At 65.1% G+C, this 230,686-nt stretch carries 192 protein-coding genes, 1 tRNA gene and 3 rRNA genes (2 of these 196 cut by a window edge); 93 read left to right on the top strand and 103 right to left on the bottom strand.

The window, feature by feature from the left end; all coding sequences use genetic code 11:
• A protein-coding gene (locus tag ACSQ12_RS06255; RefSeq protein WP_209746540.1) for an RDD family protein crosses the window boundary here: on the top strand, positions 1–791 show its 3' portion. Its footprint begins 19 nt before the window's first position; 791 of the gene's 810 nt are visible here — the last part of the coding sequence; the start codon falls outside the window, past its left edge; the stop codon is at positions 789–791.
• A 10-nt stretch (positions 792–801) separates the two neighbouring features.
• Here the strand turns inward: ACSQ12_RS06255 and ACSQ12_RS06250 are convergent, their stop codons facing one another.
• From ACSQ12_RS06250 to ACSQ12_RS06230, 5 genes are all read right to left on the bottom strand, one after another.
• Entirely contained in the window at positions 802–2,034 is a 1,233-nt protein-coding gene (locus ACSQ12_RS06250; protein WP_436064745.1) for an Ig-like domain-containing protein, read from the bottom strand.
• Positions 2,035–2,154: 120 nt separating this feature from the next.
• A complete protein-coding gene (locus tag ACSQ12_RS06245; protein ID WP_436064744.1) occupies positions 2,155–3,384 on the bottom strand; it encodes an Ig-like domain-containing protein in 1,230 nt (409 codons plus the stop codon).
• 156 nt (positions 3,385–3,540) lie between these two features.
• Entirely contained in the window at positions 3,541–5,019 is a 1,479-nt protein-coding gene (ahcY, locus tag ACSQ12_RS06240; protein WP_209746544.1) for an adenosylhomocysteinase, read from the bottom strand.
• 112 nt (positions 5,020–5,131) lie between these two features.
• Positions 5,132–5,395 (bottom strand): Trm112 family protein, encoded by a 264-nt coding sequence (locus ACSQ12_RS06235; RefSeq protein WP_436064743.1) that lies wholly within the window; start codon positions 5,393–5,395, stop codon positions 5,132–5,134.
• Positions 5,396–5,486: 91 nt separating this feature from the next.
• Positions 5,487–5,876, bottom strand: coding sequence for a DUF3499 domain-containing protein (locus tag ACSQ12_RS06230; protein WP_436064742.1), 390 nt, complete (start codon positions 5,874–5,876; stop codon positions 5,487–5,489).
• A 142-nt stretch (positions 5,877–6,018) separates the two neighbouring features.
• Here ACSQ12_RS06230 and ACSQ12_RS06225 point away from each other — a divergent pair, with 142 nt between their 5' ends.
• Positions 6,019–6,546 carry a metallopeptidase family protein gene (locus ACSQ12_RS06225; RefSeq protein ID WP_209746550.1) on the top strand — a complete coding sequence of 176 codons (528 nt, stop codon included), beginning with the start codon at positions 6,019–6,021 and terminating at the stop codon, positions 6,544–6,546.
• 6 nt (positions 6,547–6,552) lie between these two features.
• Here ACSQ12_RS06225 and ACSQ12_RS06220 read toward each other — a convergent pair whose 3' ends face one another.
• The 3 genes from ACSQ12_RS06220 to ACSQ12_RS06210 are packed head-to-tail and all read right to left on the bottom strand — an operon-like array spanning position 6,553 to position 12,201.
• Complete coding sequence (locus ACSQ12_RS06220; protein ID WP_436064741.1) at positions 6,553–8,295, bottom strand: DUF5719 family protein; 1,743 nt, start codon at positions 8,293–8,295, stop codon at positions 6,553–6,555.
• On the bottom strand, positions 8,288–11,626 hold the full coding sequence (locus ACSQ12_RS06215) for a glycosyltransferase (protein ID WP_436064740.1): 3,339 nt from the start codon (positions 11,624–11,626) through the stop codon (positions 8,288–8,290). The genes ACSQ12_RS06220 and ACSQ12_RS06215 overlap by 8 nt, the downstream gene beginning before the upstream one ends.
• A gap of 29 nt (positions 11,627–11,655) precedes the next feature.
• Positions 11,656–12,201, bottom strand: coding sequence for a WhiB family transcriptional regulator (locus tag ACSQ12_RS06210; protein WP_436064739.1), 546 nt, complete (start codon positions 12,199–12,201; stop codon positions 11,656–11,658).
• 405 nt (positions 12,202–12,606) lie between these two features.
• Between ACSQ12_RS06210 and ACSQ12_RS06205 the strand changes: the two genes are divergently transcribed.
• Positions 12,607–13,311, top strand: coding sequence for a TIGR03089 family protein (locus ACSQ12_RS06205; RefSeq protein WP_436064738.1), 705 nt, complete (start codon positions 12,607–12,609; stop codon positions 13,309–13,311).
• 12 nt (positions 13,312–13,323) lie between these two features.
• Here ACSQ12_RS06205 and ACSQ12_RS06200 read toward each other — a convergent pair whose 3' ends face one another.
• A complete protein-coding gene (locus ACSQ12_RS06200; RefSeq protein WP_209746560.1) occupies positions 13,324–13,911 on the bottom strand; it encodes a GtrA family protein in 588 nt (195 codons plus the stop codon).
• 231 nt (positions 13,912–14,142) lie between these two features.
• Here ACSQ12_RS06200 and ACSQ12_RS06195 point away from each other — a divergent pair, with 231 nt between their 5' ends.
• The 5 genes from ACSQ12_RS06195 (at position 14,143) to ACSQ12_RS06175 (ending at position 19,793) form a co-directional block, all read left to right on the top strand.
• Entirely contained in the window at positions 14,143–15,291 is a 1,149-nt protein-coding gene (locus ACSQ12_RS06195) for a 5-(carboxyamino)imidazole ribonucleotide synthase (protein WP_436066947.1), read from the top strand.
• On the top strand, positions 15,288–15,878 hold the full coding sequence (gene purE, locus ACSQ12_RS06190) for a 5-(carboxyamino)imidazole ribonucleotide mutase (RefSeq protein ID WP_209746564.1): 591 nt from the start codon (positions 15,288–15,290) through the stop codon (positions 15,876–15,878). The genes ACSQ12_RS06195 and purE overlap by 4 nt, the downstream gene beginning before the upstream one ends.
• 10 nt (positions 15,879–15,888) lie before the next feature.
• Entirely contained in the window at positions 15,889–17,529 is a 1,641-nt protein-coding gene (locus ACSQ12_RS06185; RefSeq protein WP_436064737.1) for an LCP family protein, read from the top strand.
• Between the two features lie 61 nt (positions 17,530–17,590).
• Positions 17,591–18,841: a mannose-6-phosphate isomerase, class I gene (gene manA, locus ACSQ12_RS06180; RefSeq protein WP_436064736.1), complete on the top strand. Its 1,251-nt coding sequence runs from the start codon at positions 17,591–17,593 to the stop codon at positions 18,839–18,841.
• 4 nt (positions 18,842–18,845) lie between these two features.
• The gene (locus ACSQ12_RS06175; protein WP_209746570.1) at positions 18,846–19,793 is read left to right on the top strand and encodes a lipid II:glycine glycyltransferase FemX; all 948 of its coding nucleotides are present in this window, start codon (positions 18,846–18,848) and stop codon (positions 19,791–19,793) included.
• Positions 19,794–19,930: 137 nt separating this feature from the next.
• Here ACSQ12_RS06175 and glpX read toward each other — a convergent pair whose 3' ends face one another.
• Entirely contained in the window at positions 19,931–20,953 is a 1,023-nt protein-coding gene (gene glpX, locus ACSQ12_RS06170) for a class II fructose-bisphosphatase (RefSeq protein ID WP_175417425.1), read from the bottom strand.
• A gap of 194 nt (positions 20,954–21,147) precedes the next feature.
• On the opposite strand from glpX, the gene ACSQ12_RS06165 reads away from it, so the two are divergent.
• The 5 genes from ACSQ12_RS06165 (at position 21,148) to ACSQ12_RS06145 (ending at position 26,379) form a co-directional block, all read left to right on the top strand.
• Positions 21,148–21,855 (top strand): DUF4245 domain-containing protein, encoded by a 708-nt coding sequence (locus ACSQ12_RS06165; RefSeq protein WP_436064735.1) that lies wholly within the window; start codon positions 21,148–21,150, stop codon positions 21,853–21,855.
• Positions 21,856–21,864: 9 nt separating this feature from the next.
• On the top strand, positions 21,865–22,479 hold the full coding sequence (locus tag ACSQ12_RS06160; RefSeq protein WP_209746574.1) for a carbonic anhydrase: 615 nt from the start codon (positions 21,865–21,867) through the stop codon (positions 22,477–22,479).
• An 85-nt stretch (positions 22,480–22,564) separates the two neighbouring features.
• Positions 22,565–23,986 carry a class II fumarate hydratase gene (locus ACSQ12_RS06155; protein WP_436064734.1) on the top strand — a complete coding sequence of 474 codons (1,422 nt, stop codon included), beginning with the start codon at positions 22,565–22,567 and terminating at the stop codon, positions 23,984–23,986.
• 114 nt (positions 23,987–24,100) lie between these two features.
• Positions 24,101–24,766 carry a TetR family transcriptional regulator gene (locus ACSQ12_RS06150; RefSeq protein ID WP_436064733.1) on the top strand — a complete coding sequence of 222 codons (666 nt, stop codon included), beginning with the start codon at positions 24,101–24,103 and terminating at the stop codon, positions 24,764–24,766.
• Positions 24,763–26,379, top strand: a complete 1,617-nt coding sequence (locus ACSQ12_RS06145) for an MDR family MFS transporter (RefSeq protein WP_436064732.1) — start codon at positions 24,763–24,765, stop codon at positions 26,377–26,379. The genes ACSQ12_RS06150 and ACSQ12_RS06145 overlap by 4 nt, the downstream gene beginning before the upstream one ends.
• A 7-nt stretch (positions 26,380–26,386) precedes the next feature.
• On the opposite strand, the gene ACSQ12_RS06140 is transcribed toward ACSQ12_RS06145, so the two are convergent.
• Both ACSQ12_RS06140 and ACSQ12_RS06135 read right to left on the bottom strand, forming a co-directional pair.
• Positions 26,387–26,857, bottom strand: coding sequence for an NUDIX hydrolase (locus ACSQ12_RS06140; RefSeq protein ID WP_209746582.1), 471 nt, complete (start codon positions 26,855–26,857; stop codon positions 26,387–26,389).
• Between the two features lie 63 nt (positions 26,858–26,920).
• Entirely contained in the window at positions 26,921–27,481 is a 561-nt protein-coding gene (locus ACSQ12_RS06135; protein ID WP_209746584.1) for a prepilin peptidase, read from the bottom strand.
• A gap of 58 nt (positions 27,482–27,539) precedes the next feature.
• Here ACSQ12_RS06135 and ACSQ12_RS06130 point away from each other — a divergent pair, with 58 nt between their 5' ends.
• The 5 genes from ACSQ12_RS06130 to lepB all read left to right on the top strand — a co-directional run bounded on the left by ACSQ12_RS06130 (position 27,540) and on the right by lepB (position 31,837).
• A complete protein-coding gene (locus ACSQ12_RS06130; RefSeq protein ID WP_436064731.1) occupies positions 27,540–28,370 on the top strand; it encodes a hypothetical protein in 831 nt (276 codons plus the stop codon).
• A 36-nt stretch (positions 28,371–28,406) separates the two neighbouring features.
• Positions 28,407–29,051 carry a GNAT family N-acetyltransferase gene (locus ACSQ12_RS06125; protein WP_436064730.1) on the top strand — a complete coding sequence of 215 codons (645 nt, stop codon included), beginning with the start codon at positions 28,407–28,409 and terminating at the stop codon, positions 29,049–29,051.
• Between the two features lie 76 nt (positions 29,052–29,127).
• Positions 29,128–29,658 (top strand): hypothetical protein, encoded by a 531-nt coding sequence (locus ACSQ12_RS06120; RefSeq protein ID WP_436064729.1) that lies wholly within the window; start codon positions 29,128–29,130, stop codon positions 29,656–29,658.
• A 77-nt stretch (positions 29,659–29,735) separates the two neighbouring features.
• Positions 29,736–31,340, top strand: a complete 1,605-nt coding sequence (locus tag ACSQ12_RS06115) for a multicopper oxidase family protein (RefSeq protein ID WP_436064728.1) — start codon at positions 29,736–29,738, stop codon at positions 31,338–31,340.
• An 11-nt stretch (positions 31,341–31,351) separates the two neighbouring features.
• Positions 31,352–31,837, top strand: coding sequence for a signal peptidase I (gene lepB, locus ACSQ12_RS06110; RefSeq protein ID WP_436064727.1), 486 nt, complete (start codon positions 31,352–31,354; stop codon positions 31,835–31,837).
• Between the two features lie 66 nt (positions 31,838–31,903).
• On the opposite strand, the gene ACSQ12_RS06105 is transcribed toward lepB, so the two are convergent.
• Complete coding sequence (locus ACSQ12_RS06105; RefSeq protein ID WP_436064726.1) at positions 31,904–33,346, bottom strand: PhoH family protein; 1,443 nt, start codon at positions 33,344–33,346, stop codon at positions 31,904–31,906.
• Between the two features lie 301 nt (positions 33,347–33,647).
• Positions 33,648–34,409: an isoprenyl transferase gene (locus ACSQ12_RS06100; protein ID WP_436066946.1), complete on the bottom strand. Its 762-nt coding sequence runs from the start codon at positions 34,407–34,409 to the stop codon at positions 33,648–33,650.
• 212 nt (positions 34,410–34,621) lie between these two features.
• On the opposite strand from ACSQ12_RS06100, the gene trhA reads away from it, so the two are divergent.
• Positions 34,622–35,293 (top strand): PAQR family membrane homeostasis protein TrhA, encoded by a 672-nt coding sequence (trhA, locus tag ACSQ12_RS06095; RefSeq protein ID WP_436064725.1) that lies wholly within the window; start codon positions 34,622–34,624, stop codon positions 35,291–35,293.
• Positions 35,294–35,478: 185 nt separating this feature from the next.
• Here trhA and ACSQ12_RS06090 read toward each other — a convergent pair whose 3' ends face one another.
• The 3 genes from ACSQ12_RS06090 to mca all read right to left on the bottom strand — a co-directional run bounded on the left by ACSQ12_RS06090 (position 35,479) and on the right by mca (position 39,077).
• Positions 35,479–37,743, bottom strand: coding sequence for a thioredoxin domain-containing protein (locus ACSQ12_RS06090; protein ID WP_436066945.1), 2,265 nt, complete (start codon positions 37,741–37,743; stop codon positions 35,479–35,481).
• A complete protein-coding gene (locus ACSQ12_RS06085; RefSeq protein ID WP_209746595.1) occupies positions 37,721–38,104 on the bottom strand; it encodes a hypothetical protein in 384 nt (127 codons plus the stop codon). Before ACSQ12_RS06085 ends, ACSQ12_RS06090 begins: the two co-directional genes overlap by 23 nt.
• A gap of 67 nt (positions 38,105–38,171) precedes the next feature.
• A complete protein-coding gene (gene mca / locus ACSQ12_RS06080; protein ID WP_436064724.1) occupies positions 38,172–39,077 on the bottom strand; it encodes a mycothiol conjugate amidase Mca in 906 nt (301 codons plus the stop codon).
• A 95-nt stretch (positions 39,078–39,172) separates the two neighbouring features.
• On the opposite strand from mca, the gene ACSQ12_RS06075 reads away from it, so the two are divergent.
• Together ACSQ12_RS06075 and greA are read left to right on the top strand one after the other, a co-directional pair.
• Positions 39,173–39,631, top strand: coding sequence for a DUF4307 domain-containing protein (locus ACSQ12_RS06075; protein WP_436064723.1), 459 nt, complete (start codon positions 39,173–39,175; stop codon positions 39,629–39,631).
• 202 nt (positions 39,632–39,833) lie between these two features.
• A complete protein-coding gene (gene greA, locus ACSQ12_RS06070) occupies positions 39,834–40,328 on the top strand; it encodes a transcription elongation factor GreA (protein WP_011691028.1) in 495 nt (164 codons plus the stop codon).
• Between the two features lie 88 nt (positions 40,329–40,416).
• Here the strand turns inward: greA and ACSQ12_RS06065 are convergent, their stop codons facing one another.
• From ACSQ12_RS06065 to ACSQ12_RS06050, 4 genes are all read right to left on the bottom strand, one after another.
• Entirely contained in the window at positions 40,417–41,061 is a 645-nt protein-coding gene (locus ACSQ12_RS06065; RefSeq protein WP_209746601.1) for a rhomboid family intramembrane serine protease, read from the bottom strand.
• A 6-nt stretch (positions 41,062–41,067) separates the two neighbouring features.
• Entirely contained in the window at positions 41,068–42,306 is a 1,239-nt protein-coding gene (ilvA, locus tag ACSQ12_RS06060) for a threonine ammonia-lyase (RefSeq protein ID WP_209746603.1), read from the bottom strand.
• Between the two features lie 3 nt (positions 42,307–42,309).
• Entirely contained in the window at positions 42,310–43,710 is a 1,401-nt protein-coding gene (locus tag ACSQ12_RS06055) for an AI-2E family transporter (RefSeq protein WP_436064722.1), read from the bottom strand.
• A 119-nt stretch (positions 43,711–43,829) separates the two neighbouring features.
• Complete coding sequence (locus ACSQ12_RS06050) at positions 43,830–44,801, bottom strand: aldose 1-epimerase family protein (protein WP_436066944.1); 972 nt, start codon at positions 44,799–44,801, stop codon at positions 43,830–43,832.
• 181 nt (positions 44,802–44,982) lie between these two features.
• Here ACSQ12_RS06050 and galT point away from each other — a divergent pair, with 181 nt between their 5' ends.
• The 3 genes from galT to ACSQ12_RS06035 are packed head-to-tail and all read left to right on the top strand — an operon-like array spanning position 44,983 to position 48,601.
• Positions 44,983–46,140, top strand: coding sequence for a galactose-1-phosphate uridylyltransferase (galT, locus tag ACSQ12_RS06045; RefSeq protein WP_436064721.1), 1,158 nt, complete (start codon positions 44,983–44,985; stop codon positions 46,138–46,140).
• The gene (gene galK, locus ACSQ12_RS06040; RefSeq protein ID WP_436064720.1) at positions 46,137–47,342 is read left to right on the top strand and encodes a galactokinase; all 1,206 of its coding nucleotides are present in this window, start codon (positions 46,137–46,139) and stop codon (positions 47,340–47,342) included. The genes galT and galK overlap by 4 nt, the downstream gene beginning before the upstream one ends.
• A gap of 20 nt (positions 47,343–47,362) precedes the next feature.
• Positions 47,363–48,601, top strand: a complete 1,239-nt coding sequence (locus ACSQ12_RS06035) for an acetyl-CoA C-acetyltransferase (protein ID WP_436064719.1) — start codon at positions 47,363–47,365, stop codon at positions 48,599–48,601.
• A 98-nt stretch (positions 48,602–48,699) separates the two neighbouring features.
• Here the strand turns inward: ACSQ12_RS06035 and ACSQ12_RS06030 are convergent, their stop codons facing one another.
• On the bottom strand, positions 48,700–49,626 hold the full coding sequence (locus ACSQ12_RS06030; RefSeq protein WP_436064718.1) for a Bax inhibitor-1/YccA family membrane protein: 927 nt from the start codon (positions 49,624–49,626) through the stop codon (positions 48,700–48,702).
• 506 nt (positions 49,627–50,132) lie between these two features.
• On the opposite strand from ACSQ12_RS06030, the gene ACSQ12_RS06025 reads away from it, so the two are divergent.
• From ACSQ12_RS06025 to ACSQ12_RS06010, 4 genes are read left to right on the top strand one after another with little or no spacing between them, the layout of a single operon-like run.
• Positions 50,133–51,416, top strand: a complete 1,284-nt coding sequence (locus ACSQ12_RS06025; RefSeq protein ID WP_436064717.1) for a branched-chain amino acid ABC transporter permease — start codon at positions 50,133–50,135, stop codon at positions 51,414–51,416.
• Positions 51,417–51,427: 11 nt separating this feature from the next.
• A complete protein-coding gene (locus tag ACSQ12_RS06020; protein WP_209746614.1) occupies positions 51,428–52,396 on the top strand; it encodes a branched-chain amino acid ABC transporter permease in 969 nt (322 codons plus the stop codon).
• Positions 52,393–53,442: an ABC transporter ATP-binding protein gene (locus tag ACSQ12_RS06015; protein ID WP_374100858.1), complete on the top strand. Its 1,050-nt coding sequence runs from the start codon at positions 52,393–52,395 to the stop codon at positions 53,440–53,442. The genes ACSQ12_RS06020 and ACSQ12_RS06015 overlap by 4 nt, the downstream gene beginning before the upstream one ends.
• Positions 53,439–54,209, top strand: coding sequence for an ABC transporter ATP-binding protein (locus tag ACSQ12_RS06010; RefSeq protein WP_436064716.1), 771 nt, complete (start codon positions 53,439–53,441; stop codon positions 54,207–54,209). Before ACSQ12_RS06015 ends, ACSQ12_RS06010 begins: the two co-directional genes overlap by 4 nt.
• Before the next feature lie 175 nt (positions 54,210–54,384).
• On the opposite strand, the gene ACSQ12_RS06005 is transcribed toward ACSQ12_RS06010, so the two are convergent.
• From ACSQ12_RS06005 to ACSQ12_RS05890, 24 genes are all read right to left on the bottom strand, one after another.
• Positions 54,385–55,734: an ABC transporter substrate-binding protein gene (locus ACSQ12_RS06005; RefSeq protein ID WP_436064715.1), complete on the bottom strand. Its 1,350-nt coding sequence runs from the start codon at positions 55,732–55,734 to the stop codon at positions 54,385–54,387.
• Between the two features lie 226 nt (positions 55,735–55,960).
• Positions 55,961–56,034 (bottom strand) — tRNA-Leu (locus ACSQ12_RS06000).
• Between the two features lie 20 nt (positions 56,035–56,054).
• Positions 56,055–56,999, bottom strand: a complete 945-nt coding sequence (locus ACSQ12_RS05995) for an N-acetyltransferase (RefSeq protein ID WP_436064714.1) — start codon at positions 56,997–56,999, stop codon at positions 56,055–56,057.
• A 64-nt stretch (positions 57,000–57,063) separates the two neighbouring features.
• Complete coding sequence (locus tag ACSQ12_RS05990; protein WP_209746621.1) at positions 57,064–58,533, bottom strand: NAD(P)/FAD-dependent oxidoreductase; 1,470 nt, start codon at positions 58,531–58,533, stop codon at positions 57,064–57,066.
• Positions 58,534–58,585: 52 nt separating this feature from the next.
• Positions 58,586–59,965: a S8 family serine peptidase gene (locus ACSQ12_RS05985; protein ID WP_436064713.1), complete on the bottom strand. Its 1,380-nt coding sequence runs from the start codon at positions 59,963–59,965 to the stop codon at positions 58,586–58,588.
• Between the two features lie 130 nt (positions 59,966–60,095).
• Positions 60,096–61,043, bottom strand: a complete 948-nt coding sequence (locus ACSQ12_RS05980) for a Ppx/GppA phosphatase family protein (RefSeq protein ID WP_436064712.1) — start codon at positions 61,041–61,043, stop codon at positions 60,096–60,098.
• On the bottom strand, positions 61,040–61,747 hold the full coding sequence (locus tag ACSQ12_RS05975; protein ID WP_436066943.1) for a DUF501 domain-containing protein: 708 nt from the start codon (positions 61,745–61,747) through the stop codon (positions 61,040–61,042). Before ACSQ12_RS05975 ends, ACSQ12_RS05980 begins: the two co-directional genes overlap by 4 nt.
• Before the next feature lie 109 nt (positions 61,748–61,856).
• Complete coding sequence (locus tag ACSQ12_RS05970; protein ID WP_436064711.1) at positions 61,857–62,546, bottom strand: FtsB family cell division protein; 690 nt, start codon at positions 62,544–62,546, stop codon at positions 61,857–61,859.
• An 85-nt stretch (positions 62,547–62,631) separates the two neighbouring features.
• Positions 62,632–63,912 carry a phosphopyruvate hydratase gene (gene eno, locus ACSQ12_RS05965; protein WP_436064710.1) on the bottom strand — a complete coding sequence of 427 codons (1,281 nt, stop codon included), beginning with the start codon at positions 63,910–63,912 and terminating at the stop codon, positions 62,632–62,634.
• A gap of 122 nt (positions 63,913–64,034) precedes the next feature.
• On the bottom strand, positions 64,035–64,700 hold the full coding sequence (locus ACSQ12_RS05960; protein WP_436066942.1) for a MazG nucleotide pyrophosphohydrolase domain-containing protein: 666 nt from the start codon (positions 64,698–64,700) through the stop codon (positions 64,035–64,037).
• Positions 64,701–64,767: 67 nt separating this feature from the next.
• Positions 64,768–65,913: an adenosine deaminase gene (locus ACSQ12_RS05955; protein WP_011691006.1), complete on the bottom strand. Its 1,146-nt coding sequence runs from the start codon at positions 65,911–65,913 to the stop codon at positions 64,768–64,770.
• A gap of 68 nt (positions 65,914–65,981) precedes the next feature.
• Positions 65,982–66,737: a DedA family protein gene (locus tag ACSQ12_RS05950; RefSeq protein ID WP_436064709.1), complete on the bottom strand. Its 756-nt coding sequence runs from the start codon at positions 66,735–66,737 to the stop codon at positions 65,982–65,984.
• Between the two features lie 142 nt (positions 66,738–66,879).
• Complete coding sequence (locus ACSQ12_RS05945; RefSeq protein ID WP_436064708.1) at positions 66,880–67,512, bottom strand: DedA family protein; 633 nt, start codon at positions 67,510–67,512, stop codon at positions 66,880–66,882.
• A gap of 100 nt (positions 67,513–67,612) precedes the next feature.
• A complete protein-coding gene (locus tag ACSQ12_RS05940) occupies positions 67,613–68,935 on the bottom strand; it encodes a thymidine phosphorylase (RefSeq protein WP_436064707.1) in 1,323 nt (440 codons plus the stop codon).
• Positions 68,932–69,378: a cytidine deaminase gene (locus tag ACSQ12_RS05935; RefSeq protein ID WP_209746637.1), complete on the bottom strand. Its 447-nt coding sequence runs from the start codon at positions 69,376–69,378 to the stop codon at positions 68,932–68,934. Before ACSQ12_RS05935 ends, ACSQ12_RS05940 begins: the two co-directional genes overlap by 4 nt.
• The gene (locus ACSQ12_RS05930) at positions 69,375–70,718 is read right to left on the bottom strand and encodes an ABC transporter permease (RefSeq protein ID WP_209746639.1); all 1,344 of its coding nucleotides are present in this window, start codon (positions 70,716–70,718) and stop codon (positions 69,375–69,377) included. The genes ACSQ12_RS05935 and ACSQ12_RS05930 overlap by 4 nt, the downstream gene beginning before the upstream one ends.
• Positions 70,715–72,118, bottom strand: coding sequence for an ABC transporter permease (locus ACSQ12_RS05925; protein WP_436064706.1), 1,404 nt, complete (start codon positions 72,116–72,118; stop codon positions 70,715–70,717). Before ACSQ12_RS05925 ends, ACSQ12_RS05930 begins: the two co-directional genes overlap by 4 nt.
• Complete coding sequence (locus ACSQ12_RS05920; RefSeq protein ID WP_436064705.1) at positions 72,115–73,713, bottom strand: ABC transporter ATP-binding protein; 1,599 nt, start codon at positions 73,711–73,713, stop codon at positions 72,115–72,117. Before ACSQ12_RS05920 ends, ACSQ12_RS05925 begins: the two co-directional genes overlap by 4 nt.
• A gap of 185 nt (positions 73,714–73,898) precedes the next feature.
• Complete coding sequence (locus ACSQ12_RS05915) at positions 73,899–75,008, bottom strand: BMP family lipoprotein (RefSeq protein ID WP_436064704.1); 1,110 nt, start codon at positions 75,006–75,008, stop codon at positions 73,899–73,901.
• Positions 75,009–75,249: 241 nt separating this feature from the next.
• The gene (locus tag ACSQ12_RS05910; RefSeq protein ID WP_436064703.1) at positions 75,250–76,275 is read right to left on the bottom strand and encodes an NADP-dependent oxidoreductase; all 1,026 of its coding nucleotides are present in this window, start codon (positions 76,273–76,275) and stop codon (positions 75,250–75,252) included.
• Positions 76,272–76,703 (bottom strand): organic hydroperoxide resistance protein, encoded by a 432-nt coding sequence (locus ACSQ12_RS05905; RefSeq protein ID WP_436064702.1) that lies wholly within the window; start codon positions 76,701–76,703, stop codon positions 76,272–76,274. The genes ACSQ12_RS05910 and ACSQ12_RS05905 overlap by 4 nt, the downstream gene beginning before the upstream one ends.
• A gap of 46 nt (positions 76,704–76,749) precedes the next feature.
• Positions 76,750–77,184 (bottom strand): MarR family winged helix-turn-helix transcriptional regulator, encoded by a 435-nt coding sequence (locus ACSQ12_RS05900; protein WP_011690995.1) that lies wholly within the window; start codon positions 77,182–77,184, stop codon positions 76,750–76,752.
• A 119-nt stretch (positions 77,185–77,303) separates the two neighbouring features.
• A complete protein-coding gene (locus tag ACSQ12_RS05895) occupies positions 77,304–78,503 on the bottom strand; it encodes an amidohydrolase (RefSeq protein ID WP_436064701.1) in 1,200 nt (399 codons plus the stop codon).
• 151 nt (positions 78,504–78,654) lie between these two features.
• The gene (locus tag ACSQ12_RS05890; protein WP_209746650.1) at positions 78,655–79,788 is read right to left on the bottom strand and encodes a mannose-1-phosphate guanylyltransferase; all 1,134 of its coding nucleotides are present in this window, start codon (positions 79,786–79,788) and stop codon (positions 78,655–78,657) included.
• A 258-nt stretch (positions 79,789–80,046) separates the two neighbouring features.
• On the opposite strand from ACSQ12_RS05890, the gene sdhC reads away from it, so the two are divergent.
• The 5 genes from sdhC (at position 80,047) to ACSQ12_RS05865 (ending at position 84,502) form a co-directional block, all read left to right on the top strand.
• Positions 80,047–80,427 (top strand): succinate dehydrogenase, cytochrome b556 subunit, encoded by a 381-nt coding sequence (gene sdhC / locus ACSQ12_RS05885; protein WP_081818859.1) that lies wholly within the window; start codon positions 80,047–80,049, stop codon positions 80,425–80,427.
• A 3-nt stretch (positions 80,428–80,430) separates the two neighbouring features.
• Positions 80,431–80,925: a succinate dehydrogenase hydrophobic membrane anchor subunit gene (locus ACSQ12_RS05880; protein WP_209746651.1), complete on the top strand. Its 495-nt coding sequence runs from the start codon at positions 80,431–80,433 to the stop codon at positions 80,923–80,925.
• 118 nt (positions 80,926–81,043) lie between these two features.
• On the top strand, positions 81,044–82,843 hold the full coding sequence (gene sdhA, locus ACSQ12_RS05875; RefSeq protein ID WP_436064700.1) for a succinate dehydrogenase flavoprotein subunit: 1,800 nt from the start codon (positions 81,044–81,046) through the stop codon (positions 82,841–82,843).
• 1 nt (position 82,844) lies between these two features.
• Positions 82,845–83,627, top strand: coding sequence for a succinate dehydrogenase iron-sulfur subunit (locus ACSQ12_RS05870; RefSeq protein WP_011690989.1), 783 nt, complete (start codon positions 82,845–82,847; stop codon positions 83,625–83,627).
• Between the two features lie 104 nt (positions 83,628–83,731).
• Positions 83,732–84,502, top strand: coding sequence for an alpha/beta hydrolase family protein (locus tag ACSQ12_RS05865; protein WP_209746653.1), 771 nt, complete (start codon positions 83,732–83,734; stop codon positions 84,500–84,502).
• Positions 84,503–84,509: 7 nt separating this feature from the next.
• On the opposite strand, the gene ACSQ12_RS05860 is transcribed toward ACSQ12_RS05865, so the two are convergent.
• Positions 84,510–85,808 (bottom strand): ABC transporter substrate-binding protein, encoded by a 1,299-nt coding sequence (locus tag ACSQ12_RS05860; protein ID WP_436064699.1) that lies wholly within the window; start codon positions 85,806–85,808, stop codon positions 84,510–84,512.
• Between the two features lie 294 nt (positions 85,809–86,102).
• On the opposite strand from ACSQ12_RS05860, the gene ACSQ12_RS05855 reads away from it, so the two are divergent.
• The gene (locus tag ACSQ12_RS05855; RefSeq protein ID WP_436064698.1) at positions 86,103–88,355 is read left to right on the top strand and encodes a hypothetical protein; all 2,253 of its coding nucleotides are present in this window, start codon (positions 86,103–86,105) and stop codon (positions 88,353–88,355) included.
• A 13-nt stretch (positions 88,356–88,368) separates the two neighbouring features.
• Here ACSQ12_RS05855 and ACSQ12_RS05850 read toward each other — a convergent pair whose 3' ends face one another.
• The 10 genes from ACSQ12_RS05850 to glyA all read right to left on the bottom strand — a co-directional run bounded on the left by ACSQ12_RS05850 (position 88,369) and on the right by glyA (position 97,752).
• Positions 88,369–89,469 carry a YihY/virulence factor BrkB family protein gene (locus ACSQ12_RS05850; protein ID WP_436064697.1) on the bottom strand — a complete coding sequence of 367 codons (1,101 nt, stop codon included), beginning with the start codon at positions 89,467–89,469 and terminating at the stop codon, positions 88,369–88,371.
• Positions 89,399–90,010, bottom strand: coding sequence for a 2'-5' RNA ligase family protein (locus ACSQ12_RS05845; RefSeq protein ID WP_436066941.1), 612 nt, complete (start codon positions 90,008–90,010; stop codon positions 89,399–89,401). Before ACSQ12_RS05845 ends, ACSQ12_RS05850 begins: the two co-directional genes overlap by 71 nt.
• A 94-nt stretch (positions 90,011–90,104) precedes the next feature.
• The gene (gene trpS, locus ACSQ12_RS05840; RefSeq protein ID WP_011690983.1) at positions 90,105–91,148 is read right to left on the bottom strand and encodes a tryptophan--tRNA ligase; all 1,044 of its coding nucleotides are present in this window, start codon (positions 91,146–91,148) and stop codon (positions 90,105–90,107) included.
• Between the two features lie 20 nt (positions 91,149–91,168).
• Positions 91,169–92,002: an exodeoxyribonuclease III gene (locus ACSQ12_RS05835; protein ID WP_436064696.1), complete on the bottom strand. Its 834-nt coding sequence runs from the start codon at positions 92,000–92,002 to the stop codon at positions 91,169–91,171.
• 10 nt (positions 92,003–92,012) lie between these two features.
• Positions 92,013–92,576 carry a hypothetical protein gene (locus ACSQ12_RS05830; protein ID WP_209746664.1) on the bottom strand — a complete coding sequence of 188 codons (564 nt, stop codon included), beginning with the start codon at positions 92,574–92,576 and terminating at the stop codon, positions 92,013–92,015.
• Between the two features lie 58 nt (positions 92,577–92,634).
• The gene (locus ACSQ12_RS05825; RefSeq protein ID WP_436064695.1) at positions 92,635–93,483 is read right to left on the bottom strand and encodes an ABC transporter permease; all 849 of its coding nucleotides are present in this window, start codon (positions 93,481–93,483) and stop codon (positions 92,635–92,637) included.
• Entirely contained in the window at positions 93,480–94,364 is an 885-nt protein-coding gene (locus ACSQ12_RS05820) for an ABC transporter permease (protein ID WP_436064694.1), read from the bottom strand. The genes ACSQ12_RS05825 and ACSQ12_RS05820 overlap by 4 nt, the downstream gene beginning before the upstream one ends.
• Entirely contained in the window at positions 94,357–95,280 is a 924-nt protein-coding gene (locus tag ACSQ12_RS05815; RefSeq protein WP_209748558.1) for an ABC transporter ATP-binding protein, read from the bottom strand. The genes ACSQ12_RS05820 and ACSQ12_RS05815 overlap by 8 nt, the downstream gene beginning before the upstream one ends.
• 247 nt (positions 95,281–95,527) lie before the next feature.
• Positions 95,528–96,436, bottom strand: a complete 909-nt coding sequence (locus tag ACSQ12_RS05810) for a bifunctional methylenetetrahydrofolate dehydrogenase/methenyltetrahydrofolate cyclohydrolase (RefSeq protein WP_436064693.1) — start codon at positions 96,434–96,436, stop codon at positions 95,528–95,530.
• A gap of 8 nt (positions 96,437–96,444) precedes the next feature.
• A complete protein-coding gene (glyA, locus tag ACSQ12_RS05805) occupies positions 96,445–97,752 on the bottom strand; it encodes a serine hydroxymethyltransferase (RefSeq protein WP_307800715.1) in 1,308 nt (435 codons plus the stop codon).
• Positions 97,753–98,043: 291 nt separating this feature from the next.
• On the opposite strand from glyA, the gene purU reads away from it, so the two are divergent.
• Both purU and ACSQ12_RS05795 read left to right on the top strand, forming a co-directional pair.
• Positions 98,044–98,904 carry a formyltetrahydrofolate deformylase gene (gene purU / locus ACSQ12_RS05800; protein ID WP_436064692.1) on the top strand — a complete coding sequence of 287 codons (861 nt, stop codon included), beginning with the start codon at positions 98,044–98,046 and terminating at the stop codon, positions 98,902–98,904.
• A 12-nt stretch (positions 98,905–98,916) separates the two neighbouring features.
• On the top strand, positions 98,917–99,606 hold the full coding sequence (locus ACSQ12_RS05795) for a class I SAM-dependent methyltransferase (RefSeq protein ID WP_436064691.1): 690 nt from the start codon (positions 98,917–98,919) through the stop codon (positions 99,604–99,606).
• Positions 99,607–99,676: 70 nt separating this feature from the next.
• On the opposite strand, the gene ACSQ12_RS05790 is transcribed toward ACSQ12_RS05795, so the two are convergent.
• Positions 99,677–100,228 carry a DUF2231 domain-containing protein gene (locus ACSQ12_RS05790; protein ID WP_436064690.1) on the bottom strand — a complete coding sequence of 184 codons (552 nt, stop codon included), beginning with the start codon at positions 100,226–100,228 and terminating at the stop codon, positions 99,677–99,679.
• Positions 100,229–100,423: 195 nt separating this feature from the next.
• On the opposite strand from ACSQ12_RS05790, the gene ACSQ12_RS05785 reads away from it, so the two are divergent.
• The gene (locus tag ACSQ12_RS05785; RefSeq protein WP_436064689.1) at positions 100,424–100,945 is read left to right on the top strand and encodes a gamma carbonic anhydrase family protein; all 522 of its coding nucleotides are present in this window, start codon (positions 100,424–100,426) and stop codon (positions 100,943–100,945) included.
• Here ACSQ12_RS05785 and ACSQ12_RS05780 read toward each other — a convergent pair.
• Positions 100,942–102,672, bottom strand: coding sequence for a flavin monoamine oxidase family protein (locus ACSQ12_RS05780; RefSeq protein ID WP_436064688.1), 1,731 nt, complete (start codon positions 102,670–102,672; stop codon positions 100,942–100,944). The genes ACSQ12_RS05785 and ACSQ12_RS05780 overlap by 4 nt on opposite strands.
• Entirely contained in the window at positions 102,669–104,204 is a 1,536-nt protein-coding gene (locus ACSQ12_RS05775) for an amino acid permease (RefSeq protein ID WP_436064687.1), read from the bottom strand. The genes ACSQ12_RS05780 and ACSQ12_RS05775 overlap by 4 nt, the downstream gene beginning before the upstream one ends.
• A 102-nt stretch (positions 104,205–104,306) precedes the next feature.
• Between ACSQ12_RS05775 and alr the strand changes: the two genes are divergently transcribed.
• Both alr and ACSQ12_RS05765 read left to right on the top strand, forming a co-directional pair.
• A complete protein-coding gene (alr, locus tag ACSQ12_RS05770; protein WP_436064686.1) occupies positions 104,307–105,515 on the top strand; it encodes an alanine racemase in 1,209 nt (402 codons plus the stop codon).
• Positions 105,496–107,178: a PucR family transcriptional regulator gene (locus tag ACSQ12_RS05765; RefSeq protein WP_436064685.1), complete on the top strand. Its 1,683-nt coding sequence runs from the start codon at positions 105,496–105,498 to the stop codon at positions 107,176–107,178. The genes alr and ACSQ12_RS05765 overlap by 20 nt, the downstream gene beginning before the upstream one ends.
• Here ACSQ12_RS05765 and ACSQ12_RS05760 read toward each other — a convergent pair.
• Entirely contained in the window at positions 107,076–107,954 is an 879-nt protein-coding gene (locus ACSQ12_RS05760; RefSeq protein WP_436064684.1) for a carbon-nitrogen hydrolase family protein, read from the bottom strand. The two genes, ACSQ12_RS05765 and ACSQ12_RS05760, sit on opposite strands and share 103 nt — an antisense overlap.
• Positions 107,955–108,179: 225 nt before the next feature.
• Between ACSQ12_RS05760 and ACSQ12_RS05755 the strand changes: the two genes are divergently transcribed.
• The 11 genes from ACSQ12_RS05755 (at position 108,180) to ACSQ12_RS05705 (ending at position 121,522) form a co-directional block, all read left to right on the top strand.
• A complete protein-coding gene (locus ACSQ12_RS05755; protein WP_209746686.1) occupies positions 108,180–109,370 on the top strand; it encodes an ROK family transcriptional regulator in 1,191 nt (396 codons plus the stop codon).
• Positions 109,371–109,501: 131 nt separating this feature from the next.
• The gene (gene mmsA / locus ACSQ12_RS05750) at positions 109,502–111,061 is read left to right on the top strand and encodes a multiple monosaccharide ABC transporter ATP-binding protein (RefSeq protein ID WP_436064683.1); all 1,560 of its coding nucleotides are present in this window, start codon (positions 109,502–109,504) and stop codon (positions 111,059–111,061) included.
• A 45-nt stretch (positions 111,062–111,106) separates the two neighbouring features.
• Entirely contained in the window at positions 111,107–112,378 is a 1,272-nt protein-coding gene (gene mmsB, locus ACSQ12_RS05745; RefSeq protein ID WP_436064682.1) for a multiple monosaccharide ABC transporter permease, read from the top strand.
• Between the two features lie 50 nt (positions 112,379–112,428).
• Positions 112,429–113,526, top strand: a complete 1,098-nt coding sequence (locus ACSQ12_RS05740; RefSeq protein ID WP_043479298.1) for a substrate-binding domain-containing protein — start codon at positions 112,429–112,431, stop codon at positions 113,524–113,526.
• Positions 113,527–113,750: 224 nt separating this feature from the next.
• Positions 113,751–115,202, top strand: a complete 1,452-nt coding sequence (locus tag ACSQ12_RS05735) for an ABC transporter permease (protein WP_436064681.1) — start codon at positions 113,751–113,753, stop codon at positions 115,200–115,202.
• Between the two features lie 2 nt (positions 115,203–115,204).
• The gene (locus ACSQ12_RS05730) at positions 115,205–115,912 is read left to right on the top strand and encodes an ABC transporter ATP-binding protein (protein WP_436064680.1); all 708 of its coding nucleotides are present in this window, start codon (positions 115,205–115,207) and stop codon (positions 115,910–115,912) included.
• Between the two features lie 167 nt (positions 115,913–116,079).
• Entirely contained in the window at positions 116,080–117,150 is a 1,071-nt protein-coding gene (locus tag ACSQ12_RS05725; RefSeq protein ID WP_436064679.1) for a Gfo/Idh/MocA family protein, read from the top strand.
• 134 nt (positions 117,151–117,284) lie between these two features.
• Complete coding sequence (locus ACSQ12_RS05720; protein WP_436064678.1) at positions 117,285–118,280, top strand: hypothetical protein; 996 nt, start codon at positions 117,285–117,287, stop codon at positions 118,278–118,280.
• Between the two features lie 83 nt (positions 118,281–118,363).
• The gene (locus ACSQ12_RS05715) at positions 118,364–119,563 is read left to right on the top strand and encodes a DUF320 domain-containing protein (protein ID WP_436064677.1); all 1,200 of its coding nucleotides are present in this window, start codon (positions 118,364–118,366) and stop codon (positions 119,561–119,563) included.
• A gap of 232 nt (positions 119,564–119,795) precedes the next feature.
• Positions 119,796–121,001 (top strand): protein kinase domain-containing protein, encoded by a 1,206-nt coding sequence (locus ACSQ12_RS05710; RefSeq protein ID WP_436064676.1) that lies wholly within the window; start codon positions 119,796–119,798, stop codon positions 120,999–121,001.
• Complete coding sequence (locus ACSQ12_RS05705) at positions 120,998–121,522, top strand: mucin-associated surface protein (protein WP_436064675.1); 525 nt, start codon at positions 120,998–121,000, stop codon at positions 121,520–121,522. Before ACSQ12_RS05710 ends, ACSQ12_RS05705 begins: the two co-directional genes overlap by 4 nt.
• A 78-nt stretch (positions 121,523–121,600) precedes the next feature.
• Here the strand turns inward: ACSQ12_RS05705 and ACSQ12_RS05700 are convergent, their stop codons facing one another.
• Positions 121,601–123,823, bottom strand: a complete 2,223-nt coding sequence (locus ACSQ12_RS05700; RefSeq protein WP_436064674.1) for a catalase — start codon at positions 123,821–123,823, stop codon at positions 121,601–121,603.
• 234 nt (positions 123,824–124,057) lie between these two features.
• Here ACSQ12_RS05700 and ACSQ12_RS05695 point away from each other — a divergent pair, with 234 nt between their 5' ends.
• On the top strand, positions 124,058–124,699 hold the full coding sequence (locus ACSQ12_RS05695) for an SRPBCC family protein (protein WP_436064673.1): 642 nt from the start codon (positions 124,058–124,060) through the stop codon (positions 124,697–124,699).
• Positions 124,700–124,834: 135 nt separating this feature from the next.
• Here ACSQ12_RS05695 and ACSQ12_RS05690 read toward each other — a convergent pair whose 3' ends face one another.
• The gene (locus tag ACSQ12_RS05690) at positions 124,835–127,057 is read right to left on the bottom strand and encodes an NADP-dependent isocitrate dehydrogenase (RefSeq protein WP_436064672.1); all 2,223 of its coding nucleotides are present in this window, start codon (positions 127,055–127,057) and stop codon (positions 124,835–124,837) included.
• Between the two features lie 289 nt (positions 127,058–127,346).
• On the opposite strand from ACSQ12_RS05690, the gene ACSQ12_RS05685 reads away from it, so the two are divergent.
• On the top strand, positions 127,347–128,336 hold the full coding sequence (locus ACSQ12_RS05685; protein ID WP_436064671.1) for a trypsin-like serine peptidase: 990 nt from the start codon (positions 127,347–127,349) through the stop codon (positions 128,334–128,336).
• A gap of 28 nt (positions 128,337–128,364) precedes the next feature.
• Complete coding sequence (locus tag ACSQ12_RS05680; protein ID WP_245199238.1) at positions 128,365–128,505, top strand: hypothetical protein; 141 nt, start codon at positions 128,365–128,367, stop codon at positions 128,503–128,505.
• 67 nt (positions 128,506–128,572) lie between these two features.
• On the opposite strand, the gene purH is transcribed toward ACSQ12_RS05680, so the two are convergent.
• Positions 128,573–130,252 carry a bifunctional phosphoribosylaminoimidazolecarboxamide formyltransferase/IMP cyclohydrolase gene (gene purH / locus ACSQ12_RS05675; RefSeq protein ID WP_436064670.1) on the bottom strand — a complete coding sequence of 560 codons (1,680 nt, stop codon included), beginning with the start codon at positions 130,250–130,252 and terminating at the stop codon, positions 128,573–128,575.
• A gap of 152 nt (positions 130,253–130,404) precedes the next feature.
• On the opposite strand from purH, the gene ACSQ12_RS05670 reads away from it, so the two are divergent.
• The gene (locus tag ACSQ12_RS05670) at positions 130,405–131,757 is read left to right on the top strand and encodes an MFS transporter (RefSeq protein ID WP_209746717.1); all 1,353 of its coding nucleotides are present in this window, start codon (positions 130,405–130,407) and stop codon (positions 131,755–131,757) included.
• Between the two features lie 397 nt (positions 131,758–132,154).
• Positions 132,155–133,369: an exodeoxyribonuclease VII large subunit gene (locus ACSQ12_RS05665; RefSeq protein WP_436064669.1), complete on the top strand. Its 1,215-nt coding sequence runs from the start codon at positions 132,155–132,157 to the stop codon at positions 133,367–133,369.
• Positions 133,370–133,431: 62 nt separating this feature from the next.
• Here ACSQ12_RS05665 and purN read toward each other — a convergent pair whose 3' ends face one another.
• Positions 133,432–133,995: a phosphoribosylglycinamide formyltransferase gene (gene purN / locus ACSQ12_RS05660; protein ID WP_436064668.1), complete on the bottom strand. Its 564-nt coding sequence runs from the start codon at positions 133,993–133,995 to the stop codon at positions 133,432–133,434.
• 39 nt (positions 133,996–134,034) lie between these two features.
• Between purN and ACSQ12_RS05655 the strand changes: the two genes are divergently transcribed.
• Positions 134,035–134,466: a hypothetical protein gene (locus ACSQ12_RS05655; RefSeq protein WP_436064667.1), complete on the top strand. Its 432-nt coding sequence runs from the start codon at positions 134,035–134,037 to the stop codon at positions 134,464–134,466.
• Positions 134,467–134,516: 50 nt separating this feature from the next.
• Here ACSQ12_RS05655 and ACSQ12_RS05650 read toward each other — a convergent pair whose 3' ends face one another.
• Positions 134,517–135,833, bottom strand: a complete 1,317-nt coding sequence (locus ACSQ12_RS05650) for a cell division protein PerM (protein ID WP_436064666.1) — start codon at positions 135,831–135,833, stop codon at positions 134,517–134,519.
• A gap of 62 nt (positions 135,834–135,895) precedes the next feature.
• Entirely contained in the window at positions 135,896–136,513 is a 618-nt protein-coding gene (locus tag ACSQ12_RS05645; RefSeq protein ID WP_436064665.1) for a hypothetical protein, read from the bottom strand.
• A gap of 140 nt (positions 136,514–136,653) precedes the next feature.
• Here ACSQ12_RS05645 and ACSQ12_RS05640 point away from each other — a divergent pair, with 140 nt between their 5' ends.
• The 10 genes from ACSQ12_RS05640 (at position 136,654) to fdxA (ending at position 146,690) form a co-directional block, all read left to right on the top strand.
• Positions 136,654–137,115 (top strand): DUF4383 domain-containing protein, encoded by a 462-nt coding sequence (locus ACSQ12_RS05640; protein WP_209746729.1) that lies wholly within the window; start codon positions 136,654–136,656, stop codon positions 137,113–137,115.
• A gap of 303 nt (positions 137,116–137,418) precedes the next feature.
• Positions 137,419–138,018, top strand: a complete 600-nt coding sequence (locus ACSQ12_RS05635) for a helix-turn-helix domain-containing protein (RefSeq protein WP_011690944.1) — start codon at positions 137,419–137,421, stop codon at positions 138,016–138,018.
• A gap of 163 nt (positions 138,019–138,181) precedes the next feature.
• Positions 138,182–139,531 (top strand): MFS transporter, encoded by a 1,350-nt coding sequence (locus ACSQ12_RS05630; protein WP_209746731.1) that lies wholly within the window; start codon positions 138,182–138,184, stop codon positions 139,529–139,531.
• Between the two features lie 9 nt (positions 139,532–139,540).
• Entirely contained in the window at positions 139,541–140,923 is a 1,383-nt protein-coding gene (locus tag ACSQ12_RS05625; protein ID WP_436064664.1) for an FAD-dependent oxidoreductase, read from the top strand.
• Positions 140,920–142,194, top strand: a complete 1,275-nt coding sequence (locus ACSQ12_RS05620; RefSeq protein ID WP_436064663.1) for a CaiB/BaiF CoA transferase family protein — start codon at positions 140,920–140,922, stop codon at positions 142,192–142,194. Before ACSQ12_RS05625 ends, ACSQ12_RS05620 begins: the two co-directional genes overlap by 4 nt.
• The gene (locus ACSQ12_RS05615) at positions 142,191–143,012 is read left to right on the top strand and encodes an enoyl-CoA hydratase-related protein (protein ID WP_307864441.1); all 822 of its coding nucleotides are present in this window, start codon (positions 142,191–142,193) and stop codon (positions 143,010–143,012) included. The genes ACSQ12_RS05620 and ACSQ12_RS05615 overlap by 4 nt, the downstream gene beginning before the upstream one ends.
• A 56-nt stretch (positions 143,013–143,068) precedes the next feature.
• A complete protein-coding gene (locus ACSQ12_RS05610; protein WP_436066940.1) occupies positions 143,069–144,043 on the top strand; it encodes a dihydrodipicolinate synthase family protein in 975 nt (324 codons plus the stop codon).
• Positions 144,043–144,831, top strand: coding sequence for an SDR family oxidoreductase (locus tag ACSQ12_RS05605; RefSeq protein WP_209746737.1), 789 nt, complete (start codon positions 144,043–144,045; stop codon positions 144,829–144,831). Before ACSQ12_RS05610 ends, ACSQ12_RS05605 begins: the two co-directional genes overlap by 1 nt.
• 35 nt (positions 144,832–144,866) lie before the next feature.
• Positions 144,867–146,357 (top strand): aldehyde dehydrogenase family protein, encoded by a 1,491-nt coding sequence (locus ACSQ12_RS05600; protein ID WP_436064662.1) that lies wholly within the window; start codon positions 144,867–144,869, stop codon positions 146,355–146,357.
• A gap of 6 nt (positions 146,358–146,363) precedes the next feature.
• Entirely contained in the window at positions 146,364–146,690 is a 327-nt protein-coding gene (gene fdxA / locus ACSQ12_RS05595; protein WP_209746741.1) for a ferredoxin, read from the top strand.
• A gap of 13 nt (positions 146,691–146,703) precedes the next feature.
• Here the strand turns inward: fdxA and ACSQ12_RS05590 are convergent, their stop codons facing one another.
• Positions 146,704–148,089 carry a phenylacetate--CoA ligase family protein gene (locus ACSQ12_RS05590; RefSeq protein ID WP_436064661.1) on the bottom strand — a complete coding sequence of 462 codons (1,386 nt, stop codon included), beginning with the start codon at positions 148,087–148,089 and terminating at the stop codon, positions 146,704–146,706.
• A gap of 251 nt (positions 148,090–148,340) precedes the next feature.
• On the opposite strand from ACSQ12_RS05590, the gene ACSQ12_RS05585 reads away from it, so the two are divergent.
• The 7 genes from ACSQ12_RS05585 (at position 148,341) to ACSQ12_RS05555 (ending at position 156,409) form a co-directional block, all read left to right on the top strand.
• On the top strand, positions 148,341–149,774 hold the full coding sequence (locus ACSQ12_RS05585; RefSeq protein WP_043479258.1) for a flotillin family protein: 1,434 nt from the start codon (positions 148,341–148,343) through the stop codon (positions 149,772–149,774).
• On the top strand, positions 149,767–150,015 hold the full coding sequence (locus ACSQ12_RS05580; RefSeq protein WP_209746747.1) for a hypothetical protein: 249 nt from the start codon (positions 149,767–149,769) through the stop codon (positions 150,013–150,015). The genes ACSQ12_RS05585 and ACSQ12_RS05580 overlap by 8 nt, the downstream gene beginning before the upstream one ends.
• Positions 150,016–150,202: 187 nt before the next feature.
• On the top strand, positions 150,203–151,135 hold the full coding sequence (locus ACSQ12_RS05575; RefSeq protein WP_436064660.1) for a hypothetical protein: 933 nt from the start codon (positions 150,203–150,205) through the stop codon (positions 151,133–151,135).
• 85 nt (positions 151,136–151,220) lie between these two features.
• Positions 151,221–151,406, top strand: coding sequence for a hypothetical protein (locus tag ACSQ12_RS05570; protein ID WP_436064659.1), 186 nt, complete (start codon positions 151,221–151,223; stop codon positions 151,404–151,406).
• 223 nt (positions 151,407–151,629) lie between these two features.
• Positions 151,630–152,814 (top strand): glycosyltransferase family 4 protein, encoded by a 1,185-nt coding sequence (locus ACSQ12_RS05565; protein WP_436064658.1) that lies wholly within the window; start codon positions 151,630–151,632, stop codon positions 152,812–152,814.
• Complete coding sequence (locus tag ACSQ12_RS05560; RefSeq protein ID WP_436064657.1) at positions 152,811–154,175, top strand: UDP-glucose dehydrogenase family protein; 1,365 nt, start codon at positions 152,811–152,813, stop codon at positions 154,173–154,175. The genes ACSQ12_RS05565 and ACSQ12_RS05560 overlap by 4 nt, the downstream gene beginning before the upstream one ends.
• Before the next feature lie 92 nt (positions 154,176–154,267).
• Positions 154,268–156,409 (top strand): putative bifunctional diguanylate cyclase/phosphodiesterase, encoded by a 2,142-nt coding sequence (locus ACSQ12_RS05555; protein WP_436064656.1) that lies wholly within the window; start codon positions 154,268–154,270, stop codon positions 156,407–156,409.
• A gap of 116 nt (positions 156,410–156,525) precedes the next feature.
• Here the strand turns inward: ACSQ12_RS05555 and ACSQ12_RS05550 are convergent, their stop codons facing one another.
• The 4 genes from ACSQ12_RS05550 to ACSQ12_RS05535 form a co-directional block, all read right to left on the bottom strand.
• Positions 156,526–157,365, bottom strand: a complete 840-nt coding sequence (locus ACSQ12_RS05550) for an SDR family NAD(P)-dependent oxidoreductase (RefSeq protein ID WP_436064655.1) — start codon at positions 157,363–157,365, stop codon at positions 156,526–156,528.
• 519 nt (positions 157,366–157,884) lie between these two features.
• Positions 157,885–158,001, bottom strand: a 5S ribosomal RNA gene (rrf, locus tag ACSQ12_RS05545).
• Positions 158,002–158,232: 231 nt separating this feature from the next.
• Positions 158,233–161,370, bottom strand: a 23S ribosomal RNA gene (locus tag ACSQ12_RS05540).
• A 480-nt stretch (positions 161,371–161,850) separates the two neighbouring features.
• Positions 161,851–163,374: ribosomal RNA gene (locus ACSQ12_RS05535) — 16S ribosomal RNA — on the bottom strand.
• Together the 16S, 23S and 5S rRNA genes form the textbook arrangement of a ribosomal RNA operon.
• A 757-nt stretch (positions 163,375–164,131) precedes the next feature.
• Between ACSQ12_RS05535 and ACSQ12_RS05530 the strand changes: the two genes are divergently transcribed.
• Positions 164,132–165,025: an SDR family oxidoreductase gene (locus tag ACSQ12_RS05530; RefSeq protein WP_436064654.1), complete on the top strand. Its 894-nt coding sequence runs from the start codon at positions 164,132–164,134 to the stop codon at positions 165,023–165,025.
• Between the two features lie 144 nt (positions 165,026–165,169).
• On the opposite strand, the gene ACSQ12_RS05525 is transcribed toward ACSQ12_RS05530, so the two are convergent.
• Positions 165,170–165,925: a ZIP family metal transporter gene (locus tag ACSQ12_RS05525; RefSeq protein ID WP_209746761.1), complete on the bottom strand. Its 756-nt coding sequence runs from the start codon at positions 165,923–165,925 to the stop codon at positions 165,170–165,172.
• Between the two features lie 238 nt (positions 165,926–166,163).
• Between ACSQ12_RS05525 and ACSQ12_RS05520 the strand changes: the two genes are divergently transcribed.
• Entirely contained in the window at positions 166,164–167,408 is a 1,245-nt protein-coding gene (locus ACSQ12_RS05520; protein WP_436064653.1) for a flavin-containing monooxygenase, read from the top strand.
• A gap of 90 nt (positions 167,409–167,498) precedes the next feature.
• On the opposite strand, the gene ACSQ12_RS05515 is transcribed toward ACSQ12_RS05520, so the two are convergent.
• The 4 genes from ACSQ12_RS05515 to ACSQ12_RS05500 form a co-directional block, all read right to left on the bottom strand.
• Positions 167,499–167,765, bottom strand: a complete 267-nt coding sequence (locus tag ACSQ12_RS05515; RefSeq protein ID WP_436064652.1) for a hypothetical protein — start codon at positions 167,763–167,765, stop codon at positions 167,499–167,501.
• Between the two features lie 137 nt (positions 167,766–167,902).
• On the bottom strand, positions 167,903–168,901 hold the full coding sequence (locus tag ACSQ12_RS05510) for an aldo/keto reductase family protein (protein ID WP_436064651.1): 999 nt from the start codon (positions 168,899–168,901) through the stop codon (positions 167,903–167,905).
• A gap of 11 nt (positions 168,902–168,912) precedes the next feature.
• The gene (locus tag ACSQ12_RS05505; RefSeq protein ID WP_436064650.1) at positions 168,913–169,989 is read right to left on the bottom strand and encodes a LacI family DNA-binding transcriptional regulator; all 1,077 of its coding nucleotides are present in this window, start codon (positions 169,987–169,989) and stop codon (positions 168,913–168,915) included.
• Between the two features lie 219 nt (positions 169,990–170,208).
• Complete coding sequence (locus ACSQ12_RS05500; RefSeq protein WP_436064649.1) at positions 170,209–170,703, bottom strand: hypothetical protein; 495 nt, start codon at positions 170,701–170,703, stop codon at positions 170,209–170,211.
• Between the two features lie 304 nt (positions 170,704–171,007).
• Here ACSQ12_RS05500 and ACSQ12_RS05495 point away from each other — a divergent pair, with 304 nt between their 5' ends.
• Entirely contained in the window at positions 171,008–171,868 is an 861-nt protein-coding gene (locus ACSQ12_RS05495) for a class I SAM-dependent methyltransferase (protein ID WP_436064648.1), read from the top strand.
• A 124-nt stretch (positions 171,869–171,992) separates the two neighbouring features.
• Positions 171,993–173,021: a Gfo/Idh/MocA family oxidoreductase gene (locus ACSQ12_RS05490; RefSeq protein WP_436064647.1), complete on the top strand. Its 1,029-nt coding sequence runs from the start codon at positions 171,993–171,995 to the stop codon at positions 173,019–173,021.
• Between the two features lie 15 nt (positions 173,022–173,036).
• Here the strand turns inward: ACSQ12_RS05490 and ACSQ12_RS05485 are convergent, their stop codons facing one another.
• Positions 173,037–174,677, bottom strand: coding sequence for an alkaline phosphatase D family protein (locus ACSQ12_RS05485; protein ID WP_436064646.1), 1,641 nt, complete (start codon positions 174,675–174,677; stop codon positions 173,037–173,039).
• Between the two features lie 91 nt (positions 174,678–174,768).
• Between ACSQ12_RS05485 and ACSQ12_RS05480 the strand changes: the two genes are divergently transcribed.
• The gene (locus tag ACSQ12_RS05480; protein ID WP_436064645.1) at positions 174,769–175,071 is read left to right on the top strand and encodes a DUF1905 domain-containing protein; all 303 of its coding nucleotides are present in this window, start codon (positions 174,769–174,771) and stop codon (positions 175,069–175,071) included.
• A 70-nt stretch (positions 175,072–175,141) separates the two neighbouring features.
• Here ACSQ12_RS05480 and ACSQ12_RS05475 read toward each other — a convergent pair whose 3' ends face one another.
• Complete coding sequence (locus ACSQ12_RS05475; protein WP_436064644.1) at positions 175,142–175,303, bottom strand: hypothetical protein; 162 nt, start codon at positions 175,301–175,303, stop codon at positions 175,142–175,144.
• 117 nt (positions 175,304–175,420) lie between these two features.
• Here ACSQ12_RS05475 and ACSQ12_RS05470 point away from each other — a divergent pair, with 117 nt between their 5' ends.
• Complete coding sequence (locus ACSQ12_RS05470; protein WP_436064643.1) at positions 175,421–177,226, top strand: SARP family transcriptional regulator; 1,806 nt, start codon at positions 175,421–175,423, stop codon at positions 177,224–177,226.
• A gap of 106 nt (positions 177,227–177,332) precedes the next feature.
• Here the strand turns inward: ACSQ12_RS05470 and ACSQ12_RS05465 are convergent, their stop codons facing one another.
• The 16 genes from ACSQ12_RS05465 to ACSQ12_RS05390 all read right to left on the bottom strand — a co-directional run bounded on the left by ACSQ12_RS05465 (position 177,333) and on the right by ACSQ12_RS05390 (position 192,134).
• Positions 177,333–177,536, bottom strand: a complete 204-nt coding sequence (locus ACSQ12_RS05465; protein WP_011690916.1) for a cold-shock protein — start codon at positions 177,534–177,536, stop codon at positions 177,333–177,335.
• A 163-nt stretch (positions 177,537–177,699) separates the two neighbouring features.
• Positions 177,700–178,917 carry an FHA domain-containing protein gene (locus ACSQ12_RS05460; RefSeq protein WP_436064642.1) on the bottom strand — a complete coding sequence of 406 codons (1,218 nt, stop codon included), beginning with the start codon at positions 178,915–178,917 and terminating at the stop codon, positions 177,700–177,702.
• Positions 178,918–179,149: 232 nt separating this feature from the next.
• Complete coding sequence (locus tag ACSQ12_RS05455) at positions 179,150–180,391, bottom strand: S8 family serine peptidase (protein ID WP_436064641.1); 1,242 nt, start codon at positions 180,389–180,391, stop codon at positions 179,150–179,152.
• A 157-nt stretch (positions 180,392–180,548) separates the two neighbouring features.
• A complete protein-coding gene (locus ACSQ12_RS05450; protein ID WP_436064640.1) occupies positions 180,549–181,454 on the bottom strand; it encodes an alpha/beta fold hydrolase in 906 nt (301 codons plus the stop codon).
• Positions 181,455–181,680: 226 nt separating this feature from the next.
• Complete coding sequence (locus tag ACSQ12_RS05445) at positions 181,681–182,085, bottom strand: hypothetical protein (protein WP_436064639.1); 405 nt, start codon at positions 182,083–182,085, stop codon at positions 181,681–181,683.
• Positions 182,048–182,410: a hypothetical protein gene (locus ACSQ12_RS05440; protein ID WP_436064638.1), complete on the bottom strand. Its 363-nt coding sequence runs from the start codon at positions 182,408–182,410 to the stop codon at positions 182,048–182,050. The genes ACSQ12_RS05445 and ACSQ12_RS05440 overlap by 38 nt, the downstream gene beginning before the upstream one ends.
• A 102-nt stretch (positions 182,411–182,512) precedes the next feature.
• Positions 182,513–182,845 (bottom strand): hypothetical protein, encoded by a 333-nt coding sequence (locus ACSQ12_RS05435; protein ID WP_436064637.1) that lies wholly within the window; start codon positions 182,843–182,845, stop codon positions 182,513–182,515.
• A gap of 220 nt (positions 182,846–183,065) precedes the next feature.
• Positions 183,066–183,740 (bottom strand): SDR family NAD(P)-dependent oxidoreductase, encoded by a 675-nt coding sequence (locus ACSQ12_RS05430; protein WP_436064636.1) that lies wholly within the window; start codon positions 183,738–183,740, stop codon positions 183,066–183,068.
• Positions 183,737–184,981, bottom strand: a complete 1,245-nt coding sequence (locus ACSQ12_RS05425) for a sialidase family protein (RefSeq protein ID WP_436064635.1) — start codon at positions 184,979–184,981, stop codon at positions 183,737–183,739. The genes ACSQ12_RS05430 and ACSQ12_RS05425 overlap by 4 nt, the downstream gene beginning before the upstream one ends.
• 3 nt (positions 184,982–184,984) lie before the next feature.
• Positions 184,985–185,776, bottom strand: coding sequence for an HpcH/HpaI aldolase family protein (locus tag ACSQ12_RS05420; RefSeq protein ID WP_436064634.1), 792 nt, complete (start codon positions 185,774–185,776; stop codon positions 184,985–184,987).
• A 45-nt stretch (positions 185,777–185,821) separates the two neighbouring features.
• Entirely contained in the window at positions 185,822–186,811 is a 990-nt protein-coding gene (locus tag ACSQ12_RS05415; protein ID WP_436064633.1) for an aldo/keto reductase, read from the bottom strand.
• 44 nt (positions 186,812–186,855) lie between these two features.
• A complete protein-coding gene (locus tag ACSQ12_RS05410; RefSeq protein WP_436064632.1) occupies positions 186,856–187,689 on the bottom strand; it encodes an ATP-binding cassette domain-containing protein in 834 nt (277 codons plus the stop codon).
• Positions 187,686–188,609, bottom strand: a complete 924-nt coding sequence (locus tag ACSQ12_RS05405; protein WP_436064631.1) for an ABC transporter ATP-binding protein — start codon at positions 188,607–188,609, stop codon at positions 187,686–187,688. Before ACSQ12_RS05405 ends, ACSQ12_RS05410 begins: the two co-directional genes overlap by 4 nt.
• Before the next feature lies 1 nt (position 188,610).
• A complete protein-coding gene (locus ACSQ12_RS05400) occupies positions 188,611–189,558 on the bottom strand; it encodes an ABC transporter permease (protein WP_317783195.1) in 948 nt (315 codons plus the stop codon).
• Entirely contained in the window at positions 189,555–190,490 is a 936-nt protein-coding gene (locus ACSQ12_RS05395) for an ABC transporter permease (RefSeq protein WP_436064630.1), read from the bottom strand. Before ACSQ12_RS05395 ends, ACSQ12_RS05400 begins: the two co-directional genes overlap by 4 nt.
• A 3-nt stretch (positions 190,491–190,493) precedes the next feature.
• On the bottom strand, positions 190,494–192,134 hold the full coding sequence (locus ACSQ12_RS05390) for an ABC transporter substrate-binding protein (RefSeq protein WP_436066939.1): 1,641 nt from the start codon (positions 192,132–192,134) through the stop codon (positions 190,494–190,496).
• A gap of 120 nt (positions 192,135–192,254) precedes the next feature.
• Here ACSQ12_RS05390 and pdxA point away from each other — a divergent pair, with 120 nt between their 5' ends.
• The 3 genes from pdxA (at position 192,255) to ACSQ12_RS05375 (ending at position 197,014) form a co-directional block, all read left to right on the top strand.
• The gene (pdxA, locus tag ACSQ12_RS05385) at positions 192,255–194,636 is read left to right on the top strand and encodes a 4-hydroxythreonine-4-phosphate dehydrogenase PdxA (protein ID WP_436064629.1); all 2,382 of its coding nucleotides are present in this window, start codon (positions 192,255–192,257) and stop codon (positions 194,634–194,636) included.
• 64 nt (positions 194,637–194,700) lie between these two features.
• The gene (locus ACSQ12_RS05380; RefSeq protein ID WP_436064628.1) at positions 194,701–195,480 is read left to right on the top strand and encodes a DeoR/GlpR family DNA-binding transcription regulator; all 780 of its coding nucleotides are present in this window, start codon (positions 194,701–194,703) and stop codon (positions 195,478–195,480) included.
• A gap of 466 nt (positions 195,481–195,946) precedes the next feature.
• Positions 195,947–197,014, top strand: a complete 1,068-nt coding sequence (locus tag ACSQ12_RS05375; protein WP_436064627.1) for a hypothetical protein — start codon at positions 195,947–195,949, stop codon at positions 197,012–197,014.
• Positions 197,015–197,151: 137 nt separating this feature from the next.
• On the opposite strand, the gene ACSQ12_RS05370 is transcribed toward ACSQ12_RS05375, so the two are convergent.
• From ACSQ12_RS05370 to ACSQ12_RS05350, 5 genes are all read right to left on the bottom strand, one after another.
• Positions 197,152–198,285: a Wadjet anti-phage system protein JetD domain-containing protein gene (locus tag ACSQ12_RS05370; RefSeq protein ID WP_436064626.1), complete on the bottom strand. Its 1,134-nt coding sequence runs from the start codon at positions 198,283–198,285 to the stop codon at positions 197,152–197,154.
• Positions 198,282–201,716 carry an ATP-binding protein gene (locus tag ACSQ12_RS05365; RefSeq protein ID WP_436064625.1) on the bottom strand — a complete coding sequence of 1,145 codons (3,435 nt, stop codon included), beginning with the start codon at positions 201,714–201,716 and terminating at the stop codon, positions 198,282–198,284. Before ACSQ12_RS05365 ends, ACSQ12_RS05370 begins: the two co-directional genes overlap by 4 nt.
• The gene (locus tag ACSQ12_RS05360) at positions 201,713–202,387 is read right to left on the bottom strand and encodes a DUF4194 domain-containing protein (RefSeq protein WP_436064624.1); all 675 of its coding nucleotides are present in this window, start codon (positions 202,385–202,387) and stop codon (positions 201,713–201,715) included. The genes ACSQ12_RS05365 and ACSQ12_RS05360 overlap by 4 nt, the downstream gene beginning before the upstream one ends.
• Complete coding sequence (locus tag ACSQ12_RS05355) at positions 202,384–203,856, bottom strand: DUF3375 domain-containing protein (protein WP_436064623.1); 1,473 nt, start codon at positions 203,854–203,856, stop codon at positions 202,384–202,386. The genes ACSQ12_RS05360 and ACSQ12_RS05355 overlap by 4 nt, the downstream gene beginning before the upstream one ends.
• Before the next feature lie 479 nt (positions 203,857–204,335).
• The gene (locus tag ACSQ12_RS05350) at positions 204,336–204,962 is read right to left on the bottom strand and encodes a DUF4230 domain-containing protein (protein ID WP_436064622.1); all 627 of its coding nucleotides are present in this window, start codon (positions 204,960–204,962) and stop codon (positions 204,336–204,338) included.
• 251 nt (positions 204,963–205,213) lie between these two features.
• On the opposite strand from ACSQ12_RS05350, the gene ACSQ12_RS05345 reads away from it, so the two are divergent.
• Both ACSQ12_RS05345 and ACSQ12_RS05340 read left to right on the top strand, forming a co-directional pair.
• Positions 205,214–206,533 carry a hypothetical protein gene (locus ACSQ12_RS05345; protein ID WP_436064621.1) on the top strand — a complete coding sequence of 440 codons (1,320 nt, stop codon included), beginning with the start codon at positions 205,214–205,216 and terminating at the stop codon, positions 206,531–206,533.
• 86 nt (positions 206,534–206,619) lie between these two features.
• Positions 206,620–206,847: a hypothetical protein gene (locus ACSQ12_RS05340; protein WP_436064620.1), complete on the top strand. Its 228-nt coding sequence runs from the start codon at positions 206,620–206,622 to the stop codon at positions 206,845–206,847.
• A gap of 217 nt (positions 206,848–207,064) precedes the next feature.
• Here the strand turns inward: ACSQ12_RS05340 and ACSQ12_RS05335 are convergent, their stop codons facing one another.
• From ACSQ12_RS05335 to ACSQ12_RS05325, 3 genes are all read right to left on the bottom strand, one after another.
• Positions 207,065–213,529, bottom strand: coding sequence for a DUF3320 domain-containing protein (locus ACSQ12_RS05335; protein ID WP_436064619.1), 6,465 nt, complete (start codon positions 213,527–213,529; stop codon positions 207,065–207,067).
• A gap of 291 nt (positions 213,530–213,820) precedes the next feature.
• Complete coding sequence (locus ACSQ12_RS05330) at positions 213,821–214,510, bottom strand: DUF6994 family protein (protein ID WP_436064618.1); 690 nt, start codon at positions 214,508–214,510, stop codon at positions 213,821–213,823.
• Positions 214,511–215,057: 547 nt separating this feature from the next.
• Positions 215,058–215,795, bottom strand: a complete 738-nt coding sequence (locus ACSQ12_RS05325; RefSeq protein WP_436064617.1) for a hypothetical protein — start codon at positions 215,793–215,795, stop codon at positions 215,058–215,060.
• Between the two features lie 114 nt (positions 215,796–215,909).
• On the opposite strand from ACSQ12_RS05325, the gene ACSQ12_RS05320 reads away from it, so the two are divergent.
• The 9 genes from ACSQ12_RS05320 to ACSQ12_RS05280 all read left to right on the top strand — a co-directional run.
• Positions 215,910–216,431, top strand: a complete 522-nt coding sequence (locus tag ACSQ12_RS05320) for a hypothetical protein (RefSeq protein WP_436064616.1) — start codon at positions 215,910–215,912, stop codon at positions 216,429–216,431.
• Complete coding sequence (locus ACSQ12_RS05315; protein ID WP_436064615.1) at positions 216,415–216,711, top strand: hypothetical protein; 297 nt, start codon at positions 216,415–216,417, stop codon at positions 216,709–216,711. The genes ACSQ12_RS05320 and ACSQ12_RS05315 overlap by 17 nt, the downstream gene beginning before the upstream one ends.
• Before the next feature lie 422 nt (positions 216,712–217,133).
• Positions 217,134–220,412 carry a helicase-related protein gene (locus ACSQ12_RS05310; protein WP_436064614.1) on the top strand — a complete coding sequence of 1,093 codons (3,279 nt, stop codon included), beginning with the start codon at positions 217,134–217,136 and terminating at the stop codon, positions 220,410–220,412.
• Entirely contained in the window at positions 220,405–221,070 is a 666-nt protein-coding gene (locus ACSQ12_RS05305) for a DUF4391 domain-containing protein (RefSeq protein WP_436064613.1), read from the top strand. Before ACSQ12_RS05310 ends, ACSQ12_RS05305 begins: the two co-directional genes overlap by 8 nt.
• Before the next feature lie 19 nt (positions 221,071–221,089).
• A complete protein-coding gene (locus ACSQ12_RS05300; protein ID WP_436064612.1) occupies positions 221,090–223,045 on the top strand; it encodes a site-specific DNA-methyltransferase in 1,956 nt (651 codons plus the stop codon).
• Positions 223,046–223,050: 5 nt separating this feature from the next.
• A complete protein-coding gene (locus ACSQ12_RS05295; RefSeq protein WP_436064611.1) occupies positions 223,051–226,182 on the top strand; it encodes a type III restriction-modification system endonuclease in 3,132 nt (1,043 codons plus the stop codon).
• A 100-nt stretch (positions 226,183–226,282) separates the two neighbouring features.
• Positions 226,283–227,491, top strand: a complete 1,209-nt coding sequence (locus tag ACSQ12_RS05290; protein ID WP_436064610.1) for a DUF6361 family protein — start codon at positions 226,283–226,285, stop codon at positions 227,489–227,491.
• Entirely contained in the window at positions 227,484–229,364 is a 1,881-nt protein-coding gene (locus ACSQ12_RS05285) for a phospholipase D family protein (RefSeq protein WP_436064609.1), read from the top strand. Before ACSQ12_RS05290 ends, ACSQ12_RS05285 begins: the two co-directional genes overlap by 8 nt.
• A protein-coding gene (locus tag ACSQ12_RS05280; RefSeq protein ID WP_436064608.1) for a helicase C-terminal domain-containing protein crosses the window boundary here: on the top strand, positions 229,354–230,686 show its beginning. Its footprint extends 1,820 nt past the window's final position; only the first 1,333 of its 3,153 coding nucleotides appear in the window; it begins with the start codon at positions 229,354–229,356; its stop codon lies off the right edge, out of view. The genes ACSQ12_RS05285 and ACSQ12_RS05280 overlap by 11 nt, the downstream gene beginning before the upstream one ends.

Below are 230,686 nucleotides of genomic sequence, written 5' to 3'. Positions count from 1 at the left end.
GTGAAGCAGTGGTACTGGAGCTCCGCCCGGCGTCGTTCGCCGCAAGGGCACTGGGCCTGATTCTGGACGTCGCTGCCAATGTGGTCCTCCTCATTGTGCTGATCACAGTGATTTCGTCGGCCTACGACGACCTGGACGACGCGGCGGCCCGCGCCCTGGTTCTGGTCAGTGTGGTCTTCTGCTTAGTGATCCTCCCGGTGGCGGTGGAAACCCTCACCCGCGGCCTCTCTCTGGGGAAGCTGGCGGCAGGGCTTCGGATCGTACGGGACGACGGCGGCGCCATCCGCTTCCGTCACGCTGTGATCCGCGGCCTGATCGGCTTCCTGGAGATCTACCTGACGTTCGGCGGCCTGGCCATCGCCGTGGCGTTGTTCAATGACAAGTCCAAGCGGCTCGGCGACATCGTGGCAGGAACATACTCCCTGCGGCGCCGGGTCCCGGCGGAACCACCGTTCGTCCCGTTTGTACCGCCGCACCTGCGGGCCTGGGCGGCGCTGGCTGACATCGGCCGGATACCGGACGCCGTAGCCCGCCGCTCGTCGCAGTTCATCCGGCAGGCAGGCCGGATGTCGCCGGCGTCGCGCGCTTCCATGGCGGCGTCGCTCGCCACTGAGGTCTCGGCCTGTGTCGCTCCCCCGCCTCCGGCCGGCACGGGACCGGAAGAATACCTGGCCGCAGTGCTGGTGGAACGCCGCGAGCGGGAACTGGCCCGGCTGAGCCGGGCACGGGCACGAAGCACGGGTGTAGGGGAACGGCTGAACCGGCTGCCCTACAGCCGGGACACGCCGTAACCCGCGCTTCTCAGCGCTTGGCGTACTGCGCCCAAGGAATGTTCCAGTCGCCATAGCCCTCCAGCGGTTCCACGGGAGGGGCGCCCGTGTTGAGGGTCTGGACGACGTCGCCGGTCTTCATGTTGTTGAAGAACCAGGCCGCGTCCGCCGGCAGCAGTCCGACGCAACCGTGCGAGACGTTTGCCTTTCCGACATAACTCCACGCGGATTCGAGTGCCTGGTGGACATAGACGCCGGACGAGGTGAGCCGGTTGGCGTATTCCACGGTCAGCGGCGGGTAGTAGCCCTTGTCGCCGGGCTTGAGGCCAATGCTTCCGGCGTTGAACTTGGAGTGGCGTTCCTGCTCCATGATCACGGCGTACCCGGTGGGCGAGAGCCACTCGGCATCGCCGAGTGTCACGGGGGCGGTCCTGACCAGTTGGCCGTCAAAGTAGACGTTCATCGTCTTGGTGACATCATCCACGACGGCCACGCGCTGCGGGCCAACCTTGAAGCTGACCTTGGTGTCGACGTTGCCCACCATCTTGTTCCCGAAGTCCACGCCGAACAGCTTAAGGTCAACGGTGACCTGGCTTCCGGATGCCCAGAACGCCTCGGGACGGATTCGCACGCGCTGGTCCGAGTACCACCGCCAGGCGACTGCCTGGCCCGAGGACGAGGTGACGGTCACGGCTTTCTCCATAGCCACCTTGTTCAGGACCGGCTCGGAGAAGACGATTTCAATCGGCTGGCCCGATCCCACGGTGGAACCGTTCTGCGGGTAGACGGCGGCATCGGCCTCGTTGGCTGCGGCCACCGTGGTGAAGGTCTGCGTCTTCTTCGTTTCGCGGCCCGCCTGGTCCACGATTGTAAAGGCGTAGTCGTAGGCCGCGTCGAACTCAAGGGGGTCCATTGCGGTCCAGGTGGACCCGTCGGCGCTGAGTGTGCCCTTGACGGGTTCGCCGCCGTCGGCAGTTGCCAGGACAACGTCCTTTACGGTGCCGTTGACGGCTTTGACCGACGGCGCGACGGCGGGATTGACTCCCGCGGCGCCGTCCGTGGGGGTTACGCCGAGCTCGACTGCCTTGACGACAGGAGCAGCGAGCCCCGGTTCGTTGCGGACCGGGCTGGAAGACTCCGACTGGAACGCGGGCTCCGCCCAGCTGGGGGCAGTGGCAACGCCGATGCCGCCGGCAGCAACCGCGGCGCAGATGGCCACGACGCCCAGAATTTTCATGGTTTTCCGCTTGTGGACTACAGTCATGACCTTCTCCATGTCCCCCGACAGGCCATTGATCAGCCCCAATACCGTCTCGGTCTCATTCAGTGGAGCGCCCTTCAGCTCCCAGCACTGACCAGACGATTTTACCGCACGGCGGGTGGGTCAATTGGCGTACTGGGGCCAGGGGATGTTCCAGTCGCCGAACCCGTCGTCGAAGTTGGCGTTCTCGCCCTCGGTGTTGACCACCTGGACGACGTCCCCGGTGGTCATGTTGTCGAAGACCCATTTGGCGCCGTCCGGGCCGAGCCCGATGCAACCGTGCGACAGGTTGGCCACACCGATGTAGGGCATCGCGGAGTCCGTGGCCTGGTGGATGAACTCTCCGCTGGGCGTGAGGCGCGTGGCGTAGTTAACGTCAAGCTCGCCGTAGTAGGCCGGGTCGTCCGGCTTCAGCCCGATGCTGGAGGCAGACATGTGCTCCACGCGGTACTTCTCCATGAACACAAGGAAGCCCCGGGCCGACGGGAACCGGGTATCACCCATGGTGGCAGGCCATGAGCCCGCCGGTTTGTCATTAACGCTCACCGAAAAGGTGTGCGCCGTGGCGTCGGCGACGGCGACTTTCTTGTCGCCGATGTGGACCGTGACCAACTTGTTGAAGTTTCCGATCTGCCCGTTGCCGAGATCGACGCCGAACAACTGCATGTCCATGGTCACCGTGCTGTTGGCGGCCCAGAAGTTCTCGGCCCGGTACCGCACCATGCTGTCGCTGAACCAGTGGAATGCGCCCGCCTGGCCGGATGTCGAGGAGATCTTGATGGCCTTCTCCACTGCATCCTTGTTCAGCACGGGTTCGCTGAACGTGATCTGCAGCGGCTGCGCTACGCCAACCTTCATGCCGTCCAGAGGGTAGACGGCGGCGTCCGCTTCGTTGGCCGTCGTCACAGTGGTGAACGTGCGTGTGTCATTGGTCTTGCGGCCTGCAGCGTCAGTCACCACGAAGTTGTAGGTGTAGCTGCTGTTGAACTGCAGGGGGCCGACGGCTGACCAGCCGGCTCCGTCCGGGCTGAGGCTACCCTCGACCGCTTTCCCGTCGCTGTCCGTCAGGGCCACGCGGTCAATGCTTCCGTTGGTGACGCGGAGCGACACCGGCGCTGCCGGATTCACCTGCTGTGCACCGTCGGCCGGGGAGGCCGCAAGCTGCACCGGCGCCACCACCGGTGCCGCCAGTCCCGGCGTCGAACGTTCAGCAGAACCGGCCTCGGATTCAAAGGCGGCGCGGCCGGAACCCGGGGCGACGGCGGCGAAAACTCCCCCGCCTGCGGCCAGCAGGCAGAGTGCTCCCAGCAGGAGCACCTTCCTGGTGGTGGTCCGGTGTTCCCGCGCCGTCATGGCCTTGGGACCATTGCAGTCATCATGGTCCCAGCCTAGGCCACCCACCTTGGAGTTCACGGGGAAACCGGCAACACAAGGGCCAATAAGATGGGCCCCGGATCTCGCTCCGGGGCCCATCGGGTTCAGCTTTCTGCCGGGATGGCAGCCTCAGTCCTAGTAACGGTAGTGATCCGGCTTGTACGGGCCTGCAACGTCCAGTTCCAGGTACTCGGCCTGTTCCTTGGACAGTTCCGTCAGCTCGACGCCCAGGGCATCCAGGTGCAGCCGGGCGACCTTCTCGTCGAGGATCTTCGGGAGCACGTAAACCTGGTTTTCGTATTCCCGCTCACCCTCGGGCTGGTCCCGCTTGGTGAAGAGTTCAATCTGCGCGATGGTCTGGTTCGCGAACGAGTTGCTCATCACGAACGACGGGTGGCCGGTGGCGTTGCCCAGGTTCAGCAGGCGGCCTTCGGAGAGGACGATGATGGACCGCTCGTCCGCGGTGCCGGCGTCGAAGACCCACTCGTGCACCTGCGGCTTGATTTCAACCTTCTTGATGCCCGGAATCCGCGCCAGGCCGGCCATGTCGATCTCGTTGTCGAAGTGGCCGATGTTGCCGACGATGGCCTTGTCACGCATGCCGGCCATGTGCTCGGCCATGATGACGTCCTTGTTCCCGGTGGTGGTGATGAAGATGTGTCCTTCGCTGAGGACGCTCTCCAGCTTGGCCACCTGGTAGCCGTCCATGGCTGCCTGCAGGGCACAGATCGGATCGATCTCGGTGACAATCACGCGGGAGCCCTGCCCGCGGAAGGCCTCCGCAGCGCCCTTGCCGACGTCGCCATAGCCGCAGACGACGGCGATCTTGCCGCCCATCAGGACGTCTGTGGCGCGGTTGATGCCGTCCGGCAGCGAGTGGCGGATGCCGTACTTGTTGTCGAACTTGCTCTTGGTCACCGAATCGTTGACGTTGATGGCCGGGAAGAGCAGCTTGCCCTGCTCCGCCAGCCGGTAGAGACGGTGCACGCCGGTGGTGGTTTCCTCCGTCACGCCCAGCAGGCGGGAGCCGATGCGGGTCCACTTCTGTGCATCCGCAGCCAGCGACGCACGCAGGACGTCAAGGAAGACCCGCCCCTCATCGGACTCGTCCTCTGCCGCCGCCGGGACGGAACCGAGGGCCTCGAACTCAGCGCCCTTGTGCACCAGCATGGTGGCGTCGCCGCCGTCGTCGAGGATCATGTTCGGGCCAAGGTCCGGGTTGCTGTCCGCCCCGGGCCAGGTAAGGATCTGCTCGGCCGTCCACCAGTATTCCTCCAGGGTTTCGCCCTTCCAGGCGAAAACGGGGACGCCCTGCGGGTCCTCAACCGTGCCCTGGCCCACCACGACGGCGGCCGCGGCCTCGTCCTGGGTGGAGAAGATGTTGCAGGAAGCCCAGCGGACCTCGGCGCCCAGGGCTGTGAGGGTTTCGATCAGCACGGCGGTCTGGACGGTCATGTGGAGTGAACCGGCAATCCGGGCACCCTTGAGGGGCTGGCTGGCGCCGAACTCTTCGCGCAGGGACATCAGCCCGGGCATCTCGTGCTCCGCGAGGCGGATCTGGTGGCGGCCGGCCTCAGCCAGGGAGATATCAGCAACCTTGTAATCGAAAGTCATGTGAGTCCTTGTGTTGTATCCGGAAAATTCTGGAACGGCGGAAGTGGAGGCCCGTTCGGCGATCTATGGGAAGTTCGGCGCCAAGCGGACGGGCGATGGGCCGGCCGGGCAGTTATTCGGCGCTGGAGGCGCCCGACGCTGCGGTGCCGGCCACTGCGCCCGGGCCGCCGTCGTGCTGGTCCGAAGGCGCAGCGTTCGCGGCAGAGACCAGCTCCGGCGGCAACAGCAGCGGGATGCCGTCCTCAATGGCGTAGCGCAGCTTTTCCCCGGACTGCCCGGCGGCGGTGGAGACGAGTTCCTCGCCCTCCTGAACCAGCGTCGAGCCGGTAACGGGGCAACGCAGGACAGACAACAGGTCAGGACTGATCTTTGGCATGGTGGATGCTCCCTGATAGGCGCCGCAGCAGGCGCCGGTGGCCGATGGATTTGCAGCTTCCAGCGTACAAGCTTCGTGGCGGGACCGCGGCTTAGGACGGCTCGCGGAGGACGCGCAGGTGTCCCCTCCGGGCGCCTTCCGCAGGCGGCGGGGCTTCAAGCGCGGCATGCGCCGAACGCTGGCCCGGCGGGGAATCCGCAGACGACGGCCGCAACGCCGCCTCGCGGACGGCGTTGGCGAGGGCCAAAAGATCATCGGGCCCCGGCTGGGGCGGCGTGGCGGGCATGGCCAGGCGCAGCACTTCCCAGCCCCGCGGCACCGTCAGCGACCCCGCGTGCTGTTCGCACAAATCGTAACAATGGGGCTCCGCGTACGTAGCCAGCGGGCCCAGGACAGCCGTGGAGTCCGCGTAGACGTACGTCAAAGTTGCCACCGCCGAATTGCGGCAGGCTGATCTTGAACATTGACGAATAGCACCCACGACATCACAGACTACTCCCCGTTCGCCGCGGCGCCGTGCATTCCGGCCCGCTGTGTTCGGCGGTGTCGGGGAACGCACGGATGCCCCGTGTGGCGTTGCCCGTTATGTCGCGTATTTCAGGCGGCGGGTTTAGAGTCAATATATGCAGCAATCGCACCACGTTCCGGGTTTTACGGTCCGGTTGGCTGACCCGGGAGCCGGCCAGCCGGCGGACAACGCCGCGCCGTCAGTGGCGGTCCGCGGGAAGAGCTTCAGGCAGCGCCGCAGGAACCGCCATGGCCGCGGCCTGCGCGGTGAATTGATGCTGCCCACGCTGCCCGGTTACCGCACCCGTTCCGACCGCTTCGACGAGATGGTCATGGACTCCGCCCAGCGCCTCCATGACATCTGGGGAAAGCCCTTGGACGGTGTCAGGTTTGCTGTCGACGAGATCCCGCAGGGCCTGGAGCAACTGGTTGCGGACCGGTCCCCTGCGCCCATGGGCCTGTACGAGCCCGCCACCGCCGGCGAAGGTCCCGTGATCACCCTCTACCGCCGTGTCATCGAGAACGCCTGCTCCAGCCGCGAAGAACTCCAGGACCTGGTGCATGACGTCGTGGTGGAGCGGACCGCCGAAATGCTCGGGGTTGCACCCGAGACACTGGACCCCGTGTACCGGCGCCGCTACTAGCCGGTGCTAGTAGCCCAGTTTCACGGCGACCTGCTCCTGTCCGGCGGCCCCCGGGGCAACCGCCACCGTGGCGATGTCCGCGCGACCGTTCTGTTCCAGGAGCACCGTGCCGTAGGCGGCGTCGCCGGAGGCTGACACTACGTACCCGAGCACCTCAGCATCGTCCACTTCCCCCGGCACCTTGATAACCGTCGTCGTTCCGCCCGCAATGTCCGCGGTGGCGGCCGCGCGTACCTTGCCGTCGGCCGTAATGGGCGTGTAGGTGATCTTGGCCCGGTCCTCGGGTGCACCGAAGACCAGATACCGTTCCCCACCGCGCGGTACGGTGACCACGTGCTGGCTGCCGAGCCTGGCTGACGCTGCCGACCACGCGAAGTCCGTGGCACTGTCCGATTTAAGGCCGCGGGCAAGCCGCGCAGCAGCGGCGAAGGACACATCGGAACTGGCTGCGACCGTGTACTGGCCGGCCGGTACTCCGGCCAGCGAAACCTCGGTTACGGACCCGCCTTTGGCTGTCACGACTCCGCCGCCTGGCAGTGCCTTTTGGCCGTCACGTCCATACAGCTTGATTTCCACCACGGCATCGGCCGGGCCGGGAACAGCGATCTGGAGGGCCGCTGAGGCATCCGCAAACCCCTGTTTGGCGGTGAGAGCCTTCGCTGATGCGGGATCCTGGATGTCCAGGCCGGACATCACCTGACGGGTTGCGGGTGCCGCGCCGGGCACGATGAAGTCCACACCGCCGGGGGTGAGCCCCCGAAGGACACTCTGCTGGATGACTGCGGTGACCGGACCGCCCGCACTGCGCGCATGGATGCTGAGCTTTTCCTGGTCCGGAGCAAGCCCGGCCAGCACGATGGACCGGGTGGTTCCCGGCGCAACCAGGAGTCCCCTGCTGCCGGGCGCCTGGATCTGGCCCTGCGCGCCGTACAGCTCCAGGCTGACGGTGGCCGGGGTGCTGGAAGCATTGCTGAGGTTGAGGACCGCTGTCCGTCCCAGCGACGTGTTCGCCCCCACCAGCCACAGGTCGTTTGCCGGCTGCTGGCAGCCTGCAGCCGCCGAGCCCTGGAGGTCGCCGTCCGTGGCGGTATAGCTCATGACCGCGCCCGCGGTGGCCTGCTGGTTACCCACTGCGTCCGCGCTCAGGACGCTGACGGAATCCACCGTGCGCTGCGAAACGACGCCTGCGAGCAGCGCGGGAGGGGCAGCCGACGTGGTGGGGGTGCCGGGATCCTTGGCAATTTCGGTCAGGGGATTTCCGTTGAGCTCCGCGAGCCTGCTGCCGGGCAGGGCACCGGAATTGGTGCTCAGCACGGCAGCATTGACCAGGCTCTTGGCCGTGGCCGATTCCGGGCTGAATTGAGGGTCGGTGCCGATGGCGGTGCCCTCCAGCAAGCGGGCCGGGCCGGGGCAGATCCCCACGTTGCTGCCCGCAGGGACTGCAGCCAGCGGCGCTTCAAGCGGGCGGCTGCCTGCGCTTTGGGGGGCCATTGACGCTGCCGCGACCAAGCTGCCGGCGGCGGCCACGATGATCACGGCTGAGGCCATCCCGGCGACCGTTCCGCGGACGGATAGTCCGCGCCCGTTGAGGCTTTTCAGGCTGCAGGCAGCGGGAGTTCCGTTCGCCGTCCCGCCCGCTGCGCCGGAGCCGTCCGCCGCATCGGTCGCATCGGTCGCATCGGTCGCATCCGCCGCGGAGTTTACGTCTCCAGGTGCCTGCGGCACGTCGTCGTTCGCGTCCTTATGCATGCTGATGTTCCTTACGCAGGGAGCCTTCATCCCGGGAGAGGCCGGTGTTCGGCCGGCGGGCGGGCATGGGGATTGCGAGTAGGACGGTGAGTCCGATCACCGTTGCCTGCACGACAGCGGACCACACTGCCCACGGGTTGTCGTACCGGATGGTGAGCTGGCCGCCCTGGGCGGGGAGGGTGAACGCCTGGGACCAGCCGGACGTTGTGGACGTCAGCCGCCGGCCGTCCATCCACGCAGTCCATCCTGGATCGGAACGTTCGGCGAGAACCACGAGCCTGCCTTCCGGCCCTTCCGGGACAGCGGCATCAACATTTTCCAGGTCCGATGGCAAGAGCCCGATGGCAGCGCCGGCGCCGTCCACGATGCGCACCCGGTGCGCAACGTCGGCGGCGTCGATGACAGGCTGGTTGAGCGGGCTGATCCGCCAGAGCCAGCCGACGTTTGTCTGCCCCACCGCCACCAGTCCGGGCACGGCATCCATGCGGCTCGCCGTCAGCTGCGCTGCAGTATCCGAGGCCCTCAGGACAACGAATCCTGCGCCAAGGCGTTCCAGCTCAGGCCTCGGGTCCACGCCCTGGCCCGCGACCACTGTGGCAACGACGCTGCGCAGTGCCGCCGTGACGGCGTCGTCATCCCTGACCGTTTCCTTGCCGGGTTCGCCCATGATGTTGCGGGCGGCCGCAATGGTGGACAGTCCGTCGAGGGTAGTCCCGGCACCCCTCACGATCGAGGCGTCGAAGCTTCCGTCATCCGCTGTGTCGATGACCAGGGTACGGGTCTGCTCGGGCCCCTGGCCGCGGTCGATGGCCGTGGCCGGCAGGGTCCGCGCGGCCGTGGGAGCGATCTGCCGCGGGGTTCCCAGGGGTGCGGTGCCCGGAGGGGTCGTGCCCGCCGCCGGTGCTGCCCCGGATGCGGACTGCAGCAGATTTCCGGCTGCCCAGGTGGTCAATCCGGCCACGGGCCCGGCAAGGAGCAGCACCATCGCAAGGACGGACAGGGCCTGGAGGACGATCCGGCGGACGGGTGGGGCTTCGGCCGCCTTCTCAGAGAAGCAGAGCAGGCCGTCGGCACCGATCAGGGCGGCGCCCAGCAGCAGGAAGCCGGACGCGGACACAACCGGTCCGGTGAAGGGGGTGACGAGGGTGTCAGCGCCGGCACCGCTGGCCACGTGGCTGGCGAGCCAGCCGCCCGCAAGGATGATCAGGGCGGCAACCCACAAAGCGCGGGCCACGCGGGTGCGCATTCCCGGGACGAACAGTGCCGCCGTTGCAAGTGCGAGGACAGGGAACCCGATCAGCAGTGCAAGGAGCAGCGCCCACGGCACGGCAGACCCGTCGAAGAGCGGAAGGCCGGCCAAACCGCCGTCGGCATCGAAATACAGCGGCTGTCCCAGAACCTGCTGCCACAACGGCGCGCCGTCAAAACCGAGCGGCACGCCGGGGTCCGCGAGCAGCGCCCGGGGGCGCTCAAGAACGGAAATACCGAACGGAATGAAGAGCGCGGCGCTCGGCAGCAGCGCCCACCATACGGTGCGGCCGCGCCTGCGCAGCAGGATCCCGGCCAGGACAACCACGACGGCGGACGGAAGCAGTAAGGACGGAGCGGACGCTGCCACGACAGCCAGCGCCAGGCCGGCAGCAGCTGCGGCAGTCCAGGAAGGCGTGCCGTTGACGCCCGGCTTGGCCGGAGGCTTTTCCAGGAAGCGCCGGTCCCCCGGTTCGGGAACCGCGAAGCGTCCCCGGCCGCGGGCGGTGCCGGTGGCACGCAGCAGTGCCACCACCAGCAAAGGCACCATGATGTGCGCAACCAGGGCACCAAGGCGCCCCTGGTTCAGTGCAACCTGCAGGGCGGGCGCCCCGCCCCACACGACGGCTGCCACGAGGCGGAACCGGCGCCGCGTGGTCAGGGCTCCTGCCGCAAACCACGCAGCGAGAGCGGAGAGCGGCATGGCAAGGAGCAGCAGCCACGCCAGGGCGCTGTTCGCATCGCCACCGCCGGCGAGGCCAAGGATCCACAGCAGAAGGGCGAACGGGTCGCCGTGGCCGGGCAGTCCGGCACCGAGTCCGATCCACCAGCTGGTGGCGTGGTGCCAGATGTCCGATATCTTCGACGAGACCGGGATCAGGGCGCCGCCGGAGACGGCTTCGGCGCGGAATAGTCCGGAGAGCCCAATCAGCGAAGCCGCCGCTGTGAGAATTACCGCCAGAAGGGCGCCGTTGCCCACCCAGCCGCGTTCCGAAGTGGTCAGGGCGGCAAAGTCATCAGTGGAATCACCGCTGGGCTGTTCGGCCAGCGGATCCGTCCGGGCCGAATCCCCGCCCGGGTCGTCGGAGCCCAGGGCTTCAATAAGGGAACGCCGGTGGGCCCAGACCTCGCGGCGCGGCGTCTGCAGTCCCTTGATCACCGAGCGGCGGATCCGTCGCGTTCTGGCCGCGTCGCGGCGTCCGCGGATCACGGCCCCCGGCCGCCCCAGTGCAACGAACGTCGCCATGAGTTGGGAAAATCCGTGACCGGGATCCTTAACGGCAATGCTGAGGACGAGCTTGAACAAGCTCCCCAGCAGCGCCCCTGCCGCATGCAGCGGCACCTTCCACCACACTGTGTGCTTGAGGCGCAGGTAGACCTGGGCTTTCCGGGCGGCACTTGCACTTCCCAGCGCATGCGGCCGGTGCGAAACGTGGAACATCCGGGCCGTGGGCACCACTACTACGCGGTGCCCGGCCAGGCGGTTGCGCCAGCAGAAGTCCACATCGTCACCGGTGCCCGGAAGGGCGGAGTCAAATCCGCCCAGTTCCTCCCAGACGTCCCGCCGCACCAGCATGCCGGCGGAGTTGACCGCGAAGGTATCGCTGCGGCCGTCGTACTGCCCCTGGTCGAGTTCGTCCGCCTCAATGAGGGTGAGCCGTTCAGCCCAGCGGCTGGTGGAAAGCCCGACGTCGATCAGCCGGCGCCTGGCGTCCCAGTCCAGCTGTTTGCACCCCGCCACCGTCACCGACGGCGCACGCTCCACGGCATGGAGCAGTTCGGCAAGCGCCTCCGGCGCGGGAGCGGCGTCGTCGTGCAGCAGCCAGATCCACTCGGCGTCGTTACGGGAGTCCGCGTTCCGGGGCGCCAGGTTCGCCAGGGCGGCCTTGACCGCCTCCCCCATCCCGGTCCGTCCCTGCTGGAAGGTGGTGACATTGGCCTCGCCGAACGCCTGGTCAAGCAAGGCCAGGGAATTGTCCCGCGAGCCGGTGTCCACGCCAATAGACGCATCCACCGGACGGGTTTGCTGTGACAATGCCGCCAAGGTCCTGGGAAGATAGTCACCGCCGTTGTGGGCGACCACAACGGCGGTGACATGTACTACTTGAAGAATTAGACTGCTCGCTTCCTCAGCCGACGGCGCTCGCGCTCGGAGAGGCCTCCCCAAATGCCAAAGCGTTCGTCGTTCGACAGCGCGTATTCCAGGCACTGAGAGCGTACGTTGCAGGCGCCGCAGACTTTCTTGGCGTCACGGGTGGAGCCCCCCTTTTCAGGGAAGAATGCCTCCGGATCCGTCTGGGCGCACAAAGCGTCCGTCTGCCATCCGAGTTCGCCTTCGTCGTCGAAGTTCTGCTCGAAAGGAAGCCCGATCCAGACCGGCTGCGCGGTGGTTTCCGAATGGAGGGTCCGCAATTCCATTGGAGGATCGTGGAGATCATTGTCCTGGTCCGGGTTGCCCGCCAGAAGGGCTTCGTGCGCCGCAAGGAAGGCCGTGGCCTGGTCCTGCAGTAAATCGCTGGTGCTTTGGTTGTACCGCTCGGCGGCATCCGGGTCGGCCGGATCTACATACCAATCGCTTGGTACGCCGCGTGAGCGGTACTTTGCCGACGCCTGTCCGGCGACGACTGCATCTTCCTGGATACGCTCAACTTGCCCCATTTGTGGCGTCCCTCCTGAATTGCTGCCCGTGGCTGAATACGTGGACACTCGGTTGTGTGGCCTGCATTTTGCGCTTGGCGTTCGATAACTAATTACACGTGTGTAAGTAGTCGGGAGTCAAGCGGCAGCCGGGATAATAATCAACTCTGGACGGAATCCGCCGCCACGCCACGCCCGTGATTTTTGGCCGGCTCGCCGCCATCACGGGAATTTTGACAGCATACTGACTAGTTTCCTGTGAATTTTCCGGGAATTCCGGGGAATCCGCCTGCAACTGTGATTTTCGCCAACAAAGTTAGCAAAAACCAACGTGGCGCAGATCACATGGCCCTGCGGGCTGTCCCCGGCCCCCGCGGCCCCGCCTGGCACCTCCCGCCCCGGCGGGCACCGTGGCAAGATGTTGGCATGAACATCCCGGCGATCGACCTGATGACTGCCCTGCGGTCCGGCCACTCCACCTCACCGCGACTGACCTGGTACGGACCGGACGCCGAGCGGGTGGAACTGTCCGGCCGCGTCCTGGACAACTGGGTCGCAAAGACGAGCAACCTGCTGCAGGACGAACTTGACGCCGAGCCCGGGATGCGGCTGCGGCTGGACCTTCCGGCGCACTGGAAGTCCATGGTCCTGGCCCTCGCCGCCTGGCAGCTCGGTATGGAAGTTGTCCTTGACTCCGCCGGCGCCGACCTCCTCGCCACCGAGTCACCGGACGCCGGGCAGGAGCACGGCGCGTACGACGCCGTCATCGCGGTGCCGTTGCCGGCATTGGCCATGCGCTGGCCCGGGGAGCTGCCGCCCGGCGTCGTCGATTTCGCCGCCGAAGTGCGTTCGCACGGCGACGTCTTTATGGCGCACGAAGATCCGGAAGGTTCCAACCGGGCCGTCGTGTCGTCGGCCGGCACCCTGCATCCGCACTCAGACCTGCTGGAAGGGTTCGCTGCCGCCCACGACGCGGGAGTGAGGTTACTGGTCCGGGCCGGCGACGGGCTGGAAGCTGCCCTCGCCCAGTCGCTGGGTGCCTGGCATAGCGGTGGGTCCGTCGTGCTGGTCCACCCTGACGTCACAGTGACGGACAAGCTCCTCAGCGACGAACGGGTCCAGGGAGGGTAGTCCCCGCCCGGCCTAGCTGCTGCGGGTCGGACCGGGAAGGTCGGTATCCTCCACCTGGTCCGGCGCCTCGGTGGCTGGAACCCGTACCGGGCGCTGGTTCTGGTGGTGGTGGTGCAATTCCATGATTTCGTGGTCGTGCGAGAAAGCCGGCTCTTCGTCGAGTTCCTTGTTGAAAACGAGGAACCTGTAAGCGAAAAAGCGCACCACGGTGGCTACGAGGATGCCGGCCACGCCCGCCAGAAACAGCATGTTCTTGTCCGTGATGCCGAAGGAATACTTGGCCAGGGCCGTGAACCCGGTCGAAATGCCGATGCCGATGCCGTTGATCAGGATGAACATGAAGAACTCGCGGATCACGTTGTCCTGGCGGCGGTGGCGGAAGGTCCAGAACCGGTTCGCGATCCAGGAGAAAATCGTGGCAATCGTGGCGCCGACGAACCGGGCCTTGGCCTCGCTGTCCGTCATGGGGCCGTGCATCAGGTAGTAGGTCAGGCCGTTATCGATAACGAAGGCGACACCGCCAACGGCGCCGAACTTGGCCACCTCGCGCCAGAAAAGCGAGGCGAGTCCGCGCAAACGTTCTGCAAGTGTGTAAAACATGACCCTCCATGGCCGACTGAAATTTCAGGCCACAGGGCCGAGAACCTATTTTAGCCCGCAAAGCTGGGAGCCGCCCCGCCGGGCCGGGAGCGCGGTCTCCTGCGGCGCCGCTATGACGCAAAATTCCCGGTTGAAACAGTGGTGAAGCCCGGAACACCGCTGCTCTTCTGTAGGCTGGCTCTTGTGACTTTTCCAGTAATAGGCGTAGTTGGCGGCGGCCAGCTAGCCCGCATGATGGCCCCCGCCGCAACGGCCCTGGGCTTTGAACTCCGTGTCCTGGCCGAAGGCGAGGACGTTTCCGCGGTTTCCGCAGTGCCGACGTCGCCGGTGGGCGACTATAAGGACCTTGACGCCCTCCTCGAGTTCTCCCGAGGGCTCGACGTCATGACCTTTGACCATGAGCACGTCCCCAACGACCACCTGCGGGCCCTGCAGGAGGCCGGCGTCAACGTCCAGCCCGGACCGGACGCCCTGGTCCACGCGCAGGACAAACTGGTGATGCGTGCAGCGATCGACCGGCTTGAGCTGCCCAACCCGGCCTGGGCTTCCGTTGCCGACGTCGAGGCCCTGGTTGCTTTCGGTGAGAAGACCGGCTGGCCCGTGGTGCTGAAGACGCCCCGCGGCGGTTACGACGGCAAAGGCGTCCGCATGGTCGGATCGGCCGACGAAGCCGCCGACACCGCCGACTGGTTTGCGGCCATGACCCCGCTGCTGGCCGAGGCCAAGGTGGAGTTCAGCCGCGAACTGTCCGCACTCGTCGCGAGGACTCCTGACGGCGAATCCCGGGCCTGGCCCGTGGTCCACACCATCCAGGTGGGCGGTGTCTGCGACGAAGTGATCGCCCCGGCCCAGGACATTCCGCTTGAGGTCGCCGCGGCCGCCGAAGACGCCGCAATCCGGATCGCCAACGAACTTGGAGTCACCGGCGTCATGGCCGTGGAGCTCTTTGAAACCCCCGGCGTCGGGTCAGGCTTCCTGATCAATGAGCTCGCAATGCGCCCGCACAACACCGGCCACTGGACCCAGGACGGATCGGTCACGAGCCAGTTCGAACAGCACCTGCGTGCCGTGCTGAACCTCCCGCTCGGAGCGACCGACGCGCTGGGACAGATTGTTGTGATGAAGAACTTCCTTGGCGGCGACAACCAGGACCTGTTCTCGGCGTATCCGCTGGCCATGGCCAGCGAGCCGGCAGCGAAGATCCACTGCTACGGCAAGGCCGTCAGGCCCGGCAGGAAGATCGGCCACGTCAACCTGGTGGGGGCAGCAGCTTCCGATGTCGACTCCGTCCGGCAGCGCGCCACCACCGTAGCCAACATCATCAGGGACGGCCGCGCTCCGGCCCGACCAGCACCAGGGAACTCCGAGGAGACCGTATGAGCACGCCCGCATCGATCCGCCCGGCGGACACGGACAACGCCGCTCCCCTCGTGGGCCTGGTGATGGGCTCGGACTCCGACTGGCCCGTCATGGAAGCCGCGGCAGAGGCCCTTGCCGAGTTCGGCATCCCGTTCGAGGCCGATGTGGTCTCAGCCCACCGCATGCCCACCGAAATGATCCGCTACGGCCAGACGGCCCACGAGCGCGGACTCCGCGTCATCATCGCCGGAGCCGGCGGCGCGGCACACTTGCCCGGCATGCTTGCGTCCGTGACGCCGCTGCCGGTCATCGGCGTCCCCGTCCCGCTCAAGACGCTCGACGGCATGGACTCGCTGCTGTCCATCGTCCAGATGCCCGCCGGCGTTCCCGTGGCCACAGTGTCGATCGCAGGGGCACGCAACGCCGGCCTGCTGGCCGTCCGGATGCTGGCATCCGGAACGGACGACCTCGCGGTCCGCCTGCGCGGTGACCTGATTGAGTTCGCGCAGGAGCTCAATGACGTCGCCACCCGCAAGGGCGCGGCCCTGCGGCACAAAGTCAGCGAAGTGTTCTCCGACGGCAACGTCGTTCTCCGGGGCAGCCGTTAGGAATCAGTAGATGACCACCAGCCACTCCCGCCCCCAGGTGCCGCAACAGGCCCTGACGGACCCCGTCCGCAACCCGGCGAACGCTCCGGCGCCCGTCAGGACCAAACGCGCGTTTGTCCTCCTGCTGCTGACCCTGTTCGTGCCGGGCAGTGCCCAGATCGTGGCCGGCGACCGGAAACTGGGAAGGATCGCGCTCCGGGTGACCCTCGCTGTCTGGGGACTGGCGATTGCGGGACTGGTGCTGCTGCTGGTGAACCGCACCCTCCTGATCGGGATCCTCACCAACACGGTGGCCTCACTCCTGATCATCATCATCCTCATTGCCCTCGCACTGGGCTGGGCCGCGCTGTTCGTCAACACCCTCAGGCTGATCCGGCCGGTCCTGCTGGCCCCCGGAATGAGGCCGGTCGTCGGCGTCACACTGGTCCTGGCGATGCTGCTCAGCAGCGGGACACTGGGCTACGCCGCGTACGTGCTGAACGTGAGCCGGAACGCGATCGGCAGCATCTTCTCGGCGGGCCCCGCAATCGACCCCGTGGACGGCCGCTACAACTTCCTGATGATGGGCGGCGACGCCGGCGACGACCGCACGGGCCGGCGCCCGGACAGCCTCTCCGTCCTCAGCGTCGACGCCAAGACCGGCCAGACAGCCATCATCTCCGTGCCGCGCAACCTGCAGAACGCACAGTTCAGCGAGGGGTCCCCCATGCGGCAGATCTATCCGGACGGTTACGACTGCGGCAACGAGTGCCTCATCAATGCGATCAACACCGAAGTGACCAACGAGCACGCGGACCTTTACCCCGGCGTCGCCGATCCCGGGGCCCAGGCAACCCTCGAGGCTGTCTCGGGTACGCTCGGCATCACCGTCCAGGCCTATGTCCTGGTGGACATGGACGGATTCGCCAAGCTCATCGACGCCATGGGCGGCATCAAGATCAAGGCCGGAGGCTGGGTGCCGCTGAGCGGCGACATGGTGGACGAGGCCAACGGCATCCACGGAATGCCCCTCGGCTGGATCCCGGCCGGTGAACAGCACCTCAACGGCTACCACGCCCTTTGGTACGGCCGCTCCCGGGAATTCGTTGATGACTACGCACGCATCCAGCGTCAGCAATGCGTCCAGCAGGCCATGCTGAAGCAGCTGGACCCGGCAACGCTCCTCGCCAAGTTCGAGGACATCGCCAACGCGGGCACCAAGGTGGTTGACTCCAACATTTCCGCGAGCCAGCTCGGCAGCTTCGTGGACCTGGCCATGAAAGCCAAAGGCAAGGAAGTCAGCCGGCTGACCATTGGACCGCCGGACTTCGACGCCTCGTTCTCCACGGTGCCGGACTTCAACCAGATCCACGACAGGGTTGACCAGCTGCTGGCCGCGCAGTCCGAGTCGGCCGGAGCCGCCGGTAATCCCGCCGGGGAGGACACCATCGTGCAGGCCGGCACGGCCGCTGGCCCCCTCATGGCGGCCGCACCGGCGGCACCCCTGACCCAGCCGGCGCCCTCGCCGTCGTCGTCGGACTTCACGCCGGTGACCACCACCCCCGACGGCGAGCCCATCACGGAAGAGATGCTCAACCAGTTCAAGCGTGAGGGCAACGAGCAGGCGATCCGCGACCTTGTGGCCACGAACGGCCAATGCCGCCCGTTGTAGGCGCCCCCTGCCCGACCGCCTGACGCCGTAACTGCTGCAATGAGATAAAGGACACCTGGCTGTGTACGAAATTGAGAATGTCCTCCGGCCCTACGCCTGGGGCTCCACCACGGCCATTGCCGGCCTGCTCGGCAGGCAGGCCTCCGGTGGGCCGGAAGCGGAGCTGTGGGTCGGCGCCCACCCGGACTCGCCGTCCGTGGCAGCAGCGGCCGACGGCGGTCCGCTGGCTTTGGATGCGCTGATCAGTTCCGACCCCGGCCACCACCTGGGCAGTGCCAGCGTGGCCGAGTTCGGGCCCCGGCTGCCTTTTCTCCTCAAGGTGCTTGCCGCGGAGAGCCCGCTGTCCCTTCAGGTCCATCCGACGCTGGAACAGGCGCGGGCGGGCTTCGCCCGCGAGCAGGCTGCCGGCGTCGACCGTTCCGCTGCGGAGCGGAACTATAAGGATGACAACCACAAGCCGGAGATGATCTTCGCGCTGACGCCGTTCGAGGCGCTCTGCGGCTTCCGGCCGGCTGCGTCCACGCGCGCCCTCTTCGAGCATCTGGCCGCGTCGATGCACGGGATGTCCTTGGATGTCCCCCACGTGTTCCTCGACGTCGTGGCGGACCTGTCTGCCCCGGCGGAGCACGACGCCCTGAAAGCCGCGTTCACCCGGCTCATCGGAGGAGGCCATGCCGTCTCGCACGCGGTACGTGAGCTGGTCGCAGCGCTCAAGGCCGGGTTGCCGATGTCCCCCTACCAGACCGAACTGTCCACGGTGGTCAGCCTGCACGGCCATTACCCCGGCGACCCCGGAGTGCTCATCTCCTTGCTGCTGAACAGGATCTCGCTGGCCCCCGGGGAGGCCGTCTACCTGCCGGCGGGAAACGTCCACGCCTACCTGCACGGGCTGGGCATCGAGGTCATGGCCTCCTCGGACAACGTGCTCCGCGGCGGGCTGACGCCCAAGTTCGTGGACGTCCCCGAGCTGTTGGCCACCGTCGAGTTCGAGTCGGTGGGAGTGCCGATGCTGCCGGCAGAGACGTCCGAGCTGGGCCAGGAACTCTACCGGCCGCCGTTCCGTGAATTCCAGCTGCAGCGGATCGAGCTGGAGCCCGACGGCGGGCCTGTCCCGCTGGCGCAGTCCGGCGCGGCAGTGATTATCGTGGTCTCCGGTTCCGTCCTGCTGGACTCCCCCAAAGGCGATCTCCATCTTGACCGCGGCGCGAGTGCCTTCCTCCCCGCCGCTGAGGCTCCGGTCAACGTGCATCCGGCGGCCGGTTCCTCCGGGACTGCCGTTGCCTTTGCCGTGACCACCGCGCTGGGGGCCTGATCCGATGGAGTACTTCCTGCAGACCCCGCAGTGGGCCGATTTCCAGCGCTCCCTGGGCCGCACGGTACACGAACAGTCCGGCCCCGGCTGGAGCTTCCTGGCCGTGGAAGAGAAGAATCCGGCGGGCAAGGTCCTTTACGCGCCGTACGGTCCCGTGGCGGAGTCCCTGGAAGCATTCGACGCCGCCCTGGCCGCCCTTGTGGCACTGGCCCGCACCTGCGGCGCAGCGTTTGTCCGGATCGAGCCGGCCAGCGCCGGATTCGACACCGCCGAGTCGCAGTCCGTGCTGCGAAGCCGTGGACTGCGGCCCGCCCCCGTCAACCAGCAGCCGGAACTGAGTTGGATCGTGGATCTGGACCGTGATTTCAAGGATGTTCTCGCCGCCATGAAACCGGTGAACCGGAACCTCTACCGGAACATTCACAAAAAGGACGTGACTTTCCGGGCGTCGCAGGATCCCGACGACGTCCGCATCCTGTTGAATTTCCTGCACATGACAGCCAAGAGGAGCGGGTTCAAGCCGCAAAGCGATGAGTACCTCAGCCAGGTGGCGCGGTCCCTCATGCCTGCGGGTGCGGCCACCCTGTTCATCGCCGAACGCCACGGCGGCCCCATTGCCGCGGCGCTGGCCTACGACTCTGCCGATACCCGTACCTACGCCCACGCGGCCCTTGACGACTCGCACCGCAAGCTGAGTGCGGGCATACCGTTGCTGGTGACCCTCATGGCGGATGCCAAGGAGAAGGGCCTGAAGCATGTGGACCTGTGGGGCGTTGCCCCGGAGGACCAGCCGAACCACAAGTGGGCCGGGTTCACGGCGTTCAAGAAGTCGTTCGGCGGGCGCGAAATCGCTTATCCGGGCACCTGGGACCTGCCCGTGAAAAAGGTCCGCTATGGCGCCTACCAGCTCGCCCGGAAAGCCCGCGAAAAGCTCCGCGCCCTCCGCAGCTGAGCCGAGCCCCCCCTACCCTTGAGACGCACGCCGTCGAACTTTGTGTTAACGCCAACGGGCAGCTTACGACCCCAAATCTTGGATTTGAGGGCATGTGCTGCCCGTTCGCGCTGAATAAAGCGGGTAACCCGGAGCGACTAGCTCTTGCGGGCGTAGCCTTCCCACTTGCTGGCCTGGTGCTCGCCGTCCACAAAGCGGATGGTGCCGGACTTGGACCGCATAACGATCGACTGGGTCAGGACCTTGTCCTTGGAGTAGCGCACGCCCTTGAGCAGGTCGCCGTCGGTGATGCCCGTGGCCGCGAAGTAGCAGTTGTCGCTGGAGACCAGGTCGTTGGTGGAAAGCACCCGCTCGAGGTCGTGCCCGGCGTCGATGGCCTTCTGCTTCTCGTCGTCACTGGTGGGCCAGAGGCGGCCCTGGATGACGCCGCCGAGGGACTTGATGGCGCACGCGGCGACGATGCCTTCCGGCGTGCCGCCAATGCCCATGAGCGCGTCAACGCCGGTGCCGGAGCGGGCGGCAGCGATAGCGCCGGCGACGTCGCCGTCCATGATGAACTTGGTCCGGGCGCCTGCTTCGCGGATTTCCTCCACGAGGGGACGGTGGCGGTCCCGGTCCAGGATCATGACGTTCAGCTGGTTGACCTTCACGCCCTTCGCCTTGGCGATTAAGTGCAGGTTCTGCTTGACCGGCAGTCGCAGGTCAACCATGTCCGCGGCTTCCGGACCCGTGACGAGCTTCTCCATGTAGAACACGGCGGAGGGGTCGAACATGGAGCCGCGTTCTGCGACGGCGAGGACGGCGAGGGCGTTGTTGATGCCCAGTGCGGTCAGGCGGGTTCCGTCAATGGGGTCGACGGCGACATCGCACTCGGGACCCGTGCCGTCACCGACGTGCTCGCCATTGAAAAGCATGGGAGCTTCGTCCTTCTCGCCTTCGCCGATTACCACAACACCGTTGAAGTGGACTGTCTGCAGGAAGGAACGCATGGCGTCAACTGCTGCGCCGTCAGCCTTGTTCTTGTCGCCGAAGCCAACCCAGTGGCCGCCGGCAATAGCCGCGGCTTCGGTGACGCGGACAAGTTCCAGGGCAAGGTTACGGTCCGGTTCGTCAATGCCTACGGCAAGCGACGGCGAAATCGTGGAGTACTGCTGGGTCATAGGCGCTGGTGACACGTGAACCTCTTCTTCGAGTGGCGATCATTGAACCCGTACGGCCGGTCTGAGTCCGTCACGGTGATTCCTCTGCTACTGATCATAGTCGCGGCAGCATCAGAAGGTCATGGGATGACCACCCCGTGAAACACGGCGTTTCCTCACCGGCTGCACGGCAGGAATGTGAGAACGGCATTCACATGCGCGACTATAGAAGCGTGAGCGAAACGCAGGACAAGTCCACCCCCAAGAACCAGACGGCCGGCACGGGCTCCCCCGCCAGCTCCGAGGGCGCACCGGATGCACCGGTGGTTAAGCCCGTTATCCGCGCGGCTGCGGCGAAAAGGGCCAACGCGTCGGTCATCGGGATGATCATCGCGCTGCTGGTCAGTGTCGCTGCGTTTCTTCCCATCGTCTTGATGAACCCCTCGCCGAAGTCAGACGGCTACCGGCCGAACGTCAATGTGAGTGCGGTAGCGCAAAACGCCACCGGTGTGGCGGGATTCACACCGGTGACACCCGAGACCGGCGACACATTCAGTCCGAATTACGCCCGCTGGGAGTCCGGGACCGGCAGCGGCGTGCCAACGTGGGAGGTCGGATACCTCACGCCGAAGGAGTCATTCATCGGTTTGGTCCAGACCGCCCGGGCGAACCCGACATGGCTGCTCCAACAGACCAGGAACGCCCCCGTGACCGGAAGCCGCAATGCCGGCGGCCTGGACTGGGAACTCCGCGACACAGGCAAGGGCGAGCGGAGCATGGTCCTCGCCCACAAAGGCACCACCGTTGTGTTGACCGGGACCGCCCAACTTGACGAGTTCGCCGCGCTGGCGGACGCCGTCGTGAAGTCACTGGAAAGTAATCCGGCCGCAACGGTTTCACCCTCACCCACTCCTTCGCCGTAAAGTGGCCCCGTGGCTACTTACTTGACTCCAGCTCTGGCATGGCGGCGACTGCGCGAAGGAAACGAGCGTTTTGTCGCCGGAGAATCTTCGCACCCCAACCAGGACGCTTCACGCCGGTCCTCGCTTGTGGAAAACCAGCACCCGTTCGCCGTGATCTTCGGCTGCTCGGACTCGCGCCTCGCCGCTGAAATTATCTTCGACCTCGGCCTGGGCGACGCGTTTGTTGTCCGTACGGCCGGCCAGGTCATCGACGACGCAGTACTCGGCTCGCTGGAGTACAGCATCGGTGTGCTGGGCGTGCCGCTGATTGTGGTCCTGGGCCATGACAGCTGCGGCGCGGTCAGCGCCACGAAGGACGCCGTTGAGACGGGCCAAATGCCCGTGGGCTTCATCCGCGACCTCGTCGAGCGGATCACGCCGTCAGTGCTGACCTCCCTGCGCAACAACGAAACCGAAGTCAACGACATGGTGGTTGAGCATGTGAAGCAGACTTCACAACGGCTCGTGGACAGCTCACGTGTGATTTCGAACGCCATCGAAACCGGACGCGCAGCTGTGATCGGCCTCTCCTACAGCCTGAAAGAGGGCAAGGCCGACCTTGTTTCGGGGATCGGCGAACTTTAAATCCCCGGCCAACGGGCGGTGGCCGGGGCTGACTCAAGCGCTTCACGGTTTTAGCCCCGACCGCCAATCGCCCTAAGCTAGCCCCATGACTTCCACTGAAGAATTCCGCATTGAACATGACACGATGGGCGAAGTCCGCGTCCCCGTGAACGCCCTGTACCGTGCCCAGACGCAGCGTGCAGTTGAAAACTTCCCCATTTCCGGCAAAACCCTGGAACGCGCCCACATCGAAGCCCTCGCCCGGGTGAAGAAGGCTGCCGCCCAGGCCAACGCAGAACTTGGAGTGCTCGACGGCGAGCTGGCCAAGGCGATCGCGGATGCCGCCGATGAGGTTGCTGCCGGGAAGTACGACGGCGACTTCCCGATCGACGTCTTCCAGACCGGCTCCGGCACGTCCTCCAACATGAACACCAACGAGGTCATCGCAGAGCTCGCCTCCCGTGCCCTCAAGGCCGCCGGCAGCGACAAGATTGTCCACCCGAACGACCACGTCAACGCCTCGCAGTCCTCCAACGATGTCTTCCCCACGTCCGTCCACGTGGCTGCCACGTCGGCGCTGATCAACGATCTCATCCCGGCCCTCGGCTACCTGGCCGATTCACTGGACCGCAAGTCCGTCGAGTTCAAGGACGTCGTGAAGTCCGGCCGGACGCACCTCATGGATGCCACCCCGGTGACCCTGGGCCAGGAGTTCGGCGGTTACGCCGCACAGGTCCGGTACGGCATTGAACGCATCAACGCCTCGCTCCCCCGCGTGGCTGAAGTTCCCCTCGGCGGCACCGCCGTGGGCACCGGCATCAACACGCCGGCAGGCTTCCCGGAGCGCGTCATCGAACTGCTCGCCACCGACACCGGCCTGCCCCTGACCGAAGCACGCGACCACTTCGAAGCCCAGGCCAACCGCGACGGCCTCATCGAAGCCTCCAGCCAGCTGCGCAACATCGCGATCTCCTTCATGAAGATCAACAACGACCTCCGCTGGATGGGCTCCGGCCCCAACACCGGCCTCGGCGAAATCGCCATCCCGGACCTGCAGCCCGGTTCCTCGATCATGCCGGGCAAGGTCAACCCCGTCATCTGCGAGGCATCCATCATGGTTTGCGCCCAGGTCATCGGCAACGACACCGCCATCGCCTGGTCCGGAACCAACGGCGCCTTCGAACTGAACGTCGGCATCCCCGTCATGGCCGCCAACCTGCTCGAGTCCGTGCGCCTGCTGGCCAACACCAGCCGCGTCATGGCCGACAAGATGATCGACGGCATCACGGCCAACGTCGAGCGCGCCCGCTTCCTCGCCGAGGCTTCGCCCTCCATCGTCACCCCGCTGAACAAGTTCATCGGCTACGAGAATGCAGCCAAGATCGCCAAGAAGGCAGTGGCTGAAGGTTTGACCATCCGCGAGACCGTCGTCGCCATGGGTTTCCTGGAGCGCGGCGAGCTGACCGAAGAGCAGCTGGATACCGCCCTCGACGTGATGTCGATGACGCGGCCGCCGCACAAGGCCTAGGTCCCTAAAAAGTACGACGGCGGCCGCCCACCTTCCCAGCGAAGGCGGGCGGCCGCCGTCGTTCTTTATCGCCGTAATTTGCACTAATTTATGTTGAGTGCAAATATGTACTATATGAACGAAAGTGCAGTTACTGAGGGGGGTCTGAGGGAGCGTAAGCGGGCCGCCACCCGGGCGGCGATCACCGCCACGGCCCGGAAGTTGACCGCCGCACACGGCCTGAACGGGTACACGGTGGATGAAGTCTGCAGCGAAGCGGGCATTTCGCGCCGTACGTTCTTCAACTACTTCCCGGCCAAAGAGGATGCCATCATCGGCCACGCGGACGACGAACTTCCCCACGAAGTCATCGACGAGTTCATCGCCGGCGGCCAGTCATCACCGCCAGGCATCATCTCCCCCACACTCCTACAGGACCTGGCCACCCTTTCCTTGAGGCTGTCCGAGAACATGGCCGCTTCCGAGGAGGACACCCGCCAGCTGATCGGCGTCATCAAGAAGGAGCCCCAGCTAATCCTGCGGATCATCGGGGCCACCGAGCAGCGGGAGGCAGAGTTCGCCAAAGACGTCGCCCTCCGCGAAGGCGTTGCACCTGACCACCCAGTGGTCCAGATGGCCGTTGTCCTGCTGGGAAATATCGCCCGCAAGAGCAGTATGGTCTATTTTTCCGAGGGCAATACCCGCCCCTACCGGGAGCTGCTGCTGGAGAACATCTCCGCCGCCCGCCGGCTTTTTTCCCAGGAATTTCACGAACCCGCACCCGCAGAAGGACGCCCATGAGCACCGCCGTCACTCCCAAGCCGGCAGCCGAGCCGCTACTGCTGACCCAGAAACGCATCTGGATCATCTTTTCCGCACTCATCGCCGGCATGCTGCTCTCCAGCCTGGACCAGACCATCGTCTCCACCGCCATGCCCACCATCGTGGGGAAGCTCGGCGGGGTGGAACACCAGGCCTGGATCACCACCGCCTACCTGCTGGCCACCACCATCGTGATGCCCATCTACGGCAAGTTCGGCGACGTCCTCGGCCGCCGTAACCTGTTCCTCGTGGCCATCGCACTCTTCACCCTCGCCTCGGTGGGCTGCGCGTTCGCCACCGATTTCTGGGGCTTCGTGGTATTCCGAGCCGTCCAGGGCCTGGGCGGCGGCGGTCTGATGATCCTCTCGCAGGCCATCATCGCCGACATCGTCCCGGCCAAGGACCGCGGCAAGTATATGGGCCCGCTCGGGGCCATCTTCGGCCTCTCCGCCGTCGCCGGCCCGCTCCTGGGCGGCTACTTCGTGGACCACCTCACCTGGGAATGGGCCTTCTACATCAACATCCCGATCGGCGTCGCCGCCTTCGCCATCGCCTGGTTCACCCTGACCCTGCCGAACAAGAAGGCCGAGAAGCGGATCGACATCCTCGGCGTCTTGCTGCTCTCCGCAGCCACCACCTGCCTGATCTTCTTCACCGATTTCGGCGGCAAAAAGGACGAGGGCTGGGATTCGCCGCTGACCTGGGCGTTTGGCGCGGGCCTCCTTGTGGCCGCCGCCGCGTTTGTCATGGTGGAACGCCGTGCCGAGGACCCCATCATCCCGCTGGGGCTGTTCAAGAACCGGATCTTCGTGAACTCGACAGCCATCGGCTTCACGCTGGGGCTGGGCATGTTCGCTGCCATCGCTTTCGTTCCCACGTTCCTGCAGATGTCCTCCGGCACCTCCGCCGCCGAATCCGGCTTGCTGATGCTTCCGATGATGGTGGGCCTGATGGGCATGGCCATCTATTCGGGCATCCGGATCTCGAAGACCGGCAAGTACAAGATGTTCCCCATCGTGGGCGCCGCGCTCACCATGGGTGCCATGCTCTGGCTGACCACGCTGACGGCGGACACCCCCATCTGGGTGATCTGCGTCCAACTGTTCGTGTTCGGCGCCGGCCTGGGCTCCATCATGCAGGTCATCGTCCTGGTGGTTCAGAACTCCGTGCCCGCGGAGCAGATCGGTACGGCCACCAGCACGAACAACTACTTCCGCGAAGTGGGTGCTTCCTTGGGTGTGGCCGTGTTCGGCTCCATCTTCACCTCACGGCTGGCAGAGGCCCTGGCCAATGCTTTCACCGGGGCCGGGGCCTCAGCGGACCAGGCCGCGCAGTCGACCCGGACCCTGGACCCGCAGGCCCTGAGCCAGCTCCCGGAACAGCTCCGGGACGCCATTGTGAACGCCTATGCCGATTCGCTGGCGCCGGTGTTCTGGTACCTGCTGCCATTCCTGGGCATCGCGCTGATCCTCGCGCTGACGCTGAAGCAGATCCCGCTCTCGGACACCGCCGGAATGGTGGCCCGGGGCGAGGCTGTGGGCGGCGAAGAAGCGGAGCGCCTGGAGGCCGAGCGCCAGTCCGCCTCCGTCTAGGAGTTCGCTAGGGTTCGTAGTGGACGGCGTCCTCGGGCAGCAGCGCCCGTCGGATGCACTCGCGGTCCCCGGGCCGGAGTTCCGGAAGCCCGTCCAGGGGAAACCAGTCCACGGCCAGGGACTCGTCGTCGTTCACACGTGCTTCGCCGGAGACGTGGCGGCAACGGAACACAATGTCCAGGAAGTCGCATACATCGCCGTTGGGGAAAGTGACCGGCCCCACGACGCCGACTGAAACCATGCGTTCCGTTTCCGCCACGATCGCTGTCTCCTCGAAAATTTCCCGCACGAGTCCCGGGGCCGGATGCTCTCCCGGCTCCAGCATCCCCGAGATCAGCGCCCACCTGCCGTTGTCGGAGCGCTGGCCCAGCAGGACGTGGCCGTCGTCGTTGAAAACCACCCCTCGTACCGCGGGAATCCACAACGGATCATGGCCGATTTTTTCGCGGAGCTTGAGGATGAAGTCGGGTGCTGCCATACCTTCAGCCTAGCGGGATCCGGCGGCCGGATCCGTGCAGGTGCACCACGCCGATCCGTGCCGTCAGCCAGCAGGCAGGAGCAACATGGCCGCGGCCGTGCCTGCCAGCATAAACGGGCCGAAAGGGATGTCCGATTTGAGCGTGCCGCGGCGGGCAGCAAGCAGGCCCAGGCTCCACAGACCGCCCAGGAGGAATGCGGCGAAGGTCCCGGCGAACACGTGGCCCCAGCCGAGGTAACCGAGGTACAGACCCAGCACACCGGCGAGTTTCACGTCGCCGAATCCCATTCCCGGCGGATAAATCATGCGCAGGATGAAGTAGAAGAGCCATAGCACCGCTCCCCCGGCGAGGATGCGTACGCCCGGCAGTCCGAAGAGCCGGGCGGCGCCGTCGGGCACTGCCTCGGCGTCCGCGCCCGCTACCAGGACGGTGGCAACCGCCGCCAGCAGGAGCACTCCGCCCACTGCGTAGGACGGGAACACAATCCTGTTCGGCAGCAGGTGGTGCCTGACGTCGATGACCGTGAGCCGCACGGCCATCACGCCGAAGTAGGCGCAGGCCGCCAGCACCAGCCAGAAGGCCAGCGGGGTGGATTCCCAAAGTTCGCCCAGTCGTTGGATCACCCTCGGATGCTACTGGATTTTCCCGCTCCGCTGTTGAGCCCGCGCGTAAACTGTGGATATGTCGACATGGGACGCGAGGCGCCAGGGGGAAGCCGGTCAGCGGAACAAGCCGGCGGACATGGCCATGACGTTCCGGAACCTGTGCCGATCCTCGCCTTGGAAGTGGCAGAGCCTTCGTTTCGAGTATGTGGACCGGCCCTCGGCGGATCTTCCAAACCGGGACTCCAGCACGGATGCCGAAAACCCGGACCCCGACAACACAGTGCAAGCCTGGCTGCGGCGGCCCGGCGCCCTCCGGCTGGAATCCGCTGCCGGTGTGGTGCTGCATAGCACCACCGGCATCAATGACTCCAAAGACGGCTTCTACGTCAGCTCCACCCGGAAGTCGTGGCTCCTGCCTCCGCAACTGGTCACCCCTGTGTACGACGACGGCGGACTGGTCCGCCGTCGCCCGGAGGCCGCCTACGGCGAGCCCTGTTTCGGAAACGGCCGCTTTGCCGCAGCGCTGGATCCGGTGGAACTGGCCGGCAACTCCCCCGTGCCTATCGAATTCCCGGACACCAATGCCGTCGACCTCGGCCCCATTCTCTCTGTTGACCATCAGGGCCGCCCTGCGCTGGAAGCCGTCGTGATCCCCAACGCCGCCTACCGCCCCTCGGACCCCGGAGCGCCGCTGTGCCGGCCCGGGCGGAACCTGATAAGGATCGACGTCGGAACCGGAGTCTGCGTCTCAAGCCGCTCGCTGGAGAATGAATCGAGGGGTTCCGGCCACTGGCTCCGGATCCTGGCAGTTGACGACTACATGCTCGATGATCTGTTCGTGGCCGAATCCATGAACTTGACCGACGTCCGCCGCCACATCACCTGGGACATCTCCCGAGGCGTGTGACTGGCAGCCCACCGGTGCTCCGGTTAGGCTTCGCTGATGACTGAGCCTGCCTCCTACTGGCCCCCGTTCGCCCTCACGCTGGCCACGCCCCGCCTCACCCTCCGTCCCATCCGCGACGAAGAGATTCCGGCGGCGGTACAGGCGGCCCTGAGCGGCGTCCACGAACCCGGCCAGAGCCCTTTCAGCCGGCCCTGGGCAGAGTCCCCGGCAGAGGAGCTCGGACCCAATATGGCGCAGTGGTACTGGCGGTGCCGGGGGAACATGTCGCCACAGGAGTGGACTCTTCTTCTCGGCATCTGGCACGACGGCGGGTTCATCGGCTGCCAGGACATCGAGGCCAAGGATTTCGCGACGCTCAGGACGGTCTCCACCGGTTCCTGGCTCACGAAATCGGCACAGGGCAAGGGCTTTGGCAAGGAGATGCGGGCCGCCGTCGTCAGCTATGCCTTCGACCACCTAAAAGCGGAAGTGGCCGAATCCGAGGCTGCGGCGTGGAATGAGAAGTCCCTCGGGGTTTCCCGCGCCCTCGGTTACGAGCTGAACGGCGTCACCCGGGCCTCGTGGGGCGGCAAGACGGAGGACGTCCAGAAGGTCCGAGTCACCCCGGCCACCTTCAAACGCCCCGACTGGACGCTGAAGGTGGAGGGCCACGGACCCACGGCCAAGTTCCTGGGGCTCTGAGGCGGAACCAGCTACAGCGATTCCGCCTCCCCGACGGGCCAAGGCTTTCCCAAGCCTGCCGGGCTTGAATGGCGACATGACCAAGACCGTAATCGAGGCCCGGGCCCAGGCTCCAAAGACCAGGGCACGGCGGATGCTCATTCCCGCTGCCCTCCTATGCTCCATTGGTATTGCCTTGGCGTACCTATTCCTGACGGCGACACCGCTCCCGAGTGTTCCTCTCGGTGCCGCGGCGTCCATCCCCGGCGGCATGGCAAGCATCAGCGGCATAGTTCCGTTGGAGGTCGATGACTGGGAACCACCCGGGGATGATGACTTCCTCGACGCCAGTCCGCCGGCAGGGAGCCACCGCGTGAAGATCATAGTGCGGATCACGGCCCTGGAAGAGGACGGTGTCCAATTCCATACCGGCGATTTCACGGTGACCGGCTTGGGTTCCACCGGCGTGGATCCGGTGTGGAGTTCAATTGGGGCAGCCCGGCTGGGCCAGGGCGAATCCGTGGCCGAGACCCTTGTATTCGAAGTGCCGGACAAAGCTGTAGCGCTGGTCCTGGAAGGACCGGGAGACGCACGGCTGTCCTTGGGCCTGGCACATCACACGGGCTAGGTGTACCGAAGGTTTTCCCAAGCTCGGTGGGTCACTCTAACGGAAACACGAAGGCGGCATAGAGAAAGCTGACTATCATGGCCATTTCACGGCGGCAGGCACTCATTCTTGGCGGAATTGGAATCGTTGGGGCAGGCATTGTGACGGTCCCCATTTCGGGCGTCAGCGCCAAATCTGCCAGCAAGCTCAGTGACAGCGATATGCCGCGGCCTTACAGGACGCCGCTGACGCTTGCCCCTCCGCTCTCTTTCCAAACGACCGTTGACGCCAACGGCGTCAAAACGCAGCACTACACCCTGACGCAACGGCTGGCCACCGCGCAAATCCTCGCCCGACTGCGCACGCCAATCCTCGGCTACAACGGTATCTTCCCCGGGCCCACTATCCGCATTGACAAAGACACCCGGGCGGTCGTCCATCTCAGGAACCAGCTGCCGGCCAAGCACCCAAAGCTGGGCTACGCACTCCCGACATCAACCCACTTGCATGGCTCTGCCTCGCTTCCCCAGTTCGACGGCTACGCCAATGACCTCACGCTGCCGGGTTTCTACAAGGACTATCAGTATCCGAACTTCCAGCCGGCCAGATCGCTCTGGTATCACGACCACTCGGTGCACTTCACCGCTCAGAACGTTTATTCGGGGCTCGCCGGCCAGTACCTCATCTCCGATCCGGTAGAGAAGGGCCTGCTCCCCCAGGGCACCTTTGACGTTCCGCTGACGGTAAGCGACGCCATGTTCGCGGCTGATGGCACCCTGGGGTTCGACGACCGCCAGCACTCAGGCCTTTGGGGCGACGTCATTCTGGTTAACGGAAAGCCCTGGCCCGTAATGAAGGTTCAGAGGAGGATCTACCGTTTCCGGATCCTCAATGCCTCGGTCTCGCGTTCCTACCGCTTCACGCTTAGTACCGGCGACCCGGTCACTGTGGTGGCCACCGATGCCGGCCTGATGCCCGCAGCACAGACGGTCGGGTCCTGGCGCCACGCAGGTGCCGAACGGTACGAGGTCCTCATAGATTTCCGCAAGTACGCCGCAGGAACGCGGGTAGAGCTCCGGAACCTCTCCAACGACAACAACCGGGATTTCGACAACACCGGCAAGATCATGGCGTTCGACGTCGTTGCCGATGCCGTCAACACTGCCGATCCCACCTGGAACCAGATTCCGAGCACGCTTGCATCGAGCCATCCGATGGACCTCACCTCCGCAGCTGCAACCAAAACACGCAAGTTCAGGATCAAGCACGATGACGTTACGAACATCTGGACCATTGACGATCTGACCTGGGAGGAAGTCATCGCGAGCGGTTTCAAGCGGGTGATGGCCGATCCCGCGCTGGACACAGTGGAAATCTGGGAACTCCAGAACAGCTCCGATGGCTGGTTTCACCCCATGCATTTGCACCTCGTGGACTTCCAAGTCCTCAGCCGCAACGGACAGCCTCCGTTCCCCTACGAAAAGGGTCCAAAGGACGTCGTGTATGTCGGGGAACGGGAAACTGTCAGGTTGCTGGTTCACTTCGGACCGCACCGGGGCCGCTATATGGTCCATTGCCATAACCTCGCCCACGAGGACCACGCCATGATGCTGCAGTTCAGGGTGGGGCTGGGTCCCGACGAGGCCGATCCCAATGATCCGATCACGTCCTCGCCAGCGCTCTGGGATCCGGTTCAGGGCTAGGCGCGGTAAGGATGAACAGGCGGACGCTGGCCGGGGCCGGAGCATGCCTCGGGGTGCTGCTGGCGGCCCGTCTCTGGGTCCTCGAACCGGTCATGGTGAGCTCAGACAGCATGGAGCCCACCGTCAAGGCCGGTAACCTGGTCTGGCTGAACAAGGCCGCCCCCCGCTTGGGCGGATTTCACACCGGGCAGCTGGTCATGTTCAGCCGGCCGGACGACGACCAGATGCCCAACGACGGCATGCTGCTCAAACGCGTCGTGGCGCTCGAAGGGCAGGAGGTCTCTATGCGCGACGGCGTCCTGTTCGTGGACGGGGCGCCTGCTACGGAACGGTTCGTGGACCAACGGACCATAGATGGCGTCTTCTTCGGGACCGTGACAGTTCCCGCGGACCACCTCTTCGTGTTGGGTGACAACCGCGAAACGTCAATCGACTCCCGTCACATCGGCGCAATCCCCGCCTCAGACGTCCTGGGGACGGTGTTGGGAGCCGGATGATCGAATGCGACGGCGAAGGGCCGTGGCCGGGCGAACCCGGCCACGGCCCTTCAGTAGCATAGAGGCCTAGATTTCCGCCCCTTCAAGCAGTTCCGTGACGAGGGCCGCGATCGGCGAGCGCTCGGACCGGGTGAGGGTGATGTGCCCGAAGAGCGGGTGTCCCTTGAGGGTTTCGACGACGGCGGCCACGCCGTCGTGCCGGCCGACCCGCAGGTTGTCGCGCTGGGCGACGTCGTGGGTCAGGACGATCTTCGAGTTCTGGCCGATCCGGCTCATCACCGTGAGGAGGACGTTCTTCTCCAGGGACTGCGCCTCGTCGACGATCACGAACGCGTCATGGAGCGAGCGGCCGCGGATGTGGGTCAGCGGCATGACTTCCAGCATGCCGCGGTCCATGACTTCCTCGACGACTTCCTGGCTGACCAGGGCACCGAGGGTGTCAAAGACGGCCTGCGCCCACGGGTTCATCTTCTCCGATTCGGAACCGGGCAGGTAGCCGAGTTCCTGGCCGCCCACCGCATAGAGGGGCCGGAAGACGATGACCTTGCGGTGTTCGCGGCGTTCCAGCACGGCTTCGAGGCCCGCACAAAGTGCCAGCGCCGACTTTCCGGTGCCGGCACGGCCGCCGATCGACACGATGCCCACGGAGGGATCCATCAGCATGTCGATGGCCAGCCGCTGTTCCGCGGAACGGCCGTGGAGTCCGAAGACGTCGCGGTCCCCCTTGACCAGCCGGACCTGCTTGTCGGCGCCCACCCGCCCCAGTGCTGAGCCCCGGTTCGAGAGCAGCACCAGTCCGGTGTTGACGGGCATCTCTGCCGCGGCCGGGATAAAGACGGGCTCGTGGCCGTAGAGCGTGGCGACGTCCTCCTCGCTGGCTTCCACCTCCGCCATCCCGGTCCAGCCGGAATCCTTCACCAGTTCGTTGCGGTACTCGTCTGCCAGCAACCCCATGGCTGAGGCCTTGACGCGCATCGGCAGGTCCTTGGAGACCACAGTGACGTTGCGGCCTTCGTTGGCGAGGTTCTTCGCGACGGCGAGGATGCGGCTGTCGTTGTCCCCTCCGCGGAATCCCATGGGGAGGACCTCGGTGGAGATGTGGTTCATCTCCACCATGAGGGTGCCGCCGTCGTCACCGAGCGGGATCGGGCGGTCGAGCCCGCCGTGCTGGACGCGGAGGTCGTCCAGGAGCCGGAGCGCCTTGCGGGCGAAGTATCCCAGTTCGGGGTCGTGCCTCTTGCCTTCGAGTTCCGTGATGACCACGATCGGCACAATGACTTCATGCTCCGCGAACCGCAGCAGGGCGCGGGGGTCCGAGAGCAAGACCGAGGTGTCGATGACAAAGCTCCACAGGGTGTCATCTGTCGCGGCACTTTCGCCGGATACAGCAAGACCGGCCGCAGCGTCATATTTGGCTGCACCGGTCTGTGAGGTTGCTCGCTTGGCGCGAGAGGTAGCTTTCTCTCCCTGGTCGGAAATGACGTCGGGCAGTTGTTCAGAAATAGCCACATCGACTCCAGCCCCGGGGCGCACGCCCGGATATCTATAGGTGAGGCGGATCGGCCACGAGGCCGGTTGCGGCCTCCCATACATCCGGTGCGAAAATCCGCTCCATGTACTGGCCTCCCCGATTAGCCGGCAGTGTGCCTGCTAATGAGATCAACGTAATTCCCCGCGGGTTTGTTTCCCAAACCATTTCCCGGCGATTCTTGTTGCGAACACGTGAACTCCGCGTGAACCGGCCGGGAGCCGGGCGCCTGACGGGCGCGCATGTGCACCGGTTGCCGGGAACGGGCAGCGGCGGCAGGTGTCAGGAGCCGAAGCGCCGCTGCCGGCCTGCGTAGTCGCGTAATGCCCGCAGGAAGTCCACTTTGCGGAAGGCGGGCCAGAGCGCCTCGCAGAAGTAGAACTCGCTGTAGGCGCTCTGCCACATCAGGAAACCGGACAGCCGCTGCTCCCCGGAAGTGCGGATCACCAGGTCCGGGTCCGGCTGACCGCGAGTGTAAAGAAAGCGTGAGATGTCGTCGACGCTGAGTTCATCCGCGAGCTTGCCGATGTCTTTGCCGCGGGCCACTGCGTCATGGAGGAGCTCCCGGACGGCGTCCACGATTTCGCGACGGCCTCCGTAGCCCACGGCGACGTTGACGTGGAGATTTTCGTGTGCCGGCGTCCGCGCCGTGAGCTTGTTGAGACGCTCGGCGAGGTAATCGGGAAGCAGCTCCGGCGCCCCCATGGCGTGCACGGAGATGTCTGCGTCCTCGTCCAGCCGGTCAAGCGTGTTGGCAATGATCCCCATCAGCAGGTCCAGCTCCTCACCGGATCGGCTCATGTTGTCGGTGGAGAGCATGTACAGCGTGACTACTTTGATCCCGAGTTCCTGGCACCAGCCGAGGAACTCATGGATTTTGTCGGCACCGGCCTGGTGGCCCTGGCTGGTGGGTGCGTTGAACTGCTTGGCCCAGCGGCGGTTGCCGTCCACCATGACGCCGATGTGTTTGGGGATGCGGTCCTTGTCCAGCGAGCGCAGAAGCTTGCGTTCATAGAAGCCATAGAGGATCCCGGGCAACTCCATCCGGAGACTCACCTGACTTCCTTGATGTATGACGGCAGTGCATTCCTAGGCTACCCGCCCGCAACGGGGGCAGGGTGCAACAGGCCTTCGCAATTCAGCGCAAGCAGTATTACTCACGGGTAACTTACTGGAACGTAGTTTATTCTTGAGCCATGGAAAGCAAATCTCCCCAACCGGGCGCGGGAGCGGGCCGCGGCCGGAAATCAGGCCCGATGGACGATGCTGCAGTCCGCATCGCGGAGCTGCTGACGATCAAACCCAAGTGGCGGGGCTGGATCCATACCGTGACGGCGCCGCTTGCTTTCGCCGCGGGGCTGGTCCTGATCCTGTTGGCACCCACCACCGAGCTGAAAATCGCTTCCGCCGTCTACGCAGTGACAGGGGTGCTGCTGTTCGGAATCAGCGCCGTGTACCACCGCGGGAACTGGTCCCCCGGCGTCAAGATCGTCCTGAAGCGCCTCGACCACACCAACATCATGCTGGTGATCGCCGGCAGCTACACACCGTTGGCCTGGGCCCTGCTGGAACGGCCCAAGGCAGTGGTGCTGCTGTGGGTCATCTGGTCCGGCGCCATTCTGGGCGTGCTGTTCCGGCTGCTCTGGACCCACGCGCCACGCTGGCTCTATGTGCCTATCTACATTGCCCTGGGTTGCGGTTCCCTGTTCTACCTGCCGGACTTTTTTGCGGCCAGCATTGCTTCCGCCGTGCTGATCTGCGTTGGCGGCGCCCTGTACATCGCCGGCGCCGTGTTCTACGCGCTCAAGAAGCCGAACTTCAGCTACGAACATTTTGGCTTCCATGAGCTCTTCCACGCATTTACCGTGTTCGCTTTTGCCGCGCACTTCATCGCCATAGCCATAGCGGTCCTCGGCAGGCCGGCTTAACGCCAGCGGGCAGAACCAGCGGCAGGCCTTTCCTGGCGTATGCGCGGAGCGGCAATAAGGTCCGGAAGCTCCCTCATGTGCTGGAATACCGTGGTTCCCGGGCCCGCCAGCTTCGCAGCCGGCGTCACTCCCCCGCTAGCTGCCCGTGTACCGCGGAACACCGGACTCCGGATGCGGCAAAGACGTCATCCGGCCATCGCAGCCAGTCGCTCCAGAAGTTCCGCCACGGAGGCCACCGGGCGTTCGCACACCATCCCGCGGCAGAGGTACACCTGCGGCGAACCGTCGGGCGCCGCTGTCCTGCCCTCCAGCAGCGGCACGGCAGGCGGGGCGGCATCGGCCGCCGGGACGCCGGCGTCGGACGCAACCGCTACCACCAGGCCCGGGCTGGCGGACATCATCAGGGCGTGGTGGAGTTCCGCCCGCGCGGAACCGGCGGGTCCGACGACGGCGGCCTCCACGGGGCCTGCCAGCGCAGCTTGCGCCGTGGCCAGTAGCCAGCCTGCCGCCCGTGGCGCCCTGGTTGCCAGCGCCGGCAGCAGCGACAAGATGTTGGCGGCCATGACCCGATGGTCGCTGGAACCGGAAAGTGCGGCATGGCCCAGGAGGGCCCCGGCGAACGCGGCCGCGCCGCTCGGCGTGGCAGTGTCGAAGGGTTCGAGGCCGGCCCGCTGCCCCTGGGCGTTGAATACCTGGGACGATTCTCCGGTAGTGTCCACCAGTGTTCCGTCCGCGGCGAACCGCTGGCAGGCAGCCTGCAGGATGTCTTCCGCCAGCCGATACCACCGGTCTCGTCCAGTCACTCCGTAAAGGGCCAGGAGCCCGTCCGCGCAGAAGGCGTAGTCTTCGAGCAGGCCGCCGATACCCTTGGCCCGGCCGCCGTGCGAGACCCGCACCAGGGTGCCGGGTTCCGTGCCCTGGTCCCCGGCGCGGGGAGGCTGCCAGTGGACGCGTTCAAGGTATGCGGCGGTTCGCTCTGCGGCAGCGACGAGCCCGGGCCGGTCCAGGACGGCACCTGCTTCAGCGAGCGCGGCGAGTGCCAGCCCGTTCCAGCCGGCCACCACCTTGTCGTCCCTGGCGGGCTGGGGACGCGCCGAACGCGCAGCCAGCAGGCGCGGCCGCGCCCGATCCCACAGGAGCTGCCCGGCGTCGTCGGACCGGCGGCCCGGGTGCAAGGGGGAAGCCGCCGGGGTCACAGTGCCCTCGGCACGGACATTCATCAGCCGCGCTACTGCAGGTCCGTCATCCGGCCCCAGGACGTGCAGCAGCTCCTCTGGTGTCCAGAGGTAGCTGGCCCCCTCAAGGTGCCGGCCGTCCACCACCGTGTCCGCGTCCAGCGACGACGCGAAAGCCTCAACCTGCCCCGCCTCCAAGCCCCTACCCTCGCCCTGGCCCGGCCCTTCGTCCGACCCCGCCGTGTGAACGGCGAGACCCAGCGAGGCAATCAGCCAGTCCGCCGTGCGGGACGCGACGTCCGCTGCTTCCCCGGCGGTGTACACGGCATCGCCCCCGAGCCGGACCCAGTGGACATAGGCCCGCAGCAGCTGGGCGTTGTCGTAGAGCATCTTTTCAAAGTGCGGCACGGACCAATCGCGCGTCACGGAATACCGTGCAAACCCGCCGTCCAGCTGGTCGAACAGCGCGGACCGGGCCATCGCTGCCAGCGTCCGCCCCGCCATGTCCTTTGCCACGTCAGCAGTTTCCGACACGGCTGCGGCGTGCCGGATCAGGAATTCCAATATGGGCGACGGCGGGAATTTCGGCGCGGTGCCGAATCCGCCGTGGTTCTGGTCTTCGGAGCGGGCCAGGACGCGGACCGCCTCGGAGAGCAGTCCGGCGTCCACCGGGTCAGGCAAGCCGGTCAGCTGCACCACGGCGGCAAGCTGTGTTTCCGCCATCCCGCGGGCCAGGGTCTCGGCGTTCTGTTCCACGCCCCCGCGCCGTTCCACCCAGGCTTCGCGGACGGCCTCGAGGACCTGGCGGAAGGAGGGCCGGCCGGGCATGGGCCGGGGCGGGAAGTACGTTCCGGCGTGGAACGCACGGCCGTCCGGCATCAGGAAGACCGACATCGGCCAGCCGCCCTCACCACTGATCGCCTGCGTTGCGGCCATGTAGACGGCGTCAACGTCCGGACGCTCTTCCCTGTCCACCTTGATGGCCACGAAGTTGGCATTCAGGAAGTCCGCGGTTGCCTGGTCTTCGAACGATTCGTGTGCCATCACGTGGCACCAGTGGCAGGCGGCGTAGCCGATGGACAGGAACACCGGAACGTCGCGCTGTGCGGCGAAACCGAACGCTTCATCGCCGAACGGCCGCCAGTGCACCGGATTGTCCGCGTGCTGCCTCAGGTAGGCCGACGGTTCGCCGGCCAGCGCGTTGGCCGCACCGGGCCGGGCTGCGCCGGGGCCGCCGCTGCCGGCGTCGCCCTTAGCGCTGTCCGCGGCCTTCATCACCGTTGTGTTCCGTCCGGAGATCGGCGCCGCCCTGGCGGCCGCCACGCGTGTCAGGCCCATGCGTGCCGGAATCCTCTGCATCCGGAGCCTGCGCGACCGGCGCGCCGGTTCCAGGCATAGCCCCGTTCCCGGCAGCAAGTGCGGCCAGTCGCTCTTCCTCCACCTGGGCCCGGTAGCGGACCCTGCGGATGCGCCGGACCATGTCCACGATCAGCAGCGTGGTGGCCAGCACGAAGAACGCGGTCATGATGAAGCCCCACATTCCCGGAGTCACCTGGTCTTCGGAGAGGCCCGGGCGCAGGGACGGCGTGGGGCTGGGTGCCGGGGTCGTCGCGAGGGCAATGAGCAAGTGATGCACGGTTGAACCTTCTGTGGAGCGTTTTGAGGGGCCCTGACTTCTACAGGGCATAGAAATGAGCCTGGCTCTATCTTAGCCCGGCGAACAGATCCTTTTCCGGCAGCTCCACCGGCACCCGCGTCTGGATCAGGCTGTAGTCTTCCCAGGGCCAGGCGCGGCGCTGCATGTCCGGAGACACCGCAAAGAAGAAGCCCAATGGATCCACCTGGGTGCGGTGAGCGCGGAGCGCGTCGTCCCTGGCTTCGAAATAGTCCCCGCACTCAATCTGGGTGGTGGTGGGGTGGGTCGGGGGCGGCGGTGTGTGGCCTTCGGCGTCAGCCTCGAGCCAGGCTGCCAGCCGTTCGGCGTAGGGCGACTGCAGGCCTGCCTCTTCAAGCGCAAAGTGCAGTGCGCGGAACCGGTCAGGGCTGAAGGCACGGTCGTAGTACAGCTTGCCGGGCGCCCAGGGTTCGCCGGTCCCCTGGTACCGTTCCGGATCGCCGGCGGCTTCGAAGGCCTCCACGGCCACGCGGTGGGCCATGATGTGGTCAGGATGCGGATAGCCGCCGTTCTCGTCGTAGCTCAGGATCACGTGCGGCTTGAAGTCACGCACCAGCCGGACCAGCGGAGCCGCGGCCACTTCCAGCGGCTGGAGGGCGAAGGAGCCCGGCGGCAGGGGCGGCAACGGGTCCCCTTCAGGCAGTCCTGAGTCCACGAAGCCCAGCCAGCGCTGGCGGATTCCCAGCACCCGGGCGGCGTTGTCCATTTCGAGGCGGCGGGCGCCGGCCATGTCACGCTTGGGGTGTGGGTCGTGCTCCATGGCGGGGTTCTGGATGTCGCCCCGCGACCCGTCGGTGCAAGTGGCCACCATGACGTCAACACCGGCCGCTGCGTACATCGCCATGGTGGCTGCACCCTTGCTCGACTCGTCGTCAGGGTGAGCGTGGACTGCCAGCAGGCGGAGCGGTTTTGACTGGCTTGCAGACGCTGTCATCTGAAACGGCTCACTTTCTTCGATTTTTGGAGTTGCGGGTTCACGGCGGCACGGACGCGGAATTATCCCGTTCGGATCCACACTAAACTGGAACGGTGACTTCCGAGGATCAGCCGGCTACTTCGGCACCGGCAACTACCACCCTAGCCAATCGTTACGGGGGCCAAAAGCGTGCCCTCTCGAGTAAGGCCAAGCGCAACATCGGAATCGTTGCGCTGGTCGCCGGGATCGGCTTCATGGCGTGGATCTCCACCTCCCTGAACACTGAGACGGTGTCATTCAAGGACATCGGCTACAGCACCACGGACGCCACCCAGGCGGAGATCGATTTCCAGGTCACCAAGGAGCCCGGAACCGCCGCCAAATGCGCGGTCAAGGCGCTGGATGCCAAGTTCGCGGTGGTTGGCTGGAAAGTGGTTGATATCGGGCCTAACCCGGCGGACGCCACGGCTGACGGCGGACGCACCACGGTGCACCGCGCAGTGGTGCGCACGGAGTCACTGTCAGTTTCCGGCGTGGTGGACAGCTGCTGGATCCCCGACGGAAACAAGTAGCAGGCCGTAGTTTTGCCGGCGCTTTCGCCTGCGGCCTGTGACCCACGCCGCAGGCCTTCTTTGGTTTGTCCAGCGCATTGACTACAATGGATCAATACCTTCTACCCCGCTGAGCTGGTTGCTGAGTTCCATGAGTGGCCACCATGGCGGGGTTTTACTTGTTTGACCACAAACTTGTTTGACCACGAAAAAGGAGAAGTCCGTGTCTACCACCAACAGCGCAACTGCGGCTTGGCTTACCCAGGAAGCTTTTGACCGCCTGAAGGCAGAGCTGGACCACCTCTCCGGCGCCGGCCGGGCGGAAATCGTCCAGAAAATCGAAGCTGCCCGCCAGGAAGGCGACCTCAAGGAAAACGGCGGTTACCACGCCGCCAAGGAGGAGCAGGGCAAGATCGAGGCCCGCATCCGCCAGCTCACCGTGTTGCTCCGCGACGCCCACGTGGGCGAGTCCCCGGCCGACGACGGAATTGTGGAGCCCGGAATGATCGTTGTCGCCAGGATCGCCGGCGACGAGGAGACCTTCCTGCTCGGATCCCGCGAGATCGCCGGCGATTCGGACCTTGACGTCTTCAGCGAAAAGTCCCCGCTTGGCTCTGCGATTGTGGGCCACAAGGAGGGCGACAAGCTCAGCTACACCGCCCCGAACGGCAAGGACATCACGGTGGAGATCCTTTCCGCCAAGCCGTACGCAGGCTAGGAGCGCAGCTCCGGGACTACTACAAACCCTTAACGCACGACGCCGGCCCTCCCCTTCCGCGGGGACGGCCGGCGTCGTGCGTTAAGGCCTATTTCCTGGTGGCCTGGTCTTCCGCCACCTGACCTTCGTGCGGAAGCCGCCGCGGCCTCAGCAACATGGCGGCGGCGACGCCGCCCAGTGCCCCGCCCAGGTGCGCCTGCCAGGAAACGAACCCTGCCACGCCGGGAAGGACACCGAACAGGATTCCGCCGTAGCTGAGGAACAGGAGCACCGACAGCGCTATCTGCCACCAGCTGCGGTTGAAGAAACCCCGGACCAGCAGGAAGGCAAACAGGCCAAACACCAGGCCCGACGCGCCCACCGTGATCCCCCAGCCGCCGATCAGCCACACGACCACGCCCGAACCGAACCAGCTGAAGGCCACTGCGGTGACGAAGACCCGGAGCCCGGACATAAAAACGAGGAATCCGAAGATGATCAGCGGCAGCGCGTTGGAAACCACGTGGCCAAGATTTGCGTGGAACAGCGGGAACGTGAGGATGTCCAGCAGCCCGTCGGCGCTGCGCGGACGGAGCCCGAACGTCCGGTTCAATGCATGGAAGGTTGCCGCGTTGACGAACTCAATGGCAAACAGGAGGACCACGAACAGCCCCGTGATCAACAGCCCGCCCTGGGCGCGTGCGGCAGCGGTGTGCCTCAGCTGCGGCCGGCCCCCCTGAGCATCCAGCACCATGGCCCCTTAGTGGACCACGATCGGCTGGAAGCCCTCGGCACGCAGCGCACCCAGGACCTGCTCGCAGTGCTCGTGGCCCTTGGTCTCCAGATTGACGGTGATGGAAACGTCTCCCATGCTGATGGAACCGCCCACGCGGGTGTGGTCCAGGCCGGTGACGTTGGCATCGTTCTCCGCGATGATCCGGGCGATCGTGGCCAGCGAGCCGGGCCGGTCATCCAGCATCATGCGGACCGTCATGTAACGGCCGGCAGCCGAGAGACCGCGCTGGATCACCTTGAGCATCAGCATCGGGTCAATGTTGCCGCCGGAGAGGATCACGGCGGTGGTACCGGGATTTTCGATCTTGCCGTCCATCAGGGCGGCGACGCCCACGGCGCCGGCCGGCTCCACCACCATCTTGGCGCGTTCCAGCAGGAAGATCAGCGCCCGGGCCAGGGAATCCTCGCTGACAGTGACGACGTCGTCCACGAGTTCACGGATGATGCTGAACGGCAGCTGCCCCGGGCGGCCCACGGCAATGCCGTCGGCCATGGTGGAGACCTTCTTCAACGGCACCAGGGCGTCTGCGGCGAGCGACGGCGGGTAGGCCGCCGCGTTTTCGGCCTGGACGCCGATGATCCGGATCTCCCGGCCCAGCTCCCTGGCCCTGGCCTTCACGGCCACCGCCACGCCGGCAAGCAGCCCTCCGCCGCCGACTCCCATCAGGATGGTGTCCACATTGGGAATCTGTTCCAGGATTTCCAGTCCCACCGTGCCCTGCCCTGCAACAACGTCCACGTTGTCGAACGGGTGGACAAAGACGGCGCCGGTCTCATCGGCGTAGCGCTGGGCTTCGGCGAGTGCCTCGTCCACATTGTGCCCGTGGAGGACTACTTCCGCCCCGTGGCTGCGGGTGGCCGCAAGCTTGGGCAGAGCCACGCCGACCGGCATGTAGATGCGCGCCTTGATGCCCAGGCTCTTGGCTGCAACTGCCACCCCCTGGGCGTGGTTTCCGGCCGACGCGGCGACCACGCCGCGCTTCTTTTCTTCAGCGGAAAGCTTCGCCATGCGGACGTATGCGCCGCGGACCTTGAAGGAACCTGCCCGCTGGAGGTTCTCGCACTTGAAGAACACCTCGCCGCCCACCATGCTGCCCAAGGCCCGGGACGATTCCACCGGGGTCCGCGTAATAATGCCCTCAAGCAGCTTCTGCGCCTCAAGGACATTGTCCAGCGTGACGGGCAGGCTATTGAGGGTTTTCACGAACTAGTCTCCTTTGGGGAATTCGGCTGGGGCGTCCGGGCCGGCATGTCCGGCGGGATTTCCCGTTGGCTGTGCGGCGCCCTTGCCGCGGCCCGGGTTTGCACCGGGAAGGTAGACATCCTTGAAGGTGTTGTCCTGGCTGGATCCGGAGTCCCCGGTTACACCCGGGCCATCCGCCACCAGCACTCCTTCATGTTCCCACGTTCTGGCAGCAATATATCGAATCGCCGAGTTTGCTACGGCGAGGATGGGCACCGAGAAGAGTGCGCCGGGGATGCCGGCGAGGTAGGAACCGGCCGCCACGGACAGGATGACGGCCACCGGGTGCAGGGCCACCGCCTTGCCCATCACGAGCGGCTGCAGGATGTGGCTTTCCAGCTGCTGGACCAGCAGCACGATCCCGAGCATGATCAGCGCGTTGACCCAGCCGTTGGCCACGAGGGCCAGGAGCACAGCCACGGCTCCGGTGACCAGGGCGCCCACAATCGGGATGAAGGAACCGATGAAGACCAGCACGCCCAGCGGAAGCGCCAGCGGGACTCCGATGATGGCTGCGCCCACGCCGATACCCACGGCATCCACGAAAGCCACGAACATCTGGATACGGGCGTAGCTGACCATGGACGCCCAGCCTTTGCGGCCCGCTCCGAAGGTGGCGGCGCGGGCTTTGCGGGGCAGCAGCCGGACCAGGAAACCCCAGATCCGGCCGCCCTCCAGGAGGAAGAAGATCAGGACGAACAAGGCGAGGATGAGGCCGGCAGCGAAATGCCCGGCCGTGCTGCCGAAGGACAAGGCGCCGCTCAGGATGCTGCTGCTGTTGTTTTGCAGCGCATCCGATGCCTCCTTCAGATACTGGTCGATCTGGGCCGCCGTGAGGTGAAGCGGACCGTCCGCCAGCCAGCCCTGGATCTGTTGGATCCCGGCCAGTGCCTCGCTCCACAGTTCGCTGAAGCCCGAAACCAGCTGCCGGCCTACCAGCGCCAGGGAGCCGCCGATGAGGCCGAGGAAACCCAGCACCGTGATGGCTACGGCACCTCCGTTGGGGACGCGCCGTGCCTTGAGCCAGCGTGTTATGGGACTCAGCAGACCGGCCAGCAATGCTGCCACCATCACGGGGATGATCAGGAAGCTGATCTTGCTCAGCATCCAGATCAGGGCGGCAACGACCAGCAGAATGAGCCCGAGCCGCCAGGCCCAGGACGCGGCGATCCGCACGCCGTAGGGAATGTCCTGGTCCAGTTCACGGTCGGTCACCACCCGCAGCGGGGCCGAAGGCGCAGGGCCCGCAGGTGCCGGGCCGTCCTGGGCTACGGGCAGGGCCGCGCCGTCCTGGGCTACGGGCAGGGCCGCGCCGATGTTGGCATCCGGTCTCTGGTTTGGTGCGGAGTCCTCAGCTGGCGTCATAGCCCAATACTTCCCCAGCGGCGCCCCGATGGGAAACCGCCACGGCGCCACGGCCGCCATTGACACTGTTGTGCCGGCGGGTGGACTGTCGTGCAGACAGCGAAGCTGACAGCAGGCGGCTACAGGGAGGCGCCGATGCCCCACGTCATGGTGAACGACTCCCCTGCCGGCAGCCAGCGTAGGCCGTCGCCGCTGTTGAACGCATTTGCCGGCCCGGTCATGGGTTCAATGGCAACGGCTTTGGCCCTGCCGGGGTACTGATCGGTGACAAAGACGTGGACGTAGCTGCAGCTTTCGTCCTGCCAGAGGCTTACACTGCGGCCGTCCGATGCCTTCAGCGTTTGGCGGGCCACGCCGCCGTCGAACGTCAGGTCTGTATAGGCGACGTCGATATCCAGTTCAGACACCGTCCGTCCGCCCCGCAGGTCCATACCGCCGCCGACCTTCTCCGAACTGCGTGGGATGAGGCGCTCATCCGCCACGAGCCGGCTGCCGGCGCCGACCGTGAGGACCAGGTCCGAGGCGGGCACGTCGCCCAGCCTGAGGTAGGGGTGGGCTCCGAGGACGAAGGGGGCGGATTCCTGCGAATCGTTGAGCAGCGTCTGGCGGACTACGAGCCCCAGGTCCTCGTCCAGGAGGTACTGGACGCGGTGCCGGACCAGGAAAGGGTAGCCGTGCTGGGGGAAGACCGGCGCCTCGAGGGTGACCGAGAACTCGGCTTCGTCCACCAGCTCGTAGGCGGCGTTCCGCAACAGGCCGTGGCTGGCGTTGTTGCGCGAAACTTCGGTGATGTCCAGCTGCTGTTTCTTGCCGTTCAAGTACCAGACGCCGTCTTCCACCCGGTTGGCCCAGGGCGCCAGCGTGATTCCGGTGGCGCCCGGAGGGATGTCCCCGTCTCCGTACGTCTCCGTCAGCTGGACACCACCCCTGGAATAGAGCCGGAGGCCCGCGGCCAGCTCCGTAACCACGGCAAGGGCATCACCGCGCCGGAGCTCATACTGCCTGCCCGAGGCGTAGCGGCGCGGCACCCCCTCGCTGGCGCCGGAGGCGGCGGGGTCGCTGTGGCGGGAGTGACGTGCGCTCGAATTCATGGGCACAACGGTACCTCCTCCGTTTGCCCCCACACGTCCGCCGAAACGGCACAACCGGTCATTGTTAACTTTTGTTCGAAACTATTTCTTTTTGATCGTTTTGTGGGAGAATTGAAATGCCTGCTGTTCCGCCCCTCGAGGGCGGGACTCCGATGGCCGCCGCTCGTAAAGGACAAGACGCATGACTCACATCACCAGCACCAACCTTGCCGATGGCCGGGAGCTGCTCTATTTCGATGACGCTACGACAGGGGCCCAGACGGGCGGGAATACCCGCCGGCCGGAGGAGACTCCAGACCGCCGCGAACTGCCGGCCCGGAGCGAGCCGGGCGAAGTCAGGTTCGATGCCCTCACCGGCGAGTGGGTGGCCGTGGCCGCCCACCGCCAGAGCCGCACCCACCTTCCCCCGGCAGACCAGTGCCCCATCTGCCCGACGACCCCGGCCAACCCCTCCGAGATCCCGGCACCGGACTACGACGTCGTCGTGTTCGAGAACCGCTTCCCCTCCCTCGGACCCGCCCTGGGACCGGTTCCCGCCGATGCCGGCTGGGGAACCACCGGCACGGCGTTCGGCCGGTGCGAGGTGGTGTCCTTCACGCCGGAGCACACCGGCTCCTTCAGCGGGCTGAGCGAAGTCCGGGCACGCACCGTCGTCGAGGCCTGGGCACACCGCACCGGGGCACTCAACGCGCTGCCGGGCATCCGGCAGGTCTTTCCGTTCGAGAACCGCGGCGCGGACATCGGCGTCACCCTTCACCACCCCCACGGCCAGATCTACGCATACCCCTACGTCACGCCCCGCGCCGCGGTGATGGGCGCCGCGGCAAGGAAGTTCTTCGACGACGCCGACGGCCGCCAGACCCTGACCGGCTCGCTGTTGCGGTCCGAACGCGAAGACGGGAGCCGAATGGTCCTCGAAGGCGAGAACTTCAGCGCCTACGTCCCGTTCGCGGCCCGCTGGCCGCTGGAAGTGCACCTGGTCCCGCACCGCCAGGTACCGGACCTCGCAGCACTCAGCGGCGAAGAAAAAGACGAACTGGCGCACGTGTACCTGGACCTGCTCAAGCGCCTCGACGCGCTCTATCCGACGCCGACCCCGTACATTTCGGCCTGGCACCAGGCCCCGCTCGACGACCTGCTCCGGCCGGCCGGCTACCTTCACCTCCAGTTGACCTCACCGCGGAGGGCCGAGGATAAGCTCAAATACCTGGCCGGTTCCGAAGCGGCCATGGGTGCTTTCATTAACGACACCACCCCGGAACTCGTGGCGGAGCGGCTGCGCACCGTCACGGTTCCGGCATCAGCCCTCAAGCCACTCCCGGAAGGCGCACACGCATGACCGCCCCAGCAGGCAGGAACACCCCTGGAAACAGCAAGTCCGTCGACAGCAAGCTGGGAACCACGGACCTCGTAGCACGGTTCCGGGACGCCTTCGGTTCCGCTCCGGACGGCATCTGGCAGGCGCCGGGCCGCGTGAACCTGATCGGCGAGCACACCGACTACAACGACGGCTTCGTGCTCCCGTTCGCCATCGACCGGACAGCCCGGGTGGCTGTCCGGGTGCGCCCCGACTCCACGCTCCGGCTACTGTCCACCTACGGAGACCAGGGCATGACCACGGCGGACACCTCGTCACTGGACGGCACGCGCGCCAAAGGCTGGACCAAGTATCCGCTCGGCGTCATCTGGGCGCTCCAGGAGCGCGGGGTCGCGGTGCCAGGCCTTGACCTGCTGCTGGACTCCAACGTTCCCCTCGGTGCCGGGCTGTCCTCGTCCCACGCCATTGAGTGCGCCGTCATCTCCGCCCTCAACGAGCTGACCGGCGCAGGGCTGACAGCCGAGGAAATGGTCCTGGCCACGCAGCGTGCCGAGAATGATTTCGTCGGAGCGCCCACGGGCATCATGGACCAGTCCGCTTCGCTGCGCGGGGCGAAGGGCCATGCCGTCTTCCTGGACTGCCGGGACCAGAGTGCCCGCCTGGTGCCGTTCGAGACGGAGCCGGCGGGCCTGGTGCTGCTGGTGATCGACACCAAGGTTTCCCATTCGCACGCCGACGGCGGCTATGCGTCGCGCCGCGCCTCGTGCGAGCTCGGGGCCGAAGTGCTGGGCGTCAAAGCGCTGCGGGACGTCGGGGTGGAGGACCTGGACGAAGCGAGCGGCCTCCTGGATGAGGTCACGTTCCGCCGGGTCCGCCACGTCGTCACCGAGAACGACCGCGTCCTGCAGACCGTGGAACTCCTCGGCTCAGCCGGCCCGGGCGCCATTGGGCCGCTCCTCGATGCCAGCCACCGTTCCATGCGTGACGACTTCGAGATTTCGTGCCCCGAACTGGACCTGGCCGTCGACACCTCCCGGGCCAACGGAGCCATCGGAGCCCGCATGACAGGTGGCGGTTTTGGCGGCGCAGCCATCGCCCTCACGCCGGTGGCCGCCGAGAAACAGGTACGCGCCGCCGTCGAACAAGCCTTCTCCCGCGCGGGGTTCAGGAAGCCGGACATCTTCACGGTTACCCCTGCGGCCGGGGCGATGCGGCTCGCATAGCTCGGGCGTAGGCTGGGCGCATGTCAGAAGCAGTCATTGTTTCCACTGCCAGAAGCCCGATCGGACGCGCCTTCAAGGGATCTTTGAAGGATGAGCGGCCGGATGACCTTGCCGCCGCCATGGTCACCGCGGCCCTGGACAAGATTCCGTCCTTCGACCCCCGCGGAGGGGACGGTACGGGCCTGGACGACCTTTACCTTGGCTGCGCCGAACCGAGCGGTGAAGCGGGTTCCAACATGGCGCGGGTGGTCACCATCCTGGCCGGGCTGGACAATGTTCCCGGCGCCACCATCAACAGGTTCTGCGCCTCCAGCCTGCAGACCATCCGCATGGCGTTCCACGCCATCAAGGCGGGCGAAGGTGACGCCTTCGTGGCTGCCGGCGTGGAGTCTGTGTCCCGTTATCCGAACTGGACCGGGGCAGGAGAAACCGACGCCGGCAACCACAACCCGCTCTTCGACGCTGCCCGCCGCCGGACGGAGGCCCGGTCCGCGTCCAACACGCCATGGACCGATCCCCGGCTGGGCGGGCGGATGCCGGACATCTACATCGCGATGGGACAGACCGCGGAAAACGTGGCCACCACCTACGGTATTTCCCGGGCCGAGCAGGATGAATGGGCTGTCCTGAGCCAGAACCGTACTGAAGCGGCCCGGGCCTCGGGATTCTTTTCGCGCGACATCACACCGTACACACGCCGCGACGGCACCGTAGTGGACCGGGACGACTCCCCGCGCAGCGGCGTCACCCTCGAAGGCGTGGCCGGACTCCAGCCCGTGTTCCGGAGTGAAGGGACAGTCACCGCCGGCAACGCGTGCCCGCTGAACGACGGCGCTGCCGCCGTTGTGGTGATGAGTGATGGCCGCGCCCGGGAGCTCGGCCTGGAGCCACTGGCACGGATCGTGTCCACGGGCGTCAGCGCACTCTCCCCCGAACTCATGGGCATGGGCCCGGTCGAGGCAACCCGGCAGGCGCTGGCGCGGGCCGGGCTGGGCATCGGGGACATCGACCTCGTGGAGCTGAACGAGGCGTTCGCCGTCCAAGTCGTAGCCAGTGCCCGCGAACTGGGCATCGACCACTCACGGCTCAACGTCCACGGCGGGGCGATCGCCCTCGGGCATCCGTTCGGCATGACCGGCGCGCGCATGACCACCACCCTGCTTAACGGGCTTCAGGAGCGTGACGCCTCGCTCGGGCTGGCGACCCTGTGTGTCGGCGGCGGCCAGGGCATGGCGGTGGTCTACGAGCGGCTGAGCTAGGCAGGACCAGCTATAACGGGAATGAGCCCCGCCGTGTGGCGGGGCTCATTCGGGTTAATGCACGACCTAAAGCACGACGGCGTTTGCCGGCTTGGGTCCTAGTCGTCGCCGCGGAGGATCGCGAGCAGGCGGATGATTTCCACGTACAGCCAGACCAGGGTCACGGTCAGGCCGAACGCAGCGGTCCAGGAGAACCGCTCCGGCGCGCCGTTGCGGACGCCTTCCTCGATGCTGGTGAAGTCCATGATCAGCGAGAAAGCGGCGAGGCCGATGGCCAGAACGCCGATCACGACGCCGATGATTCCGCTGCGCAGGCCGAACGGCTCTGTCGTCAGGCCTGTCAGCATCATGACGAGGTTCACCACGGAGAACAGGGCGTACCCGGCAATGGCGATCATAAAGAACTTCATGGCCTTGGGCGTTGCCCGGACCTTGCCGCTCTTGAACAGCAGCAGCGTGACCGCGAAGACGGAGAGCGTGCCGATGACGGCCTGCAGCCCGACTCCCGGATACATTCCGTCAAGGACACGGGTCAGGCCGCCAAGGAAGAGCCCTTCGAGGCCTGCGTAGGCCAGGATGAGGGCCGGTGACGGCTGCTTCTTGAACGTGTTGACGAGTGCGAGGACGAAGCCGCCCAGCGCACCGACGATCATCAGCAGCGAGGCCAGCGGCATGCTCACGAAGAGCGTGACAGCCGCACCGGCAATCAGCACACCGAGGCAGGCAGCCGTCTTGATGATGACGTCGTCAAAAGTCATCCGCCCGGTCTCGGCCGGACCGGCTGCCGGCTGGTTGTACATCTGCTGCAGCTGATCATGGGTCATGTTCTGCTGCTGGGCCATCCAGCCGCCCTGCGCGTCCATGACCTGGCCCGGGGCACGGCCCGGAGCCTGGCCGTACGGGCCCTGCCCGAACTGGGTCTGGCCGTAGGGGTTCTGACCGTACTGAGCCTGCGGAACAGGCGGTGCCTGGGTGGCTCCACGGAAATTCTTTCCGTTGAAGATCGGGTTTCCGCCAAGTGCCATTGCGGGTGTCCTCCAAATAAAGGGGGTAGGTGGTGATCCTGATAACTCAAGGTACCAATTCCCACGCACAGGGGGCAGGGATAGTTCCCCGGCCGGGCCAGCCGAAACCCAACTGTGACATGAGCGGCAGCCTGGCGTGACGCACGCCACCGGCACGCCGCAAGTACAACTGTTTAGGAATACTCTGGCTCAACAAAAGTTTTCTTTAGCAGAACTGCATCAAACCCGAGGCTGAGCTTCACTGTTGTTATCTGATCGCTATCTTAGGGGCACCCCTGCGACGCTCCATTGATCCCGGCTGGCTGTAACATAAGCCCAAGCAGGGTGACTGACATCACAAGGTATCCGGTTTGTCTACCGCATATTCAGCGCCACGACTACGTCCCCCGCTCCGTTCGCAGTGGTTGTAAAGGCGCAACCCAGTCCACCCCCATGTGGAGGTTTTCATTTTGAGAAGCACACCGAGAGGCCTGTCGCACAGACGGCGCGGCGGATTGCTGAAGACGGTGGGGGCTATATTTGCCGCCGTCGTTGCAATTCTCCTCGTTGTTGCCCCGGCATCGCAGGCCACGACCCCCTCGCCGACACCATCCCCGTCGAACCAGCAGTTCCAGAACAGCATCAGCGGCTTCCTCCGGGACGACGCTCGGGCCCCCATCGCTGACGTTACGATCACCGCCAAAAGCGGCGATTTCACCGGGACCGCAAAATCAGGCGCCAACGGCTCGTGGACCATCGGAGTCCCGGTCCAGGGCACCTACGAGGTAGAGCTGGACGAGTCCACCCTCCCCGAAGGCATCAAGCTCGCTGATGGCCAGGAGAATCCCCGCAACGTCACTTTCAGCCAGACTTCCAACCTCTCCGTGATCTTCGCCTTCGGCAAGGGCATTGTGGTCCAGCAACAGGACTTCGGCCAGAACCTCCTGAACAGGCTCGTGGCCGGCCTTAGCTTCGGCCTCCTGCTGGCGCTGGCCTCGGTGGGACTCTCGCTGATTTTCGGGACCACGGGCCTCACCAACTTCGCCCACGGCGAGATGGTCACGTTCGGCGCCGTTCTGGTCTTCGCCTTCAACGCCATGAGCCTTCCGTTCTGGCTGGCGGTGGTCCTTGCGCTGCTCGGCGGCGGCCTGTTCGGTTACGTCCAGGATGCCGGCCTATGGAAACCGCTGCGCCGCCGCGGGACGGGCCTGGTCCCGATGATGATCGTCAGCATCGGCCTCGCACTCGCAGTCCGCTATGTCATTCAGTTCTACTTCGGCGGATCAACCCAGCAGCTGCCTTACGCCCAGAGCGCTGAAATACAGATCGGGCCGGTATCGATTTCGCCCAACAACCTTTGGTCACTGGTCATCAGTGCCGTCGTGATCGCACTCATCGGTTTCATCCTCCTGAAGACGCGCCTGGGCAAAGCCACCCGTGCAGTCGCCGACAACCCCGCCCTCGCGGCAGCCTCGGGCATCGACGTCGACAACGTGATCCGGATTGTCTGGGTTGCGGGCGGCATGCTGGCCTCCCTCGGCGGCATTCTCTGGGCCTACTACCGGCCCGGAGTCACCTTCGATATGGGTTCGCAGATCCTGCTGCTCATCTTCGCCGGCGTGACCCTGGGCGGCCTCGGCACAGTCTTCGGTGCACTGATCGGATCCATCATCGTCGGCATCTTCGTGGAGCTGACCACCGTGTTCGGCCTGGCCGCCGACCTCAAATATGTGGGAGCACTGTTCATCATGATTGTTGTCCTCTTGTTCCGGCCGCAGGGCATCCTGGGCCGTCGCGAGCGCGTGGGTTAGGAGACGCAGCCATGGACTTTGGATTCATTTTTTCCAGCGCTGCCGGTGAACTGTTCAGCCCGACGACGGCGGCGTACGCGCTTGCCGCCCTCGGCCTCGCCGTTCACTTCGGCTACTCCGGCCTGCTCAACTTCGGCCAGGCAGGCTTTATGGCGGTAGGGGCCTACGGCTTCGCCATTTCGACGCTTAGCTTCGGCGTGCCGTTCTTTGTGGGCCTGCTCATCGCCGTCGTCTGCTCGGCTATTTTCGCGTTGCTGCTGGGCATTCCAACCCTTCGCCTGCGCGCCGATTATCTGGCCATCGTGACGATCGCGGCGGCGGAAATCGTCCGCTACATCGTCACCACCAACCAGCTCACGTCCGTGACGGGTTCCGCCAACGGCCTTGCCGCCTTCGAAGGCGGGTTCTACTCCATGAACCCGTTCCCCGAAGGTTCCTACTTCGGAATGAACAACAGGGACTTCTTTATCCGCGTGGTTGGCTGGGGCCTCGTGATCGTCTGTTGCACCCTGGTGTGGCTGCTGATGCGCAGCCCGTGGGGACGCGTCCTCAAGGGCATCCGCGAGGACGAGAACGCGGTCCGCTCACTGGGCAAGAACGTCTACGCGTACAAGATGCAGGCGTTGGTCATCGGCGGCGTCCTCGGCGCCCTGGCCGGCATGATCTTCACCCTCCCCCGCGGAGCGGTCCAGCCGGCCAACTACGGTACCGAGCTGACGTTCTTCCTGTACACCTGTCTGCTTTTGGGCGGGCTTGGAACAGTTCTTGGCCCGGTAGTGGGAGCAATGATCTTCTGGGTGGTGCTCTCGCTCACCCAGGGCATCCTCTACGGCCTGATCGAATCCGGGGCGGTGACCTGGCTCAACACGGTCCAGGCCGGGCAGCTGCGTTACATCCTCGTGGGTGTCGCCCTGATGCTGCTGATGATCTTCCGGCCCCAGGGCGTCTTCGGCAACAAGAAGGAGTTGGCGTTCGCATGAGTGAACAACGCAATGTGCCAACAGCGAATGGCACCGGGAACAGCGGTAACACCGCAGGAATTGACTACATGACGGACACGCGGCCGATCGCCGCCGGCGAAACGGCCCCGGGCTGCAAGAAGCGGGATCCGATCGTCGTCGCGGAAAACGTCACCCGCAGCTTCGGCGGCATCAACGCCGTCGACGTCGAATACCTTGAGATCCCCCGCCACAAAATCACCGCGCTCATTGGACCCAATGGTGCCGGCAAGACCACCCTGTTCAACCTGCTGACCGGCTTTGACACACCGAACTCCGGAAAATGGCAGTTCGAAGGCAACAGCCTCGCCGGCGTCTCCCCCTACAAGGTGGCCCGGATGGGCATGGTCCGCACGTTCCAGCTGACCAAGGTGATGGGCAAACTGACCGTCATGGAAAACATGCGGCTGGGCGGCTCGGAGCAGCCCGGTGAGCGGCTTTCCAAGGCCCTGTTCAAGGGCATGTGGGGCGGCCGCGAAAAGGAGATCACGGCCCAGGCCAACGTCCTCCTGGAGAAGTTCAAGCTGGACGCGAAGAAGGATGACTACGCGGCATCGTTGTCCGGCGGCCAGCGCAAGCTGCTTGAGATGGCGCGGTCGCTGATGGTCAGGCCCAAGCTGGTGATGCTGGATGAGCCCATGGCCGGCGTCAACCCGGCGCTGACCCAGTCCCTCCTTGACCACATCAAGAACCTCAAGGCAGAAGGCATGACCGTGCTTTTCGTCGAGCACGACATGAACATGGTGCGCCACATTGCCGACTGGGTAGTGGTGATGGCCGAAGGCAAGATCGTCGCTGAAGGGCCGCCACAGGAAGTAATGAAGAACCCCGCCGTGATCGATGCCTACCTGGGCGCCCACCACGATGTGGACCTGGGCGACGCCGAAGGCATCAAGGAACTGGCCGCCGAACTCGTGGCCGACGAAGAGTCAATCGTGGGCACCGAGAACGCCGGCATCATCGCCGTCGACGTCGTTGCCGCCGACAAGGAGCCGGCGCCCGAAACCCGGAAGAAGGACACCGAATGAGCGCCACCAGTGCGGCAGCAGCCGCCACACCAGCCGCCGCGGACCAAGCAGTGGTCACGGTCACCAACCTGGTGGCTGGCTACATCCCCGGCGTCAACATCCTCAACGGCTGCAGCATTGAAGCCCGCAAAGGTGAACTGATCGGCATCATCGGCCCCAACGGCGCCGGAAAGTCCACGCTGCTGAAGGCGATGTTCGGGCTGGTGAAGGTGCACTCGGGCTCCGTTGTGGTCAGGGGTCAGGACATCACCGGGCTTAAGGCCAACAAACTCGTGGCCAAGGGCGTGGGCTTCGTCCCGCAGAACAACAATGTGTTCGCTACCTTGACCATTGAGGAGAACATGCAGATGGGCATGTTCCAGCGGCCCAAGGACTTTGCCAAACGGTTCGACTTCGTCACGAGCCTCTTCCCTGAGCTCGGCAAGCGCCGCGCCCAGCGGGCCGGATCGCTCTCCGGCGGTGAACGCCAGATGGTGGCGATGGGACGTGCCCTGATGATGGAGCCCGCCGTCCTGCTGCTCGATGAGCCGTCCGCAGGCCTCTCCCCCGTCAAACAGGATGAGACCTTCCTGCGGGTCCACGAGATCAACCGGGCCGGCGTTTCGGTGATCATGGTGGAGCAGAACGCCCGCCGGTGCCTGCAGATCTGCGACCGTGCCTATGTGCTGGACCAGGGCAAGGACGCGTACACCGGCACCGGCCGGGAGCTCATGAAGGATCCCAAGGTGATCCAGCTGTACCTCGGCACGCTGGCGGACGAAGTCTAAGCCGCCCCTACGAGCCGGAGAAGGGCCGTCACCGCTTGGTGGCGGCCCTTCTGCATGCCTGAGCCGTGTGCTGCCTTAGATGCCTGCGAAGGCGCCTGAAGCCGCTCCACCAGGCAACAGAAAGCCCCCGTCCGAAAAGGACGGGGGCTTTCGAGCTATCCAGGCTGAGTCGGCTTTACAGCTTGCCGAATTCTTCCTTGGACGGCTTGTAGGTGTTGTCATCCTGGTACTCGTAGATGCCGATGTAGGCTTCCGTCGGGTCACCGGCGTCGGAGAAGGTCACCGGACCGGACTGGCCGTCGTAGTCGATATCCTTGCCGTTGCGGAGCAGCGTCACGCAGGTCGGGAAGTCCGTGCACTTCTCGCCGCTTTCAGATACCGCCTTCAGCTGCTTGGCGATGTCAGTGCCCTTGGTGCTCTTGGCGGCCTCCGCTGCCAGCGCGATCAGGTTGACGGCGTCGTAGGACTCGCCTGCGTAGCTGTAGTCCTTCAGAGCCGGGTCGATGGCCAGCAGCTTCTTCTTGAAGTCGTCCTTGGCGAACGTGCCCGGGATGGTTCCCTGGGCGCCCTTCAGCGTGCCCGCCTGGAAGTCCTTGCTGTAGTCCGAGGTATTGCCGTCAACCAGGAACATCTGGGTTGCCTTGATGCCCTTGCCGGTCATCAGGGGAACGATGCTCTTGGCCTGGTCGAAGGTGATCAGGGCAATCGCATCCGGCTTGGCTGCAATGACCTTGTCCACCTGGCTGCTGAACTGCGAGTCGCCTTCGTTGAAGAGCTCCTCGGCAACAACCTTGCCGCCGGCAGCTTCGAACGCAGACTTGACGTTCTTGGCCAGGCCGGTGCCGTACGCATCGTTCAGGACGATCATGCCGACGGTCTGTGCGCCACAAGTAGCCATGTAGTTGCCGAGGACCTTGCCCTGCAGCACATCGGACGGAGCCGTGCGCCAGTAGAGGCCCTTGTCATCCCAGGTGGTGAAATCGGGAGACGTGTTTGCCGGCGAGAACTGGATAACACCGGCACCGGTGATCTGGTTGATGACGGTCTTGGAAACGCCCGACGAAGCAGCGCCGATAATGGCACTGACGCCGCTGCCCAGCAGCGCGGTGGTGGACTGCGTTGCGATATCGGTCTTGGTGTCGCCGGAGTCGCGGTGAATCACCTCGACGGGCTTGCCCAGGACGCCGCCTGCGTCATTGACTTCCTTGATGCCAAGGTTGACGCCGGCGATTTCGGGCGGACCGAGGAAGGCCAGCGAGCCCGTGGTAGGCAGAAGCGAGCCGATCTTGAGCGGAGTATCCGTAGTAGTGGTAGAGGCCGGGACCGAACCGCCCGCGCCCGCTGCGGTGGTGGCGCCGCCGCTGGCGCTCGGCGCCGGGCAGGCGATTCCGGATGCCGCCGGAGTGGTTGACCCGGTCGAAGTCGGGGTGGACGAGCCGCCACAAGCCGTAGCCAGAAGGGCGACGCCGATGCTAAGCGCTGTCAGCTTAGCGACTCGCGGCGCCGCCTGGGGGAGTGAAATCATTAAGAGTCTCCTCGATCGAAAGGTGCGAACGGCCTTTGATGCGAATTACCAGGTGTTCCTGATTTAACTTCAAGCTAGTGCAATTTCGCCCCGAACATAAGTGACTATGGTCACATCCTTATAACAGTCGTTGCATATGGGACACCATGGCGCGGGAGCGCTGAAATGCGGAAGGAGCAGGCCGGAAGCAGGCACAGTGAAGGGCGGCACGGCGAATACAAGGAAGTACCCCAGGTGGGACTCGAACCCACAACACGCGGATTTTAAGTCCGCTGCCTCTGCCAATTGGGCTACTGGGGCGCCCGGTCAATGGTATCCCGTCAGAGCCGCTCAAAAGGCCCGGCATACCGGAACGTGCCGTGGATGCCGCCGGGCCAGACAGCGAGCGGGAGGAACTGGAAGGCCTCTCCCCATTCAGCCTCGGGCGGTTCGATGCCTAGGGAAACCGACGGCACAAAGCCAAATCGGGAGTAGTACTCCGGGCTGCCCAGGAGGGCGATGCCCCTCTCCCCCGCGGCATTGGCGCGCGTGACGGTTTCCTGCATAAGTGCCGAGCCGATGCCGTGTCGTTGCAGCCGCGGCACCACACCAATGGGGCCAAGCCCCAGCAGCTCAAAGTCCCCCACCCAGCCCCGCGTGCTGATGACATGGCCCACCACTTCACCGTTCTGTTCAGCGACGATGCTGAACTCAGGCAGGTACTCGTCGCAGTCGAACAACTGCTTCAACAGCCCCACTTCCACGGGTTCGCCGTCCACGGGGAGCCCGGTAGCCGGCGAGACCGAGAAGGCCGCCGCCGTGAGCTCCAGGATGGCAGGCCTGTCCGCCGGCTGTTCAGTGCGCAGGACAAGCTGCGGTGCAGGCTGCTCGGTACTTGCTGCAGCCAGTTCATGAAGTATCTCCAGGGCGCGGTCCGCATCACCCACCGGAACCAGGAGGTGGTCGTGATGGAACCCTGCGAGGACGTTGCAGCTGATCCGGGAGTTGGTGAGCGCCGCGCTGACCGCGGCAGTCAACCCGATGGCTTCGAGCGACGAATGCACCTGGAGGGTGATCCAGGAGGCAACGAAGTCGTAGCGAAGCTCCAGCCTGTCCGCCTCGGCCCGCGGCAGCACTACAGTGAGCCCTTCCGCTTCCCGGACTGCGGCTTCGATGCCTGGAACCAGCGGCCTGCCGTACGGCCACAGGACGTAGACGTATTCCCCCTCGCGAAGGACGGGATGGATGGATGCCAAGAGAGCCCGGATGTCCTTTTCACCAGTCATTGAGCCATTAAACAACAATGGCGGCCGCTCCCCGGGGGGAACGGCCGCCATCGGCGTTGGGTGGCTACTTGGTGTCAGCCGATACAGTCTGTTTCTGCTGGCTGTTGCTGCCGGATTCAGCCGGCTTGTCAGCCGCCGGGGCGACGGGAGCCGCGGCCGGCTTGGGAGCAGGAGTGGCCGCAGCCACGAAAGCTCCGCGCGGGTTGTCCAGGTCCAGCAGCTGGGTGGTGTCGCGGCCTGCGAAGAAGCTGATGATCCAGTTGATGATCACCCGGAACTTGCGCTCGAACGTGGGCATGGCCATGCCGTGGTAGCCGCGGTGTGCCAGCCAGGCGAGCGGGCCCTTGAGTCCGATGCGGCCCAGGAGGTTGATGTTGGCAACGCCCTTCCATTCGCCAAAGCCGGCAACGGCGCCCAGGTTCTTGTGCTTGTAGTCCTTGAGTTCCTTGTCCCAGCGCGAGGCCCACAGGTTCTTCGCGAGGCGCTTGGCCTGGCGAAGGGCGTGCTGCGCGTTCGGCACGCATGTGCCGTCCGGCAGGCCGCTGCCCGTGAGGTCCGGCACGGCGGCAATGTCGCCGGCAGCCCAAGCGTTCTCGATAATGCCTTCGTCACCGGCAATACGCAGGTCCGGAAGTACACGGACGCGGCCGCGCGGCTCCAGCGGAAAGTCTGTGGAGCGGACCATCGGGTTGGCCTGCACGCCAGCAGTCCAGACGAGGGTATCCGCTTCGAATTCCTGGGCGGGGGTCTTGTCCGGCAGGTTGATGAGCTTCAGGGAGCCCTCGGCGTTGTCCAGCGAGGTGTTCAGCAGGACTTCAATGCCGCGGCTGCGCAGGTGCTCCACGACCCACTCGGCCTGCTTGGCGGTGACCTCGGGCATGATGCGGCCCATGGCTTCCACCAGGACGAAGCGGACTTCCTCCTGCTTGACGCGCGGGTTGTTCTTGACCGCCGCGCGGGCGAGGTCTTCCATCTCGGTGATGCACTCGATGCCGGCGAAGCCGCCGCCAACAACCACGAAGGTGAGGGCGCGGGCGCGCTCGGCAGGATCAGTGATGGTTGAGCCGGCTTCGATCCGCTCGAGGACCTTGTTGCGCAGCGCAACGGCTTCCTCGATGGTCTTCAGGCCAATGCCCTTGTCCGCAAGGCCCTTGATGGGGAAGGTGCGGGTAATGGCACCAGCAGCCAGTACGACGTCGAAGTACGGCACCTCAAAGTTCGGGCCGCCATCGGACGGTGCAACCACCGCGGTCTTGTTGGCGTGGTCGATCGAGGTGACGCGGCCCTGGATGAGTTCCGTTTGCTTCAGGTGCTGACGGTGCGAGACGACAGCGTGGCGCGCCTCGATGTTTCCGCCGGCAACTTCCGGCAGGAAGGGCTGGTAGGTCATGTAGGGCAGCGGATCAACGACAGTGACGATGCCACCGGCATTCGCGATCTTGTTCTGCAGTTTGAGGGCTACGTACAGGCCGACGTACCCGCCGCCGACGACGAGTACCCTGGGACGGTCCTGGAGCTGTGGGGTTGTTGCCATGATTCAAGAATACAGTAGTTTGTGAAAATCTTCACTAACTAATCCGGCGCCGTTACGTTCCGTTGGAGTCCACCTTGTCCAGCACCCCGGTCTCGGGCTCATCGCGTAGATTCCCGGGGTTCCTGGACGCCCGTCGCAGTTGATAGACGGCGCCCCCGATGATGGCCAGGAACAGCATTCCGAAGCCGATGACAACCATGGCCGGGACCGCACTGTCCATCTGGGACGGAGCTTCGGCCACCGGGACGGTGGCGGCGGGCAGCGTGGCCGGCGCACTCGTCGGGCTGTTGCCAGGTTCAGCCGCAGGGGTGGTCGCGGCGGACTCGCCACGGCGGTGGATCCTGATCCAATCAGCGACCGTGCCCAGCGGATTGACCTTCGTTTCCGGCACGTCGTCCTTCAGGGCGGCTTCCGCGTTAAGTACGCCAAAGCCGTAGATGGGGTCCTTCCCCGGCGCCCCGGCGTCCTTCGCCGTCGTGACTATCCTGTTGATGACCTGGCTCGCTGTCATCTCAGGCCACTTCGAGCGGATTAGCGCCGCCACCCCGGACACGATCGGGGTGGCGCCGGATGTTCCGGCCCATTCCGCATAGCCGTCCCCGGGCATGCCGCCGATGAGGTCTTCGGCCGGTGCGGCCACGCCGATACTGATGCCCTGGGACGAGGAATCAACGCTGGCGGCGCCCTTGCGGTCCAGGCCTGCCACCGTCAGGACGCCGGGGATGGTTGCGGGGGCGCCCACCTGCACGTTGCCACCCACACGGTTCCCCGCCGCGGCGACGATGACCACGTCCTTTTGTTCGGCGTAGAGGAACGCTGCGTCCCAGCTTTGCGGCCATTCCGGCGAGGTGCTGCCCAGCGAAATGTTGATCACGCGCGCGCCGTTGTCCACGGCCCAGCGGACGGCGGCCGGGATCTGTTCCTGGTCGGTCTTGCCGCCGGGGTTCGGGGAGCCCAGCCACGTGGACACCGACAGGATCTGTGCTTCGGGGGCCACGCCCACTATTCCGTCCGGGCCCGGCGCCGGAGGGGCGCCGGGTGTGGGCGTAGCCGTCGACTTCGGCGGCTGGTGGCCGCGGCCGGCCAGCATGGTTGCCACCAGGGTCCCGTGCTCAGGTTTCGAGCCGATGCTCTTTTGTCCGTCGGCGCTGCCGGCCCCGGAGGCATCGCTTCCGCCAACGACGGCGCCCTTCAGATCGGGGTGCTTGGCATCCACGCCGCTGTCGATGACGGCAACCTTGACATTGGCGCCCTTCGAAACTTCCCACGCTTTGGTGATGCCGGATTCGGCCAGCCAGTACTGTTTGTCCCGCCATGCATCGGCCCGGGCTTCCGGTGCCGCGATCAGCGACATTGCCACGCTAGCTGCGGCCAGGGCAAGTGCAGTCACGGCGGAGGCCATCCGGCCCCAGCGGGTTGTTGCTCTGGTCATTCGGGTCCAATCGGCTTTACATGTGATGGCGCAGTACGGAGGCAGGCTCCGGTCGCGTGGCATCGGCGGGACAAGGATCCGGCTGTAGCGGAACCCGGCTGATGCGAAGTCATTGGCTGGTACCAACGCACTAGCTGATACTCAGGGCGATTCCGTCGAGAATATCGTGTTCACTGGCGACAGCCGAAGTGATCCTTCCCTCCGTTACCTCCGCGAGGTGCTCCAGTACACGGCGCCAGACCAGACCGCCGGCGCCGATGACGTCCACCCGGCCCGGATGCATGTACGGAAGTCCGGCCCGTTCGGCCTTGGACATGCCGAGGAGGTCCGTGCACGCCTCGCCGAATGTGCCGAGGGGAAGTTCCGCGCCGTGGATCGCCGCGGGCGAGTATTCCGGCAGCCGGAGCGCATGGGCCGTAATGGTGGTGACGGACCCTGCCACACCGACGACGGCGGTGGTGCGTTCCAGCGGAACGACCAGTCCCGCCTCGGTGATGGCGGCGTCGACGTCGGCCTCCGCCGCGGCGATCTGCTCCGGTGACGGCGGATCGTTGCGAAGATGGCGTTCCGTCATCCGGACACAGCCGACGTCCACGGATTTGGCGGCAATGACGCCGCTGGCGTCGCCGAGCACGAATTCGGTGCTTCCGCCGCCGAGGTCCACTACCAGCACGGGGTCGGCGCCGCGGGACGGGAGGACGCTGCTTGCGCCCGCGAAGGACAGGGCCGCCTCTTCATCGCCGGTGATCACCTCCGGTTCGACGCCCAGGATCTCGCGGATACCGTCCACGAACACGTTCCGGTTGCTGGCATCCCGGGTGGCGGAGGTGGCAACGAAGCGCACTTTCCCGGCCCCGTGTTCGCGGATCAGCGCGGCGTAGTCCGACGTGGCGGCGAAAGTGCGCTCCAGCGCCTCCTGTGCCAGTTCGCCGGTTGCGTCCACACCCTGGCCCAGCCGGACCACACGCATTTCGCGCACGACGTCGGTCAGCTTGGAACTGCTCCCGTTTCCCTCCACATCGGCGATCAGGAGACGGATGGAATTGGTTCCGCAGTCAATGGCGGCAACGCGGTTCACTGGGCAGCCTCCGTGGTGTTCCCGGTATTCTCGTCAGCGTGGTTGCTATCAGCGTGCCGCTTGGTCTTGCGGACGGGCGCCGGACGGCCCACGATGTCGGGGAGCCCCTGCGGCCCGTGACGGCTGAGGTCCTTGGACGGCGCTTCTCCGCCGGTATCCCAGGCGCCGTCGCAGTAGCAGCGGTCCGCGGTCCACCATTCACTGATGGCGGCAATGGCCTCATCACCGAGCGGATTGACGCCGGGACCGGCGGCCAGGGAATGGCCCACCAGGACGTGGAGGCATTTCACCCGGGTGGGCATCCCGCCGGCGGAGATGCCGTCGATCTCGGGCACGGCGCCAATGCCGGACCGTTCGCCAATCTCCGCCCGGGACACGAGGTACGCCTCGTGGGCGGCCCGGTAGCTTGCGGCGAGGGCGGAGTCCTCAGCGAGCTGTTCGTTCATCCGGTTCATCAGGCCGGCGGCCTCGAGCCGTGATACCGCCGACGTGATGACCGGGTGGGTCAGATAAAACGTGGTGGGGAACGGCGTTCCGTTGCTGAGCCGCGGTGACGTCGCCGCGACCAAGGGGTTGCCGCACACGCAGCGGGCGGGGATTTCGACGACGTCGCGCACGGGGCGCCCCAGCTGGCGGCTTAGCACGTCCAGGTCCCGGGCGGACGGGTGGCTGTACGCGGGTACGGTCGAGGCGTCTTCTGTCACGGGTTGCCCGCCCAGGGCGTTGTCGCCTACTGCATGCTGGTCCACTGGCGCGGCCGCCTTCCTGCCCTTGGAGGCTGACCCGTGGGAAAGCCGGCGGAGGGCACCGCCTCTAGTCTGTTGCCGAGCGCCTGATGGACTCCCAAAGCGAATCCACCCATGGCAGGTTGGCCGGGTCCTCTGCTGTTCCTGTTCCGGCCTGGCCACTGGCGGTCCCGGCCGGCAGATCGCTGCCAAACACCCAGTAGCCGGTTTCTCCCGGCATAACCATGTTAATGCGGTCGCGGGCCTGCTGTTTCACGTAGTTCGGGTCCTGCCAGCGGGACACCTGGAGTTTCAGGCCGTCCTGCTCGGTCTTCCGTGCGGCGATATCGGCCTCCAGCGCAGCGATCTCGGCCTTTTTGTCGATGAAGATCTTGACCGTAGGGGCCAGCATGATGGTGATGGCAATCATGACAACGGCCAGGGCCAGCATCCGGCCGGAGAAGGCCTTTGCGGGCACGGGATCCTGGCTGTCCGTCCCGCCCTTGGCAGCAGCACCCGAGGCGTTGGCGCCGGCTTGACTGCCTGCCGGCCGGCCGGCTGCCTGCTTGCCGGCTGCGACCCCGGCTTTGACCGAAGCGCCCAGCCGTCCGGCCGTGGTGGTTTTCGCGGGCGCGGCGGGCGTTTTGGCTTCGCCGTCAGCGGGCAGGTGGCGCGTTGCGCCGAAATCCGCGCGGATGACGTCAGCGCCGTCGTCGGCGTCCTTGGACTGACGCACCGCGGGCGTGGCCCGGGGAACCTTGGGACGTCGGGTTGCCATGACACTCCTTCAAAAGCGGACCACAAACAAAACCGGTGGCCATGGTCTTTCAACCATAGCCACCGGTGAGCTGTTTTTTTGGATGCTAGCCCTTGAAACGCGGGAAGGCGCTGCGTCCGGCGTAGCGTGCGGCGTCGTCGAGTTCTTCTTCGATGCGCAGCAGCTGGTTGTACTTGGCAACGCGCTCGGAGCGCGCCGGGGCACCGGTCTTGATCTGGCCCGCGTTGGTAGCAACGGCGATGTCAGCAATGGTGGTGTCCTCGGTTTCGCCGGAGCGGTGCGAGGTGATGGTGGTGTAACCGGCCCGCTGTGCCAGCGACACGGCGTCCAGGGTTTCGGTCAGCGAACCGATCTGGTTCACCTTCACCAGCAGGGAGTTGGCAGTAGCCGTGTCGATGCCGCGCTGCAGGATGGACGGGTTGGTGACGAAGAGGTCGTCGCCGACCAGCTGTACCTTGTCACCGATTGCGTCGGTGAGGGTCTTCCAGCCGTCCCAGTCGTTTTCATCCAGCGGGTCCTCGATGGAAACCAGCGGGTAGTCGGCCACGAGCTCGGCGTAGTAGGCGCTCATCTCGGTGGCGGAGAGGGCCTTGCCTTCGAACTGGTAGGCGCCGTCCTTGAAGAACTCGGAGGAGGCAACGTCCAGTGCCAGGGCAATGTCCTTGCCCGGGGTGTAGCCGGCGTTCTTGATGGCTTCCTGGATCAGGTCCAGTGCCGCGCGGTTGGACGGCAGGTTCGGCGCGAAGCCGCCTTCGTCGCCCAGGCCGGTGGAGAGGCCCTTGGCCTGCAGGACGGACTTGAGGTTGTGGTAAACCTCAACGCCCCAGCGCAGGCCCTCGGAGAAGGTCTCGGCACCGATCGGGACGATCATGAATTCCTGGATGTCCACATCGGAGTCGGCGTGCGAGCCGCCGTTGAGGATGTTCATCAGCGGAACGGGCAGGACGTGCGCGTTGGGGCCGCCCAGGTACTTGTACAGCGGCAGGTCAGCCGAGGCTGCGGCGGCGTTGGCCACTGCCAGGGAAACACCCAGGATGGCGTTGGCGCCGAGCTTGGACTTGTTGGGGGTGCCGTCCAGGTCGATCATGGCCTGGTCGATGCTGCGCTGGTCCGTGGCGTCGAAACCGGTCAGTGCCGGTGCGATCTGGTCGATGACGGCGTCGACTGCTTTCTGGACGCCCTTGCCAAGGTAGCGTCCCTTGTCTCCGTCGCGGAGCTCAACAGCCTCGTGTTCGCCGGTGGAGGCGCCGGAGGGAACTGCCGCGCGGCCGATCTGGCCATCGGAAAGCAGAACTTCAACTTCTACGGTCGGGTTGCCACGGGAATCGAGGATCTCGCGGGCGTGAATGGCATCGATAAGCGCCATGAATATGCTCCTTATGGTGAAGCGATTTACTGGGAAACTAGCGGAAAAACTCGACGTCCTCGTCAGGGACTAGCGTAGTCGAGAGTGGTGCACGTTACGGAAACCTATCCAGCACCCGGACGTCATGATCCCGTCCGGGGCAGGTCAGGGTGAGCAGGGCGGTGGCCGTCCTGGTACCGCCGGACTGCCCCACGGAGGGCGCGTTCGGCGTCGAACCCCCTGCTGCGGGCAGCGGCGACGAGCTCGAACAGGAGATCGCCGAGCTGGTTTTCGGAGTCCATGGGTTCGACAAGCCTAACCACCGGACCGACCCGCTCAACCACCGGACCCGCCGGCACAGCCAGCCCCGGGCGGAACCCGGGGGCCACCGCGAGCCCTGCACGGGCGGCCCGGTCCAACGACTTTTGGGCGCGCGCGAGGGCCGGAAGCCCTTGCGGAATTCCTTCGAAGGGATCACCGCGTTCCGGCTTCTCCGCCCGTTTGATGGAGTCCCAGTTCCGGACGATCTCCTCGACACTGGCCGGGAAGGTGTCCTGGAGCGAGCCGTCCGGCCGGAAGACGTGCGGGTTCCGGCGGATCATCTTTGCCGTGAGGCCTTGGACGACGTCGTCGAAACCGAAACTCCCGCGTTCCTCTGCGAGGCGGGCATGCAGCACCACCTGGAGCAGGACATCGCCCAGCTCCCCGCGGAGCTCTGCCTCGTCGGCGCCGGTTTCGATTGTTTCGGCCACCTCAAAGGCCTCCTCAAGGAGGTACTCCACCAGCGACTCGTGCGTCAGCGCCCCCATCCAGGGGCAGTGCTCCCTGAGGGCGGCTATGACACGCACCAGGGAGGCAACCGGAACTGAACCGTCGTTAGGCAAGGTTGGCGTAGGCGTCGTTGATGTACTCAACGAGGGCTTCCTTTTCCTCCAGCGGCAGGAAGGCGGCTTCGGCGGCATTGAGCGTGAGCTCCAGGATGTCGTCAAGGTCGTAGTCGAAGGTTTCCACGAGCAGTTCGAACTCGTCGGTGAGGGTCACGCCGCTCATCAGCCGGTTGTCCGTATTGATCGTGACATTGAAGCCGAGCTGGTACAGCATGTCCAGCGGGTGGCTTTCGATGCCCTCGCCGAAGCCGGCGATGGCTCCGGTCTGCAGGTTGGAGGAGGGGCAAATTTCCAAGGCGATGCCGCGGTCGCGGACCCAGCTGGAGAGTTCGCCGAGGGTCACCATGCCGATGTTCTCGTCGGCTTCCTCTGCGGAGTCCTCGTCGTCGAATTCGACCGTGATGTCCTCGGCGATGCGCACGCCGTGGCCGAGCCGCAGGGCACGGCCGTCGACGAGGGCGGACTGGATGCTTTCGAGCCCTGCCGCTTCGCCGGCGTGGACCGTGGCGGGGAAGTTGTGCTGGGCGAGGTAGGTAAACGCATCGCGGAAGCGGGACGGCAGGAAACCGTCCTCGGCTCCGGCGATGTCGAAGCCCACTGCTCCGTTGTTACGGTGGCGGACTGCCAGTTCGGCGATTTCCTGGCCCCGGTCGGCGTGGCGCATGGCGGTGATGAGCTGGCCCACCTGGATCTCCCGGCCGGTTTCGGCAACGGCGTCCACGCCGGCGTCAAGCCCTTCCTGGATGGCCTCGACCACTTCGTCGAGCGTCAGGCCCTTCTGCAGGTGCTGTTCCGGTGCCCAGCGGACTTCGCCGTACACCACGCCGTCGTCGGCCAGGTCTTCCACGAATTCCTTGGCCACCCGGAACAGACCCTCCTTGGTCTGCATCACGGCGATGGTGTGGTCGAAGGTCTCGAGGTAGCGGACCAGGGAGCCGGAATCAGCGGATTCGCGGAACCACTCCCCCAGCGCCACCGGATCGGTGGACGGCAGTGTGTGCCCAACGGCTTCCGCCAGTTCGATGATGGTGGCCGGGCGCAGGCCGCCGTCCAGGTGGTCGTGCAGGGATACCTTGGGGAGGCTCTTGAGGTCGAAGTCGATGGCAGGGGCAGCGTCAAGAATAGGCTCAGTCACGGTTCCAACCTTAGGGTCGGACGGCGTCCGGCGCCACCCGGTAGGGACGGCTGGGGCCGAAGCCCCTTTCAGCGGCCCGTTTCCGCTTCGGCGACGGCGGGCATGGCCAGCGGGGCGACCTCGGCGACGGCGTCCCGCTCGGCGCGCATTCCAGGTTCCGGGGAGGCTTCCCTGCCGGCCCCCGTCGTGGATGCCCCATCGGGACGTGCATCATCGTGTCGTCCCAGCCGTTTGTGCCACCAGCGCAGCAGGTGGTCGATGATGATGCCGAGGATGATGGCGAACACCACCGCAATGCCGGCGCCGAGCAGCGGATTGTCATGCAGCAAGGGGAAGGAACTCGCCAGCAGGCCTATCCCGATCGAGTAACCCACCCAGGTGACGCAGGCAAGTGCGTCCAGGATGAAGAACCTGCGGTGCGGGAAAGCGGTGGTGCCGGCAACGTAGTTGACTGCCACACGGCCCCACGGGATGTACCTGGCCGTGAAGATCAGGACGGCGCCGCGCTTCTCCAGCTCATAGTGGGCCCATGCGAAGACCTTCTGCACCTTGGGTTTGCGCATCCAGCGCCAGCGTTCAAGCCCGATCTTCCGCCCGAGCATGTAGGCCATGTTGTCTCCGGCGATGGCACCGACCAGCGCCGTCACGCCAAGGATCCAGAGGTTGGGTTCACCGCTTTGGCGCGAAAATGCCGCAAGCGCCACGATGAGTGTTTCGCTGGGGACAACCATCGCAAAGCCGTCAACAAAAAAGAACACCAGCAGGATCGGATATATCCACCATTGACCTGCGGCATGGAGCACTGCCTCATTGATAAATTCCACGCTGGGCCCTGCTCCTATAAAGTGACGGAAATCGCTATTTAGTGTCCCATGTCAGCGGCATAATCCGCTACGCTACGGCCCGGAAAAAGTGACCCGCGGTCCGGTGCTTCCCCACACCGTTCAGCGGACGCCGGACAGCCGGTCAGGGTCCCGGCGCGGCTTCCCCTGCGGGCTCCTCGGGCAGCCGGCCGCGGAGGCGGCTGATCAGGATGTCCACGATGATGCCGAGGAGGATCGCGCAGACGATGGCAATGGCGGCACCTAGCAGGTGGTTGTCTTCGAACCATTGCCCGAAAAACAGCCCGATTGCCACTGAGTAAGAGGACCAAAGCGCTGCGGACAAGACAGTCAGGCCCACGAAACGCAGGTGCGGGAAATGGGTGGCGCCCGCCGTGAGGTTGACGGCCACCCGGCCGATCGGCACAAACCGGGCCACGAGGACCAGCGACGCCGGCCGTTTCCGGAGTTCCCTCCCGGCCCAGTGAAAGGCGGCCTGCATCCGCGGCCCGCGCATCCACCGCCAACGGCGGGTGCCCACCCTCCGTCCGATCACGTAGGCGATGTTGTCGCCGCCGAAGGCCCCGAGTGCGGCCATGAGCATCAGAAGCCACGGGTTGGGGACATCGGCGGTCGCAGCGACCGCCGCCAGGCCAACAACCACCGACTCGCTGGGGATCGGCGGGAAGAACCCGTCGATCACGCAGCAGGCCAGCACCAGGAGGAGAACCCAGGGCTGCCCCGCCGCCGCGAGAATGAAGTCGTTGATAGCCTGCACAGTTTCCTAACGGCCGGGACCACCCGTTTTCTCCCCGGCCGGTCCACGGGCGGCCAGTAGCGCCGCTGCCGCAGGAACCCGGCCGGGGAGAACCAGAGGATCAGGCGATGCGGTCGATGATGAGTTTCTGCGCCGGCCGGGAGCCTTCCGGCGCGACGACGACGGACCCTTCGAGGGCTTCCCTGGCGCGCCCGAACTTCTCCGGGGTGTCCGTCAGCAGCGTCATCAGGGGCTCACCGGCACGGACCACGGCACCGGGCTTGGCGTGCAGCCGGACGCCGGCGCCTGCCTGGACCTGGTCCTCCTTGCGCGCCCGGCCGGCACCCAGCCGCCACGCGGCCACGCCAACGGCCAGGGCATCCAGCTCCACGAGGACACCGTCAGCCGGAGCGTAGACAATTTCGGATTCCCTGGCAACGGGGAGCTTGGCCCGGGGGTCCCCGCCCTGGGCCTCGATCATGCGGTTCCACACGTCCATGGCCCGGCCGTCCTTGAGTGCGGCGCGCGGGTCGGCGTCATGCACGCCGGCGCAGGCGAGCATCTCCTCCGCCAGCCGGACCGTCAGTTCCACGACGTCTTCCGGACCGCCGCCGGCCAGCACCTCCACCGATTCCTCCACCTCGATCGCGTTCCCGGCGGTCAGGCCCAGGGGTGTGTTCATGTTCGTCAGGAGAGCCACGGTGTTGACACCGGCATCCTTGCCCAGGGCCACCATCGTCTCGGCCAGTTCCCTGGCGCGGGCCTCGTCCTTCATAAAGGCGCCGCTGCCCACCTTGACGTCGAGGACCAGCGAGCCGGTACCCTCGGCGATTTTCTTGCTCATGATGGAGGAGGCAATGAGCGGGATGGCCTCCACCGTTCCCGTGACGTCGCGCAGGGCATAGAGCTTTTTGTCCGCAGGGGCCAATCCGGCGCCCGCGGCGCAGATCACTGCCCCGACGTCCTGGAGTTGAGCCATCATTTCGTCGTTGCTCAGCGCTGCGCGCCAGCCCGGGATGGATTCCAGCTTGTCCAGGGTGCCGCCGGTGTGGCCGAGGCCCCGGCCGGAGAGCTGCGGCACAGCCACTCCGAAAACAGCAACCAGCGGTGCCAGCGGCAGCGTGATCTTGTCTCCCACTCCCCCGGTGGAGTGCTTGTCCGACGTCGGCTTCACGCTGCCGTCGGCTCGCCTCAGTCCGGAGAAGTCCATCCGTTCGCCGGATGCGATCATCGCGGCGGTCCAGCGCGATATTTCCGCGCGATCCATGCCGTTGAGCAGGATGGCCATGTTCAGGGCGGCCATCTGCTCGTCGGCGATCGCGCCGCGGGTGTAGGCGTCGATGGTCCAGTCGATCTGGGCCGGGCTCAGGACGCCCCTGTCCCGCTTGATGCGGATGATGTCGACGGCGTCGAACGCTTCAGTATTGCTCGGGGTTGGTGTCACCGGGGTTCCTCCAGGTGTTGGGGACCAAAGGCATCGGGTAGCACCTGGTCCATTGTTTTGATTCCCTGCGTGGTCATGAGTTCCATGTCGGGTGCCCGGAATTCGTACAGCAGTTGCCGGCAGCGTCCGCACGGCATCAGGATGTTGCCTCCGGCGTCCACGCAGTAGAAGGCGCGCAGCAAGCCCCCTCCGGTCATGTGCAGGTTGCCCACCAATGCGCATTCGGCGCACAGCGTCAGGCCGTAACTGGCATTTTCGACGTTGCAGCCGCTCACAATCCGGCCGTCCGCGGTGAGGGCCGCTGCCCCCACCGCGAACTTCGAATATGGCGCGTACGCGTTCTTCATGGCTGAAACGGCGGCTGCTTCGAGAGCCGTCCAGTCGATATCGCGGCTTTCCAGGCCGGTGCCTGTGCGCGACGGATCCTTGTCCACCGCCGTCATCCCTTGACGTACGGTATGCCGCTGGCGGCCGGCGGCCTGGAGCGGCCCACCAGCCCAGCCACGGCGAGAACCGTCACCAGGTACGGCAGCATGGCCATGAACTGGCTCGGAACCGGCGTGCCGATGATGGTCACAATACTCTGCAGGTTGTCCGCAAAGCCGAACAGCAGCGCCGCGAAGAAGGCCCCGATCGGGTTCCACCGGCCGAAGATCAGCGCTGCCAGGGCAATGAAGCCGCGTCCGCCCGAGATCTCCTTGGTGAAGCTGTCGATGGCCACCAGGGTGAAGAAGGAGCCGCCGATGCCTGCAACAGCACCGCCGAGGGTGACGTTCCAGAAGCGTGTGGCGTTGACCTTGATGCCCATGGTGTCCGCGGCCTGCGGGTGCTCCCCGACGGCCCGGACGCGAAGGCCCCACTTGGTCTTGAAGAGGCCGACCCACACCACGATGACCGCAATGTACATCAGGTAGCCCACCACGGACTGCTTGAAGAGGATAGGCCCGATCACCGGGATGCTGGACAGCACGGGGATGTCGATGATGGGCAGCCGTCCCGGTGAATTGAACTGCGCCTTGTTTGCCTGCATCACAGTGCTGAACAGGAAGCCGGTCAGGCCCGAAACCAGGACGTTGAGGACCACGCCCACGATGATCTGGTTGACCAGGTATTTGATGCTGAAGACCGCCAGGACCATGGAGACGAGGGCACCGGCAACGGCCGCTGCCAGCAGCCCGATGAAGGGGCTCCTGGTCAGCGTGGCCACCATCGCGGCGGTGAAGGCACCGCCAAGCAGCTGGCCTTCAATCGCGATGTTGACGACGCCGACGCGTTCGCAGAGCACACCGGAAAGGGATCCGAACACGAGCGGAACGGCGAGCGTTACGGAACCGGCGATGAGTCCGGCCAGCGAGATGCTCGGTGTGCGGGCGCCGCCCACCACCCAGATCAGGAACGCTGCCACGAAGAGCACGATGAAGACGATGGGCAGCCAGCCGGGAGAAGCTTCGTTCCGCGTCTTGAGGTACACCGCGTAGGCGGCGAGGCCCAGCATCAGGACCGACAGGACGATTCCGCCCAGGAAAGCCGGAACTTCGATGGCCGGAAGCTGGAAGAAATCGCCGCTGGAGGAAATCCCGAACTTGGCCGTCTGGTTAGGCCCCATGACGCCGAAGAAAATGAACGCGACGACGCCGAGGACGGCCAGCAGGACCGGCACCTTCCACGTCACGGGTTTCGCGGATACCGCGGGGGCATTGTCTGCGGCAGTCCGCTGTGTTCCCGGCTGGGGCTTTCCCTGCTGCGGCTTTCCCGGAACGGGTGATGTTGCTGTTGTGCTCATGCTGCACCTCCGGTGGTTGCTGCAGTCGTGGACTTGCCGGCCGCTGCGGCCTTCTTCTTGCGGGGATTGAGCCCGAAGAGGGCACGCACCAGCGGCGGCGCCGCGATGAACAGCACGATCAGTGACTGGACCACGAGCACGATGTCGATCGGGGTCCCGGTCTGGATCTGCATCTGTACCGCGCCGGCGCGGAAGGCGCCGAACAGCAGGCCGGCGGCGAAGGTGCCCCACGGCGTCGAGCGTCCCAGGAGTGCAACGGTGATGGCGTCGAAACCGTAGGTGGCGGCAACGCCGTCGGTCAGGACTTTTTCTGTCCCCGCCACCTGCGCCACGCCGGACAGGCCCGCCAGGGCGCCGGCGATCGCCATGACCAGGACCGTGGCGCGCGGGACGTTGATGCCGGCGGTCAGTGCTGCTTTGGGGTTTGCCCCGACCGCACGGAATTCGAAGCCCACGGTGGAGCGGTTCAGCAGCCACCAGACAAAGACCGTGGCCGCGATGGCCAGGACAAAGCCGAGGTGGAGCCGGTACTGGGTCCCGAAAATCTGCGGGTACACCGCTGTGGGATCCAGAATCGGCGAAATGGGGTTGGACTCCCCCGGCCGCTGGAACGCCGGAGTATTCAACAGGTATCGCAGGAAGTACAACGCAATGTAGTTGAACATGATGGTCAGGATGACCTCATGGGCCCCGGTGCGGGCCTTCAGCAGGCCAACGAGTCCGCCCCAGATGGCGCCGCCCACGATGCCGGCCACAAGGACCAGCATCAGGTGCAGGCCCAGCGGCAGGTGCAGTGCGAAACCGACCCAGGCGGCGAGGATGCCGGCCATGATGATCTGGCCCTGGGCACCGATGTTAAACAGGCCTGCCCGGAATGCCAGCGCAACGCCCAGGCCCGCGGTGATCAGCGGGGTGGCGATGGTGAGGGTTTCCATCAGCGGAGCGAACTGCACCGCAACGCTGGAACCGCGGGGGTTGAAGACGGACCCCTGGAACAGCGCGACGTACGAGCGCGTCGCCGCGGTCCAGACAGCCGAGAGGAAGTCCGAGGGCCGGGCAAAGAGGTAGCTTGCCGTGGCACCCACCTGCTTGTCCGTGCTGGCAATCAGCAGTCCGCCGAGGATCAGGGCCAGCAGGACGGCCAGCACCGACACCATGCCGCTGCCGGTGAAGATCCGCCGGACCAGGGTGTCCGCCCCGCCCGGAACGGTGCCGCTCTGGGCGGAAACGGGGACAGCCGAAGGCCGCATCGCCCCGCCGGCCGTGTCCAGCGCTGCGGCGGCTGCGGCCTCTTCGGCCGGCGCCTGGGGTTCGGCACGTTGCGGCTCGGGGGCCTGGGCGTCGCGGTGGTCCGCCGCGTTTACATCAGCCACGTGTTTGGGATTGTCCTGTTCAGTCACTGGTCGCCTCCTTCGGCACCGGAGGTGGAAGTCTGGACGGGCTGGTGCCCGCTGGTCTTGCTGCCGCCGCTGTGGGCGACATCAGCGTGGGCGGTTTCCGGGGAAAGCCCTGCCATCATCAGGCCCAGGACGTCGCGTCCGGTGCCGGCCGGGACGATCCCGACCAGCTTGCCCTTGTAGAGCACTGCGATCCGGTCGGCGAGTTCGATCACCTCGTCCAGTTCGGTGGACACGATCATCACGGGAGTGCCATGGTCCCGTTCGGCCACGATGCGCTTGTGCAGGAACTCGATGGATCCGACGTCCACGCCGCGGGTGGGCTGGGAGGCGATGAAGAGCCGCAGCGGCCGGGAGAGTTCCCGGGCCATCACGACCTTCTGCTGGTTGCCGCCGGACAGTGTGCCGGCCGCGAGCGAACCCGAGGGGGTGCGCACGTCAAACTCGTCGATCCGGGTCTTGGCGTTCTCCAGGACCTTGGCCGGGCTCATGCTGATGCCCTTGGCGAACGGAGGCTTGTCATAGCGGTCCAGGACCAGGTTCTCCGCGATCGAGAAGGCACCGATCAGGCCGTCGACCGAGCGGTCTTCCGGCACGAAGCCGACGCCCGCGTTCAGGACATCCTTGACGCTGCGGCCCAGAAGTTCTTCGCCGTCCAGGAGGATTGAGCCGTGGGCGCGTTCCTGGAGGCCCAGGATTGCCTCGGTCAGTTCCGTCTGGCCGTTGCCCTGGACGCCGGCGACGGCAAGGATCTCGCCGCGTGCGATGTCGAAGCTGATGCCGTCCACAACGTGCTGGCCTGTCGGGGCGATCACGGTGAGGTCCTTGACCTGGAAAGTGGTCTCCTGGGGCTTGGCCGGGGCCTTGTCCAGTGTCAGGTTCACGGCGCGGCCCACCATCAGGGAAGCGAGTTCCGTCGTCGAGGCGCCCGGGTCGGCGGTGCCGACGACTTTGCCGCGCCGGATCACGGTGATGGTGTCGGAGACGGCCTTGACCTCGCGGAGCTTGTGCGAAATGAAGACGATCGAGGTGCCGTGGCTCTTGAGCTGGCGCATGATGTCGAGCAGCTCATCGGTGTCCTGCGGGGTCAGCACGGCGGTGGGCTCGTCAAGGATGAGCACCTTGGCGTCGCGGACCAGGGCCTTGATGATTTCCACGCGCTGCTGCACCCCGACGGGAAGATCCTCGATCAGGGCGTCGGGATCGACGTCGAAACCGTATTTGTCGGAGATCTCCTTGATCTTCCGGCGGGTGTCATCCAGGTTCAGGAATCCGCCGGCCTTGGTGGTTTCCGCGCCCAGGGCGACGTTTTCGGCGACGGTGAACACCGGGACCAGCATGAAGTGCTGGTGCACCATGCCGATGCCCGCAGCCATCGCGTCACCCGGGCCGCGGAAGGTGACGGCCTTGCCGTCCACCAGGATTTCGCCCTCACTTGGCTCGTACAGGCCGTACAGGACATTCATCAGCGTGGACTTGCCAGCGCCGTTTTCACCAAGCAAACAATGAATTTGCCCGGGTTCAACAACCACATCGATGTGATCGTTGGCAACAAGGGAGCCGAAGCGTTTGGTGATCCCTCTGAGTTCAAGTTTCAAAACTCTGACCAATCTCGAAGCGTCCGGAAAATGTGCCCGGACGGGATATGTGGCTGCAGCACCAGCCTAGTGCCTGCAGCCTTTGGCGGAGCGGGCGGCGCAGCCCGGAAAAGCCGACGCTCAACGCAAAGCGCCACCGCCCGGAAGTCAATGACCAACCGGGTGGTGGCGCTTTGCGGAGGGAATTAGGCCTTCGGGCTCGCTGCCGACTCGACCTTCAGCTTGCCGTCGATGATGTCCTTTTTGATCTGTTCCAGTTCGGTCTTCAGTTCCGCGGGAACCTGGGACTCCAGATCGTGGAACGGAGCCAGCTGCACGCCGTCGTTCGCGAGGGTGCCGACGTACGGCGTGTTGCTGAACTTGCCGTCCTTGTCTTCCTTCACGACGGTCTCCACTGCTTCGCCCATCTGCTTCATGACGGAGGAGAGCATGATGTCCTTGTAGTCAGGGGCGGTGAGGAAGCCGTCGGAGTCAACCCAGATGAGCTTGACGTCCTTGCCTGCCGCCTTGGCTTCCTTGAGTGCTGCGCCTGCTCCCTTGCCGACGGGGCCGGCAACGGGCATCACGATGTCTGCGCCCTGGTCTAGGAAGTTCTGGGTCAGCTGCTTGCCCTTGTCCTGCTTTTCGAAGTCGCCGGTGAAGCTGCCGTCCTGCTTCGCCTTGTCCCAGCCAAGGATCTTGACGTCCTTGCCCTTCTGTTCGTTGTAGTACTTCACACCGTCGGCGTAGCCGTCCATGAAGATGGTGACCGTGGGGATCTTGATGCCGCCGAAGGTTGCCACCGTTCCGGTCTTGGTGGAGCCTGCCGCCAGGTAGCCGGCCATGAAGGCAGCCTGGGCGGTGTCGTAGATGATCGGCTTGACGTTGCTGATGGGGGTCTCGTAGCCGAAGTCGATGATGGCGAAGTGGCTGTCCGGGTTGGCGGTGGCCTGTGCCTTGGTGGCATCGCCGAGGAGGAAGCCGACCGTCACGGTCAGGTCGCAGCCTGCGGTGACCATGGCCCGGAGGTTCGGCTCGAAGTCGTTGTTGGTCTTGGACTCGACCTGGTTGACCTTGATCCCGAGATCCTTTTCGGCCTTCTTCAGGCCTTCGTAGGAGGACTGGTTGAACGACTGGTCGTCGAATCCACCCGAGTCGGACACGATGCAGCCCGTGTAGTCGCTGGCGGTGGCGCTGGCGGTGCTGCCCGCTTCCGGGGCAGCACCGCAGCCGGTCAGCAGCAGAGCGGCCGCCCCGGCGGTGGCAACTCCGGTCATTGAACCGCGCTTGAGGGTTGCACGCAGTGAGTTCTTCAATTTTCCTCCAGGAACAAAGAGATAGGCGCTACGACGGGAGTTCAATGAGTGTCCGTTTCGAATGCTCCACACTGAAATTCTGTTTTCACTGATGGTTTCGCAGCACTGCGCCGAGGCGCACTGATGACAGCTACTGTAGTGGCCTGGAACACGTCCGGGCACCACGCCGCCACCCAAGCGAGGAGATTGTTGAGAACTTGTTACCTACCGGTAGCCGCCACCGCAAGTCACGTCCATTTCCCTAGATTCGGACCAGCATCTTCCCGGTGTTGGCGCCGTCGAGGAGGTCCATAAACGCCTGCGGGGCATTTTCCAGGCCGTCCACGACTGTCTCGTCGTAGCGCACGGTGCCGTCAGCAACCCAAGCGGACACAGTCCTTACGAACTCATCCATGTGCTGCCAATAGCCGCCGACCAGGAATCCCTTGAGGGTCAACTGCTTGCCAATGGCCTGCATGAGGTTACGGGGGGCGGCAGACGGTTCGGTCGAGTTGTACTGCGCGATGGCGCCGCACATGGCCACGCGGCCGCCCACCGTGAGTGCAGACAGTGCTGCTTCAAGGTGTTCCCCGCCGACGTTGTCGAAGTACACGTCGATCCCGCGCTCCCCCGCTGCCGCTGCGAGCTGCCCGGCCACCGGGCCGTCGTTGTAGTTGAACGCGGCGTCGAAGCCAAGCTCCAGCAGCCGCGCCACCTTTTCCGGCGACCCCGCACTGCCGATAACCCGGGACGCGCCCATCGCCTTGGCAATCTGTCCCACGAGCGAACCGACCGCACCCGCGGCGCCGGAAACGAAGACCACTTCTCCGGGCTTGAAATCAGCAACCTTCAGGAGGCCCGCGTAAGCCGTCAGGCCGGTCATGCCCAGGGCTCCGAGGAATGCCGACGCGGGCGCCAGGTCGGTACGCGCCAGGGATGTGGCCGCGGCATCAAGCACCGCGAATTCGCGCCAGCCGAGTGAATGTACGACGACGTCCCCCACCTTGCGTTCCTCCGACCGGGACGCGATCACCTCACCGACGGCGCCGCCGTCGAGCGCTGCATCCAGCGCAAACGGCGCTGAATAGGACTTGACGTCGTTCATGCGGCCACGCATGTAGGGATCGACGGAGATGAACTGGTTGCGGACCAGGACCTGGCCGTCCTGCAGTTCCGGGAGCTCCGACTCGGCCAGACGGAAGTTCTCCGGGACGGGCCGGCCGTGCGGGCGGGATGCCAGCTGGATCTCGCGGGTTGTCCGGGGAAGGGTTGTGGTGTTGGCGCTCATGCGGCCACCTCCAGAATCTTGATGTCTACGTTGATGTTGCCGCGGGTGGCATTGGAATAGGGGCAAATCTGGTGCGCCTTGGCCACCAGCACCTCCGCCGTCGCCAGGTCCAGGGCGGGCAAGGCAATTTCGAGTTCAGCGGCCAGGCCGTAGCCCACACCGTCCCCAAGTGCACCGAAGTGGATCTTCGCTGCCACTGCGGAGTCCGTCAGGTCGGCCTTTTCTTGACGGCCCACCAGGCGCAGGGCTGAGTGGAAGCACGCGGCGTAGCCGGCAGCGAACAGCTGTTCGGGGTTGGTGCCCTGGCCGTTGCCGCCCAGTTCAACCGGGCTGGCCAGGGTGACGTCAAGCCTGCCGTCCTTAGTGCGGGCGTTCCCGTCCCGTCCTTCGCCCGAGGCGAGTGCTTCAGCTGTATAGAGAGTCTTCACGTGGTTCCGTTCTGTTGGATGGAAATTCTGTTCGACCGAAATCCTGCTAGCGGGAGGAGTGGAGGGCCGCCGTGAGCCTGCCCAGGGTTTCCCTGAGCTGGTCGAGCTCTGCCGCGGACAGGCCTGCGGCATCTGCGAGCTGCTGGGGAATGGCTGTGGCCCGGGCGCTCAGTGCGGTGCCGGAGTCCGTGAGGAAGACCTCCACCCGGCGCTCATCCTCGGCCGAACGCCGCCGCTCCACCAGCCCCAGCGATTCGAGTCTTTTCAGCAACGGGGAGAGGGTACCCGAGTCCAGGCCCAGCTCCTCCCCCAGTTCGCGGACGCTGCGGGGCTGCTCTTCCCAGAGCACCAGCATGACGAGGTACTGAGGATAGGTCAGGCCAAGCTCATCCAGCATGGGGCGGTACACAGCCGTGGCCGCCTTCGATGCGGAGTAGAGCGCAAAGCACACCTGGCGGTTGAGTCTGGGAGCGTCGGTCATATGAAAAACGATATCGCACAATTAGATTGTGCACAACTTATCCGGCGGCTAAAACACATACGGACAGTTAAGGGCCCCGGTTCAGGGGTCTTAACTGTCCGTTCGCGCCCGGGGTGGGGCTAGAGGTCGCGGATGGTGCGGAGCGCTGCCGCGGTGAGGACCTGGATGCCGTACCCCAGGGCACGCTCGTCCAGGATGTAGTCGCCCCGGTGAAGGTCGTACTCCTCGCCGCCGGGGGTCTTGGTGCCAAGCCGCATCATCGCGCCCGGCAGCTCGGCCAGGAACCAGGCGAAATCCTCCCCGCCCATGGACTGGGGCGTGAGGACCACCGCACTTTCGGCGATTTCAGCGCGCGCGGCTGCCTCGATCAGGGCCGTCTCATGTTCGGAGTTGACCACCGGCGGAACGCCCCGGGTGTGCTCCAGCCGGACGTCCACGTTGTAGGGCCCGGCAACCTGGTGGACCACTTCGTCCAGGAGTTCGCCTGCGCTGTGCCAGGCGTCGCGGTCCAGGCAGCGCATGGTGCCTGCCATATAGCCCGTGCCCGGAATGGCATTCGGCGCGGAGCCGGCGGAGATGTGTCCCCACACCACGGAGACCCCGCTGCGAACGTCCACGCGGCGAGACAGCACGGCCGGCACGTTGACGGCGATCTGCGCCAGCGCGAAAACGAGGTCCTCGGTGAGATGGGGTCGAGAGGTGTGGCCGCCGCGTCCGGACAGCTCAATCCTGATGGTGTCCGACGCCGAGGTGATGGCACCGATCCGGGTGCCGATCTTGCCCACCTCGATACGGGGATCGCAGTGCAGGGCAAGGATGCGCGGCACGCCGTCGAGCACGCCCTGCTCGATGCAGGAGTGCGCTCCGCCGGGCATGGTCTCCTCGGCAGGCTGGAAAATGATCCGGACCGTGCCGCCCAGCGGGGATTCCTGGTGCATGCGGTGCAGCACGAGGGCGATCCCCAGCATGGTGGTGGTGTGCACATCGTGGCCGCAGGCATGGGTGACACCGTGGTTCTTGGACGCGAACGGAAGCCCGGTTTCCTCAATGATGGGGAGGGCGTCGATGTCCCCGCGGAGGGCGGTGGCAATGGGACCCTCACCGACGTCGACAGTGAGGCCCGTGCCTTCAAGCCGGCGCGGCTTAAGCCCGGCGGCTTCGAGCCGTTCCGCCAGCTTGTTCGTGGTCCGGAACTCCTTGAAGGACAGTTCAGGATGCGCATGGAGGTCACGGCGGAAATCGATCAGTTCCGGCAGCAGCGGCTCCAGCCACGGCCCCACGAGGGCGGTGGGCTCGGCTTCAGTAGTGTAATTGCGCACAAAACAACTCTAGCGAGGCTCCCCCGAATACCCGCATCAGCGTCGGAGGTTACGTATCCGGGAGCCGGCTCCCGGCGTCTGGAACGGCTCAGCCCAGTCTTCCCGGCGGGTGCCGGTGAGACTGGGCTGAATAGGGTTTGCCGGGTCCGTTTTAGAGGACGTCGGTGTCGCCGCTGGCCTTGAGCGCGTCCACGGCTGCTTTGACCCGCTGGGAGTGCGCCATGGTGGTGACCAGCAAAGCGTCCGGGGTGTCAACGATGACAACGTCCTTGATGCCGATCAACGCGATGACGCGCTTGGTGTCCGTGACAACCACACCGCTGGCGTTTTCGGTGAACACGCGGGCGCCTTCACCGAGGACGGTCACATCGTCCACTTCCTTCGCACTGTTGAGCCGGCCCACGGAGGCAAAGTCGCCGACGTCGTCCCAACGGAAAGTTCCCGGCACGACGGCGACGTCCCCGGCAGCCGCGGCAGGCTCTGCCACCGCATAGTCGATGGCGATCTTCGGCAAGGTGGGCCAGACACGGGCGGTAACCTCATCGCGCTCCGGGGTGTCCCAGGCCTGCGCGATTTCCGTGAGCCCCTTGAAGAGCTCAGGCTGGTTCGCTTCGAGGTGCTTCAGCATCAGCGACACCGGAGCAACGAACATACCCGCGTTCCAGACGTACTCTCCGCTGTCCACGTACTGCTGGGCAACGTCCTCGCTGGGCTTTTCCACGAATTCCACTACGGCCTGCGCGCTCGGGGCGTTCGCAATCGACAGCTTCTGGCCCGCACGGATGTAGCCGAACCCGGTGGACGGGTGCGTGGGCTTGATGCCGATAGTGACGATCTTGCCGGCCGCAGCCGTATGAATGGCCTCGCGCACCGCGTCCTGGAAGAGGTCGTCGGGGCTGATCACCTGGTCCGCGGCGAAGGAGCCCATGATGATCTCCGGATCCCGCTGGTACAGGATGGCGGCCGCGAGGCCGATGGCCGCGCCGGAGTCCTTGGGCTCGCTTTCCAGCACCAGGTCGGACTCCTGGATCTCCGGGAGCTGGCTGCACACGGCATTCCGGTGGGCAACGCCGGTAACAACCAGCACGCCTTTACCGGCAAGCGGTTCCAGTCGGTCGTAGGTTGCCCGCAGCAGCGTGCTGCCGGAACCGGTGAGATCGTGAAGAAATTTAGGGGCTGCTGCACGTGACAGGGGCCAGAGGCGGGTCCCCACTCCGCCTGCAGGAATTACCGCAATAAAACGGTCCAGCGGTGAATTCCGGCTTGTCACTATGTCTGTACTCATCACGGCCTACTTTAGCCGACCCCCGCCCCGAGACCGGCAGATGCGCTTTGGGCGACGCCGCCGGGACAGCCACAATGTGGCGTTCGTCTCAAAAATGCGCAAAAACCGCGCGGGGAGGCGTCACCAAGGAGTTCCTGAATTGAATAAGCTGTGAGCGAAGCCTAGATTTAGGCTTGAGCTTACGAGTGCTCTCGCAGCAGGCGTTCCCCCCGCGTGGATCCCATGCCAGCGCCGCTGTGTTGCAGGGAGGTTTATTCAGTGCCGACAAAACCAGCTGGCACCTTGTACCGCGGCCGTGAAGGCATGTGGTCCTGGGTTGGACACCGCATTACCGGTGTAGTGATTTTCTTCTTCTTGTTGGTCCATGTGCTGGACACCTCATTGGTGCGCGTGTCCCCCGAGGCATACACCGCCGTGATCGGCGCCTACAAGAACCCCCTGATGGCCCTGGGTGAAACGGGCCTTGTCGCAGCGATCGTGTTCCACGCCTTCAACGGCCTGCGGATCATCGCCGTCGACTTCTGGAAGAAGGGCGCGAAGTACCAGCGCCAAATGCTGTGGACGGTCCTGATTCTCTGGGTCATCGTCATGGTGGGCTTCTCCATCCGCCACCTTTCCCTCGCCTTTGGAGGTCACTAAGCCATGACTGCAACCATTCAGAGTCCCCGCAGCGGAAAAGACGGCGGAAAACCGGGCGCAGGGCTGATTGCCCCCAAGTACCGCCGCAGCGGCGCGTCGAAGGGCAACTTCGAAATGGCTGCCTGGCTGTTCATGCGGCTTTCGGGCGTTGTCCTGGTAGTCCTGATCTTCGGGCACCTCTTCGTCAACCTCCTGGTGGGCGAGGGCATCCATGCCATTGACTTCGGTTTCGTGGCCGGCAAGTGGGCCGATCCGTTCTGGCAGTTCTGGGACCTGGCCATGCTCTGGCTTGCCATGCTGCACGGCACCAACGGCGTCCGCACCATCATCAACGACTACGCCGAGAAGGATTCCACCCGTTTCTGGCTGAAGATCGTCCTCTACGCCGCAACGGCTGTCATCATCATCCTGGGCACCCTGGTGATCTTCACCTTCAACCCGTGCCCGCTGGACGTCAACGGCGTACCGCTGCCCGGCGGCTTCTGCCCCGCAGCCTAGCGGCACCTTCCTCCCGGGGGGATCAGCCGTGCCCGCACTGAGCGGGCCGACGGTTTTACGGTGCAGGCTCCGCCCGCCCGTGGTTTTATAGCGAATTTTGAGAGAAAGAGCGTCTGGTATGCAGGTCCATAAGTACGACGTCGTCATCGTCGGTGCCGGTGGCGCTGGCATGCGCGCCGCGATCGAATCCGGTCAGCGCGCGCGCACAGCAGTACTGACCAAGCTCTACCCCACCCGCTCGCACACAGGTGCGGCGCAGGGTGGCATGTGTGCGGCACTGGCCAATGTCGAGGAAGACAACTGGGAGTGGCACACATTCGACACCATTAAGGGCGGCGACTACCTGGTGGACCAGGACGCGGCCGAGGTCATGGCGAAAGAAGCCATCGACGCCGTGCTGGACCTGGAAAAAATGGGTCTGCCGTTCAACCGCACGCCGGAAGGCCGGATTGACCAGCGCCGCTTCGGCGGCCACACCCGTGACCACGGCAAGGCCCCTGTCCGCCGCGCCTGCTACGCCGCTGACCGCACGGGCCACATGATCCTGCAGACGCTCTACCAAAACTGCGTCAAGCACAACGTTGAGTTCTACAACGAGTACTACGTCCTGGATCTCCTGACGGTCGAGGAAGACGCAGTCCGCGAAGACGGCACGCCCTTCAAGCAGAAGCGTGTTGCCGGCGTCGTGTCCTACGACCTCGCTTCCGGCGAACTGCACGTGTTCCAGGCCAAGTCGGTGGTTTTCGCCTCCGGCGGCGCTGGCAAGGTGTTCAAGACCACGTCCAACGCCCACACCCTGACCGGCGACGGCATGGGCATCGCGTTTCGCCGCGGCATTCCCCTGGAGGACATGGAGTTCTTCCAGTTCCACCCGACCGGCCTTGCCGGCCTGGGCATCCTGCTGTCGGAAGCCGCGCGCGGCGAAGGCGCCATCCTCCGCAACTCGGAGGGTGAGCGCTTCATGGAGCGCTACGCCCCCACCATCAAGGACCTTGCACCGCGTGACATCGTGGCCCGCTCCATGGCCAACGAGGTCCGCGAAGGCCGCGGGTGTGGACCGAACAAGGACTACGTGCTCCTTGACCTGACCCACCTGGAGCCCGCGCACATCGACGCCAAGCTGCCGGACATCACCGAGTTTGCCCGTACCTATCTCGGCGTTGAGCCCTACACGGAGCCGGTTCCGGTGTTCCCGACGGCGCACTACGCCATGGGCGGCATCCCGACGAACATCACCACCGAAGTCCTGCAGGACAACGACACCGTGGTGCCGGGCCTCTACGCGGCCGGCGAAGTGGCCTGCGTTTCGGTTCACGGCTCCAACCGCCTGGGCACCAACTCCCTGCTGGACATCAACGTGTTCGGCAAGCGCGCCGGCATCGCCGCCGCGGAGTACGCCAAGACGGCTGACTTCGTGGACCTCCCGGCCGACCCGGAGGCGTACACCATCGAACTGCTGGACATTGCCCGCAACGGCAACGGCGACGAGAAGGTGGCCGTGATCCGCAAGGAACTCCAGGACACCATGGACGCCAACATGCAGGTGTTCCGCACGGCTGACACGCTGAACCAGGTCCTCAGGGACATCGAGTCCTTCGAGGAGCGGTACAAGCGCATCAGCGTCCAGGACAAGGGCAAGCGCTTCAACCTTGACCTGCTCGAGGCCGTTGAACTGGGCTTCCTGCTCGAACTGGCCAAGGTCATGACCGTTGCAGCCCTGCACCGGGAGGAGTCCCGCGGCGGACACTTCCGCGAGGACTTCCCGGAACGTGACGACGAAAAATTCATGAAGCACTCCATGGCGTACAAGGACGACCACGCCCCGGCTGACGGCTCTGCAGAAGCAATTGCCGGCATCCGCCTGGCCACCAAACCGGTTGTCTTTACCCGCTACGAGCCGATGGTGAGGAAGTACTAAGATGTCCGCCGAACTTGCTGAGCCAGCCTCAAAGATCGAACTGCCCGCGCACATCGGAGGCGGCGGAGAGATCCCGACGTTCGACGTCACCCTGCGCGTGCGCCGTTACAACCCTGAGGTTTCCGAGGAAGCCACCTGGGACGACTTCAAGGTCACCATGTACGGCACCGACCGTGTGCTGGACGCCCTGCACAAGGTCAAGTGGGAAATTGACGGCAGCGTCTCCTTCCGCCGTTCCTGCGCCCACGGCGTCTGCGGTTCCGATGCCATGCGCATCAACGGCCGCAACCGCCTTGCGTGCAAGACCCTGCTGAAGGACCTGGACACGACCAAGCCCATCACCGTGGAACCCATCAAGGGCCTGCCGGTGGAGAAGGACCTGATCGTGGACATGGAGCCGTTCTTCCAGTCCTTCCGCGAAGTCATGCCGTTCCTTATCAACAAGGGCCACGAGCCTACCAAGGAACGCCTGCAGTCCGCCGAGGACCGTGAGCGCTTCGACGACACCACCAAGTGCATCCTGTGCGCCGCGTGCACGTCCTCCTGCCCGGTCTTCTGGACCGACGGCCAGTACTTCGGCCCGGCAGCGATCGTCAACGCCCACCGCTTCATCTTCGATTCCCGTGATGACGCCGGCGACATGCGCTTGGAGATCCTCAACGACAAGGAAGGCGTGTGGCGCTGCCGCACCACCTTCAACTGCACCGAAGCATGCCCCCGCGGCATCCAGGTCACGCAGGCCATTGCAGAGGTCAAGCAGGCAATCCTCTCCCGCAAGATCTAGCACCCGCTAACCACGAAAACCACGACGACGGCGCCTCTCACCTTTCAGGTGGGGGCGCCGTCGTCGTTTCACGGCACGTTACCGCCCCCTACGAAAGGGTCCCCATGTCCCGCTCCGAAAAAGTCAGCTTCGAAGGATCCACCGGCGAATTGCTCTCCGGCATCATTGACATGCCGGAAGGCCCGGTGAAGGGCTGGGGTGTGTTCTCGCACGGCTTCACGCTGGGCAAGGACAGCCCGTCGGCGTCCAGGATGTGCAAGGCGCTGGCCGACAACGGGGTGGGGATGCTCCGCTTCGACAACCTGGGGCTGGGCGATTCCGCCGGGTACTGGTCCGAAGGTTCCTTCAGCCACAAGGTGGCGGACACCGTCAAGGCCGCGGAGTTCATGCGCGCCGAAGGAAGGCCGGTCTCGCTGCTGGTGGGGCATTCGTTCGGCGGAGCCGCCGTCCTGGCGGCGGCAAAGGAAATTCCCGGACTTGACGCCGTGGCCACCGTGGGAGCCCCGTTCTCGCCCAAGCACGTGGCCCATGTGTTTGATGCGGCGCTGGACCGGATCCTCAGCGAAGGCAGCGCGGAGGTGGACCTGGGCGGCAAGCGTGTGGAGATCCGCCGGCACTTCGTGGAGGACCTGGAGAATGCGGACCTGACCGACTGCATCAAGCGGCTCGGGAAGCCCCTGATGGTCCTGCACTCCCCCACGGACAACACCGTCGGGATCGAGAATGCCAGCACCATCTTCCAGACGGCGCGGCACCCGCGCAGCTTCGTGTCGCTGGAAGGCAGCGACCACCTGCTGACCGGCAAGGGCCAGGCCGCCCGGGCCGCGAAGATCATATCCGCGTGGGCCGACCAGTACCTCGACGCCAACCGCTAGCGGCGGGCTACTTGCCGATGGCCGCCTTGCTTTCGCTGATCCACTGCTCCGCAGCCTTTTCCGGCGAGAGCCGCTTGAACAGGACATCAGTGTTGATGCGGGCCGTGATCTCAGCGACGGCAGTTGAACCGGTGGGACCAATGAAAGTAGGCGCAAAGTCCATCTTGCCGATCTGGTCGATGTAGGCGGCCTCGATCTTGCCCTGCGGTGTCAGCATGTCCTGGATGGCAGTGCGCATGCCGGAGTTGCTGGGCACGCCGCGGTCGCTTTGGATAATCCTAGCGGCGGACGCATCGTTTACCAGGAAGTTCACCAGCTTTGCGGCGGCATCGGTGTGCTTGCTGCGAGCCGAGATCGTGTAGAACTGTGAAGACTGCAGCCAGATGCCCGGGGTCGGGCTTTCGCCGGGGAGCCTAAGGAGCTTCAATTCCGCGCCCGAGGCCTTGCTGAGTGCGGAGAGGGAGTTGCTCCACGTCAGCATCATGCCGGCCTTGCCCATGCCCATCAATGTCTGTTCGGTGCTGACGTTGAGCTTCTCCACCGTCTCCGAAGCGGTCGGCGCAGCTCCCGACTCACTCAGCTTCACGGAGTAGTCAAAGTAATCCTGCACCGTCTCCTTGCTGAGGCCGAGTTGCCCGTCCTGGGTATAAAGCGACTCGCCGCGCTGGCGGGCAAAGGCGTCCAGCGAATCGTGGGTGAGGACCGTTGCCGTCCCGTAGGTGCCCTTGGGGCTTTTGGCTGTCACGTCTGAAGCCAGCGTGGCAAAATCATCCCAGGTCCACGTGCTGTCATCCGGAAGCGCAACGCCGGCGGCCTGGAAGACACCCGGGTTCACGACGATAGCCAGCGCATTGGCGCCGGTTGAGACCCCGTACTGCTTGCCCTGCACCTGGCCGTTTTCCAGGGCCCCCTGGTCCGTCTTGGAGAGGTCCAGGGAGCGGCCGACCTTGGAGAGGTCCAGCAGTGCGCCGCGGTTGGCGTACTCGGCCGGATAGGCGCCGCCCATGGTGATCACGTCCGGTGCATCGTTGGCGGCCATTTGCGTGGCCAGTTTGTCGAAGTAGCCGCTGATGTCCCCATACTCCGGTTTCACCTTGATGGTGGGGTTGGCGGCTTCGAACTCCTTGATGGCCTTGTTGGTCAGCTCGGCGCGGCCGGCGTTGCCCCACCAGGAGAAGCGTATTTCAACATTGCCGTCCTCAGGCTGGGTGGTCGACGGACTGGAACAAGCAGTGAGGCCGAGCAGGCTCAGCACGGAAGCCACGGCAATTGCCTTACGAAAGGTTCGGATAGATTTACGCGCCATTGGGTAAACGTCCTTTAGATGTCAGAAAGCGGTTCCTGAAACGTATCAAGAGGTCTCTTCAGCGTCAATAGACCCCCCGCCTGCCACGCGGGTTGACACGGGCCGTCGAGGCGACAACTATTGAATCGTTTCGGAAATCGGTTTCTTGGGTGGCTGCGTTCCCATCCCTCTTTTTCCCATCCACGGATTCTTTCCCATCCACGGACGGCTTCCCGTACCGACGAAGCCGAGACGCACCTGACCGGATCAGAACCAGCCGCAGTCACAGCAGACAGCATCAGGAGGGCGTGCATCGTGCACAGCCAGAGCATCAGCGACCGATCGGAATCCGCCACCACACCCGCCGTGGCCATCGACAGGAAAGCACTCGTCCGCCGGCACAACGTCCGGCAGGACCATCTCGATCCGCAAAGCCCGGTGTCCGTCGGCAACGGGGAGTTCGCCTTCACCGTGGACCTGACCGGACTGCAATCGCTGCCGGATGCATACCCGGTGGGGGCACGCGGTGACTTGCCGCCGGGAACACTGCTCGGCACGCAGGCGCAGTGGGGATGGCATGCCAGTCCTCCTCCCCACCCGTACGGGCTCGCCGGATCGACGGTCCTCTACGACTCGCCCCGTGGACCGGTTCCGTACGTGGACATGGCCGGCGACATCGTCAATGATCGCGAGACGGACACCTCCCGGGCAGAAACCTGGCTCCGGGCCAACCCCCACCGCCTCGACCTGGCACGCATAGGCTTCCGCTGGATGGACGACGGGTCAGAGCGGACCCTCACCGCAGCCGACTTTTCCGGAACCGGGCAAACGCTCGATCTGTGGACGGGAGTAGTGACCAGCCGCTTCACGCTGGCCGGCCACCCGGTGTCGGTCACCACCGCGTGCCACCCCGATCGCGACGAACTCGGGGTCCGGGTGGAATCATCCGCTCTCGCCAAGGGCCTGACGGTTGGCGTCAGCTTTCCCTACGGCTCAGAAGCGTGGCACGACGCCGCCGACTGGAACCGCGAGAACGCCCACAGCAGCTTCCTGGAGGGTCCGGACGCGCCGGCCGCGGATCCCGGAGCGGCCAGTTGGACGGTCCGCCGCCAACTCGACAACGCCCGGTACCACGTGGTGATTTCGGGGCGGGACGTGAGCGTGCAACAGACCGGCCCTCACGGCTTCCGGATCGTTCCGGAGGCACCGGGTGGCCGGGACAATCCTGACGTTCTAGATCTCTCCATCGGCTTCATCTCCGCCGGAGACGGCGACTGCATTCCACGGGGCAACAACAGGCTGACGCGGGCAGCCTCCACACCGGGACGGGGAGCTGCAGGCGGGACCGCCGTCGGGCTTTCCACGGGCAGCAGTGTCATCACCGCGTCGGAGGCCTATTGGCCCCGGTTCTGGACCTCGGGCGGGGCAATCGAGCTTGCCGCGACCGACGATCCCAGGGCGAAGGAGCTGGAGCGGCGGATCGTCCTCTCCCAGTACCTCACGGCCATCAACTGCTCGGGGTCACTGCCGCCGCAGGAAACGGGGCTGGTCTGCAATTCCTGGCGCGGCCGCTTTCACCTGGAAATGCACTGGTGGCACGCGGCGCACTTTGCCCTCTGGAACCGCTCGGAGCTCCTGCTTCCGTCGCTGCGGTGGTACTCCACCGTCCTGGAAAGCTCGCGCCGGACCGCAAAGGCCCAGGGATTCGACGGCGTTCGCTGGCCGAAGCAGGTAGGCCCCGACGGCAGGGAGAGCCCCAGCCCCATCGGGACATTCCTGATCTGGCAGCAACCGCACCCAATCCACCTGTCCGAACTCGCCTACCGGGCAAACCCCTCCCGGGACGTTCTGGAGGAGTTCGCCGAGATAGTCTTCGAATCCGCCGCCTTCATGGCCAGCTTCGCCCACCCGACGGCCCGCGGGTTCGAACTGGGGCCGCCCCTGGTTCCCGCCCAGGAAAGCTACGGGTCGATGCGTGCCACGGTCACGAACCCCACCTTCGAGCTTGCCTACTGGCAGTGGGGTCTCAGGGTCGCATCCGAGTGGCGCGAACGGCTGGGGCTCGAACCCGTCGGAGCCTGGACAGAAGTTGCCGACGGCCTGGTGTCCCCGCGCATCGTCAACGGCGTCTACGCCGCGATCGATGTGGAACCCTTCACGATCCGCACCGACCACCCCTCGATGCTCTGCGCATTGGGGGTCCTGCCGCAGACCGACCTGATCGACAAGGACATCATGCGGGCAACGCTCGCCGACGTCCTGGCCGGCTGGGACTGGGGCAGCACGTGGGGCTGGGACTACCCGGTCATGGCCATGACCGCCGCCCGCCTCGAAGACCCGGAGACCGCCGTCGACTCCCTGCTGCTGGCTGCCGGCAAGAACGTTGCGCTCCCCAACGGCCATAACCGCCAAACGGATTCCCTGCCGCTCTATCTGCCCGGCAACGGCGGGCTCCTTGCCGCCGCGGCATTGATGGCGGCAGGCTGGGACAACGGCCCCGGGCGGCATGCCCCGGGATTCCCGGCCGACTGGACGGTGGCCTGGGAGGGATTGGTGGCTGCGCCTTAGGCTGCGGCGCCCGTCAGGTCTGGGGAGGCAGGCGGCGCGAACCCAGGACCCTCTTTCGGGGTAGCTCCGAAGTCTTCAGGTCCTCTTCCCTGATGACCGACCAGGACGCTGACACCAAATAGACCTGACTGACCAGGTTGAACCAGATGAGCAGCCCGATGATGATCGCGAACGGTGCGAGAATCGGGTTGCGTCCGGCGCTGGCGAGCAGCTCAGTGCTGAAAATCTGGAGCACAGTGGTTCCCACAGCCGACAGGATGGTTCCTTCAAGCAATGCCCGCCGGGTAAGTTTCAGGCCCGCCGCCAGCCGGAACATGATCAGGGCGGTCACCCAGCCAAGGGCCAGTGGCACGCCCACTTTGATGGCCGTGGTCAGCGGCCAGGCCATCACCGGGTCCAGGTGCAGCTGCTCAGTGACCCACCCGGCTGCGGTGCCGAAAATCAAGGAGGCGGCGGCACTCAGCACCAGTGCGACGCCAAGCAGCAGCAAGGTACCGACGTCCCGCAGTATCTGCAGGACCGGGTTAATCCCCCGCGGGCCGAGCTGCATCATGCCCCGCACACCGTCGCGGATGCCGCTGATCCAGCCCAGGGCGGTGAAAACCGTCACCACCGCGGCGATCACGGCGGCCCAGCCCAGGCCGGAAGGGTTCAGCAGCTCGTAGGGATCCACCAGTCCCTCGCCGCCGTCGACCTTCATCAGACCCGGCGCAGCCTTGGCCACGCTCCTGATCACCTGGTCCAGCAGGGCCGGCTGCCCGCTGAGGACGAGGCCGGCCAGCGAAATGCCGGTGGCCAGCAGACCCGTGATGGAGAAGAACATCCTGAAGCCGATACCGGCCGCCATGAGCGGACCGTGCTGCAGGTTGTAGTGCTGGAACGCACGCATGGGACGGAAAGCATTGAGCCGCGCAAGCAGCCACTGGAACATGGCGGACAGGCCGGCCGCGCCGCCGCTGCCGGACCTGCGCGCCTTGCTCCACTCGACCTTCTTCCGGCTCACTTCCAGCTTCAGCCGGGCGCGCTCCGTGGGAAGCGGAGGCTCAGTTGCCGTCTGGGCCGCCTGAGCCGTCTTTGCCGGACGCGCCTCGGGTGTGGTCAGTTTCGATGCCAAAGTCGAGTTCTTCCCGTAGCTGCCAAATGCCGTTGATGTCATGCTCGTACAGCCCCATGCTAACCACAGGGAATGTGGCCCGGTAATCCTTGAGCACCGTTTCGGCCTCATCCAGGCTCTCCGGCGGCACATCGTGGGCAATGGTCACGTGCGGGTGGTAGGCAAACGGCAGCTCGCGTTCCAGCGGCCCGGTCTGCAGCTGTTCGTGCAGGTTCACGCAGTGGCCGAAGCCGTCTTCAACGTTCAGGAAGACCACCGGGGACACGGGACGAAATGAGCCCGTCCCCGCAATGGTGACCGTAAACGGTTCCTGCCTGCGTGCAATTTCGCGGACATGGCTTCGGGTGGCCTCCCAGTCCTTGGTGGGCGTGGTGGTGACCAGCGTGATGTGCGCGGGAATGACGCCGGCCATGGGGTCCCCGAACGAGGCCCGCCAGCGCTGCAGTTCCTGGGCAATATCCGGCGGGAAGCCCAGGATGACACCAACGCTCATCTCGTCGGTCCGGGTCTGGCGCTTACGCGGCGCTGTGCCCCGGACCATGGCAGCGTCATCATTGGCGTCAACGAATTTTCCCTCTCCGCGGTATGCAGGGGAGTCTTCGTTTGCAGTGACTTTGCTGGCTGATGACATGGGCCTAGCGGACTCCTGCGAGGGTGAGGGACGGCAGGAAGCCCATGCGCTCATAGACCTGTCCGAGCGTCACGGAGGCAATTTCCCGGGCACGTTCGGCACCCTGGGCCAGCAGCCGGTCCAGTTCAGCCGGATCCGCCATCAGTTCATTGGTCCGGTCCCGGAGCGGCGTGATGAAGTCCACCATAACGTCCGCGAGGTCCTTCTTGAGGTGGCCGTACATCTTGCCCTGGTATTCGGCTTCGAGCTCGGGCACGGACTTCCCGGTGAGCGTCGAGTAGATGGTGAGGAGGTTGGAAACCCCCGGCTTGGCTTCGGCGTCGAACCGGATTTCCGTTCCGGTGTCAGTCACCGCGGACTTGATGCGCTTCGCGGCGATCTTGGGGTCCTCCAGGAGCTGGATGGAACCGTGGGGCGACCCGCCTGTCTTGGACATCTTGGCAGTCGGGCTTTGGAGGTCGTAGATCTTGGCGGTGGCCTTGAGGATCGTGGCCTCGGGCACCGTGAACGTGTGGCCAAAGCGGGTATTGAAGCGCTGGGCCAGGTTTCTGGTCAGCTCCAGGTGCTGGCGCTGGTCCTCGCCGACCGGGACGAGGTCGGTCTGGTACAGGAGAATGTCCGCGGCCATCAGGGTCGGGTAGGCGAACAGGCCCAGGGTTGCGGAGTCCGCCCCCGACTTCTGCGTCTTGTCCTTGAACTGCGTCATGCGTGAGGCCTCGCCGAAACCGGTGATGCAGTTCAGCGCCCAGGCCAGCTGCGCGTGCTCGGGGACATGGGACTGGACGAAGAAGATGCTCTTGTCCGGGTCGATCCCCGCCGCAATGTACTGGGCAGCCACCACACGGGTGCGCTTGGCCAGTTCCGCCGGTTCGAAATCAACGGTGATGGCGTGGAGGTCAGGAATGAAGAACACGGCGTCGTATTCAGCCTGCATGTCTACCCAGTTGCGGACGGCGCCGATGTAGTTGCCCAGGTGCAGCGAGTCCGCTGTGGGCTTGGCACCGGAGAGGATGCGTTTCTTGGTCACCGTGGAAGTCGAGCTAGTCATTGTGAGAAAAACCTTCGGGCTTAGAGCTGGTAGTCCACTACCAGCGGTGCGTGGTCGGAGAAGCGGGTGTCCCATGACGGTGCCCGGTCCACTGTGGCCGAAATGGCTGCGGCGGCGAGGGCGGGAGTGGCCATGTGGTAGTCGATGCGCCAGCCTGTGTCGGTATCAAAGGCCTTGCCGCGCTGGGACCACCAGGTGTAGGGGCCGTCGACGTTTCCCGCCAGGCCCCTGTGGACATCCCTCCATCCGATGTCTTCGCCGAAGAAGCGGTCAAAGTACGCACGTTCCTCGGGGAGGAAGCCCGCCCGCTTGACGTTGCCCTTCCAGTTCCTGATGTCCAGCTCCGTGTGGCCCACGTTCAGGTCACCCACCACGAGGGCGTGGTCGCTGTGCTTTGCCAGCTCGGGAAGGCGGCTCTCCATGACGTCCAGGAAGCGGAACTTGTCGTCCTGCTTGGGGGTCCCGGCCTCGCCGGAGTGAACGTACGCACTCACTACCGTCAGCTGGACCGGGGCGCCGGCGGCGTCCGTAACGCGGAAGTCCGCCTCGACCCAGCGGCCGGCGGTGGCAAAGTAGTCGTCCCCGATGTGCGGACGGGTGGCCAGCGGCTCGGTGCGGGAGGCAATGGCCACGCCCGCGCGGCCCTTGGCTTCGGCTTCTTCATGAAGGACGAACCAGCCCTCGCCCAGGAGCTCACGGACGATTTTGTCCGGCGCCCTGACCTCCTGCAGGCAAAGGATGTCCACCTCGCGTGGCTCAAGCCACTCCGCCATGCCGTTCCGGTAGGCAGCGCGGAGGCCGTTGACGTTGACTGATGCGATGCGAAGGTGGTCCTTCTTCAATGCCGAGCTCACCCGCTCCACTCTAGTCGATGATGGTTCCGCTGACAGGTTCGTCAGCACCACCGGAGGACTTGATCATGTCCCTGGCATTGGTGGCCGTGATTTCGATGGTTTCCAGGGCGCGGCGGATGGTGTCCTGGTCCGCGGCGGCATCCTTGGCCCGTTCCTGCTCGACGACGCGCACCTGGACCTGGACGATCTTGAAGGAGTGGTCCAGCTTCATGTCACGGACCTCTTCAGATTCACTGCGGGTCCGGACCAGGCGGGTGCCGCCGTGGTCTGCACTGCCCGACGACGGCGCGCGGCCGGTCGCGGCGTTGAAGGCGTTCTGCGCCTCGTTCAGCTTGGCGGTCGCCTTCTTCGCTGCCTTCTGGATGCTGAAGACGACGAACGCTGCCAGCGCGAGCCAGAAGCCGGCAATAACCGCCACAACCCAGCCGACGACGTCGTTCTGGTTGGCGGCAAAGATGACGGCCACCACGAAGGCGACGACAAACACCATCATTCCCGGGCCGCTGATTCGCAGCATGGAGAACCCGCCCTTGGCCGGGTTGGACGCAGAGTGAGGGTTACCCAAAGTTCGCATGGGTCCATTGTCTCAAATGCCGAAGCGGGCAAGTGGACGCTTCCACCCGGGGCGAACGTTACTTGAGGAACAGCTTGCGCAGGCGCCCGGCGGTAAGCATGACACCCAGCACGATCATCACGAGGTAGTACCCGACGTGGATGGCGGTTGCAGGGGTGAATATCCCCACGCTGATCTGCCGGAGCAGCTCCACGCCGTGCCACAGCGGCATGGCCTGGATCAGCCACTGGATGTACTGCGGGTAGACGCTCAGCGGGTAGAACGTGGCGCTGAAGAGGAACATCGGCAACATCACGAAGTTGATCCAGTCCATCTGCTGGAAGGTCTTCATGAAACTGGTGATCCCCATCCCGAAGCTGGCGAAACCGAAGGCGATCAGCACTGACGCGGGAATCATCAGGATGGCCCACGGTGTGGTGATCAGGCCCATGACGCCCATGACGGCGGTGAACCCGGTGGCGTACAGCAGGCCCCGCAACAAAGCCAGGAAGATCTCCCCCATCGCCACGTCCAGCGGGCCCAGCGAGGTGTAGAGCATGCCCTGGTACAACTTGGCGAAGTTCATCTTGAAGAAGACATTCCACGTGGAGTCATACACGGCGCCGTTCATTGCGGACACCGCCAGGAGCGCAGGTGCAATGTAGGCGGCGTAACTGATTTCCTGGCCGCCGGGCCCCTGGACGGCCCCCACGATGGCGCCCAGACCCACCCCCATGGAGATCAGGTAGAGCACCGGCTCGAAGAAGCCGGAGAGCATCACCATCCAGTTGCTGCTCTTGGTGGCCATCAGGCCCCGGGCTATGACGGCCTTGACGTTGCGCGAGTACAACGGCCCGAAATGGCGGTTCCGCGCCGCCTCGGCGACGCTGTGGCCTCCCGGGTCGCGACTTTCGGCCAGGATGCTCATTGCCCCAGCCTCCTGACGAACTGGCGTTTGGTGAGCATCCATCCCGCGACGGCGAGGCCCACCAGGAAGACGAGGTGCAGGATGGTGAGCAGCGGTGGTTCCTCATAGCCATAGCTGAAGACGCGGCCCAGTTCGGTGCCGTGCCAGATCGGGGATATCCAGCCGATCCACCGCACCGCGAGGGGCAGGCTGTCGAGCGGGAAAAAGGTTCCGGAAAAGAGGAACAACGGTGTCACGACAAACCTCATCACCATGGCGAACTGGCCTTTGTCCTCCTTGATGGAGGCGGCATAGGCCATCAGCGGCAGGCCGAAGGAGAGCCCTGCCAGGGTGGCGACCAGGATGGACACCCAGCCCCAGCCGCTGGGTGAGGCACCGAAGAGCGCCACCACCACGAAGTAGATGGCGGACTGCAGCAGGAACCGCAGGGTCACGGCCATGATGTGGCCGGACGCGATCTGCTCAGGCGTGAGCGGGGAGGCATGCGGCCCGTAGTAGACGCGCCGCCATTTGAAGCCGTCCATGACCGGGAACGTGAATTCGTTGGCGGCCGTCATGACCGCCGCGGAGATCAACAGCGCAGGGGCGATGAATGCCAGGTAGCTGACCCCGCCGAACGCGGCAGCGCTGCTGGTATCCACGAGCGTGGCCAGGCCCACCCCCATGGCGAACAGATAGGCCACGGGCTGGCCTACGCCGTACATCACGATGGTCCAGCCGTAGCCCTTCATGACGCGAAGGACCTGCTCGGCGTAGTAGAAGGATCCCCAGCGGCGGGCCCGGGCAGCTGACACGGCCGGCGAATGGGCGCGCAGCGCGGCAGGTCCGGCAGCTCCGCGGCCTCCGGCGTCTGCCACGGAAGGCGCGGCGTGCTCAGTCAACGAGGCTCCTACCGGTGAGGCGGAGGAAGACATCCTCCAGAGATGACCGCCGCACCAGCGACGTGAGCGGGCGCAGGCCGCGGGCAGACACCTGCTCCAGCGCCGCCTCGCCGTCGTGCGCGTAGATCAGCACGCGGTCCGGTAGCGTCTCCAGCCGTTCTCCGATTCCCTCAAGTTCAGCACCGATCGTGGCATTCCGTTCGGAACCGAAGCGCAGCTCCAGGACTTCCCGGGTGGAGTATTCACGGATCAGGCTCGACGGCGAGCCCTCCGCCATGATGCGTCCCTTGTCCACCACGATAAGGCGGTCGCACAGCTGTTCCGCCTCGTCCATGTAGTGCGTGGTGAGGATGAGCGTGACTCCCTGTTCCTTGAGCCGGAAGAGCCTGTCCCAGAGGATGTGCCGGGCCTGCGGGTCCAGACCGGTGGTGGGCTCGTCCAGCAGCAGGATCCGCGGTTCGTTGATCAGCGAGCGCGCAATGGTCAGCCGCCGTTTCATGCCTCCGGAGAGGGCGTCTACCTTGGATTTTGCCTTGTCCGTGAGCTGGGCAAACTCCAGCAGTTCATCGGCCTTGGGCCTCAGGTAGCTCATGGGCAGTCCGAAGTAACGGCCGTAGACCAGCAGGTTGTCGCGGACCTTGAGCTCTTCGTCGAGGTTGTCCTGCTGAGGCACAACGCCAAGGTGTGCGCGGACTTCCGGGCCGTGGCTTTCCGGATCCAGCCCCATGATGGAGAGGTTTCCGGAGGTGCGCTGGGAAACCCCGCCGATCATCTTCATGGTGGTGGACTTGCCTGCCCCGTTGGGGCCAAGCAGTCCGAAGGCCTCGCCGGCTGGAACGCTGAACGAGATGCCGTCGACGGCGGTGACGTCGCCGTACGTCTTGGTGAGGTTTTCGGCGGTGATGACGTACTGCATCTGGTCGCCCCGGTGCTGGCTGCGGGATTGTTTGTTGGATAGTTCTTCGTTGGACACAAGTTCAGGCACCCACACAACGTTAGTACGCACGTTCGAACAAAGAAAGAGTTGGGTCTCAAAAAATCCATTCGATGTGGATTGCCGGCAAGCGCCCCGGGGTAGTGCCGCAAGGCCTCCCTTTAAAACCTGCAGGGCGCCTGCTCCCTGGGGAGCGGGCGCCCTGCGGCGTTCCTTCAAGATGCCAGGCCTAGGCGGTCCCGGCGCTTTCCGCCGCCAGTTTGCGTTCCGCGGCTTCGACCACGTTGGTCATCAGCAGCGCCACGGTCATGGGACCGACGCCGCCGGGGTTCGGCGAAATCCAGCCCGCTACCTCGGCAGCTGCGGGATCGATGTCTCCGTGGACCTTGCTCTTGCCCGTCTCAGGATCCGTTTCACGGGTGACGCCGACGTCGAGCAGTGCCGCACCGGGCTTGACGTCCGCAGCCTTGACGATGTGCTTGGCACCTGCCGCGCCCACAATGACGTCCGCCTGCCGCAGGAGTTCCGAGAGGTTCTCGGTCCCTGTGTGCGTCAGGGTCACAGTGGCGTTCACGGACCGCCGGGTGAGCAGCAGCCCGATCGTGCGGCCGATCGTGACACCGCGGCCGACCACAACGACGTGCTTGCCGGAGAGGCTGTAACCGTTGCGTTCCAGGAGCTCGATGACGCCGCGGGGCGTGCACGGCAGCGGCGAGGTGATCTCGCCGCTGACATTGAGCACCAGCCGGCCAAGGTTCGTCGGGTGCAGTCCGTCGGCATCCTTGGCGGGGTCAATCCGTTCAAGGATGGCGTCGGTGTCCAGGTGCTTGGGCAGCGGCAGCTGCACGATGTAGCCGTGACAGGCTGGGTCCGCATTGAGTTCGTCAATGAGGGCCTCAACCTGGGCCTGGGTGGCATCCGCCGGAAGCTCACGCTGGATCGAGTTCATCCCGATCTCTACGGACTGCTTGTGCTTCATGGACACGTACAGCTGCGAGGCAGGGTCTGCGCCCACGAGCACGGTGGCAATGCCCGGAGTGACTCCGCGGGCCTTCAGCTTGGCGACACGCTCAGCCAGCTCGGACTTGATGGCGGCAGCGGCGGCCTTTCCGTCAAGGATCTTCGCGGTCTGCGCCATGGACGGGTTCACCACTGCTCGTGCTGCGGGTACAGCGGGAAGTCGGCGGCGAGCTTGTCCACGCGGGCCTGCAGGGCTTCCACGTCGGTGGCGGAGCCGGCCTTCAGGGCGGTGGCGATGATCTCCGCAACCTCGGTGAATTCCTCGGCGCCGAAGCCGCGGGTGGCCAGGGCGGGAGTACCGATGCGCAGGCCGGAGGTGACCATCGGCGGGCGCGGATCGAACGGAACGGCGTTGCGGTTCACGGTGATTCCCACCGAATGCAGGAGGTCCTCCGCCTGCTGGCCGTCCAGCTGCGAGTTGCGCAGGTCCACCAGGACCAGGTGCACGTCGGTGCCGCCGGTCAGAACGGAAACCCCGGCCTCGGCGACGTCGGCCTGGTTCAGGCGGTCGGCGATGATCTTGGCGCCTTCGAGGACGCGCTCCTGGCGCTCCTTGAATTCAGCAGTGCCGGCGATCTTGAAGGCAACGGCCTTGGCTGCGATGACGTGCATGAGCGGTCCGCCCTGCTGACCCGGGAAAACGTTGGAGTTGAGCTTCTTGGCCCATTCCTGCTTGGCCAGGATCACACCGGAACGGGGGCCTGCGAGGGTCTTGTGCACGGTGGAGGTGACGACGTCGGAGTGCGGCACCGGGCTGGGGTGCAGGCCTGCGGCGACGAGGCCGGCGAAGTGCGCCATGTCGGTCCAGAGGAGTGCACCGACTTCGTCGGCGATGGAGCGGAAGGCTGCGAAGTCCAGGTGGCGCGGGTAGGCGGACCAGCCGGCGATGATCACCTGGGGCTTCTCGGCGATTGCCTGTTCACGGAGTTTGTCCATGTCGACGCGGAAGTTGTCCTGCTCCACCTGGTACGCGGCTACCTGGTACAGCTTGCCGGAGAAGTTGAGCTTCATGCCGTGCGTCAGGTGGCCGCCGTGGGCCAGGGAGAGGCCCAGGATCTTGTCACCGGGGGTGATCATGGCGGAGAGCGCTGCTGCATTGGCCTGTGCACCGGAGTGCGGCTGGACGTTGGCGTACTCGGCGCCAAACAGGTCCTTGACGCGGTCGATCGCCAGCTGCTCGGCGATGTCCACGTATTCGCAGCCGCCGTAGTAGCGGCGGCCCGGGTAGCCCTCGGCGTACTTGTTGGTCAGGACGGAGCCCTGGGCTTCCATCACGGCGCGCGGGGCGAAGTTTTCGGAAGCGATCATTTCCAGGGTGCCGCGCTGGCGGCCAAGCTCCTGGTCAAGTACGGCGGCGATCTCGGGGTCGAGCTCAGCCAGCGGCAGGTTACTGACGGTCGAGGAAGTGCTGACGGAAGTCGGTGAAGTGGTCACGAAGAACTCCTGGCTAGGGATGGGCGCTGCTAAGGTCAGGCTACCGGCTGTGACGCGGCTCCGCCCCTTGGTTACGGGCAAGGCAACGCCAGGGTGTGGCAGTGGTTAAACTGCCGTCCGGCAAAACATGACCCTCGGCCCAGGCGTACGATCCGTGGTCTTCGTCAGTGCCGCTCCCTGATGGTTAGCCATCCAACGCCAGTTGCGACCGGTTAAGACTATCAAAACCCTTCCGAATTCCGTCGGAATCCCGTTGAGGGCGCTGCCTCCGGCGCGGGTAGGCTGTTCTTCGTGACTGAAGACCAGCTTTCCTCCGCTTACGTACTGACCCTCTCCTGCCCCGACCGGCCCGGCATCGTGCATGCCGTAGCGGGCGCACTGCTTGTGGCCGGATGCAACATTACGGACTCGCAGCAGTACGGCAGCCAGACCACCGGCACGTTCTTCATGCGGGTGGAGGTCACCACTGCCGCTTCGCAGTCAGACGTCCACGCTGCGCTGGAGCCGGTGGCCGTGGCCTTCGGCATGGAGTGGAGCCTGAACCCCGCGGGCCGGAAGGTCCGGACGCTGCTGATGGCAAGCAAGTCTGCCCACTGCCTCAACGACTTGCTGTTCCTCCAGCGCTCCGGCACGCTCCCCATCGAAATCCCAGCCATCGTGTCCAACCACGAGGACCTGGCCGGGCTGGCGGAGTTTTACGGCATTCCCTTCCACTACATTCCGGTCACCGCTGACACCAAGGTCCGGGCCGAGGACCAGCTGCGGAAGATCATCGCAGAGGAAGACATCGAGCTGACCGTGCTGGCCCGCTACATGCAAATCCTTTCCAACGAGCTGTGCACCGAGCTCACCGGCAAGGCCATCAACATCCACCACTCGTTCCTGCCGTCCTTCAAAGGTGCGAAGCCGTACCACCAGGCCCATGCCCGCGGCGTGAAGCTGATCGGCGCCACTGCGCACTACGTCACGGCTGCGCTGGACGAAGGGCCCATCATCGAGCAGGAAGTCATCCGTGTGGACCACCGCCGCACGGCAGAACAGTTTGTGCAGATGGGCCGGGACGTGGAAGGCCGCACCCTGGCCCAGGCCGTCCAATGGCACGCCGAGCACCGGGTGCTGCTGGACGGAAACCGCACGGTCGTCTTCAACTAGGCCGGGCAGGACGTGACGGCGGCCAGCGGGGACCCCGGAGCGCAGCACCCCGGCCGGGAGGACCGGCTGGCCGCGTTCTACAACCAGCGCGCCGTCCTTCATCCGGAGCACCCGCTGACACCCCAGCGGGTGCAGCAGCGGGAGCGGTTCATTGCTCGCCTGAAAGCCGAAGGCAGGCACGCCGTGCTGGAGATCGGTTCGGGTCCGGGGATCGACGGGCTGAAGTTCGTCCAGGCCGGCATCCACTACACGGGCGTGGACATCTCCGAAGAGCAGGTGCGCATCGCCACGGCCAAGGGACTGAATGTCTCGGTCGCCAGCACGCGGAACCTGCCCTTCGCCGACGGCGTCTTCCCGGCGGTGTGGACCATGAGCACCCTGCTGCACATCCCCAACACGGACATCGACGACGTCGTCCGCGAACTGGTGCGGGTGGCCGCGCCGGGGGCGCCGATCGCCGTCGGGCTCTGGTCCGGGGACGATGAAGAGGTGATCAACCCCGAAGACGAGATCCAGCCGCCGCGGTTCTTCAGCCGGCGCAGTGACGCGGCGCTCCGGCGGATCTTCGGCCGGCACGGCGAGATTGAGGAATTCGTCACGTGGCCGGAGGGCACAGGGGCGGAATCCGGCCCGGGTGCCGGCCACTGGACGCAGCACTACCAGTTCCTGATTCTGCGCACTCCCCCGCCCCAACCCAAGTAGCTCGCAGTTAACGTCGCGAAATCCGCGAATGACGACGTTAAATGCGAGTCAGTTGGGGAAAGCGGCGGGCCTAGGTTCCCCTGCGCGCACTACCCATGTATCCGCCCAGGAGGGCGCCCGCGATCACCACGAGCGCCCCGAACCTCGCCAGCCCGACGCCCAGCCTGCGCTTGCCCCGGAGCCGGGCAGCCCAGGATCCGGCGAAGATCAGCACGGCCGCGGCGTTCAAGCCTGCATGGACGATGCCAACCCGCTGCGTTCCCCGGCCGGCCAACGCCCACTCGGCCCATCCTGACAGCGCGGTGGGCACGGCTGAGATGACGCCGAGGCCCATCAGGCGGGTTGCCGCCCGCTGGGTCCCTTCATCCGGGTACAGGTCCAGGAACATGGCCATGAACCATGCGCCGAAAGGCACGTCTGTGAGGATGCCGTGCAGTGGTATTCCGGTTGCATCGCCGTGGAGGAAGCTGCGGACTCGCTCGTTCTGGACCAGGCGGCCGGCCTTCGGCTCGGCAACCCGGACGGCCGGGTCAAGGGCCTCCAGCTGCTCAATCCGCCACATCAAACGGCGGAACCGGCCGGCCCCGCCCCCTCCGGTCTTCCGCAGGTGAAGTCCTTGCAACTGCAGACCTTGAAGGTCCAAACCCCGTAGTTCCATGGCCCAATCGTAGTGAGACGCGGCAGCGGCGTCACTAGGCACAAAGTCCGTTGGCGCACCGGCAACTGGCTGGTCCGGCCCGGGAGTTTTTGTCCAGATAATCGCCTCAAACGACCCTTTTGGTCCCGCTATCTGGACAAAAACTCCTAGGCTGGGCTCATGGCTCCTCTATATCCTTTCGCCGGCACCAGCCCGGACGTCCACCCTTCCGTTTTCGTCGCCCCCAGCGCATCAGTGATCGGCAACGCCACCCTCGCCGAGGACGCCAGCGCGTTCTACGGCGTCTCGGTGCGCGCGGACACGGCCGCCATCACCGTGGGCGCGGGCAGCAACCTGCAGGACAACGTGGTGCTGCATGCCGACCCGGGATTCCCCTGCAGTGTCGGCGCCCGCGTCAGCGTGGGGCACAGCGCCGTTGTGCACGGCTGCACCGTTGAGGATGACTGCCTCATCGGCATGAGCGCAACCATTCTGAACGGTGCGGTGATCGGCGCCGGCTCGCTGGTGGCGGCCGGCGCCGTGGTGCTCGAAGGAACCGTCGTCCCGCCTCGCTCCCTGGTGGCCGGCGTTCCGGCCAAAGTCCGGCGTGAGCTCACCGACGAGGAGTTCGACGGCGTGAAGCGCAACGCCGCGCACTACCGCGAACTCGCGCGGGCGCACCGGGAGCTCCACGCCGGCTAGTCCAGACTGATCGGCCCCATCGCGTCCAGCAGCTCCCCCGGCCCCGGGTTCCCGGCCGCTGACCGGCCGCCGAGGTGGTTCACGACGCCCCACACCGCGTTGAGGCCAGTGGTGACGGCGCCTTCGGCCCAGCCGGCAGTGAAGGAAACGTCGTCGCCGGCCAGGAAGATTCCGCGCTGGGATTCCGGGAGCCTGTCCTGCTTGAAGTGGGTGAACAGCCGCTGCTGGTACCGGTAATGCCCGGGCAGGTTTGCCTTGAAAGCGCCCATGAAGTTGGGGTCCGCCTCCCAGGAGACCGTGATGGGCTGGCCGATGATGTGGCCGGCGATGTCCACGCCCGGGTAGATCTGTTCCAGGGAGTGAAGCATGAGCTCCACCCGCTGGTCCGCGTCCAGCGCGAGCCACTTCAGGGCGTCGTCGTTCCAGGTGTAGGAGAGCAGGATCACGGCGGGCTTGTCCGGCCCGTTATCCAGCAGGTAGGTGGCACGGTTCAGCCGGTCCGTCAGGGTCATGGACAGGACGTCGCGGCCGGTGTCCGGGTCGATGTCCTTCCAGAACGGGCGGTCCACCATCACGAACGTCTTGGAGGACTGCATGTAGTGCGAACGTTCGATCGCCGTCCACAGCTCCGCCGGGAACAACGCCTCCTCGGTGTGGATCCGGGTGGACAACAGCCAGGACTGGCACGTGGTGACGACGGCCGCGTAGCTCGCTTCCCTGCCCCAGCGTTCGCGGAGGCGGAGATCGCCGTTGGCGTCCCGGCTGATCCGGTCCACGGCACCGCGCGGTGAGCCTGAATGCAGGGACGCCAGTGACGTCCCGTCCGGCCAGTGGGCCATGCCCGACGGCGTGTGCTGCCACAGTGCCTCGGGGAGCCGCTGCGCTCCCCCGGCAATGAGGCGGTGCTGGTCATCGGCGTCCGTATATACGACGCGCAGGATTTCGAGGATGGAGTTGGGGAAGTCGGTGTCCCAGCCGCCGGTGCCGAATCCCACCTGCCCGAACGCCTCGCGGTGCGCGAAGCCCGCTTCCTTAAAGGACTCACTGGCCGCGATGAAGCCGTAGAACGTCTGTTCGTCCATCAGGGGCAGGAGCTCGTTCCAGATCTCCTTGATCCTGGCTGTGTCCCGTGCCCGGATGGCCTCCTGCATCTCAGTGAACATGGCGCCGTCGTTCACTGCGGCCTTCCAGGCGTCGGCCACTTCACGGAAGAACGGCGGCAGGTCCGCCGGTGTGCTCGCGTAGTGCTTCTGTCCGGCCAGTTCGATGACGGTGCTGGAGGTGGCCGCGGCCAGCGGGTTCGGGAACTCCTGGGTCTGCAGGCCCAGCAGGTCCACGTAGTGGTAGAACGCCTTGCCGGACACCGGGAACCGCATGCCGCCGAGGTCAGCCACCACGCCGGGGGCTGACGGGAAGCTGGCAGTCCGTAGCCGGCCGCCGATCTGGTCCGCTTCGTAGATGACCGGGCGGAGGCCCAGCTTCATCAGTTCGTAAGCCGTGACCAGGCCTGACAGGCCCGCGCCGACCACTGCCACTTCGGTTCCGTACAGCTCGGGCGGGACGGAGCCGAGGCCGTCCGGGTGGGCCAGGTAGTGGTCATAGCTGAAGGGGAAGTCCGGGTTCAGCATGGTGATGGGGGCGTCGGCTGCCCGCGCCGCTGCGGAGGCAGCTTCCGGGCCCGGGGCCGGAGCGGGATCGTTGGCCGGCAGTTCGGTGGCGATGGTCATGAAAGGTCTGCCTTCGTCGGTTCGGGGGTGGACAGGGTTGAAGCTTGGGGCCCGCTCAGTTCACGGTATTCCTCGTGGCCCAGCGCCGCCACCCTGGAGTTCTTCCGGCCGTAGCCGAAGTAGGCGGCCAGGCCCACCAGCATCCAGATGCCGAACACCGCCCAGGTGTCGGCGCCGAGGTTGGCCATCAGGTAGGCGCACATGAGGGCACCGAGGATGGGCGTCAGTGGGAACAGCGGCACGCGGAAGGTGCGCTTGAGTTCGGGCCGGTTGCGGCGCAGGTAGATGACGGCGACGTTGACCAGGGCGAAGGCGAACAGCGTTCCGATGCTGGTGGCGTCCGCGAGGTCGCCAAGCGGCACGAGCCCGGCGGTGAGGGCCACGAGGACGCCCACGATCACGGTCCCGGCCACCGGAGTGCCCGTGCGCGACGAAACTCGTCCAAAGATCCTGGGGATGAGGCCGTCGCGGGCCATGGAGAGCAGGATGCGGGTCTGGCCGTAGAGGACGGTCAGGACGATGCTGGCGATGGCCAGGACGGCGCCGACGGCGAAGACCAGTGCGATCCAGGGCTGCCCGGTGGTTTCCTCGAGGATCTTGACCAGGGCCGCCTCGGTGCCGTCGAACCAGCCCCAGGGACGGGCGCCGATGGCGGCGACAGCCACGAGGACGTAGATGGTGGTGACGATGACCATGGAGAGCATGATGGCGCGCGGCAGGTCCCGCTTGGGGTTGCGGGCTTCCTCACCGGCGGTGGAGGCGGCGTCGAAGCCGATGTAGGAAAAGAAGACTGTCGAGGCGGCGGCGGAGACACCGGCGGCACCCATCGGCAGGAGTGGTTCGAAGTTGCCTGCGTTGAAGGCCGTGAAAGCCACGGCGCAGAAGAAGAGGAGGATTGCCACCTTGACCACCACGATCGCGGTGTTGATCCAGGCGCTTTCCCGGGCGCCGCGGGCCAGCAGGATGGTGGCCAGGACCACGATGACCATGGCCGGGATGTTCATGATGCCGCCGTCGCCGGGCGGCTGCGAAACGGCGTCCGGCAGTACCTGGCCGAACACGGCCAGGGTTTCGTTCACGTACTGGCCGGCGCCGACGGCCACAGCGGCCACTGACACCGCATATTCCAGCACCAGGCACCAGCCGCAGATCCAGGCCATGCCTTCGCCCATGGTGGCGTAGGTGTAGGAGTAGCTGGATCCTGCCACCGGGACCAGGCCGGCCATCTCGGCGTAGGAGACGGCGGAGAGCAGGGCAGCCAGGCCGGCGATGGCGAACGAAATCCAGATGGCCGGACCGGCCAACGGCACCGATTCACCGAGGATGACCAGGATGCCGGTTCCCAGCGTGGCGCCCACGCTGATCATGGTCAGCTGCAGGACTCCGAAGCTGCGGACCAGCTTGGTCCCGACGTGGCCGTTTTCAACCTCGCTGACCATCTGGCCGATCGGCTTGCGGCGCAGCAATTGCGCGGCAAGGCCCGGACGGCGGGCAGCTGCCGGCGGCCGGCCGGTGAGTGTAGGCACAGTCATCATTGACGTCCGTTCGTGAGTAGTTATCGGCTTTCCCCTGGACCAGCTTAGGTTTGTGAGCCACCTCTCACCGTTGTGCAAAATGCCCTATAGTGTTCTGGCATGAGACTTAATGCACACGTGGAGAGCGCTCAGAACGCGGCTCTCACCGGGCAGGTCAGCGTTGACCTCTCGGCCATTTCGGACAATATCCGCACCCTCCGCCAGCGGTCTGCGGCCCCCCATTTCATGGCCGTGGCGAAGGGGAACGCCTACGGCCACGGACTCGTTGACGTCGCCCGGACGGCGCTCTCCGCCGGTGCCGACTGGCTGGGGACGGCCCAGCTGCACGAGGCCATCGCCCTGCGCCGGGCCGGCATTACCGCCCCGGTGTTGTCCTGGCTGTACCTCGCGGCGGCCTCGAGCGAGACGATCCGTGAAGCGCTGGAGTACGACGTCGATGTCTCGCTGGGCAGCGTCGCCCAGCTCGACGTTGTGGCCGGCATCGCGCGCCGGCTGGGCCGTCCCGCCGTCGTCCATCTTGAACTCGACACGGGCCTCAGCCGCGGCGGAGCGCGGGCGGAGGACTGGGCGGAGCTGGTGGCTGCTGCGCGGGCGGCGGAGCGTGACGGCACACTCTCGGTGCGGGGTATCTGGACCCACCTGGCCTGGGCCGATGTTCCCGCGCACCCGGCAAACCTGGCGGCAGTGGACGCTTTCGAAGAAGCCGTCCTTGCGGCCAGGGCGGCAGGGCTGAAGCCGGTGCTGCGGCACGTCTCGAGTTCGGCCAACATCCTGGACCGCCCCGAATTCGCGTTCGACATGGTGCGGGCCGGCCTGGCGTTCTACGGGCTCGCTCCGGCGGGCCACCTGGCCCCGGGCGACTTCGGCCTGCGCCCCGCCCTGACCGTGACGGCGCCGGTGGTCCTGGTCAAGAAAGTGCCCGCCGGGACTGGCGTGAGCTATGAACACCAGGCCATCACGCACGAGCCGCGGTACCTGGGGCTGATCCCGCTGGGCTACGCGGACGGCATCCCGAAGGGCATTTCAGGCCGCAGCCTCATCCTCCTGGGCGGGCGCCGGGTTCCGGTGATCGGCAAGGTCTGCATGGACCAGTTCATGGTGGACCTGGGCCCGGATGCCAACGGCGTGGCCGTTGGTGACACAGCCGTGCTATTTGGCGATCCGCGCACCGGGGCGGCGAGCGCCGATGACTGGGGCGCAGCGATCGGCAGCCACGGCGACGAGATCATCAACCGGATCGCCCCGCGCCTGCCCCGGGCCTACGAGTGCCCCGACTACCAGGAAGCCGGTGCTCCCGTTGGCGCCTGAGGCCACCGCCGAGCGGCTCGGCTTCGTCACGCTGGAGCAGTTCCTGCAGAAGCTGCCGGCGGAGTTGAAGATACTCCACGACGGCGGCAACGGTGCCGGGATGCTCCGCTGGGTGGAGCCCAGCGAACTGGAGGACCCCACGCCCTACCTGCTTGACGGCGAGTTCATCCTCACCGCAGGGCTGCCCTTCCTCGGTGACGGCGGCAGCGAGGCGAAGGTGGATGCCTACGTCCAGCGGCTGGTTGGCGCCGGGGTGGGGGCCCTGGGGTTTGGGCTGGAACCCTACTTCGATGCCGTGCCCCAGACCGTTGTAGCGGCCTGCCGGCGCCACAACCTGACTCTCGTGGAGTTTCCCAAAACTGTTCCGTTCGCCGCCATCGGGCTGGAATTCTCGCAGCTGCTGGAGTCGGATAACGCCAGGGTGTTCCGGCAGCTCGCGGACACCAACCGGCAGCTGATGCGGGCGGTCCTCTCGGCCAGGCCGGAACACGAACTGCTGGCGGCGCTGGTGCAGCGGGTGCCGGTCTGGGCGCTGCTCGTCGGAGCCGACGGCCGCATCCGCGCCCGGTCCGCGGGCGGCAACGGCGGGGGCGCCGCCGTCGAACTTTCCGCCCTGCAGCCGCTGCTGAAAAGGCTACTGGCCGGCAGTGGGCCCCGCGTGGAAATGGAGCAGCTCGAGGAACCGGGGTCCACTGTGGTGTTCGGCCATCCGCTCCGCAGCACCCGGGACGCCAATCTCGGCGCCCTGGTCCTGGGCTCCAACGGTCCGCTCACCCCGGCGCAGAACAGCGTGGTGTCCTCCGTCGTGGGGTTGCTGGAACTGCTCGTGCGGCAGCGGACCAGCGGCTCGCTCGCACCAAGCCAGCTTGCGACGGCGCTGCTGCTGCACCCGGACAGCGTCGCCTCAGGCGGCACGAAACACGTCAACGGCCTCAAAGACCTCCTGGCGCAGAGCATGTCCTCCACGCGCTCGGCACCGCTCCGGGTGGTCCAGGGTGTGAAGGCGGAAGCCGGCGGCCCGGCGGGCGAAAGCCCCGTGCGGGAACTGCTGCAGTGGCGCCGGATGTTCGACACCAAACTCGTCGAGATCACCGACTACGGTTTCGCAGCCATCACCCGCCTCAAAGTGGACGAGGCCTTGCTCGCCGAAACGGAGGCGCTCGGCTGGCGCCTGGTGATCGGCGATGCCACGGAGTTCCACGGGCTGTCCTCTGCGTACCGTCGGGTCACCTCCCTGCGGGCGCGGGTTCAAGCAACCGGCCGGAGCGCCCGCGTGGACGAGGTGACCTGGTCCGTGGCCGGACTGCTCGGCCGCGAAGCCGGGACCATGCTTGCGGCCCGGCTGCTGGAACCGGTCCTCAGCCAGGAGGATCCCGAGCGGCGGGCCGGACAGCTGGCGGTACTGCGGACATGGCTGGGCGCGAACGGGAGCTGGGACGCCACGGCCAAAGCCATGGGCCTGCACCGCAACAGCGTCCGCCGCCAGATCAACGCCCTCGCCGAGCTATTGGACACCGACCTCAATCAGGCCCAGGTACGGGCGGAACTCTGGTTCGCCCTTCAGTACGTGGACGAACCTCCGGCCCCGGCCTCCCCCGCTGCCGCCGGCCTGGCAGACGCCGCCAACCCGGCCTCCGGAACACCCGATTCCCAGTCGCGGTAGAGATCCGGCCGGCGCTCCCGGAGGTACGGCACTACCTCCCGCGCGTTGCGGGCGCTTGCTGCGGACACCTCCGCGAAAAGCAGCTCCGGTGCCGGACCGGCCGCGGCCAGCAGGGAGCCGTCGGCACCGGCGATGACACTCCCGCCCAGGAACTCGCAGCCATCCTCCTCCCCTGCATGGTTTGCGTAGGCCACGGTCAGCTGGCTCTCCAGTGCCCGGGCCCGCAGCAGGATCTGCGGAACGGAATCAAACCCCTGGGCCAGCGCCGTGGGAACCAGCAGCAATTCGGCGCCACGGGTTGCGGCGGCACGCACCGCTTCGGGGAATTCGACGTCGTAACAGATCACCATGGACGTCTTGATCCCGTGGAAATCCACGACGGCGGGAGGTTCGGACGCGGGGCTGAACGCCTTGCGCTCCTCCGCACCGAACAAGTGCACCTTGGCGTAGTTCAGCAGTTCAGCGCCGTCATGGTCCACCAGGGTGGCAGTGATATGCCACCGCCCGTCTGCGGTGACGGCGGGCAGGCTGTAGACCAGCGCGATCCCGTTCCGCCGGGCGATGTCTGCCAGCTTCCGGCGAATCGACGGAAGCCGGGCCGGGTCCAGCCCGTCCCGGACCCGGAGGGGCGCATAACCCACCGGGAACAGTTCCGGAGTGAGCAGCACCCGGGCGCCGGCGGCGGCCGCCGTCCGGGCGGCGTTATCCACCGCACCGCAGTTGGCTTCCACATCAAGTACGGCGGCGTTCGCCTGCAGGAGTGCCAGCAGCACCATTACCACCTCTATAGTCTCCGGGGCGGCCGCGAAACGTGCGGACCACCCTGCCTTGCAGCCTCTTCCTACCAGCGTAGCCAGGGTGCAGACTGTGCCCTAGGTGCATTTCCACCTGGCGACCGTGGCCCGCGGTGCGGATCGTCCGCGGCTGCGGCCAGGGCACCACGACTGCGCCTTGCGTTAACTTCTTGACTACAACGGTGCAGATGGTGCACGCTTCATTGCATGCCCTCAACACCGCGCTCAACGAGGAGCCGAACCAAAAACCCCGGGTCACAGTCCGCATTGAGGCACCTGAACCAGCAACGGATCATCGAGTGCCTGCTGAACGGTCCGTCCACCCAGGCTGAACTCGCCCGGCAGACCGGCCTGTCCACGGCCACGGTCTCCAACATCGTCAAAATCATGCAGGACGCCGGGCTGGCGTCCACGGAACCGATCACCAGTTCCGGCCGTCGGGCACTGAATGTCCGCCTCAACAGCAACGGCGCAGTTGCCGTTGGCATCGACTTCGGCCGCCGGCACCTTAGGGTGGTCCTGGCGACGCTGAGCTACCACATCATCGCCGAGGAATCGGTGCTGCTGCCGCTGGGCCACCACGCCGACGAAGGCATCCGGGCCGCCGTCGAACTCCTTGCCAAGCTGTTGGACGAGAGCGGCGTGGAACGCAGCGCCGTGGTGGGCGCCGGCGTCGGAATCCCCGGCCCGATCGACCGCCGGACGGGCACCGTGGCGCAAGGCGCCATCCTCCCCGAGTGGGTGGGCATCAACATCCTGCAGCACCTCGAGGACACCCTGAATTTCCCCGTGTTTGTTGACAACGACGCCAATCTCGGCGCCCTGTCCGAGGTCACATGGGGCCCCCATAGCGGCATCAGCAACCTGATGTTCCTGAAGATCGGCTCGGGCATTGGTGCCGGGCTGATCCTCAACGGCGCCCCGTACTACGGCAACGTGGGCATCACCGGCGAAATCGGCCATGCCACCATCCATGAACACGGCCTCATCTGCCGCTGTGGAAACCGGGGGTGCCTGGAAACCATCGCCTCCACCACCACCATGATCGAGCTCCTGGGCCGCGGCGAGGAGAAGCCTCTCAGCGCCGAGGACATTGTCCGCAAGGCGCTGGAACGGGACTCCGCAACGCTCCGGGTCATAGACGACGCAGGCCTGGCTGTGGGCCGCGCCCTGGGCAACGTGGCCAACCTCATCAATCCGGAAGTAATTGTGGTGGGCGGTCCGCTGGCCGGCCTGGGAGACCTGCTCCTGGACCCGATCAGGCGGGGCCTGATCCGGCACGCAGTGCCCGTCATCGGCGAGACCACCACGCTCACCATGTCCTCGCTCGGGGACCGGGCCGAGGCGCTCGGTGCGGCCGCCCTGGTCTTCCAGCACGCGGGAATCCGGCGCTCCTGAATCTATTCGTTATCGGCCCGTTGCGTTAAAGACTTGACGACAAGGGCTGTGATCCAGTTTACTTTTTCATCAGACGGCCCTGCGGTTTGCGGGGCGGACAACGAAGTCATGCATTGGAGGCGTAAGGGCAAATGACGTCCCAGACCACGCAAAGTGATCCGATCCTTCTCGAGATGCGGTCCATCACCAAGGAATTCCCCGGCGTTAAAGCTTTGTCCGAGGTGAGCCTGCGGGTGAAGGCGGGCGAAATCCACGCCATCTGCGGCGAAAACGGCGCCGGCAAGTCCACCCTCATGAAGGTCCTCTCGGGTGTGTACCCGTACGGCAGCTACGACGGCGACATCGTGTACCAGAACGAGGTCCAGCAGTTCAAGGACATCCGTGCCAGCGAGCAGGCCGGCATCGTGATCATCCACCAGGAACTGGCGCTCATCCCGGAGCTCTCCATCATGGAGAACATCTTCCTCGGCAACGAGCCCACCAAGCGCGGCATGATCGACTGGGCCGAAGCCCGGCTGCGGTCCACGGAGCTCCTGGCCCGGGTGGGCCTGCGCGAAGATCCCGACACCGCCATCAAGGAGATCGGCGTCGGCAAGCAGCAGCTGGTGGAAATCGCCAAGGCGCTGAGCAAATCGGTGAAGCTCCTCATCCTCGACGAGCCCACGGCGGCCCTGAACGAGTCCGACTCCCAGCACCTGCTGGATCTCATGCTGGGGCTCAAGGGCCGCGGCATCACGTCCATCATCATTTCCCACAAGCTCAATGAGATCGAGCAGATCGCGGACTCCATCACCATCATCCGTGACGGCAAGTCCATCGAGACCCTCGATGTCAAGGCCGACGGCGTGGATGAAGACCGCATCATCAAGGGCATGGTGGGCCGCACGCTGGAGTCACGCTTCCCGGACCACGAACCGAAGATCGGCGAGGTGTTCTTCGAAGTCAAGGACTGGAACGTCGGGCACCCGCAGATCCAGGACCGCCTGGTCTGCAAGAATTCCAACTTCTTCGTCCGCCGCGGCGAGATTGTCGGCTTTGCCGGGCTCATGGGCGCCGGACGCACCGAGCTGGCCCGTTCGGTGTTCGGCCGCTCGTACGGCCGCTTCATTTCCGGCCACATCTACAAGGACGGCAAGGAGATCACCCTCCGCACCGTGCGGCAGGCCATCGATGCCGGGCTGGGCTACGTCACCGAGGACCGCAAGTCCCTGGGGCTGAACCTCCTGGATGACATCAAAACCACCACCGTTGCGGCGAACCTGAAGAAGATCAGCAAGCACAACATTGTGGACCCCAACAAGGAATTCACCGTTGCGGAGCAGTACCGGAAGTCCTTGCGCACCAAGGCGCCCTCAGTGGAAGAAGGCGTCGCCAAGCTCTCGGGCGGCAACCAGCAGAAGGTGGTGCTCGCCAAATGGATGTTCACCGACCCGGACCTGCTGATTCTTGACGAACCGACCCGCGGCATTGACGTGGGCGCCAAGTACGAGATCTACGGCATCATCCAGCAGCTGGCCAACCAGGGCAAGGGCGTGATTGTGATCTCCTCCGAGTTGCCGGAACTGCTGGGACTCTCGGACCGCATCTACACCATCTTCGAAGGCGCCATCACCGGTGTCCTGAACAAGGATGAAGCCAGCCAGGAAAACCTGATGAAGCTCATGACATCCGCCCGCAAGACCGCCGCCTGACCTTCTGGATACCTCCAGAACCTTCCAGACACAAGGACCGAAACAATGAACGCGCTCAAGAAGCTATTTGGCGGAAACACCCGCCAATTCGGCATGATCTTCGCCCTGGTTGCACTGATCGTCTTTTTCCAGATTTTCACCGAGGGCCGCACGCTCACCCCGGGCAACGTCATCAACCTCTTCAACGGCAACTCCTACATTCTGATCCTGGCGATCGGCATGGTGCTGGTCATCATTGCCGGCCACATCGACCTCTCCGTGGGTTCCGTGGCAGCCTTCGTCGGCGTCGCCGTGGCCCTGGCCATCCGTGACTGGGGCATCCCCTGGTACGCCGGCGTCCTCCTGGGCCTTGCCCTCGGAGCGCTGATCGGGGCCTGGCAAGGATTCTGGACCGCCTATGTGGGCATCCCCGCCTTCATCGTGACGCTGGCCGGCATGCTGCTCTTCCGCGGCTTCAACCAGTTCGTCGGCAAGTCCAACACCATCCCGGTTCCCGCCGATTTCCAGTACCTCGGCTCGGGCTATCTTCCCGAAGTGGGCCCGAACACGGGCTACAACAACCTCACGCTGTTCCTGGGCCTGCTGGCCGTGGCCTTCGTGATCTTCAGCGAAATCCGTGCCCGCCGCCGGGCCCTTGCCCTCGGCGCCGAGGTGCCGGAAGCCTGGGTGATGATCCTCAAGCTCGTCCTGATCTGCGGCGCCATCCTGTACGCCACGTACCTGTTCGCCACCGGCCGTCCGGGAACGTCCTTCCCCATTCCGGGCCTGATCCTGGCCGTCCTGGTCCTCATCTACGGCTTCATTTCCTCCAAGACCATCGTCGGCCGCCACATCTACGCCGTCGGCGGCAACAGGCACGCTGCCGAACTCTCCGGCGTGCAGTCCAAGAAGGTCAACTTCCTGGTGATGATGAACATGTCCATCCTGGCCGGCCTGGCAGGCATGATCTTCGTGGGCCGCTCCACCGCTTCCGGACCGTTCGACGGCGTTGGCTGGGAACTGGACGCCATCGCAGCCGTGTTCATCGGCGGCGCCGCCGTGACCGGCGGCGTGGGTACCGTGATCGGCTCGATCGTTGGTGGCCTGGTGATGGCAGTGCTGAACAACGGCCTGCAGCTCCTCGGCGTCGGCGCCGACCTCACCCAGATCATCAAGGGCCTGGTCCTCCTGATCGCCGTTGCCTTCGACGTCTACAACAAGACCCAGGGCAAGAAATCCATCATCGGCATGATGATGAAAAACTTCGGCCGCAGCAGCAGCGAGCTGCAGCCGGACGAGACCTCATCCACCAAGGACGCTATCCGCAAGGAAGCCTGAGCGCTCCCCCACGATTCTCCGCACACCATCTAAAGAAAGTGAACCAAGCAATGCAAATGATTGGTAAAGCAGGAAAGGCAGCAGCGATCGCTGCTATTGCGGCACTGGCGCTGACAGCCTGCGGCCGCGCCGAGACCGGCACCACGGGTGGTAGCAGCGGCGGCGAGGCGTTCCCGAAGAACTCCTCGATCGGCGTCGCACTCCCGCAGAAGACCAGTGAAAACTGGGTGCTGGCCGAGAAGCTGTTCAACGACGGACTCAACGGAGCCGGTTTCAAGGCTGACGTGCAGTTCGCCAACGGCGGCGTCTCCGAGCAGCAGAACCAGATCAGCGCCATGGTCACCAAGGGTGCAAAGGTCATCATCGTGGGTGCCATCGACGGCGCCCAGCTGGGTACCCAGCTCAAGCAGGCCAAGGACTCCGGCGCCACCATCATCGCCTACGACCGCCTGCTCCTGAACACCGAGAACGTGGACTACTACGTGGCCTACGACAACTTCAAGGTGGGTGAACTCCAGGGCCAGGCGCTGCTGGACGGCATGAAGGCCAAGAAGCCTTCCGGCCCGTACAACATCGAGCTCTTCGCCGGCTCCCCGGATGACGCCAACGCGAAGGTCTTCTTCGACGGCGCCATGAGCGTCCTCAAGCCGAAGATCGACGACGGCACCCTCAAGGTTGTCTCGGGCCAGACCTCGTTCGAGCAGGCCGTCACCCAGGGCTGGAAGGCTGAGAACGCCCAGCGTCGCGCCGACACCCTGCTGACCGGCAGCTACGGCACCGCTTCCCTGGACGGCGTCCTGTCTCCGAACGACACCCTGGCACGTGCAGTACTGACGTCCGTCAAGGCCGCCGGCAAGCCGCTCCCGATCATCACCGGCCAGGACTCCGAGGTTGAGTCCGTCAAGTCCATCATGGCCGGCGAGCAGTACTCCACCATCAACAAGGACACCCGCAAGCTCGTAGAGCACGCGATCACCATGGTCAAGGACATCCAGGCCGGCAAGACGCCTGAGATCAACGATGACAAGTCCTACAACAACACGGTCAAGACCGTTCCGGCCTACCTGCTGGATCCGGTCATCGTGACCAAGGAGAACGTCAAGACGGCCTACGTGGACGATCCGGTACTCGGCCCGATCACCAAGTAGTCCGCGCCTAGGCGCCTGTAGCTGCAGTCAAGGGCCCCGGCTCACCCGAGAGGGTGGGCCGGGGCTTTTGGTTTCGCGGCGGTCCGCAGCCCGGACGGGGTTCCCGCAGTCCAGCCCGTCTTCACAGCGGAAACATAGCTTCGGCCCGTTCCCCGCACAGCCACGCGCACCACTGTTGGATCAGCAGCCGGTCATTCCGTCCGGCCTGAGATCCAAGGAGTACCGTGAGCGTCCTCGCCCGAAGTGTAGGCAATGCCTTCAGAAACAAGGTCCGAACCGGGGCTGTGGTGGCGGTGTTGGCCGTGGCGATCGGCCTGGCCCTGTCCATGCTGGTGGCCAACCAGGCGGTTGCCGCCAAAGTCGCGGAACTGAATGCCTCCGTGGGCACCGTCCTGACCGTGAATCCGGCCGGTGGCCAGGGCTTCGAGGGCGGCGGCGAACCGCTCACGGCTGAACAGGCTGCAACCGCGGCCGCGGTCCCGAACGTGAGCACCGTCGTCGGCACGAAGGCCCTGAGGTTGCGCAATGCCGCCGAAGCGGCGGCACAAGCCGCCGCCGGAACCCAGGCTGGCGGACCGGGCGGAGGCCAGGGCGGACCCGGCGGACAGACCACCACCACGCTGACCACCAGCCTTACGGCGGCCGTCGACGCCGGAACGCTCGGCAACCGCAACCAGGCCGCGGAGGGAACTACGGGCTCAACCGGAACCACCCAGCCGGCCCGGACCATGTCCCTGCCGATCACCGCCACCGGGATCGGCGCCGAGGTGGACAGCACGGGCAAGGCCCTGAGTATCACCGAAGGCACCGGCCTGGGCGACTACAACTCGGAATCCGCCAACGCGCTTCTCGGCACCACGCTCGCCGAGAAGAACAACCTCAAGGTCGGCTCGACGTTCACCATCAATGACCAGACTTATACGGTGGCAGGCCTGTTCGACGCCGGTACCACCTTCGGCAACAACGCCCTCTACGTCACCCTCCCCTCCGCCCAAGCCCTCGCTGAACTGCCCGGCGAGCTGTCCACCATGATCGTCACGGTGAACACCATGGAAAACGTGGATGCCGCCAAGACCGCCCTCCAGGCCGCCCTCGGTACGGACAAGGCCGACGTCACCCAGGGTCAGCGCAACCTCGAGACCGCCGTCAGCTCACTCGACAGCGTCAAGAACATCTCCCTCATTGCCTTCATTGCGGCGCTGGGCACGGCCGGCCTGATCATCCTCCTGATCATGGTGATGCTGGTCCGCGAGCGCCGCCGTGAAATCGGTGTGCTCAAGGCGATCGGCGCGCCGAACCGCACCATCGGACTCCAGTTCGTCCTGGAAGCGCTGGTCCTCGTGGCCCTGGGCAGCGTGGCGGGTGCCGCCATCGCGTCGTTCTCCAGCGGCGGCATCGCCTCGGCACTGATCAGCTCCAATTCATCGACGACGACGGCGGCAACCACCGGGCGCGGCATGCCCGGCGGGGCCGGCTTCCCCGGAGGCGCTGGTCTTCCCCAAGGGGGGCCCTTCGGCGGAGCCTCCCAGCTGCTCACCACCGTCACCGCGAGCGCCTCCCCCGGCGTGATCGCGGCCGGCATCGCCGCTGTGTTCGGCGTCGCCATCATCGGTGCGCTGGTCCCCGCGCTCCTGACCGCCCGCATCCGCCCCATCGAAGTCCTCCGAGGAGAGTAGCCATGATCGAAGTCAAGAATCTCGTCCGCACCTTCAAGTCCGGCGACCGCACCATCAAACCCGTCAACGACGTCAGCTTCGAACTCGAAGAGGGCACGCTCGCGTCCATCGTGGGCAAGAGCGGCAGCGGCAAGAGCACACTGTTGTCCCTGCTGGGTGCGCTGGACAAGCCCACCAGCGGAGACGTCGTCGTCAACGGCGTCAGCCTGGCCAGCATGCCGGACGGCAAGCTGACCGAGTACCGGCGCCGCGACATCGGCTTCGTGTTCCAGCAGTTCAACCTGATCCCCAACCTGTCCGCCGTGGACAACGTGATGCTGCCGATGGAGTTCGCCGGGGTCCGCAAGACCGCGCGGCTGGCACGGGCCAAGGAACTGCTGGAGCAGGTGCAGCTGGATCCGGAGAAGCACGTGCGCCGCATCAACCGCCTGTCCGGCGGCGAGCAGCAGCGTGTGGCAATTGCCCGCGCACTGGCCAACGAGCCGAAGCTGATACTGGCCGACGAGCCCACGGGCAACCTGGACGAGCAGACCGGCGAGCACATCATCGAGCTCCTCAGCTCGCTGAGCCGCGACCACAACACCACCATCCTGGTGGTGACGCACGACCGCCAGCTCGCCAACAAGACGGACCGCCGCTTCCGGCTCCAGCAGGGGCGCCTCACCGAGGAACCCTCCCGCGCCAGGGTGGCATCTGCAGCCACGGCGTAGTCGCAGCCCGCGCGGCAGGAGCTGAGGAGGCCGATAGCAACCCTCTCTCAGCTCCTGCCGCTTTCAACCCGACGCTCTCTCACCTTTCGCAGGAAATATTCGGACGCTCTCTCACTTCCTGCAGGTATTTCCCCGATGCTCTCTCAGCCGGATGAGAGGATGTCACAATGACTGCCCCCATCGCGAAGCCCTGGCTGTTCAGCCAGGCCGATCAGGATCCCCGTTCCGCTACAGGACAAACGCTGCGGTGGGGAGTGGTGGCTACCGGCGGCATCGCCCAATCGGTGGCCAGGGATCTTGCCCTTCTGGCTGATGCGGAGCTGTATGCCGTCAGCTCCCGCAGCCAGGCGTCGGCTGAAGCGTTCGCTGCGGAGTACGGTTTTTCCACAGCCTACGGTGACGACGCCGGCGGAGCGGGCTACCACCGGCTCCTCGCCGACGACTCCGTGGATATTGTCTATGTGGCCACGCCGCACGCGCAGCACTATGAAGTGGCACTGGCCGCGCTCAATGCCGGCAAGCATGTGCTGTGCGAAAAGGCCCTCACCATCAACGCCCGGGAAGCTGGTGAACTTGTAGCCCTGGCGCGTTCCAAGAAGCTGTTCATGATGGAAGCCATGTGGAGCCGCTTCCTCCCCAGCATGCAGCGCGCATTCGACATCGCGGCTTCCGGGGAGCTCGGGACGGTCCAGTGGGTCACCGCGGATCTCGGCTTCCCGGCGGTCTACTCCCCCAGCGCACGGCTCTGGGCCCTCAGGGACGGCGGCGGCGCCCTCCTTGACCTGACCGTGTACCCCCTGCTCTGGGCTCTGGGCACCCTGGGTTTTCCGCAAACCGTGAGTGCCACGGGGGCAGTGAACGACGACGGCGTGGATGCCCAGAATGCGTTGACGCTGGGATACCACCACGGCGCGCAGGCGCAACTGACATCATCGCTGACGGCATACGGCCCGCGGGCGGCAACCGTCGCAGGAAGTCTCGGGTATCTGCAGACCATCGGTTCGGTCAACAATCCCAAGGAAATCCACGTCAGGATCGGCATGGCGGAACCGCGGACCGAGCATTTCGACGTCGTGGGCCGTGGCTACACGTACGAGCTCCGCGAGGTCACCAGGTGCATCCAGCAGGGGCTCACCGAGAGCCCGGTCATGCCGCTTGAGGACTCGCTGAATGTCATGAGGCTGTTCGATGGTGTCCGCGCCCAGCTCGGCGTGACCTACCCGAACGATGCACACTGACGTCGCTCAACACCGCGGAAAAAATAATCAATTCGCCGGACTATTAACCGGAAAAGGCTGGACGCCGGCTCCGGATCGTGCCTAGGCTGTTAGGCAATCGTCGAATCTTCGAGGTGCCTTGGGGGTGTTTGCGCATGGAATCAGCAGGTTTTCCATGGCGCGCGCTCCGTCCGTTGCTCCTCGCAGGCGCCGCGGCCACTGCCTGGCTGACCCTATCTGCTCCGGCTGCCAGCGCCGATACCGCGTCTGATTCCGCTTCCCTGCTTGGAAGCGTCAGCTCCTCCGTCTCATCAGTAAGCGACGCCGCAGTCAATCCGGTTGTGGACGTCCTGGCCGCTGCGGTTCCCGGCGTAAGAACGGACGCTCCGGTTGATAAAGCCGTACTCCCGGCACAGCCAAGTTCCGCTGAACCGGGCGGTCTGCTCCAGCCTCTTACCGGCGCTGCAACCGGTCCCGTGGACTACCTGATTGAAGCTGTTCCGGTAGTGAACCAGATAGTCCCCTCCGGCACTGTTGGTGCCGTCACGGCCCCCGTCACGGCCGCGGCCGACGGATTCGTCACCGGAATCGCCGAGGAAGTCTTGCCGATAGCAGGCGATGCCCTGCCAGTGCTGGACCCCGTTGTGGAACCGGTGGGCGACCTCCTGACGGGCGTCGATCCCCTTCCGGGTCCGGAGGTCTCGACACCGGATCTCCCAGTTCCTGACATCGCCGCGGCTGACGACGCAACCGCCGACAGCATCGCACCCGCCAGGGTCCCGCCCGTCAGCGCGGACGCCTCAAGCGCCAGTGATCTGCCGGCCGCCCCGGCCACATCAACCTCAGCCATGTCGAAGTCAGCGGCGTCCTTCCAAGCCTCTGGCCCTGGCACGCTGCAGACTGCACCGGTACAAGCGGGAGTTCTTGCAGATCCCCTCCCCCGCGACGGAACCCCCAACCCGGCAGCATTGCCGGCTGTTCCGGGCTCCGGTTCTGGGAGCAGCCAGTCTCAAGGCGGCGGTGCCGGCGGAGCAGCCTGGCTATCAGCTTTCCATCTGGACGTTCTACTGACCATTGTTCTTCCCGTCAGCGGCCCCCTGCAAAGTGCTCCCGCACCGGTGTCTTTCGACCCCGGTTCATCTCCTGACTAGTTGGGCCTTCCCTGCGCCTTTGCGCGGAAAACGGCCATTCGGGCTGCCCTGGGCGCCCACACAACAACTTTCAGGAGATCACCATGCACGCGAATATCCGCAGAGGGCTGATCAGCACCCTCTTCGCCGGAGGACTACTAGCCCTCGGCACCACCGCTGCAAGCGCAGCGGACACAACCAGCGGTTCCGACGGCCTTGCCTCCGGAACCCAGATCGTCGCACCCGTCACCGCACCGATCACCGTAGGTACGACGTCGTTGGGCCTGCTGGGTGACTCAACGGCCACCACCGAAGGCAACGGCGCCACCACTGCACCGGCGGGAACCAGCACCACCCCCGCCCCATCGACGAGCGGTTCCGACGGCCTTGCCTCCGGAACCCAGATCGTCGCACCCGTCACCGCACCTATCACCGTAGGTACGACGTCGTTGGGCCTGCTGGGTGACTCAACGGCCACCACCGAAGGCAACGGCGCCACCACTGCACCGGCGGGAACCAGCACCACCCCCGCCTCATCGACCAGCGGCTCCGACGGCCTCGCCTCCGGAACCCAGATCGTCGCACCCGTCACCGCACCGATCACCCTAGGTACGACGTCGTTGGGCCTGCTGGGTGACTCAACGGCCACCACCGAAGGCGACGGCGCCACCACTGCACCGGCCGGCGCCAGCACCACCCCCGCCCCATCGACCAGCGGCTCCGACGGTCTCGCCTCCGGAACCCAGGTCGTCGCACCGGTCACCGCACCGATCACCGTAGGTACGACGTCGTTGGGCCTGCTGGGTGACTCAACGGCCACCACCGAAGGCAACACCACTGCACCGGCGGGAACCAGCACCACCCCCGCCCCATCGACCAGCGGCTCCGACGGCCTCGCCTCCGGAACCCAGATCGTCGCACCCGTCACCGCACCGATCACGATTGGCGGTGCGTCGGTCGGAATTGGCGGTGACTCGTCGTCCACGGTCGTTCCTCCCGTCGTGGCTCCCCCGGTTGTCACGCCTCCCGTCGTCACGCCTCCGGTGGTTACGCCCCCGCTGGTCTTCGGCCCGGCAGTTGCCCCTCCTGTGACAGCTACCGAAGGTCCGTCGTCATTGGCGCTGGCCGGTACGAATACGGTGCTTGCCGGTACGCAGATGGCGCCCGCCGCTGCAGTAGCTCCCATGGCAGCTCCGATGCTCGCCAACACGGGCGCCAACCTTGAGCTGCTGGCCGCAGCCCTGCTCCTGCTGGCCACCGGCATGATCATCATGCTCGTTCCGGCCCGGCGCAAGAGGGCCTAGGGCATCAGCGGGCAGGGCGGCGGCGGTGCCGGCGCCCTGCCCGCCAGGCGTGGTGAGACTTGGACCGGTCTGGTCCGGGAAGCCGCTCAGGGCTTGCCGGGCCAGACCACCGGGGCCCGCATATCCCGCTCCGGCAAGCGTAATTACCAAGTACCCTTATGAAAATGCATACCCGTCCCCGTATCATCTTTAGAGTGCGTTCCGAGGGAACGCTGAAAAGGATGGGGACATCGTGGAGAGTTCGCGCAGCGAGACGGCAGAGGTCCTGGACGGCCGATACCGCCTCGGCGAGGTCATCGGACGCGGCGGCATGGCATCGGTGTACACAGCCAGGGACGAGAACCTCGGCCGGGATGTGGCATTGAAGCTCTTTGCCCCGCAATCAGCCGACGCGGACGAGTTGAAGCGTCAGGAAGCCGAGATCCAGCTGCTCGCCACCCTGAACCACCCCAGCCTCGTGACTTTGTTCGACGCCGGAATAGACTCCCGCGTGCCGGAGGAGCCGCGTCCGTTCCTCACTATGGAACTGGTTGAGGGGCAGGACCTCCGGAGCAGGATCCGGCACAGCCCTGTCCCGCTGGATGAACTGGCAGTGATCGGCGCCGGAGTGGCCGACGCCCTGGCGTACGTCCACAACCTGGGCATCATCCACCGTGACATCAAACCGGCCAATATCCTCCTGGTACAGGTCCGCCCCGGCGAGCCCCTGCGCCCCAAACTGACCGATTTCGGCATTGCCCGAATTGTCGACGGCACACGCCTGACGGCTACCGGAACCATGGTGGGAACAGCCGCATATCTGAGCCCGGAACAGGCACGGGGCGCCGACCTCGGTCCCGCCAGCGACATTTATTCCCTTGGCCTCGTGCTGCTCGAGTGCATCAAGGGAGCCGTGGAATATCCGGGGAGCGCCATTGAATCCGCGGTGGCGCGCCTGCACCGCGCCCCGGAAATCCCCAACGATGTTCCCGTCGAGTGGGCCGCCCTCATCACTTCCATGACCGCGCTGGACCCCATGGACCGCCCGACGGCAGCTGATCTCGAGACCGCCCTTCGACAGGCCCTGGTCTCTCCGGAGTCGGTTCCCGGTTCCGTGGCCGAGGAGCCAACACGCATCCTCCCGGCACCGCCTTCTCGTCCCCCGCTGGTTGCGCCGGGCGGCGCCCGCACACCGGGCTCGGACACCGGTGGCCGCACCACAGCCGAGTTGCAGCCGGGTCACAGCAACCCGCCGCGCCCCACCGCTGCCCGACGACTCCGGCCTGCTGGCCGCGGGAAGCTGGCTGCCGCGCTGGCAGCCGCTGCGGTGCTTGCAATCGCCGCCATAATGTTGCTGCCTGCCCTCACTCCCAAAACACCGGAGCCGGTTCAATACCCCGCGGTCACCGGCACCCTGGGAGAGCACCTCGACCAACTTCAGAAGAGCGTGGAACCGTGACATTACTTGCAGTCAGTCGCCGTCGCGCGAGGCCAGCACAGCGATGGCACCTGGTCCTCGCAGCAGGCGTGCTTTCCGCGGCCCTGGCAGGCTGCAGTTCTGCAGCCCCGGACCTGGACGTGGAAGCCGCGCAGCAGTTGCAGGCCAAAGTCCTGACCGTCTCGCAGTCCGCTGCCGGCAACGATCCGGCCGGCGCACTCAAAACACTTGACGAGCTGGTGGCACAGCTCGACGCCGCGGCAGCCGAGGGAGACGTTTCGTTCAAGCGCCACCAGAGCATCATGAAGGCGATCGAGGCGGTGCGAGCGGACCTGTCCACCGCAAAAGCTCAAGCCGAAGCAGCAGCTGCAGCAGCAGCCCAGGCGGCCGCAGCCAAGGCCGCAGCGGACGCGGCAGCGGCAGAAGCCGCGAAAGCGGCCGCTGTTCCGGCCGCAGAAGCGCCGGCGCCGGTCGCGCCAGCTCCGGCCCAGCAAAACCAAGGTCCGGGAAAGGGCGAAAAGGGCAAAGGCAAGGACGGCTGATTCCGGCACTTGCCGGAATCAGCCGTCCTGCTTCACGAAGATCCGCCCCTCGCCGGGACGCCCCCGCTAGGGGGTCTGCTAAGACGTGAAGCCCGACGCCGGGAAACGGTCCCAGGACCGGTGTGCGGCAAGCAGTTCCTGGATCTGCGACACCACGCCGTCCGCTGACTCACCGAGAGCTATCCCGGGAGCATCCTGCGGGATGCTAGCGGCGTCCACGACGGCGGAACCTCCGCCCCAGCCGCCGATCGCCTTCGCGTGGCGGAACGTCTCGGAAAGCAAAAGAACCACCCTCGGATCGAGGGAAGCGCCGGGCTCTCCGGCTTTGGCATCCAGGCCCTGGTCAGCGTCCGGGGCCGGGTCAGCCGATCCGGCCACGAGCACAGCGTCGAACTCCGTGGATCGTGCGGTGAGGTAGGTGCGCTGAACGGGGATCCCGCCGTCGGCCTCCTCTCCCAAGTAGCCTCCGGAGGGTGCAATGACCAGCGGCACGATCCCCGCGGCATCCAAAGCCGTGCGCGCGGCACGCACCGCGTCAAGGTCACTGGACGCGTCGGCCACAATACCCACCACACGTCCCTTCACCGGCCAGGTGCCTCCGACTTGCGACAGCGCGGGGCTCGGCTCGGCGTCGGCCACCTCCACCGAAGCTGCGGGCGCCGGCATGCCCAGTCCCGAGGCGACGGCAGCGCACAGTTCGGCGTCAACGTTGGCCAGGTTCTGCAGCTGCCGTTCCCTGATGGCTTCCTCCCGGCACTTGCCGAGTTCAAAAGTGTAGGCCTGGATCACATGGTCCTGCTCCACCGGGGTCAGGCTGCGGAAAAAGAGCCTGACCTGGCTGAAATGGTCATCGAACGACGCCGGCGACTTCCGTTCCTTGACTGCCGCCGCCAACTGCTCGGGAACGTCGACGAATGCGCTGAGGTCCGCCCCTGCGAGGAACGGGCAGCCGCCGTCCAGCGAATTCGGGTGGTACGGTGCCGCGCCCCCGTGCACCGCCTGCTGGTGCATTCCGTCGCGCAGCATATCGTTGACGGGCGCCTGCGGCCGGTTGATGGGGATCTGTCCGAAGTTCGGACCGCCGAGCCGGGAGATCTGCGTGTCGATGTAGGAGAAGAGCCGCACTTGGAGCAGAGGATCATTGGTGACGTCGATTCCCGGTACAAGGTGGCCGGGGTGGAAGGCAACCTGCTCGGTCTCGGCGAAGTAGTTCACCGGGTTGGCATTGAGGGTCATCAGGCCGATGGGCTGAACCGGCGCAAGCTCTTCGGGGACGAACTTGGTGGGGTCCAGGAGATCGATTCCCTCGAAGAACTCCTCCTCGGTGTCCGGGAAGACTTGCACTCCCAGCTCCCATTCCGGGTAGGCTCCGGACTCGATCGCGTCGGCAAGGTCGCGCCGGTGAAAGTCCGGGTCCATGCCGTTGATGAGCTGGGCTTCTTCCCAGAGGAGCGAATGGACGCCCTGTTTGGGCTTCCAATGGAACTTCACCAGGCTGGTGGCGCCCTCGGCATTCACGAAACGGAACGTGTGGACGCCGAAGCCCTCCATGGTGCGGTAGGAACGGGGCAGGGCCCGGTCGGACATGTTCCACATGGTGTGCGCCTGCGCCTCGGTGTGGAGCGAAACAAAATCCCAGAACGTGTCGTGGGCGCTCTGGGCCTGCGGGATTTCGCGGTCCGGGTGGGGTTTGCCGGCGTGGATGATGTCCGGGAACTTGATGCCGTCCTGGATGAAGAAGACCGGAATGTTGTTGCCGACCAGGTCGAAAGTGCCCTCGTCCGTGTAGAACTTCGTTGCAAAGCCGCGGGTATCGCGGACGGTATCGGCGGAGCCTCGGGACCCCAGCACCGTGGAGAACCTGACAAATACGGGCGTTTCGACGTCCTTGGCCAGGAAGCCTGCGCGGCTAATGTTGGCAGCGGAACCATAGGAGCGGAACGTGCCGTGCGCTCCGGCGCCGCGGGCATGCACCACCCGCTCCGGGATCCGCTCGTGGTCGAAGTGGGTGATCTTCTCGCGGAGATGGTGGTCCTGGAGCAGCACCGGCCCGCGCCGGCCTGCCTTCAGCGAGTGGTCCGTATCCTGGAGCCGGAGCCCTTGCGCTGTGGTGAGGTAGGCACCGGACTGTGCCCTCGAATGGACCGGGGCGCCGCTCGGCGTTCCGGTGGGCGATACCGCTTCGGGGCCCTGCTGGTCCGGCTTGGGCGGCAGCGGTTCGCGCGGTTCCGTCGGCTCGGCAACGGCGGGGGGCTCGCTCGACGTCGCGCCCGGAATGCGGATGTTGCTGTCTGCTGGCATGGTTTGTTCCCCTTTGATAAGCAGTCCTTAGTCACAGGCGGCCGTCCGGCCCGAAACTAAGCTTGCTTATCACTCTAAGGAAGGCGGCGAACAACCACAACGGGATCGAGGGAAATTCGTCAGCAAACTTACTATTTTCCGTCAATGTCGCTAGGTTGGTTAAGTGCGCCCACGAAGCGCAGCGAGATCAGAACCGCGGGCCGCCGGCCCGCCAGCTGAAGGAGTGATTTACGCATGGCAATTGTTCAGGAATCCATCAACGTAGGTGTCCCGCTGAGCCAGGCCTACAACCAGTGGACCCAGTTCGAGGACTTCCCGCACTTCATGAGCGGCGTGGACGCTGTCCGCCAGCTCGACGACACCACAGTGCACTTCCAGACCAGCATCGCCGGCGTCAAGAGGGAATACGACGCGCGAATCACCGTCCAGCAGCCGGACCAGCGCGTCACGTGGGAAAGCCTCGACGAGCCGCGCAACGCAGGGACCGTATGGTTCGAAGCACTCAACCCGACCGAAACAAAGGTCAGCGTTGAACTCGCCTGGGAGCCGGACTCCGCCGTTGAGAAGGTGGGAGCAGCAGTGGGGCTTGATTCCCGCCAGGTGGCCTCGGACCTCAAACGCTTCAAGAAATTCATCGAGGAACGCCACGTGGAAACCGGCGCCTGGCGGGAACGCGTCAGCGACAGCGCAGTCACCGGAAGTGCCGCCGGAACGGGCGCTGCAGCGGGTACGACGGCGGAAATGCCGCAGGCTGCCACCACTGCGGTCCCCCTCGAAGAGGAAGTGGGCTACGACACGGTGCCTACCGAGCAGCCCGTGAACACCGATCCGGACATGGCGACCGAGCCTCCGTTCGGCAAGCACGTCCAGCGCTGACGCTGTTGCGGCCGGCCGGCCGCTGCGGCTGCCACGCCGGCGTCGGCTCCCACGCGCGCGTCGGCTGCCTGCCAAACAAGAACGCCCCGCCTCCCGTGATGGGAGGCGGGGCGTTTTGACGTTCAGCGGGTCCGGCTACTTGGCCAGGCCGGACAGAACTTCAGTGAACTTCGCGGACGGACGCATCACCGAGGCGACCTTGGCAACGTCCGGGTGGTAGTAGCCCCCGATGTCCACCGGGGAGCCCTGCACTGCGAGCAGCTCGGCAATGATCGTGTCCTCGTTGGAGGTCAGCGCCTCGGAGACAGCGGCGAAATCGGCGGCCAGCTCGGCGTCGTCGGTCTGCTTGGCCAGCTCCTGCGCCCAGAACTTGGCGAGGTAGAAGTGGCTGCCGCGGTTGTCCAGTTCCCCTACGCTGCGGCGCGGGGACTTGTTCTCAAGCAGGAACGTGCCGGTGGCGCGGTCCAGGGTGTCGGCGAGTACCTGGGCACGCTTGTTGCCCGTGGTGGTCGCCAGGTGCTCGAAGCTGACGGCGAGGGCCAGGAACTCACCAAGGCTGTCCCAGCGAAGGTGGTTTTCCTTCAGCAACTGCTGGACGTGCTTCGGGGCGGATCCGCCGGCGCCGGTCTCGAAGAGTCCGCCTCCATTGATCAGCGGCACCACGGAGAGCATCTTGGCGCTGGTACCCAGTTCAAGGATCGGGAAAAGGTCCGTCAGGTAGTCGCGGAGCACGTTGCCGGTCACGGAGATGGTGTCCTCGCCCTTGCGGATCCGCTCGAGCGTGAAGGCCGTGGCCTTTTCCGGGGACATGATTTCGATCTGGAGGCCCTCGGTGTCGTATTCCTTGAGGTATTCCTTGACCTTGGCGATCAGGTTGGCGTCGTGCGCGCGCGTCTCATCCAGCCAGAACACGGCGGGCGTTTCGGAGGCGCGGGCGCGGGTGACGGCCAGCTTGACCCAGTCGCGGATCGGCACGTCCTTGGCCTGGCAGGCGCGCCAGATGTCGCCCGGTGCCACCTGGTGTTCGATCAGCACGTTGCCCTTGCTGTCCACGAGCTGGACGGTTCCGGCGGACTGGATCTCAAAGGTCTTGTCGTGGCTGCCGTATTCCTCGGCGGCCTGGGCCATGAGGCCAACGTTCGGCACGGTGCCCATGGTCGTGGGGTCGAAGGCGCCGTGGGCGCGGCAGTCGTCGATGACAACCTGGTAGATGCCTGCATAGCTGCTGTCCGGAAGAACGGCCAGCGTGTCCGCTTCCTTGCCGTCCGGTCCCCACATGTGGCCGGAGGAGCGGATCATGGCGGGCATGGAGGCGTCCACGATGACGTCGGAGGGAACGTGCAGGTTGGTAATGCCCTTGTCCGAGTCCACCATGGCCAGCGCGGGTCCCTCTGCGAGGCCCTTCTTGATGGCTGCCTGGACGCCCTCACGGACGTCTTCCGGGAGTTCTTCGAGTCCGCCCAGGATGGAGGCCAGGCCGTTGTTGGGGCTGAGGCCGGCGGCGGCGAGCTGCTCGCCGTACGTGTCGAACAGTTCGGTGAAGTAGGCCTTCACCACGTGGCCGAAAATGATGGGATCCGAGACCTTCATCATGGTGGCCTTCAGGTGTGCGGAGAACAGCACGCCCTCTTCCTTGGCGCGGGCAACCTGTGCAGCCAGGAACTCATCCAGGGCGGCGGCGCGCATTACGGTGCCGTCCACAACTTCGCCGGCCAGGACGGGGAATCCGCGCTTCAGGACCTTGACGGTGCCGTCTTCCTTGACCAGCTGGATCTTGACGGTGTCATCGGACTCGATGACCACGGACTTCTCGTTGGCGCGGAAGTCATCGGCGCCCATGGTGGCCACGTTGGTCTTGGACTCCGGCGTCCAGGCACCCATGGAGTGCGGGTTCTGGCGGGCGTAGTTCTTCACGGAGAGGGGCGCGCGGCGGTCCGAGTTGCCTTCGCGCAGGACCGGGTTGACGGCCGAACCCTTGATCTTGTCGTAGCGTGAGCGGATGTCCGTCTCGGTGTCGGAGGACGGGTTGTCGGGGTAGTCCGGAAGGTCGTAGCCCTGGGACTGGAGCTCGGCGATGGCCGCCTTCAGCTGCGGAATGGAAGCGCTGATGTTGGGCAGCTTGATGATGTTGGCTTCCGGCTTCTTTGCCAGGTCACCCAGTTCAGCCAGGGCATCGCTGATCCGCTGCTCTTCAGTGAGGTAGTCACCGAACACCGAAATGATGCGGCCAGAGAGGGAGATGTCGCGGGTCTCCACTTCCACACCGGCAGTCGACGCGTAGGCCTCGATAATCGGCAAGAACGAGTAGGTGGCCAGCATGGGCGCTTCGTCAGTGTGGGTATAAATAATCTTGGCCATTGGTTGGGCGTCTCCTGAAGGTATACATACATCTGGAACTCTGGCGTTATTTCAACATTCTTAACTTACCCGAGCAGGGCGCGTCGGCGCCCATCGTGGCGTCCAGCGACGCGTAGCATGCCCCCGTCCGCCGGACTGACGGGGCCGCGGAGAGACGGGAACCACATCCCACCAGGCACAAGACGAGACTCGTGTATCTATTTACAACAATTGTCACAGTGGGTAGTTTGATCTCCACCAGCGGCGGCCACCATCTGAGGCCGCCGCATCACGACTGGTTAGGACAACCATGACGAAATCGAAGACTCTGGCCACCAGCCTCCTGAGCCTGTCCGCAGCCGCACTGCTGGCCGTCTGTGCCGCCGGCGGGGCAAATGCAGCGCCCGCGTCACCACAGGACGCCTCACCGCAGGAAGCCGCACAGGTTGCCAGCCAGTCGGTGGACGGCTCGAAGGCGGCGGATTACTGGACGGCAGACCGCATGCGCGCAGCCGTTCCGGGCGACGTCCTGGCCGCCAAGGCGCTGCAGCGCGGCAACACCTCATCAGCCGCGGCGGTGGAAAAGGGTTCGAGTACCAAAATCACGGGCAAGGCAGGCAAGGGAAAGACCGTCCTGCACGTCGATGAGAATCCGGTGTCCCATATCGGCAAAGTCTTCTTCACCATGGGCGGCAGCAACTACGTCTGCTCGGGTAACTCAGTCGTCTCCAACAACAAGAGCACCGTGTCCACAGCGGGCCACTGCGTCAATGAAGGTCCCGGCGCGTTTGCCACCAACTTCGTTTTCGTCCCGGCCTATCTGGACGGCGCCGCCCCGTACGGCAAATGGGCGGCCAAGGCCCTGTACGCCCCCACCCAGTGGAGCTCGGCCGGAGACATGCAGTACGACACAGGCTTCGCCGTCGTCTCGCAACTCAACGGCCAGAGCCTGGCTGATGTGGTGGGCTCATCCGGGGTCCAGTTCAACGCAGCACGCGGCCTGACCTACAAGTCCTATGGCTACCCGGCCGCGGCCCCGTTCGACGGACAGTCACTGGTCAGCTGTACCGGCCCGGCCAGCGATGACCCCTACAACCCCCAGTTCAACACGCAGGGCATCCCGTGCGACATGACGGGCGGCTCCTCCGGCGGTCCCTGGTTCATCGGCACCAGCTCCAGCGGCTACCAGAACTCCATCAACAGCTACGGATACAGCGGCGCCCCCTCCAAGGTCATGTACGGACCCTACTGGGGTTCCGTCATCCAGCAGGCGTACTCGAGTGCATCGTCCGCGAACTGACAGCACCGGGCCCTCGGATGAGGACGCCGTGAGCCACAGCGACATCAGCCAGGCGCCGGAGGACATCATCGCCTACTGGACGCCGGAGCGGATGGCCGAAGCGAAACCCCGCGAGGTCCGGCTCCCCGAGCCGGAGGCTGAGCCAGAGGCGGAACCGGAAGACAACTAACTGAATAAACGACGACGGCGACCGTCCCCTCTTCGGGGCGGTCGCCGTCGTACGTGGCGCTTAACTCTTAGTGGAAGAAGTGGCGCGCACCCGTGAAGTACATGGTGATGCCGGCCGCGTTCGCCGCGGCGATCACTTCGTCATCCCGGACGGAACCGCCGGGCTGGACCACGGCGCGGACGCCGGCGTCGATCAGGATCTGCAGTCCGTCGGCGAACGGGAAGAACGCGTCCGAGGCTGCCACGGCACCGCGGGCACGCTGCGGGGCTCCGCTGGCCTCTGTCGTCGAAGGACCGGCTGCACCGCCGGCGCCTTCGACGTCGGACTCTACCTGCACACCCAGGGTGTTGGCGCGTTCCACGGCCAGCTTGCAGGAGTCGAGCCGGTTGACCTGGCCCATGCCGATGCCGACGGCAGCACCGTGGTCCGCGAGCAGGATGGCGTTGGACTTGGCGGCGCGGCAGGCGGTCCAGGCGAACGCGAGGTCGGCCAGCGTGGCTGCGTCCGCGGCCTCGCCGGCAGCGAGGGTCCAGTTGGCGGGGTTGTCGCCTTCGGCGTCGACCTTGTCAGCAGCCTGCACCAGCATGCCGCCGGAGACCTGGCGGAACTCGGTCGGGTAGCGGCCGTAGCCCTCCGGCAGGGCCAGGAGGCGGATGTTCTTCTTCTTGGACAGGATCTCCACGGCCTCGTCCTCGAAGCCCGGCGCGATAACCACCTCGGTGAAGATGCCGGCAACGGTGCGCGCCATTCCGGCGGTGACCGTGCGGTTGGCTGCGATGACGCCGCCGAATGCGGAGACGGGATCGCAGGCATGGGCCTTGGCGTGTGCGTCGGCGATGGCGTCCGTGGCGTCGGCGGAACCGACTGCCACACCGCACGGGTTGGCGTGCTTGATGATGGCCACGGCGGGCTCGGCGAAGTCGAATGCTGCACGGAGCGCGGCGTCGGCGTCCACGAAGTTGTTGTAGCTCATGGCCTTGCCGTGGATCTGGTCAGCTTGGGCAATGCCCGCGGGAGCGGCCTTGTCCACGTAGAGGGCGGCCTGCTGGTGCGGGTTTTCGCCGTAGCGGAGGACCTCGGAGCGTTCCAGGGCCAGGCCGGCGTAGGCGGGCCAGTCGATCACGCCGTCGCCGTCCTCGTCCAGGAACTGGCTGGCCGTCCAGGTGGCCACGGCGGTGTCGTAGCTGGCCGTGTGGGCGAAGGCCTTCGCGGCCAGGCGCTGGCGGGTCTTCAGGTCGAAGCCGCCTTCTGCGGCGGCACGCACAACGTTGCCATAGAAATTGGGATCGGTAACGATCGCGACGGCGGCGTGGTTCTTCGCGGCGGAGCGGACCATGGCGGGACCTCCGATGTCGATCTGCTCCACGACGTCGTCCTGCGCGGCACCGGACTTGACGGTCTCCACGAACGGGTAGAGGTTCACGACGACGAGGTCGAACGCCTCGATCTCCATGCCGGCCAGCGTTTCCATGTGGGCGGGGACGCGGCGGTCCGCCAGGATGCCGCCGTGGACGCGCGGGTGGAGGGTTTTGACGCGGCCGTCCAGCATCTCCGGCGAGCCGGTAACTTCCTCGACCTCCTGGACGGGGATGCCTGCGGCCGCGATCTTCTTCGCGGTGGAGCCGGTGGAGACGATCTTGACGCCTGCTTCGTGCAGGCCCTTGGCGAGCTCCTCCAGACCGGTCTTGTCGTAGACCGAGATCAGGGCTCGGCGGATGGGAACACGGTCTAGCTGCGTAAAGCTCACAAAGGTCTCCGTCTTTTGACACGGTGGGTGCCGCGGTTGGTGGGGATGTGGCCAGTTTATCGCGTCCCGCGCGATGCCCTCCCTGCAGGCCCGAGTGTGAAGTCCGCGCGCGCACCCGCGAGCGCAACGTAGAGTTTTCCCAGGAGGCCGAGATGAATACTTACACCACTGTGCCCAGCGGCGAACAAGTGGTCCAGGAACTGCCCTGGCGGTGGAAAGTCCAAGGCCGGATCTTCGTGATCGGCGGCCTGGGTTTTATGTTCGATGCCTGGGATGTGACGCTGAACGGGATCCTCATCCCGTTGCTGTCCACCCACTGGGCGCTGGCGCCCGGCGATGCCGCGTGGATCGGCACGGCCAACCTGGTGGGCATGGCCCTGGGTGCGTTCGCGTGGGGCACGATTGCGGACACCATCGGGCGCAAGAAGGCTTTCACGGCCACCCTGCTGATCTTCTCGCTCTTCACGGTGCTGGGCGCGTTCTCCCCCGACTTCATCTGGTTCTGTGTGTTCCGCTTTATGGCAGGTTTCGGCCTGGGCGGGTGCATCCCCGTGGACTATGCCCTGGTGGGTGAGTTCACGCCGCGGAAACAGCGCGGCAAAGTGCTGACCGCGATGGACGGCTGGTGGCCCGTGGGCGCCGCGCTGTGCGGCTTTGTTTCCGCCTGGCTGGTCGCGGCCTTCGCGGATTGGCGGCTGACCATGCTGGTGATGGTGCTGCCTGCCCTGCTGGTGTTCTGGGTGCGGCGCAGCGTGCCCGAATCGCCGCTGTTCCTGATCCGCAAGGGCCGCCGCGACGAGGCCGCCAAGGTCATCGACGACCTGGTCAAGGCCACGGGTGCCCAACCCCGCGCTTACAGCCTCCCGGATGCTCAGGACGCCCCGAAGCTTTCTGCCGGCAGCGCCTGGCTCCAGCTGGTCCGCGTCTGGCGGTTCAATTGGAAGATCACCGCGGCTGCATGGTCCCTGTTCTTCAGCATCCTGCTGGTCTACTACCTGTCCCTGACATGGATGCCGCGGATCCTGATCGGCGCCGGTTTCCAGGACTACAAGGCCTTCCTCACGACGGCGTCCATGGCCGCCGTCGGCCTTCTGGGCGTGGTGGTGGCAGCCGTGCTGGTGGAGCGCGTGGGCCGCAAGTGGATCCTGGCGATCACCGGGCCGCTGTCCGCGCTGACCCTGGTGATCGTGGCGTTCGTGGTGGACATCCCGTCCGCCGCCGTGTTCTGGCTGCTGGTGTTCGGCTTCATCGTGCAGGTGGCCATTCCGGTGCTGTACACGTACGTCTCGGAGCTGTACCCCACGGACCTGCGCGGCACCGGCTTCGGCTGGGCGTCCACGTTCTCGCGGCTCGGGGCGGGCTTCGGACCGCTCATTTTCGCCTCGGTCCTGTGGCCGCAGCTGGGCCTGGCAACGTCCTTCGCACTCGCCGGCGGGCTGGTCCTGCTGTCGGTGCTGTGGATGGCGTTCTTCTCCCCCGAGACGAAGCAGCGCACGCTGACGTAGGCTCTGCCGCGCGGACAGCGCACAGCCATGACTGCTTCTTGTCCGACGTAGGCGCTATCCTCGGGTTGACTTGCCGGGGACCGTCTCCGGATCCAAACCGGAAGGCCAAATGAGTCCTCACTCCTCCGCGCCCCGCAACGTTACCGAACCCCGGACTCCGTCTAAGCACAGAAGTGTCACCGAGGTCCGCCAACAGGTTGCAGTCGCCGTCAAGGGTCCAGGCAAGGCCATTTTGGGCGAATGCGTCGACCCCCGACGGTCCGGGTCCAGATGGAACTTCGACTTGGTATCAGTGTCGACCTCAGGCGTGGACGTTCTGGCTTGCACCCTCTGGGAAGACCAGACAGAGTCAATCGACTCTTCCTTGCGCGCAGTCGGGCGATCTCTGGAGCTAGCCATGACCTTCGGCACGGTCCTGAAAATCACAGGGGATACGTGGCTGGGAAAATCTGGCAGGGTGTGTGTGCGGGTCACGGGAATCGACCCCGATTTCTCGCGTAGCGGCGACCTGCACTTCTCGAGAAAGCGGGCCTTGGCGGCGCTGGAGACAGCCGGTGCAGATCCTCAAAGATTGCGGGCAAGATACATTCACGCGGATCCAGACACAGCCTTTGCGGCTGCAAATATCAGCCCTTCCCGCATGATGGTCGTAAGCAGTGAAGACGGCAGAGGTCTGGGCGACTTCAAGCGGCGACTCAGTGCCAAGAAGGGCTCAGGCCCGGAAGTCGTCTACCGACATATCAGTTGGCCAGCCGGCGGCAATGTGCGCCTCCTCCAGGGGTACCTCGATGAGGCCGACCGTGCCGGATTGGACCTCGTCCTCCTTCTTCGCGGCGGCGGCCCCTGGAGTGACCTCATAGGTTATGAGCGTGAGGACCTTGCCCTTGCGATCCGTGAATCCAAAGTTCCCGTAGCCACAGCCATTGGGCATGACGCTGACGTCTCTGTCGCTGACCGTGCTGCAACGGTGTCCTTTGCTACTCCGTCTGCCGCCGCCGAAGCCATCCGCCGTGCGCAGTGGCGCCAATTCGCGCTGGCAAAGAAGGAAGCAGACCGTAAAGCTGAGCTAGAGCGTCGTCAGCGTGCTCGGAGAGCTGATGAGGAACAGCTAAGAAATCGACGGAATGACATCGCTAAGGCTGTCCAATCGGCCAAAAAGGAGTGCGAGAACGAAAAACGACTCTGGGCCACCGACCTGGCGCGTTCGCGAAATGAAGTCGTGAACCTAGACATAGCTAATAAGAACGCCCGAGCAGTGCACACCCAGGACTTGCTGGAAGCTGCAGAGAGGCGGGTGAGGTTCATTTCGCATGTAACGACGGCCGCCACCGTGACAATGGTCGCGATTCTTGTTGGGGGCGCCGGACCGGTGCTGCGGATGTTCACAAGCGTGGTGCATCCGGCCAGTTATTGGACGTATTGGGTTGCTGTCACCTTCGGCGGCGTCGTCTTGGTGTTCCTCCAGCGAAGAGCCAGAAAACGAATCACCCAGGCGGCGCCCAAACCGCACAAGTACCCGCCGCGAACTGTCGACGATTGGCGCGCGGCAACCAAAGCTGTCCGGTCAATCCGTGGCCTCCGCAAACTGCGCTATCACCGGCCTTGGTGCTGAATGGAGTTTCGACGAGCTCAACCACCAGAGCCCAGCCCTTTGCGACGTCAGTTGGGCCAGGCTCAGGCGGCGGCGAGTTGCGCCAGGGTGGAGACCAGAAGCCTGCGCTCCACCACCTTGATGCGTTCGTGCAGGGTGTCCTCGGTGTCGTCGTCGAGGATGGCAACGGCTTCCTGGGCGATGATGGGGCCGGTGTCCACTCCGGCGTCGGCCCAGTGCACCGTGCAGCCGGTGACTTTGACACCGTAGGCCATCGCATCGCGGACGCCGTGCGCCCCGGGGAACGCCGGCAGCAGGGCAGGGTGGGTGTTGAGGTACTTGCCGCCAAACGCGTCAATGAACTCCGGGCTGACGATGCGCATGAACCCGGAGGACACCACCACATCCGGCTCATACGCGGCCACAGCCTCGGTCAGCGCCGCATTCCACTCGGCACGGTCGGCGTAGGCCTTGAAATCCACCACGAAGGTCGGGATTCCGGCGGCCGCCGACCGTTCCACACCGTACGTCCCCGGCCGGTCAGCGCCGACGGCGGCGATCTCCACGTCCAGTTCGCCCGCCTTGACGGCGTCAATGACAGCCTGGAGGTTGGAACCGGTACCGGACACGAGGACAACGATGCGCATGGCTCTAGCTTATGGGGCCGCTCGCGTAGGCTGGAAAACATGAATCCCCCGAAGGACCCCGCAGGTCCCCAGCAGGCCCGGCAACCCCTCAGCGAGGCTGCCAAGACATCGCTGCTGAAGACGCACAACCTGTTCCGTGCTTTCATCGTTGCCGTCCTGGGCGCTTTCTTCGTCTACCAGCTGGACGTCACCTATTTGTGGCTGACCTCCCTCCTCACGGCCGTGAGCATCGTGCTCGGCATCATGGTGCTGGTCCGGGCCATCAAGCTGAAGGAATCCAAGCTGGTGTTTTTCGGGACCATTTCAGGGCTGGTGGTCTCTGCGGTGATGGTCCTGCTGATCATGGTCTCCGCAGTGTTCTTCAACCAGGTCCGGGACTTCCAGCAGTGCTCGCGCAATGCGCTCACCCAGCAGGCCATGACCCAATGCCAGACGCAGCTGCAGAACTCCCTCCCCGCCCAGCTCCGCTGAGCCGCACCACCCGCTGACCCTCCAGGAGTAACGCCCGACGGCGGCGCTCCCTAGGGCTTCGCTGTGTCCAGGTTCGCTTCACGCAGCTTCTGCTGGCGTTCCAGCCAGGGGCCCGCCGCATAGCCGATCACGACGCCGACGCCCACCTCGGCGGCCACCCACAGCGACGTGTTCAAGGGGTCCGGTCCGATGTCGGTGAGGCGGCCGATCCCTGCTGACCCTCGCGCCATCCAGGCAAGGCCGGCGGCCATCAGGCCCGCCGCGACGCCGGTGATGGCGCCGAGGACTATGGTTGACGCCGATGCCGTGAACCAGCGGGCCCGGACTTTGATGGACAGCCATTCGTCGAAGTGGTTTTCGCCTTCGCGCAGGAACCACCAGCCGGCCAGGGCGCCGGCCAGGACCGGCACCACCAGAGCCACGAAGCCGTAATCGAGCGAACCGGAAGGCAAGGCGGCGAACACCGGAATGGACGGCAGCGGGCCGACGGCGGTCCCCAGCGGGCCGGCCTGCGAGCCGACGCCCAGGGCGAAGCCGGAGCCGGACGTCCAGGCGAGCGCAAAGACGGCGAGGTTGGGGAGGAAGCCGAGCTGCGCGATGGTGAGCACGGCACCGCCCATGGCGCCGGCGTCGAGCCCTTCATACACGGCGATGACCAGGTCCCAGTGGATAAAGAGGTCCACCGCCAGCAGCGCGGCGGACATGGTGAAGGCGGCCATCAGCGCGACGAAACCGGCCTTGATGGCGGAACCCAGGTAGGACCCTGCCCAGCGGGAATGCTGGCTGGTCCGTGCAATCCAGTCCACGGCGTCGACGCCGATGAGCCGGCTCCAGGATCCCGCTTCGCGCCGGGCACCCACCACCATGCCCAGGCCGAACGGGACCAGCGGCATCAGCCCGGCGAACCAGAGGAAGATGGCGACGTCGTCCGTGCGGCACACGAAGCCCGTGGCCATGCCGAACCCGGCGTACACCAGCCAGGAACCCAGGAGTGCCTGCCAGAGCTGGTCCGTGTAGGAGGCCCGGGCCAGGCGCCGGCCCGCCCGCCACGCGAGCAGGAACGGGATCAGCGTCAGGCCCAGGGGGATCAGCGACAGGGTGCCCGATTCCGGCTGCGCCGCGGACTCCCCGGCCACCGTCGTCAGGTGCAGCGGTACCCCGTGGATCAGCAGCCAGGCCTGGCCGCCAAGCCGGGCCAGGGCGTCGAAGTTGTTGTTCTGGAATCCGGCCGTGGCCCACACCGCGACGATCGGCGCCAGCACCACCAGCGCGGAAATGACCGCCGCCTGCGCTGATTCGAGCGCTCCCTGCAGCCACAAGGGCATGGGAATGCCACGGTCTCCGGTCTGATCAGCGCGCAGTTTCATCGTGCTCCATGGTGTCACGGGAGGCGCCCCGGACCCGTCTGCGACAGGCTCAAACCCCGGAGTTACCAGAGCTCGTAGTTCTCCCTGCTGATCATGAAGCCGTGCCCCGTCCGCAGATGCGCGCAGGTCATGGCACCCGGCGCCCGTTCGCACACCATGTTGCCCAGCCGCACGGTCTGGCCGTCCTGGATCCACGGCCCCGGGAACGCCGGCCCCGCCACTTCCTCCGCCTCCATGGGCGACGTTCCGTTGCCGCACAGCCCGTACTGGGCCCCGCCGTCGAGCGTTACCACCGCGTATCCGCCAAAGTACTCACTGAGCCCCGTGCACTGGCCCTTGATGTCGCCCGGCCGGGGCGCAACGTCCGTGAGCAGGTGGCAGGCAGCCCCGTCCGCGTCGATGGAGCACTGCATGTCCTTGCTGGCCGACTGCACCACCACGGGCAGCGGTGCCGCCCACGGCTGCGCGTTCACCTTGGGCAGGAGCTGTTCGGCCCGGTTCAGGGGCCGCGGGTTCAGGGGCCTGGGGTTCAGGGGACGGGTGCCGCCGACTTCCGGGACGGCCGTCTCCCCGCTCATCCTCAGCGCCCCCACCGCGGGCGCCTTTTCGGCCGGCACGGCCACGCTGCAGCCGGCGGTAAGCAGAAGCACGACGGCGGCCACAAAGGTTCGGAGGGTCACGGTTACAGGGCGCATGGTGGTGTCAGTTCACCAGACAGGGGCGGTTCTGTCGCTGGGCAGAAGTCCCCATCTCCCAGCGCTTTTTTCGTTACTCGGCCGTAAAATTGGATTGTCCGCAATCAGTGGTTGGAGGCAGAAAAATGACTACCGCATCCCCACATGCACATGGTGTTCACTTTGGACGTACGGATGTCCAGAACGTCGGCATGGGTGTAGGTATTGTCCTGATGTTGGTGGGTGTCCTGGGGTTCATCCCGGGCATTACCCAGCAGTACGGCGAACTAAGGTTCCTTGGGCCTGATTCGCACGCCATGTTCCTTGGCCTGTTCCAGACGTCCATGCTGCTGAACATCGTGCAGCTGGTCATCGGTGCTACAGGCTGGGTAATGTCCCGTAATGGAATGGGCGCCCGGAACTTCCTTATGGGCTTTGGCTTGCTGTACATCGTCCTCAGCATCTTCGGGCTCATTGTCGGAGTAGGTTCGGCGGCCAATTTCCTGTCGCTGAACACTTTGGATAACTGGACCCACATGGTGCTGGGTGTGCTGATGATTGGCGCCGGCTGGATCCTCTCGAGGCATCTGGCCGAGGACCGCAGGTAACCCGGATCGCGTAGCCGGGACATAAGGAGCCGCTCATGAGGAAAGCTTCATAGCAATCTGAATGTTTTAACCACCGGTTGGTGCAGTTGCCCTGCGTAGATGCAGGCGGCTGCACCAGCTTTTTGCTTTAAGGGCCGACGCCGGGCCGACGCGGACGGAGGCCGGGGCGGCGGATCGCGTCTCCAGAAGCCCCAAAATATGCATTCCTGTGAAGATTTTTACTTTAATCAAGGCAAAACCATTGACTGGCTGAAAATCTTCACTATAGTTGTGTGAGTTAGCTCACCAACGAAGGATGCGGCAATGACCACCGAGACTCCCGCCCCGCCAGCCACCAGCGAACTTCTGGCGACTGTCGGAAACAAGGTGCGCACCATGCGCAAGGCTAAGGGCATGACCCTCGCCCGGCTCTCGGACATCACCGGCCTCAGCCAGGCGATCGTCAGCCAGATCGAACGCGGCCTGGCCAACCCTTCCTTCACCACGCTGGCACAGCTGGCTCACGGATTGGACGTCCCCGTAGGGAGGTTCTTCATTGGCCAGGATGAATCCAAATCCCCCGTCGTTCGAAAATCCGATCGGCGCAACCTGAAAAACGTCACCCGCGAGTCGGTAGGGGAAGCCGTTCACGAACTGCTGACCCCTAACCGTGACGGAAACATCGAAGCGCAGTGGATCAGCACGCCCCCGGGGCACGACACGAGCGGAACACCCTTCACCCACAGCGGTGAGGAGTTCTGCTACATCATCTCGGGCCGCAAGGACGTCTTCCTGGACGGCGTCTGCTACAGCCTTGAGGAGGGCGACTCGATCACCTACTCCTCAGAGATCCCGCACTGGTACAAGAACAGCTACGAAGAGGTATGCGTAGCCATCTGGGTCAACGCACCACACGCGTGGTAACCCTGCCGACCCCAACCGGCACCAGCGTTTTCCCCTAACTGTCCGGACACACTCCGTGGCCGCAGACACTCCTTGCATCGTTCGCATCAAACGCCTGTTCCAACAGGCGTCGATGCGTCATACCCTCCCACGCCCTCAGGGGCGTCAGCGTAAGGACATTTCCATGCTCGAAACACAAACGACGGACCCCCGAGGGACGGACAACGTTGTCCCGTCACCACGCACCAGCCACTCATCCCCCACCCGCTCAAACGAAAAATTCACCCCCGAAGTCCGCAAGGGCCTGCTGGGCCTTGGCCTCGGCAACGCCCTGGAATGGTACGACTGGATGGTCTTCGGCCTCCTCTCGGCCTTCATCGGCCCCAACTTCTTCCCCAACACCGATCCGCTCTCCGCCACTCTGAACGCGCTGGCCGTGTTCGCCGTCGGCTTCGCCTTCCGTCCGCTGGGCGGAATCCTGCTCGGCACCCTGGCGGACAGGGTGGGCCGACGCCGCGTCATGCTGCTGTCCATCATGCTCATGGCAGGCACCACGCTCATCATCGCCATCACGCCCAGCTACCAGCAGATCGGCGCCTGGGCCGGCATCATCCTGCTGGTCTGCCGTGTCCTGCAGGGCATCTCCACCGGCATCGAAGCCCCGCTCTCCACCTCGCATGCCGTGGAACTGGCCCCCGAAGGCCGCGAAGGCTACGTGGCCGGCATCATGTCCTTCTACGTGAACATCGGCATCCTGCTGGCCTCGCTCATCAGCTTCCTCTGCAGCCTTACCCTGGGCGGGGCCGTGATGAGTGACTGGGGATGGCGGGTACCGTTCATCATCGGCGCCCTCTTCGGCTTCGTGGTCCTGTACCTGCGCCGTTCGCTGCCGGAAACTCTCAAGGCCGAGGAAATGGCCACCAACACTCCCCGCGCCGTCTGGTCCGGAGTCCGCAAGCATTGGCTCTCCGTCCTGGCCATCATCTTCGTGGTGGGCGCAGCCCAGGCCTACAACTACGCCTGGAACGTGGGCCTGCCCAGCGCGGCCCGCAGCGGATTCAAGGAAGATCCCACCGCAGTCTTCGCCCTCACCACCATCCTGGGCGTCATCCTGGTGGCCGGCAGCTGGATCATCGGCAAGCTTGCCGACGGCAAGGCCATGTCCCGCTGGTTCCTGATCACCCGCATCCTGGCCATCCCCTCCGTGTTCCTCATGCTGATGTACGTCCAGCCCGGCATCGGCGGCTTCGCGGCCGTCCTCCTCGGCGGCTCCATCGTCCTGGTGCTGAACATGACCCTCTACAACGTGGTCAGCTCGTCCCTGATGCCCAAGAACATCCGCGGCACCGGCGTGGCCCTAGGCTACGGCATCGGCGTGGCACTCTTCGGCGGCACCGCCTCCTACCTGCTGGTCTGGCTGCAGTCCCTGAACCTCAGCTGGATCTTCCCGGTCTACGTGGCCGTCCTCTCCATCCTCAGCATCGTCTTCTACCTCGCCGCACGCCGCAGCAACGGCCTGTTCGTCGGAAAGTAAGGATCCCCCATGAACTCCCCCGCAACATTCAGCTCCCTGGAACTCGCCACCACGACGGCGGACCTCACCGCCCCGGTCATCTCCCGCTCCAACGTCCTCGTGGTGGGCGGCGGCCCCGCAGGTGTGGCCGCCGCCGTCACCGCCGCCCGCTCCGGCGCCAAAGTCACCCTGCTGGAACGCTACTCATCACTGGGCGGCCTGGCCTCCGGCGGCATGGTCCTGGTGCTGGACGACATGATCAACGGCCAGGAAATCACGGTCACGGGCATCGTGTCCGAATACGTGGAGCGGCTGCAGAAGCTGGGCCTCGCCGTCGTCCCGCCGGCCGATGACCGCAAGACCTCCGAGGAACTCTGGAACAAATGGGGCCGCTACGGCACCTTCGACTTCCACTCCCACACCAGCCCCAAGCCCATCTGCTACGCCGCAGCCTTCGACCCGGACGGCTGGAAGCGCGTCTCCAACGACCTCGTCCGCGAGGCCGGCGTGGACCTCCGCCTGCACTCCTGGTTCTCCCGCCCCATCGTGGACAACGGCGTGATCAAGGGCGTCATCTGCGAGACCAAGCTGGGCCCGCAGGTCTTCATGGCGGACGTCGTCATCGACACCACCGGCGACATCGACGTCGCTTCCCGGGCCGGCGCCAGCTACGCCAAGGACAACTACCTCACCACGCTCGTCTTCCGCCTGGGCAACGTGGATACCGCCGCGGCAGAGGCGTTCGAGCAGGCCAACCCGAAGGAAGCCCGCGCCATCAACCGCAAGATCAAGCGCCTCCTCGGCGGCGCCTGGGAACTGTGGTGGCTCAAGACCCCCATCGACGGCGTGGTCTGGTGCAACGCCCCGCACATGACCGGCTTCGACGGTACGGACCCGGCGGACATGACCGCCGCCGAGTTCGCCGCCCGCGACCGGATCTCCGAGGCCGTGGACTACGTCCGCGCCAACCTCCCCGGCTTCGAGAACTGCTACATGCTGGACGTCGCCTCCCAGATGGGCGTCCGCCAAACCCGCCTGCTGCAGGGCGAGTACGTGATGACCAAGGACGACGTCACGCAGCGCCGCCACTTCGCCGACACCGTGGCCCGCGGCCGCGACTACTACTACCCCTACCGTTCGCTGCTTCCCAAGGAAGTGGACCAGCTCCTGGTGGCCGGCCGGCACTACTCCGCCACCCCGGAAGCCCAGAAGATGTCCCGCGAGATCCCGCCCTGCATGGCCATGGGCCAGGCCGTCGGCGTCGCCGCCGCACTCGCCGTCGAGAACGGCCTCCTGGTCCGGGACGTCTCCGCCCTGGACATCCAGCAGGGCATGCGCCGGCACGGCGCCGACCCGGGCGACGTCCCGTCGTCGAACGCCACCGTTGACGCCGACGCGGCGGTTCCGGCATGAGCACCGTGATTCTGGAAACGACACAGCAGGAACGCACGACGGCGGCAACCGCCGCCGGGGCTCCCGCACCGATGCCGCTCCCCGCTGGCATCCCCCTCCCGCTCGATGGAATCAAGATCGTGGACTTCACCCAGGTGTTCATGGGCCCGTCCTGCACCCAGCTGCTGGGCGACTACGGAGCAGACATCATCAAGGTGGAACGGCCCGGCGCCGGGGACATCTCGCGCAACTCGTTCCCGGACAAGGACGGCCAGGACAACCCGATCTTCCTGTCCATCAACCGGAACAAGCGGAGCGTCTCCATCGATACGCGCACTGAGGAAGGCCGGAACGTGCTGCACGCCATCATGGCGGACGCGGATGTGGTGGTCAGCAACTTCCGCTCCGGCGTGATGGAGCGGATGGGCTTCGGCTACGAGGAACTCAAGGCCGAGAATCCGGGCATCATCTGGGCCTCGGGCACCGGCTTCGGCCCCGTGGGCCCGTACTCGCACAAGGGCGGCCAGGATGCGATCGCGCAGGCCTATTCGGGCGTGATGTGGCGGCGGGAATCGGACGACCAGAAGCCGTCCATCTACCCCACCACGCTCTGCGACTACATCACCGGCATGCACCTGATGCAGGGCATCCTGCTGGCGCTGCGTACCCGGGAAACGTCCGGCGCGGGCCAGAAGGTGGAGGTGACCATGTACGACTCCATGCTGCACCTGCAGATGCAGGAAGCGTGCATGCAGCTGAACCGCGGCTACGAGGTCAACTGGGGCGCCATGCCGCTCAGCGGCGTGTTCGAAACCACCGACGGCGCCGTGTGCATGGTGGGCGGCTTCACCCCGGACCCGCTGGCCCGCATCTCCGAGGCGCTGGGCCTGGAAGAGGACCTGACGCTCCGGCCCGAGTTCGCCAATTTGGAGCAGCAGTTCCAGCACAAGCCGGCGCTGCAAGCGATCTTCCGCGAGCGCATCGCCACCAACACCACCGAGTACTGGACCGGCAGGCTGGAGGACCAGGGGCTGCTCAACGCCCCGGTCCACACCCTGGAGCAGGCCCTGGCCGATGCCCAGACGGAGGCCAACGGCATGATCGTGGAGGCCGAACACCCCGGCGTCGGCACGGTGCGCATGCTCAACGCGCCGATCCGGCTCTCCGCCACCCCGCCCACCGTCCGCCGCGTGGCGCCGCGGCTGGGCGAGCACAACGTGGAGGTCCTGTTGGAGAACGGCTTCGATGCGGAAACCATCGAACGCCTGCAGCAGCTGGGGGTCCTGCGGTGACGGCTGTCGCAGAGGCCACCGCAGTCCCGAACACAGTTGACCAGGTCACCCTGACCATCGAGAACCACGTCGCCACCGTGGTGATCGACCGGCAGCACGTGCTCAACGCCGTCGACGGCACTGCCCAGGCCCGGCTCAACGAAATCTGGGACCAGCTCGAGGCCGACTCCGACGTCCGCGCCGTGGTCGTCACCGGCGCAGGCACCCGGGCATTCTGCGTCGGGGCGGACATGTCCGCCTCCGCCGTGGACAAGACCGGCCTGGAGTACTGGGCCGGCCTGGACCCCAACGGCTTCGGCGGCCTCAGCCTGCGCACGTCGCTGGACATCCCGGTGATCGCCCGGGTCAACGGCTACGCGCTGGGCGGCGGCATGGAGATCGTGCTCGGCGCCGACATCGTGGTGGCGTCGGAGAACGCCAGATTCGGCCTGACGGAACCGCGCGTAGGGCGTTTAGCGCTCGACGGCGGCATCCACCAGCTGGTGCGCCGCATCCCCTACACGCAGGCGATGGGAATGCTGCTCACCGGGCGGAAGGCGGATGCCGCGGAAATGCAGTCCATGGGACTGGTCAACGAGGTGGTCCCGGCAGACGAGCTCGACGCCGCAGTGCAGCGCTGGGTGGACCAGATCCTCGCCTGCGCCCCCACCTCCGTCCGGGCCGTGAAGCAGATGGTCACGCAAACCGGGCACCTCACCGCCACGGAGGCCCGCGGGCTCCGGCTGCCGGCCCTCATGGCCGCGCTGGACAGCGAGGACTCGGCCGAAGGTGTGCGCGCCTTCCAGGAAAAGCGGCCGCCGGTCTGGCCCGGCCGCTGATGCAGAACGAGATGCAGAACGAACAAAAGGAGAACCCGATGCAGGACGCACCCTCAATGGCCAGCTCGGCACGCGAGTCGCTGTCACCGGGCGTCTGGGGCGTTGTTGCCACACCCTTCCAGGGCAGCACCCTGGATGTTGACCTGGACAGCCTCTCCGGGCTGGTGGAACACTACGAAGCCATCGGCGCCACGGGGCTGACCGTCCTGGGTGTGTTCGGCGAAGCGGCCGCACTGACCGCTGAGGAGCGGCGCCAGGTGCTCGAGATCGCCGTCGAATGCACGGACCTGCCACTGGTTGTGGGCATCACCGCACTGGCAACCAGGCCCGCCATCGACGAAATCACGGCTGCCCAGGCTGTGGCCGGCGAGCGCCTTGCGGCCGTGATGGTGCAGGCCAACTCGCCCCGGCCGGAGGTGGTGATCGCCCACCTGGACGCCATCCACCGGGCCACCGGCGCCAAGGTGGTGCTGCAGGACTACCCGCTGGCCAGCGGCGTCAGCATCAGCACCGCGGCCCTCGTGTCCGTGGTGACGTGGTGCAGCTTCGTGGTCGCGGTGAAGGCGGAAGCACCGCCCACCAGCGTTGCCATCGCGGACCTTACGGCCGCCGTCGGGGTGTCCGTGTTCGGCGGGCTGGGCGGGCAGGGCCTGCTGGACGAACTCATGGCCGGCGCGGCGGGAGCCATGACCGGTTTCTCCTATCCCGAGGCACTGATCGCCTGCGTCCGGGCGTGGCAGCGCGACGGCTATGAAGCCGCACGCGACCAGCTGCTGCCGTACCTGCCGCTGATCAATTTCGAGCAGCAGGCCAAAATCGCGCTGGCCGTCCGCAAGGAGTGCCTGCGGAAGCGCGGCCTCATCACGGATTCCGGCGTCCGGGCGCCGGCCGCGGCATTCCCGGAGAAGCTGCGCTACAGCATGCTCACCCACCTGCGGGAGGCAGCTGCCGCGCTGGAATCCCCGGCTGGCCCGGTTCAAGCCAACGCACCGCATATTGCCACCAACCACACCTCTGTAGGGAGCTTCTGATGGACCTCGGAATCGCCGGAAAAACAGCCCTCGTGGCGGCCTCGACCGGCGGTCTTGGCCTGGCCGTGGCCCGCGCATTGTCCGCCGAAGGCGTGCGCGTGGCCGTCACAGGCCGCAGGCGAGACCGGGCCAAGGAGATCGCCGCGGACCTGCACACCGCGTACGGAACAGGTGCCATCGCCATCGAGGCGGACCTCACCACGCCGGAAGGCATCGACTCCGCCGTCGAACAGACCGTGGCGGACCTCGGCCCCGTCGACATCCTGGTGCTCAACGGCCCCGGGCCCAGGCCAGGGGCTGCCGCAACACTTAGCTCCGAGGACATTGCCGCGGCCTTCGAGCTGCTGGTCAAGCCGCACCACGCCCTGATCTCCCGCGTGCTTCCGGGCATGCGGGAACGGCGCTGGGGCCGCATCCTCGCCGTCGGCTCCAGCGGAGTGGCGGCGCCGCTGCCCAACCTGGCCGTTTCCAACACCGGGCGGGCGGCATTGGCCGGCTACCTGAAAACCCTCGCCGCCGAGGTGGCCCTGGACGCCGTCACGGTGAACATGCTCCTTCCGGGGCGGATCGCCACGGACCGGGTGGCCGAACTCGACCAGGCCGCCGCCAAACGCCGCGGCACCACGGTCGAGGAAATCCAGCTCGAGTCCCGCAAGACCATCCCCGCCCGCCGCTACGGCGAACCCGGGGAGTTCGGCGCCGCCGCCGCCTTCCTCTGCAGCGCCCCGGCGTCGTACATCACCGGCGTCGCGCTCCGGTGCGACGGCGGCCTGATCCGCAGCCTGTAGGCCTCCCCCCATTCACGATCTTCCAAAGGAACACCATGACTTCCACAGCGACCGACGTCTCTTCATCCACCGACCGCGAACTCATCACCGCCCGGCACCTGATCAACGGCGAATGGCTGGGCGAGGCGGACACCGAGCGGGTGAACCCGGCCCGCCCGGGCGAACTCGCCGCCCTCTCCCCCAGCGGCACCGCCGCTGACGTGGACGCCGCCATCACGGCCGCCGCGGCAGCGCAGCCGGGATGGGCAGCACTGCCCGCACCGTCCCGCGGCGCCATCCTCATCACGGCCGGAAACCTGCTGATCGAACGCCAGGCTGCCATCGCCGAGGACCTGGTCCGGGAGGAAGGCAAGACCCTCGCCGAGGCCAAGGGCGAGGTCAAACGTGCCTCCGACGTGCTGCGCTTCTTCGGTTCCCTCGGCTGGGCCGCCACCGGCGAGGTGCTGCCCAGCGGCCTGCCGGACACCACCATCACCACCCGCCGCGAGCCGCTCGGCGTCGTCGGACTCATCACCCCCTGGAACTTCCCCATTGCCATCCCGGCGTGGAAATCCGCCCCCGCACTGATCAGCGGCAACGCCGTGGTCATCAAGCCCGCCGAGCTGACGCCGCTCTCCGCCACCCACCTCGCCCGGGCCCTGCAGGACGCGGGGCTGCCCGCCGGGGTGTTCAACGTGGTGCACGGCAAGGGCCGCGTGGTGGGCGACGCCCTGGCCCGCGACCCGCGCATCGCCGGACTGTCCTTCACCGGTTCCACCAACGTGGGACTGGGCCTGCAGGAAATCCTCAACGCACGCCGCGCCCGCGTGCAGCTGGAAATGGGCGGCAAGAACGGTGTCCTGGTACTGGACGACGCCGACGCCCGCAAGGCCGCGAAGGTGGTGGCCGCCGGCGCCTTCGGGCTGACCGGCCAGGCCTGCACCGCCACGTCCCGCGTCTACGTCACGCCGGGCATCCGCGCCGCGTTCCTTGACGCGCTTACCGAGGAAGCCGCCGCCTATACCCCCGGCGACGGCATGGACGCAGCCATGGGCGCCGTGGTGAGCAGCCAGCAGTTCGAGCAGAACACCGCGGCGGTGCGTTCCGCCGTCGAACGCGGAGCCACGCTGCTGGCCGGTTCCGGGGTCCTGGACGGAACGCGCGACGGCGACGCGGACCGTCCGCTGTTCTTCCCGCCCGCCGTGCTCACCGGCCTGCCGTTCGACGACGCCGCCGTCACCGAGGAGATCTTCGGGCCGGTAGTGGCTGTCCTCGAGGTGGCCGACTATGAGGCCGGTCTCGCCGCGATCAACGACTCCCGCTACGGCCTCACCGCCGGCATCTGCACGGATTCGCTGAAGCTCGCCACCGACTTCGCCGCCCGGGCGCAGGCCGGGGTGGTCAAGGTCAACCGGCCGACGGCGGGCCTGGACCTGAACGTGCCGTTCGGCGGCGTGAAGGACTCCTCCACCAACACGTTCCGCGAACAGGGGAAGTCCGCACTGGACTTCTTCACCTGGGGCAAAACCGTCTACACCGGTGTGTAGCGCGCCATGACCTACGTGATCGCGCAGCCGTGCGTGGATGTCAAGGACAAGGCCTGCATCGACGAGTGTCCGGTGGACTGCATTTACGAGGGCGAACGCTCGCTCTACATCCACCCGTCCGAGTGCGTGGACTGCGGCGCGTGCGATCCCGTATGCCCGGTCGAGGCCATCTATTACTCGGACGACGTCCCGGACGAGTGGGCCGACTACGTGCGGGCCAACGTGGAGTTCTTCGAGGAACTGGGGTCCCCGCAGGGTGCCTCGGGCCTGGGGAACCTGGGCCGGGACCACCCGGTGGTGGCGGCACAGCCGGTGGCAGAACCCGCCCACTAACCCCAGCGTTTGCTCACCCCGCGGACCAGACCTGCCGGAACTTGCCACTGGGGTCGGGCCGGGGCAGCTCATCCGCATGCTCTATCGCAACCGGTCCGGCGCCAACGGCAGCGAAGTACCCGTCCAGCCGCTCCGTCACCGCTGTGCGCACGCCGGCCAAGGCGGCACCCGGCAACGCCTCGAGCCGCACCCTCAGGTTCCCCGGTCCCGTGCGGATGGCCTGGAACCTGCGCACGCCTGGGGTCTCCTCGATCACCGTGCCGAGTGCCAGCGGGAGGACCGTGACGGTGCCGCCGTCCGGTGCCGCAAAGGAGACAAGGTCCCCCGTCCGGCCGTCGATACTGACGGAGGGAAAAGGGCTGCCGCACCGGCACGGTTCCGTCGCAACCGTGACCCGGTCGCCGAGGTCGTAGCGAATCAGTGGCTGCACCCGGTTGGCAAGGTTGGTGACGAGTACTGTGTGGGAGGTGTTTCCGGCCGGGACCGCCGAGTAGTTCGCGTCCACGGGTTCGAGGATGTACCAGTCCGTGTTGACGTGGAAGGCGCCGTGCCGGCACTGGCTGGTCAGCGCCGGGACCTCCGAGGAAAGATAGCGCTGGGTGACCCGGCAGCCGAACGCCGCTTCGATGGATGCCTGTCCGGTGGCGGACAGATTCTCGCCGGAACAAATGGCCAGGACAGGCCGTATCCTGAGCCGCCCGGCTTTCTGCTCCGCGGCGAGCTGGATCACCGCGCTCGGATAGCCGAAGAGCAGGGTCGGTTTGAAGGTGTTGAGTTCCGCCACCAGCTCCGGGAGGGGCCGGAGTACCGAGAAGACCCGGAGGCGCCGGGCAATGGCGGGGGCACGCCGTCGGGCGTTTTCGGTCAACACGACACCGGCGAAGTGGCCGCCAGCCGCCACGAGTGCCGCCGCCCGCACTCCGCGGAGCAGGAAGTCCCGCACTTCCGAGGCCCTCACCAGGGTATGGCGTTCCCGGATCCGGACCACCACGTTCACCATCACCCAGGAGAACCGGTCATGGATCAGGACGGCCGGCTCACCCGACGTCCCGGACGTGGTCACCACCAGGTAGTGCCCGCGGTAGAGGCTGCCCAGCTGTGAGAGGTCGGAGAGCAGTTCCGACTTTAGCTTCGCCAACGAGATGTGCGGGTCCGTCACCCAGTCGTCGAAGTTCGCCATCAGGTCGCGTTTGCCCACCGGCGGAAGCTGGCTCGGCTCGGCGACCGTGTCCGGGAGGTCCCGGTAAAGGCGGCGATAGTATGGCGACGCGGACCGGGAGAACTCCACGAGTTCAGCAAGCCGGGCCTGCTGCAGGCGGTTGATCGCTTCGAGGCCCCCGCGCTCAGCGCGCCAGGTGTCCCACGCGACCCGGAGGGCCCATCCGGGAATTCCACGCATGGCAAATGTCCTCTCCGGATCAGTCCTCGGACCCATGTCCCAGCTTTCCACGGCTGCAGGCACCATAACAGGGGCCTTCCTCCCCCTGTCCCGCCGAATTGCTGGACTTCCCGGCGGGTGCCAATCAGACTGGCTACATCAGCTGGCCCGGCCGTCCGGAATTACCCTCATTCCGGCCTTCCAGGAACGAACGGCTGGAATATTGGGGCTTTGCCGCGATGCCTGTTCCATAACCTGAAAGGACCTGGGCCATGCCGGACTTGTCAGCATTCTTCCCGCTTATTGCCGCCCTCATCGGGGCGGTTCTCGTCGTCGGTTTTATCTGGGTGGCAATAAAGCTGATGTGGAAGGTGGCTGAACCGAACGAGGCCCTGATCATCTCCGGCTTGACCCGCGGAACCCTGGAAACACGGGCCGGAATGGACTTTAAGATTGTCACCGGCAAGGGTGCGCTGGTATTTCCCGGTCTTCAGACAGTACGAACCCTCTCACTCACCCTGAACGAAACTGAGCTCAAAGTCTCCTGTGTTACCTCGCAGGGCATCCAGGTAATTGTGGAGGGTGTTGTTATTTACAAAATCGGCGATGCCCCGCCGTTCATTGCAAACGCGGCCAGGCGCTTTCTGGGCCAGCAGCCCAAAATGGAAAGCCAAGTCTATAACGTCTTTGAAGGACACCTGAGGTCGATCATTGGCAGCATGACAATGGAAGAGATCATCCGCGAGCGGGACAAGCTGGGTTCACAGGTCCGCAGCGCCAGCGGTGTGGAAATGGAGAAGCTCGGCCTGGTGGTGGATTCGCTCCAGATCAAGGACCTGCAGGACCCCACGGGCTACATCCAGAACATCGCCAAGCCGCACATCGCCCAGGTGAAGATGGAAGCCCGCATCGCCGAGGCCACCCGGAACCGCGAGGCGGCGGAGAAGGAAGCGGAGGCCGCCGCACTCATTGCTGATGCGCAGAGCGTTTCGGCCATCAGGCAGTCGGTGGCGCAGGCCAATGCCGAACGGGCGAAGGCCAACGCGGCCCAGGCCGGGCCGCTGGCGGACGCGACGGCGCGGCAGCAGGTGGTGGTCCAGGAAACGGAGGTAGCCAAGCTCGAGGCGGACCGCGAAGAGCAGAAACTTCAAACCACTATCCGCAAGCCCGCCGACGCCAAGGCCTACGCCAAGCGCACGGACGCCGAGGGCCAGAAGGCGGCGGACATCAGTGCCGCCGAGGCGCTGGCCCGCCGCACCGAACTCGAAGCCCAGGTGAACGCCCGGCGGACGGAACTGCAGGCCCAGGCAAATGCCACCGCCGCTGCGGCCGCGGCCGGCGCCACCAAGGTCACCGGCGAGGCAGAAGCTGCAGCAACCCGGGCACGCGGCGATGCCGCTGCCTCGGCCATCAAGGCCAAGGCGCTGGCGGAAGCGGAGGGCATCAAGGCACGCGCCGAGGCACTGGGGACCAACCAGGACGCCGTTATTTCGCAGCAACTTGCCGAGAACATGCCGGCCATCATCGCGGCGGCAGCGGAGCCGTTCTCGCACGTGGGACAGATGACAGTCCTCAACGGCGGGGAAGGCGTCAACAAGATGCTGGGCGGGATCCTGGCCCAGGTGGGCGACTACCTTCCGGCCCTCTCCTCGGCGCTGAAGAACAGCAGGGAAGGCAAGCGACCGGCGAAAGCCCCAGATGCGTAAGGACGTGGACCGCAGCCTCACGGGCAAGATCGGGCGGGTGACGGGGCGCATCGGCCCGGGCACCATCGGCGAAGTCATGCTGCCGTATCTTGGCGGCACCATGGCCTTTCACGCCCACCCGTTCGACAAAACGAGTGTGTTTGCCGTGGGCGACGAGGTTCTGGTCATCTACTACGATCCGCCGCAGACCGTCTATGTGGACGAACTTCCGGAGGTGTTAAGGCACGACGGCGGGCAGTGAGCCGCGCTCCCATCCTGCCGCCGGGGGTCGCGCGCGGAGGGACGCCGGCGCTTGCCGGTCTGCCCTCTAGTACTCCGCAAGCACGGGGGTCTGGACGGTCAGGCAGCACCGGGCGTATCCTGATTTTCCATTGCCTCTGGGGGTGATCTGGGTGGGCGGGATTTTCCGTGATCGTTGCCGGACTGCCTTGCGCCCATTATTCCTGGGGGTACTTCTCTGCTTCGCCTGGATGGCCTGGTTCGCCGGGACCGCGAACGCCGCATCCGATGATCCGGACCCGCTGGGCACCCCTGCTGTAACAATCCAGGACGTTGCGGTTCCGGTCGCCGCTGTGCCGTTTCCGGTCTCCGACACAGCGGCGGCCGTCGTCGACGTCGTGGACCCGGTGGTCAGCGGGACACCAGAGGTAGTGGCAAAGGTGGCAGACAGTGCCGCTCCGCTGATCACGGATATTCCGCTCACGGACCCGCCGTTCGTTGACACGGTCAGCGAAACGGTGACCGCCACAGCCGACGGGGTCGTGTCGGCGGTGGATTCCCTCGCACCCGCACTGCCGGACATTACTGTTCCAACGGTGCAGCTTCCGGCCGTGCCCGTTCCCGCTCTGCCGGGACCTGTTCTGCTGCCTGAGGTTCCACTGCCGCACGTTCCGGTGCAGTTGCCGGAGGCGGCCGCCCCCGGGCTTTCGGGCGGAACTGACGCCCCGCCGTCGGCCGTTCGCTCGGAAGCGGCGGAACCTGTCAGGGGCGTTGAGGCGGTTTCCCCTGCCGGCCGTGTGCACCCCGAGGAAGTCAGCACCGCTCCGCTGCCGGACCGCGGCGCGGTTTCACCGCTGCAGTTCCTGGCGAATACGCAGGCCATGCGGGCCCTGGCCGCCACGATTGGCTACGTTGTTTCGGCGGCGCCGGCGCCCGGGCAGGACATGGAACTGCGTTTCGCCAGCCCCCAGAACCAGTCCGGTTCGGGGCCGACAGGCACTGGCAGCGCCGGCGCCGAGGCAGCGGCCGACGTCGCCGGGTTCTGGAACCCGCTGCACGACGCCGGACACTGCCTGGTGCCCGACGCGGCGCTGACCCTGGCCGCGAGCCCGTCCTTCGATCCGGGGTCTTCCCCCGACTGAGCAGGTCACCTCTGCGCTCATTCAGGCAGAGCAGGCCCACCTACGCCGCCGGCGTAAGGATCAAAACTCAGTCAGGAGAAAAGTCATGTCCATCCACACCCAGCACTTCAGCGCCACCGCAATCGTCCGCTCCGCACCTGCCCGTGCACGCATCGGCAACTGGCCCGACCCCATGAACGCCTGCATCGGCAACTGGCCCGACCCCATGAACGCCCGCATCGGCAACTGGCCGGACCCCATGGGTCGGGCAAGCGAGGTGGCCGGCCGCTGACGGGGACCGCCCGGATGCTGTCCCTTGCCTACCTGGGGGTGGCAGGGGGCAGTGTCCCGGCCCGGTGAAGGGGCGGTCCCACCCCGAGTGACCGCGGCAGCGGCCCCCGGCGGCGAGCACCGCCGTCGTCGTGCTTCAACACAGCCCGGCTGTTAACCCAACCTTCCCTTGCCGGTCATGCCTGCTCCCCCTCGGCGCAACGCGCCGCCCGCACCGTGGAGGGGTGAGGATCGCAATCGTTGCCGAATCATTCCTGCCATTGATGAACGGGGTTACGCACTCCATCCTTCGGGTGCTTGAGCACCTGCAGGAGCGGGGCGATGACGTTATGGTGATCGCCCCGTCCACCCAGGACACGGAGGTCTTGGATGTGGTGCACGGGGCGTTCGTGCACCGGCTTCCGTCGGTGCCGCTGGCCGGCTACACGAACGTGCGGGTGGCGTTGGGCGGTGTGAACCGGGTCAAGAGAATCCTTGCCGATTACGCGCCTGATGTTGTTCACCTTGCGTCCCCGTTCGTGCTCGGCTGGCGGGCGGTGCAGGCGGCGCACCAGCTGGGGATTCCGACGGTGGCGATCTACCAGACCGAGGTCCCCAGCTACGCGGCGCGCTACGGTGTGCCGTTTATGGAGAACTGGGCCTGGAACCGGGTGGAGAACATCCATCTGCTGGCTTCCCGGACGCTAGTGCCATCGACTTTCGCGCTGAACCAGTTGCGCGGCCGCGGAGTTCTGCGGGTGGACATGTGGCGGCGCGGTGTGGATACCGCGCGGTTTGCGCCGGGAAAGCGCGACGACGGGTGGCGGGCATCCGTGGCCCCGGGCGGCGAGCGGATCATCGGCTATGTGGGCAGGCTGGCCGTTGAAAAGCAGGTGGAGGACCTGGCCGTGCTGGCCGATGTGCCGGGCACGCGGCTGGTGATCGTGGGCGACGGCCCGCAGCGCGAGGCGTTGCAGGAAGCCCTGCCGGACGCCGTGTTTACGGGGTTCCTGGGCGGTGAGCAGCTGGCCAGGGCGGTGGCGTCCTTCGACCTGTTCGTGCATCCGGGCGAGTTCGAGACCTTCTGCCAGACCATCCAGGAAGCCATGGCGTCGGGCGTGCCGGTGGTGGCCACGGGCCGGGGCGGGCCGCTGGACCTGGTGGAGAATTCCCGCACCGGCTGGCTGTACAAGCCGGGCGACCTCGCCGGACTGCGGGCACATGTCATGGACCTGATGGGCGACGACGCCAAACGCCGCGCGTTCGCCGCCACAGCCCACGCTTCGGTGCAGGGGCGGACGTGGCCGGCGTTGAGCGCGGAGCTGGTCCGGCATTACCGGGCAGTGATCGCCGGTGAACCGGTATTTGAGCCTGTCGGACGGCTCCCGGTAGTTGAGCCCGTCCAAACCAAAAGAGGAGCAACGCTGTGAGAATTTCCGTGATCGGCTGCGGTTACCTTGGTGCCGTGCACGCCGCAACGCTGGCATCGATGGGGCACACTGTGGTGGGCATCGACGTCGACGCCGCCAAGGTGGAGCAGCTGGGCCGCGGTTTCGCCCCGTTTTTCGAACCGGGCCTGGACGAGCTCCTGCAGGACGGCCGGGCCACCGGACGGCTGACGTTCTCCACCGACTTCGCGGACGCGGCCGGCGCGCGCGTGCACTTCCTCTGCGTGGGCACCCCGCAGTCCAAGACGTCCGACGGCGCAGACCTCAGCTACCTGCTCGCCGCCACCGAAAGTCTCCTGCCGCACCTGGGCCGGGGATCCGCCGTCGTGGGTAAATCAACGGTGCCGGTGGGGACCGTCGACGTGCTGGCGGGCATGCTGTCAGGCCGGCCTGATGTGCTGCTCGGCTGGAATCCGGAGTTCCTGCGGCAGGGCACCGCGGTGAAGGATTCGCTGGTGCCGGACCGGCTGGTTTACGGCGTTCCGGGAGGAAAGGCTGCCGCGTATGATCGGGCCAGCGGTGCCGCGCGCGGTGTGACCGCAGCCCTGGATGCCGTGTACGGGCCGCTGCTGAGCGCCGGGATTCCCCGGCTGGTGTGCAACTTTGCCACGGCGGAACTGATCAAGTCAGCGGCGAACGCGTACCTGGCCACGAAGGTCAGCTTCATCAACGCCATGGCCGAGCTGTGTGACGCGTCCGGGGCGGACGTCACCGAGCTGAGTGAAGCGATGGGCCTGGATCCGCGGATCGGCAGCCGGTACCTTCATGCCGGGTTGGGGTTCGGCGGCGGCTGCCTGCCCAAGGACATCCGCAGTTTCCGGGCCCAGGCGGCCGCCCTCGGTGTGGCGTCGGTGGACGAGTGGATGGGTGTGGTGGATGCCATCAACGTCGGCCAGCGATCGCGGACAGTGGAGATCGCCAGCGGGCTGTGTGGCGGTACTTTGTCCGGCCGGGCGGTGGCGGTGCTGGGTGCATCGTTCAAGCCGGACACTGACGACATCCGGGACTCCCCTGCCCTGGACGTCGCCCTGCAGCTGGCCGCGGCCGGAGCGCACGTGACCGTGACCGATCCGAAGGCTGTCACCCATGCGGCGATGCGGTACCCGCAGCTGCGGTTCGAGGCGTGCACCGACCGGGCGCTCGACGGCGCCGAGTTGGTGCTGCTGCTGACGGAGTGGGACGAATACCGTTCGTTGTCGCCGGTGGTTGCGGGGGCACTGGTGCGACGCCGCACGCTGCTGGACGCGCGCAACGTCCTGGACGCCGCAGCATGGCAGGCGGAGGGCTGGACGGTTCGCGGGCTGGGGACGGGGGCGGAGCTGGTTCCACAGCCGATCACGTGACAAGCGGTTCTTGCCTTTGCGCTCTATGATGTGCGGAGGGGAGGACATTCAATGAAGCAGTTGCGGTCTCATTTTGTGTTTAAGGCGCTCTGATGGCGTCGCAGGGAAGCCAGGAACCAGGGTCCGTTTCGGGCGGGGATTACCAGGCCATCATTGATTCGCTGCCCGACGCCCTGCTGGTGCTGGCCCAGGACGGCACCGTGATGCTCATGAATCCTGCCGCGGAGCGCGTGTTTGGTTACTCACGGCACGAACTCGTAGGCCATGATCATCGGATCGTTCTTGCCGAGGGCTACCGCCTGGGCTTTCAGCGGCTCTTTAAGGCCTTCCGTGCGGGTCCGCCTTCCGGCTACGGTTCACCGTTCGAGGCGTACGGGCTCCGGAAGGACGGCACGGAGTTCAGGGGCGAGATAGCGTGCGGTCTCCTGGAGATAGCCGCCGGCCTTTGCATGTCCGTGTCGGTGCGGGACATGACGCATCGCGAAGAACCCGATGACGGGTTGCGCGAGGCGATGTCCCTGCTGAGCGCCACTCTCGAATCCACGGCTGACGGCATTCTCGTTGTGGGTACGGATGGCCAGATCGCCGGTGTGAACGAGCAGTTCGTGTCCATGTGGGGCATTCCTCGCGAGTTGTTGGCAACCCATGATGACGATGCAGTGATCAGCTACGTGCTCGGGCTGCTGAAACGGCCCCAAAGTTTCCTCGATAAAGTCCGTGATCTCTATGAGCACCCGCTGGCGGAGAGCAACGACATCCTGGAATTTACCGACGGCCGGACCTTCGAACGGTATTCGCGTCCGCAGAAAGTGGCTGACAAAGTGGTGGGCCGGGTGTGGAGCTTCCGCGACGTCACCCCGCGGCTGGCTGCCCAGGACCAGGCGAAGCAGGCCCTGGCCGACCTCGCCGAGCAGGCAGAACAGCTGAAAGCGCTGGCGTTCCAGGACCCTCTGACCGGCCTGGCCAACCGGAAGCTGTTCCATGACCAGCTGGCTGCATCGCTCCGTGGCACCGGGGCCGGGACTGTTGACGTCCTTCTGCTGGACCTGGACGACTTCAAGGAAGTCAATGACATCCTGGGCCATCATGCCGGTGACGAGATGCTGACTGAAGTGGCGCGCAGGCTCCGGTCGTGTGTCCGTCCCGACGACACCGTTGCCCGCCTGGGCGGAGACGAGTTCGTGGTGCTGCTGACAGGTTCGCCGGAACCTGATGCCATTGCGGAGCGCATCGTCGACTCCTTGAATGTGCCCATGTGGATCGACGGGACAATGCTCCGTCCAAGCCTGAGTCTCGGATTGGCCTCGGCGGGACCGGACGTGGCGGCCTCCGAGCTGCTCCGCCAGGCTGACGTGGCCATGTACGCTGCGAAGGCCGCGGGCAAGAACCGGTACATGAGGTTTGAGCCGGAAATGATGACGGCGCTGGTCCAGCGGACGGACATGGAGGCCGGCCTCCGGCTTGCCGTGGACTCCGGGCAGATCATGGTCCACTACCAGCCGGTGATTTCGCCAAAGCTTGGTGAAGTGGTGCAGTTTGAAGCCTTGGCCCGATGGAAACGGGACGGTGAGCTGGTTCCGCCCGGGCAGTTCATTCCGACCGCAGAACGTAGCGGCCTGATTTCGGCCATTGGCATGCAGGTCATGCGGCACAGCTTCACGGAGCTGCAGCCATGGCTCGCCGGGGATGCCACCCGCTCGGTGGCGGTCAACATCTCGGGTGTGCAGTTAAAGGACTGCAAGTTCGCCGACGGCGTCCTGCAGCTGGCAGCATCCTGCGGCGCGGATCCCCGGCAGCTGGTGCTTGAGGTGACGGAGAGCGTCTTCTTTGATCCGGACGCACATGTGATCCGGCAGCTGGACCTGCTCCGCGATGCCGGCGTGCGGGTGGCGCTGGACGATTTCGGCACCGGCTACTCCTCGCTGGGACGGCTGCAGGAACTCCCGGTGGACGCGGTGAAGATTGACCGTTCATTCGTCTCCATGGTGCGTACCGGCGCGGAGAAACTGCCCATCCTGAACTCGATGATCAACATGGCCCACAGTCTGGGCCTGACGGTGACAGCGGAAGGAATCGAGACCGCAGCGCAGGCCGGCTACCTGACCAACCTGGATTGCGATTCCCTGCAGGGCTACCTCTTTTCCCACCCCGAGCCTGAGTCCGGGCTGGACCTGGCACTGCTCCGCTCGGCAGATGCGATCGACGAGATGCAGGGACTGCGTCTCGAAGGCTGACAGGGTCCGGTGAAAGGTTGCCTCACCCGTCGATTCCCTCGGCCGCACGGATCCCGGTCAGGTCGTAGCAGGGGCGACGCAGGGCCGCGATGTACCCCAGGGAGAACAGTCCCGGGTCAGCTTCGCTGGTTGAGCTTGTCCGTGCTGACCAGGGCTTCGCTGCGGTCCCAGAGTTGCCGGGCAAGCTCGGCGTCGTAGGCCTGCTTGTTGGCTTTGGCCAGCGCCCGCTTGGCATAGTAAGCGCCGGACACCCAGTCTTGCCCCGGCTTGGTGGTCGCAAGCCATACGAGGGTGTCTGCGCCCTGCTCCGGGGTGAGCATGAACCGCTTGATGAAGGTCTTGTAGGCGAACCGGAACCAGCTGCTGGATTCTGCCGCGAAGTTGGTGGCCACGCCTCCAGGGTGGAATGCGGCCGTGGAAATGCCGGCGGCGTTGTACCGGTGGTGCAGCTCTGTGGTGAAGAGAATGTTCTCGAGCTTGGAAGTGCCGTAGGCCTTGTTGATGGAGTACTTCCCGGCGGCGTCGAGGTCATTAATGTCCACGTATCCGAACGCGTTTGCCGCGCTCGACGTATTGATCACCGTCGCATTGCTTGCCGTCAGGACGTCCATCAGCTCCGTGGTGAGCAGGAAGGGCGCCAGGTGGTTCACCTGGAAGGTCTTCTCGTGGCCGTCCACCGTCAGCTCGCGCTTACCCATGATCCCGCCGGCGTTGTTGGCCAGGACATCAATCCGCGGGTACTTTTCCCTCAGCTGGGCCGCCAGAGCGCGCACCTGGGACAGGTCAGCGAAATCGCTGACGAAGTAGTCAGCGCCGGCCTCCTGCGCCACGGCTCGGGTCTTTTCCGCAGAACGCCCGACGACGACCACCCGCTCCCCTGCCTTGGCCAGCGTCCTCGCGGCGGAGGCTCCGATGCCGTCGCTAGCTCCGGTGATGACGATGGTTCGTGCAGCCATGACGTAACTCCCAATCGATGATGGACTTGCCGATACCCGGCGTCCCAAACCCAGTGAGTACAACGACGGCGGCCCAGCTGGTGTTCCGCCCCGGGTGACGCTCTCTCAGATGTGGCGGGTTATTTGCGGACGCTCTCTCAGTTGTGGCCGGTTGTTTCCGGACGCTCTCTCAGTTGTGGTGGGGGTTCGACGGCGGTGCCTGGTCCGGGTGCCCGGGCCGGCGGCCGCCGGATGTGCGAGAGGGTCCGGCAGAAGGGGTGCCGGATCTGGGAGAGGGTCCGGTAGGAGGGGTGCCGGATCTGAGAGAGCGTGTGCCAAACCGGGTGCCGGATGTGAGAGAGGGTCCGGCAAAAGGGGTGCCGGATGTGCGGGAGGGTCCGGCAAAAGGGGTGCCGGATGTGAGAGAGGGTGTGTCGGGAGGGGCGCCGGATCTGGGTGTGGGTGTGGGGTGTGGTTTTGGTGGTTAACGTGGGAGAGCCCCGACCAGTTGCCTGGTTGGGGCTCTCGACCTGAATGATGTTCCGGCGGTGACCTACTCTCCCACACCCTCCCGGGTGCAGTACCATCGGCGCTGTGGGTCTTAGCTTCCGGGTTCGGAATGGGACCGGGCGTTTCCCCCACGCTATGACCGCCGTAACCCTTCTACCCGGACCCCCGGCAGGTACGCCCGGGGTTGGGAAATCAGTGGTTACAACATGCTCCTGCCGGTCAGGGCAGGTGTGGTGTTGTTATTTTGTTGTGGTTTTGTTCCTGCAACGCAACGGGTTTGTTGGTTGGGAACCACATAGTGGACGCAAGCAGTCTTGTTTTCTTTTTACCCCTTTTCATGGTGTGAACGTCTTTTGAATCCGTTCACGAAAGGGGTGTGTGGTGTAAGTTATCGGCCTATTAGTACCGGTCAGCTTCACGAGTCGTTAGTCCTCGCTTCCACATCCGGCCTATCAACCCAGTGGTCTGGCTGGGGGCCTCTCACACACAAGGTGTATGGAAATCTCATCTCGAAGCGAGCTTCCCGCTTAGATGCTTTCAGCGGTTATCCCATCCGAACGTAGCTAATCAGCGGTGCACTTGGCAGTACAACTGACACACCAGAGGTTCGTCCGTCCCGGTCCTCTCGTACTAAGGACAGCCCTTCTCAAATTTCCTGCGCGCGCAGCGGATAGGGACCGAACTGTCTCACGACGTTCTAAACCCAGCTCGCGTACCGCTTTAATGGGCGAACAGCCCAACCCTTGGGACCTACTCCAGCCCCAGGATGCGACGAGCCGACATCGAGGTGCCAAACCATGCCGTCGATATGGACTCTTGGGCAAGATCAGCCTGTTATCCCCGAGGTACCTTTTATCCGTTGAGCGACGGCCATTCCACAATGTACCGCCGGATCACTAGTCCCGACTTTCGTCCCTGCTCGAGATGTCTCTCTCACAGTCAAGCTCCCTTGTGCACTTACACTCGACACCTGATTGCCAACCAGGCTGAGGGAACCTTTGGGCGCCTCCGTTACTTTTTAGGAGGCAACCGCCCCAGTTAAACTACCCATCAGGCACTGTCCCTGACCCGGATTACGGGCCGAAGTTAGATGTCCAAAGTGACCAGAGTGGTATTTCAACGATGACTCCACCCGAACTGGCGTCCGGGCTTCAACGTCTCCCACCTATCCTACACAAGCCACTCCGAACACCAATACCAAACTATAGTAAAGGTCTCGGGGTCTTTCCGTCCTGCTGCGCGTAACGAGCATCTTTACTCGTACTGCAATTTCGCCGAGTTTATGGTTGAGACAGCGGGGAAGTCGTTACTCCATTCGTGCAGGTCGGAACTTACCCGACAAGGAATTTCGCTACCTTAGGATGGTTATAGTTACCACCGCCGTTTACTGGGGCTTAAATTCTCAGCTTCGCCTTGCGGCTAACCGGTCCTCTTAACCTTCCAGCACCGGGCAGGAGTCAGTCCGTATACATCGTCTTGCGACTTCGCACGGACCTGTGTTTTTAGTAAACAGTCGCTTCCCCCTGGTCTCTGCGGCCCCGATCCCCTCCGGACAGCACGTGTCCATCAAGGTTGGGGCCCCCCTTCTCCCGAAGTTACGGGGGCATTTTGCCGAGTTCCTTAACCATAATTCTCTCGATCGCCTTAGTATTCTCTACCTGATCACCTGTGTCGGTTTGGGGTACGGGCGGCTAAAACCTCGCGTCGATGCTTTTCTAGGCAGCATAGGATCACCGAATCCCCCCCTAAAGGGGTCCCGTCAGGTCTCAGGCATCATGAACGGCGGATTTGCCTACCGTTCGCCCTACATCCTTGGACCGGGACAACCATCGCCCGGCTCGGCTACCTTCCTGCGTCACACCTGTTAATACGCTTACCTCCCAGGATCAGGTCCCGCGCTCCACCAAAACCCTCACACCACAAGGGTGATCGGGCAGGTCTCGGGCGGTTAGTATCCCCTGTTCAGCATGGGCGGTTTTTCGCCGGTACGGGAATATCAACCCGTTGTCCATCGACTACGCCTGTCGGCCTCGCCTTAGGTCCCGACTTACCCAGGGCAGATTAGCTTGACCCTGGAACCCTTGATCATTCGGCGGACGGGTTTCTCACCCGTCTTTCGCTACTCATGCCTGCATTCTCACTCGTGTAGGCTCCACCGCTGGTTTACACCGCGACTTCACTGCCCACACGACGCTCCCCTACCCATCCACACTCCTGAACCAACCCCACAAAGGAGGCGGCTTGGATAAAATGTGAATGCCACAACTTCGGCGGTGTACTTGAGCCCCGCTACATTGTCGGCGCGGAATCACTTGACCAGTGAGCTATTACGCACTCTTTTAAGGATGGCTGCTTCTAAGCCAACCTCCTGGTTGTCTTCGCAACTCCACATCCTTTCCCACTTAGCACACGCTTAGGGGCCTTAGTTGGTGGTCTGGGCTGTTTCCCTCTCGACTATGAAGCTTATCCCCCACAGTCTCACTGCTGCGCTCTCACTTACCGGCATTCGGAGTTTGGCTGACGTCAGTAACCTTGTAGGGCCCATTAGCCATCCAGTAGCTCTACCTCCGGTAAGAAACACGCAACGCTGCACCTAAATGCATTTCGGGGAGAACCAGCTATCACGAAGTTTGATTGGCCTTTCACCCCTACCCACAGCTCATCCCCTCCATTTTCAACTGAAGTGGGTTCGGTCCTCCACGACGTCTTACCGTCGCTTCAACCTGGCCATGGGTAGATCACTTCGCTTCGGGTCTAGATCACGCCACTGCAACGCCCTATTCAGACTCGCTTTCGCTACGGCTGCCCCACACGGGTTAACCTCGCGACGTAACACTAACTCGCAGGCTCATTCTTCAAAAGGCACGCCGTCACCAGAATCAGACTGGCTCCGACGGATTGTAAGCACACGGTTTCAGGTACTGTTTCACTCCCCTCCCGGGGTACTTTTCACCTTTCCCTCACGGTACTGGTCCGCTATCGGTCATTAGGGAGTATTTAGGCTTATCAGGTGGTCCTGACAGATTCGCACGGGATTTCTCGGGCCCCGTGCTACTTGGGATACTTCCCAGGCGGTACACAACATTACGGTTACGGGGCTCACACCCTCTCTGGCCGGCCTTTCAAGACCGTTCACCTATGCCTGCACATCACACCTCGCTGTCCCGGCAGAGACAGCACGGAAAGTCCCGCAACCCCGACCATGCAACGCCCGCCGGCTATCACACATGGAACGGTTTAGCCTGATCCGCGTTCGCTCGCCACTACTAACGGAATCACTATTGTTTTCTCTTCCTGCGGGTACTGAGATGTTTCACTTCCCCGCGTTCCCTCCACGCACCCTATGTGTTCAGATGCGGGTCACCAGGCAACTCGCGTCCCTGGCGGGGTTTCCCCATTCGGACACCCTGGGATCACAGTCCGGTTATCGACTCCCCCAGGCTTATCGCAGATTCCTACGTCCTTCTTCGGCTCCTAATGCCAAGGCATCCACCGTGTGCTCTTAAAAACTTGACCACAAAAGATCAAAAACGCTAATTTTCGAGAGAACCATGAAAACCACCACCACCGCCCCGAAGGACAACAGCGACAGATCCAGGTTCATATTCTTGGAAATTGCTTCTTATAAAAGATGCTCGCGTCCACTATGTAGTTCTCAAACAACAACCCCGTACCACACACCCCACACACACAAACATGCATGATCGATGCAGCCAGGAAACCAGAAACAAACAAACCCGGGAAGAAACCCTCCCGGTCCTGTTGCCTCAGGACCCAACAGTGTGCCAAACACTAAACCGCCTGCGCCCCGCCCCCGCCGTTCCAGGACACTCAAGAGCATCCGTACTGGGCAAGGACAAAACCATGCGGCCGCTATTTGCTGATATTCCACCCGTGAGCACCCGCCGCAGAACTATCGTCTGCGCAACGGGCGTACTCCTGACAACACCACCACACCCGCATACACGGGGTGAGGTTGCTGTAGGTGCTCCTTAGAAAGGAGGTGATCCAGCCGCACCTTCCGGTACGGCTACCTTGTTACGACTTAGTCCCAATCGCCAGTCCCACCTTCGACAGCTCCCTCCCACAAGGGGTTAGGCCACCGGCTTCGGGTGTTACCAACTTTCGTGACTTGACGGGCGGTGTGTACAAGGCCCGGGAACGTATTCACCGCAGCGTTGCTGATCTGCGATTACTAGCGACTCCGACTTCATGGGGTCGAGTTGCAGACCCCAATCCGAACTGAGACCGGCTTTTTGGGATTAGCTCCACCTCACAGTATCGCAACCCTTTGTACCGGCCATTGTAGCATGCGTGAAGCCCAAGACATAAGGGGCATGATGATTTGACGTCGTCCCCACCTTCCTCCGAGTTGACCCCGGCAGTCTCCCATGAGTCCCCGCCATTACGCGCTGGCAACATGGAACGAGGGTTGCGCTCGTTGCGGGACTTAACCCAACATCTCACGACACGAGCTGACGACAACCATGCACCACCTGTGAACCGGCCCCAAAGGGGAAGGACTGTTTCCAGCCCGGTCCGGCCCATGTCAAGCCTTGGTAAGGTTCTTCGCGTTGCATCGAATTAATCCGCATGCTCCGCCGCTTGTGCGGGCCCCCGTCAATTCCTTTGAGTTTTAGCCTTGCGGCCGTACTCCCCAGGCGGGGCACTTAATGCGTTAGCTACGGCGCGGAAAACGTGGAATGTCCCCCACACCTAGTGCCCAACGTTTACGGCATGGACTACCAGGGTATCTAATCCTGTTCGCTCCCCATGCTTTCGCTCCTCAGCGTCAGTTAATGCCCAGAGACCTGCCTTCGCCATCGGTGTTCCTCCTGATATCTGCGCATTTCACCGCTACACCAGGAATTCCAGTCTCCCCTACATCACTCTAGTCTGCCCGTACCCACCGCAGATCCGGAGTTGAGCCCCGGACTTTCACGGCAGACGCGACAAACCGCCTACGAGCTCTTTACGCCCAATAATTCCGGATAACGCTTGCGCCCTACGTATTACCGCGGCTGCTGGCACGTAGTTAGCCGGCGCTTCTTCTGCAGGTACCGTCACTTTCGCTTCTTCCCTACTGAAAGAGGTTTACAACCCGAAGGCCGTCATCCCTCACGCGGCGTCGCTGCATCAGGCTTTCGCCCATTGTGCAATATTCCCCACTGCTGCCTCCCGTAGGAGTCTGGGCCGTGTCTCAGTCCCAGTGTGGCCGGTCACCCTCTCAGGCCGGCTACCCGTCGTCGCCTTGGTGAGCCATTACCTCACCAACAAGCTGATAGGCCGCGAGTCCATCCAAAACCACAAAAAGCTTTCCACCCCCCACCATGCGATGAGGAGTCATATCCGGTATTAGACCCAGTTTCCCAGGCTTATCCCAGAGTTAAGGGCAGGTTACTCACGTGTTACTCACCCGTTCGCCACTAATCCCCCCACAAGTGAGGTTCATCGTTCGACTTGCATGTGTTAAGCACGCCGCCAGCGTTCATCCTGAGCCAGGATCAAACTCTCCGTTGAAGTAAAACAAAAACAGACACAACCAGGAACCACGGGAAAACGCGGAACCAGACTGCACAAAATTTGAAACCAGCTGTAAAAACCAGACCACACCACGGGGTGGCGGATCCAGTCAATTCAACCAATCCATAAAATAAATTGGTATCAACAAACTTGGCACACTATTGAGTTCTCAAACAACAGACACACCCGGCACCACCACAACATCCCAGCCGTGGATCGCTCCGGAGCAACTTCCCAAACTTACCCGATCCCGCCACACTATGCAAACCAGCGTTCCGCCAGCCACAAGCACCACAGGAAGGGTCCCCACCCGGTTACCGCACGCCACAACAGCGCCGTTTTCCAGGCCATTCAGAAGGGGGTCGGTCGCAATCTCTCCGCATCAGCGGCGGCGACTCGAATTACTTTACACGCCCACCGCACCCCACACAAATCCACCCCCAAACACACAGACAAGACCAAAAATCCCCGGAATCCCGCGAACTACGAGGGTCCCCAGCCGCCCGGAGGCCGGCATTCCGCCGTCGGACGTTTTTGTGGAGCCCGTCACACGAGGCGATCGTGCCGGGCGGACATGTCCCGGCGGCGGAATGGAACCTCCCGGCCCGGGTGCGCGACCCGCCGGCCCGCCCCGTTGCGGCTCCCGCATACCCTCGTTAGGGTGAATTGGTAAGCATGCTTAGCATGCGTCGGAGCCGGCCACCCGACAACGACTGACTGTCCGTGTTGAGAGCAACCCTTCCGGAGGAGCACCATGACCGACCAGTACACGTTCAAGAACCCCGTGACGGCCTACGAGCACATTGAGCCGCCCAAACAGCACCAGCCCGAGCCCGGCCTGGACGCGAAGCTGACACCGAAGGCGGACCTGGGCGAAGACACTTACCGCGGCACCGGACGGCTGGAGGGGCGCAAGGCGCTTGTCACCGGCGCGGATTCGGGGATCGGCGCCGCCACGGCGATCGCCTTTGCACGGGAGGGTGCCGACGTCGTGCTTTCCTACCTGCCCGAGGAAGAAGAAGACGCGGCGCGGATCGCGAACCTGATTGAAAAGGCGGGCCGCAAGGCGGTCAAGGCTCCCGGCGACCTGAAGGACGCGGCCGTGTGCCGCGAACTGGTGGACACCGCGGTGCGCGAGCTCGGCGGCCTGGACATCCTGGTGAACAACGCCGGCAAGCAGGTGGCGCAGGAGGATATCGGGGAGATCAGCGATGAACAGTTCGACCACACGCTGAAGACCAACGTCTATGCGATGTTCTGGCTGACCAAGGCAGCAGTGCCGCACCTGCCCGCCGGATCCACCATCATCAACACCACGTCCATCCAGGCCTACAACCCGTCGCCCACGCTGGTGGATTACGCCACCACGAAGGCGAGCATCAACAACTTCACCAAGGGCCTGGCCCAGCAGCTCGCGCCGAAAGGGATCCGCGTCAATGCGGTGGCACCCGGGCCGATCTGGACCCCGCTCCAGGTCAGCAGCGGCCAGCCGAAGGAAGCCCTGCCCGAGTTCGGCAAGGACACTCCCCTGGGCCGCGCCGGGCAGCCTGCGGAACTCGCGCCCGCCTATGTGTTCCTGGCGTCGGCCGAGTCCAGCTACGTGGTGGGCGAAACGCTGAACGTCAACGGCGGCAGCCCCACGCCATAGGCGGGCGAGACGCCTACGCGCAGTAACGGCGGTGGCCGCCGCCAATCACCGGCACGTGCCGGTCACCGCCGCGGCCGCCGTCTCCGGCAAGGCCGCCCCCGGGACACGCCGCGGCCGCCGCCGCCGGCAACGCCACCTGCAGCCCTAGCCGCCCACGTGGTGAATGGTGAAGGCGGAGAGGAAACCCACGGACGCGACCAGTCCGGTGAGGTTGTGGTGCTCTTCGAAGGCCTCGGGAATCATGGTGTCCGCCAGCATGGCCAGGATGCCGCCGGCAGCCACGGCGGTGATGAACGCTACGGCTTCGTCGGGCGCGTTCTCCAGCGCCGTATAGCCAAGCAGGGAGGAGAGCCCGCACAGGACCGCAATACCTCCCCAAACGCCGAAGACATACCCTGCGCTGCGCCCGGCTTTCTTCATGCCCGCCGTGCTGGACAGGCCTTCGGGAACATTGGAAATGAAGACGGCGGCGAGCATCGCGGGGCTGACGGCGCCGGCACTGATAAGTCCGAGGCCCAGGACCACCGATTCCGGAATGCCGTCCAGCAGGGCGCCGACGGCGATGGCCGTGCCGCTGCCCGGGCTGTCCTTCTCGGAGGGCTGCTGGCCCTTGGAACGCTTGCGGTGCTTGGCCCCGGAGCGTGCCAGCAGGGCGTTGGCGCTGACGTACACCACGGCACCGGCAAGGAATCCGGCCACCGTAGGCCACAGACCGCCGCCGTCCACCGCCTCGTCCACCAGCTCGAAGGCTAGCGCGGAGATGAGGACGCCTGCGCCGAAGGCCATGATGGAGGAGACCAGCTTCGCGGGGATAGTCCACTTCCACGACAGCCAGGAACCCAGCACCAGCGCGCCGCCTGCCAGGGTTCCCCAGAACATGGCCTGCGCCCACATCGGCATCCGTACCACCTTCCACGGCCGCCAAGCCTGGCTCAAAAACAGACAGTGCCGAGCGCTGAGCCGCCCGGCACCTCCAGCATTCTTGCAGACTCCGGCGGCAATTAAGGCCAGCGGCGCTGTGCGAACGGAAAAGTGACGCACGACGCCGGGTGGCCGGCCGGCGCTGCCGGCCGCGGTCCCGGTCCGGCGGCTCCAAATACCCCTTGAATGCTGACCGGCCCGGCGTATGGTTTCTTGCATGGGACCGATTCTGGACACCCTCATCGTTGGCGCCGGGCAAGCGGGCCTGGCCACGAGCTACTGGCTGAGCAGGGCCGGCGTCGAACATCGGTTGCTGGAGCGGCGTGCCGCCCTGGGCGGTGCCTGGCAGGACCGCTGGGATGCGTTCTGCCTGAACACGCCGAACTTCTCGCTGGCATTGCCGGGCAGGCCGTATGACGGTCCCGAACCGGACGCGTTCATGCCCCGGAACGAGCTGATCGGGTACTTCCGGCAGTACGCGGCGAGCATCGGAGCGCCGGTCCGGACCGGCGCGGACGTCACCCGGGTCGCGCCGGCGGAGGACGGCGGCTTCACCGTGGAAACCACCGAGGGCGTCCGGCGGGCCCGCAACGTGGTGCTGGCCACCGGCGGCTACCAGAAACCGAAAATCCCCGCGTTGTCCGCGCGTTTCCCGGGCCACGTCCTGCAGCTGCACAGCGACAGCTACCGCAACCCGGAGCAGCTGCCGGACGGCGCGGTCCTAATCGTGGGAACCGGTCAGTCGGGCGGGCAGATCGCCGAGGAACTGCTCGCCGTCGGCCGGGAAATCCACCTGGCGGTGTCCGCCTGCCCGGAAGCGCCGCGCCGGTACCGCGGCCAGGACCTCCTCTTCTGGATGATGCACCTTGCCGAGCACGGGCCCGAGTACGGACTCAACGGCCTCACCGTGGGGCAGTTGCCGTCCCCCGCGGCACGCTTCATGTGCAACCCGCTGGTTTCCGGCGCCGACGGCGGCCACGACATCCACCTTCGTGACCTCGGCCGCCGGGGCGTCCGGCTGCACGGGCACCTGGAAGCAGCCGACGACGGCGAACTCACCTTCAGCGACGACCTTCCGGAGCGCTTGGGCGTTGTTGAGCGCACGTTCTACCAGCGCATGAGGCCGATGTTCGATGCCTACATAGCCGCCGCAGGGATGACCGCACCGGAGGCGGAAGCCCCGCGCAAGGACGACTGGCTGCCGTCCGAACCGGCGCGACTGAACCTCGAGGCTGCGGACATCACCTCGGTCATCTGGGCCACCGGCTACCGGCTGGACTTCGGCATCCTTGACATCCCGGTGCTGGACGAGTGGAACTACCCGCGGCATCAGCGAGGCGTCACCGAGCGCCCGGGCCTGTACGCCGTGGGGCTGCCGTGGCTGACCGGGCACGGTTCGTCGATCGTCGCGGGTGTGGGTCGCGACGCCAAGTACATTGCGGAGCACATCGCGGCCCGCTGAAAGCCGCCGCGGACGCGGGTTATCCGGAGCAGACCCCTTCAAAGCCCAGCGGTGCGGCCAGCCCGGCCGAGCTGAACCACTCCCGCAAAGTCAGTCGCCCATGCCGGGGTGGACGGGGACGAACTCGATCTTGTTTCCGGAGCTGGTCTTCTTCTTGGGCGAGCGGGAGTATCCCCTCGCGTCCAGGTGGTTCTGCGCGCGGTATTCGGCCAGGGCGGCGTCGTAGGCCTTGTTGAGCGTGCCGCCGGAGAGTTCCTCCGTGGTGCCGTCGGCAAAGGTGACGGCGATGCGGACTTTTTCCGGGAAGTGCCGGTTCATCCGAATGTAGCCGTCGGCATCCTGCTGGAGATTAATCAAAGTGTGGTCCGCTTCCGTGGGTGGTGTGACTTCCAGTGTCCCGCACTTTCGGGCACTGTGGGGCGGAGACGGGACCGAAAAGGGCCGACGGCGGCGCGGGGGACCCTGCCGGCCCACTGATTTTCGCTGCGGTGCCTTTAGACGCGCTGGGGGAAGGACTCCACCTTGGCAGGGTCACGCTCCACGACGCTACCCAGGGCGTCGTCGACGAGTCCGAGCGTCTTGCTGTCCAGGACCAACTCGGCGGCTTTGACCGTGTCTTCGAGTTGTTCGGGCCGGCTGGCGCCGACGATGGCCGCGGAGACGTTGGGGTTGGCCAGGACCCAGGCCACGGCCAGGGTTGCCAGGGGGACGTCAAGCCCCGCGGCGATCGGCTTGAGCTTATCCACGGCTTCCAGGACTTCCGGCTGCATGAATTTGTGCTCGGTCTTCAGCGTCCCGTCACCATCACTGAACCGGGATGAGGACGGGACGGCCCGGCCGCCGTCGTACTTTCCGCTGAGCACACCCTGGGCCAGCGGCGACCAGCACACCTGGGTGATCCCGAGCTCTTCGCAGGCAGGCACCACTTCCGCTTCGATGACGCGCCACAGCATGTTGTATTGCGGCTGGCTTGAAACGAGCTGGATGCCCAGCTCGGCTGCCAGGGCGGCGCCGGCGCGGATCTCCTCAACTGTCCATTCGGATACGCCGATGTAATGGGCTTTGCCGGCCCGGACGATGTCCGCGAAGGCGCCCATCGTTTCTTCCAGCGGGGTTTCATAGTCGTAGCGGTGCGCCTGGTAGACATCCACGTAGTCCATCTGGAGACGGCGCAGCGATCCGTTGACGGACTCCATGACGTGCTTGCGGGAAAGCCCGCGGTCATTCATCCCGGGACCGGTGGGGAAGAACGCCTTGGTCATGACCTCGATGCCTTCCCGGCGCACGCCTTTGAGGGATTCGCCGAGCATCGTTTCAGCTTTGGTGCCCGCGTAGGCATCGGCTGTGTCGAAGGTGGTGATGCCCAGGTCCAGGGCCTTCCGCACGCACGCGGTGGCGACTTCCTGGTCCACGGTTTCGCCGTGGGTGGCCCAGTTTCCCAAGGCAATGGAGCTGACGTACATGCCGCTGTTGCCGAGTTTGCGGTATTGCATGAAGTTTCCTTTCAGAGGTTGCCGGAGTGACCGGCGGAATTCGGGGAGTCCGGGGCTGCAGGTGTTGTGCGCAGGGCTCGGGGTGGCGCGGTGCTCTCGCGGACAACAAGCCTGGCGGCCCGGCTGAGGGTCCTGGGCTCGTTGCCGGCCAGGGCGTCGAGGAGGATCCCGGCGACGTCCCTGCCCTGCTCGGCCACGGCGTGGTCCATGGTTGTCAGGCCCACCACGTCGCAGAGTTCGTGGTTGTCAAAGCCGACTACGGAGAAGTCCCGGGGAACGTCCATGCCTGCCTGGCGGAGAACTTTCAGGACACCGAAGGCCATCTCGTCGGAGGCGACGAATGCCGCGGTGGGAGCATGTTCGGCGACGAGCAGCCGGGACATCGCAGCCGCACCACCCGCGACACTGTTCTCATCGAGTTCTTCAAGCACGTCGGGCCCGGCCAGTCCGGCCTCGCCCAGAGCATCCCGGTAACCCATGAGCCGTTGGAGTGGCGGCACGCCGCCCAAATTACTGCCCTCCTCGTCGCGGATGCCGATGAACGCTACCCGTTGGTGACCAAGGTTCAACAAGTGCCTCACAGCAGCGCGCCCGGCACCGACGTTGTCCACGTTCACCGATCCGATACCCGGCGATTCGGCTCCGAGCAACGCGACCCGTTGCCCTTGGGAAGCGAGCGATTCCAGTTCCTCCCGACTCGGCTGCAGGGCCATGATGATCACCCCGTCCGTGCGGCCGTGCAGATGGACGGTACCAAAGAACCTTCGCCGCTGTTCGGCCGTGGCGAGCTCATAGAGGAGCACATCGAATCCGGCTTGCCGGAGCGTTTGCGTGGCCTCGCCGATGACCTTCCCGAAGAACCATTTGGCCAACACTGGCACCACGATGCCAACGGTCATGGTCTTGCCGGTTGCCAGACGTGACGCGGCCGGGGATGCCGAGTAACCTAACTCGTCGGCTGCATCCTGCACGCGCTTGCGTGTTGCTGCCGAAACACCGGGAATGGAGCGCAATGCCCGGGATACCGTTGAAACAGAGACTCCAGCCCGCTGCGCAACCAGTTCAACATTAACCAACATGCCACCCATGCTAGGCGCCTATGCATTCTGATTGCAAGCGCATGCAAAGCATGAGACTAACCGGGTTCGCCGCCCTACCCTCCTGCACGGCGCCGGAGGCGCGCCCTGATGGTTGAGGGTTCCTGACGGCCGAACACGGTTGAGGCTTAAACAACCCAAGACCCGGTTGGGGGAACCGGGCCTTGGGCGTTGCGGGGAGCCGGGCTCAGCGGCCCCCGGGGACGGGCGTCAGTTCGACATTGAAGTGACGCCGCTGTAGTACCAGCCGGTGTACGGGGACCAGACGCCGTTGCTGCCTTCCTGGAAGCTGACCTTCTGGTACACCTCTTCGTTGCCGATCTCGCCGTCCACCAGGGTGCGGACGTTGTGGATGGTCACCGTTCCGCTGTACTGGTTCAGGTGTCGGCTGAACGTGGAGGTGCCCAGGTGGTCGTCGCCGTTGGGCCAGTCGTCTTCCTCCCAGCGCTCCTGGGTGATGTTGACGTAGCGGTCCGTGTTGCAGCGGACCTGGATTTGGTAGTCCACCAGCTTCACCCCGGAGGAATTGTGGCCGGCGAACACCGGACGCAGCGGGGTGACCGAGCAGGCGTAGTTGGTGCCGGCGGCCTGGGCCGGCGCGGCCAGGGTGAACGGTGCCGCCACCGCTCCGAGTCCGATGGCGGTCAGCAGGGCCACTTTGCGGCGGACGGTGTGGGACTTCGTGGTGGCTGGGGCGTTGGACATGGTGGTGCTCCTGAGGGGGAAGATGTGGTGTGGATGAAGCGTGCTGCCCGGCGATTCCGGGGCTTCGGATCCGCCGGGATTTCCCGTGCGTTCCGATGTATCCATGGTGGCTCCGGGCACCCCTCCGGCACTTCCGTGCTAGCACGGAATCTACTGACCGGTACGGAAACGCACCCTCGCTGGCCAGCTTGCGCGGGCATCTTTACATCGCGCCGGTCCGCGGCCAAAATAACTCACACCACAGCCTCCACTGGGCTCACAGCGCGCTGTCACTCAGAACCTGCCACAGCAGAGGGGTGCCACCATGAATGACCAGACCGATGCAATCGCGGCGGACCGGGAGCTGAAACAGAAGCACCGTGCCATGTGGGCGCAGGGCGACTACCCGGCCCTCGCCAGCGAACTGATTTCGGACCTCGGAGCGATCCTCGTCGAGGCCTGCCACATCAAGCCCCACCAGCGCGTCCTGGACGTTGCCGCCGGCGCGGGCAACGCGGCCATTCCGGCCGCCATGATGGCAGCGGAGGTGATAGCGAGCGACCTCACCCCGGAAATGTTCGACGCCGGCCGCCGGCAGGCTGCCGACCGCGGTGCCGAGCTCGAATGGAAGGAAGCGGACGCCGAGGCGCTCCCGTTCGGCGACAATGAGTTCGATGTTGTGATGTCGTGCCTGGGCGTGATGTTCGCCCCGCACCACCAGGCGGCCGCAGACGAGGTGGTGAGGGTCTGCAAACCCGACGGCACCATCGGCCTGATGGGCTGGACGCCGGAAGGATTCATCGGGAAGATGTTCGCCGCCATGAAGCCGTTCGCTCCCCCGCCTCCGCCCGGCGCGCAGCCGCCGCCGCTCTGGGGCACCGAGGACCACGTCCGCGAGCTTTTCGGCGACAGGATCACGGATGTACAGGCAGTCAAGAAGACAGTGGCCATCACCAGCTTCCATCACCCGGAGGACTTTGTGCACTACTTCAAGTCCCACTACGGCCCCACCATCTCCGTGTACAAGTACCTGGGCGACGATGAAGACAAGGCGAACGCCCTGGACAAGGCACTCACTGACCTGGCCGGCTCGTCCCTCGAGGCCCAGGGCGGTTCCACGGCGAAAATGGATTGGGAATACTTGCTGGTCACGGCCAAGAAGGCGCGCACCGCACCTGGCGGTTGAACGGTCCGGTGGTTTGGGCCTGGCGAAACCCCCGTTTTCACACCTGCCATTTCTCCTTGGTTTGTTCTAACATAAGGACAAACTAGACCCCAAGGCAGCGCCGCCGGGGGACAAAGGAGATCTTGTGAAACTTGGACTCGTTGGATTCGGATTCGGCGGGCGGTTCTTCCACGCTCCCTTCATCACGGCCGCGGACGGTGTGGAACTGGCCGGCATCGTGACCCGCTCTCCCGCCCGCCGCGCGGAGGCCGCGGAGGAGTACCCGGACGTGCCGCTCTTCGATTCCCTGACGGAGCTGCTGGCCGCCGGTGTTGATGCGGTGGTGATCACCACGCCGCCGGAAACGCGCCGCGGGCTAGTGCTCGAAGCGGTAGCGTCCGGAGTCCATGTGGTGGCGGACAAGCCCTTCGCCCCGAACGCCGAGGTGGGGCGGGAACTGGTGAGGGCGGCCGCGGACGCCGGCGTGATCCTCAATGTGTTCCACAACCGCCGCTGGGACACGGACATCCGCACCCTCCGCTCGGTGCTGGGGACCGGCGCGGTAGGGCAGGTGGCGCGGTTCGAGTCCCGCTTCGACCTCGACCAGCCGGACACCCTCGAGGCCGGCCCGGCAGGCGGGCTGCTGCGCGATCTCGGCAGCCACCTGGTGGACCAGGCGCTGTGGCTCTTCGGCCCGGCCGCCACCGTCTTCGCCACGCTCGACTGGGTGGACCTGGACGCCGGCCGCACCGACTCGGGCTTCTTCGTGACCATCGTGCACCGGAGCGGCGTGACGTCCCACGTGTCGGCCACCAAGAGCAACCGGCTGGTCGCGCGGGAACTGCGACTGCTCGGCTCCGACGGCAGTTACGTCTCGCAGCAGAGCGACGTTCAGGCGGTTGCGACCATCGCGGGCCGGCGCCCGGCGGACGATCCTGCCGCGTGGGGCTATGAGGACGAGTCCCGCTGGGGAACGCTCACGACGGCGGCCGGCCAGTTCCGCGTACCGTCCGAGCAGGGCGCGTACCAGGCCTACTACGAGCAGTTCGCCCTGGCCGTTGCCGGCAAGGGACCCGAGCCGGTCCCGGGCACCGAGGGCGTGCACACCCTCGAGGTCCTGGACGCCGCCCGGCTCAGCGACGCCGAGCGTCGCTCCGTCGACATCAGGGGCTGACCGCCGAGGCGGGAGCTATCGCTGGGGCTGCAGCTCCTTGGTCCAGAGGACGGTGCCGTTGGCGTTGCGGAGGCTGACGCTGAAGACGTCGTCCTCGGTCAGGTCCACATGGCCGAAGAACTGGTTTTCGCCGGTGCGCGGGGACTGGTTGGCGTAGGCGCCGGTCTTGTAGAAAACCCTCTCGGGGCCGAAGGTACCGTCCAGTTCGCCGGGGCCGAAACTGCCGGCGTTGATGGGGCCGGCCACGAATTCCCAGAAGGGGTCGAAGTCGGTGAACGCGGCGCGCTCGGGCGAGTAGTGGTGGGCGGCGCAGTAGTGGACGTCTGCCGTGAGCCACACCACGTTTTTAACCCGGTTGCGCTTGAACGCCGAGAGCACCCCGGCGATCTCGAGTTCCTTGCCCAAGGGGGCGCCGGCGTCGCGGTTGGCCAGGGATTCCTGGTTGACCGTGCCGTCCGGGACGACCAGGCCGAGCGGAAGGTCGGCGGAAATGACCTTCCAGGTGGCCTTGGACTTGCTGACTTCGCGGATGAGCCATTCCGCCTGTTCCTGGCCCAGGATGTGGGTGAGGTGCGTTTCCTTGCCGTCGGTGTTGGGGTCCTTGAAGGTGCGCATGTCCAAGCAGAACACGTCCAGCTGGGGGCCGCGGGAGATCTTGCGGTAGATGCGGGCGGGTTCAAAGCCGGTGCTGCCGTCGCCGATCCGGGTACTGAGGCCGGAGATCGGCTGGTATTCCTGCCAGGCCTGGCGGCCGCGGGCGGCGAGCACGTCCACGCGGCGTTCGGTGTAGCGGGAGTCGGTGATGATCTCGCCGGGGTACCAGTTGTTGTGGGTTTCGTGGTCGTCCCACTGGGCGATCACGGGCACCTCTGCGTACATCGCGCGGACGTTCCGGTCCATGAGGTTGTAGCGGTGCCGGCCGCGGAACTCGTTGAGGGTCTCGGCCACTTTGGACACTTCTTCGGTGACGAGGTTGCGCCAGATCTGCCCGTCCGGCTCGGTGACCTGGGCGGTGATGGGGCCGTCGGCGTAGATGGTGTCGCCGGAGTGGATGAAGAAGTCCGGCTTGGTGGCGTGCATGGCTGCGTAGCCGCGCATGCCGCCGATCTCCTCGTTGATGCCCCAGCCCTGGCCGGCGGTGTCGCCGGTCCAGACGAAACTCTGCTTGCGGGCTGCGCGGCCGCTGCTGATGAGTCCGGTTCCGGGGGCGGTGCTGAAGGAACCCTGCGCGGTTTCGCCGGCGTTGCCGTCGGCGTCCTCGAAGTGCAGGGTGAGCGCGAAGCGGGTGCCGGCGGGGAGGTGCTCGGCGTTGATCCGGGAGGTGAAGTCGGTGGCTTCGCTGGCGGCGCTCCCCCGCAGCACCCGCTGGAAGGCGCGGCCGCCACGGAGCGGGGCACCGTCGTCGTCCACGGCGCGCAGGCTGGCCACCAGCCGGCCCGGGCCCGACGCGCGGGACCACAGCACTCCGGAATCGGCGGTGACATCGCCGGTGGCGATGCCGGACGGGAGGGTCAGGCGGTTGCGGACCAGCGCGACGCCGGCCGGGCTCGTCGCGTGGGCGGCTGAGGTTGCGGCGGGCACGACGGCGGCAGCACCGGCGGCGGCCAGCGCACCTTTGAGGACATTACGGCGGGTGAAAGCAGTCATGCTGCCCATCGTTGCCGGGTCGGGTGAACCGATGGTGGCGGTGGCGTGAATTGCCCGTTGATCGAGCCTGTCGGGATGCCGCTGGTGCCATACTCAAAGCGTGACGACTTACTCGTTCCGCGGCGGGCTGTGGCACTATCCGGAGGAAGCCGGGTGGCATTTCATCACGCTGCCGCAGGACCTGGCGGACGAGATTAGCGACGAAGCCGCTCCCTTCCACAAGGGATTCGGTTCGGTGAAGGTCACGGCCTCGATCGCGGGAAACAGCTGGTCCACGTCGATCTTCCCGGACAGCAAGAGCGGCTCGTACCTGCTGCCGGTCAAGAAGGCCATCCGGGCCGCAGCCGGCATCCACGACGGCGATGACGTGGACGTGCAGCTCGTGCTGGAGCTGGGGCGCTGAGGCGGGAGGCCGGCAGCGATTGCCGGCCTCCCGCCGTCGTATGTTGCGGGGTTGAGCGTGCCGAACCGGGCTAGAAGCCCAGTGAAGCGTACGGCCCGCTGGGCAGGTTGCCTGCCGTCCACGGTGCCGTGGAGCGGATGTCTGGCGTGTGGCCGCGGCCGTCGGTCAGGAGAGCGCGGACGGTGACGCTGAGAACCCAGAGTCCAAGGAGCAGGATGCCGATAAATTCCATGATGTGCACCTCTTGTGAGTGTGTGCGGATTGGGTGATTTCAGTGTGTGGGGACTGCGTGTGAGCAAACGTGTGAGCCCAGCAGACGCTGGCCGGCCCTCGGCGTACCATGAGCCGTATGGCCGAGAATTGGATTCGGCTCCTCGGTCCGCCAGCGATCGAGTCCCCCGGTACAACTCCCCCGCAGCCCAGAGGCCGCAAGGCCTGGGCCGTGCTGGCCTACCTCGCGCTGCAGGCGGACGGCACCGGCCGGTCCCGCACGGCGTCACTGCTGTTTCCGGATGCCGCGGACCCGCTCGGCGCCCTGCGCTGGAACCTGTCCGAGCTGCGGCGGACGCTTGACGGCGTCACGGTGGCCGGCGATCCCCTGCGGCTGACCCTGCAGCCGCCGTGGCGCTGCGATGCGCTGGAAGTGGTGGACTCGGCCGCACGCCCCGGCGTTGATCCGCGACGCTTCGGCGGCGAGCTGCTGGAGGGGCTGTCCTTCGCCGACTCGCCAGTCTTTGATTCGTGGCTTGCGGACCAGCGCTACCGGCTGGACAACTGCGCCCAGTCCCTGCTCTACGAGGCCGCGCTGGCCGCTTTGGCTTCCGGCGCTCCCGCCGAGGCGGCGGAGCTGGCGACGCTGGCGTTGCACCGCGATCCTTTCCATGCGGACTGCAACGCCGTCCTGGTCAAGGCGCTTGTGGCTCTCGGCGAGCACCGCCGGGCCCGTGAGCACGTCACCAAGTGCGGGAACCTCTACCGCGAGGAGCTTGGCCTGCCGCTGCCTGCGGAGATCCGCCGGGCCCTGTCCAACGCTGCACCGGAGGCAGACCCGGGGATGCCGGCCACCGCGGCGACAGTGCGGTCCTATCTCGATGCCGGCGGAGCGTCACTCTCGGCGGGGGCCGTGGACCGGGGGCTGGATCAGCTGCGGCTCGCGGTGGTGCTGGCCCAGCGCAACGGCGACGGCCATTTGATCGCCGAGTCCCTCGTGACGCTGTCCGGCGCACTGATCCACCAGGCCGGCGGCCGCGGGGCGGAAGTGGCGGACTTCCTGCACCAGGCGCTGCAGGCGGAAGGGCCCGACGGCGCCTCCCGGACTGCTGCTGCCGCGTACCGCGAACTGGGGTACCTGTCTGTCCAGCGCGGTGTGCCGGACCGCGCGGCCGGGTGGCTGGACCGGGCGATGCGGGCCGCCGAGGGATTCCCGGACGAGCAGGCCAGGATCCTGGCGATCCAGGGGATGCTTGCCTCGGATACAGCACGGTATGACGATGCGGTGGCCTCGCTGACCGAGTCCGGAAGGCTGGCCAAGGCTATCGGGAACCGCAGGCAGCAGGCATTCAGCGAGGCGCTGCTTGGGCGGGTGTACCTGCTTCGCGGGGAACTGGAGCAGGCCGCTGCGTCCCTCGACCGGGCGCTGGCCCTGATAGCGGAAGAACACTGGACGGCGTTCGAGCCATTCGTCGCCGGAGTCCGCGGCGAGACCTATCTGGCAGCCGGGCAATTAGAGGAAGCCGCGGCCATGATCGACCGGTCCTGGGTGATGGCAGAGCTTGCCGGCGACCACTGCTACATGGCCCTGGCGGCGGGCGCCGAAGCGCGGCTGTTCCTCGCCCACGGCGATCTCGCGGCGGCCGAACACTGGCTTGGCCGCGGGCTCGAGCCCAAGCCGTGGTATCTCTGGTACTCGGCCCGGCTGCTGGACACGGCGGCAGAGGTTGCCCTTGCCAGTCGCTCGCCGCGGGCTCCGAAGTTCGTAGAACGCCTGGCCGAGCTGGCGGGCCGGAGCGGAATGCGGGAGTTCACGGTGCGCGCGCAGTCACATAGGGCGGTGCTCGGTGACGAAGCGGCGGCGCAGGCTGTGCCGTGGCTGGCGAAGGAGATTGGGAATCCTGCGCTGGATGCGTTCCTGGCGCAGCGGCACGGCGTCCGGTGATGGAGCTTGTCGATCGAAGCACACCCGGGTTAAACAAAAAACAGGGCCTGCCAAACGGCAGACCCTGTTTTTATAGGAAACCTAACGGTCCCGGGTATCTAAGAAATTAGATAGCCTGGATGTTGGTGGCCTGGGGACCCTTGGGGCCCTGCTCGGTTTCGAAGGAGACCTTCTGGTTCTCTTCGAGGGAGCGGAAGCCGGAGGAGTTGATCGCAGAGTAGTGTGCGAAAACGTCCTGTGAGGAGTCATCGGGGGAAATGAAGCCGAAGCCCTTTTCAGCGTTAAACCATTTGACGGTACCAGTAGCCATTATTTATGTCCTTCGTGAAGGTGGAGGAACTGTCCCGACTTTCGGGTCCTCCGGTGTGGGGTGTTCAAAACCGCTACTTCAGAAGAACGAGGACTTTCGACCCCGCGTACTGCCTGAACTACCAAATACAAACACAACAACGATCTCTACTGTACACGGGTTTTCAGAGCGGATTTACCACGGGCATCAGCGGGATGTCCGGGACGGTGATGGACCGCGGCCCATCGAACCCCTGCATGAACACCGTGACGAAGCTGAGCGACACCGTGCCGCCGGATGCGGGCAGCTGGTTCTCGAAGTTGATGGTCCCCTTGCGCTGGCCCCCGGGCGGTACTTCGGGCTGCCAACTGCTGCGGAAGGAATCAGCGTCGAACGTGGTGCCGTCCGGGCCGGTGAGGACGGCGTTGTGGAACAGCGGCAGTGACATGGAGCTACCGGTGCCGTTCCGCACATGGATCTCCACCCGGGTGAAATGTGCGGTGCTCTGGATGCTGAGGACGGTCACCGTGACGCCCTGCGTCTCCGTCGCCACCTGACGGGCCAGCCTTTGGGTGCCTTCCTCGTTCCCGGAAAAATAGCCGACGGCGTAGCTCGCCCCGGCGGCCAGCAGCCACCCGCCACCGCCGAGCAGGAGCAGCGTCACCAGCACTGTGGCGATGACCGGACGTGACCGTGGCGCAGCCTTGACGGGCGGGGATGGATATGTGGGCGCGTGCGTATTCAGTTGCCCGGGCCGCACCGGGCGCGCGGGCCGTGCCGGCTGGCCGAGGCTGGACGGGTGATACCGCCGCGGCGGTGGCTTAGGCGCCGGCTTCCCTTTGTCTTTGAGGTAATCCAGCGCCTCCCCGCCCAGGGCAACGGCCAGGCCCATCGCCGGTGTGACGAACCACGTCCAAGTGGGCGTCAGCTCGGTCAGGAAAGCGGTCAGACTGTTGCCGATCAGCCCCACCACATTGATCGCGGCGGCGAAGAGCAGCGCCGAGCCTAGCCCCTTTTTCCTTGCAGCCGCCGGGACGGTCTGGGGCCCCTCCCACCCGCCGGCTGCGGGCGGCGGTGCGCTGCCGCCGTCGTACGTCCCTTCAACAAAGCGGAGCCTGACCTGCCCGAACCGGACCTCATCGCCGTCGGTGAGTTCGGTGGGCGAGGTGATGGCGTGGCCGTTGACCCAGGTGCCGTTGCGCGAGTTTTGGTCGTCGAGGATGGTGCGGCCGTCCACCGAGGTCAGCAGCGCGTGCCGGCGGCTCACACCGGAAACGGGCAGGCGCAGCCGTGAGCCCTCGTCGCTGCCGACGGTCGTTTTGCCGTGCGGGATCACAATCCGGGTCCCCGCCGCCTCCCCGTTGACGACGACGAACGCGCTCCGTAACCCCGATGCATCCACGACTTCCCCGACCAGCCAGGAGGGCGCCGGCCCCCGAAAGGAGAAACACCGCCGCCGGCTCTGGCGGACGGCTTACTGCAAGTCTCCTCGTGGCGGGTGGGGCTGACAAGGAACGCGAAGACGGGCCTCCCCGGACTTTTGCGCGGGCCTGCGCGGGCTTCGGCGGCGTGCGGACGTTCGTGCAGGTGGTAGCCGGTCAGGTGGCTCCGGCGCTTCCGGGGCTCCGTTGCGCCTACCGCACCGCCCTGTCCGCGTTCACGCGGCCGTGTGCCCAGTACGTGCCCGTGCCGGAAATCTTGTCGGCGGTGGATTCCACATTGGCGCGGACTGATGTCTGCGTGGCACCAGGATGAGAGCTCCAGGCCAGCGCGGCCGTGGCGGCGACGATGGGCGAGGACATTGAGGTCCCGTTGCCGACGTCATATCCGAAGGAGCGGTTGTTCTGCGTCCCAAGGACGAAGCTGTGGTTCGGGAACGTCGAATAGACGTTGACTCCGGGCGCTGCGACGTCCACCCAGCTGGCTCCGTAGGTGGAGAACGACGCTTTGGCGTCGGTGTTGTCGGTTGCAGCAACGGCAATGACGTTGGCGTATGCGCCCGGGTAGATCTTGTTCTGGTTGCCGCCGTTGCCTGCTGCCGCAACGAGCACCACGCCCTTGCTCCAGGCGTTATTGACGGCAGCTTCGAGGGTCCGCGACGCCCGCACTCCGATGCTCATGTTGATCACCTTCGCGCCGTTGCTGACAGCCCAGTTAATGCCGTTCGCGAGGCCTGAGCTGGATCCGACGCCGCTGTCGTTGAGTACCTTGCCAGCCAGGATCGTGCAGCCCGGGCACACGCCCGCCACACCCATCGTGTTGTTGGCCGTGGCGGCAACGATGCCGGCGACGTGGGTGCCGTGGCCGTAGTTGTCTTCGTTGGTGGCCGCGTTGCTGTAGTTGGCGCGTGCAACAACCTTCGGGTTGATGTCGGGGTTGTCGCTGGCCACACCGGAATCTAGAACGGCGACTTTAATGCCGGTACCGGTCGTCACGGCCCACGCTTCGACTGCGTCCACATCGGCGTCCGCTGCGCCTCCGGCTACAGACAGGGTGCCGGCGGTGTTGGTGAATGACTGGCCGTTGTTTTGCAGGGCGTACTGGCGGGGGAAATACTCGTCCGACGTAGCGGCAGTGACAAGCTCGTCCGGCTCGGCATACTCAACTGCCGGGTTCCGGCTCAAGGCGTCAATGAGTTGAAGTTCTTTGCCGGCCGGTACTTTGATGAGCTGGGCACCGGTGCTGCCGATGCCCGGGCCCTCGCTGAGGCCATGCTGGCGCAGGGCGCCTGCCGCCGCGCGGGGGTCGCGGAATTTCACCATGATCTGGCCCGCGACAGGTGACGGCTCGGCGGCCGCGGTGCTCGGGAGCGCCAACGTGATGGTGCCAAACACCATCACTAGCGCTGCGAAACTGGCAATAGCAATTCTTTTCATGTGGTTATCTTGCTTCAACCTGCACTGGCTGGATAGAGGCAGAGGTCAAGACAACAAATGGGTCTTTCGCTCGACGCCGGCGCTTAGCCGCCCCGCCCTTCGGGATTACTTCCTGCATGCTGCGAAGAGGTGGCTGAGCCTGCCAAAACCCGGTGGTTCAATGGTCCGGCTCCTGCGCGAAGAACCGCAAGGCCCTGTCGGCAAGGAGTTCAGGCCGGTGGTCAGCGAGGAAATGCCCCTCACCGGGCAAAATCTCTGTGGTCACATTGCCGCCGCGTCCTGGGCGATGGCCCATCCCCTGCAGGGTCCCGGATGGTTCCATGGCTCCGGTGAGGACGAGGGTCCGCACGGCAAAATCGCGTCTGGCGTAAGCGCCGAAGATAATGCCCATGAACGCCGGGAGGATCGTGGCACGATATACGGCCGAGCCTGCCAAGGCCCTCTCGCGCTGGGCCATTGCCGCGTAGTAGAGCTGGATGTCCTCCTCTTTCACTCCGCCAGCAGGCTCGAAGGCCGTGAAGAGGTGCCGCACAACTTTCTCGTTCTGCTGCACGCGCGGACCAATCCCCGGAGCCGCGATCGCGAAGGCGTGCCACAGCTTGGGGAAGAGTCCCAGCAGCCGGGCGTTTGGCCTAATGTGCACATCAGGGGTGCCCGTGACAACGAGGGCCTCCACCAGGTCGGGCCGGTCCATGGCCAGTTGCTGGCCGATGATGGCGCCCCAGTCGTGGGTCAGGAGCCGCGCCCGCGTGATATCCAGTGTGGCCATGAGATGGATGATGTCATCGACGAGAGTGCGCGCGTCGTAGCCTTTGGCGGGGGCGCCGGTCCAGCCGAAGCCGCGCTGGTCCACGGCGATCACCCTGTAGTGCTCGGCCAGGCGGGGGATGACGCCGTGCCACTCCCACCAGTTTTGCGGGAATCCATGCAGCAGGAGAAGCGGCTGCCCCTGCCCCGCCTCCGCTATGTGCATCCGTAGCCCACGCACATCTATCCATCGGTGGGTCACGCCCGCAAGGTGCGGCATGGCAATTCCGGCAACGACGCCGTCCAGCCCTTCCATGCACTCAAAATACTACGTCCGTAGCGGGCACCCAAGGGCTCCACTTCGAACCAGTGTTTTCTCTCGAGGGCACGTACGACACCGATGTGCAGCGTCCGCTGCTCGATGGCCGGGCGCAGTTCCGGAGACACTCGTTGAAGCCCAAATCTCCGGCCACCGTCGCGCCTGCGGCGAGTGCCGCCGTCGTAATAGCAACATCCGGCGGACGACTGGTCCAAGACGGGCATTACTTGAGGCTGAGCACCTCGTCGATCGGGCGGCCGTTGACGAACACCCGGGCGCTCGTGGCCCCGGCCGCGGTCATGGCGGTGTACTCCAGCTGTGCCTTGGCGCGCGGGATGTCGCACACGCCGCCCAGCATGAACTGCCCGGTGAGGTAGATGGTGATCGTGCTGCCGTCCAGCTCCCCGCCGACGTAGCTGAGGTTCGACTGGTACAGGACGTTCACGAGCCCAGACAGTCCGACGTCGCGGCTCTTGTTCGCGAGCAGGGTCCCGACGCTGGGGCCCACCTGGTCCGTGAAGCGGACCGGGGCGGTGGTCGTAGCGACCAGGCTGTCGCCGCAGCCGATCCTGGGCCCGGATACGCCGTTGTCATCGATGGCGACGTAGTAGATGGTCAGCGGGGCCACCTGCTCCGGGAGCCCCGGCGGAGTAGGTTCCTGCGTCGCCGGCGGACTCACGGGAGCGGACGACGGCGGAGCGGACGACGGCGGGGCAGTCGCCGTCGTCGTCGGGGTGACCGACGGGCTGGCTGTCGTGGTCGGTGCGGCTGAGCTGCTCGTGGGCGACGACGTCGTGGTCGACGTTGTAGTCGGGGCGGCGGAGCTGCTCGTGGGCGCCGGGGCGGGCGGGCCGAAACAGCCCGAAAGCGAGAACAGGGCGCAGACCCCGAGAACGCTGAATGCCGTAAGCCTGGGCCTGGTCATGGTGCCCCCTTTGGTGCGGGCCCAGCATTTTCGGAGCCCTGCTTCAACCTACGCCGGAGCCGCCATCCACAACAGGGGCTTAAGTCCGATGTCAAGGCAGCTCCGTCCGACCGGCCGCCGGACTATCGGGTCAGCTTGCCGGTTTCCGCGATGCTCCCCCGGCCCGCTCCTTCCTCCGGAGTACGTACCTCGCGGTGAGGGCTGCAAGAAGGCCGGCGAGAGTCACTAGTTGCACTTCGTCAAAGGACAACCCGTCAATGTTCGGCTGCAATTCCGCTTCCGTTGCCCAGCCGAACCAGACTTCGCTGACCAGTATCCCCGCAAGGAAATAGGCGGCAGCCGAGTAGAGCCACAGCCAGCGCGTCATGCGTCTCCCGACGATCAGACGGGCCACCAGGCCGAAGGCCAGCGCCATGACCGCAAGCAGTGCCAAACCTGCAATTCCCAGGTCCCATCGCGCCACCGCCGACCACCTCCCTGACCCTCTTCCTGCCATGAGTCTCCTCGTTCGGGCTTCCCGAATGTAGAGGCGATGGGCCCCGATTCCCGCCGATCCGCGGCAGGAAGTGAGAGAGCGTCCGGCGAAAAGACGCCGGAAGTGAGAGAGCGTCCGGCGAAAAGACACCAAAAGTGAGAGAGCGTCCGTTGGGAGGGGGCCAAAAGTGAGAGAGCGTTGGACGGGGCTAGAGGGACGCTCCTCCGCAGATGACGTAGTTCTGGCCCGTGATCGACTTCCCGTGCGGGCCCAGCAGGAACGCGGCCAGGACGGCCACGTCCTCGGGGTCCACCAGGGCGCCGAGCGCCGGCATCCGCACGGGGGTGGCTGCCCGGCCGGGGTCGTTCAGCATCGGGGTGTCGGTCGGGCCGGGGGAGAGCACGTTGACGGTGATCCCCCGCGGCGCGAGTTCCTGCGCCCACGTCCGGCCCAGCCCCATCAACGCAGCTTTGGTGGCGGCGTAATGACTCTTGCCCGGCGTCCCGGTGGAGGTGCGGCTGCCCAGGAGCAGCACCCTCCCGCCGTCGGGCATGGACGGCACCAGGGCATTGGCCAGGACTGACGCCGCCGCCACGTGGACGGCGAACATGCCAGAAAGGGCCGAAGGTTCCAGCTCACCCAAGGGAGCGGTCCGCTGAAACCCGGCGGCGTGGACCAGGGCGTCGGCCGGCCCGATGGCCTCGACCACGCTTCCCAACGATTCCGGCTCAGAGAGATCAGCCTGCAGCCACCGAAAGCCCTCCCCCAAAGATGACTCGCTGCGGCTCAGGCCGGTCACCCGCCACCCGTCGGCGAGCAACCGCTCGGCGATCGCCTTGCCGATCCCCGAGCTCGTGCCGGTGACAACGGCGTGCTTCGTCATTCGTCCCCGCCCGGAGTGGTGGTTCCCTCGTACGCCCACTGCGGGTCCACCCGGACGAACTTGATGGCCTGCCGGAAGTACGTATACGCGATGTTCAGGGAACCGTCCGGCCCCTGGTGGATGGACGGGTAGGAGTACTCGCGGTTGAGCCCGTCGCGGGAATTGTTGGACAGGCAGTACCCGTCCCCCACGTCCAGGTTCCGGCGGATGGGCCACGAACGGCCCGAGTCCTCGGAGATCGCCAGCGTCATCGGCGAGCGCGGCGTCCCCCAGAACGCCTTCCGCGAACCGTCGTCCTCGGAGAAGGCAGCAGCATCCGGCTCGGCGACCTGCCCTTGTTCCTCGGCCAGGCCGTCGTCGTCAATTTCGTCGTAGAGCGAGAGGCGCCGCTCAGTCGAGGCCTCGGCCCGGCTGTGGTTGTACACGAGCGCCAGGCGGCCGTCGGCGAGCGCGGTGAACTGGATGGAGGAGTTGTTGTTGGGCAGCTCGGTGGGGACCGGCTCGCTCCAGGTGGAGCCGTCGTCGGTAGAGCGGGATTCGTAGATCGAGTCCGCCCAGCGGCTGCGGAACAGGGCCAGCAGGGTGCCGTCGGCCACCGGCTGGATGTTCATGTGGACGCAGCCCAGGCTCCCCGGCAGGACGTGCTCGGTCCAGGTGGCGCCGGCGTCGTCGGAGATCATCACGGCGCTGTCGTCGCTGTTGCCCACCCACTTCTCCCCCGGTGTGGTGATGCACCGGAAGATCGGGACGATCAGTCGGCCGGACGGCAGCACCACCGGGAGCTGCCGGACAAACACGCCGCCGGTTTCGTTTGCTGGGAACAGCGTTTCCACCTCACCCCAGGTGCGGCCGCCGTCCGTGGACGTACGACGGCGGACCTCGGCGGTGTCCTGGTTGCCCGCCTTCTGCGCGGTGTACAGCAGCCACAAGGCGCCATTTGGCGCGGTGAACAGGATGGGGTTCTGCTCGGAGCGGGTGGAATCGTCGGAGAGCTGCTGCGGTGCGGACCACTGGTTGCTGCCCGGTTCCAGGGTGGAGAACCAGATGGAGATGTCCGGCACGCCTTCCTGGGTGCCGCCGAACCAGACGCAGCCCAGCCGGCCGTCGGGCAGGGTGAGGAGGTTGGCGGCGTGGCTCTGCACGGTGGGCGCCGGGAGGTAGGCGAAGTCCGCGCCGTCCGCCCGCTTCACGGTCCCGTCCGGGGTGATGGTGCCGTAGGCATCCTTGATGGTGTTCTGCATGGTTCAGTCCTCTTTGGTTCCGGCATCGGAGCGGGCGGCGTCGAGGTGGGCCTTGGCGATCTGTTCCAGGTGCGTCAGGTCCGAAGCGACCGTGGTGAAGGTGTAGCCCTGGCTCAGCCGGAGGGCAGCCACCTCCCCCGCCGGGGTGTGGATGCCGGCGGCGATGCCCGCGGAGGCTGCGGCCTCGGCGATGGTCTCCAGCGCGGCGTTGAACTCGGTTTCGATGGCCGGGTCCCCCGGGAAGGCCCCGCCCACGGCGATGGCCAGGTCCGACGGTCCAACATAGATGCCGTCCAGCCCCGGGGTGGCACAGATTTCCTTGACGTTGGCCAGGCCGTCCGGCGTCTCGATCATGGCGAACACCAGGGTGGCGGCGTTGGCCTCGGCGGGCACCGGCCCGATCCGCAGGGCTGAGCGCATGGGCCCGTAGGAGCGGCCGCCCATGGGCGGGTACTTGGCGGCGGCCACTGCGGCGGCTGCGTCGGCGGCCGTGTTGACCAGCGGAACGATGACGCCCACGGCGCCGGCGTCCAGGGCCTTGCCGATGGCGGTCATGTTGTTGTCCTCCACCCGGACCATGCCGACGGCGGTGTGCCCGGCGTCGATGGCCATGAGCCCGTTCAGCACGCCCGAGTAGCCGAGCAGTCCGTGCTGGGCGTCCAGGGCCACGTAGTCATAGCCCAGCCGGCCGATGCGTTCGGTGGCCACGGGCGCGTCCAAAACTGCCCAGTAGCCCACCGCCTGTTCCCGGGCGCGGATCTTGCGGGCGAATTCGAGGGCCAGTTCGGATGTCATCAGAGTCCTTCAGTTTCGGTGATCGGTTCAGGAAGCATGTAAGCGTCAGCGGTTGTAGGCGGGCATGGGGCCGCGGAGTCCGGTGCCCACGGCGTCGCAGGCGTCCACGACGTCGGCCGGCAGCGGTCCGTTGGCCACGGCGGCGATATTGGCGCGGAGCTGTTCCACCTTGGAACCGCCCAGCAGCATGGAGCCCACGCCCTCCCGGTAGGCAAGCCAGCGCAAGGACAGCTCGGCCAGCGTGATCCCAGCACCGTCGGCGATGCGGGCGAGTTCCCCGATGGCGTCGAAGAGCTGCCGGTCCCAGTAGCGCTGGGTGTACATGGCGGCCAGCTTGGAGTCGCCGTAGCGGCCCTCGGTGGGCTTGGCGTCGAAGCTGTGCTTGCCGGTGAGCAGCCCGCCGCCCAGCGGGTTGTAAACCATGGTGTGGACGTTGTGGGTGGCGGCGAATTCGAGGTATTCCTCTTCCACCCGTCGCGCCACCAGGTTGTAGAGCTGCTGCGCGACGACCGGCCGCGGCGCCCCCACTTCACGGGCGGTGTGGATGACGTCCGCAATCTGCCAGGCGGCGAAGTTGGAGACGCCCAGCGCGCCGATCTTCCCTTCGGCAAACAGCTCGGCCACCGTGGCCAGCGTGTCCTGCAGGGGTGTGAGGCGGTCCGGCTGGTGCAGGTAGAACAGGTCGATGCTGTCCACGCCGAGCCGGCGGAGGCTGCCTTCCACACTGTTGCGCAACCCGGCCGGGGACAGCGGCGAGTGCTCGCCGTGGTCCGGGTGCGGCATACCCGCCTTGGACGCCAAAACAATCTCGCCGCGCCGTCCCTTGAGGAGGCGGGACAGCATTTCCTCGGTGGTTCCCCCGACGTAGGCGTTGGCGGTGTCGATCGTGGTGATGCCGGCGTCGAGCGCTTCCTCCACCATCCGCCCCGCGGTGGCCTCATCGACCGTGTCGCCGAACGTCATGGTTCCCAGGACCAGCCGGGAGATGGGGAGTTTCAGGCCGTCCACCTGGGCGCCTTCGGGCTGCTTGCTCATGCGTTGATTCCTTGCGGTTGCGTTTGTCAGAAAGTACAGAAGGCTCAGTTCGATTGCCCGCTGAGCGCCAGGGAGCGGACCAGGTGCCGCGGCTTCAGGCCCGTCATGGTGGAGGGGTCCAGAGCGGCGCGGCGGAGTTTGCGGGTGTAGTCCTCCTTGGGGGCGGTCAGGACGGACGCGGTGGAGCCGTATTCCACGAGCTTGCCGCGCTGCATCACCATGACGCTATCGCTGATTTCCTGCACCACGCCCAGGTTGTGCGAGATGAACACGTAGGTGATTCCGGTTTCGTCCTGGATGGATTTCAGCAGCCGCAGCACCTGCGCCTGCACGGAGACGTCCAGTGCGCTGGTGGCTTCGTCGCAGACCAGCAGTTCCGGCTTGGACGCCAGGGCCCGGGCTATCCCGATCCGCTGGCGCTGGCCGCCGGAAAACTCGGAGGGGTGCTTGTCCAGGGACGCAACGGGCAGGCCCACCTGGTCGATCAGCTTGGCGGCCTCCTTGTGGCGCTCCGCCTTGGACCCGACGCCCTGCAGCTTCAGCGGCTCGGCCACGATCTCCTGCGCCGTCATGTGCGGGTCCAGCGAACCGTAGGGGTCCTGGAACACCATCTGGAACTTGGACCGCATGGGCCGCAGCTTCGCCTCGCTCATCGAAGCGATGTCCGTGCCGTCCAGCTCGATACGCCCGCTGGTGGGGGTGACCAGCCGCATCAGTGCCTTGGCAATGGTGGATTTGCCGCAGCCGGATTCACCCACGACGGCGATCGTCTTGCCTTTGTCCACGGAGAACGAGACGTCGTCAACGGCCCGGAAGGTGCCGCCGGGCACGTGGTAGTCCACCACGAGGTTTTCGACGGCGAGGAACGGCTTCGTCATGGCTTTGCTCCAGTTGTGGTCAGGGGTGTGGCGGCGGGGGTTTCGTCCCACGGGCCCAGGACGGGCACGGCGGCCAGCAGGGCCCGGGTGTACTCGGTGGCGGGGTGGTCCACGATCTGCTGGACGTCGCCGGACTCCACGAACCGTCCGTCCTTCATCACGTGGATGCGGTCCGAGATGAGCCGGGCCACGCCCAGATCGTGCGTGATCATCAGGATGCCGATGCCGCGCTGTTCCTGCAGTTCCAGCAGCAGGTCCAGGATGCCGCCCTGCACCGTGACGTCCAGGGCCGACGTCGGCTCGTCCGCCACCAGCAGCTGCGGCTCGCTGGCCAGGGCAATGGCGATCAGCACGCGTTGCAGCATGCCGCCGGAGAGCTGGTGCGGGTACTTCTTCAGCTGCTTCTCCGGGGTGGGGATGTGCACCTGTTCCAGCAGCCGGACGGCCCGTGCCTGCAGCGCACCCTTGTCCTTGGCGGAGGCGGCACCGGCGATCCGGATGGCCTCGAAGAGCTGGCTGCCGATCGAGTGCACCGGGCTCAGCGCCGTCATGGGGTCCTGCGGGATCAGCGCCAGGGTCTTGCCGCGCACCTTGTCGATGGCTTTGGGATCGGCGGTGACGTCGACGCCGTCGATCAGCACGGTGCCGGACAGCACCGCCAGGTCCTCGGGCAGCAGGCGGAGGATGCCCATCGCCGTCGTGGATTTACCGGAACCGGACTCACCGATGATGGTGACCGTCTCTCCCCGGTGGATGCTGAAGCTGACCGAGTCAACGGCGCGGATGATGCCGGCGTCGGTGATCAGTTCCACCTGGAAGTCGCGGACCTCCAGGAGCGGCTGCTCGGTGAAGGCGGGCTGCCCGGCGGGTGCGGGCTGCGCCCGGCGGCCGGGAGCGGAAGCGGGAGTTTGTGCGGTCATGTCAGGCACCCTTCTTCTTGCGGCGGGGACGGTCGCGGAGGCCGTCGCCCAGCAGGTTGACGCCCACCACCATGAGGACGATCACCAGGCCGGGCAGGGTGACCATCCACCAGGAGGTGGTGATGTAGTCCTGGCCGTCGGAGATGATGCGGCCCCAGGTGGCGAAGGGGCGCTGCGGGCCGGCACCGAGGAAGCTCAGCGCGGACTCGAGCAGCACGGCCTGGGCCAGCAGGAGCAGCACCACCAGGGTGGCCTGCTTGATCACGTTGGGGATGATGTGCTGGATGAGGATCTGGATCCGGTGCAGGCCCAGGATCCGGGCGGCGGAGACGTAGGGCTTTTCGCGTTCCACCAGCACCATGGAGCGGGTGAGGCGGGCTACTTCGGGCCATTGGGCGATGGCGATCACGAAGGTGATCACCGGGATGGAGGGGCCGAACAGGGCCACCACCAGCAGCAGCATCATGAGCAGCGGCAAGGACATCTGCGCTTCGAGGAGGCGGGAGACGATGGTGTCCACCCAGCCGCCGAAGTAGCCGGCGGCCGCGCCGAGGATGATGCCGATGGCGCCGGAGACCAGCACGGCCAGCAGGCCGATGGTCAGCGAGACCTGGCCGCCGTGCAGCACCCGGGAGAGGAGGTCGCGGCCCAGCTGGTCGGTGCCGAAGAGGTGCCCGTCCGTGAACGGCGGCAGGCGCCGGGCGGAGAGGTCCTGGAAGTTGGCGTCCGGCAGGGGCAGGACCTGGGCCAGGATGATCGGGATGATCACCAGCAGGGTGCAGACCGTGCCGACGATGAGCTTCCATTTGGCGGCTTTACGACGGCGGGTGGCGCCGGCGGCGGCGATGTCCGCCTTGGTGACGGCGCTGGGGCTCGGCTGCCGGGCCGGCTGCGCTGCTTTTCCGGCGCCGCCGGAAGAACCTGCGGGGGTTGCGGTGTCGAGGCTCATGCTGTTGCCGCCTTTCCAAGACGAACGCGGGGATCAAGGAGCGGGTAGGCGAGGTCGATCAGCAGCTGGACGCCCACGGCCAGCAATGCGGTGAGGAGGACCGTTGCCTGGATGAGGGGGTAGTCGCGGGTTTCGAGGGCCCGGACGATCAGGGAGCCGACGCCGGGCCAGGCGAACACCACTTCCACCACCACCACGCCGTTGAGCATGGCGGCGAAGCGGGTGCCCAGGGCGGTGAACACGGGGATGGCGGAGTTGCCCATGGCGTAGCGCCAGGTGAGCACCGAGTTCCTGACGCCGCGGGAGCGGGCCACGGTGAGGTACGGGGCGGCGAAGTTGGCGGTCATTTCGCGCCGGACCATCCGGGAGATCAGGGCGATCTGCAGGATGGCGATGGTGATGGTGGGGAGCACCAGCCCGCCCCAGGTGGCGAAGCCGGAGGCCGGGAAGATAGGGATCAGCACGGCGAAGCCGGTGAGGAGCATGATGCCGGTCCAGAAGTCCGGCATGGACTGCCCGGCGATGGTCAGCACGTTCACGCCGAGTTCCTTGCCGGTGTCCGGGCGGCGGGACATCCACACGCCCAGCGGGATGGCCACGACGGCGGTGAGCAGGATGGACGCGGTGGCCAGGGTCAGCGTGTACGGCATCCGCTCGGCCACCACCTGCATGGCGGGAGCCTGAAAGGAGTAGGAGTGGCCCAGGTTGCCGGTGAACAGCTGCTGCAGGAAGATCCAGTACTGCTCCAGCACCGGCTTGTTCAGGCCGAACTGTTCCCGGACGGCGTCGAGCTGTTCGGTGGTGGCCAGCGGCCCGGCGTAGGAGACGGCAGGATCGCCGGGGGCCATGCGGATCAGGACAAAGACGGTGGAGACCGTGAGGAACACGGTCAGCAGGCCCTGTCCCAGGCGCTTCAGGATGTAGTTCGTCATGGCTTAGGCCTCCAGCCGTGCATCAACGAGGGGGTAGGAGTTGGTGGGTGCCAGGTTGATGTTGGACACCCGCTCCCGGTGGGCGAGGACGGATTTGGGCACGAACGCCCAGGCGCAGGGCCAGGTGTCCCAGATGGCCTGCTGTGCCACGGCCAGCAGCTCCTGCCGGCGGGCCGGATCCACTTCGGAGGAGGCGGCCTGGATCTTGGCCTGCACCTCCGGGACTACGTAGCCCTGGTAGGTGTCACGGGTCTTTTCCTTTTCCGGGGTGCCGGCGTACATGCCCTGCATCATGGTGATGGCCAGGCCGGTGGGGCTGCTGAAGCCGTTGCCCAACAGGTCCCAGTCGCCCTGCTTGCCCTGGCGCCAGGCCAGGATGTTGCCGCCGGGTTCGAACTGCTGCAGCTCGGTCTTCACGCCGATGGCGCCGAACATCTCCACCAGCGCCTCCATCACGGAGGTGTCGGACGCGAACTCGCCGGTTTCCCAGATGATCTTGAGGGTGAGGTCCTTGACGCCGAGCTCAGCGAGCCGGGCCTTGGCCTTCGCCGGATCGTAGGTGTAAGTGCCGGTCTTGTGGTAGCCGGTGAGGCTGGACGGCGTGACGCCTTCGGCCGCGCTGACGGAGTCCACCAGCACGTCCTTCACCAGTGCCTCGCCGTCGATCGCCCAGCTGAGGGCTTCGCGGACGCGGACGTCGGCCAGCGGGTGGCCGGCGGGCTTGCGGAAGTTGTAGAAGATCTGGTTCAGCCGGAGGCTGGAGGCTTCCTTGAGTTCGACGCCGGGAAGTCCGGCGAGCTGTTCACGCGAGTCGGGCGTGATGGAGTCGATGATGTCCACCTCGCCGCTGCGCAACGCGATGACGCGACTGGATTCCTCGGGGAGGAACCGGACTTCCACGTTCTCCACCTGCGGTGCCGGGCCCCAGTAGTTCGGATTGCGCTGCAGGCTGTAGGTGCCGGCCCCGCGGTTGAACTTGGTGACCACGTAGGGGCCGGTGCCCAGGCCTTCCTGCAGTTCCTCCGGCTTGTTCTGCGCGGCGGGGGTAATCAGGATCATGCTCATGAGCGAGTCCAGGATGGGGACGGGCTTCTTGGACACCATCTTGAAGGTGCGGTCATCCACCGGCACCACGGCGGGAAATTCAGGGAAGAAGCCGGCCACGAAGGAGCCCTGCACCTGCTGGTACATCTTCAGGGCGGTGGCCACGTCCTCGATCTTGACGGGGCTGCCGTCCGAGTAGCGGATGCCTTCGCGGAGCCGGACGGTCCATTCGGTGGGGCCGGTCATCTCAAAGCGGTCCGCGAGGACCAGGACGGGCTTGGTTTCGGGGCCGATAGCGGTGAGGCCCTGGCGGACGGAGCGCTGCACGGTGACGGCGGCGTCGAACTGGTTGAGCTTGTTGTCCAGGCTGACCAGGGACCGGTTGAGGGCCAGGGTCAGGGTGCTGGGTCCCGGCAGGCCGGTGGGGCCGGCGCAGCCGGCGAGGCTGCCTGTGCCCAGCAGAAACCCGGCCGCGGCGCCGAACTGCAGGAGGCGGCGGCGGGAAATCTCACTTCCTTGAGGAAGAACGGTCATCGTTGACCTCTCGGTTTGTACGTTGACGGCGGCCTGCCGATTGGCTGCGCCGAATGTTGTCTCCATCACTTTGCCACTCCTGCGCAATTTGCGCAACCCTGCTAGCGCGATTCGCGCAACCGTGTCAGAATGAATGCATCCCCGCACCTGGCGGGGTCCAATCATTAGTGCGTGGAGAGGAGCAATGTGGCTTCCGTATTTGTGCAGGCCGACGATTTCTCCGGCGCCGCCGAGGTTGGCTACTGCTTTGTGCAGCACGGGCTGTCCGCGCAGGTCCTGCTCGGAACAAGCAACACTGAGGCAACGCACGACGGCGGCGCCTCCCCTGCGGGGCACGTCACGGACGTTGTGGTCACCGATACGCATTCGCGCGGACTTCCCGAAGTCGACGCCGGGGCGCTGGTGGCTGAGGCTTTCTCCGGTCCTGTAGCTGCTAACGCGCAGGTGGCGTTCAAGAAGATCGACTCGCTGTGGCGCGGGAACGTGCGCGCCGAAGTTGCCGCATTGACTGGCCTTGGCTACCACGCCGTTGTTGCCGGGGCACTCCCCCAGCTACAGCGCTCGGTGCGGGACGGCAAGCCGTTCGTGGCCGGGACTCCCCTGGCACAGACCGAACTGTGGCACGCGGAACTGTCCGCGCCGCCGGCCGATATTCCTTCCCTTCTCCGCCCGGAGGACCCGGCCTCGGTGCAGCTACTGGATCTGGCGGAGGTGCGGTCCGGAGCGCTTCCCGCGAAGCTCGCCGGGCTGCTGGAATCCGTGCAGCCCGCGCTGGTGGTGGCGGACGGCGAGACCGTGCAGGACCTGGAGCACGTGGTGGATGCCCTGCTGGAGCTCGACTTCAGCGCCGGCGGCCGCCGCGTGGTGCTGGTGGGTACCGGCGGGACGGCTGACGTGCTCGCGCAGCGGCTCGCTACTCAAGTTGCGCGAACTGCGCAACTTGGGGTACCGGCTGATGCAGCCACCACGGAACCGCAGGAGGGCACCCGGCCGGTGCTCGCCGTCGTCGGCTCCGCTTCCGGAACGGCGCACGCGCAACTGGCGCAGCTGGAAGCGCAGGGCTTCACGGTGGTCCGGCTGCACCCGTTGTATGCCGGTGCCACCGGGGCCTACCAACCGGAACTGGCCGAGGTCCGGCGGGCGCTGGCGGCCGGCAGCAATGTGGCCGTCACCCTGGCCGCCGGCACAGTGAACCCGGCAAAGGCCGCCGGCATCGTCCGGGCCCTGTCGGCCTTCGCCGCCGAGGCAGCCAAGGGAACGAACGCGGACCTGATCCTCACCGGCGGTGAGACGGCCCGGGAAGTCCTGGACGCCGTTGGCCTCCAACGGCTGGTGCCCCTCACGGCCGTGCAGCACGGGGCAGTGCTCAGCCGCGCCGAGGACGGAACGCTGGTGGGCACCAAACCCGGCAGCTTCGGCGACGACCTGGCCCTCCTACAGCTTTACGAGAAAATCCGGGAGCGCCGCGGCCCGTCCGCGCCGGCTCCCGCCACCACCCTTCCCAGCACGACTTCCGAAAGATCTGGAGTAGACATGACAACCGTAACGAGTAAGACCGAACAGAAGAGCCTCCCCTACGTGGCCGTCACCATGGGCGATGGCGCCGGGGTGGGGCCGGAGGTGGTGGTGGCCGCCGTGCTGGATCCGCAGAGCAACGCCGAGTGCCGGCCCGTGGTGATCGGCGACGCGCTGCGGCTGCGCCGGGCCGCGGACGTCCTGGGCATCGAGGCGGACATCCAGACCATCGAGAACGTTGAGGACGCGGTGTTCACGCCGGGCCGGGTGAACGTGATCGACCTGGCGCTGCTGCCAGAGGATCTGCCGTGGGGCAAGCTCTCCCCCGTGGCCGGCCATGCCGCGTACGAGTACATCCGGGTGGCCAGCGAGCTGGCGATGGCCGGGCGGGTGCAGGCCATCTGCACGGCGCCGCTGAACAAGGAGGCGCTGCACGCCGCCGGGCATATCTTCCCCGGGCACACCGAACTGCTGGCGCAGCTGACGGGCACGGAGGAAGTGTCCATGATGCTGTCCACGCCCAAGATCCGGGTGATCCACGTGACCACGCACATCGGGCTGATGGATGCCATCCGCAAGATCAACCCGGACCTGGTGGAGCGCACCATCCGCCGCGGGCATGAGGCCCTGGTCCGGGCAGGCATCCCGAACCCGAAGATCGGCGTCTGCGCCATCAACCCGCACGCCGGGGAGAACGGACTGTTCGGCCAGGGCGAGGAAGCGGAGAAGATCGAACCGGGCGTGAAGGCCGCGCAGGCCGCCGGAATCGACGTCACGGGCCCGCTGCCGGCGGACACGCTGTTCTTCCTGGCCGGCCGGGGCGATTACGACCTGGTGGTGGCCATGTACCACGACCAGGGGCACGGCCCGGTGAAGGTGCTGGGCATCGAGGCCGGTGTGAACATCACGGTGGGCCTGCCGGTGATCCGCACGTCTGTGGACCACGGCACCGCCTTTGACATTGCCGGTAAGGCGATCGCGGATCCGCGCAGCATGGTGGAGGCGCTGCACCAGGCGGCGGAAATGGCCACCCGGCCCAGCGTGGCCGTGTAGCAACAGCGTTTTGTTGGGGGCCGGAACTAGCATGGTAAGCACGCCCACGCGAAGGAGACCGGGAATGCTGAGCGCAAATGCCAGGCGCGAGGAGATCTACCACCTTGCCGTGACCACCGGCCTGGCGTCCGTGGAGGAATTGTCGGCCCGGTTCGAGGTGACGGCCTCCACCATCCGCCGCGACCTGGCGCTGCTGAACGGGCAGGGCCGGCTGGCCCGCACGTACGGCGGAGCCATGGCCCTGGGCGCGCACCCGGAGGCGTCGCTGCGGCAGCGCACCGGCGAGGCGTTTGAGCAGAAGCACGCGATCGCCCGCTGGGCGGCGTCCGTGATCCGGCCCGGGGAGAACATCCTGCTGGACGCCGGCTCCACCGTGGGTGCCCTTGCGCATGAGCTGCGGGGTTTCGAAAAGTTGTTCGTAACGACGCCGGGCATCAACACCATGCAGGAGCTGGCCGATTCGGAAGGCATCGAGGTGGACTGCCTGGGCGGCCGGCTGCGGAGCCTTTCGCAGAGTTTTGTGGGACCGCTGGCCGAGGCGGCCCTGGAGCGGATGAGTTTTGACCGCGTGTTCCTGGGCGCCGACGCCGTCACCGCCGAGGACGGCATCTGCGAGGCCGACCACGCCCAAACCCGGCTCAAGGAGCTTATGGCCCGGCGCGGCCGGGAGGTGTACGTGCTGGCGGACTCCTCCAAGCTCGGCCTGCGGCCTTTTCATGCGTGGGCGCGGCTGGCATTGCCATGGACCTTGGTGACGGACGACGGCGCGGACCCGGCCCAGGTGCAGAAGTTCCGGGATGTTGGGGTTCAGGTTGAGGTGGCTGCCATCGAGAGTGTGACTTAGAAATCTGGGGGTCGGTCATCAGCGACTTAGCTCGGGTCAGGAAGTCCGAATGTCACCGTACGAAGTTGCAGTCGAGAGCTGGATTAGCCTGGCTCTGTATGAGGCGGTAGGGTACTACCTTCCAGAGGCGCGATCACCTGCCAAATACCGTTTGAGGACCTGTCCGCCGCAGCATAGAGCGGAAGGGTTCATCGACTTCAAGTCACGTCCATAAAGAACTCGTCAATCGATAGGAATATGCTCTCATGTCGTGGCAAGTGGCCAAGCTCTACTCCTGCGACTGAGTCCTCTGCCTTTACTGCAACCCGCAGGTATCGAGCCCGGCGAGAGATCCATCCCTAAAGCTGCTGTCATGAACAGCTATTACAGTCCGGCACTTCTCCCATACTCCAGTTGATTACACTCACAATGTAAGTGGAAGCCGCATTTGCGGCTTCCGGTAATCTGTTGAGCTTGGGGCAGCTACATGAGTTTTGCACGAAACATCTGTTCAAAGATTAAAGAAAAAACATTGAGGCAGCTGAACAGTCTAAAGACAGTAATAGCACGCGAGAAATATCGCCCAATTTATTGGCTGGCTGGATCGGTTTTTCTCGGTCTCATATTAATTCTCCTATCCGCAGTCACTTCTGAAGTTTCCTGGCTCAGCGGTACGCTCTCGAGTGCGGGCGTAACATCGGCCTTTGCCGGGCTGATTTATCTCTTCACAAGCGCGCTTTCCGCAACCCAGAAGCGTATTGATCAGCGCGTATCTTTTGTTCAAAATGATGTAAATAACATTGAGAATGCACTTGAAGTGCAGCATGAAGAAGCACGCAATCAGCGGATGAACGAAGTCGGGACTCGAGTCCGGGAAGCAGCACTTGCTCCGTGGGAGGCACAGGATGCTCAGGTTCGGTTCCTCCATTCCAACGTCTCCTTTTCTTCGGTCAGAAGTGCTATCTCCATGGCATATGAGGAACGCCTCTTGAGTCACAAAGGACCGCGCGTGCCAATCTACGATACTGACCTTGTGGTTCGATTCGAGCTTCCAGACGACCCTGACACGATCAACTGTCACATTGAAGAAGAAACTGGCAAATGGCGCGCAACCCATTTTTGGTCCACAGGGGAAAGTGAAACTAGCATTCTAACCCGGATAAATAGAACCTGTATCGACATTTTAGGACACAATCAAGGCGTCTTCCCCGAAAAAATTTTTCCCGATCTCGCGGACTTGATTCTTTATTGTTCCCAAGCGCGTCGTGGAACAGTTGCTGGTGACCCCCGTGTAGTTCGGAACGTCATCCAATTCGCCTCGGGGTGGGTAGTCACTGACGACTCCATCTTTCCTAAGGAGAGGATCAGCTACGTCATTGAAGCCGACCAGATCCAAGAAAGCGGCTGGCCTGAACACATACACCGGAAAGGCTGGGACGACGCGGCGGGCATAGACTTGGCTCTTGCTGTCGCGAGGACGCTGATTGACCCGGCGAAGCAAGAGACTAAACGGTTCGTGCCAACCAACGTTGCTGCCCCCGTGCACGGCGGATAGCCTTTGTGTCTCCCGACAATTGCGCCCTCGGCCAAGTGAGAGCCCTGTGCCCCCGGCTGCAACGGCCCCAGCAACGCTTCCCGCGGTGTAATGCCGCGGGGGTCTGGCTTGGTCGCAAAAGGTCGTGGGCACGCCGGTCAGCGCCGTGTCGAAATGAGCACCGCCATGGCGGTCATCCAGTCGATCCGTTCCTGTTCTAGACGCACGTTGCCGCGTACCGCCAGCTGTTCCACTATGGCAAGCTCCTCCGGCAAAAGGTGCTGCATGAACCCAACGGCCGGTTTGGGCTCGTGTCCCCACAGGTCTTTGAACGCATCCAACGTGGCCACGTCCATCAACACCGTGACGACGGCAATGTTTTGGGCCCGCAAGCGGTTCAAAATGCCAAACCCGTGGCTGTCTAGATCGCCCCAGTAGACGACGCCATGGTCGCGGATCCACGGGATGCGGGCCAACCTGTCCACTGCGTAGCCGGAGCCATGGACCACCACAGCGCCCGGCAGAGGTGGCATGGCCAACACAGACTCCAGATTCTCAAACACGTAGACCACCTCGGGGCTCAGGTCCATAGCGGCCAACTCCGTGACCGGTGCAGCCAGATCCACCAATCCGCCCGGCGCCAGAGCGGGGTCGAGGAAACGCACGCGGACCAGGTCCGGTTTATCCGCCAGTCCCAACCCACTTCTACCGGTGGCTGCTTCATGCAGTCGCGTGACGAGGGACCTGTAGTTCTGGACCCATTTGGTGTCGACTCCGCGGATGGGCAATTGGCGGATGTACAGTCCGGACGCCGGATGCACTCTGAGCCATTCCAGTACGCCGGCGAGCCGGGTGAAGTCTTCGGGAGCCAAGGCGGCAAGTTCCACGGCGCTGCGGCCCACCGCGGTCGCAAACCGGCCCGTATGGGGCAGCGGCACCGAGTCGAGCAGTGCATTGGTCCTGGAGGATGCCCGTTGCCAGTGGGTGGTTTTACCGGCAAATGCAGCGACCGCCCCGGGGGTGTCGAGTTGCACACGGTCGGGAACCCTCTGCTGGCCCAGGCTGGCCCAGCGGCGTTCCGTCCACAACACGTCGGCGGCCCCTTCCCATGACTTGGCCCAGTCGACGGCGGCGGACACGGAGGCCAATGCCTGTGCTTCGGTGGGCGGATGCAAGGGGATGCCAAAGGGAAGCGACGCGTCGTCGCCTACGGACCACGAGCCAACGTGGCGGTTGTATTTCTTGAGCGCCTGCGCGGCCGCCCCGGCAGGTGTCACCGGCGTGGGGCTCAAAACAGCGCGCCCGTCTCCGCAGGATCTTCAGCATCCCGGGTTTCCAGCAGCCCTGTGCCGGCTGGCTGCTCCCGGCCCGGGACCTCGGCAGGCGGTGGCGCAGAGTCCGGACCGTCGCCGGCGTCCATGGACAGCGAGCCGATGCGGGAGTCCTGGAACTCCCGGCAGGTGACCACGGCCATGCCCCCAATGTAGTCCTCCAGCGTTTGCAGGAGTTTCAGCGGGGTGGCGAGCACCATGTGGAAACCGAATTCAGTGAAGACATCCATGGCGATGCGGGTGAAGTTGCTGTCCGCTTTATCGAACGCCTCGTCCATGATGACGGTTCCGTAGCGCGGCACGTCCTCGTCATCGCCGGCCAGCTGGTAGCGCAGGGCCGCGGCCAGGCAAAACGTGACAAGCTTTTGTCGCTGGCCGCCGGAGAGACCCGCGCTGGAATCGTATACATTGAGCTGCCTGCCGGCGGAGTCCACCTCCGTGGCGGTGAAGCGCACGTGCAGCCGGGTGTCCAGGCATTGGTTCCGCCAGGAGGTGTCGCTGGGTTCGCTCGAGGCGAGTTTCTCCATGATGCGCCGCATGACTTCGAACTTGGCTTCGGCATCGTCGCGGCTCTGGGCCACCCATGAGCCCGTACTGATGTCCTGCAGGTCGCTGAGGAACTTCCTGCCCAGCTCGCCCCGGTTCTCCTTGACGACGATCTTCAGGAACCGCCCGGCGTCGAAGGCAGACCGTTTGAGGGAGCCGTTGATGGGGGCCACCCTGTCGCGCACTTCCAAGGGCGCGCGGCGGATCTCATTGGCCAATGTGGCCACATTCTGCTGCGACTGGCGTTCCATGAGTTCGAAGAACCGGGTCTCAAAGTCCGGCAGGCGGTCCGCGACAAGCTGCTCCAACAGAGCAAGATATCCGCCACCATCCTCCACCTGGTCGGTCAAGTCCCCGACTTTGGCGGGCCAAAGACGCCGGAACTCTCCCGCCAGCGAGGCGAAGGCTGTTCGGGCGGTTGCGGCCTGGGACGTGGCCTGCTTTTCCTCCGCGCTCAACCCAGTGGCCACCGTCAGTGCGACTTCGTCGATCACCTCGTGGACGATGCTGCGGCGCTGCCTCAGGAACCGTTCCCGCAGACTGGCTGCAAGCTCCTCAGGCACGTCGACCGACGCGGCAACGCGCGGTTCAAGCCCTAACACGATGCGGTCCAATCCCGCCAGTTGTGTTCTGACTTCAGCCAGCGACTCCATGGCGGCCTGCTGGGCCTTCTGCGCAGCGGCCCAGCGCGCCCTGGCCTCCTTCGCGACAGCTTCGGCTGCTCGAAGGTTGCCACTCGCCGCGAGGGTCTCCGCCAGCCGTTCTTTGTGGCTCACCACCCGGGCGCGGGCCCGGCCAGCATCCAGTTGGTCCCAGCCTTGGGTTTCAGTCAGTGCCAGTGCCTCGGTGCGCAGGCGTTCGACCTCGCGCCGGTTCTCAGCGGCGTCGACCCTGTCGGCGAGTTGATCAGCCGTGGCTCGGGCAGCCTGGACGAGTGAACTCAGTAGCTCCAGTTTGTCGGCGTTGTCGAATCCGAGCACCCACGTTGAGCGGTCGTCCACCCGTGACCGATCGTCTTTTTCGTGTCGGGTGCGTGAGCGTTTGACCTGCCCGGCACGGGTGACGGCTTTCTCCGAACCGCCGAGTTCCGCGGGCGAATCGACGCATTCATAGTCATAGTTGCCTGACAGAACCGCGTGCAGCCAACCGGCCATAGGACCGTCGGCAACCTGGACCCGCGAGACCAAGGACCGCTCGGTCCGTGCGGGCCGCGGCGGCTCTGACCGGCTGGGGACGGACTCGAAGACGAGCCGCGCGCCCAGAAATAGCCCGTCGACGGCCTCGCGCACACGGTCAATGTGCTTCTCCGGGACGAGCATGACGGTGGCCAGCGGACGCAGCACCCGCTCGATGGCTCCGGTCCAGTCGGCGAATTCCTTCCGGACCTCTAACAGTTCACCGGCGAACGGAAAAGCCGACGCCGGCAGGCCTGCCGCTTCGGCTACTACGGACCTCGCTGTGACCAGCCTGTCGCCGAGATTGGACCGTCGGCCGCGCAGGGATTTGAGCTCCGTTTCGAGGTCGCGGACTTTCGCTTTGGCGGCACCGCGGGCCTCGTGAAGCTCATTGACGGTCTGTCTACTAGCCGCCCGGGCGGCCTCCAGGCCGCTGCGTTCGGTGCGGGCCGCGGCCCGAAGTTCCTCGTACTCTTCGAAGCTGGCGGGGAAGCTAATGCCTACCGCCTCCAACTTTGAGGCCAGCTCCGCGCGCCGGCGCAGGACATCGCGTTCGCGTTCCTGGGCCATGTCCACCTGCGTCTGTTGGTCACGCAGGGCCTGGCCGCCATGGCCGTCCACTTGTCGGCGGGCGGCCGAATGAGCCTCTTCCAGTTCCTCCGTAGTAGCGGTGGCCAAATCGACGTCATGCTGGGCGGTCAACGCGGCAGACTCGGCTGCCGCTTTGGCGTCCTTGGCCAGCTTGAGCTTCCATTCATCCCTAAAGTTGGTCAACGCCGCGGAAAGTGCGGCGGCCTCGGTGGCGCGGGCGCTGTTCAGCCCGAACGCGCGGGCCGGTTCCTCCATCCCCCGCAGATGTTCCACCTGCTCGCGCGCTTCCACCACCAGCCGGTGGGCCTCGGACAATTCGCCAAACTGCGCCACTGCGGTCGTGGCGATGTCGAACGTCTTTGGCCTGTCCAGCATGAATTGGCGGAATAGGTCATCAAGGCTGCCCAGCGACTTGGCCGATTGCGTCTTGTGTAACAGAAGCACGGCATTTTCGCCGGAGATGCCCATCAGGCGGCAGAAGCGGCTGGCAAAGGCCGAATGCTTGTCGGTGACGTACGCGGCTGGCCAGGTGCTCTTGATGCGCCGGGTCTCGATGCCGTTGCGAAGGTAATCGACAAAACCGGTGAGCGTCGCATCCTCCTGCAGGAGGATGCTCAATTCGCTGACGTCAGCAGGCGTGTTGGAGCCTCGGCGCAGGTGGTAAAGCTTGAGCAACAGCAACGGCTTAGCCCCTGTGTCGTCGTTGTAGCGCAGCAGGATGCCGCTAAACGTGGCGCCGGTGCGCAGATATTCCGCACGCACTTCGCCCGTTTCGTCATCTGCGCTGCGCCGCCACGCGCCGCGGATGTAGCTCACAAGCGTCCGGTCTTCTCCCCGGGCGGAGGTGTCCTGGGCGGCCGCGTTGAAGTGCAGCTTTCCGCGAGGCGTCAGCACGGCTGAGATGGCGTCGACCAGTGACGACTTTCCCGAGCCGGAGTGACCCGTCAGTAGGAAGCCCTTCCGTGCGATGTCCAGGCCGTGATGTCCTTGGAATGTCCCCCAGTTGAGCAACTCCACCCGTTCCAGCCGCCACTGACCGGTCCGGATGCCGGGCGCCGTGGCCGCCATCGTCATGCTCATTCTGTCTCCTCATCGGTGTCGGGCAGTTCTGCGGAGCCGGGCTCCACCTCCGCAGCCAGCCGCCGGTACTCCGCCTGCACGGCTGCAATCTCCTCCGCACCAAAGACGAGCCTCAAGACGGGCGAGACCTCGAAACGGCCCTCCGTGCTGGTTGCAGCCAACAGCCCGTATTTGACCATTTTTTGCCAGGACGAGTTGATTCGTTTGGAGAATCCCGCGATGTCGGCGTTGTCTTTCCCCCGGTAAACCTGCAGCTGATCGGCCACCTCGTCCACCCCGACGATGGTTTTCCGACCGCCGCTTTCCTGCAGTAGCGTCTGCCGCAGGTGGAGCAGCAGCGCCGTGTCCAGGAACGTCAGCGTGGCAGTGCGCATGACCTTTGGCGCGTCAACGTCCGCGGAGGTGTTGCGGACGAAGGCGACCTGTGCGGCGTGATCGGTGACAAGGTCCAAGAACAGGTCGGCCAAGCTGGACCGGACGGCGTCCTCGTCGGACAAGAGCGCCGTCCAGAGGTTCCCGTGCCGGGAAGCGGAGAGATAGGGGCCCCGCAGAAGCTGGACGAGGACGCGGCGGGAGGGCTCGCGCAGGGTGCCGCTGTCGCCATCCCACAGCACGACGTCGGACACCGACTCCTCGCCTCCGGCCGGTCCGGGTACGCCTGATTCGCTCACAGGTGGATCCTTTCGGTGAAGAGGTAGCGGCCAACGGTGCCGCGGCGCGTGGTGCCGGAGCCGTTCGGGGAGGGTGCCGGAGGCTGCCAGGTGACGTCTTCACGGCCGCTCAGCGCGGTGGCGTGCTCTTCGGCGAGCACTAGGAGTCCGACGACGCTTGCCACACCTTGGGTGGCCGGACGATCAGCCAAAACGTCGGCAATGGTTGCAGCGCTTTGCCGACTCAGCACGGCATTTATATTCCCGGTCAATTCGAACATGTCGATCTCGGAGGCGCGGGCCAAAGCCCGGAGTTCCTCAATGTCCACTGTCTCGGCGTCATGCTCGATGATCTCGCCAGCGGCTTCGAAGTCGGCCGGATTGTGCAGGTTTAAAGCGGCCACTGAATTGAGCGGAACACTGGTCAGGTCCAGCGACAATTCAGTCTTGGCATAGGGCTTCACCGCTTGCGAGGTCTCTAAAGCTTGCCGCAATGCAGAACGCAGCCGCTGGTTGATCAGCCGGTCCTGTTCGAGCTCCTGGGACTGGACAAAGCGGCGCAGGCTGCGGCTGAACGCAGTCATGACGGCATGGATTTCGGAGCTACGGTCCTGAAGCGTGGGCAGAATCCGGCGCAGGGTCCTCACTTGCGTCGCGGAGAGCCGGGATGTGAACTCCCTATCCATGATGGTGTCGATGCTGTCCTCGAAATCACGCCCCTGTTCCGGGTCAAGCAGTAAAGCGTAGAAGCCGGAAAAGCTCCGTCCAGCCTCTGACGCGGCCAAGAGATCAACACCGCGGAAGATGTCATCCAGGACGCTGCCGCGCGGCCCATCCTGTTCGATCAGCCGTTCCCGCAGGTCCCTGTTGAGTTGCTCAAGCTCGGACCGGACCCGGGCAAAATCACTGGGAATTTCTTCAATGAGCGACAGTACGTCGCGCAGCCGTTCAGCGGCCTGCTCTGCGGACAGCACGTCGACGTCCCCGCCGGCGGCACGCTCGATCTGGGCATCGATGCGGGCGCGTTCCTCATGCAGTGCCCGCAGCCGCGACGTACTGTCCGGGTCTGTCTCGCGGGCCAGCACGCGCACCCTGTCCAGGATGGTGGCAAGACGCGATTCGGTCACGGCCTGTCGTGGCTCAGACAACTCGGTGACAAAGCGAATGGCCTGCAGGGAACCGAGCGATAACTCAAAGGTCTCCTCGCGGGATCCCTCTGCCGTGCGACGGATCAGGATGCCGTCATTACGCCATGCCGTGCAATATGCCTGAGCCGTCTGCGGCAGGTCGAAGCCATTGCCCCGCAGCTCCTCCAGGTCTTCCTCAACCTGCTCAAAGAGCGCCGGTGCCGCCAACCGCCGTTGCTCGCCGCCCAGATGCTTGCTCAGCACAGCCACAGCGATGGCTGCGTTGTTTGCACGGAGCAGACGCCACGCAGGGTCCTCGCTCAGCAGGCGGGAGGCCGTGAGTGCGGCGCGGAGAACAGTCATGGGTCTCACACTAGCCAATGGCGCTGACAATGATTCCCTGTCAGATAAGCCCGAAGTCGTCAAGGGCAAGCGCCATCGCCTCCCCTGTTGCTGCCGGCCAACCGAGTGATACAGCAGCAAGCTTGTAAGGGGTTGGTTTAACCATTGCGGGACAATCCGTGGAGGAACTCTCCGCCCGGTTCGAGGTGGGCGGCGTCCGTGATCGCACCCGGCTGGAACATCCTGCTCCAACGTGGGTGCACTGGCCCAAGAACTGCGCCAGTTACATCTAGGGAACTCCGGTGGCTGCGACTTGACACAGTCGTTTCAACACACCGGGACCGACTGGAAGAATAATTCGCCTCATCCGGTCCTCCCGGGCTGCGCGTACCGCCGTCCTTTGTAGGGTCTGAATTTTGGGGGCCACTACGGCGTCCTGCTCAATAATTTGAAGCAGCCGATTGCGCCGAAGCCTGAACCAACCCGTCGATCAGCATCACCTAACTAGATGCGCCGCCCTCAAAGGTAACCTCGTATCCGAGCGACCCGAACAGACCAGTCAGCATGCTCTTGGTATTTTCACCTGCTCGCTGCCGCAGCTCGGACTTCTCCGCAGCGTCAGCCATATCCGATTCGGCGAGGAGATAGAGCTCCGACTGCTGAGGCGCCGTGAACGCATCTACGACTCGGTCAGCGATGCCACGGTCCTGGCTGTACACATAGGACCGGTCGTGGTCGATATTGGGCTTGTCGAGCTGCGGCTCGGGCAGCCGCAGCGTCACCGATTTGCCGTCCGCTGACAGAGTAAGGTCCTCTTCGGCGAGACCTGCAAGGTCGACATAGGCATTGACGGTCCCAGCGGCCACAAAGAGCGTCCGTCGTCCTGCTATGAAATCGGGAAGCCCCCCGGTGCTTTCTTTCTCGTCCAACAAAAGCTCAAAATTACCGACCGCAGCGTGGTACTGGCTGACATTCTTGACGGACTTCAGAAGAACGGTTTGGTTCCGCTCGCTCTTGCTCGAAAACGGTCCGAACCCAAGCATGCTCGCTACCAGCAGTGCAGCCAGAAGCACCGCCACGGCAGATGCAACGAGCGCGACGGGCTTGAATGATTTGGCTTCGGACATTGGACCCCTTTTGCCTTGAAACGGCGGAGGTTCCGTTCCTGGTGGTTGCTTCCAGAATTACTGTCTGGCTGATTCAGGATCAGTGTAGCGGGACTCGCCCGACGGTTAGGGTGGCGACACTTTCAGAAATTCTGATCTCTATGTGGGACGATAACGACCGGTGACAATTGGGCAAGGATCACGTTCTTGGCTCCCCCAGGCGCCGTCGCTAGCACCGCCCGAGGCGGCTTCACTTTCTGGAGGGGACAAAAGTGACTACTGACAGCAAGGCACTCGTGCCGGTTTGGACACTGGCTACAGAGGCAGTCAGCGTTTCTGACGTTTTGGGCACTGAAGGTCTAACGTCGGCCCGCCTCGCAGAATTGAGAACGGTTTTGGCAGCACTTGCGGATTCTCCCATCGCAACACTCGAAATGCATGCCATGCCGCAGACCCGTGATCGCAAGGGCGGCCTGCCGCTTGATGTTGCAAGTCCACTCGCAAAGCAATTGGCGCAGCTCGTAACCCAAACAGCAAAATCCGCTCCCCCACAACTGAACGTAGCTGAAACCGGAGAAGTGCTGTATCGGATAGTGGTACCCGCCAAGCTTGCAGCGCAGGTGGGCAAGGGACTTGTTCGGCCTATGGCAGCCCGAGGACCTTCAGGAGCTGTTTACGGCGCCTTGGTGAACTCGACCGGGATAGTTGGGCAGGCCAAGCTCGTACCCGTCGTTGGTGGAGCCGCAGCTGCGGGCACTGCCGGCGCTGCAACTGGTTCGGCAGCGACGGCTGGCGTTGCGGTAGCCAGCGCTGGAGCTCTGACGGTGGCAGCGCCACTCGTCCTGATGGCCGTGGCCGTCAGTGTCAGCGCATACGCCGAGCACCAGCGCCAGGAAGCAATTGAGCGGATCACTGACCTCTTGGAGCAGTTGCACGAGGACAACCTCGATAAAGAACGCAACGAGTTGGACGGTTGCCGTGAGGCGATCGACAAGGCGACGTCGATCCTCCTTGACCAGGGCCGGATTGGCCTTTCGCTGGGTCTGGATTCCTCCGTGCACGGCATCAATACCGCTATCGCGGCCGCCCGGCGGCGGCTGAAGAAGTGGGAAGCGGCACTGGATGCGTTGTCCGACGGCGCAGTCGAGGTAAGCGAATTGAAAAAGCCGTTTCCCGGCATTACCGAGGAAGGCGGAACTTTCCGGGCGCACCTGGAGATTGCACGGTTGGCCATCGCCCTCAAACGGCGAGTGCTCGTGCTTCAGGCAGTCGAGCACGCCCAGCAGGACACCGGCAACTCCTTCAAGAGTTTCATCGGGACGCTCCACGACGACGGGCGCAGCACCGACGAGTTGGAGTCAGGTATCAACCAGGTGCTCCTTCGACTGTCTTCGCTCCAGGTGAAGCGCGACGGCGGTTTCCGCCTTCCCGCGTTTACAGCCGGCGAGGTGGACCAACTGCTACAGGCCTCGTACCGACTTCGCGCTCTGGGAGACGGTCTCCAGGTATCTGGCCACCGGGATGACGTTGCAATTGAAATTGAACGGAAGCGTGACGGATCCCTCGTCGTATTCCCTGGAGTCGCAGCCTAATCAACTCGGCTGGGCAAAGCGCTTTCTATTACCTGACGCATGCTCAGCTCGCTAAGACAACCCGCCTACGATTTTACGGAGCAACCATGGCCGGAAAAGCAGACAAAGCCACTGCGGTTATGAAGGACGGCGGACAAAAGGCAAAAAGTGCCGCCGCAAAGCTTTACGCTCTCGCTAAAGACCCCGAAATTCAGGCGAAGGCGGGGAAATTGCTTGAGGACGGCAAGAAGTTGTACCGGGCAGCAACAAGCCCCGAAGCCAAAGAGGCCTACCGGCAAGCAGCGGAAGTAATAAGCAAGATGCGGAAAAAATAGCCGGGGCTGAAGTCCCGCCAGCTAACCAAGACGGCGTTGATCCCGCCCATCCCGCGAAGTACTTGTGTTTTATAGCTACTTCGACAAGACCCGCGCGATCGTGTGCCCCGAAATCACGAGTCACTCCACGAGTGCATAGGGCCGGCTGAGACCACGCAGCAGGGCCTCCGCCGTTACCGCGCGGCGTAGTGCGGATGGAAGGAAGTCAGAGCCTCATCTAGGATTGAAACGATGTGGCCAGCCGCACAGTGTCGCCGCGCAGTTCAAGATGTCCGGTGTCGACTCCATGCTGCAGCCCCTCATTCAGGCGGGCCGTGATGCCAGCAGTCCGGCGCTTCCCGCCGAACGTCTGAATCGTTTCCCGATGCAGCTCACTCACTCCGATGCCGCCTGTCGCACTCACGATATCCACCATCGCATTCCGTAGTTCCACGACGCTGATGTGCTCCGGCTTACGAACTATGTCGGTGTCATTGGACCGGAAGATGTTCCAAGCGCGTCTGTCCACCGTGGCATCCCAAACAAATCCATCGTCATCAATAACGTGTGTCGACGGTTCGACCAGACGAAGCACGGAGTCCGCGCGGGGACCGTTGACCTTATTGAGTCCGAATGCAGCACAGACCAGCCTTGCCAGTCGGTCTTGATGAATTGGCCCCTCAGCCGCGACAACAACCTCAATGGCACCTCGGACGGCCGCGATCGAACGTCGTGAGTGCAGGCTGTCAAGAACGTCTGTGGTTCCGAACGCCTGCACTGTCCACGGCTGGTAGGTAGCAACTTCTGAGGTAGCAGGCACCGACGACGACGACGGCGCGGCTGCCTTCCGAAGCTCCGCAAAAAGCGGCAGGGTTCCGATCGGGTCAGTGACAATTCCAGCGGGCTCCTCAATAGCCTCACCACCAGCAAATCCGGGAAGGCTAACACCGCGCGGAGCTGGCTTAGCGACAGCCTCTTCCGCAACGTCACCGGCGGCTTCCCGCAGGGACAGTTCCAGCCGATCGAGTACGGCCTCGCTGTCGACCAGCCACGCCGGCAACCATACCCGCTCCACAGAAGGCCACCGCATCATCCGCGTCAGGACATCCCGGGGCAGCCCGTCCCGGTCGCCCGCGGTCCGGCGTGCGGCCCAGGCCGGACCGTCCAGCAGGACGGCCATCAGCTGGCGGGACGGGTCTTCGGGCAATGCAACGCTCAGGTCCACCTTGAAATCGGACAAACCCACATCTGAAGAAACCACGAACCCGCGGTCTCGCAGCGCGTCGGCTATCTCTTCCCGGTGCAGGTCGACGCTGGCGGCGCGGCGCCCATCGTAAGGCAGGGCAGCGGTCCCCTGCTCTGCCAGATCAAGGTACGACCGCAGGTGCTTGATGCCCACGGAGCTGGTTTCCTCGGAGCGCAGGTCGCCCGGGTTGAAGCTGGAGAAGACTATAACCTGCCGGCGTGCACGGGTGACGGCAACGTTGAGCCGCCGTTCCCCACCGGACCGGTTCAGGGGGCCAAAGTTCAGCGGCAGGTAGCCCTTGTCATTCTTGCTGAACCCGGTGGAGAACAGGATGACGTCCCGCTCATCACCCTGGACGTTCTCAAGGTTTTTGACGAACAGCCCTTCTGAGTCGTCGTCAAGAGCGCCGACGATGCGCGGCTCCTCCGTGTCGCGCAGCAGACCTTCGATCAGTGCGCGTTGCTGCAGGTTGAACGTCACCACACCGATGGAGGGAGTGCCCGCGGGATCAGCATCAAACCTGCGGCGGATCTCGGCCACAACCGCAGCAGCCTCCACAGGATTGGTACGAAGGACCTTGGATGGTCCCGAACGGTGAAACTGGCCGTCGACCCGGACAAAGTTCACGCCGTGTCCGCGGACACCGGCATTCGCAGCGCCGTGGGACGGGCCCGGGAACGAGGAAAGCTTGCTGTCGTAGTACTGCTGGTTACTGAAAGCAATCAGCGATTCGTCCTGGCTCCGGTAGTGCCAGGACAGCCACTGCCGCGGCACCCGCGCTTCTACGCACTCGGAAAGTATCGACTCCATATCCTCCACCACTGAGATCTCGGCGTCACCGTCGGTGCCGGCGTCAGAGGAAATCTCCGCGAACGACGTGGGCGGCATCTGTTTGCTGTCACCCACCACCACTACGGACGCACCGCGGCCCATGGCACCCACTGCGTCGGCTACCCGGATCTGTGAGGCTTCATCAAACACCACGATGTCGAACAGACCGGCCTTGGCAGGGAAGAACCGCGCCACCGAATCCGGGCTGACCAGTGTGCAAGGCATGATCCCCGTGATGAGGTCTGCGTAGTGTTCCATCAGTTTCCGGACGGACAAGCCGCCCCGTTGCCTGGTCAGTTGCCGTTGCAGCTCGCCCATGCGCCCCGAGGTCGACGACGACGAGACCGTCCGGGAGCGCAGAACCCCGGCGGCAAGGTTGGTCTTGAGGAGCTCGCGTACCGTTTCGGCGCGCGTGGTGAACCGTTCGATGGTGCGCTCGTGCGCTGCGCCATCAAAGTCCCCCAAACCCGTGGCGATGCGGCGCTCGGCCAGCGACCCTTCAGCCAAGCCGCGTTCAAAGGCTGCTGCTGCGTCATCTGCTTCCAGCTCGCCGTCGAGGATGGCAATACGGGCGTCCACCAGTCCCGCGGTACGCAGCGGTTCGACATGACGAATCAGCTCAAGCCACCGCGTCAGCGGTACCGACCCCGCCGCGTCCAGTCGCCGCGGCACGGACGTTTCCCACCACCGGGCTAGGAAACCTCGCTCACCGGTCCACGCACGCAGGTCATCGCTACCCACACCTTGGATCTTCAGGAATTCTTCCCAAGCAGTGGAAAGTTCCCGCAGCCAGCCGACAACGTTCTGGTGGACGTCGGGGGCATCCTGAAGGAAAGCACGAAGCTCGTTCTGGAAACTCGCGGCGTCAGGCTCCGGGGACGGCTGCACGGACTGCGCCGCCCAGCGAAGCCAGGAAATGCGGTGTCTCAGATCGGCTTGTGCGTCCGGCGTCAGCGGGTTCCATTGCTGATCCGCAGGAAGCCCAGGCAAAGAGCCCCGCGTTGCCCGCAGGCCGGAGACCTCCTGCTGGACGGCCACCACTTTCTCCAGCAGCGACACAAGCTCCTTGTGGCGGATTTCAGCTCCAGATACAAGCACAGGAGACAGTTCGGCGGCCACTGCCAGCAGCCGCTTCTTGCGTCCCCAAAACCCGGATGCTGCGGCCTGCTGCGCACGGCCGAGGATTTCTGGCAGAGGAAGATCCATAGCCCCCGGCGCTACGTGCTCAAGGCCCGGATGCTGAACGGACGCAAAGGCCGTAACCAGCTTCTCCAGCTGTTCAGCGTTAACCGACCAGTCCCCGGAGCGGACCACATCCAGCGTTCCCAGTGGGACGTTCCGGTCCTGCAGCAGAGTAGCGAGAGTTCCGACGTCGGCGGGCGTTTGCGCTGCGTCCAGAACCGACGAAACCCCAGGCGTTGGCCGCAAGGCGTTCAGCGCCTCATTAAGGCGGCGACCCACAGCCAGCAGCTGCTGCTCCTGCTGGTCGCCCGCCGCAACAGAGACGAAACGCCATGGGTGGTCAGGCCCAGGACGGACGGGGTCGGTGAACTCCGGAAGTTCCCGGAACACCTGCCGAATCGAGTTCAGGGTGGAGTCATTCAAGGACGCTGTCAGTTCCGGGCTGAGCGGAACTGTCGCATGATCAGGTTCATAGGTCAGCGCCTTGGTCCGCGCGCTGTAGAGGGACAGCTGCGCGCCATTCTCCTCATGGACGTTGTTGGCGTACCGGACCAGTCCGCGGCGGGCTGAAGCAAGATCGGTGGAGGCAGTCTCGAGCTGCTGCTTGTTCGCAGACAGGCGGAGCTCCAGGGCATGTTTGATCTGTGCCCGAACCACCGCAGGCTTGCTGCCCTTGTCGTGCAGGTCAAGGGAGAACGGTCCCATCCCGACGTCGTCGAGCCGCCTCTGGACAACATCCAGTGCTGCCCGCTTCTCCGCAACGAACAGGACCCTTTTGCCGTCAGCAATGGCGCGGGTCAGGAGGTTGGTGATGGTCTGTGACTTCCCGGTGCCCGGAGGGCCTTCCAGGACGAACGTCTGGCCGGCGACTGCTGACGCGACTGCCTCCAGCTGCGACGAGTCCGCTGGTATTGGACATTGCGCCGCAAGGGCGTCCAGGTCGACGTCGGGTGTGACGGGAACATTGTCTGAGTACAGTTCCGTGGGGGTGCTGATGAGGTGTTTGACCAGGCTGTTGGCGGTGAATTCCTTCCAGTTCTCGTCAAGGTCCTTCCACAGGCGGAATTTGGCGAACTGCAACATGGACAGGTCCACGGTGTTTTCAACGCGGAAAGCCAGGCCCTTGGCCGAAACGGCGGCCCGCACAGCAGCGAACGCGGCGTCCAGATCGATTCCGGATCCATCTTCCTCCGGCTCCGCGAGGCCCGGAATGCGCAGGTCATGGGACTGCGCCAGCTTCTCGAGGAGGCAATAGTTCGGCGTGGACTGGCCGGTCTCATCGAGTGTGACGCGGTACAGACCGTTTTTCCCTGCAGAAGTCAGCTTCACCGGGACCAGAACCAGCGGGGACCGAAGCGCCCGGCCGTCCAGCTCCCACATCAGGCTGCCAATGGCCAGGTAGAGGTTGTTGGCTCCCGTTTCCTCCAGCTGGGTCTTCGCCTTGTAGGCGAGCCCGCGCATCTTAGCGTTGTAGCCGTCTTCGCTGACCTCGGCGAACACGGCCTTTTTGGAGCTGAGCAGCTCCGCGAGTTCGTCTTGGGGCAGGTCCCTGCCGAAGCGGACGCCGCGCTCCTGGTGGATGGCACTGATCTGGTTGGACGGAAGCAGGCTGACGGACGTGCCCTTGCTGATGAGGTCCTCGAAGGCGCCCATCCATGCGGTAGGCACTGCGAGTGGGAACCGCGCGGTGTCAGTGAAGTTGATGAGCCTGTTCCGCAGGCTCAGGTCCAGCAGGGCATTCTTCCATTGGACCACCCGCGGTGGAACATCGGATGTGGTCCTGACCGCTCCCCCGCTTGAGGCTGCTTTCTTCGGCAGCGCCGGCACAGTCTTGGTTTCCGGGACGTAGTTGACCACCGCGTAGGTTCCGGCGTCGGACGTGGTCCGGGCCGGTAGCGGGTAGATGCCATCGAGGCGGGCGCGCCTGATGTCAGTCACCGCGTTGATCTCGTCATTGCCGCTTTCCACATAACGGTTCAGCGGGCTGCTGCGGAGTGCGGCCGCCGAGATCGGCTGACTGCCGGTGAGGAGCGTGGTCTCCACGAGGCCGATGAAGCCCCGCTGTACAAGGCTGACCAGCTCGGACACGTCGTCGGAGGCCGCAGTGCTGAGGCTGCCTTCCTCGCGCCAGTAGCCGAGGAATGCGTGGCCGTCCACCAGCCAGAGCAGAGGCCTGATTCCGCAGAATTCCAAAGCGGCGGCCAGGACCAGCGTGGTGTCCAGGCACGTGCCCAAACGGTCGTCAAGGACCTGCGCCGGCGTCCGTACCTGCTGTCCTTCCAGTCCCCAGCTGGCGGGTGGCATGCTGTAGCGGATGTCACGGGCGCTCATGGCCTGCGCAATGGCGAACACGATCTGATCAACCCGGTCCCCGTCTTCTAGGTACCCGTCGAAGCTGCCGCTGCCCGTTGTTTGCACGAGGATGTCGGCGGCCTCGGACATGAGCTTGGCAATGCTGGGATGGTGCGGTTGCACATACGCGGCCAGGAACTCGTAGGAGACGAGTCCCCGTCCGGCGATCCACAACTGGGCGGGCAGGAGCGTCAGGTCCGCTTCTGCGCGGCCCAGCTCCGCCACGGCGGCATCGGCGCCCGCCGAATGGACGGTCACCAGCACCTTTCCCATCTGGCGGTCAGCCAGTTCATACATGGTGGTGGCCTGAACCGGGACATTGAGGTCATCGAGCGTGATGGTTTGGCCTGCGGCAAGGTCCACATACTGCTGGAAGTCGCCGGAGATCCGGCCTGTCTGCGCGGAGGCCTCCACCTGGACCACTGCACCGCGGATTTCCGCGCCATTGTTGGTGATCTTGACCTGCCTGACGAAGCGGAAGCCGTTGTGCGCCATAGCGTAGCTCAGTGAATCTGCAGTGGTCACCTCAACCACAACGTGGGCAGCGGATATAGCCGGTCCATGGACCGCGGGCTCACCCGGAAAGCTTTCCTCCGGGTGGTCGGTCTGCGCGACGGCGGCCGGCAGAGCCTGGTCATCTTCCGGTTGTTCCGGGTTCGGAGAGGACCGGTTCTGGTACTCGGTGAGAAGCGCAACCAACTCGCTGTGAGTCTGGTCCAGCTCGATCACTTTGGCCAGCCGACCTGCGGTGTCCAGGGCACGGAAGGTGTCGGCGTCGTCGAAGGACTCGTTGTGTGCCCAAAGGTTGCGTGCCTGGCGCAGTTCGGAAGTGTGGCTGCGTGCGTCATGCGGGAGGTTAAAGGGGTAGCCAAGTGAGCCCATGGATTCAGTCATAATGCGCAGCTGCAGGCTGAGATCCGTGGGTGCGTAGGATTGCGCAGCGCGGCCAGCGTTCTCGTCCTTGTGCTGAATGATCTTGGTCCATGCCACGCCGGGGGCTACCTCAGAGAGCACTGCTGCGATGTAGGGCTCAAGGCCAACCGCCAAGGCCTCAAGGGCCCGGCCCACATACTCGCGGTTGGACAGACTCATCAAATTCCCCCATCTACGGCACCGGCATCAGTACCGTCATTCAATCAATGCAACCAATCATGGCATCCGGCACTGACAATCCTGCGTGTCTGCTGGTTCTGGCGCCGCTCAGCGGTCCGGAAAACCGGTAAGTTACGGCCCAGACCAATTGAACCCGTCGTTTGCGGCCCTTTCGGCCCTCCCGACGCTACGGACACGGAGAAATAGCCGTCCGGCCGACGCAGCGAGCTATGACCGCGGACGCCGCCGTTCCGCAGGGCCGGTGGGGCTGCGACCAAGTGAACTTCCGGCTTACCGTGCGATCCGCCCTTGAAGTTCTTCGTCGATCCTACGATTGCGCGCGCTGATGAAAGCGTTGCTGAGCCGTAGATACCCGAGGTATTCGTCACGGTCCTTCGGAACAGCTGGTGTGCCGAAGTCGGCAAACGGGTGGAAGAACCGGATTGTCTGGCCGTCATCCTCCACAAGGTCTTCCAGTAAAAAGAATCTGACGTACCCGGCGAAATCCCCGAACAGTGCGAAGAATTCCGCATATCTGAGCAGGACCGCGGCGAGGGGGCTCTGCTCACCACGATAGTGGCGGCGGATACACTCCAGGGTCAGATCGAAGCGATCGGCGATCCTGGGATGGAGCCCGCGTGCACCATTGATCGTCGGTTTTCGGCCGATCCTGTTGCCTGGAAACACGAGCGTGCTTCCGGCCGTGTAGCCGACGTACTTGGGTAGGTCGTCTTCCGGTATGTCACGGATAACGTTCCAAGCCTTCTTTCGCAGCCTGGTGGTGATCGTGTCGCTGGCGAGGAAGAAAACACCTGACGAGGATCGGTGCACGAGGTACCTGCGAGGTTCCATAGCCAGGTGGAAGTGCTGGCCGGTGGGCAACTCCTTGCTCCACAGCAGCTGGTGGTACTTCCGTAGGGCGGGGCTGAAGGAGTCGGGGTCCTTGCCGGAGGGAGTATCGGAGTGGAAGTCGAAGGTCATCGAAGTCCTTCGAATTCGATGTGGATTCCACGGCTGTGACTTTCACAAGTCTGGGCGTGCCGTGGTTGCTTCGCGTGCCTGGTGGCCACTTCAGTAGGCGCTATAAGAGCGAGCGCCGGCAGTAACCTTTTGTACTTCACTGTTGGAGACCCCCAAATCGTGCATTGTGCGCGTAGTGCGTGAATCGTCTCATGTGAACCCACTGGCAAAACCGGTCTTGATGCAATGCTTCCGGGTTCCTGCGCTAATGCTGAGAAGTAACCGCTGGGACCGTGCAAACGTTGGCCTGATTGCCCGACCAAGGGCAGGCGTGGAGGGACGACGGCGGCACTCGCCTCCCGCCGTCGTCCTTCCAGACGCCCGCCCACCAGAACCTACGGGTGCACCAGCACCCTTAAACGCGGCGTCCTTGGGGTTGATGAGGGTATCGAAGCCCTGCTCCACCAAGTCCTCCAGCTGGATCCGGCCTGTGATGCGCGTCCACCGGGATCTTCTCGCTCAGCCCTCCCCCGCCGCCGGCCAGGTCACCGCGTCGACGGCTCAGTCGTCAGGGCACTCCCGCTGCTGCTTCAGCCGCCGCCAAGGCCTGGGAAAACCTGTCCACCGCGAGCTTGTACTCGCCCGGGTTACCAGCGGTTCTCTCGTGGTCGGCGGCGCGCATGGCCCTGAGCATGGCTGACGTGGTCGGAAGGGAAGTATCTGACATCGCGGGAAAGTCGAACTGCAGCTGCGGGTCCACCTCGTAGGTGAGCCAGCGCCGCTTCAGCAGATCGTGGCGGTCCGCGGTCCTTTCGTATTCCTTCAGCTCCGCCAGGGAAAAATCAGCCAGCAACACGGCATCCACGCCTGAGCCCTGGGACGCTGTTCGGACTGCCTCACGCTGGCGGCCCAGGGCGTCCTCGGTCCCCAGCGCCAAAGGTGTCACACCCTTTTGGGCGAACTCCGCGTTGAATTGGTAGGCCCGGATCTCTGCCGGGGTCATGAAGTCCAGGTCGGCCGGGGACTTCTTGGCGAAGTCCCTGACGCCGTAAGGGCTCGCAACACTGCTGCGGGGAACCGGGTAAAAGTACCTTCCGCCGAAGAACCCTGCCACAGTTGCAATCCAGAAAACAAGATCGGGAGCATCGACCGACACTGCCCCGACCGCTGCACCCACCGTGCAGGCCGCGTGGCCGGTTGTGAAGAGAATTTTGGTGCGGCCCAGCCGGTGTACGCGGCGGGGACGGTCCAGTTGTTTCTCGTGGATCTTCTTGAGCCTCAATGCCCAGTCACTGGCGTTACTCACCAGTCACGCTCCTCAGTAATTCCGGACGGCGCCTCCACCGTCAGCTCGGACACCGGCGACGTGCTGCTGCGCGGTCTGCCGCGGTCAACCCGAACACCGGTGTAGGCCTTGACCGTGTACGGTCCCCCCTCGCCAACAATACCTGCGCGGGGCTGGCCCGACGGGCTTGAGTCCAGATCCAGGACAAGGCGTGCCCGGCGCCGCGCCCACGAACTGGTCATCTCCGGTGTTCCGCGCCCGGAGATCCCCACCGGCGTTGCCGATTCGTGGCGCCGCTCCATGGCCCTGGGCATCAACCCGGACCAGCACAGCCCGCGGCACCTGCTCGACGCCGCCGACGTCCTGGAACTGCGGCGGGAGCACCGGCTGCAGCAGGTCATGCCGGCGCTGCATGACCTGCTGGCCGACGATTCCAGTTCCGGCCGGCACCTGCTGGTGTTGACCGACGCCCGCGGCGAGATCCTGTGGCGGGTGGGCAGCCCGGACGTGCTGCGGCGGGCTGACCGGCTGGAGTTCTCTGAGGGGGCGGACTGGTCCGAGGCCGGGATCGGAACCAACGCGATCAGCGAGGCGCTGGTCGCCGGGCCTACCGGTGCAGCTGTTCTCCGCCGAGCACCTGGTGCGCACCCACCATGAGTGGGTCTGCACGGCGGCGCCCATCACGGTTCCGGCCACGGGCCGGCTGCTGGGCCGGCCGCTGGGCGTGCTCGACGCCTCCGGTCCGCTAAATACCCTCAGCACGGACACACTGCGGATGGTGCGTTGCGCTGTCCGGGTGGCGGAAGCCTTGCTGGGAACGCCCGACGGCGGGATGGCCGTGGGTGCCGCTTCTCCCGTTCGCGCGTCCCGGCAGGCTGTCCGGCGGCCGGCTGTTGCGGTGGAGTCGCCGGAGAGTTGCGTGGACGTGAACGCCTGAAGTTTCTGCTACGACTACAGCCGCGACGTGAATCCAAGATCACCCAGGACGTGCTCCCGCCGAGTTCCGCATCCTCGACAACATGAGGACGTCGGTCTCCTCGTCACCACGAAGACCTCTTCTCGATCCAGGGCGCGATGCCGGGGCTGGTGGCGCGGTAGAGTCCCTCAGTATTAGGGCTTTTCGAAGCCCGCCGCTATTGTTTCGTCAGCTGTAGCTGGCTTTAGCCGACAACCGGTCCATAATCTGGGCTATGACAAACGGGCGGCCGTATTCGCGTTGACACCGCCATGCGGGCCTACTTTAGATTGACGGAAGACGGCTGCCTCCACGATCATGCCGATGGTAGTCCGCATTTCATGATAAATTTCGGCTGAGTGAGCCCTGAACTAGCAGAGGTTCGTGATTCTGCCGGGGGGCTCGTGAAGATCATCGACAACGTCAACGATCTGCTCGGTGACGATCTCAAGGCACAGGTCACGGCCGGTTCCAAGGTGCGCATCGCCGCTTCGACATTCTCGATCTTCGCCTTCGAGGCGCTTCGCAAGGAACTCGAGCAAGTCAATGAGCTGGAGTTCATTTTCACTTCGCCGTCGTTCTTGACGACTCAAGTGACAGGCAAGCTCCCTAAGGAGCGGCGCGAGTTCTTCATTCCCGCGGACGGTCGAGCCGAGTCTAACCTGCACGGCTCCGAGTTCGAGGTCCGGCTCAGGAACAAGCTCACCCAGCGAGCAATCGCGAAGGAGTGCGCAGACTGGGTGCGCCGCAAGGTCACCTTCCGGTCAAACGCGACTGGAAACCCGATGCAGCAGTTCGCTGTCGTGGACGACAAAGCCGCGTACATGCCGCTCCAGGGCTTCACCACCGCCGACCTTGGCTACGAGCGCGGCAACGCGGTCTCGAACATGGTGCAGCGCATCGACGAGGCCCCGATGACGGCGCAGTACATCCAGCTGTTCGACCAGATCTGGAACAACGCGGAACAGCTCGACGACGTCACCGAGGCGGTCTACGACCATATCGCCAGCGTGTACGCAGAGAACTCCCCCGCTCGCATATATTTCTTGATTCTCTACAACTTGTTCGCGGAGTTCCTCGATGAGATCAACGAGGACGTGCTGCCCAACGACCGCACCGGCTACCAGGACACGAAGGTCTGGCAGAGTCTCTACAACTTCCAGCGTGACGCGGCGACAGGGATTATCAACAAGCTGGAGACGTACAACGGCTGCATCCTCGCCGATAGCGTCGGCCTCGGCAAAACGTTCACAGCTTTAGCGGTGATCAAGTACTACGAGCTGCGCAACAAGTCCGTGCTGGTGCTCTGTCCGAAGAAGCTCGCCGAGAACTGGACGAACTACAACGCCAACCTCACGACAAACATCTTTGCCGAAGACCGGTTTAACTACGACGTCCTCGCCCATACGGACCTCTCGCGCACCGGCGGCGAGTCTCTGGGCTTGCGACTGGACCGAATCAACTGGGGCAACTATGACCTGATCGTTATCGATGAGTCGCACAACTTCCGCAACGCCGACTACGCCGAGGAGAAAGAGTCTCGCTACCAGCGGCTTATGCGCCGGGTCATCCGCGAGGGCGTGAAGACCAAGGTGCTGATGCTGTCAGCGACGCCGGTAAACAACCGTTTCAACGACCTAAAGAACCAGCTCCAGCTCGCCTACGAGGGCGAGTCGGAGAACCTTGCCCAGCACCTGAACATCTCGACGACGGTCGAGAAGGTCTTCAGCGACGCCCAGCGCGTCTTCAACGAGTGGTCCAAGCTCGCCCCGGAGGACCGCACGAGCGAGCGCATCCTTCAGATGCTCGACTTCGACTTCTTCGAACTCCTTGATTCGGTGACGATCGCCCGGTCACGCAAGCACATCCAGGCGTTCTACGACACCACAGAGATTGGTGCCTTCCCCGAACGGCTGCCACCAATGTCAATCCGTGAACCGCTGACCGACCTGGCGGACGCACCGAGCTTCAACGACATCTTTGAGCAGCTCCAAGCCCTCACCCTCGCCGTTTACACCCCACTCGCTTACGTGTTCCCGAGCAGGATCAGCAAGTATGAGGACCTCTACAACGTCACGGCAGGCAGCGCCCGTTCCAACCTCGGCCAGCAGGGGCGCGAGCAGGGCCTAAAGAAGCTCATGACCGTGAACCTCCTCAAGCGGCTGGAAAGTTCGGTTGACGCGTTCCGGCTAACGCTTGCGAAGATCGAAGACTCCGTAAACCGGACCCTGCAGCGACTCGACTCCCACGCAGGCCCACTCACAGAAGTGAGCGCTGACCTGGCAGGTCTCGACTTGGACGTGGATGACGAGGACGATGCGAACGTCGAGGCGCTCTCGTTCGGCGAGAAGATCAAGATCGACCTCGATGATCTCGACATCGAGTCCTGGCAGCGCGACCTGTGGAACGACCGCGAGACACTGCGCGAGTTGCTCGACGAGATGCGCAAAGTCGTCCCGGCCCACGACTTGAAGCTCCAGAAGCTCCAACAGCTCATCACCGAGAAGGCGGCTTGTCCCATCAACCCAGGCAACCGCAAGGTGCTGGTGTTCTCCGCCTTTGCTGACACCGCCAACTATCTCTACCGCGAACTCGCCCCCGCACTCCAGAAGGCTGGGCTGGAGACTGCCGTCATAACGGGCGGAAGCCAAGGCTCGAAAGCCACCTTGGGTACCGGGTTCGACTTCCAGCAGGTGATGGCGCTGTTCTCCCCGCGATCGAAGCAGCGTCACCTGACCATGCCGAAGGAAACCCGCGAGCTGGACGTTCTCATCGGCACAGACGTGATCAGCGAGGGCCAGAACCTTCAGGACTGCGATTACCTGATCAACTACGACATCCACTGGAACCCGGTCCGGATTATCCAGCGCTTCGGCCGTATCGACCGCATCGGCTCCGTCAATGCACAGATTCAGCTGGTGAATTTCTGGCCAGATATCTCCCTTGACGAATACATCAACCTCAAAGAGCGCGTCGAGAACCGCATGGTCATCGCCGACCTCGCGGGCACCGCGAACGACAATGTCCTCACCCTCGAGGACTCCGACGCCGCGTTCCGCAAAGAACAGCTCCGCAAGCTCCAGGATGAGGTCATCGAGTTGGAGGACGTCCGCACCGGCGTCTCCATCACCGACCTGGGCCTCAACGACTTCCGAATGGACCTGCTCGGTTACATCAAGGAGTACGGCGACCTTTCTACAGTCCCCAAAGGCCTTCACACCGTCATCCCAGCCGACCCCGCCAAGGGGTTGAAGCCGGGGGTGATCTTCGCGCTGCGAAACGTGAATGCCGACGAAAGCATTAACCGCGGCAACCGGCTCCACCCGCACTACCTCGTCTACCTCGACGACGACGGCAACATCGTCAGCGACCACACCGAAGCCAAGCACCTTCTCGACCTCATCCGCGGAGGTTGCCGCCCCTACAACGAACCGGTCACCGACGTTGTGCATGATTTCAATGCAGCTACCCGCGAGGGCGCGGAGATGGGCAAGTACTCCGAACTGCTCACGGATGCGATTCACTCGATGATCGATGTCACTGAGGAACGCGACATCGACAGTCTCTTCAGCGCAGGCCACACCACGGCCCTGACCCAGACCATCGCAGGTCTGGAGGACTTCGAATTGATCGCTTTTATCGCCGTCGTCGACCCCGTCCAGGGTGTACCAGCCAATGGCTGATCTGCTGTACCGATGGCCTGTTGCGGCGAAGTTCGGCAGCCGGGTGCCGAAGGAGAAGTTCTACGAGAACGGCCACGTCACTAACGCCATCCGGGAGAAGTTCGTCACCGAGGTCCAGCGCATCACCTGGGCGTACAAACTCGCAGAAGTTACGATTAATCTCCCCGGCAACCCTGCGGTGCCCGAGGTCCAGGTCTTCCAGATCGACGCTAAGATGGACGACGTGTCCGAGCCGGTGTTGACTGCGATCGACAAAGCGATCCCCTTCCCGGTTGTCTTCGAGATCACCCGCGGCGACGGCGCCAATCGGTCCGTTCGTATGGTCGCAGCACACAAGCAGCTCGGCGTCGGCGCACCCCAACTCAGCGCCTACTACTCGACCGGGTGGCAGCCCGCCAACGCGGAGAGGCAGCTCCTCCCGACCGCGATCACCCTGCCCGCCCTCTACACTGCGCTTCTGGGTCCGCTGACGCCGGTGACTGTGCGGCCGGGCGAGGAAATGTCGGACGTGGTGGCCAGACTTCAATCCGTGCGCAAGCTAGAACGGGAGATCGCGGCGCTGGAACGCAAGCTCCGCACCGAGCGGCAGCTCAACCGCAAGATCGACCTGCGCCGTGCCCTCAGGACAAAGCAATTAGAGCTAGAGCAACAGAGGTAAGCAATTGGAGAAACTACGCATGACGTCACCGAACCTGACCGACGCCAACATAGAAAGGCTCGCCGAGCTGTTCCCCAGCGTCGTGACCGAGACGCTCGATGTCGAGGGCAACCCCTCGCGGGCTATCGACTTCGACCTGTTGCGCCAGGAACTCTCCGACCACATCGTTGAAGGCCCCCGGGAACGTTACCAGCTCGACTGGCCCGGCAAGCGCGCCGCCGCGTTCACAGCCAACGCTCCCATCGCCAAGACCCTCCGGCCGGCGCGCGAGAAGTCTGTCGACTTCGACACCACGAAGAACATCTTCATCGAAGGCGACAACCTCGACGCCCTAAAGCTGCTCCAAGAGTCCTACCTTGGCAAGATCAAGCTCATCTACATCGACCCGCCCTATAACACGGGTAATGACTTCGTCTACAACGATGATTTTGCAGAGACGGCAGGTGAGTATCTGACAAGGTCTGGACAGGCAGACGGCGAAGGAAGTCGGCTCGTCGCCAATCCCGAGACAAACGGTCGATTCCACAGCGACTGGCTCAGCATGATCTACCCGCGGCTAAAGCTGGCGCGAAACCTTCTGGCCGAAGACGGGGCAATATTCATTTCAATTGATGACTCCGAGATCGAAGACCTAAAGAGGCTCGCAGCAGAGGTCTTCGGTGAATCTAATCACGTTGGCACCATGGTGTGGGCCGCTGGACGCAAAAATGACTCGAAGTACATCTCGGCTTCGCACGAGTACATCGTGTGCTTCGCGCGCAACCTTGCAGCGCTAAAGGAGTTAGGCGTTTCGTGGCAGATCAAGAAAAAGGGCCTCGACGCGATAAATGGGGAGTATAAGCGCCTTCGCCAACAGCATGGGGATGATCATTCCGTCGTAGAGAAGGGGCTGAAGACTTGGTACTCCGGCCTCCCGGACTCGGACCCGAGCAAGAGGAACAAGCACTACTCAAGCGTCGACGCACGGGGAATCTACTTCCCGAGCGATCTCCGTAAGCCTCAGCCGACATCTCGGTCACGATATGACATCGTTCACCCGGTTACGGGAAGAGCGGTCAACATGCACCCGAACGGTTGGTCTTTCGCGCCCGAACGAATGGAAGTTCTCCTTGCCGAGGATCGAATCCGGTTTGGCTCCGATGAGTCCACTCGGCCGACGCTCAAGGTCTATCTCGCTGAATCCGACAAGGAAGCACCCTACAGCGTCTTTTACCAGGACGGGCGGGGCGCCTCGAAGCGACTCGCGTCCCTCATGGGTGGCCAAGTGTTTGACTTTCCCAAGGACGAGACCGTACTCCAGACTCTGGTCGAGATGGTCACCGCGGGAGACGATATAGTTCTCGATTTTTTCGCCGGCTCGGGCACGACAGCGCACGCAGTTATGGATCAGAATCTTGCCGACGGAGGCAGCAGACGCTTTATTCTCGTGCAGCTCGATGAAAAACCGAACCCCAAGTCCGAAGCGGCAGCCCAAGGCTACTCCACCATCGCTGATCTGGCCCGTGAACGCATCCGGCGGGCCGGCACCCGGGTGATTGACAAGGCCGGTCTCGCTGGCGAGAACCTGGATGTGGGTTTCCGCTCGCTCAAGGTCTCCACCACGAACATGGCTGACGTTTTCAGGTCTCCCGACGAGACCGATCAGCTCGCTCTGGCCGATCTAGAGAGCAGCGTTAAGTCTGACCGTTCAGGTGAGGATCTGCTGTTCCAGGTGCTGCTTGACTGGGGGCTCGAACTTGCGATGCCCATCGCCGTCGAGCAGATTGACGGTCACGAGGTCTTCATCGTCGAGGATGGTGCGCTGACTGCTTGCTTCGGCTTGGACATCACACCAAATCTTGTGCGCACCATCGCTAAGCGCGAGCCCCTACGGGCGGTGTTCCGTGACGCAGGATTCGCCTCTGACGACGCCCGTATAAATGCCGAGCAGATTTTCCGCGAGATGTCTCCAGCGACAGAAGTAAAGGCGATCTGATCCTGATGAAGCTCCAGTTTAAGGTACAGCAGTACCAGACGAACGCGGTCGACTCGGTTGTTGATGTGTTCGCAGGTCAGCCCAAACACGACGGCATCTCGTACCGGATCGATCCCGGCAAGGTGAGGCCCGTTGCAAACCCAACCCTATTCGAGACCAGCCAGACACCCGACTCGGGTCTGCGAAACGCCGAGATCGCCCTTACTGGAGCGCAGCTGCTGGAGAACGTGCACAAGGTGCAGCAATCTCGGAACCTGCCGCTCTCAGCCCAGCTGGTCGACAGCAATGCCGCCCCAGGAGCCCCCAATTTAGATGTGGAGATGGAGACGGGGACGGGAAAGACATACGTCTACATCAAAACGATCATGGAGCTGTACAAGCGTTATGGCTGGTCGAAATTCATCATCGTCGTTCCTTCAATCGCCATCCGCGAGGGAGTGAAGAAGTCCTTAGATGTGACGGCCGAGCATTTCCAGCAAGCATACGGAACCAAGCCTCGGTCCTTCGTCTACAATTCGTCCCAATTGCACGAGCTCGAGCGGTTCAGCTCAGACGCCGGCGTGCAGGTGATGATCATCAACATCCAGGCCTTCAATGCCACTGGCGCGGACAACCGTCGCATCTACGACGTACTCGACGACTTCCAGTCGCGTCGCCCCATCGATGTCATCAGCGCGAACCGGCCGATCGTGATCATCGACGAACCCCAGAAGATCGGTGCCGCCAAATCGCTCGAAGCACTGTCGCGGTTCAACGCACTAATGATGCTGCGATACTCCGCCACACACAAGGTCGAGCACACTAAGGTCCACCGGCTCGACGCGCTCGACGCATACAACCAGAAGCTGGTCAAGAAGATTGCGGTTCGCGGCATCACCGTCAAGGGCCTAGCGGGTTCGACCGCTTTCCTGTACTTGGACGCGATCGAGATCGCCAAGGCTGCCAAGCCCAGAGCCAGGGTTGAGATCGAGGTGCAAACGAAAGGTGGCCCGATCAAGCGTCAGGTGAAGCGCCTCGACGTGGGCACCAACCTGCACGACCTATCCAACGGAATTGAAGCCTATAAGGGTCTCTTCGTTACCGAGATCGATGCCACCCGCGACGTCATCGAGCTGAGCAACGGTGACGTCGTCATCGCCGGTCAGCTGGCCGACCGCGACGTGACACAGGAAACGAAGCGGCGCATCCAGATTCGCGAAGTGATCCGCGCCCACCTTGACAAGGAGCGCGAGCTCTTCAGCCAGGGAATAAAGGTACTCTCCCTCTTCTTCATCGACGAGGTCAATAAGTATCGCGACTACGACCGCGAGGACACCCTCGGCGATTACGCCCGCGTGTTCGAGGAAGAGTACGCCGCCGTCCGCGATGAGGTGCTAGGTGAGCTCGCCCTCGACGAGGCCACCTCCGCCTATCAGGAGTATCTACGCCGAGATGACGTCCGTTCCGTGCACGAGGGTTACTTCTCAATTGACAAGAAGACTAAGCGTCAGGTCGAGGGCAAGGTGAGCGGTCGGGGGGACGACAAGGGCCAGTCGACCGACTCGGACGCGTACGACCTGATCCTCAAACAAAAGGAACGTCTGCTGTCCTTCGGGGAGCGGGTACGATTCATCTTCTCGCACTCTGCTCTGCGGGAGGGCTGGGACAACCCAAACGTATTCGTGATGGGCATGCTCAAGAAGAGCGACAACACCATCTCCCGCCGCCAGGAGATCGGGCGTGGTCTGCGCTTGGCAGTCGATCAACATGGCGAACGCATGGACAACCCGGTGACGGTGCACGACATCAACGAACTGACCGTGGTTACCGACGAGTCGTACACCGACTTCGTCGTCGGCCTCCAGAAGGAGATCGCGGAGTCCTTGGCTGCGCGGCCGCGCAAGGCGAGCATCAAATTCTTCTCAGGTAAGACGATCCAGACACCCAGCGGCGCGTTGGTCGTTGAGGAAGCACTTGCTCAGGCACTGTACAAGTACCTCATCAAGAATGACTACCTCAACGAGGACGACACCATTTCCGAGACCTACAAGCACGCGAAGGAGGCCGGAACTCTCGCCGAGCCGACCTCGGAGGTACTGGAGCCAGTAATCGACTTCGTCTGGCCGCTCGTGGATGCACTGTACGTCGACGTGCCCCTGCCGATCGATCACCGCAAGCCGAAGAGAATCCCGCTCAACGAGGAGAACTTCGCGAAGAAGGAATTCCAAGCACTCTGGAGCCGGATCAACCACAAGGCCGTCTACCAAGTCGAGTTCGACTCCCAGGAGTTGATCCGTAAATGCATCACGGTGCTCGACAAGCACCTGAACGTGGCCGCCATGCAGTACGTGGTGCAGGCTGGCCAACAGCGGGAGTCGCTGGACGCCGACGACCTCACCAACGGGGGCGGGTTCGCAGTGTCGACCACGCAGACCCACACCGAAGAGGTCAGTGCCGGTTCACAAGTGAAGTACGACTTGCTCGGGGAGATCACCGAAAAGACGCAGCTAACCCGCCGTACGGTCGCCGCGATCCTTCGTGGCATGTCCTCGGCGACGTTCGCGAAGTTCCGTCTCAACCCGGAGCAATTCATTACTGAGGCGGCTCGGCTCATCAACGAGCAGAAAGCGACTGTCATCGTCGAGCACCTAACCTACGACGCGCTGGAGGACCGGTTCGATTCGGCGATCTTCACCGAGAACCAGACTAAACAGGACCTTACGCACGCAGGCGGCATGTTGACTAAGCACATCTACGACTACGTTGTCACCGATTCGAAGATCGAGAGTGCGTTCGTCGCTGAACTGGACACCAGCAAGGAGGTCGCGGTCTACGCGAAGCTCCCACGCGGTTTCTTCATCCCAACCCCGGTCGGCGACTACAACCCGGACTGGGCGATCGCGTTCACCGAGGGCAGCGTCAAACACGTCTACTTTGTCGCCGAGACCAAGGGCTCACTCTCGACCCTCCAGCTGAAGGGCATCGAAGACGCCAAGATCGAATGTGCCCGCAAGTTCTTCGCATCCCTGAACGAGAAAAACGGTAACGACGTCACGTACGACGTCGTCACGGACTACAGCGAGCTCATGCAGCTCGTTGGTCCGAACGCGCAGGTGGCTGCCCAAACGGGGTTCGCGATGGCAAGCGATGCGAGCTGATCTGAGCTCGACGTGAAGTGACAGCGGTGGTGCGGCAATTCCCTCGGTCCATGCCGCGGACAAGGCCAAGTTCTGAATAGAAAGCGAGAGCATCAGCCGAATGACCTCCCTCATCTCCTGGCTCGATGCGTCCACCGAGGAAAACTCGAAGATGCGCGAGCTCGTTAAGCTCTTCGGCACGCCGGAAACTACAGACGACCTCGGCATGGGCCAGCTCCGCGACGCGATCAGCAACAGCTTGTTCCCAGGCACCTCTGTCCTTCATCTCGGCGCGCGCTACATGCTCTTAGTTCCGTGGGCCTACCAAACCGCACACCACGTCACCAGAAAACCGGAGGAGCTGCGGAAGCGGGCCGAGGAATCCGAGCGGCAGCTGATCGGCCGGCTCAAGGAGCTGGGTGAGAACAGCTACATCGGCCGCGATGCCGGCAGGAACGTGCGGCAGCTTCCTTCGGCGGCGTACTGGTCGGCGCTGCGCCGGTACGGGATTGTGGACCCGGAAACAGACCGTTCCGCCGTCGCACAGCTCATGTGCGCCGACGCCCCGGCTCCTGAGGAAGGCGAGAACGCCTACTCCGTCTGGAACGAGAGCCTCCCGAAGCCGCCCGACGGCTTCCCGCAGTCCGAAGAAAATGGACTGACGTTGTCCCACGAAGAAGCCCGCTGGCTCCAAGAACGCATCCTCACCACATGCCCGGGCACCCTGCTGGCACACGTTGTCGGGTCGGAAGTCAGCCCCGAGCGCGGACTCTGGGCTCCCTGGTTGGACCCGGCCTGCCGCAGCGCAGAGGGCGAACCCGCGCAGTGGCTCAAAGACGCTGAAGCGTTCTCCTTCATCCACAACGGGGCCACCATCCTGTATCAGCACACTCTCGCCGAGCTTTCCAGGATGACCTTCTCCGCTGACGAGGACACCCTCAGGCCAACGCGAGAGCTCCTGGAAGCATGGGAGGACCAACGTGGCAACAAGCGCAGCCTTCTCGCCGGCTGGGACGTGGATGATTACCTCAGCCGTGCCAAGGCGATGAACCACAGCATCAACGGCAACACAGCCGACTTTGCGCGGGCCATGCTTGCGGCAGCCTTGGACCCCGGCAAATTGATCGACAACGAAGACTTTCGTGCCGCCGTCGAAACCCGCGAAAGACTGATGAAGAAGTCCAACTCGCGGTTCCGCAACGAACGGCGACTCCGAGCCTGGAAGCCGCCAACGCAGGTCGCGTCTCTATCCTTTCGCTGGGCACAGGTCCGCAGGAACGTCCTGGACATCCACGCAGGACTCGCACTGGAAGGTCAGTTAAATGCTTGAGGCAGCAAACAGGCAGGCACTCACCCAGCAGCTGCGCCCGCCGGCAGGATTCCGGCTCACCCACGCCGTCGGCACGACGTTCACGCTGGACATGACCAGCGCCCTGTCGGTCCCGCTGAGCTTCGTGGCCGGCTCGGGCGAGGAATTCACCAATCCGGTGGCCGTCCTCAGCGCCCTCCGCAAGGTCTCCGACCGCGTGGACATCTTTTGCCAGGCAGGCCACATCAAGGCACCTTCGGACGCGTCGGACCTGCTCGCGCTGCTGGAGCCAATGGTCCACCAGGTCAGCGTCAAGCGCGGGCTGTTCCACCCCAAGGTCTGGCTCCTTGAATTCGAAAATGACACCGAGCGCCGCTACCGCTTCCTGTGCAGCAGCCGTAACCTCACCACCGACGCCAGCTGGGACCTCCTCGTCCGGCTGGACGGCGAACCCGTGCAGGGTACCGAAGATGCCGGCCCGGACAGCGGACCCTTGGCGCGGTTCATCGCCGGGCTCCCGGACCTCTGCACCGTAAAGCCCGACGCCGACAGGCTGGCCAGAGTGCGCGGCCTCGCCTCCCGCCTGGCGGAAGTCCGCTGGGACATGCCCGAGGACATCCACCGCTTGACCTTCCGACCGATGGGCATGGGCGACGAGTTCGAACAAGGCTCGATCGTGGCCCACCTCCGCGACCCGGAGAACTTCATCGCGCTCAACAACAAGACCGGGGACGCTGCCTTCTTGGGCCGGGACAAACTGGTCATCTCGCCCTTTCTCGATGACAGGCTGATAGGCAGGCTGCAAGACCGCTGGACGGAGAACCTCTACATCTACTCTCGGGGTGACCAGCTGGACCTCCTGAACGAGAAAACGGTGGCCGATACCCGCACGTCCTTCAAAGCCTTTGACGAGCTCGGTATCCCCGAGTCGGCGGAGTCAGGAGTAAGCGATACGGACGAATCCGGGGTCCTGCGCGTAGCCGAAGACCTGACCGGCCTGCATGCCAAGGCGTACTTCTGCGACTACGACCATTTCACCTACGCTCTCCTGGGTTCCGCCAACGCCACCGAAGCAGGATTCACCAAGAACGTGGAGTTCCTGCTGGAAATGCGCGGAACCAAGAAACGCCTCGGGGTGCAGCGCATCAGGGAAAGCCTGAAGGACGTTCCCTTCGCCGTCTATGACGGCGAAGGCGGCCAAACCCGAACCGAAGAGGACGAGGCTGCTTTCCGGCTGGAGAACGCCCTGCGGGACGCTGCAGCGAACGGGTTCCTCCTCGACGCCGTCCCCGATGACGGAACCAAGAACACGTTCACGGTGACCGTTTCGCACGACTGGTCACCGACGCCCAAGTTCACCGCGAAGCTACGGCTCCTCTCGCTCCCCCAGCCGAGCGCCGTCGTCGAGCCTTCCGGCGGTCACCACGAACATGCCTTCCATGCGATACCGCTCGCAGACGTGACCCCGTACCTGGTGCTGACGCTGGAGGACCCGGTAGCCAGGCTGTCCAAGAGCAGCGTGATCCAGGGCAGCCTGCGCACCGATCCTGCGGGGCGGCTGGATGAGATCATCGCCCGCCAGCTGGACGATCCGCAGAAACTCCGCCAGTTCCTGCTGTTGTTCCTCACGCCGGAAGATGCCCTGCCGGGGTCCGGAACCGGCGCCGGCTGGTTCGCCGGCTCCGGGTTCGGGGACGGGTCCGCCGCGGGACTCTTTGAGGCGATGGTGGGCGCCATGGCCGGTCCGGACGCCGCTTCCGTGTTCCCGGACTTGAAGGTCGTGATGGACCGTCTGCTCGCCCTTCGCGGCGATGATCCGGAGATTCAGCAGCTGCACTCACTGTGGACGGCAGCCACCGAGGCATTAGACATGGGGGAACTTCATGGGGTTTGATGCAACGCCCGCACTGGACGGGCTCCGCGGCTTTCAGCGCCGGACCGTGGAACACGTTTTCAAGCGCCTCTACCTGGATGACCAGCCGGCGAACCGCTTCCTCGTGGCGGATGAAACCGGCCTGGGCAAGAGCATGGTGGCCCGCGGCGTCATTGCCAAAGCGATTGAGCGCCTCGACCAGCGGGACTCCGGCGTGGACCGGATCGACGTGGTCTATGTTTGCTCCAACGCCGATCTGGCCAAGCAGAACCTCGGCCGGCTGAACGTTACTGGGCAGAAGGATATCATCGAGTCCGGCCGGCTGACACTTCTGCCCACCGAGCTGGCGAAACTTAACGCTCCTGCTGCACCGGGGACCCGGAAGCGCGTCAACTTCATCTCGCTGACACCGGGCACCTCGTTCAACGTTGGCGGTGCCACCGGCCAGGCCAAGGAGCGGGCCGTGCTCTTCCGCATCCTCACGCAGCTGGGCGTCATCGACGAGGAACAGCATGCGGACGCCGTCGAGCTTCTCCGGGTGGGCGCCTCCACTCAGCGTTTTGGGCGCCGCGTCCAGTACATGCACGAGCAGTTCCCAAACGGCTTCGCCGTCCCACTGCGGAACCGCTTCCGCACGCTGGCCCACCAAAGCGGCAACCTTCCCGCTTTCCGCAAGGCGCTGCGTGAGGCCGTCCGCGACGGGGCGGCGACAGTCCAGCCCCGCATGAGCGCCATTATTGGCGGGCTCCGGGGCGACCTGGCCCAGGCGGGACTGGAATGCCTGGAACCTGACCTCATCATCCTGGATGAGTTCCAGCGCTTCCGCGACCTGCTCTACTCCCCCGGCACCGCGCCCGACGACGAGGATCCAGCGGCAGAGCTTGCCCGGCAGTTCCTGAACTACAAGGGCGCCAAATTGATCCTTCTCTCGGCCACACCGTACAAGGCGCACACGGGAGCGAACGAGGCCGACGGCGACGACCATGCCGCTGACTTCCGGCAGCTGCTGCGGTTCCTGAGCAGCGAGCGTCCGGGGTACATGGAAAGCGTCGAATCGGACCTGGATGACCGGCGGACACAGCTGTTGAAGCAGGTTCCGGACGATGCGCTGACGCATCGCATCGAGGACGGCCTCAAGATGTTCATGAGCCGGACGGAGCGGCCGCAGCTCGGCAAGGACGACATGCTGTCCGTGATCGAGATGGCACCGACCGATGTTCGGGCCGGGGACCTCACCAGCTACAAATCCCTGTCTGCGCTGTTCCGTGCCGCGCGCACCGGCAGCCCGATGGAGTATTGGAAGTCCGTGCCGATGTTCGCGCACTTCCTGACGGACTACAAGG

The sequence above is a fragment of the Arthrobacter sp. LjRoot14 genome (genome assembly GCF_964253905.1).
Taxonomy (GTDB): domain Bacteria; phylum Actinomycetota; class Actinomycetes; order Actinomycetales; family Micrococcaceae; genus Arthrobacter.
This window is presented reverse-complemented; position numbering and strand designations above follow the sequence as displayed.

What these genes read in the sequence shown, in the direction of transcription:
- ACSQ12_RS06250 (WP_436064745.1), bottom strand. Translation starts at nt 2,034, where the DNA reads ATGACTGTAGTCCACAAGCGGAAAACCATGAAAATTCTGGGCGTCGTG.
- ACSQ12_RS06245 (WP_436064744.1), bottom strand. Translation starts at nt 3,384, where the DNA reads ATGACGGCGCGGGAACACCGGACCACCACCAGGAAGGTGCTCCTGCTG.
- ahcY (WP_209746544.1), bottom strand. Translation starts at nt 5,019, where the DNA reads ATGACTTTCGATTACAAGGTTGCTGATATCTCCCTGGCTGAGGCCGGC.
- ACSQ12_RS06235 (WP_436064743.1), bottom strand. Translation starts at nt 5,395, where the DNA reads ATGCCAAAGATCAGTCCTGACCTGTTGTCTGTCCTGCGTTGCCCCGTT.
- ACSQ12_RS06225 (WP_209746550.1), top strand. Translation starts at nt 6,019, where the DNA reads ATGCAGCAATCGCACCACGTTCCGGGTTTTACGGTCCGGTTGGCTGAC.
- ACSQ12_RS06220 (WP_436064741.1), bottom strand. Translation starts at nt 8,295, where the DNA reads ATGCATAAGGACGCGAACGACGACGTGCCGCAGGCACCTGGAGACGTA.
- ACSQ12_RS06210 (WP_436064739.1), bottom strand. Translation starts at nt 12,201, where the DNA reads ATGGGGCAAGTTGAGCGTATCCAGGAAGATGCAGTCGTCGCCGGACAG.
- ACSQ12_RS06205 (WP_436064738.1), top strand. Translation starts at nt 12,607, where the DNA reads ATGAACATCCCGGCGATCGACCTGATGACTGCCCTGCGGTCCGGCCAC.
- ACSQ12_RS06200 (WP_209746560.1), bottom strand. Translation starts at nt 13,911, where the DNA reads ATGTTTTACACACTTGCAGAACGTTTGCGCGGACTCGCCTCGCTTTTC.
- ACSQ12_RS06195 (WP_436066947.1), top strand. Translation starts at nt 14,143, where the DNA reads ATGATGGCCCCCGCCGCAACGGCCCTGGGCTTTGAACTCCGTGTCCTG.
- purE (WP_209746564.1), top strand. Translation starts at nt 15,288, where the DNA reads ATGAGCACGCCCGCATCGATCCGCCCGGCGGACACGGACAACGCCGCT.
- ACSQ12_RS06185 (WP_436064737.1), top strand. Translation starts at nt 15,889, where the DNA reads ATGACCACCAGCCACTCCCGCCCCCAGGTGCCGCAACAGGCCCTGACG.
- ACSQ12_RS06175 (WP_209746570.1), top strand. Translation starts at nt 18,846, where the DNA reads ATGGAGTACTTCCTGCAGACCCCGCAGTGGGCCGATTTCCAGCGCTCC.
- glpX (WP_175417425.1), bottom strand. Translation starts at nt 20,953, where the DNA reads ATGACCCAGCAGTACTCCACGATTTCGCCGTCGCTTGCCGTAGGCATT.
- ACSQ12_RS06165 (WP_436064735.1), top strand. Translation starts at nt 21,148, where the DNA reads ATGCGCGACTATAGAAGCGTGAGCGAAACGCAGGACAAGTCCACCCCC.
- ACSQ12_RS06155 (WP_436064734.1), top strand. Translation starts at nt 22,565, where the DNA reads ATGACTTCCACTGAAGAATTCCGCATTGAACATGACACGATGGGCGAA.
- ACSQ12_RS06150 (WP_436064733.1), top strand. Translation starts at nt 24,101, where the DNA reads ATGAACGAAAGTGCAGTTACTGAGGGGGGTCTGAGGGAGCGTAAGCGG.
- ACSQ12_RS06145 (WP_436064732.1), top strand. Translation starts at nt 24,763, where the DNA reads ATGAGCACCGCCGTCACTCCCAAGCCGGCAGCCGAGCCGCTACTGCTG.
- ACSQ12_RS06140 (WP_209746582.1), bottom strand. Translation starts at nt 26,857, where the DNA reads ATGGCAGCACCCGACTTCATCCTCAAGCTCCGCGAAAAAATCGGCCAT.
- ACSQ12_RS06130 (WP_436064731.1), top strand. Translation starts at nt 27,540, where the DNA reads ATGTCGACATGGGACGCGAGGCGCCAGGGGGAAGCCGGTCAGCGGAAC.
- ACSQ12_RS06125 (WP_436064730.1), top strand. Translation starts at nt 28,407, where the DNA reads ATGACTGAGCCTGCCTCCTACTGGCCCCCGTTCGCCCTCACGCTGGCC.
- ACSQ12_RS06120 (WP_436064729.1), top strand. Translation starts at nt 29,128, where the DNA reads ATGACCAAGACCGTAATCGAGGCCCGGGCCCAGGCTCCAAAGACCAGG.
- ACSQ12_RS06115 (WP_436064728.1), top strand. Translation starts at nt 29,736, where the DNA reads ATGGCCATTTCACGGCGGCAGGCACTCATTCTTGGCGGAATTGGAATC.
- lepB (WP_436064727.1), top strand. Translation starts at nt 31,352, where the DNA reads ATGAACAGGCGGACGCTGGCCGGGGCCGGAGCATGCCTCGGGGTGCTG.
- ACSQ12_RS06100 (WP_436066946.1), bottom strand. Translation starts at nt 34,409, where the DNA reads ATGGAGTTGCCCGGGATCCTCTATGGCTTCTATGAACGCAAGCTTCTG.
- trhA (WP_436064725.1), top strand. Translation starts at nt 34,622, where the DNA reads ATGGACGATGCTGCAGTCCGCATCGCGGAGCTGCTGACGATCAAACCC.
- ACSQ12_RS06090 (WP_436066945.1), bottom strand. Translation starts at nt 37,743, where the DNA reads ATGAAGGCCGCGGACAGCGCTAAGGGCGACGCCGGCAGCGGCGGCCCC.
- mca (WP_436064724.1), bottom strand. Translation starts at nt 39,077, where the DNA reads ATGACAGCGTCTGCAAGCCAGTCAAAACCGCTCCGCCTGCTGGCAGTC.
- ACSQ12_RS06065 (WP_209746601.1), bottom strand. Translation starts at nt 41,061, where the DNA reads ATGGTGCTGGATGCTCAGGGGGGCCGGCCGCAGCTGAGGCACACCGCT.
- ACSQ12_RS06055 (WP_436064722.1), bottom strand. Translation starts at nt 43,710, where the DNA reads ATGACGCCAGCTGAGGACTCCGCACCAAACCAGAGACCGGATGCCAAC.
- ACSQ12_RS06050 (WP_436066944.1), bottom strand. Translation starts at nt 44,801, where the DNA reads ATGAATTCGAGCGCACGTCACTCCCGCCACAGCGACCCCGCCGCCTCC.
- galT (WP_436064721.1), top strand. Translation starts at nt 44,983, where the DNA reads ATGACTCACATCACCAGCACCAACCTTGCCGATGGCCGGGAGCTGCTC.
- galK (WP_436064720.1), top strand. Translation starts at nt 46,137, where the DNA reads ATGACCGCCCCAGCAGGCAGGAACACCCCTGGAAACAGCAAGTCCGTC.
- ACSQ12_RS06035 (WP_436064719.1), top strand. Translation starts at nt 47,363, where the DNA reads ATGTCAGAAGCAGTCATTGTTTCCACTGCCAGAAGCCCGATCGGACGC.
- ACSQ12_RS06030 (WP_436064718.1), bottom strand. Translation starts at nt 49,626, where the DNA reads ATGGCACTTGGCGGAAACCCGATCTTCAACGGAAAGAATTTCCGTGGA.
- ACSQ12_RS06020 (WP_209746614.1), top strand. Translation starts at nt 51,428, where the DNA reads ATGGACTTTGGATTCATTTTTTCCAGCGCTGCCGGTGAACTGTTCAGC.
- ACSQ12_RS06015 (WP_374100858.1), top strand. Translation starts at nt 52,393, where the DNA reads ATGAGTGAACAACGCAATGTGCCAACAGCGAATGGCACCGGGAACAGC.
- ACSQ12_RS06010 (WP_436064716.1), top strand. Translation starts at nt 53,439, where the DNA reads ATGAGCGCCACCAGTGCGGCAGCAGCCGCCACACCAGCCGCCGCGGAC.
- ACSQ12_RS06005 (WP_436064715.1), bottom strand. Translation starts at nt 55,734, where the DNA reads ATGATTTCACTCCCCCAGGCGGCGCCGCGAGTCGCTAAGCTGACAGCG.
- ACSQ12_RS05995 (WP_436064714.1), bottom strand. Translation starts at nt 56,999, where the DNA reads ATGACTGGTGAAAAGGACATCCGGGCTCTCTTGGCATCCATCCATCCC.
- ACSQ12_RS05990 (WP_209746621.1), bottom strand. Translation starts at nt 58,533, where the DNA reads ATGGCAACAACCCCACAGCTCCAGGACCGTCCCAGGGTACTCGTCGTC.
- ACSQ12_RS05985 (WP_436064713.1), bottom strand. Translation starts at nt 59,965, where the DNA reads ATGACCAGAGCAACAACCCGCTGGGGCCGGATGGCCTCCGCCGTGACT.
- ACSQ12_RS05970 (WP_436064711.1), bottom strand. Translation starts at nt 62,546, where the DNA reads ATGGCAACCCGACGTCCCAAGGTTCCCCGGGCCACGCCCGCGGTGCGT.
- eno (WP_436064710.1), bottom strand. Translation starts at nt 63,912, where the DNA reads ATGGCGCTTATCGATGCCATTCACGCCCGCGAGATCCTCGATTCCCGT.
- ACSQ12_RS05960 (WP_436066942.1), bottom strand. Translation starts at nt 64,700, where the DNA reads ATGGGGGCGCTGACGCACGAGTCGCTGGTGGAGTACCTCCTTGAGGAG.
- ACSQ12_RS05935 (WP_209746637.1), bottom strand. Translation starts at nt 69,378, where the DNA reads ATGACGGCGGTGGACAAGGATCCGTCGCGCACAGGCACCGGCCTGGAA.
- ACSQ12_RS05930 (WP_209746639.1), bottom strand. Translation starts at nt 70,718, where the DNA reads ATGAGCACAACAGCAACATCACCCGTTCCGGGAAAGCCGCAGCAGGGA.
- ACSQ12_RS05910 (WP_436064703.1), bottom strand. Translation starts at nt 76,275, where the DNA reads ATGAGCGCCAACACCACAACCCTTCCCCGGACAACCCGCGAGATCCAG.
- ACSQ12_RS05900 (WP_011690995.1), bottom strand. Translation starts at nt 77,184, where the DNA reads ATGACCGACGCTCCCAGACTCAACCGCCAGGTGTGCTTTGCGCTCTAC.
- ACSQ12_RS05890 (WP_209746650.1), bottom strand. Translation starts at nt 79,788, where the DNA reads ATGAGTACAGACATAGTGACAAGCCGGAATTCACCGCTGGACCGTTTT.
- ACSQ12_RS05880 (WP_209746651.1), top strand. Translation starts at nt 80,431, where the DNA reads ATGACTGCAACCATTCAGAGTCCCCGCAGCGGAAAAGACGGCGGAAAA.
- sdhA (WP_436064700.1), top strand. Translation starts at nt 81,044, where the DNA reads ATGCAGGTCCATAAGTACGACGTCGTCATCGTCGGTGCCGGTGGCGCT.
- ACSQ12_RS05870 (WP_011690989.1), top strand. Translation starts at nt 82,845, where the DNA reads ATGTCCGCCGAACTTGCTGAGCCAGCCTCAAAGATCGAACTGCCCGCG.
- ACSQ12_RS05865 (WP_209746653.1), top strand. Translation starts at nt 83,732, where the DNA reads ATGTCCCGCTCCGAAAAAGTCAGCTTCGAAGGATCCACCGGCGAATTG.
- ACSQ12_RS05860 (WP_436064699.1), bottom strand. Translation starts at nt 85,808, where the DNA reads ATGGCGCGTAAATCTATCCGAACCTTTCGTAAGGCAATTGCCGTGGCT.
- ACSQ12_RS05845 (WP_436066941.1), bottom strand. Translation starts at nt 90,010, where the DNA reads ATGGTCCGGGGCACAGCGCCGCGTAAGCGCCAGACCCGGACCGACGAG.
- trpS (WP_011690983.1), bottom strand. Translation starts at nt 91,148, where the DNA reads ATGACTAGCTCGACTTCCACGGTGACCAAGAAACGCATCCTCTCCGGT.
- ACSQ12_RS05830 (WP_209746664.1), bottom strand. Translation starts at nt 92,576, where the DNA reads ATGCGAACTTTGGGTAACCCTCACTCTGCGTCCAACCCGGCCAAGGGC.
- ACSQ12_RS05825 (WP_436064695.1), bottom strand. Translation starts at nt 93,483, where the DNA reads ATGAGCATCCTGGCCGAAAGTCGCGACCCGGGAGGCCACAGCGTCGCC.
- ACSQ12_RS05815 (WP_209748558.1), bottom strand. Translation starts at nt 95,280, where the DNA reads ATGCAGTACGTCATCACCGCCGAAAACCTCACCAAGACGTACGGCGAC.
- ACSQ12_RS05810 (WP_436064693.1), bottom strand. Translation starts at nt 96,436, where the DNA reads ATGGCGCAGACCGCGAAGATCCTTGACGGAAAGGCCGCCGCTGCCGCC.
- ACSQ12_RS05785 (WP_436064689.1), top strand. Translation starts at nt 100,424, where the DNA reads ATGGCTCCTCTATATCCTTTCGCCGGCACCAGCCCGGACGTCCACCCT.
- ACSQ12_RS05780 (WP_436064688.1), bottom strand. Translation starts at nt 102,672, where the DNA reads ATGACCATCGCCACCGAACTGCCGGCCAACGATCCCGCTCCGGCCCCG.
- ACSQ12_RS05775 (WP_436064687.1), bottom strand. Translation starts at nt 104,204, where the DNA reads ATGACTGTGCCTACACTCACCGGCCGGCCGCCGGCAGCTGCCCGCCGT.
- alr (WP_436064686.1), top strand. Translation starts at nt 104,307, where the DNA reads ATGAGACTTAATGCACACGTGGAGAGCGCTCAGAACGCGGCTCTCACC.
- ACSQ12_RS05760 (WP_436064684.1), bottom strand. Translation starts at nt 107,954, where the DNA reads ATGGTGCTGCTGGCACTCCTGCAGGCGAACGCCGCCGTACTTGATGTG.
- ACSQ12_RS05755 (WP_209746686.1), top strand. Translation starts at nt 108,180, where the DNA reads ATGCCCTCAACACCGCGCTCAACGAGGAGCCGAACCAAAAACCCCGGG.
- mmsA (WP_436064683.1), top strand. Translation starts at nt 109,502, where the DNA reads ATGACGTCCCAGACCACGCAAAGTGATCCGATCCTTCTCGAGATGCGG.
- mmsB (WP_436064682.1), top strand. Translation starts at nt 111,107, where the DNA reads ATGAACGCGCTCAAGAAGCTATTTGGCGGAAACACCCGCCAATTCGGC.
- ACSQ12_RS05740 (WP_043479298.1), top strand. Translation starts at nt 112,429, where the DNA reads ATGCAAATGATTGGTAAAGCAGGAAAGGCAGCAGCGATCGCTGCTATT.
- ACSQ12_RS05730 (WP_436064680.1), top strand. Translation starts at nt 115,205, where the DNA reads ATGATCGAAGTCAAGAATCTCGTCCGCACCTTCAAGTCCGGCGACCGC.
- ACSQ12_RS05725 (WP_436064679.1), top strand. Translation starts at nt 116,080, where the DNA reads ATGACTGCCCCCATCGCGAAGCCCTGGCTGTTCAGCCAGGCCGATCAG.
- ACSQ12_RS05720 (WP_436064678.1), top strand. Translation starts at nt 117,285, where the DNA reads ATGGAATCAGCAGGTTTTCCATGGCGCGCGCTCCGTCCGTTGCTCCTC.
- ACSQ12_RS05715 (WP_436064677.1), top strand. Translation starts at nt 118,364, where the DNA reads ATGCACGCGAATATCCGCAGAGGGCTGATCAGCACCCTCTTCGCCGGA.
- ACSQ12_RS05700 (WP_436064674.1), bottom strand. Translation starts at nt 123,823, where the DNA reads ATGCCAGCAGACAGCAACATCCGCATTCCGGGCGCGACGTCGAGCGAG.
- ACSQ12_RS05695 (WP_436064673.1), top strand. Translation starts at nt 124,058, where the DNA reads ATGGCAATTGTTCAGGAATCCATCAACGTAGGTGTCCCGCTGAGCCAG.
- ACSQ12_RS05690 (WP_436064672.1), bottom strand. Translation starts at nt 127,057, where the DNA reads ATGGCCAAGATTATTTATACCCACACTGACGAAGCGCCCATGCTGGCC.
- ACSQ12_RS05685 (WP_436064671.1), top strand. Translation starts at nt 127,347, where the DNA reads ATGACGAAATCGAAGACTCTGGCCACCAGCCTCCTGAGCCTGTCCGCA.
- ACSQ12_RS05670 (WP_209746717.1), top strand. Translation starts at nt 130,405, where the DNA reads ATGAATACTTACACCACTGTGCCCAGCGGCGAACAAGTGGTCCAGGAA.
- ACSQ12_RS05665 (WP_436064669.1), top strand. Translation starts at nt 132,155, where the DNA reads ATGACCTTCGGCACGGTCCTGAAAATCACAGGGGATACGTGGCTGGGA.
- purN (WP_436064668.1), bottom strand. Translation starts at nt 133,995, where the DNA reads ATGCGCATCGTTGTCCTCGTGTCCGGTACCGGTTCCAACCTCCAGGCT.
- ACSQ12_RS05655 (WP_436064667.1), top strand. Translation starts at nt 134,035, where the DNA reads ATGAATCCCCCGAAGGACCCCGCAGGTCCCCAGCAGGCCCGGCAACCC.
- ACSQ12_RS05650 (WP_436064666.1), bottom strand. Translation starts at nt 135,833, where the DNA reads ATGAAACTGCGCGCTGATCAGACCGGAGACCGTGGCATTCCCATGCCC.
- ACSQ12_RS05640 (WP_209746729.1), top strand. Translation starts at nt 136,654, where the DNA reads ATGACTACCGCATCCCCACATGCACATGGTGTTCACTTTGGACGTACG.
- ACSQ12_RS05635 (WP_011690944.1), top strand. Translation starts at nt 137,419, where the DNA reads ATGACCACCGAGACTCCCGCCCCGCCAGCCACCAGCGAACTTCTGGCG.
- ACSQ12_RS05630 (WP_209746731.1), top strand. Translation starts at nt 138,182, where the DNA reads ATGCTCGAAACACAAACGACGGACCCCCGAGGGACGGACAACGTTGTC.
- ACSQ12_RS05625 (WP_436064664.1), top strand. Translation starts at nt 139,541, where the DNA reads ATGAACTCCCCCGCAACATTCAGCTCCCTGGAACTCGCCACCACGACG.
- ACSQ12_RS05620 (WP_436064663.1), top strand. Translation starts at nt 140,920, where the DNA reads ATGAGCACCGTGATTCTGGAAACGACACAGCAGGAACGCACGACGGCG.
- ACSQ12_RS05610 (WP_436066940.1), top strand. Translation starts at nt 143,069, where the DNA reads ATGGCCAGCTCGGCACGCGAGTCGCTGTCACCGGGCGTCTGGGGCGTT.
- ACSQ12_RS05605 (WP_209746737.1), top strand. Translation starts at nt 144,043, where the DNA reads ATGGACCTCGGAATCGCCGGAAAAACAGCCCTCGTGGCGGCCTCGACC.
- ACSQ12_RS05600 (WP_436064662.1), top strand. Translation starts at nt 144,867, where the DNA reads ATGACTTCCACAGCGACCGACGTCTCTTCATCCACCGACCGCGAACTC.
- fdxA (WP_209746741.1), top strand. Translation starts at nt 146,364, where the DNA reads ATGACCTACGTGATCGCGCAGCCGTGCGTGGATGTCAAGGACAAGGCC.
- ACSQ12_RS05590 (WP_436064661.1), bottom strand. Translation starts at nt 148,089, where the DNA reads ATGCGTGGAATTCCCGGATGGGCCCTCCGGGTCGCGTGGGACACCTGG.
- ACSQ12_RS05585 (WP_043479258.1), top strand. Translation starts at nt 148,341, where the DNA reads ATGCCGGACTTGTCAGCATTCTTCCCGCTTATTGCCGCCCTCATCGGG.
- ACSQ12_RS05580 (WP_209746747.1), top strand. Translation starts at nt 149,767, where the DNA reads ATGCGTAAGGACGTGGACCGCAGCCTCACGGGCAAGATCGGGCGGGTG.
- ACSQ12_RS05570 (WP_436064659.1), top strand. Translation starts at nt 151,221, where the DNA reads ATGTCCATCCACACCCAGCACTTCAGCGCCACCGCAATCGTCCGCTCC.
- ACSQ12_RS05555 (WP_436064656.1), top strand. Translation starts at nt 154,268, where the DNA reads ATGGCGTCGCAGGGAAGCCAGGAACCAGGGTCCGTTTCGGGCGGGGAT.
- ACSQ12_RS05550 (WP_436064655.1), bottom strand. Translation starts at nt 157,365, where the DNA reads ATGGCTGCACGAACCATCGTCATCACCGGAGCTAGCGACGGCATCGGA.
- ACSQ12_RS05530 (WP_436064654.1), top strand. Translation starts at nt 164,132, where the DNA reads ATGACCGACCAGTACACGTTCAAGAACCCCGTGACGGCCTACGAGCAC.
- ACSQ12_RS05525 (WP_209746761.1), bottom strand. Translation starts at nt 165,925, where the DNA reads ATGCCGATGTGGGCGCAGGCCATGTTCTGGGGAACCCTGGCAGGCGGC.
- ACSQ12_RS05520 (WP_436064653.1), top strand. Translation starts at nt 166,164, where the DNA reads ATGGGACCGATTCTGGACACCCTCATCGTTGGCGCCGGGCAAGCGGGC.
- ACSQ12_RS05510 (WP_436064651.1), bottom strand. Translation starts at nt 168,901, where the DNA reads ATGCAATACCGCAAACTCGGCAACAGCGGCATGTACGTCAGCTCCATT.
- ACSQ12_RS05505 (WP_436064650.1), bottom strand. Translation starts at nt 169,989, where the DNA reads ATGGGTGGCATGTTGGTTAATGTTGAACTGGTTGCGCAGCGGGCTGGA.
- ACSQ12_RS05500 (WP_436064649.1), bottom strand. Translation starts at nt 170,703, where the DNA reads ATGTCCAACGCCCCAGCCACCACGAAGTCCCACACCGTCCGCCGCAAA.
- ACSQ12_RS05495 (WP_436064648.1), top strand. Translation starts at nt 171,008, where the DNA reads ATGAATGACCAGACCGATGCAATCGCGGCGGACCGGGAGCTGAAACAG.
- ACSQ12_RS05485 (WP_436064646.1), bottom strand. Translation starts at nt 174,677, where the DNA reads ATGGGCAGCATGACTGCTTTCACCCGCCGTAATGTCCTCAAAGGTGCG.
- ACSQ12_RS05475 (WP_436064644.1), bottom strand. Translation starts at nt 175,303, where the DNA reads ATGGAATTTATCGGCATCCTGCTCCTTGGACTCTGGGTTCTCAGCGTC.
- ACSQ12_RS05470 (WP_436064643.1), top strand. Translation starts at nt 175,421, where the DNA reads ATGGCCGAGAATTGGATTCGGCTCCTCGGTCCGCCAGCGATCGAGTCC.
- ACSQ12_RS05465 (WP_011690916.1), bottom strand. Translation starts at nt 177,536, where the DNA reads ATGGCTACTGGTACCGTCAAATGGTTTAACGCTGAAAAGGGCTTCGGC.
- ACSQ12_RS05455 (WP_436064641.1), bottom strand. Translation starts at nt 180,391, where the DNA reads ATGAAAAGAATTGCTATTGCCAGTTTCGCAGCGCTAGTGATGGTGTTT.
- ACSQ12_RS05450 (WP_436064640.1), bottom strand. Translation starts at nt 181,454, where the DNA reads ATGGAAGGGCTGGACGGCGTCGTTGCCGGAATTGCCATGCCGCACCTT.
- ACSQ12_RS05440 (WP_436064638.1), bottom strand. Translation starts at nt 182,410, where the DNA reads ATGCTGGGCCCGCACCAAAGGGGGCACCATGACCAGGCCCAGGCTTAC.
- ACSQ12_RS05430 (WP_436064636.1), bottom strand. Translation starts at nt 183,740, where the DNA reads ATGACGAAGCACGCCGTTGTCACCGGCACGAGCTCGGGGATCGGCAAG.
- ACSQ12_RS05425 (WP_436064635.1), bottom strand. Translation starts at nt 184,981, where the DNA reads ATGCAGAACACCATCAAGGATGCCTACGGCACCATCACCCCGGACGGG.
- ACSQ12_RS05420 (WP_436064634.1), bottom strand. Translation starts at nt 185,776, where the DNA reads ATGACATCCGAACTGGCCCTCGAATTCGCCCGCAAGATCCGCGCCCGG.
- ACSQ12_RS05415 (WP_436064633.1), bottom strand. Translation starts at nt 186,811, where the DNA reads ATGAGCAAGCAGCCCGAAGGCGCCCAGGTGGACGGCCTGAAACTCCCC.
- ACSQ12_RS05410 (WP_436064632.1), bottom strand. Translation starts at nt 187,689, where the DNA reads ATGACGAAGCCGTTCCTCGCCGTCGAAAACCTCGTGGTGGACTACCAC.
- ACSQ12_RS05405 (WP_436064631.1), bottom strand. Translation starts at nt 188,609, where the DNA reads ATGACCGCACAAACTCCCGCTTCCGCTCCCGGCCGCCGGGCGCAGCCC.
- ACSQ12_RS05400 (WP_317783195.1), bottom strand. Translation starts at nt 189,558, where the DNA reads ATGAGCCTCGACACCGCAACCCCCGCAGGTTCTTCCGGCGGCGCCGGA.
- ACSQ12_RS05395 (WP_436064630.1), bottom strand. Translation starts at nt 190,490, where the DNA reads ATGACGAACTACATCCTGAAGCGCCTGGGACAGGGCCTGCTGACCGTG.
- ACSQ12_RS05390 (WP_436066939.1), bottom strand. Translation starts at nt 192,134, where the DNA reads ATGGAGACAACATTCGGCGCAGCCAATCGGCAGGCCGCCGTCAACGTA.
- ACSQ12_RS05380 (WP_436064628.1), top strand. Translation starts at nt 194,701, where the DNA reads ATGCTGAGCGCAAATGCCAGGCGCGAGGAGATCTACCACCTTGCCGTG.
- ACSQ12_RS05375 (WP_436064627.1), top strand. Translation starts at nt 195,947, where the DNA reads ATGAGTTTTGCACGAAACATCTGTTCAAAGATTAAAGAAAAAACATTG.
- ACSQ12_RS05365 (WP_436064625.1), bottom strand. Translation starts at nt 201,716, where the DNA reads ATGAGCATGACGATGGCGGCCACGGCGCCCGGCATCCGGACCGGTCAG.
- ACSQ12_RS05355 (WP_436064623.1), bottom strand. Translation starts at nt 203,856, where the DNA reads ATGACTGTTCTCCGCGCCGCACTCACGGCCTCCCGCCTGCTGAGCGAG.
- ACSQ12_RS05350 (WP_436064622.1), bottom strand. Translation starts at nt 204,962, where the DNA reads ATGTCCGAAGCCAAATCATTCAAGCCCGTCGCGCTCGTTGCATCTGCC.
- ACSQ12_RS05340 (WP_436064620.1), top strand. Translation starts at nt 206,620, where the DNA reads ATGGCCGGAAAAGCAGACAAAGCCACTGCGGTTATGAAGGACGGCGGA.
- ACSQ12_RS05335 (WP_436064619.1), bottom strand. Translation starts at nt 213,529, where the DNA reads ATGAGTCTGTCCAACCGCGAGTATGTGGGCCGGGCCCTTGAGGCCTTG.
- ACSQ12_RS05330 (WP_436064618.1), bottom strand. Translation starts at nt 214,510, where the DNA reads ATGACCTTCGACTTCCACTCCGATACTCCCTCCGGCAAGGACCCCGAC.
- ACSQ12_RS05305 (WP_436064613.1), top strand. Translation starts at nt 220,405, where the DNA reads ATGGCTGATCTGCTGTACCGATGGCCTGTTGCGGCGAAGTTCGGCAGC.
- ACSQ12_RS05300 (WP_436064612.1), top strand. Translation starts at nt 221,090, where the DNA reads ATGACGTCACCGAACCTGACCGACGCCAACATAGAAAGGCTCGCCGAG.
- ACSQ12_RS05295 (WP_436064611.1), top strand. Translation starts at nt 223,051, where the DNA reads ATGAAGCTCCAGTTTAAGGTACAGCAGTACCAGACGAACGCGGTCGAC.
- ACSQ12_RS05290 (WP_436064610.1), top strand. Translation starts at nt 226,283, where the DNA reads ATGACCTCCCTCATCTCCTGGCTCGATGCGTCCACCGAGGAAAACTCG.
- ACSQ12_RS05285 (WP_436064609.1), top strand. Translation starts at nt 227,484, where the DNA reads ATGCTTGAGGCAGCAAACAGGCAGGCACTCACCCAGCAGCTGCGCCCG.